This is a genomic window from Nocardia spongicola (assembly GCF_047200775.1).
Classification (GTDB): domain Bacteria; phylum Actinomycetota; class Actinomycetes; order Mycobacteriales; family Mycobacteriaceae; genus Nocardia.
The window spans coordinates 56370-247439 of record NZ_JBJZOO010000006.1 but is presented as its reverse complement, the minus strand read 5'-3'; the positions used below and the strand labels follow the sequence as shown (position 1 = coordinate 247439).

The window sequence follows — 191070 nt, the reverse complement described above, 5'->3', positions numbered from 1 at the left end:
AGGCCGACGCGGGCGAACTTCCGCTCACCCCGGACGCGGCCCGGATGCTGGTCGAAGGCACCGAGGTGCGGGCCATCGCCCTCGATATTCCCGAGACCTGCTCCACCGAGACAGTGCGCAGTGCGGTGGCCGCTGTGCTCGAACAACACTCGATGCTGTGGGTGCGGGTGGAATCCGATGACGACGGCGCGCCCATACTGCGTATTCCCGCTGCCCCGGAGCGGACCGGCGAAGCATTCCGCCGCTTGGATCCGCAGCACGGTGAGACCACGCTCCCGATCGATGACGTAGTGCGGGCGGCTGCGGCCGCGCTGGATCCGGAACAGGGGCGCAATATCCACTTCGTCCTCACCGGCGATCCGGATACTCGCTCGACGCTCATCATCGTGGCCAGCAGTCTGGTGGTCGACGACATCTCCTGGCGCGTCATTGTCGACCAGCTCACGGCACGCTGGAACCGTCCACGCCATGCCGCGCCCGCTGCCCCGGAATCCGGCCTCGGCGTGCTCATACGCGCCCTGTCCGCGAAGGCGCACGACCCAGCTACGGTCGCCGAAATGGCATGGTGGCGACAAACCCTGGAGGCCGGTGCATCCGGTTCAGGAGCCGAGGACCTGGATCTACGTGCCCGCAGCCGGGTTTCGCTCACGATTACGGCGGAAGGTACCGCGGCTGTCGCGGCGGCAGCAGAGGCCTACCACACCGGGGTGGACGATATCCTGCTCACCGCACTGGCATTGGCCCTGCAGACCGCCGCGGCGGCAACCGTGCCTCGGGCGATCGGTTCGGTGGTCCGGCTCGCTGCCGATGGTCGCGCGGCAACCCATGCCGATGCTGAGAGCGTGGTAGGCGGCTTCATCACGGAGTATCCGCTGCCTTTGCAGCTGAACGGGATCGATATCCAGGACGCGCTGCTCGGCGGTGCCGCGGCAGGTGCGGCGATCAAACAGATCAAGGAACTGCGCCGGACGGTGCCAGGGCAGGGAATCGGCTACGGTCTGCTGCGCTACCTCGACACCGAGACCGCTGCCGAACTGCGCGAGCTCGGATCCGGCCGGTTCGCGCTGCGCTACCGGGACCTGCGTCCGGCCCGGGTGCACACCGATCTTCCCGCCGAGGACCTGTTGCTCGTCCTGACCGTCGATGCCACCGATGACGGTTTGCTGGCCCGATTCGATTTCGCCACGGCAGCTTTCCACAGCGCGGATACGAAAACCTTCGCCGAGCATTGGATTCGCGCGCTCGGTGGACTCGCCGAACACGGCCTGCGACCGGAAGCGGGCGGATTCACGCCATCGGACTTCTCGCTGGTGCGGCTGAAGCAGCCCGATATCGACCGCTTCGCCCACACCTACCCGGGGTTCTCGGATGCCTGGCCGGTCACCCCCCTGCAGTCGGGCATGTTGTTCCACGCCCTCCTTGCCGAATCCTCGTTCGACGCCTACACCACTCAGTTCGTGCTCGAGCTCGGTGGCGTTGTGGACACGGACCGGATGCGCACCGCGGCGCAGGCGGTACTGGATCGGTACGACAATCTGCGGGTAGCCTTCGCCGCCGACAGCGAAGGTAACCCTGTCCAGATCGTGCTCGACGCGCTGGAGGTGCCTTGGCGGTTGATCGATCTGCGCGAGCTCGGACCGGATGCGATCGCCGAGCTGGAGCGGCTCGCGGCGGCCGATCTGGCCGAGAACTTCGATATGCGGACTGCTCCGCTGTTGCGGTTCGCGCTGATCCGCTCCGCCGCAACCAGATATCACCTTGTGGTGACCAGTCACCATATTCTGATCGATGGCTGGTCGATGCCGCTGTTGCTGAAGGATCTGCTGACGTTATACGTGCTCGGCGGTAACTCTCGCCGGCTGCCGAGGGTGCCGTCCTATCGCGACTACCTGACTTGGTTGGTGGCGCAGGACACGGATGCGGCGCGCACAGCGTGGCACACCGCACTGTCCGGTATCACCGAACCGACACCGATCGCGCCGGTCGACCCTGGCCGCGAGATCTCCATGGGTCTCGGCGAGGTCGGTTTCGAGCTGTCCCAGCAGGAAACCACGGCGTTGACCCGCTTCGCAGCGGAACTGGGTGTTACGGCGAATACCGTGGTTCAGGCTGCTTGGGGGCTGCTGATCGGCCGCAGTATCGACCGTGACGACGTGATCTTCGGCGCTACTGTGTCCGGGCGGCCACCGCATCTGGATGGTATCGAGGCGATGGTCGGGTTGTTCCTCAATACGATCCCGGTGCGGGTGCGGCTCGACGCGTACAGCACCCTCGGCGAATTGCTGCGGCGGTTGCAGGCGGAGCAGGCTGCTCTGTTGAACCATCATTACCTGGGACTGAGCGATATCCAGGATGCGGTCGGGGTGGAAGGGCTGTTCGACTCGCTCGTGGTGTTCGAATCGTTCCCGGTGGATCGCGCGGGCTTGGCGGAAGCAAGCGCCATCGATGGGATGGACATCATCGGCCTGGACGGCGTCAACGGCACCCACTATCCGCTTACCGTCATCGTGATGCTGGACAGCAACCTGCGCGTCTCGGTGAAGTACCTGCGCGATCTGTTCAGCGAATCGGAGGCGCAGGCGATCGCGCAGCGGCTCGCGCTGTTGATCGGTCGTTTCGTGACTACTCCGCAGGCCAGGGTCGGTGAGGTCGACGCGCTGCTGGACGACGAGCGCGCGGAACTGGCCGCGAGCAACGCTACGGACGCACCGGAATTGCTCGAGGACGCGACATTGTTATCGCTGTTCGACGCGCAGGTAGCCCGCACGCCGGAGGCGCAGGCCGTTCGCTTCGGCGATACTGTCCTCAGCTACGCCGAATTCGACTCCCGCGTAAGGTCTTTGGCTGTCGAGCTGATCCGCCGGGGTGTGGGTCCGGAGACGTTGGTCGCCGTGGCCATGCGGCGCGGCGTGGAGTTGGTAGTCGCGATCTACGCGGTGCTGCGTGCCGGTGGTGGTTATGTTCCCATCGATCCGGATCATCCGGCTGAACGCAGTGAGTACGTGCTGGACAGCGCCGCGCCCAGCTGTGTGTTGACCACCACTGCCGACGCGTTCGATACCGCGACCGGTGTTCCTGTGGTCACGGTCGACACCTTGCACCTTCCTTCGGATCAGGAGTCCCTGCCGCGGGATTACGTCCACCCGGATGCTGTCGCCTACGTCATCTATACCTCGGGCTCCACCGGACGACCGAAGGGCGTGCTGATCAGCCATCGGCAGATGATCAACCAGCTCCGTTGGGCGCAGTCGGTGTATCCGCACGACGGTGGTGATGTGGTGTTGCACAAGACGTCGATCACTTTCGATATCTCCGCTTGGGAACTTTTCTGGCCCTTGCACACCGGGGCCGCTATCGTGATCGCGGCGCCCGACGGTCATCGGGATCCGGCTTACCTGTCCCGAGTTATCAACGAAAACAGCGTCACCACAGTGCATTTCGTTCCTTCGATGCTGGAAGCCTTCCTGGATCCTGTGGTCAACCCGAACGCGGAATATCCATCGTTGCGGCGGGTGTTCGCCGCGGGCGAGGCGTTGTCCGGCGAGGTTGCCGCTGCTTTCGCCGCTGCCGTTCCTGACGCCACGCTGGCCAACTGGTACGGGCCCGCGGAAGCCACCGTGGTGACCGACTCGGTAGTGCGCGATACTGCCGCGGCGTCGATTCCGATCGGTGTGCCGGTGGCCAATACCGGTGTCCTTGTGCTCGATCGGCATCTGCGGCCGGTACCGCCGGGCGCGGCGGGTGAGCTGTACATCGCGGGCGTGCAGGTGGCAAGGGGCTATCTCGGCGCTGCGGCGCTCACCGCCGAGCGTTTCGTCGCTCACGCGGGTGGTACCAGGCTGTATCGCACCGGCGATATCGTGCGCTGGCGCGATGGAGTGCTGGATTATCTGGGCCGCAGTGATTTCCAGGTCAAGCTACGTGGTCAGCGCGTCGAGCTCGGTGAAATCGAGACGGTGCTCGGCGGGTATCACCAGGTGCGGCATGCCGCGGTAGCAGTGCACCGTGGCGCCGCGGGGGATCAGTTGATCGCCTATGTGGTCGCTGTACCGGATACCGATATCGACGAGTCCGACCTGCTCTCGCATGCGCGTAGCGCACTGCCGTCGTACATGGTGCCCTCGGCAGTGGTCGTGCTGGAGCAGCTGCCGTTGAATGCCAATGGCAAACTCGATCGCAAGGCGTTGCCCGCCCCGCTGCCAGCGGCACGCCCGTATCGCGCGCCGAGCACCTCGCTGGAACAGACCGTGCTCGACGTATTCGGGGAGGTGCTCGATCTCGGTGCCGAGTACCGGATCGGCATGGACGACGATTTCTTCGCACTGGGCGGTAACTCGCTGGTCGCGACGCGTGCGGTCAGCAGGTTGCGGGTGCTTACCGGCGCCGAAGTGCGGGTGCAATGGTTTTTCACCGATTCCACCCCCGCGGCGCTGGCGGGTCGGATTCTCGCGGTGCTGGCCGACGAGCACGACTACGACCTGGAGTCGAATGCCGCGCTTGGGGTGCTGCTGCCGATCCGGACACGGGTCCCGCATGATACGACCGCGGCAGAGCCGCTGTTCTGTCTGCACCCGATGTATGGATTGTCCTGGTGCTATGCGGGTCTGGCCCGGTACGCGCCCGCGAACACGCCGATCTTCGGTCTGCAGTCGCCCGCATTGTCCGAGGAGGATTACCTGCCGGTTTCGCTGGCCGAGATGGCGCATCGCTATGTGCGGGAGATCCGCGCGGTGCAGCCGCAGGGGCCCTACCGGTTGCTCGGATGGTCGCTCGGCGGCGTGCTCGCGCATGCGGTGGCGACCGAGCTGCAAGCCGACGGCGCGGAGATCGAGCTGCTGGCCATGCTGGACAGCCACCCGGACATCGATATCACGGACTTCCGCGCGGCGATCCGCGCGGCATTGGCCGAACTCGGTATCGGTGTGGACGCCCTATTGCCAAGCGATGGTGATATCCACGACCTGAGCCAGGAGGCGCTCGCCGCGCTGCACGCGACGATTCCACCGGATATGGCGGTACTTACTCCGGAGCGGGTGCGTCGTATCTACCGCAGTGCGGTGCGTTCCGCCGAGCTGATCGCTGAGCATCGTCCTGCGGTTTTCCATGGTCGGGTGGATTACTTCAGCGCATCCGGTCATGACACCGCGGCAGCCAACTGGCAACCGTATGTCACCGGCCGGGTCGACGACTATCCCATCGACGTTGTGCACGACCAGATGACCTCACCGGAAGCGCTGGCGAGTATCGGTCCACGGTTGTGTGAGCTGCTCGACTCATCCGGCAGACAGGCGACACCGGACCCGGGTCGGTCATGAGCGGGTCGAGTCTTTCAGGCATGATGGGCAACGGTGTGGTAACGGTATTCCTGCCGTCCCGGCACCGCAGGCCGTATGGTCAGGCGTGATGTCCAGCCTCCACCCCGGCGTATGGGGAGTACACAGCGATCTCTAGACGAAGCGAAGGTGCGAAATTGATACGTCGACAGGCCCGGCGCAGCAGTGTTCGTGCGGTTGCGGTGATCGCGGCAACCGCGGTGCTCGCGGGAATCACCGGATTCGGCGCGTCCACCGCGACCGCGGATCCGGTCATGGATTCCAGGACTCTGCTGGCCGATCCGACCGCCCCGGATGGTTCGCGTATCACCAAGGCCGAGTACCGGGACTCGCGCAACCTTCGCTTGTATGTGTACTCGGCGGCGATGGACGAGGATGTCATCATCGACGTCCAGCGCCCGGCCGACGCATCTGTCCCGCGTCCGACGCTGTACCTGCTCAACGGTGCCGGTGGCGGTGAGGACGAAGCCTCATGGCAGGCGCGGACCGATGTACTGGAATTCCTTTCGGACAAGAACGTCAATGTGATTCAGCCTATTGGTGGCAAATGGAGCTATTACACCGACTGGATCAAGGATGATCCGGTGCTCGGCCGCAACAAGTGGAAGACCTTCTTCACCGAAGAATTGCCCCCGTTGGTCGACGGCGCGCTCGGCACCGATGGGGCGAACGCCATCGCGGGCTTGTCTACTTCGGGCACTACGGTGCTCGCGCTGCCGATCGCCAAACCGGGTCTGTACCGGGCCGCCGCGGCTTACAGCGGTTGTGCGCAGACCAGTGATCCGGTCGGCGCCGAGTTCGTGAAGCTGACTGTGGAGACCTGGGGCGGTGGCGATACCGACAATATGTGGGGCCCGGAGGGCTCGCCGGAATGGATCGCCAATGATCCGTACGTGAACGCCGAGGGGCTGCGTGGTCTCGGACTCTATCTCTCCACCGGCAACGGGCTGCCCGGCCAGTACGACACGCTCAATGGTCCGTATACCCTCCCCGGTCCTTACGGGCTGGCCAATCAGATCGTCATCGGCGGTGTGATCGAGGCGGGCACCAACTACTGCACGCACAATATGCAGAGGAGGCTGAACGAGCTGGGTATCCCGGCGACCTTCAACTTCCGTGACTCGGGCACCCACTCGTGGGGCTACTGGCGTGACGAATTCGAGCAGTCATGGCCGGTGCTCGCGCAGGGGCTCGGTCTCTGAGTCGAATCCACCCCACCGTGGCCGGGCGCTAGCCGCCCGGCTCGGCAGCGGTAACGCAGCTAGAGATAAACTCAGACCCAGTTCTCGATCCAGTACTTCCAGATCAGTGGTGCGTAGGCTTCCAGCGGTGGCACCTTGATATCGGTGCCCGCGAGTGCCGCATCGGTATGGCGGCAGTCGAACCAGCAGCTGAATTCACTGTGTTCCAGAACATCCAGCGGGACGCCGACCCGGGTCAGCAGCCAATTCGCACCAGGGATACGCAGCATCATGTCGAGGGTGCGCTTGGGCATGATCTCGACCAGATGTGGTGCTCCGGCCTCGTCGGCGAACAGATTCAGTGCCTCGACCGCGCTCTGCCTGCGTGGGTCGGCCAGATGGTAAGTGGTTTTATCGGTACCGGGGCTATGCGCGATGTGGTCGAGAGCGCGAGCGACGAAATCGACCGGGACCATATTGGTCTCGCCGAGCTTGGGCACCAGTACCGGAAGTAGTCTCGGCAATTGCGCGCTCATCCGCAGCAGCCGGAAGAAGTGGTACGGACCATCGATTCGATCGATTTCGCCGGTCCCGGAATGGCCGATCACGATCGACGGGCGGTAGATACGCCAGCGCAGTGCGGAGTCCCTGACAATCCGCTCGGCTTCGAATTTGGCCCGCTGCATAGGTGTGGCCAGCGCTTGGCCGCGGTCGAACATATCCTCGGTGAAAAGGCCCGCGCTGGACCCGGCGATCGCCACGGTGGAGACGTGGTGCAGTAGATCGACGTTCAACTCCTGGGCGACCTCGACCAAGTACCTGGTCCCGCCGCCGCGTTCGAGCAGGTCGTAGTCGGCCGCCAGATGGAAGACGTGGTCGATGGTACCGCGGTGCTCGGCCAGCCAGGCCGGGTCGATGCCGAGCCAGGGGGAGCCGAGCTCCCCGCGAACTGGACGGACGCGGTCGCCGCCCGCCCATTCCTGCGCACAGCAGGCGAACCGGTCGGCCGAGATATGACCCGGCCGTACCAGTACATGGATGTCACCCTCGCGTTTCAGTAGCTCGGGGATGAGGAACCGACCGATGAACCCAGTTGCCCCGGTAACCAGGTAAGTCATAGCAGATCAACATAGTCGCCTGCTGGTCGGTCCTTGGCGGCGGGCTGATCAGTCGGTGAAGACGGGCTTGCGTTTGGTCAGCATCGCGGTGGCTCCCTCGGCGAAATCCGCTGAGTGCAGCAACTCGATCTGTCCCGCTCGTTCGGCGTCGAGTGCTGTATCGAGCGCGGACAGGGTGGCCTGATTCAACGCCTTCTTGGTGAGCTCGAGTGCTCGGCGCGGACCTGTGGCGATTTTCGCGACCGCGGTCTGCACCACGGCATCGAGTTCGTCGTCGGGCACGACCGCGGTGAACAAGCCTGCGGCCGCGGCGGCCGGGGCGGGTAGCCGCTCTCCCAGTAGTGCCATCCGTGCGGCCAGCGGGCGGCCTGCGGCCGCGGCGACCAGTGCTGCCGCACCGCCATCTGGCATCAAGCCGATATTGATGAAGGCCAGCAGCAGATAGGAGTCCTCGCTCGCGTAGACCAGATCGGCGGCCAATGCGAGACCGACACCGATGCCTGCGGCGGCGCCGGTGATGCGCGCGATCACCGGGACCTGCGCGTCGACAATGGCGCGAACCAGCCGATTCGCCGCGTCCATCGTCATATCCGGGGTGATGCCGCGCTGCGCCTCGGCCACACTAGTCGACAGATCGGCGCCGGTGCAGAAATCGTCGCCCGCGCCGGTCAGGACGATCGCGCGTATCTCGCGCTGCTCGGCTGCCGTGTGGAAGGTATCCCCGAGTGCGACCATAGTGTCGTAGTCGATGGCGTTCTTGCGCTTCGGTTTGGTGATCGTGATCCGGAGTACTGTGCCGTCTTGGACGGTGGTAAACCCAGTGGTTGCTCCTGTCGCAGTGGCAGGGACTGTGGAATCGGTATCGCTCATGCTCGCCCCTACGCTGGGATGCAGTGGATGAAGGAGTGTGAATAGTCGTTAACTTTGCGAATTGTGGTTAACTTAAGTTCATTGTCTGGCACTGTCAACTGGTGTTGTAGGAGAACGGAGAGGCGCATGGCCGCGGATCGCAGCGAGGTCGACCTCGCTACCACGCGGCCCGGCCAGGGGAGCGAGGCGAGTGTGGCCGGGGTGCCGTCGGTGCGCCGCCGTCCGAAGGACCGTAAAGCCCAGATCATGCGGGCGGCCGCACGCGCGTTCAGCGAACGCGGGTACTACCCGGTCGGTGTGGATGAGATCGCCGCGGAGGTCGGGATCTCCGGTCCCGCGCTGTATCGGCATTTCACCAATAAGTACGCGCTCTTGGTCGCGGTGGCCGAGGAAGGTGCGCGGCATCTGCGTACGGTGACCGAGAACGCCGATGATCCCAGGCTTGCTCCCACGCAGCGCTTGGACATGATGCTCCGCGCGGTCGGTGAGCACACCATCGAGATCCGCAGGGAGGCCGGGCTCTATCGCTGGGAGCGGCGTTATCTCGAACGTGCCGACCGGACCAGGATCAAGAAGGTCTACGACGACATCAACAACGCTATCGCCGTGCCCATCGCGCTGCTGCGGCCCGATGCGCCACCGGCGGATGTGGCGATGCTGGCCACGGGGGTACTCAGCGCGATCGCCAGCATCGCGGCGCATCGCACTGCGCTGTCGAGCACCAGATTGCTTCCGCTGCTGCACGAGATGGCCTGGGCCATCGTGCGCACCGAGTTGCCCGCCGCGCCTGCCGAACCGGTCGACGGCCCGTCCGGACGCGGCATCCCGGTGACCTCGAAGCGGGAACAGTTGCTCACCGAAGCGATCCGGATCTTCGGCAGGCAGGGCTACCACGAGGCGAGTATCGAGGAGATCGGCGCCGCCGTCGGCATCAACGCTTCCAGCGTGTACCGGTACTTCTCCAGCAAGGCCGATCTGCTCGCCGCGGCCTTCTATCGCACAAGTGACCGCCTGGCCATCGCGATCACCGAGGCATTGACCGAGGCCAGTAGCAGGGAAGACGCGGCCAAGCGCTTGTCGAGTCGCTATACCAAGCTGAGTTTCGCCATGCCGGAGATCATGCCTGTCTACTACGCGGAGTTCAGCAACTTGCCGCAAGCCGAGCAGTACAAGTTACGTGCCCTGCAGCGGCAGAACGTGCTGGAGTGGGCCAACCTGCTCGACGGGGACCCGGCGGAGGCGCGCTTCCGGGTACACGCCGCCATCAGTCAGGTGATCGACGTGGGCAGGCTGATCCGGTTCGATTCCAGGCCTGCGCAGCAGGATCGGGTCGCCGCGCTGATGAACGCGGTGCTGCTCGGCTGAGTCCGCCGCTTCAGAGACGCAGCCGGTGCCGGATCCGGAAGATCCGACCGGCCGCGCGCAGGTGTCGCTGGCGGCGATCGAAGGTGGACAGATTCACCGGTGTCCGATAGCGCTTGCGTGTGATGGCCAGGGTTCTGCTGAATTCGCGCAGCCCTTGCTCACCGTTGCGATGACCATGCCCGTACTCGCCGACCCCACCGAACGGCAGGGCGGGGGTGCCCACATAAGCAGTGGAGGAGTTGATGGTCACCACTCCGACCCGCAGGAGTTCGGCGAACGCCTCGATTTCCCGGATATCCCGGGTGAACACCGCTACCGCGGTATCGGTGCCGATCGCATTGATCCGGTCGGCGGCCTCATCCATACTCGCCACTTTGTTCACCACGAGTACCGGACCGATGCCTTCACCGGTGATCGCGATGCTCTCCTCCGGCACTTCGGTCAGGATGATCGGCTCGATGTAGGGATCACGAATCGAGTCCAGCCCGCCGAGCGCCACGCGACCGCCGCGGGCCACCGCGTCCCGTACCTGTTTTCGCACCACATCGACCTGCGATGCCCTGATCATGGGCCCGTAGGAGGCCTTACGGTCCGCACCTGGACGTAGCGTGCTGGCATGGTCCACCACCAATTCCAGAAAGCGCTCGTAGACCGACTGGGCGACATAGGCGCGCTGAATCCCGGTGGGGATCTGCCCGGCATCGGCCATCGCCCCGAACACCGCGGCCTCGGCGGCATCCGTCAGCTTCGCGTCCACGTGCACAACCATGCTGCCCTTGCCGCCGGGCTCGACGATGATCGGCGTCATGGTCTGTACACATGCTGTCGTCGCCGCGCGGGCATCCGCGTCCGAGCCTGCGCAGGCGATCTTGTCGACCTGCATCTGGCACAGCGCGGTGGCAGTCTCGGCGCCGCCGGTGACCGTTCGCAGCACCGGTTGGCTCGGCGCGAGCCGTGACCAACTGTCGGCCAGCCATACCCCGACCCCGGTGGTCAGCTCATGCGGTTTGAACACCACCGCGTTGCCTGCTGCCATCGCGTAGGCGATCGAGCCCATCGGCGTCGACACCGGATTGTGCCACGGACCGAGAACCCCGACCACGCCGAGCGGAAGGTAGCCGACCGTGGCGCGTTGATTACGGGTGAGCCAGGTGGCGCCGAGGCGCCGCCGGTCCAGCGCCCGCGCCGCGTTGCGTGCGGCCCAATCCAGGTTCTCCACCGCGAGCATCACTTCGATCATCGCGTCTGCCTGCGGTTTACCGGTTTCTTCGCACAGCAGGGCGACCAATTCGTCCGAGCGGCGGACGATATCGCGTTTCCAGTCGAGCAACCAACGTTTGCGGGTACCGAAACTCATGTGCGCCCACCATTTCCCGGCGGTGCGAGCAGTGCGAACGGCCTGTTTCAGATCGCTGGAGTTCAGCACAGGGTACTTGCCGACAACCTCGCCGGTGCGTGGGTCGTAGGACGTCAGCACATCGGTCCGGCTCGTTCCTCCCCGATGCGTTATCAACGGTGGCTGCGTGGGTTCGGCCATGATCACCTCTCGCAGTGTCGGCACCGGCATGCGAACCGTCTGACGGTACGCGTGCACGGACGAGTGAACATGTTCCCCGCATAGCAGGCTATGGTCTGGTGCAGCGGGCAGACAAGGCTCGACCGGAGCGAGCCGGTCCGGCTCGGACCTCCCAACCAGCGCCGACCCCGCATGTGCCGGGCGGAGAGCAATATATGTGAGTAAAGACACAGCCGTTGTGTAGGGGGTCCGTTTCTCGGTGGGACCGAGCCCGATCGGTCGAGCCGGTAACATCACGCCGAATGCGACGGATCAACCCTCCGAGTGCGAACACGCGCTCGGGCGAGATCCTCGCCGCACCGGCCGATAGTGGAGAGTTGATGCCGATTTCCGATCAAGCAGATTCGCCTGCGGGTGAGCCGGCGGTCCGAGTAACGGATGTCCGCAAATCGTTCGGCGAGGTGCATGCGCTGCAGGGCGTCAGCTTCGTCGCCGAACGTGCCCGTGTCCTCGGTATCCTCGGCCCCAATGGCGCGGGCAAGACGACCACGGTGAAAATCCTCTCCACATTGTTGCGCCCTGACTCGGGTACCGCGGTCGTCGCCGGGCACGACGTGCGCAAGGACCCGGCGGGCGTACGTCGATCGATCATGATGACCGGGCAGTACGCGGCACTGGACGAGAACCTCTCCGGCCGGGAGAACCTGGAGTTGTTCGGCAGGCTGATGGGCTTGGGCAAAGCCGCGGCCCGTAAGCGAGCCGATACGTTGCTGGAGGAATTCGATCTGGCGAGCGCGGGTCGTCGTTCGGTGCGCCACTACTCGGGTGGGATGCGCCGTCGCGTCGATATCGCCTGCGGTCTGGTGGTGCGACCGGAGGTGGTGTTCCTGGACGAGCCGACCACCGGCCTCGACCCACGCAGCCGTCAGGGGGTGTGGGACCTGGTCGGCGCGCTGCAGGACCAGGGCATCACGGTACTGCTGACCACCCAGTACCTCGAGGAAGCCGATGTGCTCAGCGACAACATCATCGTGATCGATAAGGGCACGGTGATCGCGGAGGGCACGGCCGACGAACTCAAGGAGAAGACCGGCGGCAGCTACTGCGAAGTGGTCCCGCTGGATCCCACCAGACTGCGCGCCGCCGCGTCCGCGCTCGGCGATCTGGTGCCGCCCGCTGTGCTGGCCGAGCTCAACGGCGGCGACCGGCTGTCCATCCCAGCGCCGGAAGGCGCGGCGACGCTGACCGAAGCGTTGCGCAGACTGGACAGCGCGGGCGTCGACTTGGCCGATATCGCACTGCGCCGGCCGTCGCTCGACGACGTGTTCATGTCGCTCACCGGTCACTCGGGCGGCCACGCGTGACCGCTACGACTGCCTCGGAGCGCGTATCGGCAGGTCCGGCGACGTTGTTCGATGAACTGCCGACGGCGCGGCTGTCGTCGTTCGCGCAGTGGCGCGCGCTGACCGGCCGGATCGTGCACACCATGGCGACCAAGGGCGAGCTGATCGTCGCGATGGTCACCCCATTGGTGTTCACCCTCGGCTTCTATCTGCCGCTGCGCTACGTGATGAACTTCCAGGGCGTCGACTATGCCCAGTACGTCATGCCGATCATCGTGCTGCAGACCATGGCCTTCACGATGATGTCGAACGCGCAGCTGGCGGCGTTCGAGGCGCTGACCGGGTTGAGTACTCGGCTGCAGACCATGCCGATCGGCCCGCTTGTGCCCTTCGGCGCGCGCATCTGTGCCGGTCTGGTGCGGTCGGTCACCTCGCTCACCGCGGCCGTGCTCTTCGGGCACCTCATCGGATTCCGGTTCGAGGCAGGCCTCGGCCAAGCCGTGCTGTTCTGCGGCTTTTCCCTTGCCGTCGGCACATTGCTCGCGATCGGCGCCGATGCGCTCGGCAATCTGACCAAGAGCCCGGAATCGCTGAGTCAGGCACTGACCCTGCCGACGTTGATCTTCGGCATGCTCTCCTGCGGATTCGTGCCGGAGCGCAGTTTTCCGGAGTGGATTCGGCCGTTCGTACGTAATCAGCCGATTTCCCAGTTTTCCTTCGCCCTGCGCGATATGGCGGCCGACGGGGTGACCTGGCAGGTGCTGTGGGTACCTCTGGTGTGGTTGATCGGGCTGGCCGCGGCATTCATTCCGTTGGCGATCTGGGCGAGCGTGAGGCGGTCATGAGTTCTGTGCAAGCGACCACGGCGCCCGCGGTAGACGCGGCGGAGCGGATCGGTCCCTCGGCGCTGCCCGAAGTGGTGATGCGCCGGGAGGCGACCCTCCGCAACTGGGCGGTACACAGTCTGCTCCAATGCAAACGGCTGCTGCTGGTGTGGGCGCGGGATCCGGCGACAACCATCCAGACGTTGGTGTATCCGGCGCTCACCCTGCTGATGTTCCGCATCGTGCTCGGGGATTCGATTACGGCTTTCACCGGGCAGCCGAGCATCTACGGGCAGGTAGCGTTGCTGACCCTGGTGGCGGCGATGTCCGGTGCCGTGGTGAGCGCGCTCGGGTTCAAGGTCGAGAAGGCGGCCGGTCTGCTCGGCCGATTCTGGACCATGCCCATCCACCGGGCGGCGGGACTCACCGGACGCCTGCTGGCCGAAGGGGTGCGGGTGCTGATCACGACCCTGTGCGTGATCGGTGTCGGGATGCTTCTCGGTTTCCGATTCCAGCAGGGACCGGTCGCCGCCATCGCGCTGATCGGTATCCCGGTGCTGTTCGGGCTCGCTTTCGCCATCCTCGTCACGGCGCTGGCCACTATCACCGAGGGCGTTATGCTCGTGAACGTCATCGGTGTGATCAATACCTTGCTCATGTTCTTCAACACCGGTTTCGTTCCCGCGTTCGCCTATCCGTCGTGGCTGCGGGCAACAATCGAAAACCAGCCGATGAGCTGCGCCATCGATGCCATACGCGGGTTGTCCTACGGTGGCCCTGTCGCTGAGCCGATGTTGAAAACTCTGGTGTGGAGCCTGGGGATCGTGGCCGTCTGCGCTTACCCGGCGATCCGCGGCTATCGCCGGGCCGCGGAAACTGGTGCGTGACGGACTCCCGGGTAGCTACGGGCGTGCCGCCGCGATCGGCGCCTTGTCGAAGTCGTAGTCCAGCCAGCGGTTGCGATTGGTCCAGCCGACCAGGTCGTAGCGCCAGCGAAACGGCCAGGTATGGGCGACAGTATCGACAAGAACGGCGCCGAGAGCGGTGTAATCGTCGTGCGCGGACAGTAATGCGCGCTGACCGCGTGGGGTGGCGCTGAAGAAGGCGTCGAACATGGCGATGGATTGCTCGGTCGTGAGCCTGCCGAGACCGTAGAGCCCGCGCATCCGCATCCAGTACACCAGTCGCGCGCGTAACGGCCACAGTTCGGCCACCGGGTCGCGGCCTTGCCGCAGCGCGGTGACCGCGGTATCGGCCAGCGTCAGTGCGTCGGCGACACTGTAGCCGGTGCACGGGTGCATCATCCCGCCGCGCGCGCCGAACGGAATCGCCCGCGCTCGGCCTTTCCGTGGTGGCGGCTGGTCGAGTGGATAGTGCGCGGCCTCGCTCGGTTCGGTCCCGGTGAGCCGGATGCCGTGCGCGGCGAGCCGGTTGAGTGTGCGCTTACGCAGTTCGTGCTGCGGCATACCGCCGCGCAGTCCGAGGCTGGTCTCTTCGAAGATCACGGTGCCATCGCCGATCGGCACCGCGTAGAGGAATGACGGTGGCTCATCAGGGCCTGCGCCGTTCTCCGGACGCCAATCCAGCAATAGGCCTTCACCCTCGGCGACCATCGGAGCGGCTTTCTCCGCCTCGACGAAGATGCCGTGCGCACTCGCCGCCCTGCGGCGTCCGAGGGACGGCAGGCCGCGCGTATCGAACACCGTTGCCGCGGTGTGCACCGCACCGCCTGCGAGTTCCACCTCATGGGCGCCGACCCTGGTGGCTCGGCTCGCCACCACGGTGGCGTTGTCGAGTGGGAGCGCCGCGCGTAGCCCCGGTTTGGACAGCACGCAGTAGGGCCGGTCGATGCGGCGTTCGGTCGTCGTCCACACCGTTGGCTTCGGGATCGTGGTCGCGATGGCGCCCGCGGGCAGCCAATCCGGCAACTCGTCCACCCAGCAGGAGAAGGTGGGCGGCCACAGCCGGTTGGGCCTGGGATCGATCGCGGTCACCGACAGTCCCGCCGCTAGCGCGCGGTGGGCGAGTGCCCGTCCGGCGGGACCGAGCCCGACCACGCATACATCGACTTCTCGGACCGTGCCGACACTCATGAGGGCATTCAATCCGTTTCGCGGATGCGAGCGCAACCATCCCGATCCCGCGCGTCGGCAGAAATTCCGCCCTTGTCGGCCTGGACGGCTGCCACAGTTATCGAGGAGTCACCCACGTGGTGATATCGGCATGCACGACCTCGGTACCGTGCTTGTCGTAGACCGCTACCGGCACCACCATGTCGCGACCTTCGGTAATGGTTGTGAAATCGGGTATCTCGGGCAGTTTCGCGATGGCGTGTAGCCCGGTCTCGGCTTTGGCCAAGTACTGAACGGCCATCCCTTTCGGAATCCAGCGATGCGTCGTCGGCACGGTCGCCTCGCTCAACATGCCCATGGCGACCTCGGCCAGGTTACATGCCGCGATGGCGTGGAAAGTGCCCAGATGATTGTGCACGCCGAGCCATTTCGGCGAGGTCACCTCGCATAGGCCCGGCTCCAGCCTGGTCACGGTCGGCAGCACGGTGGCCGCGTAGGGCAGCCGAGCGACCATCGCGAGGGAGAACAGGGTATTGCCCAGCCGGTTGTCCGGCAGCTTCTGCCAACTGCGATAGGTCACGGTTTCGTTCGTCATGCTCACACCTTACTCGGGAGTAAGGTGTGGTTGGTTCATTCGTCGCGCACTATGCTCCGGTCGTGGTGATCGGCGGGTTCGCAGTGAAGCGGGCCTGTGCGTAGCCTGTTCGCGGCGGCTATCTGTTCGAGATCGGGGCGCGTTTCGCGGGAGCGGGAACATGTTGTACCGCGTATGCGCAGCCGATTTGAAGTGTCGAGAGGTGTCGGGCATACTGTTCGGGTTGCCTTGAACCGGGCCGTGCCTATTTCTATGGGAAGTAGCTGGTCGGGCGAGGCGGGCAGTACCCCTATCGTGTACCTCGCCGGGTTTCTGGCGTGGGTACGTCCGGGACGATGTTCCCGGCCCGAGGCGCTGTAGCGGTCCGGGGCCGAGGAATGAGCGGTTGTGCGACACGCCCGACCGCGTGTGCCGGAGAACCATGACAGATGAACAGCGGCGAGGATCGGGCATGCCCGGTCGTGGTCTCGACTGTGTCGGATCCAGGCCGAGCGAGGGCCCTGCGTGTTTACGCAGACCGCCTCCTCTGGGCTTGACCCGCTCGGGCTGGGGCGTCTTCGTGTGTTCGGGCTGTGCAAATGAGGGTGGTCCAGCGGGTCGGCTAGCCGATCCGGCGGACCACGAAGGAAAGCGGAGAAAAGGACACTTAGCGTGGCGGGACAAAAGATCCGCATCAGGCTCAAGGCCTATGACCACGAGGCGATCGACGCATCGGCGCGCAAGATCGTGGAGACGGTGACCCGCACCGGGGCACGCGTCGTCGGCCCGGTGCCGTTGCCGACCGAGAAGAACGTGTACTGCGTCATCCGTTCGCCGCACAAGTACAAGGACTCGCGCGAACACTTCGAGATGCGCACGCACAAGCGCCTTATCGACATCCTCGACCCGACGCCGAAGACGGTGGATGCGCTCATGCGCATCGACCTGCCGGCCAGCGTCGACGTCAACATTCAGTGACGGGGACTCGAGAAATGACTGACAACAAGAACAGGCCTGCCGCAGGCATCCTGGGCACCAAGCTCGGCATGACCCAGGTCTTCGACGACAACAACCGCGTCGTTCCCGTGACCGTCATCAAGGCCGGGCCGAACGTCGTTACCCAGATCCGCACCGCGGAGCGCGACGGCTACAGCGCTGTCCAGCTCGCCTTCGGCGCCATCGACCCGCGCAAGGTGAACAAGCCGGTCTCCGGTCAGTTCGCCAAGGCCGGTGTCACCCCGCGTCGGCATATCGTGGAGATCCGGGTCGCGGACGCGTCCACCTTCGAGATCGGCCAGGAGCTCAACGCCGACGTGTTCGAAGAGGGCAGCTACGTCGACGTCACCGGCACCAGCAAGGGCAAGGGCTTCGCGGGCACCATGAAGCGCCATGGCTTCCGTGGTCAGGGTGCCTCGCACGGTACGCAGGCGGTGCACCGCCGCCCTGGTTCGATCGGTGGCTGCGCCACTCCCGGCCGGGTATTCAAGGGCATGCGCATGTCGGGCCGGATGGGTAACGACCGGGTCACCACGCAGAACCTTTCGGTGCACAAGGTGGATGCCGAGAACGGTCTGCTGCTGATCAAGGGAGCGATCCCGGGTCGCAAGGGTGGCGTCGTGATCGTCAAGAGCGCCGTGAAGGGTGGTGCGCACGCATGACCAGCGTCGCAGTGAAAAAGAAGTCGGACGCCGAGCAGACGTCCGCGAATCTCACGCTGCCGGTCAAGGAGATCGGTGGTAAGACCAACGGCACCGTCGATCTCCCCGCCGAGATCTTCGACGTGCCCGCCAATATCGCGCTGATGCACCAGGTTGTCGTGGCCCAGCAGGCCGCGGCCCGCCAGGGTACGCACTCGACCAAGACCCGTGGCCAGGTGGCGGGTGGCGGCAAGAAGCCGTACCGGCAGAAGGGCACCGGCCGGGCCCGTCAGGGTTCGACCCGCGCCCCGCAGTTCGCGGGTGGTGGCACCGTGCACGGCCCGCAGCCGCGCGATTACTCCCAGCGCCTGCCCAAGAAGATGAAGGTCGCCGCGCTGCGTGGCGCCCTGTCGGACCGGGCACGTAACGAGCGGATCCACGTGATCAGCGAACTGGTGGCCGGCCAGACTCCGTCCACCAAGACCGCCAAGAGCTTCCTGGCCGAGCTGTCGGACCGGAAGAAGTTCCTTGTCGTGGTCGGCCGTGCGGATATCGCCGCGTGGAAGAGCGTGGCGAACCTGCAGAACGTGCACCCGATCGCCCCGGACCAGCTCAACACCTACGACGTGCTCAACAGCGACGAAGTGGTGTTCAGCGTGGAGGCGCTCAACACGTTCGTGCACGGCCCAGCCGAGGCTGCACAGGAGGAGAGCAAGTGACCACCATCGCCGACCCGCGCGACATTCTGCTGGCGCCGGTCATCTCCGAGAAGTCCTACGGACTGATCGAGGAAGGTACCTACACCTTCCTGGTGCACCCGGACTCGAACAAGACGCAGATCAAGATCGCCGTGGAGAAGGTCTTCGGCGTGAAGGTGACCGGCGTCAACACCGCCAACCGTCAGGGCAAGCGCAAGCGGACCCGCTTCGGTTACGGCAAGCGCAAGAACACCAAGCGCGCGCTCGTGACCATCTCGGCCGACAGCAAGCCCATCGAGATCTTCGGAGGCCCGGTCGCGTAAGCGCCTGGGACTCCAGAAAGCAGAGAAGAACTCATGGCAATCCGTAAGTACAAGCCGACGACGCCGGGCCGGCGCGGCGCGAGCGTCTCGGACTTCGCCGAGATCACCCGGTCGACCCCGGAGAAGTCGCTGCTGCGCCCGCTGAGCAAGTCCGGCGGCCGCAACGCCCACGGCCGGATCACCACCCGCCATCGCGGTGGCGGCCATAAGCGTGCCTACCGGCTGATCGACTTCCGTCGTCTGGACAAGGACGGCATCCCGGCCAAGGTCGCGCATATCGAGTACGACCCGAACCGGACCGCGAATATCGCGCTGCTGCACTACGTGGACGGCGAGAAGCGCTACATCATCGCTCCCAAGGGCGTGGCGCAGGGCACCCGCATCGAGTCCGGCCCGACGGCCGATATCAAGCCGGGCAACAACCTGCCGCTGCGCAATATCCCGACCGGTACCACCATCCACGCGGTGGAGCTGCGTCCCGGCGGCGGCGCCAAGCTGGCCCGTTCCGCGGGGATGAGCATCCAGCTGCTCGGTAAGGAAGGCCCCTACGCCACGCTGCGTATGCCCTCCGGTGAGATCCGTCGCGTCGATGTGCGCTGCCGCGCCACCGTCGGCGAGGTCGGCAATGCCGAGCAGTCGAACATCAACTGGGGCAAGGCAGGCCGTATGCGCTGGAAGGGCCGCCGTCCCACGGTCCGTGGTGTCGTCATGAACCCGGTCGACCACCCGCATGGTGGTGGTGAGGGCAAGACCTCCGGTGGTCGCCACCCGGTCTCGCCGTGGGGGCAGCCGGAAGGCCGCACCCGCAAGCCCAACCGTCCGAGCGACAAGCTCATCGTCCGCCGTCGCAAGACCGGCAAGAAGCGCTGAAGGAGGAGGTAAGAAATGCCACGCAGCCTCAAGAAGGGCCCGTTCGTCGACGATCACCTCCTCAAGAAGGTGGACGCGCAGAACGAGAAGAACACCAAGCAGGTCATCAAGACCTGGTCGCGTCGTTCGACCATCATCCCCGATTTCATCGGCCACACGTTCGCGGTGCACGACGGCCGCAAGCATGTACCGGTGTTCGTCTCGGAGTCCATGGTCGGGCATAAGCTCGGCGAGTTCGCGCAGACCAGGACGTTCAAGAGCCACGTCAAGGAAGACCGGAAGAGCAAGCGGCGATGACGACGACTGAGACTCAGAACCCGACCGCGCGCGCGACCGCCAAGCACGTTCGCGTCACCCCGATGAAGGCACGCCGTGTCGTGGACATGGTCCGCGGCAAGCGGGTCGAGGATGCCCTGGCCCTGCTGAAGTTCGCGCCGCAGGCCGCGAGCGAGCCGGTGGCCAAGGTTGTCGCCAGTGCCGCGGCCAACGCCGAGAACAACCTCGGCCTCAACCCGGCCACGTTGGTCATCTCGACGGCCTACGTGGACGAGGGCGCGACCATGAAGCGGTTCCAGCCGCGCGCCCAAGGCCGGGCGTTCCGCATCCGCAAGCGCACCAGCCACATCACCATCGAGGTCGAGAGCATCCCCACCGCCGGTGGAGCGACTCGTAACCGCCGGAAGGGAGGGGCAAAGTAAATGGGACAGAAGATCAATCCCCACGGCTTCCGCCTCGGTATCACCACCGAATGGAAGTCGCGTTGGTACGCGGATAAGCAGTACGCGGACTACGTGAAGGAAGACGTCGCGATCCGCAAGCTGCTGGCTACCGGCATGGAGCGGGCGGGCATCTCCAAGGTGGAGATCGAGCGCACCCGCGACCGTGTGCGGGTGGACATCCACACCGCGCGTCCCGGCATCGTGATCGGCCGCCGCGGCGCCGAGGCCGATCGCATCCGCGCCGAGCTGGAGAAGCTCACCGGCAAGCAGGTGCAGCTGAACATCCTCGAGGTCAAGAACCCCGAGTCGGATGCGCAGCTCGTGGCCCAGGCCGTCGCGGAGCAGCTGTCCAACCGTGTGGCGTTCCGCCGCGCGATGCGTAAGGCCATTCAGTCGGCCATGCGCTCGCCGAACGTCAAGGGCATCCGGGTGCAGTGCTCGGGCCGCCTCGGTGGCGCCGAGATGTCGCGTTCGGAGTTCTACCGTGAGGGTCGGGTGCCGCTGCACACGCTGCGCGCCGATATCGACTACGGCCTCTACGAGGCCAAGACCACCTTCGGTCGCATCGGCGTGAAGGTCTGGATCTACAAGGGCGACATCGTCGGTGGTAAGCGTGAGCTGACCGCCGCTGCCGCCGCACCCGAGCGTCCGCGCCGGGAGCGGCCGAGCCGCCCGCGTCGTTCCGGTTCCACCGGCACCACGGCGACCAGCACCGAGGCCGGGCGTGCCGCGACTGCGGTGGCCGATGCTCCGGCAGAGAAACAGGAGGGCTGACGCATGCTGATGCCTCGTAAGGTGAAGCACCGCAAGCAGCATCACCCGAGCCGGTCCGGCATGTCCAAGGGCGGCACCTCGGTGGCGTTCGGTGAGTACGGCATCCAGGCACTGGAGCCGGCCTACGTCACCAACCGGCAGATCGAGTCGGCGCGTATCGCGATGACTCGCCATATCCGCCGTGGTGGCAAGATCTGGATCAACATCTACCCGGATCGCCCGTTGACCAAGAAGCCCGCCGAGACCCGCATGGGTTCGGGTAAGGGTTCGCCGGAGTGGTGGGTCGCGAACGTCAAGCCCGGCCGGGTGATGTTCGAGATGAGCTACCCGAATGAGGAGACCGCTCGTGAGGCCCTGCGCCGCGCGATGCACAAGCTCCCGATGAAGTGCAGGATCGTGACCAGGGAGGAGCAGTTCTGATGGCTACCGGAACACCGGCCGCAGAGCTCCGCGAGCTCACCGAAGAGGAGTTGGTGGCCAAGCTGCGCGACTCCAAGGAAGAGCTGTTCAACCTGCGCTTCCAGATGGCGACGGGGCAGCTGGACAACAACCGTCGTCTGCGCGTTGTCCGTCACGAGATCGCGCGTATCTACACGGTCATGCGTGAGCGTGAGCTCGGTCTGGCCACCGGACCCGCTGGCAAGGGAGATGCCGCATGAGCGACAAAGCAGAAGGGCAGCGCGGCAGCCGCAAGGTGCGTGTCGGTTACGTTGTCTCCGACAAGATGAACAAGACGATCGTCGTCGAGCTGGAAGACCGTAACCGGCATCCGCTCTACGGCAAGATCATTCGCACCACCTCCAAGGTGAAGGCGCACGACGAGAACGAGATCGCCGGTATCGGTGACCGCGTTCAGCTGATGGAAACCCGTCCGCTGTCGGCCACCAAGCGCTGGCGGTTGGTCGAGGTCCTGGAGAAGGCCAAGTAAGAGCCCTCTCAGCGGAAATCACAAGGCCCGCTTCCCGGTTGGGAAGCGGGCCTTCGTCGTGATCACCGCAGATCTTTTCAGGGATTCCGCCGCTCTGTACGCTGAATTGTCGAGTACGCAATGTTTTTCGGGTACAGCTCCAGAAAGAACGCGAGGCCAGGGGGTAAGTGGTCGGTGCTGGGATTGATAGTGTGCGCGGTGCTGGTTCTGCTCTGTGCAATCTTCCTGATCAGTCTCCTCGAGTGGGACGACGAACAGCCAGAGCGTCGTCGTGATTGGAGTGCGGGGGACAGCGGCAGTGATTCCACCGGTGGCTTCAGTGACGACAGCAGCGGGAGCAGTTGCGGTGGTGGCGGGGGCGGTGGTGGCGGTGACTGAAGCGCTGAGGTGCCGGTGAACTACTGGATCAACCGGTAATAGCGTAAGGGCGATGGACTTTGATCGCCGAGTCCACGACGCGGGTGACCGCGGCGCGGGGAATTCCGAGTTCATTGGCTATGGCCTGGGATGTGCGCCCTTGGTCGGCCAGGGTGAGAATCTCTCTGACCTCTACGATCGGCAGATTCGACAGGCGTCGATCGGTGATAGCCCTTGCGATCGCGGCGATTTCGTCGTCGACGGTATCGGCTTCGTCGGTGTCGTCGGCATCGCTGTCGTCGGTCTCGGCGCGTGATTCGGCGTTGTCGATCTTGGTGGGTGATTCGGTGGCGTCCGTATCGCGCAGCGGTGTCGGCTCGGCGCGTAGTTGTGGATGTGGTGGTTCGAGGGCTTCATCGAGGGCGAGTTGTGTGCTCTCGGTGTCGGTGGAGCGCTCCTTCCGCTCGGCAGGCCGGGCTTTTCCGAGTTTCGCCGAGCGCGGCGCACTAGCGTTCGGATCGGCCTGAGTATCGAGGTCGGCGGTTGCCGCGGCCGGTACGGGTGGCGGTTCGGCGTTTTCCGCGTAGCCGTTCCGGATGGTGCTGGATCCGTGCTGCGCGCGGTCGCGCGGAGGTCCGCTCGGTTCGGGGTCTTGGACCCGCTGTGCCGGGTGGGCAGGTACAGCACTGTTCATTGTGGCTGTGGTGGCCCCTTCGCCTGTCGCGGATTCGGCGTGCGGATCATGGGTCGGGCTCTGGCGCGGGGTGGGCGTGGACTCGTCCGGGGATCCGGTCGGTTCGCTCTTGGTATGGGGTGAGGAGTGTGGTGCTGGGGGGCGCTCGGGCGCCGGGATGGTTCGGCCTTCGGCAGAGGTATCGCGAATACGGTCAGGGGGCGGGGGTGTGCGCCGGCTGTCCGAGCCCGGGCTGGCAGCGGCATTTCCGTGCGGACTGGGCGACCAGGTGTGACCATCGGTCATCGGAGCAGCAGTGTGCTTGCCGTTGGGCAGGGTGAAGGTGTCGTCGAGGGCGGAAGTCGCCAGGCCAGGGTGGCCATCGGCAGAGAGCGGAACAGCGCCCACAGCGGCAGGAAGGTCGTGTGTGTGGCCATTGGCGCGGGTTTCGACGCCGCGACCGGTGCTGTGCGCCGGAGTATCAGCGTCTAGCTGGGGATCGTACCTGCTATCAGGCATTTTCGGGGTGGGTGTCGGCTCGATCGGACTGCTCCCCGAGCCGAGGTGAGTCATGGGGGCACTGTCGATCAACATCGCGTAGCGCGCGGAAACCCAGGCGTGCAACCAGATCACAACACCCACCATCACCGGAGCGATGGCGTACTCGGCGGCGCGGCCGAACTGGCCCGTAGCCAGATGCGGCCCGGTATTGAGCGCGACGGTCGTGCCGAGCAGCGCCACCTCGAAGAAGATCACCTTGCCGCGCGGCAACTCCCGACCCCAGCGCGCGGCGGTCGTCGCCACGATCATGATGGTGATGATCGGGATCGAGATCATCGCTTCGATGCCGTAGCTCAACCAGTACAGCGGGTCGGACATATCACCGCTGGGCACCAGATTACGCTGCACATTGACGCCGGCCCAGGCCATACCGAGCACGACGACGGCGATCAAGGCACGCGAGGACCATTCGGCCCGACGGTAGAGCTGCGCCAGGCGTGCGTCCGCACTGGAGACCCGTCGCCGCGCCGCCACCGCGCGGCGATGCCAGCGGGCATCGGCCTCGTCTCGCCGTCGCAGCGCTGCCGCCGACTTACGGTCCCGTTTCTCGGCAGCCAGTTCCGCTTCGATCTCCCGGCGACGTTGGGCGCGACGTTGTGCGCGAATCCATTCCGCGAGTTCGCGCTCCGCGGCGATTTCGCGTTCGGACAGGACTTCCAGCAGTGCCGGGTCGAGCTGCAAAGGCAGTTTGCCGCGTGCGGTCTCGACTTGCTGTGCCAGCGCCGCGATCTCGGTGTTCGCGGTCACCGCGTTGCTGTTCGACACATCGGGCATCGCGAGCCTTCCCAGGAGCAGGTGCCATGTCGGGTGGTGGAGACATGAATGCTCGAACGTATGTGTGATCGGTGTGAGACTAAACCGACCTCTGCCCGTGGTCAATACGGTCGGTGGTGACATGGTGGTGCGGCCGCTCGGGTCGCCAGGGATCTTCGCGATGTCGATAGGTAACGCCGAACTGCGCCGTGATCCCCGGAATGCTCAGCTCGGTTGTCGTCAGCTACCGGGTATCAGCGCGGTGAGATCGCTGTCGGCTACGGGCTGCGCGGCTCCCGACAGGGCGCCGCGTAGGGCGCCGATGAAGGCGTGCATGATCAGTTCGCGCAATTCGACGCGGGTGAGTTGCCGGTTGTCGAGCCAGTCCAGGCAGGTGGCGATGATGAAAGCGTTCCACCCCCGTATGGCTGTCTCCAGGGCCGGTTGGGCCGGTTGCCCTGGAGACAGGACCGAGGTGACGCGCTCGATCTGTCGGCGGTTGTTGCGTTGGATAGCGGCGGTGACCCTGGCATCGCCGCTGTCACGTCCGCGGTGCATCGCGCGGTAGGCGTGCTCATAGGCCAGCACATAGTCGATGTAGCCGTCGACGCCGGCGCGGCATCGGTCCAGTGGCGGCAAGTCGTCAGGCGGTTCGGTCATGCGGCCCAGCTCCTCGATCGCCCGGTCGACGACTGCGGCGAACAGTGCTCGCTTATTGGGGAAGTAGTGGTAGATCAGGCTGGTCGAGGCACAAGCACGTTCGGCGATCAACTCCATCTGCGCCTGTTCGTAAGGGTGGTGGGCGAAGATCTCGGTCGCGACCGAGAGCAGTTGGTCGTAGCGTTCGTCGACGACCATCCGGCGGCGCGGGCGTTGCGTGGTCACAGCGAATCATCTTACTGAAACTACTTGCAATAGTAATCGGGGGTAGCTAGAGTTCCGACTATTGAATTCGCTTATAACAAGATGGTCTGATGGCATCGCGATCTGTTCTGGTGATCGGCGCCGGTGAGGAGTGGGAATGAGCCGAATACTGTGTATGGTCCAGCAGGGCCAGACGGATCGATCGCGGTTCCGGGCGATCGAACACGCGCTGGTCGGGGCTTATCGGCACGCGCTCGATTCCGCCGACCGGCCACTGGTGGTGTGGATGGAAGTGCCCGCGGGGCAGGGATTCACCGAATCGCGGCCGTCGTCGATGTCGTGGCTGATGGCCGAGGTCGACGATGGGCTCGACGCCGCTCGGCGTGAGCGGGTCTTGCTCGCGATGAGCGAGGCGTGGTCCACGGCGACCGGGACACGTTCGGATCAGCTGATGCTCGCTGTGTGCGACAGTTCGAGCTTCGTCCGCTATCAACGCCTCAATGCGGCGCGTGTCCGTCCGATCGCGCGGCCGCTGTTCTTGGTGCGGACCGCCGCACGTCTTGCTTGGTCACGGGTTCGTCATGGCTATCTGTCCCTCCCCGTCAACTACCGAACGAGCTGATATGCCTCTCTACAACATCGCTACTCGCCGCGAGCTGTCACCCCGTCTGCGCACCGCGGTCGCCCAAGTCGTTCTCGACACCCATTGTGAAATCACCGAGGCGCCGCCGGCCTTCGTCAATGTGGTTTTTCCGCAGGGCTACCCGCTTCGCTCCGGAGTCGAACTGTCGATGATCGGCAGCGTGCGCGAAGGCGGCAACCGCGACGCCGCCTTGCTGGCGCGTCTCGAGCGCGAACTACGGACCCGGATCGCGCATGCGGCCGGTGTGCCACCGGCTGCCGTGGAAGTCACCCTCATGGGAGTCCCCGCCAGTTGGGTCATGGAAGGCGGTCGGATCATGCCGGAACCCGGCGAAGAACAAGACTGGCTCCAGCACTGAGCCGGCTCGCCCCCGCTGAGGCATGCTGTTGCGGCGTGTGCCTATCGACAGAAGCCGTGCCGCGGGGTCGTCGCCGTCGCCCGCTCTCGGGAACGCCCGTCAGGTCACGGTGGCATGCCAGACGAGCGCGGCTGCCAAGGCTCCTGCGCCGTTGACCGACCAGTGCAGGGCGATCGGAGCGAGCAGGCTGCCGGTGTGGTGGCGCAGCCAGGTGAATACCGCGCCCGCCGCGGCTGTCGCAGTGACGGCGAGCAGGATCCCGGCGATCTGCCCGGTGACGCCGCCGCCGAGGAATCCGGTCAGTCCGCGGTTGCCGGCAGTGAGGCCGAGCGAAGAGGCGATGTGCCAGAGTCCGAACAGCATCGAGCCCGCGGCGAAGACACCGCGTGCGCCGTATGCGCGGTGGAGCGTGCCGTGCAGCACGCCACGGAAAGCAAGTTCCTCGGGTATCGCGGTCTGCAGCGGGATGACGATCATCGAGGCGATCAATGCGCCGGAGATGGTGGCGTAGTGATCGGCCAGAAAGAAGGGGCGGGTGACGGGCAGTATCGCACTGATGGCGACGACTGTGAGGACCAGTGCCACCGCACCGAGCGCATAGCGCAAGCCGCGCCGCCAGTGCCGGGGCGCCAAGCCCAGTTCCGACCAACCGAGGCCCCGCCTGCGCATGAGGGTGAGAAGCACGCCTGCCGCGACCGGCACCGCCACAATGCTCGCCCAGGCCGTGGTGAAGTGCGCGATGAGATTCGTGCCTGCCAAGACAACGATCACCACGGCGACATCGATATAGGCGTGCACTCGATGACGTGGCTGGAGTGTTGCTGTTCGATCGTACTCGGGCATCTAGGCCAGTCTACGTATCGGGGTCGGGTCTGGCTATATACCTGATTCCGCTGGCTGGGCGGGTGCTGCGCTTTCGCGGTCGGCGAGTTCCGTGGGGCGTGCCGTCGAACCAGCGATCTTGTGGCTATCTCGGGCGTACGCTGGTGCTATTCGTGATCGTTACCGGCCACTGCGTGTAGATCGCTCCGCGCCCGTGCTGTGCGGGGTGGGGTGGTGCCGTGGATTCTGACCGGTGGCTTTGTTCGGTTCGTCATTCACTTGCCCAGCATGGCTGAGGCCGGATCGCGCGACTGTGCGTTGTGTGTTGTTCAGCCACCGCAGTGGCAGGCTCTCGGTTATCGGGTCGCGCCGCTCTCACTCGTTCGACATGTGCGCGGTTTCAGTTATATCGATGCATGATTATTACTAAGCATCATTATTGAGTATAACTATTAGATGGAGGAGAATCCGATGAGCGCGATTACCGACCGGAAGACCGTCCTGATCACAGGCACCTCGAGTGGTATCGGCCTGCACGCCGCGGTGCTCGCGGCCGAGTCGGGCTGGCAGGTCGTCGCCACGATGCGGCAGACCGCCCGCTCGACAGCGCTGGATGAACTCGCGAACCAAAACGGTGTAGCCGATCGCATTGATATCAGGCCATTGGATGTCACCGATCCGGCTTCGGTTCAAGCTTGTTTGTCCGGTGTGCTCGCCGACCATGGTCGTCTCGACGCCGTGATCAACAATGCGGGTGCCGGTCATCTCGGCACTCTGGAGATGGAGACTATCGCCGATATCCGCGCTGTCATGGAGGTGAATTTCTTCGGCGTACTCGAAGTAACCCGGGCTGCGTTACCGCATGTACGCGCCGCACGCGGCCGGGTGCTGACTGTCACCAGCGTCGGCGGTGTGGTCGGGCATCCCTACAACGAGGCCTACTGTGCCGCGAAGTTCGCCGTGGAGGGGTTCATGGAGTCGCTTGCTCCGGCGGTGAAGAGTCTCGGTGTCACGGTGAGCGTGCTCGAGCCGGCGGCTGTCACCAGCCAATTCGTCGACAATGTCGATTCCGAGAAGCTGACTGTGGACAGTGCCGGTCCTTATGCTCCGGGGCTGTCTGCGTATCTCGAGTACGCCAGGAATGCCTATGTCGATTCGGGTGCGCAGACCTCCGAGTCCGCCGCGCAGGCGGTCGTCGACGCGCTCGACGCTGTCGATCTCCCGTTCCGGGTGCAGACTTCCGATGCCGCCAGGAAGATGGTGGCGATCAAGCTGAGTGACCTCGATGGATCGAAGGTGCAGGGTCTGGCCGAAGCTTATCCGCGGTAATCCCTGTTCCGGCCGCTGCGTCGCGGCACTGGTCGGGCACAGGGTTCAACCGGGTAGATCTGTCCATTGCCGTCGGTGAGTCCGGTCGGTTCGCGCCGCCGATCCGCGATCTCGATGGCTATCGGCGGCCTGTTGCTTGAGTTGTTCGTTACCGGTGGTTTCAGGTGGATCGCTCTGCGTCCGCGACGTCCGGGACGGGGGTGGTTCCTGGGTATTTGCTCGTCTTGTCTGTCGTTCACTCCGCCAGCATGGCCGCGAGCAGATCGCGCAGCTGTGCGCGCTGGTTGTCGTCCAGTCGTCGCAGCGGTTGGCCTGCGAATGGCATGCGCGCGCGCAGATCCGCGCCGACGCGCTTGCCTTCCTCGGTTGCCGCGATCAGGCGAACCCGCCGGTCGTCGGGATCCAGGCGGCGTTCGACCAAACCGCGTTCCTGCAGTTTGTCGATGATCGCGGTGATATTCGACGGCTCGGCGTGCAATTGGTCGGCGATGCGCCGGGTCACGATCGGCTCTTGCGCTGCGAGCAGTGCCTTGGCCTGCATGAGCGTGAGCCCGTGTGCGCTCGCCGCGGCTTCCGCCTCCTGGGCGTAGCGGCGGTTGATCGCCGCGAACAGTCCGATGATCTCGGTTGCCTGATCGCGCCGCTCTCGCTCGTTCGACATGCGTTCCACTTTAGCTATGCCGACATATGATGATGTAACATCATCATTATCAATAATAATTATTTGAGAGGGAAGAATCGTATGAGCGCGGCTACCGACCGGAAAACCGTCCTGATTACAGGCACCTCGAGCGGTATGGGACTGCATACGGCGGTACTCGCGGCCGAGTCCGGCTGGCAGGTCGTTGCCACGATGCGGCAGACCGCCCGCTCGACGGTGCTTATCGAGCTCGCTGATAAGGCCGGTGTGGCCGATCGCATCGATATCCGCCCGCTTGACGTCACCGATCAGGCTGCCGTGCGGCAGTGTGTGTCCGGTGTGATCGCCGACTACGGCCGCCTCGATGCCGTGATCAACAATGCGGGCGCAGGTCATGTCGGCACTCTCGAACTGGAGGACATCGCCGATATCCGCGCCGTCATGGAGGTGAACTTCTTCGGAGTCATCGAGGTGACCAAGGCCGCGCTGCCGCATCTGCGCGCTACGAAGGGGCGGGTGCTGAGCGTCACCAGTGTGGGCGGTGTGGTCGCACAGCCATTCAACGAGGCCTATTGCGCAGCCAAGTTCGCTGTCGAGGGATTCATGGAGTCGCTGGCCCCGGTGGCGAAGGGGGCCGGGGTTACCGTGAGCGTGATCGAACCGGCTGCCGTTGCCAGCGAATTCATCAACAACGCAGGCGCCGAGGCCCTGGATGTGGACACGACAGGTATCTACGCCCCCGCGCTGACCGCCTACCTCGAGCGCGTAGACAATGTCTTCGCTGCCGCGCAGACCTCGGAATCCGCCGCCCGGGCCATCGTCGACGCACTCGATTCCGCGGATCTGCCGCTGCGGGTACAGACCTCCGATGCGGCCAGGACTGTTGTCGGGATCAAGCTCGCTGATGTGGACGGCTCGAAAGTGCAGGCTGTGACCGCCTCGTATCTGCCGTAGTCTCCGGCATCGCACGCTGATCCGGTATACCGGATCAGCGTGCCCACCCCTGTGGATCTGTCCACGCCTGCAGTGTGCGGGTGGTATCGAATCGGCGGGGCTCCCTGGTGACCGGGTCGGTGAACTCCAGCGAGGCGGCCAGTAGCTGTAGTGGTCTGCGGAAGTCGTCGACGGGTTTGTCGGTGAGTGTGGGATAGAAATCGTCACCGAGGATCGGGATGCCGAGGCTGTTCATATGCAGTCGTAGCTGATGGGTGCGGCCGGTATGTGGGTGTAGTCGATAGCGGCCGAGTCCGTCGCGGTGCTCGAGTAGTTCGATCCGGGTTTCCGCATTGGGTTCGCCCGGAACCTCCTGGGCGGCGAGCACATGCTTTTCCTTGATGATCCGGCTGCGCACGATGCGGGGCAGGGGAAGGTCGGGATCGAATCGGGCGATCGCTTCGTACTCTTTGCGCACGGTGCGCTTGTGGAACATGGTCTGATAGGCGCCTCGCCGGGCCGGATTGATCACGAACAGGACCAGGCCAGCTGTGCCGCGGTCCAGCCGGTGTGCCGGGATCAGGTCGGGCAGGTCGAGTTCCTGGCGCAGGCGCACCAGCGCGGTCTGCAGAATGTGTTTGCCGCGCGGGATGGTGGCCAGGAAGTGTGGTTTGTCCACGACCAGGAGATCGTCGTCGCGGTGCACGATGGGGATATCGAACGGCACCACTGTCTCTTCGGGTAGATCGCGATGGAACCAGACCGCGCCGCCGGGGACATAGGGTGCGTCGAGGCCGATCGGCCCGTGTAGATCGACGATGCCGCCCGTGCGCAGTAGTTCGTCGATGCGTGCGCTCGGTACCCGGGGTAGCCGCTCTATCAGGTGGTCACGGATGGTCGCCCAATCGCCCTGCTCCGGTAGCCGCAGCCGGGCCGGGTCCAAGCCGTGCCGTTTCGGCAACGGCGGTTGTTGCCGTCTTCTCATCGCGGTCGACTGTAGTCGGCAGTGGAGTTGCCGTTATCGCCGGTCAGAAACCGCGCAGCCGATCCGGGATGGTGAGCGACCGACACCGCGCGACCACCGCGCGGTGTCGGTCGAACCGTGTGGCGATCGTAGCGCTGTCGCTGTGGTCGTCGACTGATCGCAGGTTCGCTATTTCCAGTAAGCCTGTGACTTGATGGCGGTCTTCGGCAGGTTGTGGGTGTGCTTGAGTGTCTTGACGATCGAGCGGGTGGTGTGGCCGTCGCAGGCCACCCAGGCGTAGGCATCGGCGGGGCAGTCGATGTTCTGAGACTGTTCGCGTAAGAGGTGTCCGTCGTCGATGCGCTGCAGCCAGGTGATCTGGTGGTGTGGTTTATTGCGGACCGGCAGGGTCTGATCGGATTCGTACTGCCATTCCAGCCAGACTCGGGCCGGGGTGTCGCCGATGGCCTCCAGTAGTGAGTTGATCGCCGGGAGTGAGGCGGTGTCGCCGAAGATCAGGTATTCGCTCGGTGCGGTTTCCGGTAGTGCGAAATTGGATCCGAGGACTGATGCCTCCAGCACATCCCCGATTCGCGCGCTCTGCGCCCAGCGGCTCGCAGGCCCCTCGTGCAGGGCGAATTCGATCGAGAATGTGTCGCCGGTCGGGTCGGGATCGACCAGTGTGTAGCCGCGGTGGTGCAGCTTGTCGGTCGCGGCATCCGGAATCCACAGGCGGATCCATTGGGTGGGGTGCACCGGATGGTCCGCGAGTAATCCGTTCGCGTCGAAGCCGATCCGGATGTAGTTGTCGGTGATGTGTTCGGTCGACCGGACGGTGAGGCGGTAGTCCTGGCCGCCCCACACTTTCACGATGACCCCGTCGAATCCTCTTCCCATAGGAGTGAGGTTAGCCTAAGTAAAGTTGAATGTCTCGTGTGGTGCGGTGAATGTCTTCGGCCGACTTCGGCCTCGCGGTGGTGGAGGCCGAAGTCGGCGCGGTGGAACGGGTCAGCAGCCCTGGCCGACGAAGTTGCCGATGGTGCAGACGGATTCGCGGCTCAGCTTCCAGGTGCCGTCGATCTGCTTCCAGGTCAGCGGGAAGGTCCACGGGTCGTAGCCGTCGGTGGCGGTGACCAGGGTGGCCGAGGCGGTATTGCCGCTCACGGTTACCGGGCCGCTGACGTACCAGCGCCAGCTCGCGGGCGCGAGAGAGATCAGGGTGGCGGCGGTATCGAATACCGGCAGGCCTGCCGCGCCGGTTTCCAGTTCGGCGGCGCGCGCGGCGCGCGATGCGCCGGTATTGAAGAGGATGCCCATCTTGGTGTTCAGTTCGCCCACGCTCGGGGCCTCGGCGCGCACCTGGGTGATGAGCGGAGTCGCTCCGGCGAGCGTGGTGGTGGTCACGCTACCGAAGGTGCCGACAAGGGCGGCCGCGGCAAAGGCCAGGGCACCCAGTTTCTTTCGCGTGCTGATCATCAGTTCTTCCCATCGTTCGCGTTCCGATGTGTCTCTCGATTGCGGAGAGTGACACGATCGTTCACTGTAAGGTAAGCCTATGCAAACATAAAGTCTGCTCGGTGACTATGTGCCGAGCTGCGAGAGATGTGGGCGTAGGCACAGCCGCGCACGCGGGAGAAGTGGGAGAGCCAGTGGAAACACTTGTGGTGATCGGCGCGGGCCCGAAGGCGATAGCCGTCGCGGCGAAGGCACACGTACTGCGCGAACTGGGGTTACCGGCGCCACGGGTCGTCGTGGTGGAAGAGCAGGCGGTCGGCGCCAATTGGTTGCCGAGTGGTGGCTGGACCGATGGCAGGCATCGGCTCGGCACCGGCCCGGAGAAGGATATCGGCTTCCCATACCACTCCACCTGGGCCCGTGGGCACAATCGGGCGATCAACGAGGCCATGATCGCCTACAGCTGGACATCGTTCCTGGTCGATCAGGGCACCTATGCCGAGTGGGTCGATCGCGGTCGCCCGAGTCCGCAGCATCATGTGTGGGCGAAATATCTGCAGTGGGTAGCGGCGCGTATCGACCTCGAACTCGTCATCGGGACAGTGCGATCGGTTGCCGCGGCTGCCGACGGCTGGCTGGTAACGGCGGTGGACGCCGATGGCATCCCGACCGAGATCGATGCCGACGCGCTGATGATCACCGGTCCTGGCCGCAGCGGGAAGGCGCTGGCGAAGCATCCGAAAGTACTGAGTGTCTCGGAGTTCTGGGATCTGGCAGGCAAGCGCAAACTGCCGGTCTCCTCCAGGGTGGCCGTTATCGGCGGCGGTGAGACCGCGGGATCGGCATTGGACGAACTGGTGCGCCACGGCATGTTGTCCATCTCGGTGATCTCGCCGATGGCGACGATCTTCACCCGTGGGGAAAGCTATTTCGAGAATTCGCTGTTCAGTGATCCGATCAAATGGGGCTCGCTGAGCATCGAGGAGCGCAGAGAGGTTATCCGCCGCACCGACCGTGGTGTGTTCTCGGTGCGGGTGCAGGAGAGCCTGATCGAGGACAATCGGGTGCATCATCTGCAGGGCCGGGTGGTCCGGGTCGCCGATCAGAGCGATGGTGTGGCACTGACATTGCGCAATGAGCTGCGGCCGGATCAGGTGCATATCGTCGATCTGGTGATCGACGCGACCGGCGGGCAGCCGCTGTGGTTTCTCGACCTGTTCGACGCGAACGCCGCCGACCTACTGGAACTCGCGGTCGGTGGCCAGCTGACCCAGAGCAGTATCGAATCGGCCATCGGCTACGACCTGGCCGTATCGGGTTTGGACGCGAAGCTGTATCTGCCGAATCTCGCCGCGCTCGCGCAGGGGCCGGGTTTCCCGAACCTCAGCTGCCTTGGCGAACTCTCGGATCGTGTGTTGCGTAGCGAGCCGGTGAAGACCCGCCCCGGCGTGTTGCGGGATGGCGAAGAGGCTGTCCGCTGAAGGCTCGGCGCCGGGCCGTTGGTCAGCGGCTCGGCGCCGGGGGTGTACCGAAGGTGCGGTACCGGCTCGTTTCCGAAGGGATGCCCCAGAGGGGCTCAGCGCCGGAGTGTGGGCAGGTCCGACTGTGTACGCGGCAGGACGTGCAGCGCGATCCGGCGATCCGGCCGTACATCGACCTCGCCCAGATCGATCCAGCCGTTCTTACGCAGGGCTTTGCGCATCGGAGTATTGCGGTGATCGGGATCGCAGATGAGCCGCTTGCAGCCGGGATCGGCGGTGAACAGCGCGGCGGCCAGCTCGCGCATCCATGCCGACATGATGCCGTGGCCGATCAGGTTCAGGTCTGCTGTCGCGATATGGAAGCCGAGGTCCAGCGGATCGGCCTCGTAGAGCTTGCCGCATTCGTCTTTGGCCGCGCGGTACAGCTCGACGTAGGCCACTTCGCGGCGGCCGAGATCCGCCCGGTCGATCGCGGTGAAGTCGTAGCTGAGCAGGTATGGCCGCGAATATGTTCCGGCCAGTTGCGCGGCCAGGTGGCGTCGCCTGCGTTCGGCGGGCCATGGCTGTTCCCATGTCTCGACGAGGTGCGGTAATGCCATCCAGGTGGCGAGGGTTTCCGGGTCGGTGCCGTCCGGATCGGCGAGCCGCATCCGGAACGGCTCGCCGATCTCGGGTACGACCGGTGCCGGTGCGCTGCGGACGTCCTCGGGGATATCGGTCAGTTCGCGTTCGAGGATGTGCGGCGTCCCGGTGTGATTCATCGTGCTGCGGCTCCGTTCCTTCGGCCATTGACCCCAGGGTTATTAAGGCTACCCTAGGCTTAGGTTGGTAAGGCTATGCTAACGTCGCTACATGGCATGGCCCGGGTCGTCGCGAATGGTGGCGCCGAGCGGCCATCGCAAGCGATACCGTGACGCAGGAGCCTTGATGCCGAAAAACCTTGGGTGGATTCGTCAATTCCACCAGCCGACCTCGGACTCGAGTCCACTATTGCTGATATTCCCGCATGCGGGTAGTGGCGCTTCCGCATATCGGAATTTCTCCAAGGCCCTCAGCGCGAACTTCGATGTCGCCGTCATTCAATACCCCGGGCGTCAGGACCGGGCAATGGAACCGGCGGCGACCACGATTCCGGAGCTGGCCGCGGGCGCACTCGACGCTTTCCTGGAATCGGGGCGCCACCGCGGCACTCCCATCACCGTTTTCGGGCACAGCATGGGCGCGATGACCGCGTTCGAGTTCGTCCGCCAAGCCGAAGCCGTCGGCATCGAGGTGGGTCTGCTCGGTGTCTCCGGCGCGGTCGCGCCCTGTCATGTCGTGGATATGCCGCGGCATCCCACCGAGGACGAGGAACTGCTCGACCACCTCGCCGCGCTCAACGGGACCGGCGCTGATGTACTGGCCAACCGGGAGATCATGCGGATGACCCTGCCCGCGCTCAAGGCCGATTACGCGGCGTTCGACCGTTATGTCTGCGCACCGGAGGTGCGGGTGCGGGCCAGGATGCACGTGCTCGGCGGCTCCGACGATGAACATGTCACGGCCAGGCACTTGCAGGACTGGGCGCAACACAGCGAACAGGGCAGCACCGTCACGCTTTTCGACGGCGGGCATTTCTATCTGAACAACCAGGTGGACGGGATTACCGAATTGCTGGTGTCCGAGGTTTTCTCCGCGAGATAGTTCGCGATTCGCAGGTGAGGTAGGGCATGGCACGAACAAGGTCGGGGGACGGGGACGGTACGGATTACACGGACCACATTGTCATCGCAGGTATGGCGGTCGAAGCGCCGGGTGGCGTCGACAATCTGGATGATTTCTGGTCGGCTCTGGCCGAATCCAGGGAATTGATCGGACCTTTCCCGCGCGATCGCGAATGGCCATTGCGGGAGTTGTTCGCGCTCGAACGCACCGAAGGCTGGGGACCGGTCCCGGATTCGGGTGGATTCCTTTCCGGAGCAACAGAATTCGATCCCCAATTCTTCGGCATCACGCCACGCGAGGCGATCGCGATGGACCCGCAACAGCGGGTCGCGATGCGAGTGGCCTGGCGGGCACTGGAACACGCCGGGATGAATCCGGGTGCGCTGGACGGCGCCGAGGCGGGCTGTTTCATGGGTGTGTCGTTCAGCGAATACGGGCCGCGCGCGGGTGCGGTCACCGAGCACAGTGGCTATCGCGCGGTCGGCACCGCGCTCGGCGCGGTCGCCGGACGGATCTCGCACGGTCTCGGTCTGGTGGGGCCATCGGTCGCGGTGGACACGGCCTGTGCGTCGTCGCTGACCGCCCTCCATCAGGCCGCGGCCGCGATCCGTTCCGGTGAATGTGACTGGGCGCTGGCAGGCGGGGTGTGCGTTATGGGCTCGCCCGCCGCGTTCTACGAGTTCGCCAAGAATCACGCACTGGCCGCCGACGGTCATTTGCGTGCCTATTCGGCGCGCACCACCGGCACGCTATGGGGTGAGGGCGCGGGGGTGGTGGTCCTGGAACGCGAATCGCGCGCCAGGGCGCACGGTCACCGGATCTATGCTCGCCTGCTCGCCTCCAGGATCAACCACAACGGCAAGGGCGCGCCCATCGCGGTGCCCGATGCGTGGGCACAGGAAACGCTGGTGCGCAAGACGATCGATGCCGCGGAGCTCGATCCCGCACTGGTCGGGCTGATCGAGGGACACGGCACCGGCACCCCGGTGGGTGATCCGCTGGAACTGAACGCACTGTGCGCTACCTACGGTCCCGACCTCGAGCACCGGCCGCGGCTGGGTTCGGTGAAGACCAATGTGGGGCACGCGCAGGCGGCCGCAGGCATGCTCGGCCTGATCAAGGTGCTGCTGTGCGGTGCCAATGGGCAGATCGCGCCGAGCCTGCACGCGGATGATCCTTCCCCCGCGGTGGATTGGGAGTCGACCGGCTTGCGGTTGGCCACCGAACTGGAGCCGTGGGAGCCATACGACGGTATCCGCTACGCCGCCGTCTCCTCGTTCGGCGTCGCGGGTACCAACGCACACGCCATCCTGGCTATGCCGGTTCTGGAGGATGAGAACACCGATGCCTGATTACCGTCTACCGGACGGCACCGTGCCGGTGCTGCTGTCCTCCGAGACCACCAACGGGGTGCGCGCCGAAGCCGCCGCCGTCCTCGCCTATCTACAGCGCCATCAACGAGTGTTGCCGGACGCGGTGGCCGATATGCTCTTTCGCACCAGGGTCGCGCGCAGACACCGGGCCTTGGTGATGGCCGAGGGGCGTACCGAACTGCTCGACGCGTTACAGGCGATTGTCGCGGGCACAGCGCATCCCGCGGTGGTCGGTACGGCCGATGCCGCCACACCGAGGCGTGCCGGATTCGTCTTTCCCGGCCAGGGCAGCCAACGTCCAGGTATGGGCGCGCTGTACTACGCGGCGTCCCCGGCATATCGCGCCGAGGTCGACGCCTGCGTCGAGATCCACCAGCAGCGCTACGGGCACCGCGCGCCGCTGCATTATCTGCTCGGTACCGAGGGCGAGTACGAGGACCGGGTCTGGGAGATCCAGCCCGCGTTGATGTTCCATATGGTCGGCTTGGCCGCCATGTGGCAGGACTACGGCGTCGATCCGGTCGTGACCGTCGGGCACAGCCAAGGCGAATTGGCGGCGTGCGCGGTATCAGGGGTGATGCCCCGGCGCGATGCCGTGCTCGCGGTGACCCACCGGTCCCGGATAGTCGACGATGTGGTGCCTCGGGGCGAGTACGCGATGGCCGTGCTCGGTATGGATCGTGAGGAATGCGAAGAGTTACTGGCCCGGCATTCCGGCTGGGCCGAGCTCTCGGTGGTGAACGCCCCGCATATCCTGGCCATCTCCGGAGAGCGGGAGACGGTCGCCGATATGGTGGCTACCGCTACCGGACGCGGCGTATTCGCCAAGGAGATCAAGGTCGCCTATCCGGCGCACACGTCCTATCTGATCGGTATCCGCGAGGAAATGGAATCGGTGCTCGGCGACGAGATGAGCTCTCCGACCTTCGCCCCCACCGAGATCACGTGCTACGGCGGCACACTCGGCGGGCCGATCACTCCCGATATCACCCACCGGCATTACTGGTATTGGAATCTGCGTAACCGGGTTCGCTTCGATCGAGCCGTTCGCGCTGCCGCAGCGCAGGTCGACACCTTCATCGAGATCGCGGAGCATCCCACCCTGCAGCTCGCATTACAGGAGAATCTGGCCTCGGTACCGGAGCGCACGGGTGCTGCGCGCGATTTCCAGGTGCTGGGTACCTCGCGGCGTACCGCGGTGGGGCTGGAAGACTTCACCAGGAATCTGGCCACTGTCGCGGTACGTGACCTGAACTACTCCTGGGACAGTCTGCGCGTCCCGGATTCGCCGACGCGCTTGCCACTGCGGAACTTCCCGCACACCCAGATGAACCCCACCCGGCTGTGGGCTGCCTACCGGTCCGCCGAGGACCTGGCCGAACCGGCCGAGGCGGCGCCTGCCCGCCTGGTGGAGACCTGGGCCAGGCTGTCCCGGCGCACGCTGGTGCCGCCGCGCACCGTCTCACTCGTCGATCGTGACGACCGGTGCGCCGAGCTGACCGCGGCGTTGCGGGAGCGTGCCGGGCGACATGGCGCGACGGTGTCGATGTTCGATGGTTCACCCGACGCACAGGCCGATACGGTGGTGGTGTTGCTGCCACCGAGCGACGCCGAGGACGAAGCCGCCGCGGTCGCCGAGTTCACCGATTTCGTCACCGCCGCGGACTGGTTGCCCGCGCTCGGCCCTCGGGTCACCGAATGCTGGTTGGTCACCGTCGGCGCGGAGACCGTGCTGGACAGCGACGTTCCCGCGCTCGCGGGAGCAGCGGCAGGCGCGGCTTTCCGCTGTATCGCCCTCGAACACATCGGAGTGACCTTCCGGCGGATGGATCTGCCCGCGGACTATCGGGAACTGGAGCCGAAGCTGCCCGCCGACCGGATCCTGGAGGCGCTGCATCTGGCAGGCGAACCGGAACTCGCGTTGCGTGCGGGTACCTTGCACGCCAAGCGGTTGGCCGTGGCCGAGCCAGCGGCAACGGCCGCGCCGCCGGATCTGAGCGAGGTCCTGATTCTCGGCGGCACCGGGCATGTCGGTCTGGAATTCTGCGCCGAGGTCGTCCGGGCAGGCGCGGCGCGCGTCACCCTGGTGAATCGCAGTGGCGAGAGCGCGGCGCTCACCGAGCGGTTGCGCGGTATCCGCGCGCTCGGCGATACCGAGATCACCGTGCTGGCCTGCGATATCAGTGATCCCGCCGCCATCGAGGGCCTAGCAGCCCGCTATGCGGACCGTCCGGTCGGCCTGCTGGTGCACGCCGCGGTCGAGTATGTGTATTCGACCGCGGAGCAGGCCGATACCACGGCCGCCGCACAGGCCGCGGCGGCCAAAGTGCTCGGGTTCGGCGCGGTATCGCGCGCACTGTCGATGACTCCCACGGCCACCGTAGTGCTGTGCTCCTCCTTCGCCGCTACTCTCGGCGGCTGGGGGCAGGCCCTGTACGCGGGCACCAATCGGATGCTGGATGCCATGGCCTGGCAGTTGCGTGCCGATGGGCACGGCTGCACCTCGGTGCAATGGGGGCTGTGGGCACTACCGGAGGCTGCGGATGCCGCTGTCGAGGCCAGGATCTCCGGCGCCGGGTTGTTGCCGATGGACGCTGCCGCCGCGGTGGCAGCAGGCCTGGCCGATACCACCGGCAACAGCATCGTGCTTTCCGCTGAGTGGTCGCGGCTGCGCGCTATCACCGAAACTATCGGGCTGGCACCTGTTTTCGCGCCCGCGCTGGACACGTTGCGCGAACCGGAGCCTGCTGAGACAGCGGCACCAGCGGTCGCACCGCCCACAGCGCCCGCGACGACCAGCACCGAGCCGGGTACGGCAGTCACCACCGCCGCTGCCCCGCCTGTCACTTCGGCCACTCCGCCCGATTCGGCTGCGGGCTTCGCCGAAAGCGTCCGCCGGGAATTGCGCCGCGTCATGCTCGTCGACAGCACCGCGGCCATCGACGGCTCCGTTCCGCTGATCTCCCTTGGGATGGATTCGTTGCAGGCGCTGGATCTGCGCACGCGGCTCAAGGCCGAACTGAATCGCGACCTTCCGGTCGCCGCCATTCTCGGCGGCGCCTCACTGGACGAGGTCGTATCGCTGATGTCCGAGACCACACGCTGAGGAGCCGCGCTATGCCGGAGACCACGCACGCGCCCGAGCGTAAGACGGCGCCCCCGCAGATCGAGGACGTGCTCGCGCTGAGCCCGTTACAGGAGGGGCTGTTCTCGCTCGCCACGCTGGCCGGAGACGACGATCTCTACACCATGCAGTTCGTGGTCGAGGTCAACGGTCCGGTCGACACCGCCCTGCTGCGCCGCAGTATCGAGGCCATTCTGCAGCGGCACGCCAACCTGCGGGCCGCGTTCTGGGATCGCGATGTACCCAAGCCCGTGCAGATCGTGCCGAGCTCTGTCGAGCTGCCCTGGTTCGAAAGAAACGCCGACGAGCGGGAATTCGAGGCCATTGTGGCCGAGCAGGCGCGGCGCGGATTCGATCTGGCGCGTGGCCCCGCACTGCGCGTCGCACTGATCACTCTGCCGGACAACTCACGCCGGATGATCGTGACCGCCCACCACATCCTGATGGACGGCTGGTCGCTCGGTGTGTTCTTCCGTGAGCTTTTCGCGGTGTACGAGGCGGGCGGTTCGGCCGCCGCGCTGCCCGCACCAAGGCCCTACCGCGATTACATCGGCTGGCTGGCCGCGCGCGATACCGACGCGACCTTGCGCACCTGGACCGATTATCTCGCCGATGTCGACCCGCTGCTGCTGGCAGACCGCGCCGACGCCGCGGTGAACACAGTGGTACCGACCATCCGCAAAGGGATGCTCGATGCCACCGACACCGCGCGGCTACAGCGCTGGGCCCGTGCGCACGGGCTGACCATGAACACGGTGGTCCAGTTCGCCTGGGCACTCGTGCTCGGCCGCCTGACCGATCGTCGCGATATCGTCTTCGGCACCACCATCTCCGGCAGGCCCGATGAGCTGGCCGGGGTGGAGACCATGATCGGGCTGTTCATCAATACCATCCCGGTGCGGATCCGATTGGACGATCCGGCCGTCGCGGGCAGTGTGGCGAGTGCGTGCGCCCAGTTGCAGCGCACCTCGGCGGTGTTGCGCGATAACGGATATCTGAGCCTGTCGGCGATTCAGCGTGCCGCTGGGCGGGGCGCGCTGTTCGACACGTTGTTCGTCTACGAGAATGCCCCGGTCGCCGATGTGCTGCAGGCCATAACCACCGCCGACGGCACCACCTTCCGCCCGACCGCGTCGGAGAGCCTGACCCACTACCCGCTGGCCGTGGTGTCGTTCCTGCTCGACGGTGAGCTGGCCGTGGTGGTCGAAGCCGTCGACGCGGTACTCGGCGAGCTGTCGCCTGCCGATCTCGGTGACCGGCTGCTCGGTGTGCTGCGTCAGTTGCCGGATATCGGCGATGCGAACCAGGACGCCCTCGACGTGCTGCTGCCGGGAGAACGTCCGCAGCCGCCTGCCGCTCCCGCGGCGGATGTGCTCGGGGCGACGGTGCCGGAACTGTTCGCTCGCCAGGTGGCGGCTACGCCGGAGGCGCTCGCGCTGAGCACCGAGCACGAGCGCTACACCTATCGTGCGCTGTCGGATGCTGCGTTGCTGGTGGCAGGCGGCCTCGCCGCGCGCGGTATCGGACCGGAAGACGTTGTGGCCCTGGCCATGCCACGGTCCGCGCACTCGGTGGTTGCGATCCTCGGTGTGCTGGCCGCTGGCGCCGCCTATGTGCCGATCGACCTCACCCTGCCCGCCACGCGCATCGCATCCATCGTGCGCCAGGCGGATCCGCGTCTGATCGTGGCGGACGCCGCCGCGGCGCCGGTACTCGCCGAGCTCGGTGAGCTCGCCGCGCTGCCGCCGGTGGTGGATTTCGATACCGTCGCCACCGATTCCGCCGCGCCTCCCGCCGCGCGGGCCCGGCATCCGGAGCAGTGCGCATACCTGATCTTCACCTCCGGCTCGACCGGAGAACCCAAGGGTGTCATGGGTACTCATGCCGCGCTGGCCAGTTATTTCGCCGACCATCGTGACCGGGTGTACCGGCCTGCGGTGGCGCGGCTCGGCAGGCCGCTGCGGATCGCACATGCCTGGTCGCTGAGCTTCGACGCGTCCTGGCAGCCGATGGTGGGTCTGCTCGACGGCCAGGCGATCCACCTGTTCGACGTCGAGGAAATGCGCGACGCGCAGCGGCTGGTCGCGGGGATCGCCAGGCACGGTATCGACATGATCGACACCACACCCTCGATGTTCGCCCAGCTGGCTGCCGCCGGTCTGGTCGATGAGCACGGCACTGCGCTCACCGTGCTCGCGCTCGGTGGTGAGGCCATCGGAGTGCCGCTGTGGAAGCAGCTGTGCGCCTTACCGGATACCGCCGTGCACAACTGCTACGGGCCGACCGAAACCACTGTCGAGGCGGTGGTCGCGGCGGTGGCCGACCCAGAGGCCACGCCTGCTATCGGGACACCGACGACCGGGATGACCGGATATGTGCTCGATTCCCGGCTGCGGCCGGTGCCGAATGGGGTCATCGGCGAGCTGTACTTGGCGGGCACTCAGCTGGCAAGGGGCTATGTGGATAAGCCAGGTGGCACCGCGAGCCGCTTCGTCGCCGACCCGTTCCGCGCCGGGCTGCGGATGTACCGCACCGGAGACGTGGTGCGGCGCCTGTCGTCCGGTGCTCTGGCCTACTTGGGCCGTGCCGATGATCAGGTGAAGATTCGCGGCTACCGCATCGAGATCGGAGAGATCGAGACGGCACTGCACGCACTGCCAGGGGTGCGGGAGGCCGCGGTGATCGTGCTGCGCAGGCCCAGTGGCCCGGTGCTGGTCGGATTCGCGGTCGGCGCCCGGCTCGACCCGGTCCGGTTGCGCACGGCGCTGGCGGATCGGCTACCCGGGTATATGGTCCCGCATCGCCTCCTCGTGGTCGACGCACTGCCCGTTACCGGTAACGGCAAACTCGACACCAGGCAGCTCGACGTGCTGGCCACCGCGGTGCTGGACAGCACGGCACAGACCAGCGAACCGAGCACCGACACCGAACGCACGGTCTGCGCGACGATCGCCGAGCTCACCGGCGGCACCGCCCCCGGTATCGATGCCGAGCCGGTCGAGCTGGGCTTGGACAGCATCGTGGCTATTTCGCTGGTCAACGCATTGCGGCGGAAGGGGATCACGACCAACCCGCGGGCGGTGCTCGGCGCCGCCTCGGTCAGGGAGCTGGCCGAGATGATCGATGCGGGCACAGGTGCTGATCCAGCGGCCGCCGCGGCGGAGCCGGGTTCGGTCGGGCAGGTTCCGATCCTGTCCTGGATGCACGAGTACGGCGGCTATCGCAGGCTCGCGCTCACCACCCTGCTGGAACTGCCCGTGGATGTGGACCGCCCACACTTGGAAGCGGTGCTGCAGGCGCTGCTGGACGGCCACCCCATGCTGCGCGCCCGGTTCGTCGAGACCGCATCGGGATACGACGTCCGCACCAGTGCCCCTGGTGCAGTCCGTGCCGCGGATATCCTGACCCAGGTCGAGACCGGCACCGCGGACGGCGAATTCGCCACCGCACTCGGCACGCACGCCTTGGCGGTGGCCGAGGAGATCGATCCGCTCGCAGGCGATCTGGTGCGGGCGGTGTGGTTCGCTCGCTACGATGCCGCCGACCTGCTGCTACTGCATATCCACCATCTCGCGGTCGACCCGGTCTCCTGGCACATCATCTGCGCCGATCTCGCGGCGGCATGGGACCAGGTGCGGACCGGCACACCGGCCGCAGAACTCACGCCGCCGGTCGAATACACCACCTATCGCACCTGGGCCGACCGAACTCGTGCCCGTGCGCAAACGACGGACGTGACGGACCAACGTGACTATTGGCTGCGCCAGACCACCGGGCCGGACCCGGTACTGGCCGCGCGGCGGCCCGATCCGAGCACCGATACCTTGGCGTCCTATCGGGTGCACCCGATGCCGAGTACCCCAGAGGTCACCGCGACGATACTCGACAATCTCACCGGCGCGATCGGAGTACGGGAGTTCTTGCTCGCCGCGCTCACCATGACCCTGGCCACCTGGCGTGGCGAACGCGGACACGATGCGGGCGCGGGCGCGTATCTCGCCATGGAAGGTCACGGCAGAGAGGACGCGGCCCTCGGCGCCGATATCGACACCGCGCAGACCGTCGGCTGGTTCTCCTCGGTGTTTCCCCTCCGCTTCGGTGTCGGTCCAGCTGCTGTCGACCTCGCCGCGGCACAGCGGGATTCGACCGCGGCCATGGCCTTGCTGGCCTCGGTCGCCGAGACATTGGCCGCGGTGCCGAACAACGGCGCCGATTACGGTGCTCTGCGTTATCTCGCCGCGGACACGGAACTCGCCGCGGCACCCGAACCGCAGGTGCTGTTCGACTATCTCGGCCGCCTCGATCTGACCCATGCGCACCAGCCGTGGTCACCGGTCTCCGATATCGAGCTGTTCACGCAGCTGCCCACCGCACCGGAACCCGATTTCCCGCTCCGCTACGCCATGGACATCATCGCGGGGGTCCATGGCACCGCCGAAGGCCCGCAGCTGATCACCCTGCTGCGCTGGAGCGACACCCTTTTCACCGCCGCCGAGGTGGCGCGCCTGACCGAGATCTGGCATGCCGCTGTCGCGGCATTGGCCCGCGCGGTCGCTCCCCTCGCCGCCGTCGGCCCACCCGCGCAGGCCGTGTAGCCCGCACCCCCAGCCCGTCAGCAGATTCGAAGGACAGCCATGGCAGAGGACATTCTCCAGCGTAGAAAGCAATTGCTCCAGCAGCGGTTGCGGGCGAACGACGTGCAGGCGGCCCCGCCCCAGCCGGTGCGCACGCGGGTCAGCGGTGCGCCGAGCCCGCTGTCGGCGGCGCAGCGCCGGATGTGGTTCGTGCAGCGACTCGATCCGGCCGACACCACGCTGAATGTCTGTGTCGCCTACCGGCTGAGTGGTGCGCTGGACGCCGACCGGCTGCGTGCCGCGTTCGCGACCGTGGTCGCGCGGCACGAGATCCTGCGCACCACCTACCAAGTGGATGCCGATGGAGAGCCGTACCAGGTAGCCAGGGATGACGCCGAACCTGCCTGGCAACAGCACGATCTCACCGAGCTGCCGCAAGCGAGCGCGAATATCCGGGTGGAGGTGCTCGCCCGCCGCGAGTTCGCCCGCCCCTTCGATCTGACCACTGAGCTGCCACTGCGCGCGACACTGGTGCGCACCGGCGCGACCGAGCACGTCCTGATCCTGGTGGTGCACCACATCGGCTGGGACGACGATTCGTGGCCGGTGTTCTTCGCCGAACTGGACGCTGCCTACCGCGGTGCCGAACTGCCCGCGCTCGACGCGCAATACGTCGATCTGGAGGTCGGCGCCGATCACCAGGTCGATGCCGCCGACCTGGCCTATTGGCGTGAGGTCCTGACTCCGTTGCCGGAGCGGCTCGAACTGCCGAGCAAGCCCGCTGCGCACAACCGGTCGCAGCACGCGGACCGGTGTGCGCGGCCGCTGGCACCGGAGCTGATGACGCGGCTGACCGAGTTCGGCCGGGCGCATTCGGCCTCGCCGTTCATGGTGCTGCTCGCGGCCTTCGAGGCGTTGGTGCACCGCTACACCGCGGCGACGGATTTCCTGGTCTCGGTTCCCGTGGTCGATCGCCGGGGCGGTACCGAGCGGCTGATCGGCTATTTCGGCAATGCGGTACTGGTCCGCGCGGATTTGGACGGCGTGGGCGATTTCGCCGAGCTGCTCGACCGCACCCGCGATGTTTGCACCGGAGCGTTCGGTCACCAAGGTGTCGGGGTGGACCGGGTGGTGCGCGAGGTGAGCCCCCAACGGGTGGCGGGCCGGGACGCGCTGGCGCAGCTGGTGCAGCTCAGCTTCAGTGTGCGCGGCGATACCGCCGGATTCGCCCTCGACGGTGTCGAGGCCACCCAACTACCGCTCGGCAGCTCGGCAGCGGCCGAGGAGCTCGGTCTGATGGTGGTGCTCGACCGGGCAGGCGCCCGGGTCGAGGCGACGTATCTGGTTGATGCGCTGGATCGGCACTTGGTCGAGCAGTTCCTCGACCACTATCTGCAGTTGCTCGACAGTGCGTTGCGCGCTCCGCGGCTGCGTCTGCGCGAGATCGACATTCTCGGTGACACCGACCGGGCGCGGGTACTGGCCACCGCGCACGGCCCGTTGGTCGCTACCCCGGCGACCACTGTGGTCGCGCTGCTGCAGCAGCGGGTCGCGGCGGCACCGGGGCATATCGCGGTGGTCTCCGATGACCTGGAGCTGACCTTCGACCAGTTGAACCGGCGGGCGAACCGGCTGGCGCACTGGCTGATCGGTCGTGGCGCTGGTCCGGAGCGCATTGTCGCACTCCGGATGGCGACCTCCGTCGAGTTCATCATCGCCGCGGTGGCGGTGCTGAAGGCCGGCGCGGCGTACTTGCCGATCGACCCCGCGTACCCGGCCGATCGGATCGAGTACCTGCTGGCGGATGCCCGGCCTGAACTCGTCCTAGAGGCCACGGCTCTGGCCGCCGCCGAAGCCGAGGCCGCCACAGGGCCGGAGACCGATCCGGTCGATACCGACCGCATCGCACCACTGCGTCCGTCGAATACGGCCTACGTCATCTACACCTCGGGCTCTACCGGCAAGCCCAAGGGGGTCCCCGTCCCGCATGAGGCCATCGCCGAACATCTGACCAGTTTCACCGCGGAATGGGATCTCACCCCCGCCGACCGGGTACTGCAGTCCACCTCGGTGAGCTTCGACGCCTCGTTGATGGATATCTTCGTGACGTTGACGGCGGGTGCGCGGGTGGTGGTGCCGAAGCCGAACGCCTACCGGGACATTCCGTATGTCGCGGATCTGGTCACCCGCCACGGTATTTCGGTGCTGCATATGGTGCCGTCTATGCTGGCCACCTTCCTGGTGCTGCCCGAGGTCACCGAGTGGCGCACCCTGCGGCATGTCCCGGTCGGTGGTGAGGCGCTGCCCGGTGAGGTCGCCGACCGGTTCGGAACCCAGTTCGACGCCGAGCTGCGCAACCATTACGGGCCGACCGAAGCCGTGGTGTGTTCGACACATCAGCTGGTTGAGGGGCCGCAGGGGACCGGCATCGTGCCGATCGGCGTTCCGAACCAGAACGTATACCTCTATCTGCTGGACGAGGCATTGCAGCTGGTGCCGACCGGTGTGGTTGGGGAGATCTATCTCGGTGGCAGGCAGCTGGCCCGCGGCTACCTGAACCGTCCCGGGCTGACCGCCGAACGTTTCCTCGCCGACCCGTTCCTGCCCGGCGAGCGTCTCTACCGCACCGGCGATCTGGCGCGGCGCAATGCCGCGGGCGAGATCGAGTTCATCGGCAGGGCCGATGAACAGGTCAAGGTGCGCGGGCATCGGATCGAGCTCGGCGAGGTGGAGACCGCCCACACCGATCATCCCGCTATCGCCCACTGCGTGGTGATCGTGACCGAACACGAATCGCTCGGCCCGATCCTGGCCGCGTACGTGGTGCCGGAGCCGGGTGTCGAACTCGATCTCGACCAGGTGCGTGCGTTCGTCGGCGCGACCCTGCCCGAACATATGGTGCCCGCGGCCGTCACGGTGATCGATGCGGTGCCGCTGACCGCGCACGGCAAACTCGACAAACGTGCGCTGCCCGCGCCGGAACTCGCGGTGGCCCGTGAGTACCGCGCGCCACGGACCCCGACCGAGATCCGCGTCGCCGCCCTGTACGCGACCCTGTTCGCGCGTGAGCAGATCGGCGCCGACGACTCGTTCTTCGAGCTCGGTGGGCATTCCTTGCTCGCGGCCCGGCTGATCACCATGATTCGCGCCGAGTTCGGCGTCGAGCTGGATATGCGGGTGCCCTTCGACAAACCCACTGTGGCCGGGCTGGCCGCTCATCTGGTCTCGGCCTTCCTCGACGAGTTCGGTATCGACCTCGATGAGCTCGGCGAGGATGCCGCCGAGTCAGGTGCGATCGAGGATGCTCCTGAGTCGGACGGCGCCGAACCAGGTGTTGCCGAGGGGGCCGCGGGTCGTTCGGTTACCTCGAGCGCCGCACCGCGTGCCTCGACACGACCGGAGCTGGTGCGCCGGTCGCGGCCCGAGTACCTCCCGCTGTCCTATTCGCAGCGCGCTTACTGGTTGCAGCGACGGATGGAGGGCGCGATCGACGGGGAGAACGTCACCTACCCGATCCGATTCGACGGTCCGCTCGATCGAGCGGCCCTGTTCGCCGCGATCGATGACGTGGTGGCCCGGCATGAATCGCTGCGAACCACGTTCCCCGAACACGAGTCGACGCCATATCAGCTCATCCACCCCGCCGGGCACATCGAGGTTCCGGTGGTGGAGTTCGCCGAGGGTGAGGGCGAGGCCAGGCTCGAGGCGGAATTGGCGGCCGACGCGGCCTACGTATTCGATCTGCAGGCCGAGCCTTTGCTGCGGTTGCGCCTGTTGGTGCTCGATTCCCGGACACATGTGCTGTCGATTCTGCTGCATCACATCATCGCCGACCGCCGGTCCTGCCAGATCTTCGTCGACGATCTGACCACCGCCTACCGGGTCAGGCTGCGTGGCGCCGCACCGGACTGGCCGGAATTGGCCATCCAGTTCGCGGATTTCGCGATGTGGCAGCGTGAGATCTTCGATCGTGGCCCCGGCCGTGAGGTCAGTGCGTTCGGCCGGGCACAGCTGGACTATTGGCGTACGGCACTGGCCGGGCTGCCGGACGAGATCGCCGTCGGCCACGATCGTCCTCGCCCGCCGGTACTCGGTCGCGATGGTGTCAGCACCGCCAGGATCGTGCCCGCCGCCGTCTGGGAGAGTGCGCGTGCTCGCGCGGAAGCGGTCGGCGCCACCGAGTTCATGCTGTGCCAGGCGGTCAGTGCGGTGGTGCTGAGCGCGCTCGGCGCCGGTGACGATGTGGCGATCGGCGCGGCCGTAGCCAACCGCACCGAGCAGACGACCGATGAGCTGATCGGCCTGTTCGCCAATGTGGTGGTACTACGCAGTGACGTTTCGGGCGATCCGACGCCGCGCACTGTGCTCGACCGGGTGCGGGATTCGGCATTGGACGCGCTCAGCCACCAAGGCGTGCCGTTCGAGCGACTTGTCGAGACCATCAATCCGCCGCGCTCGCTATCGCGTAATCCGCTGTTCCAGGTGATGATGCATATGCGACACCGCGCGACGCCGGTCGCGTTCGATGCCGACGGCGCGACCATGATGCGGGGCATCGCCAAGTTCTACGACGTCTCGTTCATGGATTTCCACTTCGACTACACCGTGGACACCACAGGAGAGTTGATCGCGCGCATCGTGGTCAATCCCGATCTGTACGAGGCCGCGACCGGCGAAATCTTCGCCGATGTACTCGTCAGGGCTTTCGAGGCGTTCGCCGAACAGCCGGATACCGCGCTCGCGGAGCTGGATCTGCTTCCGGCTGAGTGGGATACGGCCAGGACGGTGGTGCACCAGGCCGGTGCGCCTGCTCAGGAGCATCGGCAGGCCGCGCCAGCCCGGGCCGAGGGCGGCGAGAGCGGAGCCCCGAGGACCGATACCGAGCGCACCCTGATCGCTCTGCTCGAGGAGCTGCTCGAGCTCACTGATGTCGGTCGTGAGGACGGCTTCTTCGGCCTCGGCGGTGACAGCGTCATCGCGATCCAGTGGGCGGCTCGTGCCGGCGAGGCGGGATTGCCGCTGACCCCGCAGCTGGTGTTCGAGCACTTCACCATCGCCGAACTCGCTACGGCGGTCGACGAACTCCGCGCGGGCTCATCGACCGGCGACGGGCAGGAGACCTCCGCCGCGGCGGACCAGCGCCATGCGCCCATGTCGGTCTCGGGCTTGGGTGAGGATGCGCTGGCCGCACTACAGAATTCCTGGGCGGCGCAGCACTAGCAGGGTCTCGGTAGTGGTTCGCCCGGCGCGCAGTGGGTATCTAGTAGGTTAGGCAAACCTAACTAGTTGCGCTAGGCTGCTGCCGAGTAATCGCGCCGGATGCGGCAACAGGCACAGAAGAGCCGACAGGCACAGATGAGCGAGGAGTGGCAGCGGAATGGAGTCGGCACCACAGCGGGACGGCACGGCGAGGATCGGCAAGGAGGAGATCAGGGCGGCGATAGCCGGACAGCTCGGTGTGGCCGAGGGCGATATCGCCGAACACGCCGATCTCATTCAGCTGGGGCTGGATTCGATCCGGACGATGAAGCTGGCCGGGCAATGGCGTAAGCGCGGTGCCGATATCAACTTCGCCCAGCTCGCGGCCACACCGACCCTGGCAGCCTGGCACAGCCTGCTCGGCAGGAACGCGGCGAGCGCAGGCGATGAGGCGAGCGCGGCGAGTGCCGATGTCGATCCGGTGGCAACCGCTGCGCTCGCCGATGCCGAGCAAGAACCCTTCCCGCTGGCCACCATGCAGCACGCCTACTGGATCGGCCGCTCGGACGAGCAGGAGCTCGGCGGTATCGCCGCTCATCTGTACGTCGAATTCGACGGTGGCCGTATCGATCCGGCGCGGTTGGAGCGGGCAGTGGCCGATCTGGTCGCGGCACATCCGATGCTGCGCACCAGGTTTCTGCCGGACGGAACCCAGCAGACCATGCCCGCACCGGGGCGACCGGTCTTCAGCGTGGTCGACCTGCGCGGACAGGCGCCGGAGGCGGTCGAGGCCGCCTTGGCCGAATTGCGGGAACACAAGACCCATCAGGTTCTGGCCATCGAAGACGGCCAGGTCATCGATATCACCCTGACCCTGCGTGATGAGAACAGCACCCGGCTGCACCTGGATGTGGACATGCTCGCTGGCGACGCCATGAGCTACCGAGTGCTGGTTTCCGAACTGGCCGAGCTGTACCACGGCGCGACCCTGCCCGCCCCCGGCTACAGCTACCGGCGCTACCGCACCGAACACCGAGCCGATAGCGCCGTCCGCGAGCGGGACCGGCAGTGGTGGCAACAGCGGCTGCCGGAATTGCCCGGCGCGCCGGAACTACCGACCATTCCGGTCGGGGAGCGCACCGGTGGGCAGCGCACCGTGCGCTACGACCACTGGCTGGAACCACAGGCCAAGCAACAGTTGCTCGCCGCGGCGCACGAGCGCGGTCTCACCCCGGCGATGGCACTGGCGGCGGTGTTCGCCGAGACCATCGGTGGCTGGTCGGCGCAGAGCCGGTTCCTGCTGAATGTGCCGCTGTTCCATCGGGAGCCGGTGCATCCCGATATCGATCGGGTGATCGGCGATTTCACTTCCTCGATCATGCTCGAGGTCGATGTCACCGAGAACATGTCGGTCGCCGACCGGGCCCGTGCGCTGCAGCGCAGTATGCACGACAGCGGTGCGCACAGCTCCTACGCCGGACTCGAGGTGCTGCGGGATCTCGGCAGATATCGCGGTGAGCCGATCTTGGCTCCTGTCGTCTACACCAGTGCGCTGAACCTCGGTGAACTGTTCGCCGATACAGTCACCGAGACCTTCGGCGAGCCGGTGTGGATCATCTCCCAGGGTCCGCAGGTCCTGCTGGACGCGCAGGTCACCGAGGTGCGCGGCGGCCTGCTGCTGAATTGGGACGTGCGCGAATCAGCATTCCCCGATGGCATGGTCGATGCCATGTTCGCCCAGTACACCGCGGCTATCGGGCGGCTGGCCGAGAGTGGGGCGGGTTGGCATGCCGAGGCCGCGGTCCGGCTGCCTTCCGCTCAGGCCGAGGTGCGGGCAGCGGTGAACGCCACCGACGGCCCGGTCAGCGGGCGCTGCCTGCATCAGGGTTTCTTCGAACACGCCGCGGCACATCCCGAAGCACCTGCGGTGCGCTGGGGGCTCGGCGATGAGCAGGGCGGATGGAGCTACGGGGAGCTGGCCGCTCTGGCCCTTGCGGTCGCGGGCGCATTGCACGCCGAAGGGGTGCGGACCGGCGACGCGGTCGCGGTCCAGCTGCCGAAGGGACCGGACCAGATCCTGGCAGTGCTCGGTGTGCTCGCGGCGGGGGCGACCTACGTGCCGATCGGATTCGATCAACCAGTCGGCCGCCGGGCCGAGATCCTGCGCACCGGTGGTATCGGTACGGCCCTGACCGTGGCAGGCGCGGACCTGGGCGCGGAAGTGACGTGCCTGTCCATCGATGCGGCCCGTACCTGTCCCAAGCCGCTGACGGCGCCGGTCCTTCCCGATACCGACGATATCGCCTACGTGATCTTCACGTCCGGTTCGACCGGTGTGCCCAAGGGGGTCGATGTTCCGCACCGCGCCGCGATGAACACCATCGACGCGGTGAACGAATGGTTCGCCGTCGGCGGCGCCGACCGGGTACTGGCCCTGTCGGCCCTGGAATTCGACGCCTCGGTCTACGACATCTTCGGCATGTTCTCGGTGGGTGGTTCACTGGTCGCGCTCGATCCACGGCAACGCGCCGAAGCCACCACCTGGGTGGAACTGCTGCGCACGCATCGGGTATCGATCCTCAACTGTGTGCCGAGCATGCTGGACATGATCCTGGAGATCGGCGGTGACCAGCTGGGCGATTCGCTGCGTGCGGTCACCCTCGGCGGCGACTGGGTCGGCGCCGACCTGGCCCGCAGGCTGGCCGCGCAGGTGCCGGGGTGCCGGTTCGCCGGACTCGGTGGCGCGACCGAGACGGCCATCCACAACACCATCTGCGAGGTGGTCGGCGAGCCACCCGCACACTGGGCGACGGTGCCGTTCGGCGTTCCACTGCGCAATGTCCGGTGCCGCGTGGTCAGTGCCGCGGGCCGGGACTGCCCGGACTGGGTGCCAGGCGAATTCTGGGTCGGCGGCGCGAATGTCGCCGAGGGCTACCGCAACGATCCGGAGCGGACCGCGCAGCGCTTCGTCGAACACGAGGGCATCCGCTGGTATAAGACCGGCGATATGGCCAGGTATTGGCCGGACGGCACTATCGAATTCCTCGGCCGCGCCGACCATCAGGTGCAGATTCGCGGCTACCGGGTTGAGCTCGGCGAGGTGGAGAGCGCGCTGCGCACAGTGGCCGGGGTCCGCCACGCCGTCGCCGCGGTCGTCGGCGCGGGCGCCCCGAAACTGGTCGCCGCCATCGCTGGCGCGGCGAACGAGATCGGCGATATCACCGCCGCGCTCTCGGATCTGCTGCCCAGCTATATGATTCCCACCCGCATCGAATTCCTCGACCAGATGCCGTTGACCGCCAACGGAAAATTGGACCGCCGCGCGGTGGTCGCGTTGCTCGAACCGCAGGCAGCCGAGGCCGAGGACGCCGCCCCTCGCGATGACGTGGAAGCCGCCCTGGCCGATATCGTCGCAGGCGTCCTCGGTATCGCCGAGATCGGCGTACACGACGACTTCTTCGGCCGTGGCGGCGATTCCGTGCTCGCCACCACCGTGATCGCCCGGGTGCGTGAGTGGCTGGAAGTCGACCACGCGCTGGTCGCGGACTTGTTCGCCACCCGAACCATAGCCGGCCTTGCCGAGCGCCTCCGGGATCGGGACGCGCAGCGCGCCGGGGCGGACCGGTTGCCCACGATCGCCCGGCTCTACCTCGAAGTGGCCGCGATGACCGATGCGGAGATCCTGGCCCAGACCTGACGCGAGACAGGCATCACGACAGACGCCGTTGCCCCTGCGCTGATCGATAGCGTGAAGGCAGGCTAACTATCGAAGCCCGAAAGGCTGCCACCCCACCCGGTGACAGCTTTTCGGAGCGTGATCCACTCAGTTCACGAGCCAGGTTCCGATCGGATCCCTACCGCCGACCTCACGGAGTAATACGAGCGCCTCGAATTGGGGCAGTACCGGTGATAGATCCTGAGTGCCGGATTTCTGGCGACTGCTCGGCCGACTCGGCGCAGTGTGGCAGTCTGTGGCTCCGTGGAGCCACCGTAGATGCGCATCCGGGATGAAGGCGAGAATTGGTTTCGGTCCGAACCCGGCGGACAACACCGTGATATGACGAAACCCCGGCGATGTGCCTGGCCAAGTGGCCGGTAGGGATCGTTCCGGGGCTTTCTGCCGATCAGAATAGCGTAGTCTGCTGTGACTGCATCCCAGGGGTGGGCCGCGGCCGATATGCGCGGATGCGTCACAGCCTCCAGCTCAGTGTGCGGCGGGGGAGCCGACGATAATGCTCCCTACACTGCATTCCTCCAGTTCGTCGACACCTGCCGCGGTGGCGAACGCCGCGGTGTCCCCGAAACCCTGCGCACACGCGCCGAGGCCCATAGCGGTTGCCGCCAGGTAGATGGTTTGGGTGAGGACGCCGACCTGTTTGAGGATGGCGGAGTACGCGATCTGCTCGTAGGTCCACATCATCCGGCCCGCGCGCGCCGAGATCACCAGCAGCACTTGCGGTTCGGCGCCGTCGGCGAGTGTGGCCGATGTCGGTTTCACCAGCCGGGTGACGGCCGGTGCGTCCGGCGCGGCGACGAACCGCAATACGTGGTCGAACGAGTCGTAGTGGTACATGCCGGGTGCCAGGCCCGCGACCGAACGCACCACCGGATAGAGCTCGAGTTCATACAGGCTGCCACCCGACGGATAGGGCCGGGAGGTCAGCTCTTCGCCCTCGCCGACCGGCCGGGTACCGCGGGTTCTTGCGGTGCGATACAGCAATTCGGCCAGCTGGTCGAGGGTGATGGGTGCGGTGTCGTCGAAGGCCCTCGTCGATACCCGGTCTTCCAGGACGGCCGTCAAGGTCGGGTCGCCGGTCCGCGTGGCCGCCAGATCCGGGACGGGCAGTGCGATCGCTTCGCCGGGGTAGTTCGGCTTGCGGGCGGGCGGCTGCGGGAATTGGCCCTTCGCCCATTTGGTCGGGCCGAAGTTTTCCCAGGTGATGGTGCGTTCTCCCAGTGTGCTGCGGCGGTGGAACCACAGATCGGGCGCGCTCCAGCTGCGTGTGGTGAATTCCCGGTCCTCGGCATCCGCGTCCGCGACCAGGAAGCCGCACCACTGCAGATCGTCGGCGAACTGGGATTTGACCGCGATCGGCAGGTTGGCATCCGCCGCGCCGACCCCGTCGAGCAGTGCGAGCAGCCTGGGGTCGTGGATGCGCAGATCGCACCAGGCCAGCGGGTGCTCGAGCACGAAGCCGTCCGAGTCGCGATGCAGCACCGCGAATTTCGACAAGGTGGCCGACCAGGGTAGCGGCGTGCTCGGGCGCGGTGCGGGTTGCCCGAACGGCCGGATGGTGTAGAGATCGCGCCCGCCGTCGCGGACGGTGACCGAAAGCCATCCGTCCTCGGCCAGCTGTTCGACCAGCTCACCGACCTCACGGCCGCCGGAAGGGCTCATCAACTGGTCGAGTGTGCACGGTCCCTGGTTCAGCGTCTTCAGCGCCTGCACCTGGGTGGTGCCGAGGCCGGTCAGTTTCTGGTTGTGTGGCGGATTGAGCAATACCGCGCCGGTCGGCACGGTTACGCAGGTGGCGCCGTCGCGCAGGGCGAAACGGGTCTGGTCGGGATAGGTGAGGGCGGACAACCGGAAAACTCCTCGTGCGGTGGTGCTACTTCGCGGCGTTGGCCAGCGCGGGCGAGATCTTGTCCAGCAGGTACGGGATCGAAAGCACCGTGGGCTGGTTGACGGCGGTGATCTCCTGGGTGGTCAGGAAGACGACCGCGTCCTTCTCGACCGCGGGCAGTTGTGCGTAGCCGGGCAGCTGCCGGTAGGACTCGTCCATATCCCCGGAGTAGCCTGCGAGCAGCACATCGGCGGTCAGCTCGTCGAGGCGCTCCGGGGAGAGCGCGGCGCGACCCTGGATAGCGGGCAGATCGAGCAGGTTCTGCGGGATGCCGAGGCCCAGTTGCGCGAACAGTTTGGCCGAGCCGTCGTTCGGGTCGGTCAGCACCATCAACTGGGTCATACTGGCCAGCCAGGTGCTGGCGAATGTTTTGCCCTGCAGCCCCGGATTCGCCGCGGCGATGCTCGCGATCTTATCGTTCACCTCGGCGGTAACCGCTTTTGCCTCATCCTGCTTGTGCAGGATCCGGCCCAAGGTGTCGACCAGGTCCTGCCACGGTGTGATGATCTCCTTGCTCAGCCCGGGCAGGGTAGGGGCGATCTTGGAGAAATCGTCGTAGTTCTTCTGGTCGGCGATGAAGGAATCGGCCAGGATCAGATCGGGTTCCAGTGCGGCGACCTGCTCGGTGAGATTGCCCGTGGTGCTGATCGGCGTGGCGGACGAGTCGATCGTGGGCTGCCAGGGCGGTGTGCCCTTGGATAGTACGGCGACATTGTCGACGTAGGCGGCAGGCATCACGCCGAGCGCGAGGCTGGTGTCGAGCCATTGATTGCCGAGGATGACGATCTTCTCCGGGATCCCGGTGATAGTCGTTTCGCCTCTGGCGTGGCTGATGGTGATCGACTCGCCACTGGATTCCTGCTCGTCGCTCGACGATCCGCAAGCGGCGACGCCGAACACCACGGCACCTGCGAGCAGGGCCACTGCGGCGCGCGTCCAGCCGCGGGCCATCCGGACAGACCTCATCGTTTTACTACTCCTTCGCGAGGAAACCCCTCGATCCAGCTGTTCCCAACCGCGTGCCGGGTTAGTCAGCCAAGGCTAACCTATCTACTTTGTCGTCAGGTAGTGGCCGCGCTGTCCGCGCGTTACCGATCTGCCTCCGTGACCGGAGTCGAATGGTGGCGCGCTCAGTCGGCTGAACCGCCTTTTCGCTACGCTCGCCGAGAAATTCACACCCGGCCGGATATCCACAGGGGGCGGGTGAGGGCGGCGGGGGGAGGGCTGGGACGAAGCAGGCTGGGTATATGCGACCCGGTTTGGTGCAGTTGCGGGATGAACAATTCGGCGTGTTCACCGCGCGACAGGCGTTGTGCGAGTACACCCGCGCCGAGCTGCGCGCTCGGATCGACCGCGGGCAGTGGGTGCGGGTATTTCACGGGGTATATCGCGAGGTGAGCACGCCGCCCGAGCCCGGGCTCCGAGTTGAGGCCGCACGGTTGTCCATAGGGGCGGCGTCCATGGCCGCCGCCTACAACACTGCCGCCGAGCTGCACGGATTCGCGGTCCTCGCGGATCAGCCGACCGATGTGCTCGGTATCCAGTCCGCACGCACCCACCGGCTTGTTGTGCACCGCGATCGAGTCGATCCGGCGGAGTTGGAGCTGGTTCGCGGGACCTCGGTCACGAATGCCGTCCGTACCGCCGCGGACCTCGCTCGCACGCTGCCCCGCATGGACGCGCTGGCCACCGTGGACGCCGCACTACGGAGCGGTGTCTCACGCACCGCCCTCGCCTGCGAAATCGACAAGCACACTCGCAGGCGAGGTCGGCGCCAAGCTGCCGAATTGATCGCGCTGGCCGATGACAGGGCGGAGTCGCCTATGGAGTCGCGCACCAGGCTGCGCTGTATCGACGCCGGCCTGCCGCCGCCAGAACCGCAACTAGAGGTGTGGACCAGAGACGGCCTGCGCCGTATCGATCTCGGATGGCGGCAGTGGCGGATCGGCCTGGAATACGACAGCGCCATATGGCACTCCGGGCACGATGCCGCGCTGCGGGACAATCCGCGCCACAACTGGTTGACCACCGAAGGCTGGACCATCTATTACGCCACCGCCGCCGATGTCTACCATCATCCGCACCATTTCACCGCGCCCATTCGGTACGCGATCGATCGAGCGCAGTGAAATGGTGGCGGCGGAACTCGGCCGAGCCGCCATTCCGCTGCGCTCGATCGATCAGAATGTGATGCGTTGTTCGGCAGGAAGGAAGAGGGCGTCGGCTTCCCGGACGCCGAAGGCCGTGTAGAACTCGTCCAGGTTGCGTACCACCTGGTTGCAGCGGAATTCTTCAGGGGAGTGCGTGTCGTTGGCGAGTAAGCGGATGGTGAGTTCCTCGGTCTGCTTCGAGCGCCAGCTACGCGCCCAGGACAGGAACAGGGTGCGGTAATCGGGGTTGTCGATACCGCGGCGTTTTTCGGCCGCGCGGAAGGCCGCGAGCGTGATCTGCAACCCACGCAGATCGGCGAGGTTCTCCCCGACGGTGAGTTCTCCGTCGACGTGCTGGTCCGGCTCCAGGCCTTCGGGAACCAGCACGTTGTACTGGGCCACCAGCTGCTCGGCCTTGGCCTCGAACGCGGCCCGGTCCTCCGGAGTCCACCAGTCACGGAGGTTGCCGTCGCCGTCGTATTTGGAGCCCTGGTCATCGAAACCGTGGCCGATCTCATGGCCTATGGTCGCCCCTACCGCACCGAAATTGACGGCTGCCAGTGCGTCCTTATCGAAGAACGGCGGTTGGAGGTAGGCGGCCGGGAAGACGATCTGATTGGTGGTCGGCGAATAGTAGGCATTCACCGTCTGCGGCGACATACCCCACTCGGACTTGTCCACCGGTGTGCCCAGCCGCGCGAAGGCGCGTTTGACCTCGAAATCATTGATGGAGAGCAGGGATTCGATCAGCTTGCCCCTGGTGACCCGCAGGGTGGAGTAATCGACCCACTTATCCGGGTAGCCGATCTTGGCGTCGATCTTTTCCAGTTTCGCGATAGACGCGGTGCGCGTCTGCGGCGACATCCAGGTCGAGTTGGTGAAGTTCTCCCGATAGGCCGCGACGACCTCGGTGAGTATCTCCTCGGCGCGTTCTTTGGCCTCTGGTGGAAAATGCTCGGCCACATACAGTTTTCCGAGTTGTTCGCCGAGACTCTCATTGACGATCCCTACCCCGTACTTCCACCGTTCCGGACGCTCGGTTTGTCCGTTGAGTACCCTGCCCTTGAAGTCGAGGTTCGCGTCGTTGATCGCCCGCGGTAAGAAGCGCGCGAACGCTTGCAACACAGACAATCTGAGATAGTCACGCCAGGTGTCTATGTCCACCTCGGCCCACAGCTCGCCTGCCGTGGGGAGGTAGGACGGCTGGTTGACCACCACTGTCTCGAACAGCGCGCGTGGCCGGTCGGTAATTCCGGAAAGCCACGGATCCCAGTCGAATTCCGGTGCCATCGCGGTCATCTCGGCCCAGCTGTGCCGGTTGTAGGTGGCGTCGGTATCGCGGTTGCGCACATTGTCCCAGTGCCCGGTCGCGATCCGGTTCTCCAGATCGAACACGCGCTGCGCCATCCCCGCCGGATCGGCGAACCCGGCTCCCGCTGCGATCCGTTCGAGGAAGATCCGATATTCCGCGAGCACCTCGGCGTGTTCCGGTTTCCGGTAGTACTGCTCACCGAGTCCGAGCCCGGACTGGCCGACCGAGGGAATGTAGGCATCGGAGTTCTTCCGATCGATGCTGACCCCGATCCCGATCAGGCCGCTGATCGGCAGCGCGCCCATCACCTCGGCCAGCTCGGGTTTGTTCGCGGCGGCGTCGATCTTGCCGAACAAGCCGGCCAGCGGCGTCATGCCAAGCCGTTCGATCTCGTCCCAGTCGACCCTGGCGTCGTACAGATCCCTGATCTGCTGTGCCTCCGAACCGGGCTCGGGATCACGAATCCCCTCGATGATCTCGCGCAACTGTTGTTGGGTGCGCTCGGCGGCCTCACTGGTCGAACCGAAGGCGACCTTGTCCGGCGGCAGCTGATACTCCCGCAGCCATTTTCCGTTGACGTGTCGGTACAGATCGTCCTGCGGCCGGATCGCCTCGTCCGCCCCACTCATATCGACGCCGGTGAACGTCCTGCTCACCGGCGTCGTATCGTCCGAACACGCGACCAGTGCCGCGGCGGCCGGGACCGTTCCCAGCGCGATCAGGAAGGCACGACGGCCCAGCTGGGCTGGGCGACCGGTTGATGTCACGCGAGAGTCCTCTCCCTGTCCCGGAGTCGCCGCACAAGTGCTGGAGGCGGCCTTATAGAGCATGAGGTTACCGGCGTAGCGCCGGTCTGGCCCGCAGTGTTCCCAGGTAACCACGCCTGCTTTCCGGTGACCCACCCGATTTGGGAACGACCTGCGGATTCCCCTACACTAGACCGGTTGCCTGCGGGAGCTCTGCCCGCGATCCGGCAGCGAACCCCCAGTGGTCGGTTCCGTATCAGGTACTCGAGGGTTACGTACTCGAACCGAGCAGAACGAACACTGGCAGGCGCGCGTCCGGACGGCAACCGACCATGCCCGTCGGGTCGGTAATCCGGCGTGCTAAACGTCCAGGTCAAGGAGGACGCTGAAGTGATTCAGCAGGAGTCGCGACTGCGCGTCGCCGACAACACGGGTGCGAAGGAGATTCTCTGCATCCGCGTTCTCGGCGGTTCGTCGCGTCGCTATGCCGGTATCGGCGACGTCATCGTCGCCACCGTGAAGGACGCCATCCCCGGCGGCAACGTCAAGCGGGGTGACGTGGTGAAGGCCGTCGTCGTGCGCACCTCCAAGGAGCGCCGTCGTCCGGATGGTTCCTACATCCGCTTCGACGAGAACGCGGCCGTGCTCATCAAGGCCGACAATGATCCGCGTGGCACCCGCATCTTCGGCCCGGTCGGCCGCGAGCTGCGCGACAAGCGGTTCATGAAGATCGTCTCGCTGGCCCCGGAGGTGCTCTGACATGAAGGTGCACAAGGGTGACACCGTGCTCGTCGTCTCGGGCAAGGACAAGGGCGCCAAGGGCAAGGTCATCCAGGCCTACCCGCAGGAGAACCGGGTCCTCGTCGAGGGCGTGAACCGGATCAAGAAGCACGTCGCGAACTCCGCCAACCAGCGCGGCGCCTCCTCGGGCGGCATCGTGACCCAGGAAGCCCCCATCCACGTCTCGAACGTGATGGTCGTCGACTCCGACGGCAAGCCGACCCGGATCGGCTACCGGACCGACGAGGAGAGCGGCAAGCGGGTCCGGATCTCCCGGAAAAACGGGAAGGACATCTGATTATGACCACGACTGAAAAGGTGCAGCCCCGGCTGAAGCAGCGCTACCGCGAGGAGATCAAGGACGCGCTGAACAAAGAATTCGACTACGCCAATGTGATGCAGATCCCCGGCGTGGTGAAGGTCGTCGTCAACATGGGTGTCGGCGACGCGGCCCGCGACGCCAAGCTGATCAACGGCGCGGTCGAGGACCTGGCCCTGATCACCGGCCAGAAGCCGCAGATCCGCAAGGCGACCAAGTCCATCGCGCAGTTCAAACTGCGTGAGGGCATGCCGATCGGCGCGAAGGTCACCCTGCGCGGTGACCGGATGTGGGAGTTCCTCGACCGGCTGGTCTCCATCGCCCTGCCGCGTATCCGCGACTTCCGTGGCCTGTCGCCGAAGCAGTTCGACGGCAACGGCAACTACACCTTCGGCCTGAGCGAGCAGTCGATGTTCCACGAGATCGATGTGGACAAGATCGACCGCCCGCGTGGTATGGATATCACCGTGGTAACCACCGCGACCAACAACGAAGAAGGCCGTGCCCTGCTCAAGCACCTCGGCTTCCCGTTCAAGGAGAACTGAGCACATGGCAAAGAAAGCACTGGTCAACAAGGCCAACGCCAAGCCGAAGTTCGCCGTGCGCGCCTACACCCGCTGCCAGCGGTGCGGCCGCCCGCACGCGGTGTACCGCAAGTTCGGCCTCTGCCGCGTCTGCCTGCGCGAGATGGCGCACCGGGGCGAGCTGCCCGGCGTGCACAAGAGCTCCTGGTGAGCCTCTTCCAGCACTGAGACGAGGGCACGGACTCACTCGAGTCCGTGCCCTCGTTCGTATGTGTGATCGGCGGTAGTCGATTGGTGGTTACCGGAGTCGCCTCGGCAACCATTTCACTACCGTCGTTTCCGGTTCTCGGTAGCGGAAGCCCAGGCACTGGACAGAGCCCCCGCCGGGATGAAGCGAGAGCGAAGCACAGTCCTCACGGTGCGGCACTCAATACCTGCGTCGCGGTAGCCTGCTCTGCAGTTCCGCGAAGGTGATCGCCATGCTCACCGGTTCGGTGAGGACCAGCGCATCGGTGTGGGTGTGCCGCGTAACATAGCGTCGGCCCGACCAGTCGAGCCTGCATTCCTCGATCTCGGTGACCCGCTGCCAATCTTTGCCGAAGTGCACGATCAGATAGACCGGAATGCCTTCCCTGGCGTACAGCTCGCGTTTGATGCCGATATCGGTGTCGACGGTGTCCTCCGATGTGACCTCGACTATCAGCAGAACCTGGCGGGCGACGTACTGGACGTCATACGGGCCATCCGTGCAGTCGCGCAGGATCAGATCCGGATACCTGACCCGCAGCCGCCGATGCGGGTCGGGAAGGTCGGCATCGGCCAGACGTATCGGGGTGTCGCTGTGCACTTCCCGACAGGGGCTTTGTGGATCGATCGCGTATTCGACCGCTGCGGCCAGTCTCCTGACTACGAGATCGTGTTCAGGAGACTGCGCCATCGCCGTGATCAGCGCACCGTCATGGATCTCACCAAAGGAACCGGGTGGTCCTGCGAGAAACTCCTCTACGGAGACGAGGTGCGGCGGCTCGTCCTGCGGCGTAGACATGGTTTCACCCTACCGATGACAGCCCGTTCCCGAGCGGTTCCGTCATGGGCTCGATGCGCGTGCCGTGGTGCAGGCTGATCGACATGATGTCGCGGGCGCAGATCGGACAATAGCTCGTGTCGTCGCGTCGGGTGGAATTCCTGTCGATCAATGTGCACGTCGACATCGGATTCGGTGTGCAAGACAGTGAGTTGCCAGGCTCCATCCCCAGCGATCATCGATGCCTACGCTGACTCGCCGGAAGCGGAGCAGATACCGGTCAGGCAGTCGCAAGCCGAATTAGCCAGTCTTGCAACGGAATCAGTCGCCTCGATCACACGCAGGACCACCGCTCCACTGCCGCCCCGGCTCGTGAGCTGTCATCGCACTGTCCCGGCACTGGATCGACTCTTCGAGCGCGATAATCGAACTCGGATAATGCCAGTGGAATACACCATCAGACAAACGAATTGGCTTCAGCTTCTCGAAATGTTTTCGTATCCGGCGCATCTAGTAGTGTGATGGCACATGGGCTCCGGTGTGGGGGGTGGACGCTTCGTTTCGTGGTGCGTTGCCCCGATAAAATTCGTCAAACTTCTGTACCGGTACGGTGTTTTGGCCCCACTCGGGAGGATCGTGGCTCTGATCGCCGCGCTCCTCGCGTTTTTCTGGGTGCTGGCCTGGGTCGGCAATCCGTACCTCGACAACACGAAATCCGCAGACGATGCACTGGTGCCGTGGACCGCGCCGACCCTGCCGAAGCCGAGCACCACGGTGGTGCTGCCACCGCCGGGCTTTCCGTCGATGGAGTTTCCGCCGCCGATGCCCGAGGTGCCCGAGGGGCAGCCGCAGCCGGTGCCTACCCGGTTCGGGCTCAGCTACAGCGTGCCGTCGGACAGTAGTTGGTATCCGAGCAACAGCACGGTCATGGGTTGGACAGACGACAGCGGAGACATCGCTACCTACGGTGCTGTAAGCAGTTACAAATACGGATACTGCCCTGATACCAGGGGGTCCACTCTGGCTGAGGTCGGCGTCACCGGGCGCAACGGAGTGGATATCGATACAGTGGCGCGCGAGGAAGTTGGCAAGGCGGAACGGATTTTCTCCGATGACGAGGCAGGCCGCAAGCCGAAGGTTGCGATCCAAGGCCCGTTCGTACTCGAAGTTTCCGGAAGGCCCGCAGTTCGCTATACAGCTGTTGTCACTGATATTCCGAAAAAAAATGGTTGCGATCCCAGTCGAGCTCATTTCGATATTGTCGCTACCCCTGCCTATGCTACCGCAGAAGTAATGATTCTCATGGTCGAACACCATGTGGGGCTTCCTATGGCGCTGTCGAGTGGTGATGTCGACACGATTATCAAGTCACTTCGCAAGACTGAGGAATAGTGTAGAGGTTCAGGCGTATGGTTGAAAAATTCAAAGCTAGTCCACACGAAATTGCAGGACTGGGAAATTTGGTGACCGAACTCGGTCACGACAGCATAAGTATCGCCAAGTTCATCGGCGATAATGGTTTTCCGCAGGGGGAATCTTTTACCGGCGAGATCATCAGTGATCTGATGGACCCTCTTCGTAGGGTTCATCATGTCATGTATGGCCATATGTATGAGATCGGTGCGCACAATATCACCACCGGTGCGGAGCTGAACAAAGCCGCCTGGATGTATCACGACCAAGACCAGAAGAATTACGCGGCACTCAACGCGCACACCCATGGCATACCGGGTGCGTATGGGCCGGATACGGAGCGGCGCGGACAGACCGAGGCATATGTCGATCCAGTCCCCTATCCCAAACCGGAGTCCTACAGCCTGAGCCCGCCGCAGGTCAACAGGGAGGACACCGCCGCGCTTCTGGCGGATGTCGCGTCATGGCTGGGTACAACGAACGAGTCCATCAAAAGTGTCACCCGGATGGCTGGTAAGGAGGTCGACCCGCTGGGGTTGGTGCTGCGGCCGATCGAGGGGAACTGGAACGAACTCAGACGGCTCGGCGAGGCTTACAAGGTCGCCGGAAACGCGATGGAAGCCACTGGAAAGAATTTGCAGTACGGCGTCGAACGCGTCGGCGTGCACTGGAACGGTGCCGCGGCTATCGCCTTCGAGGAGAATTGGGCGCGTCGCCAGATCGCGGCGATGAAGTGGGAGGGGCCCGTCGGCCGGGTTTTCGCCGACGTCTGCGGGCTCGTTGCCGACGAGATCCGGGCGGGCGTCCGATCGGCTCTCGTCAAGCTCAAAGATATGCTCGAGGACTACGTCGAGGTAAAAACTCTCAAGGGTATTTTCAAGAATGTGATCAAAAAGGTTCCCGGATTGGGGCTTGTCGTCGAAGCTATCGACCTCGGCCACAAGATCTACACGATCGTATCGACGGTCCGGGGCATAGTCGACAAGATCGAGGAACTGAAGAACAAACTGAAGGAATTCCTGTCGTTCATCACCGATCCATTGGGAAAAGTGCCGGACAAGCTGAAGGAGAAGCTGGAGCCGATCCTCAAAAGAAGTGCCGTGGGTAAGGATCTGACCGAAATCGTCCAGGTCAACCACACGCTGGAGCGGCCGAGGGAAAGTTACGACGTCGGCAAGGGTGGCCAACCCTGGGAGAACGGGTGAACCCGCACTGGAGCAGTATGCGGGAACCGGACCTGGATCCCGAGATCGAGGCGGCGGCCCGGCGAGTCATGGACGGTGTGGACGATCTGAGAACCGCCCGTCTTCGTGCCGAACGCATGGATGTCGCCGAAATCCTGCGGCAGCCGACACCGGTCACCGCCGAGCTGATGTCCGATCTGGCCGCCCTGCCACATGCTTCTCCCGAACTGCGGGCGTACGCCGAGCGTGTCCGCACCGGTGAATGCCGTTGGTCCGAGATCGAACTGTTCGCCCGTCCGCTACCACCGGAAGCGGTCGAGCTGAAGGCCTCACCGAATTTCCTCTGGGAGTGGCATTCACAACCGCCACCACCGCCCCCGTCACCACCTCCGGCACCGTCATCGCCTCGGACGAAAAGAGCTGACAATGTAGTGGGCCCGAGCGACTGGCCCGATGACTTCGACGAGTATCCAGGCCCGAAATCGTGGCTCGTCTGAAGACACTGCACACGTGTTCCGGACCGCCCGAATACCCCCTGGCGCCGTGTACTTCCCGGCGCCGGACGCTAGGTCGCGACCCGATCAGCCTGTGGTGCCACCGAACTTTCCGGAATCGCAGTCGTTCGAATGCTGTTCAGCACGGTGACCATACGATCGACTTGCTCATCGGAGAACAGCTGCTCCGGGCCCTCCGGGGCCAGCGACCGGAACGGTTGCTCATACAGTTCGCCCACATCGATGAGGCCGTTGCGGGCGACCGAGTCGGTCAGCATATCCAGGAAGTGCAGCTGAGTGGCTGTGAGGTTCTTCCCGATCAGGAACTCCGCGAACGCCGCCGAAACCGCCTCTGGGTTGAGCCCGGCCAGCGACCGCAGGAACAATCCCAGCCCGCCGTGCTGAGATTTGGCGTGCTCGATATCTTCCTCGGTGCCGAATCCGTTCTCCAGGAAGATCTGCTCGAGTTCTTCCAGATCGGTGGAGGTGATCTGCTTATTGCGCAGGATCTTCTGCACAGCCAGCTGATCTTCGTGGTTGCGCAGATAGGTGCGGACCTTGGACTCGAAGCGCGCCATCCCCATGCCGCTGCCGGCAAGCGCTTTGACCTCGGTGATCTTGATGTCGCCGAGCTCGTCCGCGAAATCGGTGTAGAGCGGAATCTGCTGGGTCCTCGGCGGAAGGTTCTTCACCAGGCCGCGCAATCGGCGCCGCAGAGTTTCCAGCATCGGCAGGGTCACGTCCTCCCACCATGCTTCGCCGGATACGTCTTCGATGAAGTCGTACTGCTGCCGGATCGCGGTGATGTTCTGCAAGGTCGGTGCGAGCAGGCCCGCCGCGATCTCTTGCACCTGTTCCCGCAATCTCGCGTACACCGGGTCGGCGGTGAGCACGGCCAGTTGCAGCCGCAGTATCAGATAGTCGAACCTTTTTGCCGCCGGGCTGTTCTCGCGATCCTGGTACTGGCTCGGCAGCGAGACCAGTTCGTCGACCCGGAGGCGGACATCAGGAGTGACGATATCCCAGCTCTCCGGCGCGCTGAACTCCTCGACGTAGCGCAGCTTGCGGCGCACCTCCACATTGCGGTGGTTCATATTCGCCACCTCCACCCGTAGCCGGTCGGCCAGCTGCCAGCGGAGGTCGACGACCGTTTTCGGTTCTTCTTCAGGAGTCCGGTCCGGTCGCAGACCCGGCTGTTCCAGCTCGTCGAGATCCCGGAGCAGATCGGCGCGGGCGCGGAACAGCCGCTCGCTCATGGACGGCTGCACGCGGCCCGCGGTGACCGGGAGGTCTTGATTGAAGTATTCGATGTTCCCGCAGAAGTCGAACACCAGAAACGTCTGCTTGTCCCGGTTCGGCCCCTTCAGGTCCGGGCACAGCCGGGTGCCGCGGCCCATCATCTGCCAGTACTTGGTCTTGGAACGAATCAGTTTCGCGAAGACCAGGTTCACCACAGCGGGCACGTCGAGGCCGGTGTCGAGCATGTCGACGGAGACGGCGATGCGCAGCCCGCTGGCGGGGTCTTCGAACTTGTCGATCAGGCTCTGCGCGTGGCTCACCTGGTGGGTGATCATCTGCGTGTGCTCGCCCCCGAGGTCGGGATACTGCGCACGGAAACGCTCTACGATCAGCTCGGCGTGCTTATTGTTGCGGGCGAAGATGATCGTCTTGCCGAGCCGTTCCGCGTCGTCGACCTTCTCGCCGAGGGTCATGAGGGCCTCGAGCATCTTGTCGATGGTGTCGGAATTGAACAGGAAGCGGTTGAGGCCCTCCGGGTCCACCTCATCGGGAACACCGGAATCGTCATCCCATTCCAGTTCGTCCCAGCGTTCCTTCTCTTCCTCGGACAGCTCGTCGTATTTGATGCCGCTGTGCAGGAATTTCAACGGCACTTCGACGGCGGTCGGCGGCACCAGCCAGTTGTCCTTGACGGCCTGGTCCAGATCGTAGGCATCGGTCGGGACGCCGTCTTCCAGGTTGAACAGCCGGTAGGTGTTGCGGTCGATCTCGTCCTTCGGTGTTGCGGTCAAACCGACCAGCAGCGAATCGAAGTGCTCGAAGATGGCCCGGTACTTCTGATACACCGAGCGGTGCGCCTCGTCGACCACGACCAGATCGAAGTAGCCGGGCCCGAACCGGCGCTCCTCGGTCTCGTCGATGTCGTTGATGAGATTCATCATCGTCGGATAGGTGGATACATAGACTCGTGCGCTGGTGTCCTTCTCGGTGAGCAGGTTCACCGTCGGCACATTGGGCAGATGCGCCTTGAACGCATTCACCGCCTGCGTTACCAGTACCTGCCGGTCGGCGAGGAACAGCACACGCTTCACCCAGCCCGCGCGGATCAGCAGATCCACCAGCGCGATCACGGTACGGGTCTTACCCGTGCCCGTCGCCATCACCAGCAGCGCCTGCCGCTGCTTGTCCCGCTCGAAATGCTCGGCGATGCGACGGATGGCACGGTGCTGATAGGGGCGATTGACGATCTCGTCATTGATCGTCTGCCCACCGAGGGCTTTGCGGCCTGCCCGGCGCTGGATCAGCGTGCGCAACTGGTCTTTGGTGTAGAAGCCCTGTACGGGACGCGGCGGGTAGAAAGGCGCGTCCCAGATCTGCGTCTCGTAGCCGTTGGTGCAGAAGATCACCGGCCGCTGCCCGTGCTCGCGTTCCAGCGCGTCGGCGTAGAGCGACGCCTGATGCAGGCCCGCATCGGGGCTCTTGGTGGTTGGCTTGGCTTCGACGAGGGCGAGCGGCTTGCCGTTGTCGTCCCACAGCACGTAATCGACGTACCCGTTCCCGCTCTTCGTCGGTATCCCGCTGACCGGGTATTCCCGGTCGTCCTTACCGCCCAGCCCCCAGCCCGCTTCTTTCAGCAGCAGATCGACCAGATTGGCGCGAGTCTCGGCCTCGGTGTAATCGTGCCGGTCCGGCACCGCCGCGTTCGCGGCCTTGGCGACCTTGACTTCTTCGCGCAGCCGTAGAACCTCTTCGTCCAGCTCCTTGTTCTTGCGCCGCTGCGCCGCCAGTTCTGCCTGCTGCGCGGCGAAATCCGCGGCCATCCGCTGGATCTCGGCCTGCTTCTTCCGCCGCACCTCGGCAGGAACTGGGCGCGGGATACCCGCCGTATCGAACGCCAGGCTGTCCGAGGGCCGGTGCTCCGGCTTCCGCGTGTAGTTCCGCGCGATCCAATACAGAACGTGGAAAAGCTCGCTCACCGCCTTGACGGCATCCTGCGCCGCCACCAGCGTCTGGCGGTGCACGGCGATATTGCCCTGCCGCCGAACCACATCCATCTTCCCGCAAAGCACCGGCCCGGCCTGCAATCGCATGGTCGGTTCGGAGATCCGCGCGTTCAAATCATCCCGATACGGCCGCCGCAACGAGTCATCCACCTCGTACAGCCACCCCACCGCCAACTCCAGCGTCCGGCGCGCATAGAAACACGACACCCGCGGATCGGCCATCGCCGCCCGCTCCGCCCGAACGGCCTCGTCGAACAACTCCGGCCATTCCGGTTGTAGGAACGCGAAGTTACTGCGGTTTGTCACGGAACCCCTTCCCCTGCTGGATCTTCCGCTTCATGCTGCCACAGTTCGCCACGGAAGGCGCGGGATTGCAGGGAGGCGAAGAGGGCGTTCAACCGGTCTAGTTGAGCCTCATGTGTCGCCTTGGTGGCGTTGAGAGCTGTCACGCGTTGCGCATACTCTCTTATGAGCTCGGCGGGGGGGTGTGGAACGGAAAGGTTGCGCAGGGTTTTAAGGTTGATGTTCTTCTGAGCTGACTCTGGGGCAAGTTTCTCTATAGACTCTTGGAGTAAGAGAATGATGCCGCGAACATACTCCGCAGTCGAATTTTCTGAGGTAAACCCAACAATGCTATCTGGGAAGCAGGCATCGAAGGTGAGTATGCCGGTCTTCGCGATATTCGCGGCGATTGTAATACATAGCGTTCCCTGTGGCCATAAGCGACTTTGGTGGAGTCCGATTTCTGAGTATGTTCCGCTTGCGGAAGTTATGTATCCACCGGAATTGGCAACATCGCCAGTTTGAACTAGTGGATACGGCCCGCCCAATAGTTTAGGGTCATTTCGCGGTCGATGCTTCGATACTCCACGATCGAGATTGCCCAGCGTCTCCAATAGGACAACAGGCCAATTCTTAGGGTTCTGCATCGGATCGCCGAACATATCGAGGAATATGGATTGGGTGAGTTCGTCGAGGAGGGTGACAGCCTTCCGGCGCTTTTCTCGCAGCGCGTCCACCTGATCTAGAACCTGTGCGATATTTCGTTGCTCATCCATCGGTGGTGCGACAAACTTTGCTGTTTTAAGAAACTTGAAGTGTCTGGAATATCCTGCATTCGGTATATTGAGATAGCGTAAGTGGTGGAATAAGTACTTGGGCTCGAAAATTGGAGTCGGATGAAGCAGTTTCACTCCATCTGCCCCTACGGTAAACGGAAAGTCGATGTATTTTACATGTCGGGTGTGATCGCCGAATGCGATGACAGGAAGCGGCCCGCTATAGGCGAGACTTCTGTCGTCTACATAACCAGCGATTAATTTAGCACCCTGATCCACTACCGGAAGGAGGCCGTTTTTCTGATAGTTGGATTGCAGTATTTTGTGATGCCCGGATGAGGAATCTGTGATTGCATCGCAAAATTCGACGGTACGCCACTCGGTCAAGCGATCATCCCTTTCAGCTCCGACATCCCCTGTTGGATTTCCGCTTCGATCCGTTCCAGTTCCTCGATGATCTCCAGCGGCGGCCGGTGCTCGACCTCTTCGTGGACGATCTCCTTGTACCGATTGAGCGAAAGGTCGTAGCCCTGAGCGGCGATATCCGCCTTGGGCACGCAGAAGCTCTGTTCGGTGCGGGCGCGGTCGCTTTCGGTGCCGTTGCGGCGGGACCAGCGGGCGAGCACATCGGGGAGGTTGTTCTTGACGTGCTCGTCGGCGGTGAGGGCGGTGCCGGGGGCCGCGCCGAGCTTGTCGCCGGGCAGCAGGGGAGTGCGTTTGTCGTCGAGGCTGAAGCCGTCGGCGGTGACCTCGTAGAACCAGACGTGGTCGGTCTCATCGCCTTTGGTGAAGAACAGGATCGCGGTGGACACTCCGGCATAGGGCTTGAACACCCCGCTCGGCAGTTTCACCACCGCGTCCAGCTTGTGCTCCTCGACGAGCTTCTTGCGCAGATCCTTGTGCGCTTTGGTTGAACCGAACAGCACGCCGTCGGGGACGATGACCGCCGCCTTGCCGCCGGGTTTGAGCAGGCGCAGGAACAGCGCGAGGAACAGCAGTTCGGTTTTCTTGGTCTTCACCACCTGCAGCAGGTCCTTGGCGGTGGTCTCGTAATCGAGGCTGCCCGCGAACGGCGGATTGGCGAGGATCATCGAGTATTTCTCGGCCTCGGTGGACACGCTCTGCGCGAGGGAATCGCGGTAGCGGATGTCCGGCTGCTCGACCTCGTGCATGAGCATGTTCATGCTGGCGATGCGCAGCATGGTGGAGTCGAAGTCGAAGCCGTGGAACATGCTGTTGTGGAAGTGCCGCTTCTGTTCGGTGTCGATCAGCACATCCGGATGGGTGCGCTGGAGGTATTCGGCGGCGCCGACCAGGAAGCCCGCGGTGCCGCAGGCGGGGTCGCAGATCTCGTCGTGCGGGCCGGGCGCCAGCATGGCGACCATCAGCCCGATGATATGGCGCGGGGTGCGGAACTGGCCGTTCTGACCCGCGGTGGCGATCTTGGCGAGCATGTACTCGTACAGATCGCCCTTGGTGTCGCCGCTGCCGAACTCCATATCGTCGAGCATGTCGACGGCCTTGATGAGCAGGCTCGCGGTGGGGATGGTGAAGCGGGCGTCCTTCATATGGTGGGAATAGGTGGACTCTTCCCCGCCCAGTTCGCGCAGCCAGGCGAACACCTCGTCGCGGACCATGGGCAGCATGGCGTCCGGATCCAGCTCTTTGAACACCGACCAGCGCAGATGGTTCTGCTCGGGGAGATAGACCGGGTCCTCGATCGGCAGGCCCGTGCGCGTGGCTTTGCGTTCCTTGCCGGTTTGTAGCTGTTCCAGGCGCCGCAGGAACATCAGGTAGGTGATCTGTTCGATCACCTCCAGCGGGTTCGAGATCCCACCCGACCAGAAGGCGTCCCACAATCGGTCTATCTTGCTCCGCAATTCCCCGGTGATCATGCCGCTGAGGCTATCGGACCTGTGTGACGACCCGAGGGGGTATCCGCTGGTCGTCGTCACATGGTGGTCGCGCATAGCCGGTCGCTGGGGGCGTCAGAAAGCCGTGGCTTCCGGTGCCGTCGCACCTGGGGTGCGTTGCCGTTCGCACTGTTCGTCGGTAGAGGGGGCTGAAGAGTTGGCGGGGGAAGCATCATCACTGTCGATCGCGACCGAAGACGTGGAAGCGTTGGGGTGGTTGGCATTCGATATCGCGAGCCAGTGCCGGGATGGTTACTCGGCGTTGGCGGTCGATGTGCGGGATGTGCTGGAGAGCTGGCCGACCAACTCGCGGCACTCGAGCGGAAAGCCGCGGACCTCGATGCCACATCGACCGGTGCGGTGCTGGCGGCCTACTGGGCAGCGCGTACCGAGTGGTCGGCGGGTGCCGCCGAGGTCGAAGAAGGACTCGCGGCATTCGCGGACGCGGTACGGCATGCCCATGAGAGCTACACCGGGGCGGTAGCCGAGGGTCTGCCCTTCCGTGGGATCGCCGGACGGCGCTGATGGCGGACCTCCCCGGGGGCATCTGAACATATGCGCTCCGGCAGCAGGCGGGGGCCGGTTGGGCGGCTACATCGATGTTCACGTAGGTCCTGACCATGTTCGTAACCGGGACATGTTCGCCGTCGCAGTGGCAAACGCACACGTACGACTGGGGTACCGGAGGATGCCCCGCGCGTGTGCAGCGCCGGACCAGGACACATGATCACTCCGCACCCGGGGGTGGCGCGATTGTCGAGTGAACGCCTTCATCTCGAACCGTGATGGGGCTCCAGCTGCCGATGTCTTGCTCAGCCGCACAGGTTATAGCTTGCCGGAATGGGGGAGCTGACCTTCAGTGGTGCAGCGCCACTGTGAATCATCGGGCCCATATGGTCGACCCCTATGAGGGTCTTTGCAGGTGTCGTCACACATGGTGATATCAGATAGAATTAATTGACATCATTGACTGTTGAAGTTCCAGATCGATATCAATGATGGCAGATGAGAGGAGATGATGTCGGATGAAGAACGTGACGATTCGAAATCTGAGCGATGAGGTACACCGCGCGATCCGCCAACGCGCAGCCGCGCACGAGCGCAGCGTCGAGGCCGAGATCCGCGCCATCCTCACCGACGCCGTGCAGCCCGCCGAGCGGATCAAGCTCGGCACCCGACTGGCCGAGATCTGGGCTCAGGACCCGTTGACCGAGGAGGAACACGCCTTGCTCGACAACCGTGACCGCACCCCGCACGAACCCATGGAGTTCCCCGAGTGATCATCCTGGATACCAACGTCATCAGCGAACCCATGGGTGGTGCCCCGAACCCGCGGGTGCTTGCCTGGTTCGACGCCCAGACCTTCGAAACCCTCTATCTGACTTCCGTCACCGTCGGCGAACTCCGGTTCGGCATCGCGACGATGCCCGCAGGCCGTCGCCGTGACTTGTTGACCGCGCGGATGGAGAAGGACACACTGCCGCTGTTCACCGGCCGCATTCTGCCCTACGGTCTGGACGCCACCGAGGAATACGCACGCCTGATGTCCACCGCTCGCGCCACCGGCTTGGCCATTGCCCCCCTCGACGGCATGATCGCTGCCACAGCGGCCGCCGCGGGTTTCGCTGTCGCCACCCGCGACACCTCGCCGTTCGAGGCCGCCGGAGTGCCCGTCATCGACCCGTGGCAATAAGTGCCACGGCTGCAACAGTTCTCGCCTAGATCCAGGTGATTCCGGCCGATTCTTCGGCGCAACGGTGGCCGAGCCGACGACATCGCGGTGATTCGCGGCAGTGCGGCCGGGTTGGTGCGATTGCCTTGTGAACACCGCTATTTCGAACCATTCGGAATCCTTCGGTAACCACTTGCCGGTCAGTTGTGCTGCCGCACCAGATCGGGATCAGGGCCGGCCCAGAGCGGATCGTCGGCGGCGAGGCGTAGGCGGGCGGTTTCCGAGTCTTCGGCAGCCATGGTGGCGAGCACTTCTCGGGCGAGGTGGATGTACCACTCGGCCACCTGGTGTGGATAGTCCGCGTAACTGCCGTTCTCTCGAATGACCGCCCCCTCGACGGTCGGAATATCGGTTCGGCCGTCGAACTCGACGGTGTACGGTCTGCCCAGTCGTGCCGCGGTCGGGGCATCGATGGTGGCGTCCAGCCGAAGCCAGCGACCGTTGTGGAAGGCCTCACCCAGTGAGTGCCAGGGGAGCGGTCTACCGTTGCGGCCACCCCACAGCCGGCGTACTTCGGGGGAGAGGAATTCCATCCGGGGTGCGTCGAGGGTCTGGAAGGCGACGCGTGCGGGGATACCGGTGGCCCGGCACAGGGCGACGAAGGTGCTCGCCTTGCCCATGCAGAAAGCCACGCCGTTGTCGATCACATCGCCTGCCGTGCTCTTACCCTCGGCCAGATATCGAAATGACGCGAGAACGTCGTAGGGGATGTCACGGACGTAGCGGTATATGTTGCCGAGGCGCTCTACGTTTTCCACGCATCCTGCGGTGAGATCTGCTGCCTTCGACGCGACGATCGGGTGGTCGGAGTTCATATAGGCTGTGGGGCGGAGGTATTCGTCACCGATTTCCACTGCTTTCGAATCATTCATGCGTGTCATCGAAGTGTTCTTTCACTGTTTCGCCGCCGATCCATCCGGGTCGTTCCGCTGCGGAGGATCGTCGAAGTGACGGAGGATTTCCTCACCCACTACCTGTAAATTATCCGTATCGGCGATATCGGGAACGGCGAAAAGGAAATCATGGATTCCTGCCTTCTGATATTCCCGAATACGTTCGGCGCATTCCTCCGGGGAACCGGCGATCAACCCTTCCGCTGGAATGGAGCGGAACCTGCTCTTGGTCCTTTCCCGTTGCGCGGGGTCGTCGGTGGGAGACAGGAGTGCGGTCACGGACAGGCGCAGCGTGGCGGGATCGCGGCCGGCCTTCTCGCATGCGCGGTCGAGAAAGGTTCGGCGGTCCGCGCATTGCTGGGGCGACCACCAGCGAACGTTGACGCCATCGGCGTAACGGGCGGCGATGCGATGGACTCGATCACCTTCGCCACCGACCCATAAGGGCGGATGCGGGCGCTGGACCGGCGGTGGATCGCAGCTGGCGCCGTCGATCGAGTAGAACTCACCGCGAAATGTCGGGTACTCATCGACCCAGATACGCTGGATGAGCTGGAGTGATTCGGCGAGTGCCGTGACCCGGTCACCGGCTGAGGGGAAAGGGATGCCGTAGGCTTCGAATTCTCGCTGAAACCATCCGGCCCCGAGTCCGATTTCTACCCGGCCTGCGGAGATGGTGTCGAGCGTCGCGGCCATCTTGGCCAGTACCGACGGATAGCGATAGGGATTGCACAGGACGTTCGTACCCAGTCGGATCTTCCTGGTGTCCCTGGATAGGGCGGACAGCGCGGTCCAGCACTCCAGTTGTGGCAGGGAGGGAACCTGCCCACGGCTCGCAGGCTCCTCGTCGGTTTTCTCGCCGGAAATTCCCACTTGCCGCACGTAGTCGTCGGTGTCGAGGGTAAGGAAATGGTCACACAGCCATAGCGACCGGAAGCCGAGCGCTTCGGCTTCCTGTGCGACTCGGGCCATATCCGGGTAGTTGTCGACGGCGAGGCCCCGGATTACGGCAGAGAGGATGATGCCTGAATTGGGGATCATGGAATTACTCGGTGATCAGCGGACGATGAACACTGGCGACGAAAGACCACGTGCGTTCGATTGTAGTCCTGCCGGGTACGGCGGAATTTCTCCGGTGAAGTGGTCCTTGGTGCGGCATCGAGTGCGCCCCGCGGCATAGGTTGTGCCGAGAGCCGGACTCAGAATTCGAGGTCCGACCAGGGGAGGTGGATCGGGAACGGGAAGTCGATGGCGACGGCGTCGAAATCCTTCGGTGACCATTCACCGACGAAGAGGTAGTCGGCCGGGTGTAGCGGGCGGAGGCGCCGGCTGTTTCCGCTGGTCATGAGCCGCGTGCCAAGGACTGCCCTGTGGACCCCGATTTTGTCCAGGCACCGGCGTTGCCTACACTAGACCGGTTGCCCGGGCATCTCCATGTCCGCATGCGTGCGCTCGGGTGATCGAACCTTCTCCGGTCGGCAACTGCCTGCCGGACCATCCGAATTGTCGTAGGCCCACGGTCGCGCATGCCGAGCATGTCGGCGCTGTATGGGAACCGCGGCGAGAAAGGTGTCCAGGTCGAACTATGACCATGACTGATCCGATCGCAGACTTCCTGACGCGTCTGCGCAACGCCAACTCGGCGTACCACGATCAGGTGAAGGCCCCGCACTCGAAGCTCAAGGCGAATATCGCCGAGATCCTCAAGCGCGAGGGTTACATCGCCGACTACCGGACCGAGGCCGCGGCTGTGGGGCAGACCCTCATCGTCGACCTCAAGTACGGCCCGAGCCGGGAACGCAGCCTCGCGGGCGTGCGCCGTGTCTCCAAGCCCGGTCTGCGTGTGTACGCGAAATCCACCAACTTGCCCAAGGTCCTGGGCGGCCTCGGCGTGGCAATCATCTCCACGTCTCAGGGTCTGCTCACCGACAGGCAGGCGGCCAAGCAGGGCGTGGGCGGCGAAGTCCTCGCTTACGTCTGGTAAGGGAGTCAGGACAATGTCGCGTATTGGTAAGAAGCCCATCGCCATTCCGGCCGGTGTCGATGTCGCCATCGACGGGCAGGATGTGTCGGTGAAGGGGCCCAAGGGCACCCTGTCGTTGACCGTTTCCGAGCCGATCACCATCGCCAAGGGCGAGGACGGCCAGCTCGAGGTCACCCGCCCTGACGATGAGCGCCGCAGCCGCTCGCTGCACGGCCTGACCCGTACCCTGGTGTCGAACATGATCGTCGGCGTGACCCAGGGTTACGAGAAGAAGATGGAAATCTTCGGTGTCGGCTACCGTGTCGCGCTGAAGGGCCAGAACCTCGAGTTCGCCCTCGGCTACAGCCACTCGGTCCCGATCGAGGCGCCGGAGGGCATCACGTTCGCGGTGGAATCGCCCACCAAGTTCTCCGTGTCCGGAATCGACAAGCAGAAGGTCGGCCAGATCTCGGCGGTCATCCACGGCCTGCGCAAGCCTGATCCGTACAAGGGCAAGGGCATCCGCTACGCAGGCGAGGTCGTTCGCCGCAAGGTCGGAAAGACGGGTAAGTGATCATGGCGCAAACCGAAAATCAGAAGGCCAAGCGCATTCCGCTCGGCAAGGACGCCTCGACCCAGCGCCGTCTGTCCAAGACGCGGCGGCACTTCCGCCTGCGCAAGAAGGTCGTCGGCACCTCGGAGCGGCCCCGCCTTGTGGTCAACCGCTCTTCGCGTCACCTGCACGCGCAGCTGGTGGACGATTCGGTCGGCAAGACCATCGCCGCCGCCTCCTCCGTCGAGGCCGATGTGCGCGCGCTGGAGGGCGATAAGTCGGCCAAGGGCAAGAAGGTCGGCCAGCTGCTGGCCGAACGGGCCAAGGCCGCCGGTATCGATGCCGTCGTATTCGACCGTGGTGGGCACGACTACCACGGCCGGATCGCCGCACTGGCCGATGCCGCTCGCGAAGGTGGGTTGAAATTCTGATGACTGTTGTGAACGAGAACGGAAGGAACGTCTGATGCCGGGACGTCAGCGGCGTGACGGCGGAAGCGGACCCGCCGGACAGAATGGCAATGCCCCCGAGGGCGGCCGTGGCGACCGTCGCGGTGGCGGCGATCGCCGTGGTGGCGCCGACCGTCGGGACAATGCCGCCGAGAAGAACCAGCTGGAGCGGGTTGTCGCGATCAACCGCGTCTCCAAGGTCGTGAAGGGTGGTCGTCGCTTCAGCTTCACCGCCCTTGTGATCGTCGGCGACGGCAACGGCCTGGTCGGTGTCGGCTACGGCAAGGCCAAGGAAGTTCCCGCGGCCATCCAGAAGGGTGTCGAGGAGGCTCGCAAGAACTTCTTCCGCGTCCCGATGATCGGCTCGACCATCACCCACCCGGTGCAGGGTGAGGCGGCCGCCGGCGTGGTCATGCTGCGTCCGGCCTCGCCGGGTACCGGTGTTATCGCCGGTGGCGCCGCGCGCGCCGTGCTGGAGTGCGCGGGCATCCACGACATTCTGGCCAAGTCGCTCGGTAGCGACAACGCGATCAACGTCGTGCACGCGACGGTGGCCGCGCTCAAGCAGCTGCAGCGTCCGGAAGAGGTGGCCGCGCGCCGCGGCCTGCCGCTGGAGGACGTGGCTCCGGCAGGCATGCTGCGTGCCCGTGCGGGACAGGGAGTCTGACAATGGCAGATCTCAAGGTGACCCAGATCAAGAGTTCGATCGGCGCCAAGCAGAATCAGCGGGACAGCCTCCGGACCCTCGGCTTGCGGGGTATCCGCAAGTCCGTGATCCGTGAGGACAACGCCCAGAACCGTGGGCTGATCAACGTCGTGCGCCACCTCGTGACCGTTGAGGAGGTCTGACATGACCATCAAGTTGCATCACCTGCGTCCGGCGCCGGGTTCCAAGACCGAGAAGACCCGCGTTGGTCGTGGTGAGGGCTCCAAGGGCAAGACCGCGGGTCGTGGTACCAAGGGCACCAAGGCGCGCAAGAACGTCCCTGCCGCATTCGAGGGTGGGCAGATGCCGATCCACATGCGGCTGCCCAAGCTGAAGGGCTTCACGAACCCGTTCCGCACGGAATACCAGGTCGTGAACGTCGGCGCCATCGCCAAGTTGTTCCCCGAGGGTGGCGAGATCGGTAAGGCCGAGCTCGTGGCCGCGGGTGCGGTTCGGAAGAACCAGCTGGTCAAGGTGCTCGGTGAGGGAGAAATCGGGGTCGCGGTCCAGGTGACTGTCGACAAGGTCTCCGGCTCCGCGAAGGAGAAGATCACCGCGGCCGGTGGCACCGTCACCGAGCTGGGCTGACGGTACTCTGCATAGGGTGGCACCGGATGAGTGAAGGCTCGTCCGGTGCCACTGTTAGAGTTCTATTGTTGTCTGCCAAGCCTCGTCATGGTTTTTCGGCGTCCCTCCTGTACCGAACAGGACTGGGCCGCGCTGAAGCATCCATGGCATGACCATGTCGTTCGCCAGGAGGATCAGTGCTTTCCGCCTTCGTATCGGCCTTCCGGACTCCGGACTTACGGCGGAAGATTCTCTTCACGCTGGGGTTGGTCGCGCTGTACCGTGCCGGTGCTTCGCTGCCGTCTCCCGGGGTGGACTACAAGGCGATCCAGGACTGTATCGAACAGGTCTCCGGCGGTGATTCCGCCGGCATCTACCAGCTGATCAACCTGTTCTCCGGTGGCGCGCTGCTATCGCTGTCGGTCTTCGCGATCGGCATCATGCCCTACATCACCGCGAGCATCATCATCCAGCTGCTCACTGTGGTCATCCCGCGGTTCGAGGAACTGCGCAAGGAAGGCCAAGCAGGCCAGACCAAGATGACGCAGTACACCCGCTATCTGTCGATCGCGCTGGCGGTTCTGCAGGCGACCGGTCTGGTCGCGTTGGCGGCTCGCGGTCAGTTGTTGCGCGGCTGCCAGGAGGACATCCTGGCCGATACCAGCATCTTCGGCATGATCATCATCGTCGTGGTGATGACGGCGGGCGCGGCTCTGGTGATGTGGTTCGGCGAGCAGATCACCGAACGCGGCGTCGGTAACGGTATGTCGCTGCTGATCTTCGCCGGTATCGCCGCCCGTATCCCGGCCGAGGGCAAGGGCATTCTGGACAGCCGCGGTGGGATGGTATTCGCTCTGGTCTGTGTCGCCGCGCTGGCGATCATCACCGCCGTGGTCTTCGTCGAGCAGGGCCAGCGCCGGATCCCGGTGCAGTACGCCAAGCGTGTGGTCGGCCGGAAGATGTACGGCGGCTCCTCGACTTATCTCCCGCTGAAGGTGAACCAGGCGGGTGTTATCCCGGTCATCTTCGCGTCGTCCCTGTTGTACCTGCCGAATCTGGTGGCGCAGCTGACCTCCTCCAGTGGCGGCGATCAGGGCTGGTGGCAGGAAGCCATCCAAAAATACTTGGTGAACCCGGGCAACCCGGTCTACATCGCGATCTACTTCGGTCTGATCGTCTTCTTCACCTACTTCTATGTCGCGATCACCTTCAACCCGGAGGAGCGCGCCGACGAGATGAAGAAGTTCGGCGGCTTCATTCCGGGCTATCGCCCCGGTAAGCCGACCGCCGACTATCTGAACTTCGTGCTGAGCCGGATCACCCTCCCCGGCTCCATCTACCTCGGTCTGGTTGCCGTCCTTCCCAATCTTTTCCTGGATATCGGCTCCTCGGGCGGTGCGCAGAACCTTCCGTTCGGCGGTACCGCGGTGCTGATCATGGTGAGCGTCGGCTTGGACACCGTGAAGCAGATCGAGAGCCAGCTGATGAATCGAAATTACGAAGGGTTCCTCAAGTGAGAGTTGTACTGCTCGGTCCGCCGGGCGCCGGCAAAGGCACGCAGGCAGTTCTGCTGTCGGAGAAGCTGGGCGTCCCGCACATCTCCACAGGGGACTTGTTCCGCGCGAATATCGACCAGCAGACCCCGCTGGGCCGCGAAGCGCAGGAGTACATGGCCAAGGGCAACCTGGTGCCGAGCGACGTGACCAATCGAATGGTCGAGGGACGGGTCAACGAGCCCGATGCCGTGAACGGGTTCGTACTCGACGGCTACCCGCGCACGGTGGACCAGGCCGATGCCTTGGAGAAGATCCTCAAGGACATGAGCACCACGCTGGACGCTGTGTTGTGCTTCGTCGTGCCGGAGGACGCGGTGGTCGATCGGATGCTCTCCCGTGGTCGCGCCGATGACAACGAGAGCGTGATCCGCAATCGGCTCCGGGTGTACCGCGAGGAGACCGAACCGCTGTTGCAGCACTATGACGGCTTGGTCATTTCGGTGGACGGTATCGGTGGCATCGAAGAGGTCAACGCCAGGGCGCTGCGGGCGCTGGGTCACTGATGTCGCTCATAAGGGAGCGCTGAGGCCGTGATGGGCTTCCACCGCAAGAAGAAGGTCGTGCCGTTCCGGACGGCAGGTGAACTGGATGCCATGGCAGCGGCAGGCGCGATCGTCGGCCGCGCTCTGGTGGCGGTGCGCGCCGCCGCCGAGCCAGGAGTGTCCACCCTGGAGCTGGACGAGGTCGCCGAGCAGGTGATCCGGGATGCGGGCGCGGTGCCCTCGTTCAAGGGCTATCACGGTTTCCCCGCCTCCATCTGCGCATCGGTGAACGACCGTGTGGTGCACGGGATTCCATCTGCCGAGGAGATCCTCGCCGAGGGTGACCTCGTTTCCATCGACTGTGGGGCGATTCTCGACGGTTGGCATGGTGATTCGGCCTGGACTTTCGGGGTCGGCACCACCATCGAGGCCGATCAGTTACTCAGCGCGGCCACCGAATTATCGATGGAAGCGGGGATCGCGGCGATGGTGCCGGGTAACCGGCTGACCGACGTCTCGCACGCTATCGAGTCGGGTACCCGTGCCGCCGAGCAGAAACACGGGCGCGCCTATGGCATCGTCGACGGCTACGGCGGGCACGCCATCGGCAGAGAGATGCACCTCGATCCATTCCTCGCCAATGAGGGCGCCCCTGGTAAGGGGCCGAGGCTCGTGGTGGGATCAGTGCTCGCGATCGAGCCCATGCTCACCCTCGGCACTACGCAGACCAAGGTGCTCGACGACGACTGGACCGTGGTCACCCTCGACGGCAGCCGTGCGGCGCATTGGGAGCACACCGTCGCTGTCACCGAGGACGGGCCCCGGATCCTGACGTTACGTCCGAATTAGGTAGCGCGCGGAGTCGAGCGCAGCGCTACCGTCACGATCGGCACATCGAAATCCCCTGTGGCGGTTTCCGGCTGCGCGCGCAGATAAGCAGTGATCCGGTCGAGTACCTCGGTGCGTTCTTCCGCGGAGATCACCATAGTGTGTGAGTGCGTACCGATGGTCGCGGTGAGCGATTCGGCAGTGCGCCGATGCTTATGGGGGAAGTTCGCACGTTCGAATTCGTGGAACAACGGGTGGGTGGGCAATCCGGCATCCAGCCACCGCAGCAGCGGCATCGACATCGTGGTTTCCGCGACTGCATGAAGGCCGGCGACCCAGCCAACCGACTGGTCGTCGATATTCCACAGGGCAGCGAACGTGCCGTCCCGGCGCAGCACTCTGGCGATCTCCGGAAAAGCACGCTGCTGATCGAACCAGTGGAATGCCTGCCCGGCCACGACCGCGTCCACCGAGTCGTTCCCGAGCGGGATCATCTCGGCGGTACCGGCATGGACGGTGACCCCAGGACATCTGTGCGCCAGTTCCGCGCGCATCTGCTCATCCGGTTCCACCGCGATAACGTGGGCACCGGCGGCGAGCAGACCGTGGGTCAATTTGCCGGTTCCGGCCCCGAGATCGAGTACGGTCGGCGGGTGCCGGTCGGCGACGGTTTCCACTACCCATCCGACGGCTTCGGCGGGGTAGTCGGGGCGATGTTCGGCATAGTCGGCGGCACGAGCTCCGAAGGAGTTCGCCCGTCTGGCGATCTGCTCGGATACGGGATCGCTCGGGTTCTCCATCTTTCCCAGCTTAGGGAGGTAGCGGGCGCGGTCTACCGCAGTATGTTCGTCCGCGGGGTGGATCTCAGGGTGTCGTGCGGAAGAACAGCACTCGATCGCCGTGCTCGGACAGTGGGGTGCCGATACTGATCTGGCGGAGCCCGCTGTCGGGCATATAGGTGAGGTTGGCGAACATCGTCGTATTACCGAACGCTGTCCGCAGCTTGGTTTCGGTCACTCCATCGGCGTTGTATTCGGCCAGCGTCTTGAAGTCCAGCGGTGCGAGTGGTTTGTCGAGCGGAGCCTGGCCTGCCGGACGGCCGAGTGCGGCGTATTGGGTGGCCGCACCGTGCTCGTACCAGCACAGCTCGTAGGCGATATGTTCGGTGACGGTAATGGCGGCCACCGGCCAATCCTGCGATAGACGCAGCGCCAGCGGATGTTTCGCCACCGGGGTGAGCTCCCAGTTCATACTCATGACCGTGACCCAGCCACCCATGGGCTGATCGATCAGCACGATATCGTCACCGAGGGTGGCCGAGGTATTCAGTGTGGGCTCACCGGCCGTCCACGGCGACGGTTGCTGACCCAGATAACTTTCCCGGTCGAGCGGATAGGCATCGTCGATGGCGTATGCCGCGATGATCGCGGCGCGCACCTGGGCGACAGCATCCCGATGAGGGCAGTACACGCTCAGCGCACCGAAGGTGGCGCCGATCCGCACCGGCATCGACGGCTGATCCGGCTGCGTACCCGGCGCGAGCGGTCGCAGGCCGACCAAGACCAACTTCCAGTTGATCTCTTCGACAGTGGACAGATCGCCGGAGGCGGTGAACATGATCTGCTGCTGGGTCAGCTGCCCGGCCTGCTCCAGGGTGCGGCAACCGAGCTCGGCGAGCGCACGGTGCGATTTAGGGGTGAGGTCCAGGTCCTGGATACCGCACGCGCGAAGCCGGAACGCCATGCTGTCCGAGGTCAGCGCGGCGTATCGGGTGCGATACATGGTGATCGCCTGTTTGCGGGAACGACCGATCATGAGGGTGCGCAGTAGCGTGCTCAGGCTGGCCAGGTATTTACCGGACAGCTCCGGGTTCGCCGCGGCCAGGGCGGCGCGGATATGGGCAGCCTCCTCGGTCGCCGCCACCGCGGCGTCCTGGTCCAGCCTGCCCAGCCACACGCCACACTTGGATAACCCGTCCGCGCACGGACCCGCGACCTCGGGATGGGTCCGTGCCACCTGGCGATAGACATCGCAGGCGTTGCGGATCATCGTGGTCGCGAGCTCCCGGCGGCCACTGTGCCGTGTTGCCTGTTCGAAGGTGCGCAGCGCATCGGTCAGTTCACCGGCGATCCGCGCGGTCAGTATCTGGCCTCGGGAAAGCAGCCGCAGGCGGATGGCCACCGCTTCTTCGGCAGGCGCTAGCGCCTCCTCGGACCGGTTCCGCGCCGGTCCACCGGACTTGGTGGCGAGCAGACCTTTGGCCAGTTCGCCGAGCGAGGTTGCGAGCCGCAGCTCGGATTCGACCGAACGGTCCCGCGTCGCGTACCGATCTGTCGCGATCTGACGCTCCAGCGCGTCCAGATCCATTGCACTCCTCATTTCCAGCGCAGTTCTCCACTACCGCGGCGTCCGCGCGGCGCTGCTTTCCGCGCACCGAGTTTGTCACGATTGCGGTCCGCACGCACCACCGGTCCACCGCAGGGTGGGTCGGAGTCACCCGTGTGGCTGTCTTGCCTTGGTGAGGGGGCATGATCGAGGGTTGTGCGAGTTCTTCTGCAGCGGGTGAGTTCGGCGCGAGTGACGGTTGCTGATCAGGTCGTCGGCCGGATCGATCCGGCGGCGCACGGTGTTGCGCACGGTCTGGTCGCCCTGGTCGGTGTGACCCACTCCGATACCGAGGCGGTCGCGACGGCATTGGCCGATAAGGTCTGGCGGCTGCGCATTCTGGACGGTGAACGATCGGCTGCCGATCTGCATGCCCCGATTCTGGTGGTCAGTCAGTTCACCCTGTACGCGGACACTGCCAAGGGCAGGCGCCCGTCCTGGGCGGCGGCCGCCCCGAGGCCCGTCGCCGAACCTCTGGTCGAGACCTTCACCGCGGCGCTACGTGAACTCGGCGCCATGGTCGCCACCGGGCGCTTCGGTGCGCATATGCACGTCGATTCGGTGAACGACGGACCGGTCACCGTACTGCTGGAAATGTGAGCCACACGGCTCGAAGCGAGTGACGGTGCGGTGGCACGACCGATCCACACGTAGTGCTCAGTGAATGACACCGAGTACGCCGGATGCGCTCAATCGTGCGGATTCCGCTCTTTTCCCGGCTCGCTTTCCGAGGATGCTCCCGGTGCCCCGGCATCGGCGATGGTATCCACGTCGGCGAGCCTGCTGGCGAAAGCGGCGCGTGCTGCCGTCACCAGGGACACGTCGATCTCCGGATACGCACTGGCGATGTCGACCAGGGCAGCGTCGGTTTCGATGTCCAGCCATGTCTCCGAATGCAGCCCACCACCGGTGGTGACCGATGCGAGCTCACGCTCGAAATTGCGGCGCAGTTCGTCTTTGGTCGGGTATGCCCTTTGTGTCATCAGCCCTCCTATACGGATAGGATTTCTGTGCTGTACCTCCAGTATTGCGCTGTTGTCGCGGACCTCGACCGGCAGGCGGCTCCTTCGGTGCTCGGATGGCGTGGCACAGCGTTATTCGCCGGTGAGCTTCGACGAGCGGGCTGTGCCAGTGCCTATCTACTGGTCACAGCCGCGGAGTATGCCATGTCGTGTGCCGGATACGCGGGCGGCGGATCGCACCGAGACCGCAGTGTGACAATTGCGTTCGGTCATGTGCAACTGAATCGCATTGCGGGCTGTGGCAATTGATGTGTACTCGTGATCTTCTACGGCTGGGTAGCGCTTGACAGGCTCCAGCACGGGTTTATCGTAATGGGCGTCCTGATCCGGTGTTGTGCGGCGATGACGGCGAGGCAACGTGGCAGGTTCGAATACAACAGTCGTAATGGCACCCCCCGGCACATCGAGGTGTGTCGATGCTTCGGTGCGTCCTTCTGTGCCGGGGCCGATTCCCACCTCCGACCTATTGGTCCGGGCATGTCGCGGTCACCGGGTGGTCGGTGGTCCACTGCTGTGGTTCTCCCATGATCTGGCTGTGCTGCATGAGCGGCGGTTGATCGGCCGGGGTGGCTCGGTGGATACCGCCGCGGCGACGGTTCGTGAAATCGAGCGGCGCAGAGCCGAATTGGTGATGGCGATCGACGATTGGGTGGCGCGCTATGTACCGCAGCACCGACTCGGCGCTACCCTGCACACCGAGACGGTGGGTGCGGTGATCGATCGCCTCGCGGAGTCGTCGGTGCGGGCGCATCACGCGTTGATGACGCTGAACGCGCACGACGAGCTGTTACACAACGCGTGGCACCATCTCGCCGAACTCGCTGATGCCTATGACGACTTGGTACGTGACGTCATGGCAGGCAGACGGCGCCTGCCAGAATGGTGAACGGGTATCCCTAGCTCGTGTCCATCGGCCAGCAGCCGATGGACACTATGAGCGGTAGTGGTGATGGTCGGTGGCGAAATCGTCCGCGATGGTCGCGGCCAGCTCCACGTAGGCCCGCTTGGTCTGTTTGTGCAGCCGGTGTAGATCGATCTCGGCTCCCTCGGAGATATGCGGGTCGAAAGGGATGATATGCACAGCACGGCAGCGGGATAGAAAATATTCCCGTAGTTGCTGGATACCGACATTCGGCGAGCCTGCTCGCGGCGAGTTGATCACCACAACCGCATTGCGTACCAAGTGGTCGTGACCGTGTAGCGACAACCAGTCCAAAGTCGCTGCGGCGCTGCGGGCCCCGTCGATCGCGGGGGACGAGATCAGCACCAGCGAGTGCGCCAGATCGAGCACGCCGGACATCGCCGAGTGCATCAGCCCGGTACCGCAGTCGGTGAGGATGATGTTGTAGAACCGCTGCAGGATCCGGGCGACCGCGCGGTACTCTTCTTCGTTGAAGGACTCCGAAGCCGCTGGATCACGTTCGCTGGCAAGCACTTCCAAGCGGCTGGTGGACTGCGAGGTGTGCCTGCGCACATCCGAGTAGCGCTGGACATTTGGGTCGAGCAGCAGATCGCGCACGGTCGATCTGGTCTGCAAAGGCACCCGTTGGGACAACGTTCCGAAGTCGGGGTTGGCGTCGACCGCGATCACCCGGTCACCCCGGATAGAGGCGAAAATGGAGCCGATACCCATTGTGGTGGTGGTCTTTCCGACGCCACCCTTCAATGAGAGCACTGCGATGCGGTAATCGCCGCGGACCGGTTGCCTGATCCGGGCGACCAGCTCCTGGAGTCTGAGCTCTTCGGCGGACATGCCGAGGTTGATGGCACCGCCGGACGCATGGTGTACCGCCTTGCGCCATCCGGTTCCCGGCGCCCGCTTGGCCCGTCGTAATGGCACCTGGTCCAGTGACGGTTGCTGGAACTGCGTGCCTGGTTGCGGTGCGGGCGGATACGGGTTGTCCCGATGCGGGGCATTCGCCTGCGCCGCGGGATACCCGTATTCCGGGGGGCCGGGATGTGGCTGCGCGGGTGGTGCGGGATGTGGCTGCGCGGGTGGCGAAGAATACGGCAGTGCCCTGCCGTATTCCTGGGCCGGATGCTGCCAGGCAGCAGCGTGCCATCGGCCTGCGGTCGGTTCGGTCGCAGGGCCCGATCCACCGCCGAACTGGGCTGGGCGGCCGGAGGATTCGGTCGGTTCTTGATTCGGGTGTGTAGCGCTGTCGTGAGCATTGCGCGCAGGGTCGTGCTGTTCGGCGGATGCCGGCCGCGTATTCGCGAACTGGGTTGTGTGCCCAGTGTGTTCGCGGGAAGGGATGCCTTGGGCGGGCTGCACGGGTCGTTCGGTGTTCTCCTCGAGTGGCCGATCATTTTCCGTTGGCAGCCGATGTCGTCCGCTGCCTGCCGGTTGTGCTGCCGCGGTGGCGCCGGCCATGCCTGTCGCGGTGCTCGTCTGGTTCGATATCGCGGCATCGGGAACCTGTTGTGTGCGCGTCGGTTTCGCTGATCCGGACGCACCGGCTCGCCCGGCTGTCTCGTCCGGGTGCGCGGTGTTTTCCGGTGTGGGCGCTTGGGTTCGGGTGGGTCCAGGTGTGGCGTGCCACGGTGGTAGGGCGCCGGAGCCCGCGAGGGCAGGGGCAGGGGGTTGCTGCGGCGGTCCGCTCCGTGCGGTGTCCTGCGGCGGCCCAGCGGGGGGCATGACGGATTGCTCGCCGGGTGGGCGGGGCGGTTCACCGCCGGTCGGCGGCTCGCTGGTCCGGTTATCAGGCTGCGGGAGGTGCGGGTTCGCACCGGTATCCGGCGCCCTCGTATCGTCCCTGTGCGTCGCGGGCGCGGCATGTTCCGGGGGAGTTCTCGGCGGCGTGGCGGGCTGCTGGTTCGGTCGTACCGAAGACAGCGCGGCATCGATCCGGGGGTTACCGGTGGACGGCCATTCGTCGATACGCGGTCCAGGTGCGGTATGGCCGGCGCTACTGCCTCGGTCCGCTGTGTCCGGACCGAGGGGTGGGCTAGGGCGCTCACCCCTCGGTACCGGTTCGCTCCGTGGCGTTGGGCCGGGGTGTCCGTCGTGTGGTTGCCACTGTGGATCGGGGCTGTGGTCGTGCCGAGGCGCTGCCCGGTAGTTCACTGCCCGCGTTTCGGTGGGTTCGTTACCCAGCGGGCGGAACTCCGGTGCGGGCTGCGCGGGAGCACGGGCGGGTAGGTCGTACCGGGGGATATCGCCAGTGCGCTGCGGGGGGTGCCGGGTACCGCCCTGATGCGGTGGCGCGTGCTCGGGTGCGGGTTGTTGCCGGTGGGGATAGGCGTCGGGTGCGGAAATGGCCGGGCCAAGTGGTGGGCCGGGTGCGGGCGGATTCTGCCGTGGTTGTTCCGAAAGGGGTTGTGCTTGTTCCGGAAGGGGTCGCGGTTGTTCCGAAAGGGGTTCGCCCCGCCCGCTTGCCGCGTAGCCGTCGGTTGTTTCTCCGCTGGTTTCTTGTCCGTCGGCTTTATCGCGGCGCCTGCCAATACGTCGCTTCGGCGCTCGCGTGGATTCCGGCTGTTCCGCTTCCGCTGCCCGGTTCCTGAAGAGTCCGCGTTTACGACTCGGTGTTTCTTCGATGAGTTCGTCGTGCGGGAGGTTCTGTACCGGCGTCTCGTAGCCGACCTGGGTGACTTCGCTTTCCGACAGCCACGGCGGCAACATGGGTAGGTCGTCGTTACCGCGGCTCACGGCTGCGCCTCGCCGACGGGTGGTCGCACCGCGATCAAGGGCACTGCGCCGGTGGCTCGCTCGCTGCGTGCGCTCACACGTCCCCCTCGATCTGATCGCCTCGGTATCCGGACAGCGGTCAGTTTACGCGACAACCATCGGAAGCCTTCGCGGTGCGGACGGGTCGCTGGACAGCGCAGGCCACGGGCGGAATGCCGCTGCGAAGCCGTGTCCGACGCGAGCGGGTGGGGGTATTTTTGCCTGATCCGGGACCGATCGGTAAGCTGGAGCGGCGGTGCATCCATGCGCCGCCTGTTTGTGTGCGAGTGGCCTGTTCCGGCGGCCGGTCCACACGAACGGAAACCAGGCAAACAAACCAGGTTGAGTGTAAACCGGGATCGCGGAGGACATGGCGAAGAAAGACGGGGCCATCGAGGTCGAGGGTCGAGTTGTCGAACCGCTGCCCAATGCGATGTTCCGGATCGAGCTCGAGAACGGGCACAAGGTTCTCGCGCACATCAGCGGGAAGATGCGGCAGCATTACATTCGCATCCTTCCCGAGGATCGGGTCGTCGTCGAGCTCTCGCCCTACGACCTGTCACGTGGCCGGATCGTATACCGCTACAAGTGACCGCAGGTGCGGTCGGGTCGGCGGGAGCCGGCCGTCCCGGCGTAGGCCGGGACCGAGTCGAAAGACTCACCACAAAGCTTCCCCAGTCGCCGACTGGGGAAAAACTGTGTTCACACCCGTGTGAACCACAACAGATTGGACGGACGTGAAGGTTCAGCCGAGCGTCAAGAAGATCTGCGAGAAGTGCAAGGTGATCCGCCGTAACGGCCGGGTCATGGTGATCTGCGACAACCTGCGCCACAAGCAGCGCCAGGGCTGAGCGGAAGCTGGTGAGGTCTGGCGACCTCGCACCACCCGCCCGAGGCGTGCCGACGGCGCCGCTCGACGCGACACCAGCCAAGCACCGGACCGCAGTTCGGATTGGCAGAGAAGAACTCCCAGCACCAGCCGCACGCTGCGGTTTCAGGGTTCGCCCTAAGCGTGTGTGCCTACCGCCGGTTCGGAGGCCGGTGCCCCCCGCACGAGGGGGGACGGACGGGGAGCAGACCTCCGCAACGATAAGGAAACTGCCAGATGGCACGTCTCATGGGCGTCGATCTCCCGCGTGAAAAGCGCATGGAGATCGCGCTGACCTACATTTTCGGCATTGGCCGTACCCGCTCCAAGGAGATCCTGGAGGCCACCGGCGTCAGCCCGGACCTGCGTTCGAAGGATCTCAGCGACGACGATCTCACGAGGCTGCGCGATTACATCGAGGCCTCCGAGTTCAAGGTCGAGGGTGACCTGCGCCGCGAAGTGCAGGCCGATATTCGCCGCAAGATCGAGATCGGCTGCTACCAGGGTCTGCGTCACCGCCGTGGCCTGCCCGTACGTGGCCAGCGCACCAAGACCAACGCGCGCACCCGCAAGGGTCCGAAGCGCACTGTCGCCGGTAAGAAGAAGTAGGGATACCGATGCCTCCGAAGAGCAGGGCCACGGGCCCGAAGAAGACCCAGAAGTCGCGTCGCAGGGACAAGAAGAACGTTCCGCACGGCAACGCGCATATCAAGAGCACGTTCAACAACACGATCGTGTCGATCACCGACCCGAACGGCAATGTCATCTCCTGGGCATCGTCGGGTCACGTCGGCTTCAAGGGTTCGCGTAAGTCGACCCCGTTCGCCGCGCAGCTCGCCGCCGAGAACGCCGCTCGTAAGGCACAGGAACACGGTGTCAAGAAGGTCGACGTGTTCGTGAAGGGCCCGGGTTCGGGCCGTGAGACCGCGATCCGCTCGCTGCAGGCCGCCGGCCTCGAAGTGGGCACGATCTCCGATGTCACCCCGCAGCCGCACAACGGCTGCCGTCCGCCCAAGCGGCGTCGCGTCTAGCGGGAAAGGATCAGCGAACAATGGCTCGTTACACAGGCCCCATCACCCGCAAGTCGCGTCGTCTGCGTGTCGACCTCGTCGGAGGCGACCAGGCGTTCGAGCGTCGCCCCTACCCGCCCGGCCAGCATGGCCGCGCGCGGATCAAGGAGAGCGAGTACCTGCTCCAGCTGCAGGAGAAGCAGAAGGCTCGCTTCTCCTACGGCGTTATGGAGAAGCAGTTCCGCCGGTACTACGAAGAGGCCAATCGTCTCAAGGGCAAGACAGGTGACAACCTGCTCCGGCTGCTGGAGACCCGCCTCGACAACGTCGTCTACCGCGCCGGTCTGGCCCGTACGCGCAGGCAGGCCCGCCAGCTGGTCAGCCACGGCCACTTCTTGGTGAACAACAAGAAGGTCGACGTTCCCAGCTTCCAGGTCACCCAGTACGACATCATCGATGTCAAGGAGAAGTCGCTGAGCACGCTGCCGTTCCAGGTGGCGCGGGAGACCCACGGTGACCGCCCGGTGCCGGGTTGGCTGCAGGTGCTCCCCGGCAGGCTGCGGATTCTGGTGCACCAGTTGCCCGAGCGCGCCCAGATCGATGTGCCACTGCAGGAACAGCTGATCGTCGAGTACTACTCGAAGTAAGCACTGCGCGAAGTGCGCGGCACTGCGCCGCTGGTGCGTGGTCGTCTATCGTCGGCGATTGCTTGTCGGTCGTCGGCGGCGGTACTGCCGGACGGCCACGCACAACCCCTGAGACGAGGCGTCAAATAGCGGGCGCCCAAGAGGAGGATGATCCTAATGCTGATTTCACAGCGTCCGACGCTGGCCGAAGAGGTCATCGCCGAGAACCGCTCGAAGTTCACCATCGAACCACTCGAGCCGGGCTTCGGCTACACCCTCGGCAATTCGCTGCGGCGTACCTTGCTGTCCTCGATTCCGGGGGCCGCGGTCACGAGCATCCGCATCGATGGCGTCCTGCACGAGTTCACCACCGTTCCCGGGGTGAAGGAGGATGTCACCGACATCATCCTGAACCTCAAGAGCCTGGTCGTGTCCTCCGAGGAGGACGAGCCGGTCACGATGTACGTGCGTAAGCAGGGTCCGGGCACGGTCACCGCGGGTGACATCGTCCCGCCGAGCGGGGTTGTGGTGCACAACCCGGACATGCACATCGCGACCCTGAACGACAAGGGCAAGCTGGAGATCGAGCTCGTCGTCGAGCGTGGTCGCGGCTATGTCCCTGCCGTGCAGAACAAGGCGTCCGGCGCCGAAATCGGCCGGATCCCGGTGGACTCGATCTACTCGCCGGTACTGAAGGTGACCTACAAGGTCGAGGCGACGCGTGTCGAGCAGCGCACCGACTTCGATCGGCTCATCCTGGACGTGGAGACCAAGAACTCCATCAGCGCGCGGGATGCGCTCGCTTCGGCGGGTAAGACCCTGGTCGAGCTCTTCGGCCTGGCCCGTGAGCTGAACGTCGAAGCCGAAGGTATCGAGATCGGCCCCTCGCCGGCGGAGGCGGACCATATCGCCTCGTTCGGTCTGCCGATCGAGGATCTGGACCTCACCGTCCGGTCCTACAACTGCCTCAAGCGCGAAGGGGTGCATACGGTCGGCGAGCTGGTCGCCCGCACCGAGTCGGACCTGCTGGACATTCGTAACTTCGGCCAGAAGTCCATCGACGAGGTCAAGGTCAAGCTGCATACGCTCGGCCTCTCGCTGAAGGACAGCCCGGCCTCGTTCGATCCGTCCACTGTGGTCGGCTATGACGCGAGCACCGGAACGTGGACCGACAGCGGCACGTTCAGTGACACCGATGGCGGCGAGCAGGACTACGCCGAGACCGAACAACTCTAGGCCGCCGGGGTAGGCGCCCCGGCAGGTCGAACCGCGGCGCGAGCGATACCGCCCGCGAGCGGTAGCGGAGCGTGACCACGCCAGGGCCCCGGGAGCGGCGCCCGAAAACAAGGAGAACCACAACAATGCCCAAGCCCAAGAAGGGTGCCCGCTTCGGCGGGTCGGCGTCGCACCAGAAGGCGATTTTCGCCAACCTGGCCACGGCGCTCTTCGAGCACGGCCGGATCACCACCACCGAGGCCAAAGCCAAGGCCGTGCGTCCCTACGCGGAGAAGCTGATCACCAAGGCGAAGGGCGGCACTCTGGCCGACCGTCGCGAGGTGCTGAAGGTGATCCGCAACAAAGACGTCGTGCACGATCTCTTCGCGGAGATCGGCCCGTCGTTCGAGGGGCGCGAGGGTGGCTACACCCGCATCATCAAGACGCTGCCCCGCAAGGGTGACAACGCGCCGATGGCGATCATCGAGCTGGTCCGGGAGAAGACCGTGACCAATGAGGCCGATCGCGCCCGTCGTGTTGCCGCGTCGAAGAAGGCCGAGGAAGCCCCGGTCACCGAGGTCGCCGAGGAGAAGGCCGCCGAGGAGACCGTTGAGGTCGAGGACAAGGCTGCCGAGGACAAGAAGGACGCCTGACGCTTCGCGTCGGAGTTCGCGCACGAGCCCGTCACCCGCACCTGGGTGGCGGGCTCGTGCGTTTCGACAGGAATCATGGTGATCGTGGAGAAAACGGTGACATCGATGTCGGAGCGGCCGCACCGGGACGCGGATCACGCATCAGGGACAGCTCAGGTCGACGCGCCACGGACGCGCGTTCGCCTGGATATCTCCTACGACGGCACCGACTTCATCGGCTGGGCACGTCAGCCGGGGCTGCGCACCGTGCAGGGCGTACTGGAGGATGCGCTGAGCAAGGTGTTCCGTGAGCCGATCCAGCTGACGGTCGCAGGCCGCACCGACTCTGGTGTGCATGCCGAGGGTCAGGTCGCGCATTTCGATACGGCCGCGGAGCTGGATTCCGGCAAGCTGATCCACCGGATGGCGCGCTTCCTGCCGAAGGATGTGCGGATCAAAGACGCGCGAGCAGCCCCGCCCGAATTCGATGCCAGGTTCTCCGCCATCCGCCGCCACTACGCGTATCGGTTGACCACCGCACCGTACGGTGCCGAACCGTTGCTGGCCCGCAGCGTGGTCGCCTGCCGAGCCGATGTCGACGTCGAGGCCATGCGCACGGCTTCCCGAATGCTGTTGGGACTGCATGATTTCGCCGCGTTCTGTCGGCGTAGGGAGGGGGCGACGACGGTCAGGCAGCTGCAGCGGTTCGATTGGGTGCGCGATGACGATCTGCTGATCGCCTATGTCAGCGCCGACGCGTTCTGCTGGTCGATGGTCCGCAGTCTGGTGGGCGCGGTGCTCGCGGTCGGGGAGGGTAGACGCACACCGGAATGGGTCGGTGGGCTGCTGCATGCGACGCAACGATCCAGCGCGGTCACTGTCGCGCCGGCCAACGGTTTGAGCCTGATCGGTGTCGACTACCCCGCCGATGCGGAACTCGCCGCCCGCAATGCGCAGACACGTGAGCTGCGCACCATCCCGGCCGTAGGCCGGAATTGCTGCGGCGGCTGAGACAGGGACGAGCTACCCGCACCCGAGGACGGGTGCGAGTAGCAGGAAGGTCACTTCGATGATTGTCCCGGTTTCATTCCGATCTTCTTCGGTTCCTGAGACGATCCGGTGATCTCGATGCGGCGTGGCTTGGCGCGCTCCTCGATCGGGATCGTCACCGAGAGCACGCCATTGTTGTAGGTCGCGCTGATCTTGTCGGCCTCGACGTTGTCACCGAGGGACAGCTGACGCATGAACGTGCCTGCGAAGCGCTCCGAAGCCAGCCATTGGACGCCTTCCTCGCTGGACACAGTGCGCTGTGCGCGGAGGGTGAGCGTGCCGTTGTCGACGCTGACGTCGATCGAACCTGGGTCGACACCGGGCAGGTCTGCGTTCAGGACGTAGTGATCTCCCGCTTTGAACAGATCCATCGGCATGAATCGTGGTGCGCGAGCGGTTCCAGTGGCTTCACCGAGTAGTTGGCGGGCGACAGTGTCGATGTCATGGAATGGATCGAATCTGAGCACAGCGATCACCTCCATCTCCTCAGCGATGACGTCCGCCACGGCGGCGGGCGCCGTTAGCTGTGCACTGGTCACGGTAGCTCGCTGCGGATAGGAGGGCTTAGACCTGCCGGGTCCAAGTCGCTGAGGTTTGCCGAATAGACATATATCGGAAATAGATACATAAGGGCTTGGGTTGGCACGAGCATGACATTCGACAGTCTCGGACGATTCGGTGTGTGGCGGGCGTACAACGGGTTCAGTCCGGAGGACGCACGAGAGTTGGAGGCGCTTGGATACCGAGCGCTGTGGTTGGGCGGTTCTCCGCCCGCTGAGCTGGGAATGGTCGAACCGCTACTGGCGGCAACCGAAACGATCACCGTAGCCACCAGCATCGTGAACATCTGGTCCGCGCGAGCGAAGGAGGTGGCCGACTCGTTCCATCGGATCGAAGCGCGCTTCCCCGGACGTTTCCTGCTCGGTATCGGTGCCGGGCATCCCGAACACACCGGCGAATACCGCAAGCCTTATGACGCCCTGGTCGAGTATCTCGACGAACTCGACGCCGCGGGGGTACCTGTCGAGCGGCGCGCGCTGGCTGCCCTCGGCCCGCGGGTGTTGCGGCTGGCCGCTGAACGGTCTGCGGGTGCGTTGCCGTATTTCGTGCCGTCGGCGCACACCGCGGAGGCACGTAAGATCATCGGCCCTGACGCGCTGCTGGCGACCGAGCACAAGGTGGTGCTGACCGACGATGCCGGGACGGCGCATACCATCGCCGACGGTACTGCCGCGTTCTATCTCGGTTTGACCAACTATGTGTCGAATCTGCGTCGAATCGGCTTCACCGATGCCGATTTCACCACCCCACCCAGTGACCGGCTGTTCGACGCGCTCATCGCCCACGGTACGCCGGAACAGAGTGTGGCCCGGCTGGTGGAGCATCTGGACGCGGGGGCAGACCATATCGCGGTGCAGGCGCTCGACGACAATTACCTCGCGGTATTGCGCATGCTCGCCCCGCTGCTCAGTGCGCGGTCCTGACCGTGATGATTAGATCCGGACCGCCGTAGTTTCCGAGGTTTCGCGAAATTCCGGTTACGGAGGGGCCCGTCCTGCGGCGGCACCGAGGGCACTGTCGGTAGCGGTACGGTGACCAGGGTTGTTCGTCCAGGGCGGTGCGTTCCATCTGAATCAGGAACGGACCAGGCGGGCGATGGCGTCGGTCGCTTCCTTGATCTTGGCCTCGGCTGCTGGGCCGCCCGTGACCGCCGCATCCACGACACAGTGACTGATGTGGTCCTCCAGTAGGCCCATCGCCACTGCTTGCAAGGCCTTGGTCATGGCGGAGACCTGGGTGAGGATATCGATGCAGTACTTTTCCTCTTCGACCATCCGTTGCAGGCCGCGTGCCTGTCCCTCGATACGGCGTAGCCGCTTGAGATAGTCGTCTTTGGCAGTGATGTACCCGTGTGTGGCATGCTCGGGTACCGCATGGTTATGAGGGATGGTTGTCACCAGCGTCTCCTCGCTGTCTGCCGATACACGGACGATAAATACCCCCCTAGGGTACACTTTCCGGCTCTGCTTGTCAGGCGAGGCGGCAGCGATGGATTCGCAGCGACGGCTGGTGCTCGAAGTGGCGTGGGAGGCGTTCGACGGCGCCGGCGTCATACACGATGATCGCCAGCAGGCTGGCGTATGCACTGAACCTGGTGGGGCCTGCGATCACGGTAGACATCGCGTGCTCGTCATCTTTGGTCACATTGCACCTGGCATGTCAGGGTATCGAGAACGGTGACTGTGGTATGGCTGGGGCGGGGTGACAGTGTTTTCGGGCAGAGGCGTTCGTGTCCATGGGTAAGGGGGTAGGGGACAATCGGGGTATGAGTGCGCATCCACGACCAGCGTTGGCAGTCATCGGCGGCACCGGGTTCTACGATTTTTTCGATGACGAGGTAACCACCATCGAGGTCGATACGCCTTATGGCACGCCGAGCGCCGCCATTACGGTCGGGGAGGTGGAAGGCAGAACGGTGGCTTTTCTGCCGAGGCACGGTAAGAACCACGAATTCGCACCGCATACTGCGCCGTATCAGGCCAACGTGTGGGCGCTGCGCGCACTTGGCGTGCGTCGGATCTTCGCGCCGTGCGCGGTCGGCAGTTTACGTGCGGACTGGGGGCCAGGGACGGTCGTGGTCCCGCATCAGCTGGTCGACCGGACCTCCGGTCGGACGCAGACCTATTTCGACGGCGGCGGTATCCATCTGTCCTTCGCCGACCCGTACTGCGGCGAGCTGCGCGCTGTCGCGGCCAAAGCCGAGTCCGACGCGTTGCGCGTAGTGCATGAGGCGACCATGGTAGTGATCCAGGGACCGCGCTTCTCCACTCGCGCTGAAAGCCAGTGGTATGCCGCGCAGGGCTGGGATCTGGTGAACATGACCGGCCATCCGGAGGCTGTGCTCGCCAAGGAACTCGAAATGTGCTATGCCGCTGTCGCTTTGGTCACCGATCTGGATGCGGGGCTGGCGGAAGGCGACGGGGTGCGCGCTGTCGACGTCTTCGCCGAGTTCAAGCGGAATCTGGTGCCGTTCAAAGAGCTCATCCGCCGGATGGTGGCCGCGGTGGACAGCACCGATACCTGTGCGGGGTGCCGCGTCCACGCGGGAGTGTCGCTGCCGATCGAACTGCCATGAGGAGCTGAACTCGGCGGGCGGATGCGGCGTACTCCCGGCCCGGGGCCGTTGCGGGCCGAGCGGGGATGACGGCTGCCGTGATTCCCTCGGCTCGGCGGTGGCTTATGCTCGCGCCGTGGACACCCCGTTGCGACTGGAAGTCATTGTGGCGAGTGTGCGTCCGGAGCGGTTCGCGCCGGTGGTCGCCGACTGGTTCCTGCGTGTTATGCGCAACTACCCCGAATTCGATACCGGCGTCATCGATCTCGCGCATACTCCGTTGCCTGTCGAACTCGTCGAGACCGAGCAGACCGCGGCCTACCGTGCTCGTCTGCGTGCCGCCGACGCTTTTGTCGTCATCACCTCCGAGTACAACCACGGCTATCCGGCATCGGTGAAGACCGCCTTCGACACCGCCAAACACGAATGGCGGGCCAAGCCGGTCGCTTTCGTCTCCTATGGCGGACTCTCCGGCGGTTTGCGCGCGGTGGAGCAGTTGCGTCAGGTCGTCGCCGAGGTCCATATGGTCTCCGTGCGGGAGACAGTCAGCTTCCACCAGGCCAAGAAGCGGTTCGACAAGGAGGGTGACACCAGCGACGGCGCCGCGATCGATGCCGCGCACCGGATGGTGCGTCAATTGGCCTGGTGGGCGCGGACCCTACGCACCGCGAGGGCAGCTGACCCGTATCCTGGCTAGCCCGTTATCGATGTGCCATGGCGTGGCGGCCGCGTGGCTGACCGATATAGGTGGCTTCCCGCGGGATGGACACCAGAGTCAGATTCACCTGCGCGGTGCCGGTGCGCAGTACAACGTGGTTGCCGACCGCGCCAGGCTGGTGGATGGCCAGATCAGGGCGGGCGGCGGGCAAGCTCCTCGGATCACCCGTCAGGTAGATGGTGGTGACACCAGCGTGCGGGGCGGGCGCGGGCACTCCATCGACCACCGCCGCGGTGAACTCCGCATCGGACTGATGGGTTTCGACCGCGATGGTCAGCCGTTCCGGATTGCCGATCGTGGTGACCAGATTCTCCCATGCGTGCGGCCGGTCGGTGCGGATCAGGATCCGTTCACCGACCGCGAGCGCGCGGAACACCAGTTGCTGTGCCAGATACAACTCGCCCGCGACATACACCGTCGAGATGCCCGCGCCGACGATACGGACCGCGACGCCATTGCCTTCGTCGTCCGAGCCGATCAGTTGACCGCAACCGGAGGAGGGCAGGTGTAGGTGGTCGATCACATCGATGGGGTACTCGAGCATCGGGGCCGTATCGTCCAGATCGGGTACGGCGATCGGCAGATGTGTGAGCAGGCCGTCGCGGTGGCGTCCGTTCATCGAGACCATGCCCCGCAGTGTGGATCGTTCCGGCAGTTCCCGCGCGGTCAGCCGCCATGCGGCACCGATGGTGACCGATTCGGCTGAATTGCCCGGCCGCAGCCGTACCGCCACGGTGGTACCGCGGGAAGGTGCTACCCACAGCTGGGCGAGTAACTCGGAGCTGAGCCGTTTGGGATCGATCGCGCTGCCGATGTTCACACTGTTGCCGATTTCGGCATAGCGCCAGCGCTGCCCGAGGGTGCGTGGATCGTAACCGCCGGTGATCTGCAGGACGGCCTTGCGGATCTCGGGCGCGGTCAGAACGCGGGCATTGCAGTCGGCGTCCTCCAGCGCGCGCATGATGCGCTGGGTGGCGATGGTGACCGCACGCGAGGCGCCTTCGGCTCCGCCACCGCGCCGGGCCGCGGCTTCCGGGCAGGCTACCGCGTCGAAGCTGATCGCAAGCCATACCGTGCGGTGTGCGGTGGCAGGCAGTGGACCGAGCAGCGATTCGTAGATCGGACCTGCCGGCGTACCGGAGCGGCTGCGGTGCCCGTGGCTGATGATGTCGATTCCGCTGAGCAGAATGTCATGTTGATTCAGGCATTTCGCCAGCTCCGGCAGTGGAAGCAGATGTGAGGCGTACACCGTCGTGCGGGCGATCCTGGTCAGGCCACCGGGCGGAGGCAGGACTTCGACCACCGTCACTACGCGGCTGCCATCCCGGTACAGACCGAGCGAGCGTCCGTCCACGCCGCGGAAATCGACGGTATCGCCGATCTCGTAGGTTCGCTGGGTGAGGTAGCGCCACCACGTGGTGATCCAGTCCAGCAGTGTGCGTTTGGCGATCGGGATGAGCGGGAGCGCGGCAGCCACCACCGCCACACCGAGCGCGGGCAGCCCCGCGAGACCGGTCAGCAATGCGATCATCCCGGCGATCAGCCCGATGAACTGGGCGATCAGCAAGTTCCGCATCGAGATACGACCGAATAACGGTTGTGTTCCCGCGCCGGCCGGTTGCGCCATCGTCGTCCCCCAAATACCCGGTGCCGGCCGGTTCGCAGTGGCCGAGCTGAACAACAGTCCTCGGGAACTGTACTGTGTTCGGCGAACGCGAGCACTGTTCGGGGGAGGAATAATGCCTTCAAAGCCCACCACGCGCTGGCAGGTGAGCGGCTACCGCTTTCTGGTCCGGCGGATGGAGCACGCACTGGTACGCCGAGATGTGCGTATGCTGCACGACCCCATGCGCTCTCAGTCTCGCGCGTACGCGGTCGGCCTGGTTCTTGCCTGTGTCGTATTGGCCGGTTGCGGTGTGCTCGCGTTGTTGAAGCCACAGGACAAGATCGGTAGCAACACGATCTTGATCGGCAAGGATTCCGGTGCGGTCTATGTGGTGCTCGGCAATGTGGTGCATCCGGCCCTCAACCTGGCCTCGGCCCGCCTCGCCGCTGGGCAGCCCGCCACGCCCGCGATCGTGAAGGAATCCGAGTTGAGCACGCGGGCGCGCGGCCCACTGATCGGCATTCCCGGCGCTCCGGGTTCCCTGCACTTCGGCAAGGAGGGCAAGGGACGTACCTGGACGGTGTGCGATTCGCTGAAAACCGATGGCAGCGACGACCGCAGCACCGCCGTGCTGATCGGCGACCTGGAACTCGGCGAAAAGGCTTCCGCGATGGGGAAGGACAAAGCGCTGCTGGTCGCCGGGAAGGACGCGACTTATCTGGTATGGAACAACACCCGCGCTCGTGTCGATATGAACGATCCCGCCGTCACCGTCCCGTTGCGGATCCGAGGGATGACCCCGCGGCCGATCAGTGAGGGGTTGCTGAACGCTATTCCTGAGGTGCACCGGATCGAGCCACCGAAGATCACCGATCCCGGTGGTACGCCCAGCGGCTATTCGATCAACGGACTGAAGAACGGCACAGTTGTCCAGGTCTCCGGCAAGGACGGGCAGAATCTCGTCATCCTGCACGATGGACTGCAACCCATCAGCCCATTCACCGCAGATGTCATCCGCAGCTCGCAGCGAAACCCGGATCATGGCACGGTGATCAGCGATGCCGACTATGCCCAGGTGCAGCCGTCGAGGGCGCTGAAGGTCGACACTTATCCGGAAACCGCGCCTGAGATCGTCCAATCCAAGGCCAGGCCGGTGAGTTGCCTTTCGTGGCAGCCGATCTCCGGTGCCGCGAACAACGCCGATGTCGCCGTGCGCGCCGAACTGTCGGTGATCGATGGCAGCGACCTGCCGATGGCCGACAGCGCCAGATTGGTTCCGCTGGCACAGGCGGACGGTAGAGGCGACAATGTCGACTCGGTGTACTTCCGGCCAGGCTCGGGCGCTTTCGTTCAGACCACAGGCATAGAACCGGATAGCAGGCGCAAGGACGGCATGTTCTATATCGCCGATACCGGCGTCCGCTTCGGCATCAAAAACGAAGAGGCCGCGAAAGCGCTCGGCATGCATCGGGAAGCGGATGTCACGCCGGAACCGGCACCGTGGCCGATCGTGGGCTTGCTCGCCAGTGGTCCCTCGCTCAGCCGTGAGGCCGCCATGGTCGCCCATGACGGTATCGCCCCTGACGACGCCCCCGCCGCGCAGCCGGTCGCGGCGAATTGACGCGATTCCGTCAACGGCATGCCATTCGGGTGATCGGAAACGTTGGGCATCTCCTCACGGTTTCGGGACGGGGCGTCCATCACCCTCGTACCGAAACATCGTCAACCGGGTACTCGACGGCACCGAATCAGTGCGAGGGCGCATCGTGAGGTTTGTCCGTCGAACAGAATCCGCGATGGGTTCGGGGAATACTCACTCGTCCTCGCGGACACCCAATCGTCGCCGGATCGGGAACGAGGCGAGATAGCCGAGGAGCAGCAGCGCGCCGATCGAGCCACTGCCGATCAGTGCGACATCCCTGGCGGTATTGTCCGGTGGTGGCGGTGGCAGGGGCACCGCGAGTTGCGTGTTCTTCGGCGCGCTCGGGCGTTTCGGCGGCAGTTCGTCGGGAACCTCGTTGGTCAGTGCGGCCACCGGGTCGACGGCGCCGTAGCCGAGGTAGGGATTCCATCCTTCGGCCGGTGCGTGCGCCGTGGCCTGGATACGCTTGATCACTTCCCGCGCGCTGAGCTCAGGGAATCGCGCACGCACCAGGGCGGCCACGCCGGAGACGTACGGTGCGGCGAAACTGGTGCCCTGCAAAGTATCCACTTTGCCCTGCCGCGGGTCGACGACTCCGTTGGAGGTACCCGAACCGTGTGCTTCCAGCGAGACGATGTTCTCCCCGGGCGCCGCGACGCCCAACCACGGGCCAGGCACGGTGAACTCCGACGGTTGGCCGTTCGCGTCGATCGATCCGACGCTGAGGACATAATCGTCGTAACGCGCGGGTGTGACGTTCGTGTGGAGGTTGTCCCAGAGATCGCGACCGGGTTTGGTCGGGTCGATATCGGGGTTGCCGTTCTGGCAATTGTCCTTCTTGTTCCCAGCCGCGGCCACGATGACCACATCACGTTCCAACGCGGCGTAACGCACCGCGGCGCCGAGCCTGCGATCGGCGGGATTATGAGAACCAGGGGTGCAGAGAACTATAGAAATGTTGATCACGGAGGCGCCGAGGTCGGCCGCGCGGCGCACCGCGGAAGCCAGCGCATCGATATTGCCGTAGCCGTCCGGCGGATCCTCCGGCCGCTTCTGCGCCTGTGCTCCTGCCCGCTGGTATCTGCCGCTGGTCTGCCGGATCGTCATGATTCGCGCTTCCGGCGCGACGCCGGAGAACCCTTGGTCGCTCACCGGTTTCGCGCCGATGATGCCTGCGACCACGGTGCCGTGCGCGTCGCAGTCCTCGGTGCCGTCCCCGCCGGCTGCCACATAATCGCCTGCGGGCTGCAGATCGGGCAGGCGAGGATGCGGGGAGACCCCGGTATCGATAACGGCGACGAGTTGTCCTTCACCCCGGGAGAATTCCCAGGCACGGGGCAAATTCAGGGACTGCTGCGCCGGCGGGACGGTCGGGCCGCCACCACCGGACTGGGCGCGCAGACACGGCGCGTTGCTCTGGTGTTCGGTAGGTTCCGGCGGTACCGCGGGGTCACCGGGCGGTAGCAGACCCGGATCGATCGGTGGTGGCCGATCGGCATAGGCGGCCCCCTGCCCCAGCGCGGCACTCATACCGAGCACCACAGCTGCCGCCGTGATCCGCATGCTCCGGTTCACAGTCCGCGTACCAGGGAGTAGAGCTCGGTGATCCAGAACACCAGGGGCAGTACGGCGGCGACGAACGCGTATTCGAGCAGTTCCACGCCACGCCGCATCGGTGGGGTGGCCGATTGGTTCGGGATGATGATGCCAAGGATCAACGCCGTGATCAGCGCGAGCATCGCCGCGCCGAAGACAAGCAGCGGCTGGTTCATCGCGAAACCGGCCCCGACCAACATGATCAGCATGATCGCCGAACCGCCCGCGATGAGCACCACGGCCTGTTCCGCACCCGCATAGGTGCGGCTGCGGAACATCAACACCACTGCGCAGACCAGTGCGAGCGCGATGCCCTGCCAGTACGGATCATCGGTGGTCGGGTCGGTGGCTGCCAGCGCGCCTACCGCGGTGACCAGCGTGGTCGCGGTAACCAAACCGGCGAGATACATCCGAGCGCGTTCGGCTTTCGCCCGCAACGCTTCCATGGTCGGCAGTGCGCGGTGGTCGTCGGGATCATCCTCGGTCGGGTCGATCGGGGTACCCGGCGAAGGAACCGGCGGCAGCGGCAGTTTCGCGAGCAGCATCGATATCCGTGGTGCCAAGGCGAGTCCGGCGAGCCCGAGTGCCGCGGCGCCCGCCCCGATCACGCGCCCCGGCCGCTCGGTGAGCAGACCGATCAGCGCCGCGGGCACCGCGTACATCGCGAGCGTGGCCGCGCCGATGAACAGCGCGAGCCCGACACCGGTGACCCGCCAGGCCAGGATCGCCGTCGCGCCCGCCATGGCCGAACCGAGCAGAAGATGCGCCCAGCCATAGTGTTCCGGTACGTAGAGCATGCCTGCGGTGAACGCGGCAGGCAGTGCGCAGCCGCCGAGTACCAGCGCGGTTCCGGTGTCGCCGTACATCCGGCTCAGCACCATCGCCGCGACGACGAGCAGGATCGTGACAGCCAGAGCGACCGACCCACCCACTCCGATGGGTAGCGCGCTCGGCGACAGCAGCAGGCCGAGGCAACCGACGAGCATGGTGACCGCGGCGAGTACCGAACCGGTGATCCGCGCCACGCGTGGCGTCCAGTTGCGATAGTGTTCGGCATCGGCGATCGCGACATTGTGCATGATGTCGTCGAACAGGGGCGTCGGTGCGGCGTTCGAGGCGCTTTCCAGCATCAGTAGTTCACCATCGCGCACACTGTGCTCGCCGAGGCTGAGCGAATTGGACAACGGCGGCTGGCCGATCCTGGCGAGCACCCATTCCGCGGGTTCGAAGCGTTCGCCTTCGTTGTCGAAATCGTTGGTACGGCTGTGCTGAGCAACCATATCGACAACGCTGGGAATCACCAGTGCTACCGGCACATCCACTGGTATGGCCATGTCGACCTGGGTGTGCTTGGCCAGGATCGTCACCCGGGCGAGATCTGGAGCGCGGACGATCCCGCGCGCGGATTCTGCGTCGATGTGGTCAAGTCGCGCGTGCGTCAAGCTTCCCCCAACTCGGTCTTCCAGCTCGTGATTCCGCGGCCCCGTCGGCCGGGGGGCGAGCTTGCGAACCCACGGTTCGGGCAGCAGAATGCTGGTCGAACTGTACGACATGTCGGCTGTGCCCTCTACACTGAGCCCGGATCACAGCTTGCCGAAGGGGGATTCTCGGTCGAATGAGCACCGTCCGCTTTCAGCGCCGTGCGCGCCGTGAGATGCCTCGTTCGCCCGGCGGCGAGGTCACCCTGCAGCCGCCGCCCGAAATCCCCCGGGTGACACCGGGAAATCTGCTGATGAAGCTGATGCCGGTCGTGATGGTTGTCGGTATGGTCGGCATGATGGCCTTGATGTTCACGCAAGGCGGTGGCATCGCGAAGAACCCGATGGCCATGATGTTCCCGCTGATGATGGTGTTCTCCATGGTCGGTATGTTCGCCGGTCAGGGCGGAGGCAAGGGGCAGAAGGCCGCGGAGGCCAACGAGGATCGCAAGGACTACCTGCGTTACCTCGACCAGGTCCGCAAGGACGTCGACGAGACCGCGAGCCAGCAGCGCTCATCCGTCGAGTGGAGTCATCCGGAACCGGGACTGGTCTGGATGCTCGCCGGGACCAGCCGCATGTGGGAACGTCGCGCGGGCGACAAGGACTTCTGCCACGCCCGTATCGGCGTCGGCGGTCAGCGGCTGGCCACCAGACTGGTCGCCCCGGAAACCGGCCCGGTCGAGGAGCTGGAGCCGATCGCCGCGGTCTCATTACGCCGTTTCGTACGCGCCCATTCGACCGTGCCCGATCTGCCGACCGCGATCGCGATCAAGGGTTTCGCCACGATCGCGCTGGACGGCGACCGTGGCGATGCGCGGGATATGACGCGCGCGATGCTGGTGCAGCTGTGCATGTTCCAGGCCCCGGACCAAGTGCTCGTCGCCGTGGTCTGCGGACCGGATACGGCAAGGGAGTGGGAGTGGACGAAGTGGCTGCCGCATACCCAGCATCCCGATGTGCAGGACGGCATTGGTACCCAGCGCATGTTCTACGGCTCGATCCGGGAAGCCATGGCCGGACTGCAGCCGCTGCTCGGCAACCGGGTCAGGTACTCACGTAACCAACCCGCCAACCCCAATATGGTGCATATCGTCATCGTGGTCGACGGCGGCCTGCTCGAGGCGGAGGACGACCAGTTGCGGGAATCCGGTTATGAGGGCGTCACCCTGCTCGACCTCTGTGGTTACGCGCCGCGCCTGGCTGGATCTCGTGGCATCAAGCTGATCGTGGAAGGCGGCGAATGCGTCGGCCGCGGCGCGACAGGCAATCAGGAGCGTTTCGCGCTGATCGACCGGATCAGCCCCCAACAGGCCCAGCAGGCGGCGCGCAGGCTCGCGCCCTACCGGGCCGCGACCCAGCGCAGCAGCGATGCGGATACCGCTGACTCCGAGGTGATCTCGACCTGGAGCCAGCTGATGAACCTCGGTGATATCGGCGCCTTCAATCCCGAACACGCCTGGCGGCCGCGATACGGCCGGGAGCGGCTGCGTGTTCCGTTCGGCGTCGGTGCCGACGGCCTGCCGGTGGAGCTGGATATCAAGGAGGCCGCCGAGAACGGTATGGGCCCCCACGGTCTCTGCATCGGCGCCACCGGTTCCGGTAAGTCGGAGTTTCTGCGCACTCTGGTGCTCAGCCTGCTCGCCACCCACTCGCCGGATCAGCTGAACCTGGTACTCGTCGACTTCAAGGGCGGCGCGACATTTCTCGGGCTGGACGGTGTGCCGCACGTCGCCGCCGTCATCACCAACCTGGAAGAAGAGGCCGACCTGGTCTCCCGTATGAGAGACGCTTTGGCAGGCGAGATGAACCGCCGCCAGGAAGTGCTGCGAGCGGCGGGTAATTTCGCCAATGTCTCCGATTATGAGAAGGCCAGAGCCTCTGGCGCCGATCTGGATCCGCTACCAGCCCTGTTCGTCGTGCTCGACGAGTTCTCCGAACTACTCACCCAGCATCCGGATTTCGCGGAACTATTCGTTATGATCGGCCGCCTCGGCCGCTCGCTGCACGTGCATCTCCTGCTCGCCTCGCAGCGCCTGGAGGAGGGCAAGCTCAAGGGTCTGGAGTCGCACCTGTCCTACCGGATCGGTCTGAAAACATTCTCCGCCAATGAGTCACGACAGGTGCTCGGCGTCCCGGATGCCTACAATCTGCCGAACGTTCCCGGCGGCGGTTATCTGAAGGCGGATTCCGGCGAGATCCAGCGCTTCCAGGCCTCCTACGTCTCCGGCCCATATGTCGGCGGTGGCTCACAGCGCGATGTCACCGTCGCCAGTCAGGCCGGCGAGATCGACGTCAAGGTGCGGCCGTTCACCGCCGCGCACGTCGACTTCCGGGAGGTGGACCGGGTGCCGCTGCCACCGGAGCCGAGCTCGGAGCCCGAGCAGCAGGACGAGGACGGCGAGCAGCTGTCCAATCTGAACATGCTGGTCTCCCGGATCCAGGGTCATGGCCGTCCGGCCCATGAGATCTGGTTGCCGCCGCTGGACGAGGCACCCACACTCGAACAGCTCATCCCGCGCTCCGTCCTCACCGGCGAGTACTCGGCGGTGGCGACATTGCGCGCCCCGATCGGCATCGTCGACCGCCCTTACGATCAGCGTCGCGACTCGATGATCATCGACTTGTCCGGTGCTCGCGGCAACGTCGCCATCGTCGGTGGCCCACAGTCCGGTAAATCGACCGCGTTGCGCACCCTGATCATGGCGATGTCCATGACCCACACCGCCGAACAAGTGCAGTTCTATTGCCTCGACTTCGGTGGCGGTACCTTGGCGAGCCTGCAGGGGTTGCCGCACGTCGGCTCGGTCGCTGGCCGGCTGGACGAGGACCAGGTCCGGCGCACCATCGCCGAGATGACCACGATCGTGCGCCACCGGGAGGCCCGCTTCCGCCAGCTCGGCATCGAATCGATGACCGAGTTCCGCAGGCTGCGCTCGATGGACCCGGCAAGCAGCCCGTCCGCCGCGGGCGCGCATGAGGATCCGTTCGGCGATGTGTTCCTGGTCATCGACGGCTTCGGCTCGATCCGCCAGGACTTCGAGATGCTCGAACAGACCATCATGAACCTCGCGGTGCAGGGCTTGTCCTATGGTGTGCACGTGGTCATCGCACTGGCCCGCTGGGCCGAGGCGCGGCCCGCGCTCAAGGACCAGATCGGCACCAGGATCGAACTGCGCCTCGGTGATCCGATGGACTCCGACCTCGGCCGCAAATTCGCCTCGCTGGTTCCGCAGGGCAGGCCCGGTCGCGGTATGACCCCGGAATGCCTGCATATGCTGACCGGCCTACCGCGTATCGATGGCAGCGCCGATCAGGACAACCTGGGTCAAGCGGTCGCCGACGCGGTCGCCACCATCGCCAGGATGACTCCGGGCCGCCCCGCGCCGCAGGTTCGTATGCTGCCCGATCAGCTTCCCCGCGAGCAGTTGCTGCACCTGGCGGGGGACTGGCCGTCGCGGCTCGACCCGAGCACCAAGTGCCTGCGTATCCCGTTCGCCATCAACGAGTCCGAGCTGGCACCGGTCTACATCGACTTCGCCGAGAGCCCGCACTTCCTCATCATCGGCGATACCGAATCGGGTAAGACGACCCTGCTGCGTTCTCTGATCGAGGGGATCGCCGCGTCCAATACCCCTGATCAGGCCCGTTTCATCCTCGGTGATTACCGCCGGACCATGCTCGGGCTGGTCCCCGAGGGGTACCTCGCCGGTTACGGCTCCACAGGGCCGCAGTTCACCCAGAACATGAACGATCTGGCCGGTTACGTCGCCAAGCGAACCCCTGGGCCGGATGTCACGCCTCAGCAGCTGCGCGAGCGCTCTTGGTGGAGTGGCCCGGAACTGTATGTGGTCATCGATGACTACGATTTGGTCGCCACCTCTTCGGGCAATCCGGTCCAGGCATTGCTGGAGCATCTGCCGCATGCCCGCGACCTCGGGTTCCACCTGATCATCGCCCGTCGCTCGGGTGGTGCCAGCCGCGCGATCTACGAGCCCGTCTTGGGCAAGATGAAGGACCTCAGCTCCGCAGGCTTGATCATGAGCTGCAGCCGTGACGAGGGGGTGCTGATGGGCACTACACGTCCGAGCCTCATGCCGCCGGGGCGTGGTACCTACGTAACCCGTAATACTGAAGGTTTGGTGCAGACGGCCTGGATGCCCTCACCTTGATGTCCGCCGTCGAGCTGGTTGTCACCGAGACGCGCCTCTGGGCACGCGGGGCAACCACGCATTGGGACATGCCGCCTTCTATCACTGTGGGCACCGAAGACTCCGGCTTCTTCATCGGGCAGTCGCTCATGCCGCCTGCCAAGGCGAGTTCGGTGGTTCAGTTCCTCGGCGCCGATGCGATCGCGCTGTCGCCGAGGGCTCCATCGGTAGTCGATGCGATGAGCGCTGTTTTCGCCGAAGTTCTGGAAAATCTCGGCACAGCCCTCCCGTGTGAGCGATTCGTTCTGATCTGTCCGACCGGGTGGGGTTCGTCGCGTCGTTCGGTACTGGAACAGGCGGCATACCGGGGAGCGGCCACCGTAGTCTTCGAAGACATCGCGGTCAGGTCTGTTGTGGCAGATGCGGGCACCAGCCACAGCCATCGAACCCTGGTGCTCGAGTTCGACGCGCTCAGCACTACGGTGTCGACGGTTATCCGCAGCCATCGCGGTGTGCACATCGAATCATGTGAACATGAACCGATTCTCGCGCTTACCGAGGCGGTACCGGGATCACCTGGTTTCGATGAATTGTGTGCACTGATCACTCGACTGCTGGGTGGACGGTCTATCGATCTCGTCCAGGTCGCCGGAGTCCCGGAGCCGGGAATGCTCGACTCCGTGGATGAGGCTGTACAGCAAGCCGTCGGGAAGACCGTGGAAATCCGCTCGATCGCAGGTTACGACCTGATTCGTGGTGGTGACCCGGTGCCGAATCAGCCGCGGGGTATCGCATCGAATCAACCGCAGATCGAATGGACGCAGTCATTGCGTGAACACGCGGCTGCTCAACAGCCGGGTCGTAGTGCGAGAAGCTATGCGGTGGCTATGATTGCAGCGATAACCGCTGTCGCCGTTATCGCTGTGACTGCTGTTCTGCTGAACCGTCCTGGTGATACCGCAGCTCCGGTGTCGGCGCCGATGGTCTCGGTGAAGTCCGAACCTACCGGGAACGCATCTCCACCGAACTCCAGTGTGCCGGTGACGCCAGAGGTGTTCGGTCGCATCATCTTCCAGGTTCCTGACAACTGGCGCATTGCCTCGGCTCTCCAGAATGGTAAGCCTCGGATCGATCTGGTTCCGGAAGGCGATCTCCGTCAACGCATCACTGTTATGCAGACCCCGCTTGCTGTGGGTTCCGGCTACGAACAGGTGGTCGCGAACCTCGAGACCCAGATGGCGCAACGAGCGGATGGGGTGCTGAGTGATTTGCGCCGGGACGTGGACTTCGGTGGCAGGCCGGGCTTGGCCTACCTGGAACGCCCCGGCGACGGATCAACTGTCCGCTGGCACGTCGTGGTAGAGAACGATATGCAGGTCAGTATCGGTTGCCAGTATCTCGGCGACGGTTGGCAGGACTTGTCGAGTACGTGTGAGGTGTTCGCACGTTCGGTGCGCGTGATTCCGTAATGCGTAGCGGTGCACGCGATCGTATGCATTTCATGACCATGTCATGAAATGATTCGGGCCCCGGTAGCTTGTGCTACCGGGGCCCGAATTCGGCCATGCTCAGAACAGGTTCGCGAGAGCGGTATCGGTGCTCTGCAGCTCCGAGTTGCCGCTGCTGACCAGCATCGCGGCACCATCGAGTGTGGTGTTCAGCTGCGCCGCGTGCTGATTCCAGGTGGCCTGAAGCTGCTGGAATGCCTCGGAAGCCGCGCCTTCCTCCCAGTTGTCGCGGACGAAGTTCGCCACTTCGTTCTTGAAGTCTTCCAGCATGCTCATGACCTCTTGGGCCTTGTTCTTGATGTCCATCGCGGTGCCTTCGACAGCACCGAAGTTGGCGGAAATCTTTGTGGGATCAGCCATTTTCAGCTCCTAAAGTTTTGATCGGAATGGGAATTACAGCGCAGGCAGATCGAGGCTGGAGGCTTGCGACTGCACGTTCTGCATGAACACCTGGTCCTGTTCGGAGAACTTGCCGCTGGTCTTGACCAGGTTATCCACTGTCTGCAGCAGCTTGTCGTTCAGCTTGTCCGCCTGGAAGTAGTAACGCTCCATGAATGAATCGAAGGCGCGCTTGGCGTCACCGGACCAGTTCGCGGTGAGGCTGTCCTCGTATGCCTTCAGATTCCTGATCGCCGTAATCAAGGTCTGATGCTTACCTTCGCACTGCTGCGCGAAAGCCTTGACTGCTTCGGCGTTTACCGATGCCTTGACTGCCATTGTGGCTCCTCTTCACATTGTTCAGATCGGGCCGCGTCGGCGGCATTCGACCCCTACATCTGATTGGACGCAAGCACGAGTGATTCGGTTCCCTGTAATTCTCGGAACCCGTTATTGTTCGGGTGATCCATTCGTGCGAGCGGGATGGTTGGCCGCGAACGATGCGGTGACGGAACTGACGTGTCCGATTGCCGGCCCAGGTTGCCGGTATTGATGACGGACCGCCCTGTCCGGCCAACCTGCGGTTGCAGCACTCTCCCCTCCTTCCCCCGGGCTCGCCGCCATCTCGACAGCGCGATAGTGACTGCGGGTGTACCCTACCTGAATTCGGTAGCGACTGGCTACCTGTGTTGCTGATGTCCTGAGGTGACTGCGCCGGGCGCAGAGAGGGTTTCGATCCTCGAAGGAGCATGCCACGAGCGCAATGTCGGCCCTGGACGGTTACTGCACGATCTTCGCGATAGTCGGCACCATTTCGTTGATGAGCAGTTCCTGGGATTGTTCGCTCCAGATCTGAAATGCCTGAACAGTCGACAGCTCGTCCACCACGACCACTGCGGTCGAGCTGTTCAGTAGCAAGCTCGGGATCCCGCGTAGGCCACCGTTTCCCGCCTCGCTGTCGGTGCGCAGAATGATGACGACATCGGAGTCGGCATTGGCCGAGTAGCCATTGGCGGACAGCGGTCGGGGGGACTCCTCGTCACCGATAGCTTTGTACTTCGTGCTGTATCGGAAACCGATACCTTGTAAGAACTCCGACTGGTCACTCGGGTGCAACACAGCCGATAGCGTCGCGTCGCCGAGATGGAACGCCGTGACAGTCTTACCCTCGAACTGCGGATAGGTGCTGCGCACCTGGGCCAGTTGATCCCCATTCACAGTGGAACCCGATTGCCGATCGACGAAGACGAGAGTGCCGACGGCGACCGCGATACCTACGAACAGCGCGGCGAGAGCGGGGACAAGAATTCGACGCGCTCGTGATGGCCGTGTACTGCTGCTGCGCGCAGTCGCAAGCGAGTGCTGATCGGTTTCGTGCGGTGGGGTGTGCACCGGGAACTGAGCAGCGGAACCGGGGAAAGGAGCGGTAATCGCGTGTCTCGGGTCGGTATACGCTGTCCGCTGGGTTGGTGCGTCGGCAGAAGGATCTGGTCCAGGGGCCCTGACCTGCGATATGCCATAGAGCGCTGCTGCTGCCGCCTTGGTGAACTCTCGGCAGGTGCTGTAGCGATCGGCCGGATCTTTGGCCATGGCTTTCGCGAGCACGTCGTCGAGCGCGGCGGGCAGGTCGGATCGCACCGCGCTGGGTTTCGGTGGTGGCTCATGGAGATGGCCCATCATGACCACGGCAGGCTTTGGCGACGGATATGGATTTTGTCCCGTCAACAACTTGTAGAACGAGCATCCGAGACTGTAGATATCGGCGCGGTTATCGATGCTGCCGCCAACCAGCTGCTCCGGTGGCGCATAGGCGACGGTGGCCACGAAATTTCCGGTTGCCGTCAGATCTTGGTTGTCTTCGGACGATTTAGCGACACCGAAGTCGGTGAGCAGCACGCGTTCGTCATCGTCATCGCCGTCATCGGCCGCGGACAACAGGAAGTTGGCCGGTTTCACATCACGGTGGAGCAGACCACGGCGGTGCGCGTAATCGAGGCCTTTCCCGACTTCCGAGACGATGCGCAACGCCCGTCGCGGCGTCATACGGTCGGCGTCCCGCTTGGTTTCCGCCGCGGCATCGGTGCCATCGATGTATTGCATCGCGATCCACAGCCGACCCGCCTCCTCGCCTCGGTTGTACACCGCGACGATATTCGGATGGTCGAGCCCGGCGGCGAGATTGGCCTCCCGCTCGAATCGGGCGCGGAACTCGGCATCGGCGGAGAGGTCGGCGCTGAGCACCTTCAGCGCATCGCGCCGCGGCAGAATCGGGTTCTGCGCCAGGTAGACGGTGCCCATACCGCCGCTGCCGAGCGTACGGAGCACGCGATAGCCGCCCACGATCGTGCCGGGCCGCAAGGCCATTCGGTTCTCCTCACTGGTCGAATAATCGCGGGTCAACGCCCGCTCATCAGCAGCTTGTACTGTGCGGCGGCCCGCTGCCGCGCATCTTGGACATTGCCGCCTTCGACGTGAATCACATAGCGATCGGCCGGAATCAAGCAAATCGGAGGATGGTCCGACTGGTACGGGGTATTCGGCTTGGCCGCGAAGCATTCCGCCGATGGCAACCCTGCTGGGCCGTCGATCTTGTCGTAGCTGTCCGTATCGATGAATTGAGCTTGCAGAGCGGCGATCAACCGGAACGGGCTGGAATCGTCGCGGGTGCGATAGATGAACGCCCCCGCTATCGTGACATAGTCCACGCCCGCGTCGTCATATGCGGCCTTGGCCAGATCCGGACGATTCGCGATATGCAGCGCCGCGTATTTCGGGTAGACCCCGGAAGGGTCTGCGCCCTGGACCGGCAGGTTCTCTTTGGCGGTCGGTAGTGTTCGGCTGAGCAGACCGTCGACATCCAGCGGCTGTGCGTCGAGTTCCGCGACGGGGGTGGGCAGGTAGTTCTTCAGCATCTCGATCTGCTTGCCGAAGGTCCGTCCGGCCAAGTCGGCGAGCGGGTCCGGATCGAAGGGCAGGCTGATCGGATCCTCGATGAACACGTACAGCAGCATGTCGTCGTGCACCAGCCAGGAGTTCAGCCAGGGGAACAGCCAGTGGGAACCGACCGGGACCTCGGAAAGATATCTGGTGTGCGCGTTCGGATAGCCGTCGATGGAGTGACTCTCTCCCGGTGTCCGGTCGGACAGTAACTGCGCTGCCGCCTCGGCGTGCTGCACGTCCGAGAACCGAATCGTCTGGATCCTCATCTCGCGCCCGGTCCATGCCTCGGCTCGACGTTGACCATGGGTATGCCATCCGGCGACCAGGCCGGGAAAGATCGATCCGATTTCGTCATCTGTGATCGCGGCCGCGTCGAGATACGGGGGTGTCGCAGGCGTGATCACCCGGGTGACGAACTTGTATCTTTGGAAGATGAACCGGTTGTCCACATCCATAACGAGCGGAGTGGCGTTGCCGATCCGGATAGCTTCCCGGACGGCGCTCGTTTCCGCTATCCGGGACTGCTCCGGATCGACCGGTATGGTCGGGTAGTTGCCCGCATCCAACTCAGCGATATCGACGCTGATATCGCTCGGCGCATCGGTATCCGTGCCACACGCACTTGCCGCCAGCAGGAACGCGAGCACGAGGGCAAACATACGGTGACGTGATGGTCGCATGATCTGGTCACTCACTTTTCGCCAGAATCGAATATTGGGCGGCGGCTCGTTCATACAGAGCACGATCCACTCGGGCCGCCGTGGGGAACACAGAAACGACCACTGCGACATAGTGTCCGAAGACGACCGCGCAGAACGCGGTGTAATTCCGATTGGGATCTATCGCATCGAGGCGCAGGCACCGTGCGTCGGAGAGTCCGGGCGGGGGATCGAGCACCGAATCGCTCTTCCCCGGCTCGGTCAGTGCGGTTTGCAGTCGGAATGCGGCCGCGAGGTCGCTGGTTCGATAGACGGTGCCTGCGCGTCGTCCCACAAGATCGACGCCACTGTCCTCGAAGGCTTTCCGCATACGCACCGGATTCCGCTCGAAGTGCAGTATCCCTGAGGGCTGGTAGGCGCCGAAATCCTCTTCGTATACGGTGAAGAAAGGGTCACTGTGATCCTTTGCCTTCGGTGCCGCCCTGCGCATGATGCCGTCCGGGTCGATGGGGAGGTCGAGCAGATCGTTGAGTGGTATCGGCTGTTGCTTATCGAGCTGAGCGATCTGCAGATCGGTCGTCTTCTTGATGGTGCTTGCCAGTGCGTCGCGGTCAGGTGTGGGCACTCCCGCGTTGATCACGATGACGTAGGGGCCATGGGACTGGAAGGCGGTCGCGGTGATGTCGTCCGCGGACGTCGCTCGCGCATCAGGGTGGTCTGCGATCGGGATCGGATGGCGTTCGCCCTGTTCTCCGGTGATGCGGTCGAAATCAGCCGCGGCGTTCGCGCTGTCGTTATCTGTCGCGAAGCGCAGAATGGAGATGATCAGCTTCTTCCTGCTGCGAAGGTTTCCGTTTATGCGAACGATATACGCACCGGCCACGAGGCTGTTCTTTTCAGCGACCGGTTTATAGATCGGTGGCAACGGGCCCTCGGCAGACATCGAGTCCGCGGAGACGATCAGCCTGACGGATCCGGAGTCGGTCAGATCGCTGTCCACATCGAAGGGGTGGACCAGGTAGTTCAGCATGCGGCGCGCCTCGATGAACCGTACGCTGCGTGCTTTGTCGGGTCCGAATTTAAGGTTGAAGGGCGTCGGCTCTGTTTCCATCGCACCGGTCTGGAGCGCGGACAGATCGACCGGAGCCATACCCGGTTGCGGGTTACCATCGAGGGAGTCCGCGCAGCTGGTGGTGCAGACCAGTGCTGTGGCGATTGCGATAACCGCCCGGAATCGCTTTTTCACTCGGCTTTCCCTATTCACTTGTCAGCAAGGCATACTGCGCCGAAGCCCTCTGGTGCAGATCCCGCAGGTTCTTGCCGGAGACCTGCACAAAGTATCGATCGACTCGATAGCCGCAGTTATAGCCGACGACCTGATCTGAGTCCGGCGATCGGGTGGCCTGCGCATAGCATTCGATATTCGAGTCCAGACCGGTAGGCGTATCGACCAGTTCTTGATTCGCACTCGAATTCATGGATGCTTGCCATCCCTGCCATAGTCGTTGCGCCCCCTCGCCGGATTTGTTGCGGAAGACCACGGCGTCGCCGAAGGAAGCCAGGTCCATCTCGCTTTCCTGCCAGTCGAGAAGGATGTCCGGTCCGGGATCCGCCATCAGCGTCAGTGCGCCGCGACCGGTGTAGAACCCGTCGGGTTCGATCCGGAACGGTTTCTCCGGATCGCTCGGTAGCGTGCGCCCCACTATGCCCTCTGGGTCGAGCGGTATGTGTGCGAGGCTGTCGACCGGAGTCGGCTCGAATTTGTCGAGCAGTGGGAGCTGTACTTCCAGCATTCGTTCGACCTGTGCGGTCAACGCGGGGAGGTCGGGTGCGGAGGTGTTGTCATCGACTTTGATGAAGACGACATATCGGTCGTGGACAGTCCAGGAACCGATCGAGGAGAAATCAGGACGCCAATGCGCGAAGGTATTCGGGTACCCGGTGATCTGGACCGGCTGGTTTTCTCGGTTGTAGGTGAAGTCGTCCCGCTCCAGGGCCGGTCCGACACGTAACGCGGTTTCCGGATCGGGGAACATCAGTACGGCGATGTTCAGCGTGCGCCGCAAGGCTTCCGGTGGGCCGCCGGTGGACCAGGCATTGACCCAGCCGCCGACCAGATCCTCGGCGACATCGTCAAAAGTGTCGTTGATGACAAGATGGGCCAGTGCTTTGCGGTTCAGCACGATATGCGAGCGAAGTCGCCAGACGTCCTCGATGTACGCGGGATCGGCTTCAAAGGGCAATGCCACGAAATCGGCCAGTCGCTGGGACTCCCTAGCACGAGCCTGCTTGTCGCTCTTGGCATTTCCCACTTGCCGCGGCTCGGTCTGATAGTTGCCTACCTCCAGCGCCGAGATATCGGGCCCGGTTCGTTCGGCTCGACCCTGTACATCCGTGCCGCAGGCGGAGGCGCCGAGCGCGATAAGTGTCGCCATAATGAGGATGCCCCGGGGGCGTGTACGCCTCGGTCGTAGGCTGGCTGACATTGTCCCTCCCGTACTGCTGTCCCGGCGGAAGCCTACTGTATGGCACGGTTCGGTCGCTTGCTCGGTGCTTCGGTCTCAACCGGGCTATGCATATCGTTCCTCCGGTTTCCTGCACTGAAGTTATCCGGATGTCGGGGAGTGAGGTCGATGGTGCTCGTTGTGCCATACCCTCATCGGTATGGCGACGACCCGGCACTCGACCCTCGGTGGAGGCCGGTACCGTTGATGGATCGGCAGGTCGAGGTGGTCGTCGGTAATCATTTGGTGGCCAGGGTCGCGGGTGCGGTCATCGTTGTCGCGCATCGCGAGCCGGGTAAGCCGACTCATGGTGCGCCCGCCGTTGGGCACACTCGTCTTGGATGACGGCACACCCCATCTGTTGGCCGCCGATGTGGTGATCGGCCGCGACCCGGAGCATTCCGATGCTGCCGAACGCGGCTTGGTCGCGTTGCGCATCGATGACACCTCTGGCGGTATGTCCAGGGCGCATGCCGAGATCCGCCTGGTGGGCTGGGATGTGACTGTGGCCGACCGCGGATCGACCAATGGCACCTGCGCCCGCCCGCCCGGTTATCGCGATTGGATCCGACTGGTGCCGAACCAGCCGATGTTGTTGGTTTCCGGTACCGAGGTGCTGATCGGGAATCGGGTGCTGCGTTTCGAGTCCGCCGCGGTGCCCCCGTTCGGGGGATAGTGCGTTGCCTGCTTACGAATATCGTGATGTACAGGCTTTTTCGCCGTGCATGACGCCCGCGCGAAACGCATCGACGCGGGAGAAACCACTGCGCACCGTTTGACCCTGCACATCACTGGCCGCAAGACCATCGGTGAGCAGACCAGAGACCGCCTCGTCGAGATCGCCCGCGGACAGCCGGATATCGCCCTGATCGGCCGACCGCCCTGGTTCGGCGAGTTTGCCGGTGACAACTCCGGAGAGGCAGGCCGCGCGCAGACCGGTTTTGGCGCCGACCAGGCTCTGGCCGCGGCTGTGCTGGACAGCCAGGGTGTATCGAGAGATGAACACGATGTAGCCGTTGTAGTCGCCGGTCACATTGATCGGTAGCGGATCGTCGTCATCGGTGGAACTGCCTCGTTCGGCGAGGCCGGGTACGTCCGTGGCGATCGTGTTCTCGGCTGGGCAGTACGAGACCGGTTCGGTCACAGCGCCATCGCTGCATTCGATGGTTGCCTTGGAGTAGTCGTAGGTCGGCTTATCGGCGATGGGCAGTATCGCCCCGAGTGCCTTGGTGAGCTCGACCAGGGATTCCTTCGTTATGGGAAACTCGCCGCGCCCTTCGTCGTTACGGAAACTCTGTGGCAGACCGTCGCGGCGCTGTTCGATCTCCTCCGCATCGATTCGCTTGCATCCTTTGGGGCCGTCGGTGAAGCCGATCTGCACCGCGGTAACACGCTCGAAGGCGGAGCCGTGCACGCTTTCCGGGTCGTCGGGATCGGCGTCGCGGATGGCGACGGTGGCGGCGAGTACCGAACTGAGGCCATCGGAGGTGTTGATCGTGAAGTGCCCGGCCTTGCCTTCGGCGACATGGCGGATGAACGCTCCCGCGAAGCAATCGGCCTGTTGCTCTTTGACGATCACCGGATCTTTCGATTCGACGATCTCGGCCATGCTCTGTATCGCGTGGCCGTATTCGTGCGCGAGCACCATCACCACGGCCATCTTCCCGAAGGTCCGCTCCACGGCGGGAAGCAGCAGTGAACGATCCCACCCGATGGAATTGTCCAGCCGGCAGTAGGCGGCGTTCACCAGGTGATAGGTGCTCTCCTCGCAGAATTGGACCGCATCGCCGCGGGAGGCTTTCGCATTCCAGGAGATCAGCTTCTCGACCGGTTCGAACTCGTCCTGGAATTCCTTGCCGAACTCGCCCTGCCAGTATGTCTGGATATCGTCGATGGCGTTGAGCGCCAGTGTGTCGATCGCGCCGTTATCGCTGTTGGCCGCGGTGAGCGTGCTGTCAGGGACGCCGTCGCGTGGTCCGTTCGGTCCGCTCGTGGTCGGCAGGCCCGCGACCTTGAACGGATCGTCGTAGATGGAGACCGCCCTGCCGTCGACGAGTGTGGTGCACCCTCCGACCAGCACCAGTGCTCCCGCCAGAACCGCCACCAGTGCCGTAGCGAGTGCGTTCGTTTCGCCTCTCGGCATGGCTCCCCCTCATCAGCCGGTCTTGCAGGAACATCGGTTGCCGGACCGGAGTAGTACGGTGCGCCGGGCGTACCGCCTGTGTCCGGATGATGGAATAGTATCCGCTGCATGTCTTCACCGGGGGCGCAGACCATCATCGTGCGTCATGATGGGAAAGAACGAGTATTCGATCCGGGCCAGTCGGTCACCATGGGGCGCGCGCCGGAGGTGACGGTATTCGTCGACAGCCCGCTTGTCTCACGAGTACACGCGACGCTCGCCTGGCGAGGCAGTACCTGGGTGTTGACCGATAACGGAAGCACCAACGGCGTTTTCGTAGACGCACGCAGAATCGCCCAGCCGGTATCGATCGATCGGCCCGTCCAGGTGCGGCTCGGTGACGCGATCGGTGGTCCGTTACTGCATGTGCTGCCTACTGACCCGCAAGGGCAGGCGGGGCAGGCATCGAGCTCGGCGCAGCAGCCACGGCTGGACAGGTGGCAGGCACTCCAGGAGCGGCACCCGCGGTCCGCGCCGCCGCGCAGTGAGCCGATCGTGAACGTCGACCTGACGACCAGAGCGGATACCTCCAGCGTGCCACCGGTCCGGGCCAGAGCGGCTGCGACCCCGATCACCCGCGGCGACCGTATTCCCCCTACCGGTCTGGATATCGGCCGTACCTCGGACAATCAGATCGTCGTCAACGATCCGCTGGTTTCTCGCAAGCACGCCCGTCTCGTCGCGACGGGCGAGGGACTGACCATCGAAGATCTGGGTTCGGCGAACGGTACCTTCGTCAACGGACACCGGCAGCGGCGAGCAGTGCTGCGCGAGCAGGACATCATCACCATCGGCAATGTGGATTTCGTTGTCCAGCAGGGCACGCTGGCGCACCGGAAGAGACCGATCGCCGAGCAGGGACTGGCAGTGCGTGGCGTCGGCTTCAGTGTCGAGGGCAACAAACAGCTGCTGCTCGACGTGCATATGACCGCGGGCCGGGGGACGTTGACCGCGCTGATCGGCCCTTCCGGCGCGGGGAAGTCGACATTGTCGCGCCTGATCGCGGGCAGCGCCAGGCCGTCGAACGGTGTGGTCACTTTCGAAGGTCGTGACCTGCACGCCGAGTACGAAGCGCTGCGCTCTCGTATCGGCATGGTGCCACAGGATGATGTACTGCACCGGCAGCTCACCGTGCGGCAAGCCCTCGGCTATGCGGCCGAGCTGCGGCTGCCCCGTGACAGCAGCAGGGCGGATCGACAGCAGGTGATCGATGGTGTGCTGCGCGAACTCTCGCTCACCGAACACGCCGACACCAGAGTCGACCGGCTTTCCGGCGGTCAGCGTAAGCGTGCCTCGGTGGCGTTGGAGCTGCTGACCGGCCCGTCGCTGCTCATCCTGGATGAACCCACCTCGGGGCTGGATCCGGCGCTGGACCGGCAGGTCATGGTGATGTTGCGCCAGCTGGCCGATGCCGGGCGCGTGGTGATCGTGGTAACGCATTCGGTCGCGCACCTGGACATGTGTGATCAGGTGCTGCTGCTCGCGCCCGGTGGAAAGACCGCTTACTGCGGCAACCCGGCCGGTGTCGGCGCGGCGCTCGGCACCGGCGACTGGGCGGAGATCTTCGCCGATGTCGCGGCCGACCCGGATCGGGCATTCGCGGCCTACCGCTCCCGGCGAGCGTCCATGCCCCCACCAGCGCCTCCGCCACGGCAGTACGGGGCTGTGGGCAGTCCGCCGCAGTCCAGCGCGGGTAAACAGTTCTTCACCGTGATGCGCAGGCAGTTCCGCCTGATCCTGGCCGACCGCGGTTATCTGGCATTCCTGGTTGTCCTGCCGTTCATTCTGGGTGGTCTGGCGCTGATGGTGCCGGGGGACAACGGTTTCCAGCGCGGTGAGTTGATCGCACTGCCCGACGGCGGATTTGTGCCAACCGGCGGTAGCGAGACCCAGCAGCTGCTGGTGTTGCTGATTCTCGGCGCCTGCTTCATGGGTTCCACGCTCACGGTGCGCGATCTGGTCGGGGAACGGACGATTTTTCATCGGGAACGTGCGGTCGGGTTGCTGCCTTCGGCGTATCTGCTGGCGAAGATCGCCGTATTCAGCTCTGCCGCGCTGCTGCAGTCGGCGGTGCTGATCGGCATCGTGCTTGCGGGTAAGAAACGACCGATCGACGGTGCGATGCTGGGCGCGGGCAGCGTAGAGCTCTATCTCGATATCGCGCTGACCGCGGTCTCCTGTGTGGTGTTCGGCTTGTTGCTCTCCTCATTGGCGAAGTCGAACGAACAGGTGATGCCGCTGCTGGTGGTGGCAGTCATGTGCCAGCTGGTGATGGCGGGCGGGTTGATCCCGGTCACCGGGCGGGCGGCGCTGGAGCAGTTGTCCTGGTTGTTCCCGACTCGCTGGGGTTATGCCGCCGCCTCGGCGACAGTGGACATCCGGGAATTGTTCGGCAGTGCGCAGCCCGACACACTCTGGCAGCACACGCCGGGGATCTGGTTGCTCGATATCGTCGTGCTGCTGGTGATCACCGTGGTGCTCGCTGTCCTCACCTGGCGCCGGTTGCGACTGAAGAAGCCGGCATCGTGATGTATCCGGCAGGGTTGACAGCTGTCCCGGTGCGCGAAAAGGGCGACGACCGGGGCCGGACCGCGAGGGTGGGCATCTCGGCCGAGGAGCGGGCACACTAATGCCTGTGACGGTGCGAGTAGGGGCAGTGCATCTCGGCTGGGATGTGATGTCTGTGGCCGCGGGCGGCGGAGGTATTCCCGTCCGTCCGGTACAGGTGGAAGGTATGTGGACGCCGCCGGCGTATCTGCTTGCCGATTCGTCGGGCAGGCTGCATACAGCCGGAGTGGAACGCAACAGACCCGATTTGGGGATGGCGATCGCCGATGTGCGTGACATCCTCGGGCATCCGCAGATCATGGTCGCGGGCGCGACCTGGCCTGCCGAGCTCGTATTCCGCGCGCGGATGTACAACCCGCTCGCGGAGATCGGCAAGCATGTGCGCGGTAAACCGGATCTGGTGGCGCTGCCCTTCCCGGACGGCTGGCCGGACGAGAAGGTGGATATCTACGCCGCCATGGTGGAACAGCTCGGCGTTATCGTCGAGCCGCTACCGGAGAGCGTCGCGCTATCGGGTTATGTTCGTGCGCTCGGGCTGGTGCGCCCACCTGATCAGGACCGGCCGCAGGGGATCGGCGCGACCGGGGTGTATTCCGATGGCCGCAGCATGCTGGTGGTCGCGGTGCACGGCGATGACGATCAGCCCACCGAGTCGATGGATGTCCGGGTCGATGCGGAGGCTATGCGTGATGCCCGATCCGCGGATGATGTGGTGATCGAGGTGATGGCGGCGGCCCGCTCGATCGGCGCGGACACCTCGACAGTCCTGCTGTCGGGGAACGTGCGCTTCAACGACGCGCTGCGGTTGGCCTTCCAGAACCATCTCGGGAACCGGTTGCGGGTGGCCGACCATCCGATGCACGCGCTCGTGCTCGGTGCCGTATACCTGCTGGTGAGCGATATCGAGCTGAATGAGCAGGAGCCTGCGGGCGGCCTCCCCGGCGCCGTGCCTGCCCCGCGACATCCGGTGGATACCCGGCAGCAGGAGCATCCACCGCGACAGGACCTCTATCGGCAGGTAGCGGCGGCGGGGCAACAACCGGACACCGGGCAGCGTCACCCGGAGCAGTCGTGGCCCCGTCCCGCGTCCGGTGGTCAGTACGGCCCCGGCCAGGCCACCCCGAGGGACGAGCAGACAGCGGGGAGCGGGCAGGCCGAGGTTCCGCGCGGGCTTCCGCCGAACCTCGCCGATGTGGGCGCGCGCTTTACCCGGCCACCCGGTGCCACGGACGGTCGAGGCACCGGTGTGCCCGGGCATCCGCAGGGCGATTTGGCCGGGCCGTGGACGTCTCAGGGGGAATCCATACCGCCGGATAGCGCGCGCTCCCCCTACCAGGGAATATCCGAACAGCGCAGGCCACACCATGGCGAGCGGGCGCATCAACGCCATGGCGAGGGGTGGGAGCCAGGTGCGGAAGCAGGAGACACCGAAGGTTCGCCACGTAAAGGCAAGCTATGGAACAAGATGAAGGGCAATCTGTTCGGAGTCACCACCCTGGCCGGTACGGTGGCGCTGACCGTTGCCGCGTTCGGATCCGGTGCCGACCGGGTCGAGCAGACCGCGCGAGCAGCCGATCCTGATCCTGGCGTTGGCACGATAGAGCCGATCATATGTCCGCTCACCCCATACGCCATCGACCGACTCGAGCCGGGAATCACCACTGCGAGGCGGGGCGATCAGGACGGGCGGGGCGATCAGGACGGTAGTGAGCGGGCGGACTGCGGGCGGAAGGGGATGGGCACATTGCACTACCTGGTCCCTGGTCCACCCGGCACCATCGACCTTGGGCCACCGATCGCGATCTGATGTGATTTCTGCTGGTGGCATCGCACTGGTATCGTTGACCGCTGGTGTGTGGAACGACTGATCGATTCCTGATCGGTCGTCCGCCGAGTCCCGGGTCTCCACCGGCCGCCGGGAACGCCTCGACCACACGCTCGGCTGGCAACACCGACGACAGACAGGGAAGCACTGTGCCTACGTACAGCCCCAAGGCGGGTGACGTGACCCGGCAGTGGTACGTCATCGACGCCACTGACGTAGTGCTCGGCCGTCTCGCCGTCCAGGCAGCGAATCTGCTGCGTGGCAAGACGAAGCCGACCTACGCTCCGAACGTCGATGGTGGCGATTTCGTCATCATCATCAATGCCGACAAGGTTGCCATCAGTGGCAACAAGCAGCGGGACAAGCTGATCCATCACCACTCCGGGCATCCGGGCGGCCTCAAGTCGCGGACCGTCGGTGAAGTGCTGGCGACCCGTCCCGATCGGCTCGTGGAGAAGGCCGTCAAGGGCATGATCCCGAAGAACAAGCTCGGCAACGCGATCGCGGGCAAGCTGAAGGTCTACGCGGGCCCGACGCATCCGCACGCCGCTCAGCAGCCCATTCCGTTCGAGATCAAGCAGGTGGCCCAGTGACCGCTCCTGAGGAATTCAACGAGGACTACGTCGAGGAATTCGACACTGCTGAGGTCGTCGAGGACGGTGCGGGCTACGAGGAGGTCGAGGTCTCGGCGTCCTACGACCCGGTCGTGATCGATCGTCCGGTGCAGACTGTCGGTCGTCGTAAGGAAGCGGTCGTTCGCGTCCGCCTGCTGCCAGGCACCGGCAATTTCGTGCTCAACGGCCGCACCATCGAGGACTACTTCCCGAACAAGGTGCATCAGCAGCTGGTCAAGTCGCCGCTGGTGACCGTCGAGCGCACCGAGTCCTTCGACGTGCACGCCCGTCTGGTCGGTGGCGGTCCGTCGGGGCAGGCAGGCGCCCTGCGGCTGGCCATCGCCCGCGCGCTGATCGAAGTCACTCCGGAGGATCGTCCCGCGCTGAAGCGGGCGGGCTTCCTGACCCGTGACCCGCGTGCCACCGAGCGCAAGAAGTACGGTTTGAAGAAGGCCCGCAAGGCGCCGCAGTACTCGAAGCGCTGATTTCGGCATCGAGCACCATCTGTATCCGGCGTTATGGCGCCGGGTACAGATGGTCGGGTCCGGGGGCGGTCGCCCTCGGCACGGTACGGCCGACGCAGCGCCTGCACGAGAGCAGGCTTCCAGCCGATGGTTGGTCGCCTGCTCTCGTGCTGTATGCGCGTACGACGTTCGCCGGGCCCTCCATCGCTATGCAGGCCGCTGCCTCCTGGCCTGCCGCGCACACTGCAGATCCATTAATGAGGGGCTAGGTATGGGACGGTTGTTCGGCACCGACGGAGTTCGTGGGATCGCCAATGAATCGTTGAGTCCGGAGCTCGCACTGCGTATTTCGGGTGCGGCCGCACAGATCCTGAGTCGTGGTAAGGACCGGGCGCTCGCCGTGGTCGGCCGCGATCCGCGGGCCAGTGGCGAGATGCTGGAGGCGGCCGTCACCGCTGGACTGACCGCCGCTGGTGTGGATGTGCTCTCGGTCGGTGTGTTGCCTACGCCTGCTGTGGCCTATCTCACCAGCTTGTACGACGCGTGTCTCGGCGTGATGATCTCCGCCTCGCACAACCCCATGCCGGACAATGGGATCAAGATCTTCGCCGCGGGCGGGCACAAACTCGACGATACGGTCGAAGACCGGATAGAGGAGCTCATCGCCGCGGATACCCCGCTGCGCCCGACCGGCGCGGGCATCGGCCGAGTACGCAGTGCCGCCGGCGCCCGTGATTACGGGCTTGTCCTTCCGGACCAGTACAGCCTCACCGGCACCCATGAGCGTTATGTGGAGCATCTGGTCGAGGCGACCGGGCAGGATCTGTCCGAGCTGACCGTGGTGGTCGATTGTGCGCACGGCGCCGCCGCCGAGGTGGGGCCCTCGGCGTATCGGGAAGCCGGGGCGCGGGTGATCGCTATCAACGCCGAGCCCGACGGGCTGAATATCAACGACGGTTGTGGCTCGACTCATATGGAGCAAGTTCGTACCGCGGTGCTGGAGCACGGTGCGGATCTTGGTCTCGCGCACGATGGTGACGCCGACCGCTGTCTGGCTGTCACCGCCGATGGCACTCTCGTCGACGGCGACGCGATTATGGCGATCCTGGCTCTCGATATGTACGAGGCTGGTGAGCTGGCCGATAACACCCTGGTAGCCACGGTGATGAGCAACCTGGGCTTGCACATAGCCATGCGCGCGGCCGGAATCACTGTTCGCACGACTGCCGTCGGTGACCGCTACGTGCTGGAGGAGTTGCGGCGCGGTGGCTTCACCCTGGGTGGCGAGCAGTCGGGACACGTGGTGTTCCCGCGCTACGGCACCACCGGCGACGGCATCCTGACCGGACTGCGTCTGATGGCCAGGATGGTGCGGACCGGGCGCACGCTGGCCGATCTGGCCGGTGTGCTGCAGACCGTGCCACAGGTCCTGGTGAACGTACCGGTCACCGATAAGTCGCTGGTGGCGGGCGCACCCGAGGTGCGGGAAGCGGTGCTGGAGGCGGAGCGGATCCTCGGGGACTGTGGACGAGTTCTGTTGCGGCCGAGTGGTACCGAGCAGCTGGTTCGGGTGATGGTTGAGGCCACCGATCCGGCACAGGCGCAGCAACTGGCGGATGATCTGGCCAAGCGGGTCGCCTCGTTCTGAGGCGGTTCGCGGTGCGTACTCCCGGTTCAGAACTGGGCGTGCAGAAAGCCGGTGAACAGCACGAGAAAGCCGCCGATCTCACCTCCGATGAGCGCGACCATCGTCAGCCCGGTGAATCGATCGATATCGCCGGCGAGCTGATTGGTGGTATCGCGGCGCAGCCCGTGCCAGATGTAGGAGGTGATGGCGACGATGAAGAACGTCAGGACAACCAGATCCGCGCCGAGATTCACCGCGGTGGGCCAGCCGCTGAGTTCGGTGAACACCGCGAGCAGCACACCGGCGAACGCGTAGAGCAGTGCCGCGCGGTGGGCGATATCCACGTAGACATGCGCGGCTGCTTTCGGTGAAGTCCGGATGCCGTGGTATTTCCAGACGCCGAGCACCAGTCCGGCCAGGAAGATCAGCCCGGTGATCAGTAGTGTCAGCCGGGTGTCCACACCGAGCTCGAATGCGATCGATGTGCTGGTCTCGGTGCCCATGTTCACTCCTGTTCAAAACGCTGTTCTCGCACTATAGGCAGCCGTGTCCGGATTGTCCGGTGAAGGAGTGAGGAGTTCAGTGTGCTTCGGTGAGCATGCCCTCGGCCATATGCCAGCGACGAGTCAGACGGACAGTATCGAGCATGCGCCGATCGTGAGTAACGAGCAGGAGCGTGCCGGTGAAGGATTCGACGGCCTGTTCCAGTTGTTCGATGGCAGGTAGGTCCAAGTGGTTGGTCGGTTCGTCCAGTACGAGCAGATTGACCCCGGTGGCTTGCAGCAATGCCAGGGCGGCGCGGGTACGTTCCCCGGGGGACAGGGTGTCGCATGGGCGCAGCACATGCGGCCCGCGTAGCCCGAACTTGGCCAGGAGCGTGCGCACATCGGCTTCCGGCCAGTCCGGTAACGCGGCACCGAACGTTTCGGCCAACATCGCGGTTCCACGAAACAGTCCACGCGCTTGGTCGACCTCGCCGATCGCGACACCGGAGCCGAGGTACGCGCTGCCGTGGTCCGGCGGGATCTTGCCGAGCAGCATGGCCAGCAGAGTCGATTTTCCGGAGCCGTTCGCCCCGGTGAGCACAATGCGGTCGGCCCAGTCGATCTGCGTGCTGATCGGTCCGAGGGTGAAATCACCACGGGTGACAGTCGCTTCGGACAGCGTGGCGACCACGGAACCGCTGCGCGTGGCGGTGGCGATGCTCATGCGCAACTCCCACTCCTTGCGGGGTTCGGCCACCACTTCTAGCCGCTCGATGCGGCGTTGGGTCTGTCTGGCCTTGGCGGCTTGTTTCTCGGTGGCTTCGGCACGCATCTTGCGGCCGGCCTTATCGGAGTCGAGCTTCCTTGGGTCACGCGCTGTGCGTCGTGCGGTGCGCACGCCGTGTTCCAGCCAGTTGCGCTGTTTCTGCGCACGGGCTTCCAGGTTTGCCTTGGTATCGGCATATTCCTCGTAGGCATCGCGCGCATGTTGCCGAGCGATCTCTCGTTCGGCCAGATACGACTCGTAGCCGCCGTCGTACAGGCCGACCCGCTGTTGCGTGAAGTCGAGTTCGATAACGCGATTCACGGTGCGGGCAAGGAACTCCCGATCGTGGCTGATCACTATCAGCGGGACCCGGATACCGGCGACGAACTGCTCCAAACGGGCCAGGCCGTCCAGATCCAGGTCGTTGGTCGGTTCGTCCAATAACAGAATGTCGAAGCGGGACAACAGGACCGAGGCCAATCCGGCGCGGGCGGCCTGACCGCCGGATAAGCCGGTCATGGGGGTGTCGAGACCGTGAGGCAGGTTATCGGTGAGGCCGAGATCATCGGCCGTCTCGTGCGCGCGCTGGTCCAGGTCGGCGCCGCCGAGGGCGAGCCAGCGCTCCAGTGCGGGAGAGTATTCGTCGGGTCCACCCTCGGCGAGACGTTCGGCCGCGGCATCCATGACCTGTTGCGCCGCGGTGACTCCCGTGCGGCGGCCGAGGAATTCGAGGATGGTCTCACCGGGTATTCGTTGCGTCTCCTGGGCCACATAACCGACCGTCGCGTCCGGTGGGCTGAGCGTGATACTGCCGGTCGGCGTGCGTCGGTCGGCGAGCATACGTAGCAGTGTCGACTTGCCTGCGCCGTTCACGCCGACCAGACCGATCACATCACCAGGAGCGAGGGTCAGATCGAGGTCGGCGAACAATGTGCGTTCGCCGTGACCGGCCGAGAGGCCGCGGGCATGCAGAGTGGTACTCACCAGCACGAGTCTGCCGTGTTCAGGGTTACGCCCTGAGGTCGGCCTCGGCGAAATCAGGGGCGATATCGGTCGTCGGACCGATGGCAGGGTGCGCGGTGGCGGTCACAGTGGATGGTGTCGCGAGCACCGCAGGAGAGGGAAGAGCACATGACCGTCCCCAATCGCCGTTTCACCCGTTCCACTCAGGACACCTGGATAGCGGGCGTCTGCGGTGGTATTGCCGAGTATTTCGGCTGGAATGCCACTGTCGTTCGGCTGCTGTTCGTGGTTTCGTGTCTGCTTCCGGGGCCGCAGTTCGTCATCTACCTGGTGTTGTGGTTGTTGATGCCGAAGAAATGAGCCGGGGCTGCATTCGGCCACATCGGATGACACGATGGTGCGGTGCACGTTTGTGTGGCGCCGCACCACCGCACGAGTCTCGTTGAGGAGGAGTCATGATCAGCTCGGGCGAACTCTCAGGTCTTGGCATGCCGGATATCGATGCGTCCTCGCCGCTCGGTGGGCTGGGGGAGGTCGAATTACAGCACCCGACTCAGGACATCGACGGTGACGGCATCCTCGATACCGACACCACCACCAGCGGCGACGGGTCGGTGCAGGTGTGGACCGACTACGATGACGACGGTTCGGCCGATCATGTCACCGTCGTAGAAGAAGACGGTGACTACGCCGCATGGGAATTCCACCGTTATCCCGATGGCACCTCGGAATGGGTCCGTACCGATCAGGGCAGGATCGGCAACTGATCGAACAGCGGCCGATCGATCTCGGCGGTCGCTGCCTCGGAGCGCTGTGCTTGTTGTGGCCGGTTGTGGCCGCCGAGTTCGGGCAGTAAATTTCTTCGGGTATCGAATTGGGTTCGGGGGAATCGAGTGTCGGTGTGTCGTGTCGAAGGGGGAATAGGGCGGCCTTCGGCGCGAAGGGAACTCGGCACCTGACGAGCCGACAGTACGAGGACGGAGGGGAATCCGTGGGCGGATCGGAGATGGTCGGGGTCAGGACGGGGGAGCTCGGCGCATTGAGCAGTGATTACCGCATATCCGCGGAAGTCCTTTGCGGCCAGGCTGAACGGCTTGCCGAGCAGACATTCGGCGACGGTGGTACGGCGGGGCGGAACTACGCGCGGCAGGGTATCGCCGTGCATCAGGGGTTGGCGCGGATCAGTACCTGGCTGCGGGATTGGAGCGACGCCACCGCCGCGACCGCGGATGCGCTCGGTGCCGCGGTCGTGGTCTACGCGGAGACCGATCGGCAGCGCGCCACGCAGACAGACGCGATGTGACCGCGCCGGATATTCGAGGAGTCGGGACCATGACCGTTTCCTGGCAGGGTAAGGCGATCGACGCCATCCTGGACGAAGGCAGCTACGGACTGCAGTACTGGATAGCATTCATGCCGCTGTACGAGGCGGCGTTCGGCGGTAACGGCGGTCGGGGGGATCTCGGCATGCTGCTTGCGAGATACGACCAGCAGCGTGGCCTGCTTGTGGAACAGCTGGAGCAGGTGGGCGAGGTGCTGAAAACCGCACTGACCGCGGTGGACAGCGAATGGGATGCGCAACGGAACTACACTGGTCGATTGCCTGCCTTGTGGCAGGGGCCGGCGGCAGGCACCGCACTCGAGATGCTCACCGAGCAGTCCCTCTCGGCGGACGAGGATCGGCAGCACGTGCAGGAGGTATCGCGAACGATCGACCCGATGGTGAACTCGTTGCGCCGATCGGTAGCGGCGAAAGCCGATGCCGTCCTCGGGCTACTGGAGGATGCCGGTAACGGCAGTCGGGTCGTGAAGATCGACGGCAAAACGCCGGAGGATGTGCGGGTCATCGTCGAGGTACACAACGCACGCGAGTGGATCAGCGGGGAGCAAGTGCGTGATCTCGACCGGATCTTCCCTGAGCTCGGGGTACCCCCGTATCGGACCAAGGGAAACCAAGACCTGACCGACACATATGGCGGAAAGATCCGCGATACCGTCCGGGATTGGTTGGGCCTCTTCAAACGGGACTTCGATGCCAAACTGACGCGCTACGTCGATATCTGCGAACACACCGATAAGCACATCGCGCTGCAGTATCAGAACCTTGTCGGTGCGCTGGCGGCGATACCCGAGCGTTCGTATCCGCGCCCGGAGGGGCTGACGACATCGCACTATGGTGAGCGGAAGCGGCCCGCTCCTTATGTCTCGTTCGGCTCTCCCGATACGCCACCGCCCGCCACTGCCTCGGCGGGAACCACATCGGGCATAGTGTCGCCGAGCGTGGCCCCGGGTTCGATGGGTACTGCGCCGATACCGGGGAGTGTGGCGCCGATTCCAGGAAGTATGGCACCGGGGTCGATGAGTGCCGTGCCGATGATGCCGAACCCGCAGACTGCTCCGGTACCAGCCGACCCGGCTGCACAGCCGCAGGCGGGCTTGTCCGTACTCGGTGAGGTGGCAAAAGAATTATCTCCGCTGGCAACGGGTCTGGCTCGATCGGTCGAACACGGTATCACCGCGTTGAGCGAAACGATCAAGAGTGGAGTCGATGAGGCGATCGAAAAATTCACGACAGGAAGTGAACCGGAGAACACCCGTACTGTTGGTACCCCCGCGGAGCAGGACGAGGCCGGTACACCGGAGGAAGAGTCCGACACACCGCCACCTGATACACCGTCACCCGGCACAACACTGCCCGGCGCAGTGGAATTCGATATAGCTGGAAAACACCTGAAATTCGAGATGGAGCCGGAGGGTCGGTTGAAACTCCTGCTCTCGGATTCGATGGGCGAACAACAGGAGTTTCATCTCGGATTGGACGAGCACGGAATGCCGTTCATCTCGCGGAAGGAACCCGAAGAGCCCGCACCCCCCACCGACCCCGCTGTTTTCGGGGTGCCTGGTGGGGGTGAGTCGGTGGGTAGCGGGTCTGTTTCCGGGGTGCCTGGTGGGGATGAGTCGGTGGGTAGCGGGTCTGTTTCCGGGGTGCCTGGTGGGGATGAGTCGGTGGGTAGCGGGTCTGTTCCCGAGGCACCGGATAAGGGCACGCCTGCCGACCAGTGTCCGGTCCCTGATCCGGGCACCGTCGGGCCGGGCAAGTCGGGCACGCCGACCGGGCCGACGCCGACCACGCGAAGCGCGGATGACGACGAGCATCGTCCGGAACCGGTACCCGATCCGAATGCCGAGGACCCCGAGACCCCCTTCGATACCGGTGCGGAATTGGCCGAGGCCGGACCGCTATGAGCCGGGATACCGCCGGTGCCGCGGTGACAGGTGAGCAAGGAGCCGGTGCGCAGTGAATTACGCCGAGGAGGCTAGGCGACTCGCCGAGGAAAACCATCGCCGGATGGCGATCTTGCTCGCGGAGATCGAAGAGATCAACGAGCGGACCACCGCGGCGGGTCGAGAATTCGCCGAGAACCTGGCAGCCGAGATGAATCGGTTCCGGATGGCGCAGGCCGCCGAGTCGGCGCAGGACCGTACCGAGGAAGCCGGAGCAGCGAGAGCCGAGGAAGCGGCGGAGCGATCGCCTGCGGCCGAGACCCGAGAGCATCGCGAGGCCATCGCTCGGTCGATGGCCGTTCGGAAGGCGGGCCGGACGGTCACGCCGATCGATGAGGAGGATGAGGAGGCGAAGTTCTACCAGCGGGAGAGCTGGCTGATCTGAGCGTCCCGCAGGCGACCGAGGGCCTGCTATCGGCGTAGGAGCGTGACCAGTTGGCCGAGTTTCGGCTGCTGCGGTTCCTCCTCGGGGGGTGCCGCGGGGTCGATGACCGTAGTGTGTGGAATGACCGTTTCTGGATCGGTGAAAGGGCGATAGGTTTTGTCGTCGGTCATGGTGGCGAGCAGGTAGCCGGTGAGCAGCGCGTAGGTGAGGCGGGCGGACTTGGCTTCGTGCTTGCCCATCCCCATCGCGGTGAGAACGCGGCGACCTTCGATGATGCCATTGCGTGAGGCGCGGTCGAGTGCGCGCAAGAGTGCGGGACCGCCCCATGCGGTGGCCAGCGGGATGGCGTTGGACCCGATCGAGGTCATATCGGTCGCTCCGGCCAGGATCAATGCCGGAGTATCGAGCCCGGACGCGATCTGTTCGGCAGCGGGCGCCGTCGGTGCCGGGAACAGTGCCGCGACGGCGGCGACTTCGCGCTGACCGGCGGCGATCACCGCGGCGCCCGCGCCCATACCGTGCCCGGCCAAGGCGAGGCGGTCGGGGTGCACGCTGATCTCACCGTCTCCCAGCCGTACACCGGTGCAGATATCGAGCGTGGTGAGCAAATCGGCAGCCAGCCCGAGATGTGACGGGATCGGTCCGCGCTCGGTGTCAGGGGCGGCGGCCACAATGCCCCACGAAGCGAGGTGCTCCAGTAGGCGACGGTAGCGTTCTGCGCTGGTCAGCCACCCGTGGCCGAATACGACGGCGGGTAGATTCCGGCCCGACTCAGGTGTGAACACCACCCCCGGCTGGCCGGCGATGCCCAGATTACCGCGCAACACGCGGTGCGGACCCCGGCTGGTCAGGGTGCTCAGTAGCGATTTCACAGACGCCGACACGACGTGAACGTTATCCGATAAGTAGGGTGGGGAGCCATGTGCGGAATCGTGGGGTACGTCGGGTACCGAGACGCGCTCGGCGTTGTCGTTGACGCATTGCGCCGCATGGAATATCGAGGTTACGATTCCGCGGGCGTCGCGATCCTGGATGGCGCAGGCGGTCTTGCGGTGGAACGCAAGGCAGGTCGCCTGGCCAATCTGGAGTCCGAACTCTCCGAGGCCGCGATGTTGTCCGGGGCCGGGATCGACCGGTTCGCGGGCACCACAGGTATGGGGCACACCCGCTGGGCCACCCACGGTGCGCCGACCGACCGCAACGCGCACCCGCATTGCGACCACAGCGGCAAAGTGGCGGTGGTGCACAACGGCATCATCGAGAACTTCGCCCCGCTGCGTCGTGAACTGGAGACCGCTGGGGTCGAGTTACGTAGTGACACCGATACCGAGGTCGCCGTGCATCTGGTGGCCCGTGCTTATGCCGATGGCCCGACCGCGGGTGATTTCGCGGCGAGCGCGCTGGCCGTACTTCGCCGTTTGGAGGGTGCGTTCACCCTGGTCTTCACGCATGCCGACCACCCGGACATGATCGTGGCCGCGCGTCGCTCCACACCGCTGGTTGTCGGTGTCGGCAAAGGGGAGATGTTCATCGCCTCGGATGTCACGGCGTTCATCGAGCACACCCGCGAGGCGGTCGAGCTCGGCCAGGATCAAGCTGTCGTCATCACGGTGGACAGCTACCGAGTCACCGACTTCGCCGGGACGGATGTCGGTTCGCTCACCCGCCCGTTCACTATCGACTGGGATTTGGCCGCGGCCGAAAAGGGTGGCCACGACTACTTCATGCTCAAGGAGATCGAGGAGCAGCCCGCCGCGGTCGCGGATACGCTGATCGGGCATTTCGGTACCGACCGGGACGGCGCGGGCCGGATCGTATTGGACGAACAGCGTCTCGCCGATCAAGAGCTGCGCGATGTGGACAAGGTGTTCGTCGTCGCATGCGGCAGTGCCTACCATTCCGGTTTGCTGGCTAAATACGCTATCGAGCACTGGACCAGACTGCCGGTCGAGGTCGAGCTGGCCAGCGAATTCCGCTACCGCGACCCCGTGCTCGACCGCTCTACCCTGGTTGTGGCGATCTCCCAGTCCGGCGAGACCGCCGACACCCTGGAGGCGGTACGCCATGCCAAGGAACAGAAGGCGCGCGTGCTCGCCGTCTGTAATACCAATGGGGCGCAGATTCCCCGCGAATCCGATGCGGTGCTCTACACCAGGGCCGGGCCGGAGATCGGTGTTGCCTCGACCAAGGCGTTCCTGGCCCAGGTGACCGCGAATTATCTGGTCGGGCTCGCTTTGGCGCAGGCGCGCGGAACCAAGTATCCGGATGAGGTCGCGCGCGAGTTCGCCGAGCTGGAGGCCATGCCGCAGCTGGTGGCGCGGGTGCTGGAGACGGCGCCACAGATGCGTGCCATCGCGCGTGAACTCGCGCATGTGTCGACCGTGCTGTTCCTCGGGCGGCATGTCGGATACCCGGTGGCGCTGGAAGGTGCGCTCAAGCTCAAGGAACTGGCCTATATGCATGCCGAGGGTTTCGCGGCAGGCGAGCTCAAGCACGGCCCGATCGCGTTGATCGAGGACGGGCTTCCGGTGATTGTGGTGATGCCTTCCCCGAAGGGACGCGCGGTGCTGCATTCGAAGCTGTTGAGCAATATCCGGGAGATCCAGGCCAGGGGTGCGCGCACCATCGTGATCGCGGAGGAAGGCGACGATACGGTCCGGCCCTTCGCTGATGATCTCATCGAGATCCCCAGTGCGCCGACGCTGTTGCAGCCGCTGCTTTCGACCGTTCCGTTGCAGATCTTCGCCGCGGAGGTAGCTCAGGTCCGCGGCTACGATGTCGACAAGCCGCGGAATCTGGCGAAATCGGTCACGGTCGAGTAGCACGGCGGCCGCTGCTCCCTATGGGAGTGGCTGCCACCTGTCTGCTCGCCGAGGACATGGCAGGGGCGGGGCCGGCCTTACTCGACGGTGACCGCCCCGCGCATCTGTGGGTGCAGGGAACAGAGATAGCGGTAGGTACCCGGTGCGGTGAAGGTGTAGCTCCACTCACCCTTGTCGATGATGGGGCTGTTGATGCCCATGGCCTTATCGCCGATTCCCTGGACGGTATGCGGGACGTTGTCGTCGAATTTCCAGGTGACCGTGTCGCCGGCCTGGATGGTCATCTCGGCCGGAGCGAATGTCATATTGTCGACCAGGACAGTAACCGTGGCGGGTTCGCGCTCGCCGGTCGGCTGGGCGAGGGCGGTCGTCGAGGGGGGTGATGATGTCGTGGTGGTGTCCACCGAGCCGGTTTCGTCACTGCCACATCCGGACAGCAGTGCACCGGTCATGGTGATTCCCGTAACAATCCGGATGGTTCTCGTGCGGCGGCGGACGCTTGGCATGATGACCAAGCGTAGTAGACCACATCCGCAGTACACCGCACCGGCAGAGGAGTGTCGATGTCAACGCAGCAGGGCTATTTCACCGTCGAAGAGGTTCGCGCGGCGGAGGCCGAGCTGTTCACCCGGGTTCCCGAAGGGGTACCCATGCGGCGCGCGGCGTACGGTTTGGCGACTGTGGTAGCCGGTGAGCTCGCGGAGCGCACCGGGGGTATCGCGGGGCGCGCGGTGACCTTGCTGGTCGGATCGGGTGACAATGGGGGCGACGTGCTCTGGGCCGGTGCGCAGTTGCGCCGCCGTGGTGTCGCGGTGACCGCGGTACTGCTGTATCCGGAGCGCGCGCATGTGAAAGGTCTTGCCGCACTGCGTAAGGCCGGAGGCCGGGTCAGCGATCAGGTCGGTCGTCCTGATCTGGTGATCGATGGCATCGTCGGTTTGTCCGGCCGTGGTCCGCTGCGTCCCGGCGCGGCGGAACTCGTCGCGACACTGGATGCTCCGATCGTCGCGGCCGACCTGCCCAGCGGTGTCGACCCGGACACCGGTGCGATCGACGGACCCGCTGTCCGCGCGGATGTCACGGTTACCTTCGGTGCCCGCAAACCGGTGCACGCTCTCGCCGCTGCCCAGTGCGGCCGAATCGAGCTGGTCCCCATCGGTTTACGCCTTCCGGAACCCGGCCTTGTCGCGGTGGAGCCTGCTGCCATCGGCGCAGGCTGGCCGATTCAGGGGGCGGCCGACGATAAATACACCGGGGGTGTCACCGGCGTATGCGCGGGCAGCGCGAGGTATCCGGGCGCCGCGGTGTTGTGCGTTGGCGCCGCCGTTGCCGCGACCTCGGGCATGGTGCGCTATGCCGGAACCGCGGCGGGAGAGGTGTTACATCACTTCCCGGAAGTGATCGCCACCCAGCGGCTCGCCGATGCGGGGCGAGTCCAGTCCTGGGTTTTCGGCCCCGGTGCAGGCACCGACGCCGATGCGAGGCAGCGTCTTGCCGACATCTTGGCGACGGATCTCCCTGTTGTCGTCGATGCCGACGGCCTCACCATGCTCGCCGCCGCGCCCGAGTTGGTGCGTGCGCGCCGCGCCCCGACCGTCTTGACACCGCATGCCGGTGAGTTCACTCGCCTCACCGGACGCGCGGTCGGTGCGGATCGGGTGGCCGCCGTCCGTGATCTCGCCGACTCCTGGCAGGTGACCGTGCTGTTGAAGGGGCGCGCGACACTGGTGGCCGCACCGGGCCATCCCGTTGTGGTCAATGAGGCAGGCGGCTCCTGGGCCGCTACTGCCGGTGCGGGTGATGTGCTCTCCGGCATCATCGGAGCGCTGCTCGCCGCGGGGAATGATCCCGTATGGGCCGCGGCCGCGGCCGCCCGCGTACACGCGCTGGCCGCCGATCTCGCCGCCCATCACGACGCACCGGCGGGAGCACCTATCTCGGCGGGGCGGCTGGCAGCGCGGATATCTTCGGCGATCGGGGTGCTCCGGTACCGGGCGCGCTCATGCTGACCGGACCGGGGCGTACCGCCTTGGCAGTCCGCGGCTCGGACGCGATACCGGGTACCTCGGTGACCGGGCTGTCCAGTCGGATAGTCGTGCGGACAGGAGATGCCGTTGCGCTGCTGAGGTCCGGTTCCGCGCCGGGCATCCGGGTGACGCGCTCGCGGTATCGCCGATCCGAATGGCAGGATCGGTAACCGTGAACGCGCAAGTGGAAACGGTCATCGATCTGGATGCCATCGCCCACAACGTGCGGATCCTGCGGAAATACGCGGGGGATGCCGGGGTGATGGTGGTGGTGAAGGGCGATGGCTACAACCACGGCGCGGTGGAAGTGAGCCGGGCGGCGCTGGCTGCGGGGGCGGCCGAGCTGGGTGTCACGACCGTGGCCGAGGCGTTGCGATTGCGTGCGGCTGGCATCACCGCACCCATCCTGTGCTGGCTCAACAACGCCGAAACGGACTTCGCGGCCGCGGTAGCCGCGGATATCGAGATCGGGGTCTCCTCACCGGCCCAATTGCGCGCAGTGGCGGCGGCCGCGCGGCAGACCGGCCGCACCGCCACAGTCGCGGTGAAAGTGGATACCGGCTTGAATCGTAACGGCGTATCCCAGGCAGAATACGCACAGTTACTGACGATATTGCGGGCACTGGTCGACGAACAGGTGGTATACCTGCGCGCGATCTTCTCCCATCTCGCGCATGCCGATGAACCGGAACACCCCAACAACACTGTGCAACGCACCCGGTTCTTGGACGCGATCGCCCTGGCCAAGGAGTACGGTTTGGCGCCGGATCTGGTGCACCTGGCCAATTCGGCTGCCACTCTGACCCGTCCCGATATGGCTTTCGACCTGGTGCGGCCAGGTATCGCCGTGTACGGCCTGTCCCCGATACCGGACAACGACTTCGGCCTGCGTCCGGCAATGACCTTCCAGGCTCAGGTAGCGCTGGTCAAACAGGTGTCCGCGGGGGAAGGGGTCTCCTACGGGCACCAATGGATCGCACCGCACGACACCACCGTCGCGCTGATCCCCGCCGGCTATGCCGACGGTGTGCTCCGTGGTCTGAGCGGACGATTCGATGTCTGGCTCGGCGGCGCCAGACGCAGGAACATCGGCCGGGTGTGTATGGACCAGTTCGTTGTCGATCTCGGGGACAACGCGACGGGTGTTCGGGAAGGGGATATCGCTGTCCTTTTCGGTGTCCGGCCGAGTGCTCAGGAGTGGGCGGATCTGCTCGACACCATCCACTACGAAGTGGTGTGCGCGCCACGTGGTCGGGCTGTTCGGCGTTATATCGGCGGTGCCGAATGATCGGTCCACAGCTGGCGACCGGTATACAACGTCAGGACATCGTCGCTGTCGTATCCCATCGATTGTCGGCTGCGGCGGGCACGGTCGCATCGGTGCTGCGGAGAGCTTCGGAGGTGGCCGGTGACTGAACGGTGGCAACGGATTCTGCCCACGGTCGCCGATACCGAGGCACTCGGCCGTGAACTGGCCACCGATCTGCGCGCAGGAGACCTGGTGGTGCTCGACGGTCCGCTCGGCGCGGGTAAGACCGCGCTCACCCGTGGCATCGCCGAGGGGCTCGGCGTGCAGGGCCGGGTCAGCTCACCGACCTTCATCATCGCCCGTCAGCATCGTGCCGGGCACCGTGCGGGTGCGCCCCCGGTGCCGATGGTGCATGTGGACGCCTATCGTCTCGGTGGCGATCTGGATGAGCTGGACGCGTTGGACCTGGACACCGACCTGCAGCAGGCGGTGGTCGTGGTGGAGTGGGGCCGCGGGGTGGTGGAACACCTCACCGAGCGGCATCTGCGGGTGCTGCTGTCTCGTGAGCCGGATTCGGATGTGCGCACCGCGATCTGGGAATGGGTGGATTAGCCATCAGGTAGCTCTGCGTCGGTGACCGCTACCACCCGGTATCGTTAGGCCAATCATGCTTGTATTAGCCGTCGACACCGCGACACCCGCCGTGACAGCGGGACTGGTGGATCTGGAGCAGGGCACCGATCTGGCTGATCCGGTCCGGACGCATACCGTCGCCTCCCGGGTACGGGTCGATCCCCGTGCGCACGCCGAGGTGCTCACCCCGCAGATTCTCGAATGCCTCGCCGAGTCAGGCCGTTCCAGGACCGATATCGCCGCGATCGTGGTCGGTGCCGGTCCGGGTCCGTTCACCGGCTTGCGCGTCGGTATGGCGACCGCATCCGCATTCGGTGACGCGCTCAGCATCCCGGTGTACGGGGTATGCAGTCTCGACGCGATCGCTGTGGACGCGGCGCTGGACCCTGCCGTGCTTCCCTCGGTCGAGCGGCCGCCGGCCGCCGAGTTGCTCGTGGTAACCGATGCGCGCAGGCGCGAGGTGTACTGGGCGCGGTATCGCGCGGGTACGCGGGTGGCCGGACCCGAGGTGTGTAAACCCACCGACCTCTATGCCGGGCAGGCCACGGCGATCGCCGGATCCGCTTCACACGTCGATTTCTTCGATCTTCCCGTGCTCCCGGTCGAAACACCCTCACCCGCCGGATTGGTACGGGTGGCCGCGGCCGAGCTACTCGCTCGCGCAGTGCCCGCCCAGCTGGTTCCGATGTATCTGCGCAGACCGGACGCGGTGGAGAACGCTTATCGCAGGCTCGACCGGACGGGAGCGTGACACCGGTGGCTTTCCGAATCGAGCCCATGACCCCTGCCGATATCGTGCGCTGCGTCGAACTGGAACAGATGTTGTTCCCCGAGGACAACCCCTGGGTCGCGGTGGCATTCCAGTCGGAACTGAGCTGGGCGTACAACCGCTACATCATCGCGCGCGACGCCGACGGCTCCGTGGTCGGTTACGCGGGTATCGCCCTGTTGGGTGATGCCGCGCACCCCGAGGCCGAGGTACGCAATATCGGCGTCGACCCGGACTGTCATCGTGCGGGCATCGGGACCCTGCTCCTCGAAGCGTTGCTCGTGGAGGCGGACCGGCGCGGTGGCCCGGTATTCCTCGAGGTGCGCACCGATAATGCGCCCGCGATCGCGCTATACGATAAGCACGGCTTCCACATCATCGGAGTGCGCAAGGACTATTACCATCCCAGTGGCGCCGACGCATACACGATGCGCCGCCCCGCATTGTCCAGCGTGGACCGTAAGTGGTGTGCCGGTAAATCGGACGAGGTGTTGTCGTGATCGTCATGGGTATCGAAAGTTCCTGCGACGAAACCGGTGTCGGCATCGTTCGCGCACATCCCGACGGCACGTGTGAATTGCTTGCCGATGAGGTCGCCTCTAGTGTCGACCAGCATGCGCGCTTCGGGGGTGTGGTCCCCGAAATCGCTTCGCGCGCACATCTGGAGGCGATCGTGCCCGCGATGCGCCGCGCGTTGTCCGCGGCGGGCATCGTCAAACCGGATGCGCTGGCGGTGACCATCGGACCCGGCTTGGCCGGTGCCCTGCTGGTCGGCGTCGCGGCGGCGAAAGCGTATGCGGCGGCCTGGGATATACCTTTCTACGCGCTCAATCATCTCGGCGGACATGTCGCGGTGGACACCCTCGAACATGGTCCGATGCCGCCGTGCGTGGCGCTGCTGGTCTCCGGCGGGCACACTCATCTGTTACATGTCACGAATCTGGCCGATCCGATCGTCGAACTCGGTAGCACTGTCGATGACGCGGCTGGTGAGGCATTCGACAAGGTAGCGCGCCTGCTCGGGCTGGGTTTTCCTGGTGGCCCTGCGCTGGATGCCGCCGCTACGACGGGTGATCCACGCGCTATCGCATTTCCAAGAGGTATGACCGGTCCGCGTGATCCACGCTACGACTTCTCCTTCTCGGGGCTCAAAACCGCGGTGGCCCGCTATGTGGAGGCGGCGCAGCGCCGGGGCAGCACTGCGGCGGACCTGCCCATTCCTGATATCGCGGCGTCGTTCCAGGAATCGGTTGCCGATGTGCTCACTATGAAAGCGGTCAGGGCGGCCAGGGATACCGGTGTCGACACCTTGGTGCTCGGTGGCGGCGCGACGGCCAATTCGCGGATCCGATCGATGGCCGAGGAGCGTTGCGCTGCGGCCGGTTTGACCTTACGCGTGCCCAAGCCTCGGTTGTGCACGGATAACGGCGTGATGATCGCTGCGCTGGGTGCGCATGTGATCGCGGGCGGCGCGGCGCCGTCACCGTTGACGGTTGCCACCGATCCGGGTCTTTCGGTGGCGGTCAGTCTGGTCCACTGACGTGGGCCTCACCGGCTACCTGTGATCGGATCAGCTCGGTGTGGTGAGCATTCCCCTGGATGCGGATCCGGAGTTCGCTCGCGGCGGCAGGGGCGGAGGCGGTGGTGTGGGTGCCGAACGGGTAACGGACGTCTCTGGGCTCGGCGCGGGGTCGGCGTTCTTGTCTTCTGGAGCCGGGTCCGCGCTCTGGCCCTCTGGTGCCGGATCGGCCGGACTGCTCTGCGGGATAGTCGGATCACTGAGCATCGGGACGAGCAATTCGGGGAATGGGATCGGTGGGATATCCGGATCAGGGCGCAGCGTGATCCGGGTCGGGGTGATCGCCGGTGTGTTCGACGGAATACTGGTCCCGCGCTGTGGCTCGCGGGTGCCGGTGGCCTGCGTGCCGCCGGTACCGGTGGGTCGGATGACGCTCTTCGGGGTATCGGCGGTGGTGGTGATCACAGGAGCTGATGGCAGGACCGGCAAGGGAGACGGGAAAGTGCTGCTCGTGGTCCCGACAGGGGATACTTCGTTGTTCGAGCTAGGTGTGAAGGTCTTCACGCCGTAACCGACGATCAGACCGACGACCACAATCGCACCGGCCACTGTGCCGAATACTTTGGCGAATGTCTCGGTGGGGGTGTCATCGCCGCTCGTGCCTACGGGGAGCGCTGTGGGCTGCATCGAATCAGCTACCAGCGCGGCGCCTTTGGCGGTCACGGCTTCCGGATCGGGCACGGTGAGTACCGGTATGTCCAGCGCGGTGGTGAGCGCATCGATCACCGAGGGAATGTTCGCGCCGCCGCCGATCACCGCGACCGCCTGGGGTGGCTGTGGCGCCTTGGCGAACGCGGTCGTGACGAACACCACCATGGTGCGCAGCAGATCGGCGATCAGTTTCTCGAAGTCGTTTCTGGTCAGCTTCAGTGGCCGTCCGGCGATATGGTCGATCGTGACCGCGGGTGCGATGGACAGGTGTTCCTTGGCCGCCCGGCCCCGATTGGTCAGCGTGGTGCGGTTCGGGCGGGTGCCACGCCGGTTGAAGTGCAGGTTCACCAAATGCTGATAGATCAGGTCGTCGATTGCCCTACCGCTGACAGACGCGGTGCGATCGGAACGGAGCAGGGAGCCGTCGGTCTGGTCGGCGACGGTGACAGTGAGCCCGGTCGCGCCGAGATCGACGATGGCGATCGTGTTGTAGCGAGCGAACAGACCGGTATGCCGCAGATAGGTCAGCGCGGCGGTACCTTCGGGGACCAGGCGCGGTTCATGGTGCTTGCCGGTGGCCGAGCGGATGATCACGGCCTGCTCTTTGCTGCGGTAGGCGACCGCGACGCTGGTGAGTGGGCGATCGGCCACGGCCTCGGCATTGTGCTGCGTGCCCGCGAAACGCCTGCCGACCGGGGGAATGATCTCACGTGGTGTCGGGGTCGATAGCCGAGTGGTCATCAGCTCTATCGAGGACATCACCAGATCGCCGAGATCGGAGTTGGCCGCATCGGCGGAGACGATGCGGTAGTCGAAACTCTGGGCACCGTTGGAGGCGGTGGTGACCAGCGCCGAACACACGACCTCGGCCCCGGCGGAGATGCCGAGGGATGTTCGCATGTTCACCTCCCTCCGAGCGGATGGTCATGGGGTTGCCCGCCATACCCGATGGAGGGTGCGGCCACTCCATGGATGACATACGACCCAGACCGGGAATCGAGCCGGCTCCTCGTCCGGGTGGGTCGCGAGGACCGGTCATGGATCACGTGGATTCGCTCTCTGGTGAGGCTGGTTTCTGGTAAACGATGGTGGGGGTGCGGTACTGCGTGCTTCGGCTGTATGGCTTCGGCCTTGTCTGCCGACGACAACTTTGCCGACCGACGACGAGCGAGGGAACCGGACGGCGGCAGTCGGACAGTCGTCAATAGTGTCACAATCCGTTATCCGAACGTTACTGTTTTTCGAACTGATCGCCAAGCCGGGCGTGTCGTGGGCGCGCCGCGCGAAGATTGGCACCGCCCAACCTTGAGCGCTGGCACTCTCATGTATAGAGTGCTAGTCGGCACTGTGTGTAGTGCTTGTGCCAGCAGATCGACCACTGGGCAGCGGTCCCGGCACCCGCGACGACGGGGCTATGCGCAGGGTCGGCATCGTGACCGAACCGACGAGTCCGGGACAACAGTTCCGGACGACCGAATCCCCTGAAAGTGGAGGGCTCAACGTGGCGAGCGTGAACATCAAGCCGCTCGAGGACAAGATCCTCGTCCAGGCCAATGAGGCCGAGACGACGACGGCCTCCGGCCTGGTCATCCCCGACACGGCGAAGGAAAAGCCGCAAGAGGGCACCGTTGTCGCCGTCGGTCCCGGCCGGTGGGACGACGAGGGCGAGAAGCGCATCCCGCTGGATGTCCAGAAGGGTGACACCGTCATCTACAGCAAGTACGGCGGCACCGAGATCAAGTACCAGGGCGAGGAGTACCTCATCCTGTCGGCGCGCGACGTGCTGGCCGTCGTCACCAAGTAGCCGAACAGGCACTCATGCGTTCCGCCCCGGTGTCTTCTGTGACCCGGGGCGGAGTGCGTTCCGCACTGACACCCGGCACAGAGACCTGGCCGGCGTGACCTACGGGCCTTGCGGCGGTGTTTTGCCCGACCATGAAGGGCCCAGCCGCAAAGGACCCGGGGGGCGCCGTAATTCCATACCGGCGTGACCGACGGCCCTGCCGCGGCAGCTTGCCCGACCACAAAGGGCCACGGGAGCGCCGTAATCCAGTACAGGAGCGAAACCCCATGGCAAAGCAGATCGAGTTCGACGAAAAAGCTCGTCGGGCTCTGGAACGCGGTGTCGACAAGCTCGCCGACGCCGTGAAGGTCACCCTCGGTCCCCGTGGTCGGCACGTTGTGCTCGCGAAGGCTTTCGGTGGTCCGACCGTGACCAACGACGGCGTCACCATCGCGCGCGATATCGAACTGGAAGATCCGTTCGAGAACCTCGGTGCGCAGCTGGTCAAGAGTGTCGCCACCAAGACCAACGATGTCGCGGGTGATGGTACGACCACCGCGACAGTGCTGGCCCAGGCGCTGGTGCGCGCGGGACTGAAGAATGTTGCGGCGGGTGCGAATCCGATCGCCATCGGCTCCGGCATCGCCAAAGCCGCCGATGCGGTATCCGAAGCGCTGCTCGCGCTGGCGACTCCGGTCTCGGGGGAGAAGGCCATCGCGCAGGTCGCGACGGTGTCCTCACGGGACGAGGAGATCGGCGAGATGGTCGGTAAAGCGCTGACCACCGTCGGTAAGGACGGCGTCGTCACCGTGGAGGAGTCCTCGACGCTGCACACCGACCTCGTCGTCACCGAAGGCGTGCAGTTCGACAAGGGCTACCTCTCGCCCTATTTCATCACCGACCCCGACCGCCAGCAGGCCGTCCTCGAGGACGTATTCGTCCTGCTGCACCGCGATAAGATCAGCTCGCTGCCGGACTTCCTGCCGCTGCTGGAGAAGATCGCCGAGAGCGGTAAGCCAGTGCTGATCATCGCCGAGGATATCGAGGGCGAGGCGCTGTCGACTCTGGTGGTCAACGCGATCCGTAAGACGATCAAGGCCGTTGCGGTGAAGGCGCCGTTCTTCGGTGATCGCCGCAAGGCGTTCCTCGACGATCTCGCTGTAGTGACCGGTGGCACCGTTATCAATCCCGACCTGGGTATTTCCTTGCGTGATGCGGGTCTCGACCTGCTCGGCAAGGCGCGTCGCGTTGTCGTCAGCAAGGACGACACCACCATTGTGGAGGGCGCGGGCTCCGAGGCGGATACCGAGGCCCGCGTCGCGCAGTTGCGTCGCGAGATCGAGACCACCGATTCCGACTGGGATCGCGAGAAGCTGGAAGAGCGGCTCGCCAAGCTGGCAGGCGGCGTCGCGGTGATCAAGGTCGGCGCGGCCACCGAGACCGCGCTCAAGGAGCGCAAGTACCGGGTCGACGACGCGGTGAGCGCGGCCAAGGCCGCTGTCGAAGAAGGCATCGTGCCCGGTGGCGGTACGGCCTTGGTGCAGGCGAGCGGCAAGCTGGTCGCGCTGCGCGATTCGTTGTCCGGTGACGAGGCCATCGGCGTCGAGGTCATGCGCACCGCATTGCGGGCGCCGCTGTACTGGATCGCCACCAACGCGGGCCTGGACGGCGCCGTAGTGGTCAGCAAGGTGACCGAGGGTGCGGAAGGCTTCAACGCCGCCACGCTCAGCTACAGCGATCTGCTCGCCGACGGTGTCGTCGACCCGGTGAAGGTGACTCGTTCGGCCGTCGTGAACGCGGCCTCGGTCGCGCGCATGGTGCTCACCACCGAGAGCGCTGTTGTCGAGAGTGTAAGCCAGGACGAGGACTCCCAGGCTCACGGCCACCAGCACTGACATAGCGCACAGTGAGAAGCCCTCTGGTCTGATGACCAGAGGGCTTCTGCTTTCTCGGCTGAAATCTCCAAACACATAGCCAGGGAGCCGCATAACGGGCCACAGCGGCCCGTGTCCACCCCGGACTGCACCCCCTGATGACTCAGTCCGCGCAGTGCGAAACATCTTCTTTGGCGATCAGGCGATTTGCTACCGTCACACAGCCGACCGAGCACTCCACCAAGGGGGAAACCAACCCGTGCAACCGCTAAGCCCCGAATACCGCCAACACATACTGAACACCGCTATAAGCGCCGAGATCGCACAAGGCGGTCAAGTCCTCGAGATGGGCGAAGCATCCGCTGTAGTCCTCCGCAGAGGCCACACCAACCACATCCTGCACTTGCTCCTTACCCTCGTTACATGCGGGTTTTGGGCGATAGTCTGGCTCTTCGTGGGACTAGCCAGTCAAGTGGACTCGGGCCGCTTCCGGCTCACGGTGGACGAGTACGGGCGCGTAAACGCTCGCCAGCTGCTCGGAGTGCCAGGCACACTCTGACAGCTGATCGCACCCGAGAAGCCCAGGCCACGGCCTGGGTTTTTCTATACCTCCACCAGGTCCGCGGCCGACATCCCGCGAGCCCCGAAACCCCCGATAAGCAGGGGGTATACACACAGCAATAGGGGGTATCTTTCCCTGGAACCCGGCAACAACCATCACTGCTACACAAAACCCCAGCTCAGCGGCCTGAAAACCCGTACAGGGCCTCGATACCGCATAACGCCCCGATTCAAGGGGGTGCGGGGGAGGGGATACCCCCTGGGGTTCTGGATGCTGATCTCGACTTGTCGATGCGCCGAGCCTTGCCTGTCACAGATATGCCCAGCCAACTCGGTGCTCTCGCATGTCACAACTCATAGATCCGGTGAGGCCTTATCGCCAGCCGAAGGCGCTTCCAGGTCGACAGTCGCCTGAACTTCTGAGCGGTTGTCGTATCCGACCTTGGCTGCGGAGCGGTGTACCTCACGAACAACGGTGATGCAACGACCAACCGCAACTCACGTTCCGGCGCATGCTCCGGGTCGTGATACGGAAGATCAAGGACTCGGGCGAGTCCAGTCATCATGCCGCAACCAGATTCACCGCCCATCATCAGCAAGTCGTATGCAGCTTCATAAACCGGATGAAAACCACCGTAGTCCTGCCGAAAGGTCAGGGGATTGACCTCTCCGTTGCCAGCGCTGTGTTCCTCCCACCAACGCCAGATCTTGTCAGTGCCCGATCCTGTCCGGTTGCCATTCTCAACTGGCACTGAGGAGATCCGGTGATGGAGCGAGCCGAACATCAACAGTCTGCACTGAGGAGGTTCATCGGGCATATCCACGAAGTACAGCGCCTCAGGCTCTCGGTCCGGCAGCCCAGCGTCCCTGAACGCCTCACCGAATGCCATAGGTCGAGAGAACCTGAACCATGCACCCCGTTGCAGGCCATCCGCCATGTCGCCGTCCATATCGAACACATCACCGTTGCGGAAAAGTTCGAGCTCAAGGCGTTTCACAACGGACGCATTAACCTGCAGAGCGTACTCCCTGGACTGGATGCTTGCGGACGCCTTTACCACTCCTAGGCTGCCTTCCAATGTGCCCTTATCAAACTTCAAGCCCCGAGTGAGGTGTCCGTTCGAGGCAAGTAACCCCTGAGCCTTGGTCTGAGAGAAGTAGATCAACTCGTCTTCCATTGCACCCCTCCCTAATTGGTTGATATATACGCTAGCCTCGTCGGTACCCAGCGTCTCAAAAACGATCGGTTGTTGCGACTGAGACCGCCCTCGGTCGGACTCTCGTTGTCCTCGAGGAACTTCCGAAACAACTGTCTTGAAAACCCGTCTCATAACCTATAGTCTCAAAATCGCTAGATCGACGTGATTATGAGACAGGAACGAATCAGTGGCAGTCATCGGATACGCACGAGTCAGCACTACCGACCAAGACCCACAGCTTCAGCTAGACGCACTCGAATCGGCTGGTGCCGAACGTATCTTCGCCGACCACGGCGTATCCGGTACCAAGACCGAACGACCGGAACTGGATCGGTGCCTGGACCACCTTCGCGAGGGTGATGTACTCACGGTATGGAAGCTGGACCGGCTGGGCCGCAACACTGTTCATGTGCTCCAGCTGATCGAGCAACTGACAGAGCGCGGTATCGGCTTCCGCAGCGTCACCGAAGGTCTGCACACCGATGGACCGATGGGCAAGGCGATGCTGACGATCATGGCCGCATTCGCCCAGCTCGAGCGAGACACGATGATCGAACGGACTCGGGCCGGACTGGCGGCCGCAGCGGCTAACGGCCGCAAGGGCGGACGGCCTCGCAAGGTCAACGATGGCGACGCCGCTAAGGCTCGAGAGCTGAGAGCTAAGGGGATCAGCGCACCGGATATCGCGAAGATGCTCGGATGCTCCCGAGCGACTATTTATCGGTATCTGTCGGAGAACTGACTACGGATACGACATAGGCCCCGGCCAAACCGGGGCCTATTTTCGTTTCTAAGCCACGAAATCAACCCAACCCATGCTCGGATATGGGTACGCAAGTCCAATCGCTTAGAGACGGGCGATCTTCGCGGTTAGGTCCGAGCGTTTATCGCCTTCTGTATCAGTATCCGTGCTGCATCACCTGTGACAGATTGACTCGACAGGATATCGAAGGCGCGACCATAGAGCGCTATCTCCCGAGGCTGGGTAATAGTAATCTCTGCGGTATGTCCTTCGACTTTTACCATACGGTTGTCGAACATCACGAAATTCTCAATAGCAGTCTTAGCCTCCGCCATCGCGGGCACAATTCCCAACGCTACTCGTGGCATTCCGATGATTGAGTGAAGCCGATCGAGCTGTCCTCGCATGACAGCATCGCTACCTACGGTCGTATATAGGGCTTGTTCCGCTATAAGGAAATGGAAACTGTGGCTTCGCTGATAGAGAACCCGTTGCCGCTCCATCCGCTTGGAGACACCCCCATTGATATCATCAGGTATCTGATAGAAATCGATTCCACAGCGGAGGATGGACTCAGCGTAATCCGCCGTCTGGAGTAATCCAGGGATAATCTGAGGCTGCCAGTTCCGTATCTGCTTCGCCTCTGCTTCCAGCTTGATTGATTGCTGCTGTCGTCGTTTCGTTCCGGAAGCGAGAACACGCCTCCAGTCCATATAAGCAGAGTCGACGTTGTGCAGACTGGCTAGAAGGTCCTCTACCTGGTCTTCTGCACCTGCGTGAGTGCAGTACGCTCGGATATCGGCATCGGATGGCCGAAGAATGCCGTATTCTATTTTCGATACTCTGGATTCGTGCCACCCTTCGCGCCGGGCAAGCTCTCGGCCGGTGATACCGGCGCGTCGCCGGATTTCCCGTAGACGTTTACCGAGAGCTTCCCGAGCCTCTTGTGCCGAACTAGTCACGGCTGAAATTCAGAAAATGGTGTAGCCAGCGACCAGAGCTGTTCTTTCACTCGCTGACAGTGAGAAACGATTCCCGGATCGGTGGTTACTGACGCTCCGGCTGGTTTACCATCTGCGTCGATTAGGTTGAAGCCTACTACTTCGTCATCGAACAACCAGAAATCATCCTGTGGCACATCTCCGGCGAGATGACGGGGCAGGTATCGGATGTCCTCTCCTGCCTCGATATTATCGCCGGTCTCGGTCAGTAGCCACCTCTGGTAATCGCTGAGCGGAACAGTGACTACACGGATTCTGCCGACCACAACACCACGGTCTTTCGTTTCCTTCACCAGAGAACCCCATGAATTCCAGAATTCTTCTGAATTATTCAATGATGGCTCACCGGCTAGGAATCGCCGTAACGGCTCCGATTCGCTCGGTACGGCGTATGTATCCCTGACTTCGATATGGAAAGCTGACTGCTTGACTTCCCGGAAGAGATCAGGCCAAGGGTTATTCTGCCGTAATTCCACCGTAGAAATTCCTCCGGACCATTGGTACTTCGATCACTGTTTCATCGTCGGCAAGGTTGAGCTGTTCTAGCATCTCAGGTTCGGCAACGGGCCGACCCCTCAGCCTGAACGTCCCCCGACCGGTATCCGTCATAGTGGCTCCGATGAACGTATCTGGGCCGGAGAAGCCGAGTAGCAGGTGTGGCAGCTCCACCGTTTCCGGTGTCGGGGTCTTCCACGCTTGCACTAGATAGGTATCCCGGTCCGTGGCGTAGAGGGTGGGGCAGTCTCCAGTCTTCGAGCCAGCCTTGCCGAGGAAACGTAACTGCATGATCAACCATCCTGTCCAGCAGTGTGCAAAGACTTCCTACTAGCCCCATTATGCGCTGATGCGACCCAAATCCGGCAAGTTTTTGCATACTCATGGACCGACCCAGACGCCTGTTCGTACCTTCAAGTTCAGGCGCTCGGGGCCGGTGCCCTCACCCCGACCCCGAGTTGCCAAACCACCCATGAACAGCTCGAGGGGGTCGTTGTGCCACTCACCCAGACCGAAGCGAAAGCGCTTGCCGCGCTATCGAAATCAGTACTCACAAAGCCGCTGACCATGGCGCGGCTATGCAGCATCACCGATCAGGGCCACGCGATAGCCGACCGTCCGGCGTATCAGGACCTCGGATGAGGTCAAGACCGACAGCGCTCGGCTACTTACGCCGAGATGTATCCGGCATCTCCCAGACCTGGCACGAAACCCAGATACGGAGCCTGGCGAAACGGCTGGGATACGACCTGGCGAAAACCGTGGTTTTCGGCCCATGGACCGATAACCCGGTCGTGCAGCTGATGAACCAGGTATGGGACGCCGACGCCAAGGCCGTGTTGGTGCCCGGTGTCGAGCACTTCGGCACGGAAGTGCCTGCCGAGCTGGTGAAGCTCGCCGACGTGATCACCGTGACTCCTGAAGTCACCTACGCACGGAGCATCCTCCCGCCGATCAAAGGACATTCGTCATGCGTATAGCCTGGAAGATCTTCGCGGTCAGCATCATCGGCATCGCGGCCGTGATGCTTCCTACCGCCCCCGCGTCCGCCGCTGACGGCGGCTGTGTCGGCTCTTGGCACCCTCCCCGTGAGGTCAACGGGGTGCTGGAGTGGGGTGTCACTAGTATCTGTGGCGGAACCGGCTGGACACCGCACAGGGTCGAGGTGAGCCTGCAACGGGGGCACCACTGGATCATGTTCACTACGGTCGACACGGCGAAATCGCAAGGGTATGAGCAGGGTAGTCCTAATATCTCGGTGCATGAAACCACATCGTGCGACAGCGATGCAGAGACCACGTATCGGCTGGTTGCGACGATCCGGGCCGGATCGACTGAGGGCTCCATCATCAGTGAGGATGAGTACACGGTCTCCTGTTACATCGAGTGATTGATCCACACTTAACCTCCCCTCCCGTCCGCGCGGGAGGGGAGACTGGTATCCACACCACTTCCCGGAAGGACACCACGCTTATGTCAGACACCATCAACAACCATGCATGGGGTAGCCCCACCACCATCGGGAGACACACAGATCCCACGTTCGTCAGCAACGGTGAGGGCGGAGTCCGGTCCTGGCTGACACCGATATTGTCAACACAGCTGGGGCTCCAATTCTCGTATGCCGCCGTATCTATTGACCCTTCGGTGTCAATGCTCAACCATCCGGTGGAGTTGACCGTCACCGTGGACGGTAACCGGGTCGCCGCGCCGTACAGCTCCCACTCAAGCAACAAGTCCTCCGAACACCACTACACGATCCCGAATCCGTACCCGGAGCCGATCGCCGAATACGCGCATGTGGTGATCTACGTAGCCGATATCCTCGCTGGCGTCTCACGCAAGATCATCCTTGACTACGGGTTAGCTTTCTACATCCAGACGGCGTAACGGCTGGTTTACCGACCCCCCAGTGCCTAGCTGTGCTTGTTCATCGCGGATAAGACTGGGGAAGTCACATGCAGCAGCACGAGCAGATACGGGGAGTGCATCGGCAGGCATGATTCATCCGCGCTGCCGGTGATCATGGCCGGGGTGTTCCTGGTACTCGGTATCGGCATCTTCTTCGTAGTGCGACTGGTCCGCAAGACACTGACCTCATAAAGGCACGAAAAAGCCCCCAGCTGGTACGCCACGCTGACCGATTGACATCCGGGTCCACCGGAAGACGAGCACCCCCGCTCCCCCCGGGGGTGCACACGCGTGGCCCCTGTATGCCAGAGAACAGGCCAACAACCCGAGGGAGGGTTGTACCCCCAGGGGGTTATCCCAACTCGTTAGGTAGCCCTAGCTGACTGAGCAATGCTTGCTCCTCCTCCCAGCGTCGGCGCTTCTCCTCTTCCCACTGTTCCTGAAGCTCTGCTATCTCCTCGTCAGTGAGCGGAATGAACTCCACGGCCGGAGCTTCCTCGGCTCCGGCTTGGCGAGCATCCTTCAACCGGAGAGCAGTCTGGAAACCTTCGCGGTTCCGCTCATGCCGTTCCAGCTGACGTTTGGAACGTTCCACAGCACCAAGCTCTATCGCTAGTTCATCCAGCCTCCGAGCATCACCGGAGGCTGTCCACTTGGTACCTGACTTCACGGCTAAGCCGTGCTTCTCCAACATCTTCAGATGACGATCAACGGTTCGCCGCTTCCCGGCTCCCGCTTCTTCAAGCTCCTTGGCCGTAGCCGAACGGCGAAGACCAGTAAGGATCAACCATGTCTGTCCTGTGCCTTTACCCAGGGCAGACCCATTCCTGAACAACGGGTGTAGCAGCACCCGTTCACCATCAATCTGGTCAGAACTACCGCACTTATCCTTTTTAACTATATGGGGGGACGGTATAAGTGCGGTCATCTTGTCCACCTGAGGGCCGAACCGGTAGGTATCGGCATCCCCCTCCTTGGATGCCTTCACCCGTACCAGCCAACCAGCCGACACTAAACGACCCAATGCTTTGCGGACCGTCTTGTCCTCGATCTGCGCCACCTCAGCGATACGGCGAGACCCGAACGTCGGAGCCGTAGTGCCTGAAGTCGTGCCTAACAGGCACAGCGCGAACATGACTGCCTGATCGGTCTTCCCGGTCCTGCCCGGCCACGGGGCAGACTCGACTACCGCCCGGACAGTCGCAATCTCGGCAATGATCTCCTCCGGGCTCAGCTGATCGGCTGCCTTCTCCCACGTCCGGACCAAGAAGTCATCCGGATTCTCGTTGCCCTCGCCGTCCTCGAGGGCGTGGTACTTCGCCCCTCCCGCGTTCCTTCGGTCGGACATCAACCCTTGGAAATCGGAGAAGTTCCACCCGGCCCGGCGAAGCCCGGAGGCAATCGCCAGCGCCATCGGAGAACGGCCGCTGTAGCAGCCCTGTGTATCGCCGTTCTTGATCAACGACCACAGCGACGCCGACAGTTCCCGCTGCTTCGAGCCGTCACGCTCGGAAGGTCCAAGTACCTCCAGCGCTTCCTGGACCGTCTCCGGGGCAATCAGAGCCCCTTTCAAACCCTTCCGATGCGGAGCCAACGGAGGACGAATCCCCTTGTTGTGCCTATGAGCATCCTTCGGGATACCGAGCAGGCTCGCCTGGTCAAGAACCCGGTCCCGATACTCGGACCGGATGTAAAGGTGCTGGTGATCTTCCCTACCGGAAGCCACGAGTAACCACGGAAGCCCCTCGGCTTCGGCCCACTCCCGAAGTCGCTCGCCGCGTTTCACCAACTCAGCGGTGTCCAGGTCGAACACTGCCAAGGAGGACTTCACGTTCACCATGAACGCACGGCCCGACTCCACAGCGGACTCAACCGAAACCCACTCACCCCCGGAATTGTTCTCGTTCAACAGCATGGCGTTACCGCCCGGCTTCACTACTGCCAGCGCAAACGCCAACACATCATCAGTACTGCTCACAGTGACTAACCCTCAGTCCTCATCCCAGTCGGCAGGTCCATCGAGGAAATCTGCCGCAATCTTTTCGCGGCGCAACTCCCGCCGCTCAGCGGCGTCGGCAAGCAGAGCCTCCGATGTGAACACCCACACGCCGTCTACTGGCTGAATCCACGTATAGCCCTCGACCGGAGTCGGCATCTCATCAGAGTCCGGGAACATGATGCCCTGGATACCTTCCCGCTGCATGGTCGCGAAGGTCGCCGCTGTCTTCTGCGCTGCCGGACCGGGCTTCAGCCCTGCCGTTAGGTCGTTCAGGTTCCCCAGGTCGATGTACAGGGTCTCGTCGTCGCGCTTGAAACGTGCACGCACACCCATGGATCTGAGCCAGATGTTCCGGCCCGTGAGATCCTGTCGGCCCCACCAGTCGCCGAACAGTTCCCCGGTGGGAAGCCACTTCCAGCCAGCGGGTATCACTGCCTCAGAGGATAACTGTGCCTGCCTCTCGGCTAAGCCTGCGATCCTGGCGTCGAGCTTGGCGCGCTGTGGTGTGCCTGCGCGGAATGCGCTCACGCCGAGTTGATCGGTCAGGTCCACTAGCTCGTCGTTGATGTCGGCGAGTTCGGCGGAATGGTCCTCGCCTGCATCCCAGATGCGTTCCAGCCGTTCGGATGATCCGAGCAGAGTGAGGATGGTCCGCTCAACCAGTGCATCGGCTTGATCGGCCCGAATCGTGCGGTTGCCGCACTTGTATGCTCGGGTCATCGTGCGGCACCGGTACCGGGGGAACTGGCTGTGGCTGCCACCGTTGAACTTGTACACGGGTTCGTCGCAAGTGCCCGTGCAACCCTCGGGGCACTCGTCGCCTTGTCGCTTATGCAGGCATGGGTTTCCGCAGTAGATGACTCCCAGTAGCAGTGAACTGGTGCGCTTGTTCGGCTCACCTCGTTGTGCCCTGCTGGACAGCTCTACCGCTACGCGGTCGTATATCTCTCGGGACAAGATCGGTTCGGACCGGACGATAGGGGAGCCGTCGTCGTTTCGGACAGCGGTCCCGCCGGACACCGCGTGCCCGAGCATGGTCTCACTGAGCAGTGACCGTTTCAGCTGGGTCACGCTCCACTCACGGCCTTTGATCTCGCGTCCACGCTGCTTGGCGAAGTTGTCTTTGGGCGTCGGGATGCCGCGTCGAGTCAGATCATGGGCGATCCGCTGTAGCGGTTCACCCTCGATCACACGGCGTGCAACCTCGTTGATGATGTCGGCTTGGCCCTTGTCCTTTACCAGCCGCCACTCTCCGGTGCCGTCACTCGGGACGTATCCCCATGGTGGTGTCGATCCCCGATAGCGGCCCGCCTGGATGTTGTGGCGGGCTGCGGACGCGTTACGTTCGGAGATTCCCGCCAGTTCCATCTCGGCAACGGTGCCGATAAGCGCGATCAAGACAGCGGAGAACGGCAGCGACGTGTCAAAGTGCGGTTCGGTGGCGGACACCACGAGTTTCTCGTGGTCCTCGGCCCATGCCATCAGTTTCTGAAGGTGACGAACTGATCTGGTCAACCGGTCTACTCGGTACACGACGATGACCTCGAACGGCACCGGGTTGCCGTTGTCGTCCAGGTGCTCGCCATGGAGCCAGCGCGCCAGGCGTGGGCGCTTCTTCCGGTCGAACGGGTCCACAGCACCGGATACGTCCAGGTCTTCGGCGATGCCGACGACTTCGTAACCGCGCTTTTCGCAGATCGTGTGACACTCCGCAAGTTGGCGCTCTGGTGACGTGGTGGTATCTGTGACCTTGCTCAATCTGATTACCACCAGTGCCCTCGGAGGCGTTGCCGACATGGCTTATATCCAACACCACCGAGAGCGCTGTGGTCGACAAGCCCGCCGAAGAGCAGGACGAGCACAACCACCACGGCCACGCGCACTGAGCACGGCGCTGTTCGCGCCCTGCGCGCTCTAGGCCCCCGAACGCCATGTGGTTCGGGGGCCTTCGTGGTTCAGGGGCCTTATCGTTGCCCGCGCGTGGCCCGCTGTTCTCGGCTCTGGTCGAGAGCAGCGGGAAAGGCGGCTTTCAGCTGGCCACTGGCGGTTGTTCGGCAGCGATGGCTGCGAGCAGGCGAGCCCGCAGTGCCTGAGGTGGAGTGGTCGCACTCGCGGTGGCGAGAATGGAAAGAGCTTCTCGGGTATTCCCGACTTCCTCGGTGAACTCCGTGCGTAGTGCGGGGTCCTCATTGTCGAGCAGCTCTTGTACTTCATGGCGGTCTCCGTCGTCGATCGATCCGAGCGCGACGGTGTGCGCGAGATCCATCTGGCGGCTGTTCATCTCACGTCACCCCCAAACTTTTCTTCAGTCGTGTCAATCCGTCCCGTATCCGGGATTTCACAGTAGGCAACCCTACATCGAGGTAGGCCGCTACTTCGGCATAAGTTCGCCCTCCGTAGTAAGCCAGCGAGATCGCTTCCCGTTGTGTCTGTGTCAGGGTAGCCAGACTCGCCAGGACGGCCTGTTGTTCGAGCCTGCGCTCGACCTCTTCGGTGACCTCATCGAACTCGTTTCCGAGAACCCTTATGCCATAGGTGACTTCACGCTGGGTGTGTGCCTGCTCGGTGCGGACGCGGTCGACGGCGCGGCGGTGCGCCAGGGTCATCAACCAGGTCACCGCTGAGCCCTTCGCCGGATCGAAACTCGCTGCCGTCCGCCAGATCTGCAGGTAGACCTCCTGTGTGGTCTCTTCCGCGTATCCAGGATCGTGCAGGATACGCAGCACCAGACCGAAGACGCGCGCGGACGTCCGGTCGTACAGTTCGGCGAATGCTTCCTGGTCGGCTCGGCCACATCGATGCAAAAGTTCAGCGAGCTCGATGCTTTCGGCTGCGCGTGCCGTCACCGCGGAATCCACTCTGGGTGGGAAGGCTTCTCTGCGGAACGAGTCGCCCTCTGCGGCTGGCGGCCGCGCTGTCACAACGCTCCATTCTGTGTCATCAGTCACCACCGTAGCGGGTTGCTATGACCTCCTTTCGGCGGGGTACCGCGAACTGGCCGCGGCCCCGTCTTCGTGGAAAGCACGGAGAGTGCCTAAAGCGTGGGAGGCGCGAAAAGTGCCGACGGTCCGGAGGTCTGGCGAGCGAGCCTGCCGAGACTGCCCTAAGGCAGCGGACCGGCAGCCGCACGACCTCATCCTTCGCGTCACCGGCAGCCGGTCGATCGAGGCTGATCGATCGACCCGCTGCTGACCTCGGTGTTGAGCCGATTACCGTGTTGTGTGATCGGCTCGCCCGGAGCTTGTCGCGGTGCCCTTTTGTCTGTTAGGCATTCGATGCCCGGTGACGAGCGGATGGGGTGGATTCGTTCAGACGGCCATGCGGCGGCGATTACGCCGAGCGTGCATCTCGCGTTCGGTCTCCGACATGCCACCCCAGATGCCATAAGGTTCGCTGACTTTGAGTGCGTGCGCACGGCATTGCAGGAGCACGGGGCAGGTGCGGCAGATCTCCTTGGCGCGCATTTCACGCGCGGTGCGGGCCCGGCCACGTTCGCCATCGGGGTGGAAGAACACCGCGGAATCCTGCCCGCGGCAGGATCCTCTCATCTGCCAATCCCAGACATCGGCATTGGGGCCAGGTAGGTGGGTCGGCATGGGCATGGTGAACTCCTCGTGGTGCGAGCTCGTCAGCGTTGTCGAGCAGTTGTTCTGCAACAGTTTTGGGCCCTGATGTCGCGCCGGCTGGAGACATCCGGAGGCCCCCGTGGGTCTCCGGGGGTGGGGCCTCCGTGGTCGCTGCGATTTCGCGCGGCGCCGTTCGCGGCGATGAGTTACGTTATGTCCAGTCGCGAAATTACGTCAATAGTTCGATGCGGCAGTTCCTGGAATCTCGTGCCGCCAAATTTAACCTCTGCACTATTTACTTTTCGTATCGTTTTCGGTGATACTAGTTGGTTGACCGGCATCTCGATGTTGGTCCTGCGTCGGAAATTCTGTCGTTTGCGCAGGTAGAAGCGATTTTCTCGATGGAGTCCCGGTATGACACTCCCGGTGTGGGAGTGTGTGGGCGGTCACGGTGCCGCTTACTGTGTTCGGGGGTATGGATCCCAGATGGCTGAAACGGGACGAGCAGGTTAATTACACGAAACGCCTATGAATTCCTGGCATCGGCGCTCGGCAGTTGCCGGAGCTATATTTACCTGATGGAAACACGGACCCAGCGGCGAAAACCGAGAGATTGCCGGTCCGTGGTGCACTGCCTTCCACTCACCCGGTCCGTGTCCGGCGAAGGATAGAGTGCGCCCGTGTCCGCACCAGCTCCGCTCGAAGATCCGCATATCCAGGTTCTCGCCGAAGCCGCCTTCGGCGCCCATCCTGGCCATTCGCTCGCCGAATTGCCACCGGCCTCGGACGCGCTCGGTCGGTGGTACCGCGCGGTGGTCCTCGGCGGCCAGGGGCGCTACGCCGCGGCACGAGTCGAACTGCGAAAGATACGTAACCACAGTACCGATCCCGTACTCCTCTCACTGGCGGGAAGTGTGGAGGGGTCCTTACTGCGTCAGCTCGGCAGTCATGAGCGCGCCGCTGCTTCGGACGGCCGTGCCGCCGCGCTGATCCTTACGGCCGATGCCGTGGATACGGCTGCCGGTGCTGAACAAGTCCACGATGTGCCCACCGATTGCCTTCCCGGCCGTGCCGATGCTGTCTGCGACGCGTTCACCGGGCTGGCCGCCGATGCGCTCGGCACCGGCAGGCTCGCACTGGCCGATCGGCTACTCCGGCGTAGCTCAGCAGTAGCCGAGCAATACCCCGCATGCTGGCGCCGCACGGTCCGCTGGCATTGGGTATCCGCGGAAACCGCCTTGGCGGCCAGTGATTTCGAGGTGGCGAGTAAACATGCGGCGGCCGCGCTGGAGCAGGCCGAGAATGCGCCATCGGTGCGGCATCGGATCAAGTCCCGTTTATTGGTCGCCGCGGCCGCGGCAGGCCGCGGCGACCGGGAGCGATCTCGTGTGTTGGCCGATGAGGTCGCCGAGCAGTGCCGGGAGCAGGGCCTGCTTCCGCTGCAGTGGGCCTGTGCCATGTTGCGGACGGGACTCGGTGCTGAACAGGCGCGGGCGGAGGCGGCCGAGTGCGCCGAACTCATCGCAGGCTTCGGTGGGGTGTTGCGCCCACTGAGCGGGAGGTAGGTCATACCGAGACCACCGCGTTGTCAGGTTCTCGGCAGTGGGTCGCTATTGTTGGATCCGTTCCGCCCCTTCGGTGGAAGCATTGGTCGCTACTGGACCGTGCCACTATGTAACGCCAGGAATGTCTCTGCCGATGACGCACACGGGCGAAGAGCTGGACCTCGCCGTCGCTGCCGCTACGCAGGGTGACAGATCCGCTCTAGCTCAGGTACTGGAGATGATCCGTCCGCTGGTGGTGCGCTATTGCCGCGCGCGGATCGGAGCCGCGGAGCGTGGGCAGCTCTCCGCGGATGATGTTGCGCAGGAGGTTTGCCTGGCTGTGATGACCGCCTTGCCCAGGTATCAAGACCAGGGCAGGCCTTTCATGGCCTTTGTCTACGGGATCGCTTCGCATAAGGTCGCCGACGCTCACCGGAATGCCGCCCGTAACAAGGCTGAGGCGATGGCCGAAGTACCAGATGTCATATCCACCGACCAGGGTCCGGAACAACGAGCTCTCGAATCGGAGACGAGCAGGCAGATGAATCGTCTGCTCGCAACGCTTCCAGCGAAGCATCGGGAGATCTTGATCCTGCGCTTGGTCATGGGTTTGTCAGCGGAAGAAACCGCAGCCGCCGTGGGCAGCACGGCGGGTGCGATACGGGTGGCCCAGCACAGGGCACTCGCGAAACTCAAGTCACAAGTGGCGAGGGCAGGTGAAATGTATGGCTAGGGATGGCGAGCGCGGTCGGGGCGACTGGAAGGCGCGGCTCGGCGCGCGAAGCAGCGGTCCCTACGCCGCCGAGTCTTTCGGGGACCTCGGTCCGGTCGATATCGCCGCAGTACGCCGCGACGATGCGTTGATCGACGCCATCGCGGGCGATGGCCAAGTGCATACCGACAGTGCCGAGGAATACCGGCTCGCGACACTGCTCGCGGATTGGCGGGCGGAGCTGGTCAGCGCTCCGATGCCCGCCGATCCGGACTTGGATGCGATCGTGGCGGCGGTCAACCAGGAAATCGGTGCGCGTCGGGTCAGGACCGGGACACGCAGTGGTGCGCAGCTGCGGTTACTTCGACCGATCGCGGCGACCGCGGCCGCGCTGGCTCTGGTTGTCGGCAGTATGACAGCGTTCTCCTACGGTGCTGAGCCGGGCGATCCGCTGTGGCCGGTCAAGGAGGTCGTGTTCAGTGAGCAGGCCCAGACGACCGTTGTGCAGCGAGCGGACAACGCCCTGAACGAGGCGTCGGCTCTGGTCGAGCAGAACCCGATGCAGGCCAAGTCACGTCTGGAGCGAGCCAAGGAGAACACCGCGCAGGTCAGTGACTCGCAGAAGCGCGGCGAGCTGACGGCCGAGTGGCAGCGTGTGCTCGAAGAGCTGCGCAAGGTATCGCCGGAGCTGGCAGGCCAGCTGGAGCCGACAACATCGGAGGCCACTGATCCGCGCCCGACCCCGGACCGCAGCGTGACGACAACGTCGACTCCGACGACGGACGAGACCGGGCCGACCATACTGCAGCAGCCGGTCGAGGGGTCCGGCACTCCATCACAATCGACGGATACGACCGCGCCGAACAGCGGCACACCGACCACGTCCCCTGCGCCGACCACCGCGCCTACGACCACACAGACACCCGCGAGCACGCAATCGCCGGTGAGCACAGTTCCACCCACGAGCGCCGAGCCGCCGACGAACACGCCTCCGCCAGGGAATCCGACGACACAACCGCCGAGGCCTTCCACCGCCGAACCTTCGATGGATGCCGAGCTTTCCACAGTGCCGCCACGGGGTGGCAGTCAGCCGTAGCTTCCGGCATACCCGATCGTCGGGATGGCGCTCATCCGGTTATCGACCGGAAGACCGGATACCGCGTGCATCCATTGCTGCCCCCGGTTCGCCGTTGCCTGCTTGCTGCTGACCTGTAGATCCCCGACGCGCACAAATCACCCGCCGCAGTGATCATGTGCGTCGAAGATCACAGCGGCGAATCTCGACGGAGAGGGACGGACAGCCGTCTCGGGGTTGAGCGGTCTCAGCCGTCGAATCCATCGCCTTGGAATGCCTCGTTCATCGAGGCATCCGCGTATCCCCGGCAATAGTCCCAGGTGACATATGCCTCCGGGGTGGGGTCGTAGGCAGGCTCATGCGGGCGGACAGTTCCGTCGACCAGTAACTGGAGCAGGTTGGCACGCAACATGTCCCAGTCATGGTAGTGGTCCTGCCTGCAATCTTCGCAGCTGACCACGAGCCCGCGGATACCGCGATGGGCCAGCAACGCCTCGTATACCGCGAGGTCGGCGAGATCCTCCTCGACCGCGAGGCGCTCATGGGGATCCAGCGGTTCACCGGGCTCGATAGCATCGAGCGCGGCGGACGGGTCGGAGGGATCTCCGGCGAACGGATCCGGCGGCAAGCCAGGTGGTAGATGGTCACGCACATCCCCACGGTACGCAGAACAGGGCCATCTGCGCCAGCGCTGCGCCCTGCCAGTTTTGGTGGTGGGCTCACTTCGTCGGCGAGTTAACCGTACAGATACCATTGAGCGAAGCTCCGGCGGACCGACAGCACCATCGCCGAGCGCCGCCATCCATTCCATCAGCCGTCACGGAGCCGGGTTCCTCCGGTCCCGGTCGCTATCGACGTTCAGGAGGGGTCGATCCGAATGAGTAATCCCGTATCGGGCGAACGAATTGCAGTCCGCCCTCCTACGGGCGGCGACGATCCGAACAAGATAGCCATGCTCGGCCTCACCTTCGACGATGTGCTGTTGTTGCCGGCCGCTTCGGATCTGATCCCCAGCTCTGTGGCGACTACCAGCCATCTGACCAGGGAGATCCGCTTGCGTACCCCGTTGGTCAGCTCGGCGATGGACACCGTGACCGAGGCGCGGATGGCTATCGCCATGGCCCGTGCTGGCGGTATGGGTGTGTTGCACCGCAACCTCTCGGCAGCTGATCAAGCTTCCCAAGTGGAGACGGTCAAGCGGTCCGAGGCCGGGATGGTCACCGACCCGGTGACCTGCCGTCCGACCGATACCCTCGCCGAAGTCGACGCGATGTGCGCCCGCTTCCGGATCTCCGGGCTCCCCGTGGTGGATGAGACCGGCGCTCTTGTGGGCATCATCACCAATCGCGATATGCGTTTCGAGGTGGATCAGAATCGGCGCGTCGCCGATGTGATGACCAAGGCTCCGCTGATCACCGCGCAGGAAGGCGTGACCGCCGAAGCCGCGCTCGGTCTGTTGCGTAGACACAAGGTGGAGAAGCTCCCGATCGTGGACGGCAACGGGCGGTTGCGTGGCCTCATCACCGTCAAAGACTTCGTCAAGACCGATCAGTACCCGAACGCTACCAAGGACCGCGACGGTCGGCTGCTGGTCGGCGCCGCGGTCGGAGTCGGCGAGGACGCGTGGTCACGGGCCATGACGCTGGCCGACGCCGGTGTCGACGTCCTCGTGGTGGATACCGCGCATGGTCACCAGGTACAGGTGCTGGAGATGGTGGCCAAGGTCAAGTCCGAGGTCGGTGACCGGATCCAGGTGGTCGGTGGCAATGTGGCGACTCGGGCGGGCGCGGCGGCTCTTGTCGAAGCGGGTGCGGACGCCGTCAAGGTCGGCGTCGGTCCCGGCTCCATCTGCACCACCAGGGTTGTCGCCGGTGTCGGCGCCCCGCAGATCACCGCGATCCTGGAGGCGGTCGCTGTGTGTAAGCCCGCGGGTGTCCCGGTGATAGCCGACGGCGGCATCCAGTTCTCCGGCGATATCGCCAAGGCCATCGCCGCGGGTGCGTCCACCGTGATGCTCGGTTCGGTGCTCGCGGGCACCGCAGAGTCGCCGGGCGAGCTGATCCTGGTCGGCGGTAAGCAGTTCAAGAGCTACCGCGGTATGGGCTCGCTCGGCGCCATGCAGGGGCGCGGTCAGGCCAAATCCTTCTCCAAGGACCGCTATTTCCAGGACGACGTGCTGGCCGAGGACAAGTTGGTGCCAGAGGGCATCGAAGGCCGGGTACCTTTCCGCGGGCCGGTCAACCAGGTCATCCATCAAATGGTCGGCGGGCTGCGTGCCGCCATGGGCTACACCGGTTCGCAGTCGATCGCCGATCTGCAGGAGGCTCAGTTCGTGCAGATCACCGCGGCGGGCCTGAAGGAGAGTCACCCGCACGACATCACCATGACCGTCGAGGCCCCTAACTACACCGGTCGCAGCTAGTCCGGCTACGTTGCAGGCACGGGACGCGAGCCCAGCAGGGGCCGCGAACCCGCAGCGCCTCGGGCGCTGCGAAAACCCTAAGGAGAATTCGCGTGCGCGATATGGTGGAGATCGGCATGGGCCGGACCGCCCGGCGTACCTACGAGCTGGATGATGTCGATATCGTCCCCTCACGCCGGACCCGATCGTCGAAGCAGGTCTCGCTGGCTTGGCAACTGGACGCCTACCGTTTCGAGATCCCGCTCCTCGCGCATCCGACCGATGCGCTGGTATCGCCGGAGTTCGCCATCGAGCTGGGTCGCCTCGGCGGGCTCGGCGTGATCAATGGTGAAGGTCTGTGGGCGCGGCACGCGGATGTCGCCGCGAAGATCGACCAGTTGGCCGAGCTCGCCGACAAGGGCGGCTACGAGCGCGCCATAGCACTGCTGCAGGAATTGCACGCCGCACCCATGCAGCCGGATCTGCTCGCCGCCGCGGTCGCGCAGGTGCGCGCCGCCGGGGTCACGGTGGCGGTGCGGGTCAGCCCGCAGAACGCGCGCGCCCTCACCCCGGCGCTTGTGCAGACGGGTATCGACCTGCTGGTGGTGCACGGCACGATCATCTCCGCCGAGCACGTCAGCGACGGTGAGCCGTTGAACCTCAAAACGTTCATCGCCGAGCTGGATGTGCCCGTGGTCGCGGGCGGGGTGAGCGATCACCGCACCGCGCTGCACCTGATGCGCACCGGAGCGGCCGGCGTGATCGTCGGGTACGGCTCCTATCCCGGTGCGACCACCACCGGCGAAGTGCTCGGTATCGGTGTGCCCATGGCCACCGCGATCGCCGACGCCGCCGCCGCCCGCCGTGACTATCTGGATGAGACCGGTGGCCGCTACGTGCACGTTATCGCGGACGGTGATATCGCCACCTCCGGGCAGCTGGCCAAGGCGATCGCCTGCGGTGCGGATGCCGCCATGCTCGGGGTACCGCTCGCTGTCGCCGCGGATGCGCCGGGGCACGGTTGGTACTGGCCCTCGGCGGCGGCACATCCTTCGGTGCCGCGTGGTTCGCTGTTGCGCGCGGACGATCCGTGGGACCTCAGTGGCGAACCGGATGACGGTGTCGCCGCCCGCCCGAGCCTGGAACGGGTGCTCTACGGTCCGTCCGACGATCCGTTCGGGTCATTGAATCTCGTCGGGGGTCTGCGCCGCTCGATGGCCAAGGCCGGTTACTCGGATTTGAAGGAATTCCAGAAAGTCGGCCTGAGCGTTCGCGCTTGAGCTGTGTCTGATTTGCAGCGCCTGCGGCGCTGCGTGTTCGCGGCCCTTCGGGGCTCACGTCCCAGCAGACGAGACTCGCGCCTACGGCGCCTGCGCTTCGTCCGCTGGGACGCGAGCCGGGCCGCGAACGGCGCTCGTAAGACTCGCGCTGTTGTGGCTGGGGGAGATCGGCGGGCCGGCGCTGCCGGTGTCCTCGTCATGGAATATCGGCATCGATCGCGTGGGCGAAAGGCACGAGCGGAATGACAGCTCGCGTGCCGGGTGGTGTGGGGTGTTTCGGATTGTTGCCAGGCCGGTGGGTGCTCGTTGTGCCGCTGATTCGCTGGTTTCTCTCGCTCACTAAGCTGAGCGGGTGGCACAAACCCAGAGACCTGTCCTCGTCGTCGATTTCGGAGCACAATACGCCCAGCTGATCGCACGGCGGGTCCGTGAGGCGAGTGTGTTCTCCGAGGTGATTCCGCATACCACGACGGTTGAGGAGATCGCAGAGAGAAAGCCGCTCGCGGTGATTCTTTCCGGTGGTCCGGCGAGTGTGTACACCGAGGGCGCGCCGCAGCTGGACCCGCGGTTGTTCGAGCTGGATCTGCCGGTTTTCGGTATCTGCTACGGCTTCCAGGCGATGGCGCGGGCGCTGGGTGGCACAGTCGCGCATACCGGTACCAGGGAGTACGGCCGGACCGAGCTCAATATCGACGGCGGGGTACTGCACGGTGGCCTGCCGACCATTCAGCCGGTGTGGATGAGCCATGGTGACGCGGTCACCGACGCGCCTGCCGGCTTCGAGGTCACCGGAACCACCGCGGGGGCCCCGGTGGCCGCGTTCGAGAACCGTGCCCGCAGGCTGGCCGGTGTGCAATACCATCCCGAGGTGCTGCATTCGCCGCACGGACAGCAGGTGCTGAGTAGATTCCTGCATGAGATCGCTGGTATTCCCCCTACCTGGACCCCGGCCAGTATCGCTGATTCGCTGATCGCCTCGGTGCGGGAGCAGGTCGGTACCGGGCACGCCATCTGTGGTTTGTCCGGTGGGGTGGACAGCGCGGTCGCCGCGGCGTTGCTGCAGCGCGCCATCGGCGACCGGTTGACTTGTGTATTCGTCGATCACGGTTTGTTGCGTGCGGGGGAGCGCGAGCAGGTGCAGCAGGATTTCGTCGCCGCGACCGGCGCCAGACTGGTGACCGTGGACGCGGTGGACAAGTTTCTCGGTGAGCTGAAGGGGGTCACCGATCCCGAGGACAAGCGCAAGATCATCGGGCGGGAGTTCATCCGCGCTTTCGAAGACGCGGTGGGCGAGGCGGTACTGGAGCACCGCGAGGCCGACGGTGTTATGCCGAAGGTCGAGTTCCTGGTGCAGGGCACGCTGTATCCCGATGTCGTCGAGTCCGGCGGCGGTAGCGGCACCGCGAATATCAAGAGCCATCACAATGTCGGCGGTTTGCCGGACGATCTGGAGTTCGAGCTGGTCGAGCCATTGCGGTTGCTGTTCAAAGACGAGGTCCGTGCGGTGGGGCGCGAACTGGGCCTGCCAGAGGAAATCGTTGGACGGCAACCGTTTCCCGGTCCCGGCCTCGCTATCCGGATTGTCGGTGCGGTCACCGCGGACCGGCTGGAAACATTGCGCCGAGCCGATGCCATCGCTCGTGAAGAGCTGACCGCGGCCGGTCTCGATCAGCAGATCTGGCAGTGCCCCGTGGTACTGCTCGCGGACGTCCGCAGCGTCGGTGTGCAGGGTGACGGCCGTACCTACGGGCACCCCATCGTGCTGCGCCCGGTCTCCAGCGAGGACGCGATGACCGCAGACTGGACCCGATTGCCCTATGCGGTGCTCGAGCGCATCTCCACCCGGATCACCAATGAAGTCGCGGAAGTCAATCGCGTAGTCCTCGATGTGACGAGCAAGCCGCCGGGCACTATCGAGTGGGAGTAGGCCCCGATCTCTCGCGGACTGTCGACCGATCAGATGTACGCATAGGCCCGCCCGGCGCCATCCGGCGCCGGGCGGGTTGTTCGTTCGGCATCCAGCCGATGATCACGATCGTTTACGCGGTGAGATCACCAGAGCGATGCCGATGACGATCGCACCGAGCACTATGATCCAGCCGATCGGGAGCATGGTGGCTACCGGCCATGACGCGGGACCGGCGAAGGCCCACACGCTCACCGCGAGGGCCAGTACACCCGCGATGAGCAGCGAACCGGAGAGGCCACGCTTGGTGTTCGGCACCTTGTTGTTGTTCTCAGCCACGCTGCACCTCCGCGCTTCCGACTCGGACATCGACGTTCAGCTCCAGCACCGGAGCACCAGGAGTTCTCGGTCCGGTGAGGCCGTTCTCGCAGAGGGCCTCACCGATATACGCGGTGCACTGCGTCCTGACGGTCAGCTCAGGGGGCAGGAGCACTCTGGCTTCACCCACCCGCACGGTGAGCTCGACGGAGCGGTTCTCGGTGAGTTCGAGGGAACGTAGATCCAGCGTGCCGGAGCCGAGGGTCACCGTGTAGTCCGATGCCAGATCGGTACCGGAAACCGGCACCCAGGTGTGCTCGCCCATCGCGCCACGGTTGAACTCGATCGGGCCGACAGCAGAGGCGAGGAGCACGAATCCGGCGAGCGGGGCGGTGATCACCAGCAGGCCGTAGCCGCGGCGCAGGAAGGCGCCGACTATCAGTCCGAGACCGATCACCGCCAAGGCCGCCGCACCTATCCTGGCAGGTGTCATCCATTCCACACCCGCGATTGCCGCCGCGCCTGCGCCCGCCGCGGCGAGGATGGCCATACCGAGCACTACCGGTGTCAGTCGTGATCGAGGACGTTGTGGTGGTGCGGTGTCGGTATGGACGGGGGTGGGTTCCGGGAGGTCCCAGGCGAGCGGAGCCACACCGAGCGGATCCCAGGACGGTGGGGTCGGGCCGCCGATGATCGCGGTGTGCTCCGCCGAGGGGGGATTCGGTGGCGGAGCGGGTCGGCTGTCAGGGGTCGAGGTATCGGTATCGTCTTTACCGAGCGAGACGGGGCTGCCGGTCGGTGGTGCGTCGATCTGCTCGGTTTCCCGCTGGGTGTTCGCCGCCGCTGTGGTGGCCGCTGTGGGCTGCCCGGTCCCGGGTTCCGCGGGAGCGGTGTTCCCGGTGGTCTGGCTCGCGGCAGGCTTGTTCATCGTCACCTGTTCTGGATCGCCCGGCGTCGCCGCTGCCGGTGGGGCGGGCGTATAGGTATCCGGTAGTCGGGTGTAGGGGCTGTAGCGGGCAGCCGGTGGCATCGGCATACCGCCCGCGGTGCGGGGCGCGCCGGGCGGGAAGGCAGTGCCGGGGTATCCGGTAGTGGTGCTTCCGTTGTCCGGGAGGAACTCACCGACCGCTTCACCTGTGCCTGCCGGTGGCACCGGCGTGCGTAGGTGCAGCATCCACCAGCCCGCCAGCATCAGCGCGAAGCTGATCAGGCCGGATCCGCCGAGCCCGACACCGACCGGACCCATCGTGCTGACCGAGATGGCCAGTGCCACGATCAACACGATGGTCTTGGTCTGCGACTGCGTACTGTGGCCTTTGCCGAGCATGGACTCGGCTGCCGAGACCTGGTCGCCCGCCGCGGTCAGCAGGAGCCAGGCCAGCAGGTAGAGCACGAGGCCCGCGCCGCCGAAGATCGTCGAGACCACGAACGCGACGCGGACGAGCACCGGATCGACCTGGTAGCGCCGTGCGAATCCCGCGGCGACGCCTGCGACCGGAGCCTGCTGAGGCAACCGCACCGGCCGGGTCTGCCAGATCTGCTGGAGCTGATCGCCGAAGCTGGTTCTCGTCATGGTTCCTATGGTGGTCCCGATCCGGGGACGGGCACATCGGGGGGAACCCTGAAAATATCCTGAATGCTTTGTGGACCGATCTGTTGTTCCGGCGAGCATTCGGGGGCCTACCGCACCCCGTGTTCTGCGTGGCCGGCTCAGGGTGATTCCCGATGGCCGGTGGTCTGTCACCCATGCCAATATCGAAGATATGTACCCGTCTGTCCCCGCGTTCGATACCAGAGGGTTCGAAGCTGCTCGCGGATTCGGTTCCGTGCCGGTCACCGAACCGCAGGCGCGGATGGTACGTCGATCGGGTGGCCGGATCATCGGCGGTGTCGCGGGTGGTCTCGCCGATCATCTCGGTGTCGATGTGTTCCAGGTACGGATCGCGTTTGTGCTGTTGTCCGCGTTGGCCGGGGCCGGAACGGTCGCCTACGGGCTGCTGTGGATCTTCATGCCGGGTGGCTCGGACCAGGTGAAGCCTTCCAGGGCGGAGCGGCGGCAGGCGATCGGGCTCGCCATGCTCGGGATCGGACTCTCGGTCGGCGTGTCCCGGGCGTTCAGTGGTACGGCGGCGACGGTGATCGCGCCGGTGATCGTGGTCGCGGTCGGTGCGGCGCTGGTGTGGCGGGAGTACGACGTCGAGGGACCGCGCTCGTTGCTAGGACTGCCCGCACACCCTTCTGTGGCGACCTGGTCGCGTATAGTCGCCGGGGCGACGCTGATCGTGGTCGGTCTCGGTGTGGTGGTATTGGCCAGGATCGATCTGAGTTCGCTCGGGTCCGCGCTGATCGCGGTGGCGGTCACGCTGGTCGGCGCGGGATTGCTGACCGTTCCGCTGTGGCTGCGGATGATGCGAGCGTTGAACGCCGAGCGCGCCGCCCGTATCCGTAATGAGGAACGCGAGGAGATCGCCTCCCATCTGCATGATTCCGTGCTGCAGACACTCGCTCTCATCCAACGCCAAGCCTGCGATTCGCAGGAGGTGGTGCGGCTGGCGCGCAGTCAGGAGCGGGAATTGCGCAAGTGGCTGTTCGAGGATTCCGGTCCGGTTCAGTCCAGTCTGGTCGCGGCGTTGCGCACTATCGCGGGTGAGGTGGAGGATCAGCACGGCGTCAAGGTCGCGCCGGTCACGGTGGGGGATGTGTCGATGGACGCGGCGGGTTCCGGCGCGGGCCTGCCTAGGGAACACTTCACCGCACTACTCGGTGCCAGCAGAGAAGCACTGGTCAATGCCGCGAAGCACGCGGGTGTCCCTGAGATCGATCTGTTCGCCGAGACCGAGGCGCATCAGGTGAGTATTTTCGTCCGGGACCGCGGTACCGGCTTCGATATCGCGTCCGTGCCAGAGGACCGTAGGGGCGTGGCCAAGTCCATCCGCGGTCGCATCGAGCGCCGGGGCGGTCAGGTGGATATCTTGTCGACGCCCGGCCGTGGTACCGAGGTTCGGATCATCATGCCGCGCAGGGACTCCGCTGGTCCAGCGGAGGATGACGTACCAGCCGAGGCCGCTGGTGCGCACCAGTAGCTGCCGACTTTCTTCTCCAGGGCCACCAGCGGAAGGACGAACATCTTATCGGGCAAACGATTCCGCTGCTGCTCGCGGTGGAACGGATGTGCGGTGTGGTACCGATGGAATGTCAGGGTGGCCGGTCCACCGTCGGATGAGGAGAAGTAGGTGACCGTGCGGGTCTTTCTCGTCGATGATCACGCCGTTTTCCGGTCGGGAGTACGTGCGGAATTGCACAGGGCGGGAGATATGGAGGTGGTCGGCGAGGCAGGCGGAGTAGCCGAGGCGGTCGCCGGGATCAACGCAGTACGTCCTGATGTCGTTCTGCTCGATGTGCATATGCCCGACGGTGGCGGGGTCGCGGTGCTTTCCGGTATCGAGTCGGGGCCGGTGTGCTTGGCGCTGAGCGTGTCCGATGCCGCAGAGGATGTGATCGCGGTGATCAGGGCCGGGGCCAGGGGTTATGTGACCAAGACGATTTCGGGAGCCGAACTGGCCGAAGGCATCCGCAGAGTGGCGGGTGGCGACGCGGTGTTCAGTCCGAGACTGGCCGGTTTCGTGCTGGACTCGTTCACCGGGAAGTCACCCGTACCCGAACCGCCCTTGGATCCGGAACTGGACTCGCTGACACCACGGGAACTGGAGGTGCTGCGCCTGCTCGCGCGTGGCTACACCTATCGGGAGATCGCCGAATCCCTTTTCATCTCCGTCAAAACCGTGGAAACCCACGCCTCCAACGTGCTTCGCAAAACCCAGCAGTCCAATCGCAATGCGCTGACCCGCTGGGCCCACCGCCGCCGGATCGATTGATCCGGCCCGCGCGTACCGGGGTAATCCTGCTGTTCGGGCAGCAGTAGTGCGCGGGGCAGCGGAGATCACAAGACAGCGGCGATGATCACGACGATGATGAGCAGGCCGATGAGTAGGCCGATGCCGATGGCGATGGGGGCATTGCCCGGTTGGGTGGTTCTGCCGCGTTTGGTCGTGGTGGCGGTAGCGGCTCCGGAGAAGGTGCGGTGCGGGCGTGGCAGCGGTGCGGAATGGGGGCTGCGCAGGCCCGAGGCCGAATTGCGTGCCGCCCAGGCCGGGATCGTTCCGTCCTCGGTGCGTACGGGCGTGCCGAGGATATACGGACCGGTACCGGGACCGAAAGCGGCCGTGAGGATCTCGTCCCGCGCTTCGGCCATGGTCGGGCGGCGCTGTGGTGCGGGCTCCAGCATGTGCAGCAGCGCCTGAGTGAGTACCCCGCTGCGGCTCGGCGGGATGATCTGTGCCATGGCAGCACGCTGCACGATGACATCGCTGTCGTCGTGGAAACCGAACGGTGGTTGCCCCTCGATCGCGGTGTAGAGGGTGGCGCCGAGCGAGAACACATCGCTGGCCTTGGTCGGTTGCGCGCCGCGCGCCACCTCGGGAGGAAGGTAGGAGGGGGTGCCGGTGATCATCCCGTCCGGCTCCTCGGACACCTCGCCCACACTGCGGGAGATGCCGAAGTCGCTGAGTTTGGCCATGCCGACACCGGGGCCACGGTCGGCGACCAGAATATTGCCCGGTTTGATATCGCGGTGCACGATTCCGGCGGCGTGCGCGGCGGCCAGCGCATCGGCGACCTGTGCTCCGATCTGCGCGACCTCGAGCGGCGGTAGCGTGCCGACCAGCGCGAGTGCCTTCGCGACGCTGCGCGACGGTAGGTGCTCCATCACCAGCCACGGCTCACCGGCCTCCAGTACCACGTCGTACACGGCGATCGCGTGATCGTGCGAGAGTTTCGCGGCGATCCGGCCTTCGTGCATGATCTGGTTACGCACCGCATCGGCTTCTTCCGCGTTGAGGCCTGCTGTGGTGAGGACCTGTTTGATCGCGACGTCCCGGTCGAGCAAGCGGTCGTGTGCCAGCCAGACCGCACCCATGCCACCCCCACCCACCTTCGACTGCAGCCGGTAACGGCCTGCGACGAGGTACTGGGGGCCGACAGTGGGACGAGCGCGTTCGGTCACGGTGCGAGGGTAGCGGAAAATAGGTCTAGCTGGCCTGATTCGTCCCGTGTGCGGCGGGTGGGCTAGGCAGGGAGACTGGTGGATTCCGGCGGTCGAGCGGGCGGTCCGCGCTGCTGTCAGTGGGAGTGATCCGCACTACAGCACGATGGGGGCGACTATAGTGCCGCTACCCTGGGTGGTCGTGGATTTGATGGTGAACCAGGTGGCATTCCCGGATGTGCGGATCGCTTACCGGGATTCCGGAGTGGGCGCGGTCAGCGACGTCCCCGTATTGCTGGTGCACGGTATGGGTGGTGATGGGCATACGTGGAACCGGTTCGCGCGGGTCCTGGTGCGCTCCGGTCGCCGAGTGATCATCCCCGATCTGCGTGGTCACGGTCGTAGCTCGCACACCGATTCTTATCTCTTCGACGATTTCGGCGCCGATCTGTTGCGGCTTTGCGACCGGCTGGAGTTGCCCACGGTCGATCTGGTCGGGCATTCGCTCGGCGGCTATGCGGTGTCGTGCGTCGCGCAGGAGCGTCCTGAGCTGGTGCGCAGGCTGGTCATCGAGGAATGTCCGCTTCCGCTGCGGTCCGGTGCCGAAGAGCTGCGCTTGACGCGCCAATTCCCCACAGTGCCCGAACTCTGGCACGCTACGACCAGTCTGATCCGGCACCCACGCGCGGTACTCGCCTTCGATCGCACCATGACCAAGACCGCGCTGGAGCAGTTCCGCAAACCGAATCCGGAGTGGTGGGATCGGCTCTCCGGTATCACAGCGCCGACCTTGGTGCTGCGCGGCAGTCCCGGTGGCATGGTCGATCCGGAGAAGCTGGCTGTGCTGCAAGCAAGTGTCCGAGACTGCGAGGTGGCGACATTCACGTGTGGCCACAGCATCCATCGCGATCGTTACTGGGAGTTCGCCGCGACTGTTCGGCCGTTCCTGGCCGGCTGAGCGGGGATCGGCAGTATCCGGATCTTAGAGTGAAGACATGTTCGCGCACGACCGTACGGTTCCTTTTCCCGTCGCACACTCCTGCCTGGCCCGGCTGTGGCGTGAGTGCGTGATCACCATGGGGGAGACCCGCCCGGTGCCCGGTGGCCGCGGCGGATGCCGATGAGTGGATTCGAGGGGATGCTGTGCTCGGCCGCCGCCGCGGTCGATGTCCCGTTGCCTGGTACGGCCACCCAGGTGACCGGATGGCTGTGTGTGGAGCATCCGGGAGCATGGGGGCGGGATGTGCTCGGCGACGAAGTGCTCGGACCGGAGATCACCGCGGAGCTGGCGGCCAGGACCGCGGCGGCGCAGGTGCGACCGACCTTGATCCGCCGCCCGGGCCGGGGCGAATTCACCGGCTCTCGTACCGTCCTATTGGCAAGCTCCGCGCACTCCGGTGCCTGGTGTGAACGTATCGAGATCACCGATCTGGCTCAGTTGCTCGAGCTCGATTTGCGGCTGCTCAACGGTCCGCCACCGGGAATAGGTGTACCCGTGCGTGATCCGACCGTCCTGGTGTGCGCGCACGGTAAGCGCGACCGGTGTTGCGCACTGCTCGGTCGCCCGATCGCCGCGGAACTCGCTGAGAAGTACCCGGGGCAAGTCTGGGAATGTTCGCATACCGGCGGCCACCGGTTCGCGCCCGCGTTGGTGCTCTTGCCCAGCGGGCTGACCTATGGTCGCCTCGATGCGGAAGGAGCTGTCGAGGTGGTCGAGGCGGCTCGACGTGGCGTGGTGGCGACGACCGGCCTCCGTGGGCGCAGCTGCTATCCCCCTATTCAGCAGATCGCCGAAATAGCTGTGCGTGAAACAGTTCTCGCGCAGACAGACGATCTCACCGTGGCGCAGGAGCAGGTCGGCGCCGAAGCGGGTGTCGCGGGTGTCGCGATCGTCACCCATCGCGACGGCCGTCGCTGGCGGGTCACCGCTCGCGCTCAGGATCTCGCGCCACGACAGGCCAGTTGTGCCGCCGCGGCCAAGGCGGTGACAGCCCTGCTCGTGGACGACATCCAACTGCTCACGGGCCGATAGTCGCGGGCTTCGCCGCGCGTGCGCGGGCCGGATTCACCAGTGTGTGCCGGGCACCCACCGAGCGGCTCGGCGTAAAGCGGTGCCGGTCATGCGGCGTGCGGCCGACCTGACCCGGGGTTGTCGGTGCGGGATGGTCGGTTCGACCGGCTGATCGGCGGATATGCCCTGTTCCCCTTTTGCGGCGGGGGAATCGGGCATGGAGCGGTAGTAGCGGTGCAGGATCTGGTCGCGAATCTTCGGGGTGAACAGGGCGCCGTATTCGGCGATGGTGCCGAGTGGCACATCGATGCGTTTGGGGCGTTCGGTCAGTGCGCGCACAATGGTCGCGGCCGCCCATTCGGGAGATGCGGCGCGGCCTTGGTTTCCGCTGGGTGTGATCATCGGTGTGCGGACAAGCGGCATGTGGATGGTGGTGAATGTGACACCGTCGGCCATCGTCTCGATCGCGGCCACCTCGGTGAATTTGTCCAGTGCCGCTTTGCTGGCCAGATACGCCGCGTAACGGGGTGTGGCCACCTGCACGCCCGCACTGCTGATGTTGACGATATGCCCGGATCCGCGCTCTCGCATCTGCGGCAGCAGAGCCAGCGTCAATCGCACCGCACCGAAGTAGTTGACCGCCATGGTGCGTTCGAAATCGTGTAATCGGTCGGTGGACCGGTGGATGGCGCGACGGATCGAGCGGCCCGCGTTGTTCACCAGCATGTCGACGTGGCCGTGTTCGTTCAGTACGGTCTCGACCACCTGATCCACTGAAGCGGAATCGGTGATGTCACAGGAATATCCGTAAGCGGAGCCACCCGCGGCGCTGATCTCGTCCACCACGGCGGCGAGTTCGTCGCCGCGGCGCGCGAGCAGGAGCACGGTGGCGCCTTTGTTCGCGACGGCCACGGCCGCCGCTCGTCCGATTCCGGAAGAGGCTCCGGTGATGAGGACATGCTGTGCCGTGAGGTCGTGGGTGTAGCGGCGCCGCCCGGCCTGTTCGTGTGGGCCGGTGGGTGCAGCGGATGTATCGGTCATCGCTGCCCTCCTTTGCAGGTCTGAGTGACATCAACCTACTTCTAGGTAAGTTACCTGCCAAGTGGTCCCGGTGGCACCGGCATCGGTCGCTCGCACCATCGCGGCGCGCCGTGCTGATTCCGCGTGTCGTGGTCGGAAACCGCCACGCGCGCCGAATTTTCGGGTGCGGGAAACGTTCGAACAACGCTCGAAACGTTCGAACATATGTGCGATAATCGGCGCATGTCGGACGATCGGATGGCGGAGGTATTCACCGCGGTTGGGCTCGGTGGTGTCGACCCGGCGGCAGGGCGGCAGGCGCTGGAAAAGCTCTGGAACGAACTAGGCGAACGCGCGGAGGTGTTGCACCGCTGCGTGATCGCGCATCATCTCGCAGGCCTCCAAGAGGAGGCCGCTGCCGCGTTGTGCTGGGATCAGCGCGCGCTGGCCGCGGTGTTCGGGCCTGGCGTGCCGCTCGACGAAGGTCTGCGCGGATTCCTCCCGTCGCTATATCTCAACCTGGCCGACAGTCATCGCCGACTCGGCGAGTTCGATATGGCCAGAATGCAGCTGGCCATCGCCAGGGGGCATCTGACGGTTCTCGCCGCGGACGCCTACGGTGCGCTGATCCGGACGCGCCTGCATGGAATCGAGGCCGCGCTGGCCGCCGGTTCCACCGAGTGTTTGGTGTTTTCCTGATCCAGGCGCCCTGATCGGGGCGGACGGCACCTGCAGCAGCCCTCCTGGGAAAAACGGCCGCCGTGTACGCGCGGCGAAAGCTACGGTGCATGGCATGAGGAAGCTTGCTGTGCTCTGCGTCGGTGTGCTTGGGCTGATCATGCTCACCGGCTGCGGCAGCGACAATACGCGGTCTATGCCGGACCGCTCGCCGGGGATAGCCACCGAGTCCGCTCCTGGGCCACCCGGACTGCGGGAACAAGATCTGCCGATGCGGGAGAACAACCCCAGCGGCAGTACGGCGGCCGAGCGCAAGGAAGTCGTCACCGGAAGCGTCGAGATCACCGCCGACGCACCGATCACGGCGGCAGGCGTGGTCATCGACCGGGTACGTGAGGTGGACGGCCGGATCGACAGCCGCACCGAGCAGCCAGGCACCGGCGACAGTGCACCGAGCGCCACGCTCGTGATCCGGCTGCCCGCGGATAAGACCGAGGCGTTCATCGCGGGGCTCGGCGGGGTCGGTCGGGTCACCCGGATCAGTACGCACCGTGACGACGTCACCATGCAATGGGAGGACCTCGATGCCAGGATCACGGCGCTGCAAGCCTCGGTGGACCGGTTGCGCGCGCTCATGGCCGGTGCCACCACGACCTCCGATCTGATCGATGCAGAGGAGGCACTGTCCGCCCGCCAGGGCAAGCTGGACAGCCTCACCGCACAACGACGGCATCTCGACGATCAGATCGCCTTATCCACGCTGACCATCGACATCACCGCCAGCGACACGAATCCCGGCGATCCCGACAACTTCTGGGACGGCATCGTCTCCGGCTGGAATTCACTGGTGGATTGGTTGCAGGACGCGGTTGTCTTCAGCGGCAAGGCGATTCCATGGCTCGGCTTCCTCGCGGCATCGGCGGCTGTGCTGTGGGGCATCGTGCGGTGGGTACCGCGGTGGAGGAAACCCGCGCCGGGTGCGGGAGAATCGGTTGCGGCCACCGAAAAGCCCTCGGCAGGCACCGGACCGGGTGCAGTGGGCGCGGGCGGCACGGAAGGCGTGAAGACCAGCACAGGAGACAAAGGTGCCGAGGGTAGTGCGAGCGAGGATCACACCGAACAGCCGTAAGGGGCCGTTGGTGGAGATCCTCGACGACGGCAGCCTGCAACTGTATGTGCGGGCTGCCGCCGTCGAAGGCAAAGCCAACAAGGCGGCCCTCCTGCTGCTCGCCGAGCACTACGCCGTGCCCAAATCCGCGGTCCGCCTGTCGGCTGGCGCGACATCACGGTTCAAACGATTCGAGATCGACGACTGAGTAGCGGCACCGAACATTCTTGCCGGACAACACCATTCGATCGGGAGCTAGACACCGCCGGGGAACCCGAGCTGGCGCCACGCCTCGTAGACAGCCACCGCCGCCGTATTCGAGAGATTCATCGAACGGCGGCCGGGCACCATCGGGATACGGAGCCGCTCGGTGATATGCGGGTCCTCGAGCACCTGCGCGGGTAGCCCGGTGGGCTCGGTCCCGAACAGCAACACATCGTTCTCGCGGTATGTCACATCGGTGAACCGGGTGGTGGCCTGCGTGGTGAATGCGTAAACCCGTTCCGGACTCAGTGCCGCCCATGCCGCCGCCAGATCCGCGTGCACCGTCACCGCGGCCAGATCGTGGTAATCCAGTCCCGCCCTGCGTAGTTTCGGCTCGGACAGATCGAACCCGAGGGGCTCGATCAGATGCAGATGGCATCCGGTTCCCGCGACCAACCGGATCGCGTTGCCGGTATTCGGCGGAATGCACGGCTCGTGGAACATCAGATTCAGCACAACGGTGTAGCACCTTTCATTCATGTCCGGACCTGGGAAAACCTTACGTGTCCATGGCAGAGTTCGTCTGTCCAGGGCTACGGAGGAGTCGACTTCCATCGGACGTCAGAAAGAGATCATTCAGCAGTGGGCCGGTGCCAACGGCCACACGATCACCAGCAGCGAGAATTGTTGTGGCAGTAGCCCCATGATTGTCCTTTGCGCCGAAGAGAGCCGGAGCGCGCGACCGGACCGCTGCAATATGCGCCACAGTATCCCATTTGTGTATCTATGGGACATAAGTGGTGTTGTGGCATGATCGGCTCATGGCTGCCAACACCGATTTATGGGCCAAGCTCCCCGATGCGATCAGCGAGGTCAGGGCCTCGCAGCAGAAGGTCGATGACATCGTAGCGGCCCTGCTGGACCGTCGGCGTAGAGGCGATATCGATCGCCTAGCTGAGATGCTGGATGTCGACCGCAAAACGATCTACCGCTGGGCGCGAGATCTCGATGAGGGAATCTGGCCCCCGCGCAGACGACTGTCCTAGTTGTGCTACTGACGATGGCCGTTGACAGTGTGGGCCTGGGTCTTCTGTAGCAGCCTCTCATAGGGCGTCTGCCCTGCGAGGCCCCCGTGGGGGCGGTGGAAGTTGTGGTAGTCCTCCCATTCCTTGAGTTTGTCGTTGAACAACCCGGTGTCGTCGATGACGACACCGTCGAGGAGGCGGTAGAACTCTTCGGCGTCGATGCGGTGCGAGCGCTCCACCTTGCCGTTGAGGCGCGGGGTTGCTGGTTTGATGTAGGTGTGGCCGATACCCTGGTCGATCACGTGCCAGTGGAAGACCGACTGGAACTCCGCACCATTGTCGGTCTGGATCTTCTCGACCTGGAACGGCAGCCGGGAGAGGACGTAGTCCAGGAACTGGATCGCGGTCTTCTGGTCCGAGCGGGGATAGACGCGCAGCACCCGCAGCCGGGTGCAGTCGTCGATGGCGGTGTACTGGTAGAAGCGCTTGCGTCGCCCGGCCGCGGTGGTGATCGGTTCGATGAACTTCACATCGATCTGCACATGGTGGCCGGGGCGCTGCTTCTCGTAGCGCTTCCAGCGCTGCTTGTGGCGTTTGTAGCGTTGCGAGGCCGGCAGCCGGTTCATGTTCAGTCGCTTCAGGATTCTCCATACCGTGGACTGGCTGATCGACACATCGTGGTAGCGCTGCAGATACATCGTGATCTTCATCGGACCGAAGTGGTAGTGCTGGCGCAAGTGGATGATCTTGGTGACCACCTCGGGTTCTGTGACGGTCGGGCAGTGCAGCGGAGCGCTGGAGCGATCCTTGAGCCCGTCGAGCCCTTCGTCCTCGTAGCGGTGAACCCACCCGGTGAGTCCGGAGACTTACTGATGTGACAACTCGACCGTCTGCTGGGCCAGGTGTTGAGAGTAGTAGGCGGCCTCTATCTCCACCGGGGGCACGTCGCCGCAGTACTGGTAGAGGCGGCGATGATTGAACCAATCGACCCATTCCGCGGTGGCGAACTCGACGTGGTCGACGCTGCGCCACGGGCCGCGGGGCTTGATCAACTCCGTCTTGTAGAGGCCGTTGACCGTCTCGGCGAGGGCGTTATCGTAGCTAGATCCCACTGCGCCTACGCTGGGTTGGATCCCGGCCTCGGCGAGCCGCTCGGTGAAGGCGATCGAGGTGTATTGACTGCCCCTATCAGTATGGTGCACAACATCTTTCACATCCCATCCTGCTCTTTCCCGGGTCCAGATGGCGTGCTCGATCGCATCGAGCACCAGCGCGGTCGTCATCGTGGTGCCGGTACGCCAGCCGATGATCCTGCGTGCGTAAGCATCGATCACGAACGCTGCGTAGACCCAGCCGGACCAGGTCGACACATAGGTCATGTCGGCCACCCACAGCTGGTTCGGCACCGTCGACGCGAACCTGCGCTGCACCAGATCCTCCGGCCGCGCGGCGGCCGGATCGGTGATCGTGGTGCGTTCGACCCGACCACGGACCGCGCCCCGCAACCCGAGCTGCCGCATCAGTCGCTCCACGGTGCAGCGGGCCACCTCGATGCCCTCGCGATTGAGTTGCAACCATACTTTCCGGACACCGTAGACGCCGTAGTTCTCGCGGTGGACCCGCGCGATATCCACCTTCAGTTCCTCGTCGCGGCGGTCCCGATTGCTTGAAACCCGCTGGCGGTGTTCGTAATACGTTGATGGGGCGATCGTGACGCCGAGCTCGGTGAGCGCGGCGCAGATCGACTCGACACCCCATCGCAGGCCACCACCGACGCGGTGGCCCTGGTGGTCGCTGATGTATCTGACGATCAGCGCTGGAGCCGGTCCAGTTCGGCCGCGAAGAAAACCGACGCAGATTTCAGAATTGCGTTGGTGAGCTCGAGTTCCGCGTTCTCCGACGCAACCGTTTCAGCTCCGCGGACTCCTCAGTGGTGACCCCGGCCCGCGCACCGATATCGACCTGACCTTGGCGCACCCACTTGCGAACCGTCTCAGCGGTCCCGACACCCAGCAACTCGGCGACCGCCCCGATGGCCGCCCATTCCGACTCGTGCTGGTCGCGGACCTCCGCAACCATCCGCACCGCCCGCTCACGCAACTCCTGCGGGTACTTCCTCGAACTCACAGACTTCATCCTTCCTCAAGAGATGAAGTCTCCGGACATGCCGGGCGGATTCAGGTGACGAACCGCGGGGTCCGAGCGCTTTTGGTCCCGTCGATGACATCGCGGGCGCGGGCTTCTTGTGCGTTGAGAGTGCGGTTGTCGCGGACGTAGCGTTTGGTCGAGTAGGCCCAGACCGCCCGCCACGACCCGGGATGGGTGTCGGGGTCCCAGACAGGTTCGGCCCGGACCGCGGTGTCATTGTCGAGGTTGGTGCCGCGTTTCGGGGTCACGGTATCGATGACCTGAACATCGGTGAATACCTCTGCGTGCCAACGGAAATGGGATTCCAGATCGATCGGGGCCTTCGTCACCCGCGAGCCCACGATGAACCGCATATCCGCTGCGTCGAGCGCGGCCAGGTTCTCCGCCGACAACATGCCCGCGTCGGCGACCACGACGATACTCTCGATCTGGTGCCGGGCCTGGAACTGCTCGATGATCGGCACGATCGTGTGTTTCTCGGCCTTGTCGCCCTCCCAGCAACCGATCTCCAAAGGAAACCCGTGCCGGTCGACCAGCAGACCCACCACGACCTGCGGATCGACGCGGCGTTCCTTGGAGTAGCCCACTTTCCGCAGGCCGTCTTCTTTCTCCGCCTCGAAATACAGGGTGGTCACGTCATACAAACACAGTGACACATCACCGCTGGTCAACACGTTACGGAAACACAGATCGGCGATCCGGTCGCGGTAGCGGCCACCAGCGCAGCGGGCCAGAGTGCGTTTCATCGTCGCGTAGGAGGCCGGTCGCTGCCCGAGGTCTTCCAGGACACGGCCGGTGTCGAGAAGACTGACAGGTTCCACGATCCGGGCGATCACCAAGTCCCGGAACACCGTATCGGCCACCGTGTCGAACCCCAGCGAGTCATACACCCCGGCCAGCGCCTCGAACAGCAACCGTGAACTCGTCTCGGTCACCCGGCCCGCCGCCACCATCTCGACGGGCTCGTCGCCAGTACCGGTGGTGAACAGCGTACCGCCCTCACACCGACCCACCAGCCCCGCGGCCCGCGCCACGGGTTCCACCCCCAGCTCCAGTACCTCCTGCGCAGTATCTTCGAGCAGGTCACGGGCTCGTTCCAGCAGGATCCCGAGCTCGGCCTCGGTATGCGCCGACCCCACATGAGCCACGATCCGCCGCCGGCCTGCGCAGTACTCCGCGATCTGGACTGCCGTCGCACCCGACGCCGTCCGCACCCGCCGAATCCATGCCACCACCCGACACCAGACGACCCCGTTAGTGCCTGAAACAGGCACCAACCACCAACATCACCCCAGGTCAACGAACTTCGAACCCGCCACCGGAGACAACGTGAGCCAACTCAGGTTCGCCCCGGCCGGTCCGGTGACGGCGACGCGGTCGCGGATCAGGGTGTTCAGGTCGATTCGGTCGGTCAGCCGGGCAAGGACGACCAGTCCGGCACACGACACGAGGTTCGGGTCGTCGAACTCGCCGATGTACGGGCAAGGGCATGACGCAATTGCATCTGCGAAGTGCCCTTCTGTTCAGAGGATTCTTGTCTCAGCAACTCGAATCTTCCCTGATAGGAGGGCACTTCCTTCATTTCAACACGGACAGCAGGCCATGTTCACCGGTGGATCCAGGCTCAGCTACGCCGAGCGCGCGACCGGCAGCTCCACCTCATCGACATAGCTCAGACGATACCGGCCGAGACCTCTAGCCCGGCCGACGAACTGGCGAGAGCCGCCGCCACGGTCACGCGAAGCTGCGGCGATGACACCGGACCACCTCAGTGAAACAGGAAGGAAACGGCTCACTCTTCCTCTTCCGCCGCACGCCGCAGACTCTCCAAACGTTTCTCTTCCATCCGCTGACGAAACCACGGTGGCATGTTCTCCTCCGAACGCGGAAACCGTTTGAGCTCGCTGAGATAACTCTTATAGGCAGGACCCCTGTGCCAGGCAGGCTCGGTATCGTAATCGAACTTCGCGGTAGCCCGATGATCCGGCGTCACCGTCAACGACATCGAAAACCACGCACCACCCTCAGGAGTCGCGGTAACTTTTCTGAGCTCCTTTTGCTGACGCCCCATCATGGTCTGCGGGAGAACCCGAACCGTATCCAACGATCTACGCTTGATGAACGCCTCCTCCTCCCACTTCGGCCCCAGGGTGCGGACATCCAGCCGCAACTCGAGCCAGTCGTCACCGAACTCGTCGACAAGTAGACCACCGATCTCTGCGATCAACTCACCTTGCCGTACCATCGGCGGAATACCGTAATCGTCATTACTCTTCATTTTCAATCCTGTCCCTCACTTTCGGACCATCACCTATCTGATATTCGATGCGGAACGTATCGGGCTGCGGCGCTCCTCCGGAATAATCCATTTTGATATTCCATTGGATCCGTGTATTAGGATCGGCTTTCAGGGCGTCTCTGAATTCTTCTTCGAGTTCCCCCCACTCACCCGAGGTCATATTCACACTCTTATGCATTGGAACCATATTGACTCCGTCGCCAGGTCCACCAAGGGTGTCGGCGAACAGGTGTCCCCCGTGATAGTTCTCGGGGTTCGGATACGGCAGGTTACCGATATCTCGCTGGGTGCCCTTATTGCGGTAGGGTGACTTCTTTGTGGTTTTCGGACGGTACTCGAGATCATCCGCATGCGCCTCGATCACGCGGCCTATCTCATCGGTTTTGTAGGTGAACCGGTCATCGATCCGGTAGGTGGTGTTGGGGACCAGGTGTCGCAGTTCCGGTGTGAAACCGTCGATCCGGTTGCCAGCCAGTGCCTCCACGTAGTGCGGCTTACCGTCGGCATCGGTGAAGATCCGCATTCCATTCGGCAGATTGTAGACGGTATCGGCCTCCAGTTCTTGATCGGTGAACGGATTCTGTCTCCGCGGGTTCAGTCCCGTGACATTGATCGACTTCGCCGGGGTGGGGCGTTGCGGGGGTACCCATGCCCCTGGTGCCTCTAGTATGGGTTCGCTGGACCTGGGTTCCGTTCGCGTGGGTGTGGGGCTGGTTGTGGTGGGTCCGTCGGTGGCTGTGCTGTTGGGTGTGTGGGTTCTGGATGTTGTGTGCGGGGCCGACAGCGCGGCGCTTGGTGTATCCGGGTGACGGCCGGGCTGGGGTGGTAGTTGCGGTTCGGTATCGGTCCCTTGGTGGGGTATGCGGCGTTGCGAGAACTGTTCGGCGTCGTCGAGGAGTTGTTGTTCTCGCAGCTGTCTTCCTATGCGGGCGGCGTCGGCAGCGCTGTCGGCGTTTGCGATGAGGGTCCGCGCTCTGGCAGCTAACTCCGCACCGCGCAGTCCACGCAGACCCCAGGCACCTGCCGCGGCGATCGCGGTGTCAGGGCCGGGGATCGTGGTGATGATGTTGAAGCCGAGTTCGCCTGCTGCTTTGGTGGCGTCAACCCAACTGTGGTCACCTATGCCGCGTGAGTACTCCCACACCACGACTGAGGGGTCGACGAACGCTCCCTGAACGGAGTTGAACGCTCCCTGAACGGAGTTGTAGATCCAGTTGTTGGCATCGGCCTGCCATTGATTGATGTTGAATGGTTTGCGCGGTGCCTGGGTTTCGGTTGGTACGGGGCGTGGTGGACGTGTGTTTTTGGGGACGGGATCGTAGACGCTGCTTATTTTTGGAATGTCGTCCCATGCATCCATGTACAGGCGGATCGCGGGGTCCAACCACGGGATTCCCGCTTGTCGGAGGCGTTGCATCGCTTCTCGCTGCCGCAGCACTTCGGCGTCGGTGCGGGTGCCTCTGGTTGCCCACAACAGGTCGTATTCTTGCTCTTTCGGCGTGTAACGAGCCAACTCCAGTCGTGCTTGGGCCTTTTCGTAGGGGCTGAGCCCACCGACCCAGGCGACGGGTCCGTTGCGGAGTGTTTCGATGTCGGCTGCTAGTTGTTGCTCGGTGTAGGCGGTGCCGGTGATGAAGATCGTCTGCGGTTTGAGGATCGACTCGGGCACGCCGGTGACCGGGAGGCCCCTGGAATCGCGGGAGGTGGCAGCCTGTGGTTGAGACGGTGGCTCGGCTGGGGGTGTGGCGGGGTGTGGTTTCTTGGTTTCCGCCAGAATCCCGAGGGGAGAGCGAGGGTCGGGTGGGGTTAGTTCATTGACGGGTTGGCCGTTTTCGTAGGTCCCCAGGATTATGGCGCGCAGTGTCGGGTCGATGTTTCCCGGTTCAGGGGTGTCGGTGGGTTGGGAGGTTGCCGGGGCGGATTGGTTCGGTGTATGCGTGGGGGACTGCGATGATGGCGTTGAAGGCACCGGTGGTGTCGGATCGGTGTCTCTGCTGGGAGTGCCACCACCATATGATGTTCCGAATCTGTCACCTTCAACCTCTGGCGTTCCCTCCCATGGACGGTTGGGTACCGGCCCATCTGGCTCACCTAAACCAATGGGGTTGCTCGGCAAACCGATCGGGGTCAGGGCCGGGTTCGGGTGTTGTGCGCGTTGTTGTTCGACACTGGGGTTGGGGATGGTGTCCGGGTTCGGTATCCGCCTGCCGTTGTCATCCAGGTCGGTGAATGCCTGCGGATCGGTGATCGGCATCGCCCGGTTGACCGGGGTGACCTTCGGTAGCCGCCACCCCTGCGGGGTCATGATCGGTAGTGGTTGCTGCCCCGGCGCGGTCGGTGGCTGTGCCGTGTCGGGTGCGGGGCCTGGGGTTGCTGGTGGCTGCGTGGGTGTGTCGAGGTCGAAGGAGTCTGTGACGGTGACGGTTTCACGGGCATTGGTCACCAGGTCCCGTTGGCGGAACACTCGATCGACCATGCTCGCAGCCGATTCGGGGGTCATGTTGTGGAAGGTGTAAACCTTCCCGCCTCGATCATCGGCGGATCCGGCATCGGGGTCGTCCTCGCGGGCGGGAGTCATCGAGTCGAGCCAGGCGATTCGCCGGGTGACCCACGAGTAGTCCTCGGGCTCGGGACCGCCTAGGCCAGGGATTGTCATCGGATTACACCTCGAAGAGATCGGTATGCGGTTACGACGAAAGGAGTTGGTGCCTGCACTGGGGCAGGCGGATACGACACGCGGCCCGCACCAGAGGTGGTGCGGGCCGCGTGTGGTGATCGGGGTATGCGGTTATCTGTCGATGCCGGTCCGGGTCACGGCGTAGTGCCCGGTGGGGTGGTTGTATTCGGGCTGATCGGCGAAGGCGCAGAACAATCCGCTGCCCCGGATAGCAGTGGTGGTGTCACCGGGTGTGCAGAGTCTTGTCAGCGGTACAGGCGACCGGCCCGCTGCTATCGGACAGGCAGAGCAGCTGCCGATCCTTGTAGCCAGCGACGCGTACGGACACAACAGCGATGTGCCGAGTCCCGCAACGGGTAGGAAAGATCCAGGTGGTCGGAGTCGGACAGAACAGACGCTGTGCTATCGCGGTTACCCGGTGTGGTGGTAGCGCCGTGACCGCCTGCCGTGGCAGCGGCACGCTGGAGAGGGTGTCATTGCCCGGCTGTGCACACAGCAGCCGTGAATGCGGGAAGCCCCGATCCGCGAGGGTGGATCAGGGCTTGGATCGACTGGGATACCGGAAGTTTCGGAGAAGAGAAGATTCCGGCGAGAAGGGTGTAAGACACAGTTGTGCTACTGCGAATATCGTGGCTTAAGGGTGCCGCTCTTGTCAACCGGTCTTTCATGTATCGCGTAAAACTGCTGGTAGATAGGCTGATCGAACCTCATAGGGGGCGAAACCCTCAGCCGTACCGGACCGATACCGGCGATCCCTGTATGTGAGCGGCGAACTCGACCGCGATAGCAACACTTGCGAGCGGGATGGGTCGTTAACCAGTCCGGCCCGAGCCCGTTCGATCATGGTGTCTAGCTCGAGTTGGGCAAGGCTATGACCGTCAGCATGACCTTGCCTATCGGCCCATCGGTATGCAGACCTTCGATGACGCTACGGAAGCCGATACCGCGCTCCGCGAGTTGCTTGATGAGCTGGAGTGCATGAACAGTGTTGCGGCCCGGCCGGTCCAGCTTTCACACCGTGAGTACATCACCCTCGCGAAGGTGGTCCAAGCATCGATCCAGTTCCGGTCGTTCGGTCCTGGTCCCGGATATGCCGTCGTGTTCTTCGCGGAACAACTCCTCCGACCTCGCCGCCAGATCTGGCTCGGCATGCATCATGCCTGCGAATGAGAGGCGGCGACGTCGCGGGCCGGGATGCTCGGTGGCAGGACCTCGCTCAACGGTACCGGTGACGACCAACTGCAATGCGACAGCCCGCAACGCATGCGCCTGATCCGGCGTGAGGCGATCGACCAGACGGTGTAGATCTTCATAGTCGTACGCTGCTGTCATGAGCTTTATTGTAGTGAGGACTGCCCCTCATAGCGTTGGCTTCGAGCCGTGATGATTACCGAGAGGTTCCGATAGTTCAGCCTCGGCAGCGGGTTCGCCCCGCGTGTCCGGGGAATGCCAGACTTCTGCGAGAATCGCAGGCGTGACCGATGTCGACACCCCTGCCGCACGTCATCGGGCCGAGCGCAGCGGTCCTGGGGCGGAATTCCTGCGTCACCATCTGCCGATGGCGATTGTGGTACTGGTCATCGTGGTGGCGGCGGTGTTCGTCGTGGCCGAGCGGTGGCGGCGGGGGGCACTGTTCTTCGGCGGTGCGACGTTGCTGGCCGCGGCGTTCCGGTTATGCCTGCCGACCGCGCGGGTCGGGCTGCTCGCGGTGCGCAGCAAGCCCTTCGATGTCGGCGCGCTGACGCTGCTCGGCTCCAGCATCATATTTCTGGCGGCCACGATCGATACTCTCGGCACCGGCTAGTGCCCCAGCGGTGGATCGTGATCCGGCTGGGTCTGGTGTCGGTCGGCCGTGCTGGGTGAGCTGCGTTCCCCGAAGAGATTCGGCGCCGCTCAGCGTCCGGGCCGCACGCCCGCCCTGGCCAGCCGCATGGTCTCGGTCAGAAGTTTCGATACCGCCGCGGTCTCGGTGAGGAATCCGTCGTGCCCATAGCGTGAATTCAGCACCTCCAGCCCGTCGCAGCCGGGTAGCAGATCAGCCAGTTCCTGCTGGGTGCGCAGGGGATACAGCCGGTCGGAGTCCACGCCGCCGACTACGCACGGTACCGTGGTCGCCGCGAGCGCGGTTTCGATGCCGCCACGGCCACGGCCGATATCGTGCCGGTTCATCGCCTCGGTCAGCAGGACATAGGTGGCAGGATCGAAGCGTTTGCAGAGCTTATCGGCCTGGTGGTCGAGGTAGCTCTGTATCGCGTAGCGGCCGCCTGCCCGTGGGTCCTCGTCGCCCTGGGGCTTGTTCTCGAAGCGGTGATCGAGTTCGAATTCGGTGCGGTAGGTCAGGTGCGCGATGCGCCGGGCGATACCCATCCCGGTGATCGGGGTGCGGCCGGTGCCGTGATAGTTGCCGCCTTGCCAGTCCGGATCGGCCTTGATCGCCGCGATCTGCGTGGTCTGGGTGCCGATCTGGTCGGCGGTGGCGCGGGCGCCGACCGCGAGTACCAATGCGGCGGCTACCCGGTCCGGCGCGCCGACCATCCACTCCAGCACCCGCATCCCGCCCATCGATCCACCGACCACAGCGGCGAGCCGGTCGATGCCGAGCAGGTCCATCAGTATCATCTCCGCGGTCACCTGATCGCGGATGGAGATCTCCGGAAACCTTGCCCCCCAGGGCTTTCCATCCGGGGCCTGGGAGGAGGGGCCGGTGCTGCCCTTGCAGCCGCCGAGCACGTTCGTCGCGATCACGCACCATTCGTCGGTATCCAATGGTGCGCCCGGTCCGACCATGCCGTCCCACCAGCCGGGCAGCTGATGGATGTGATCGGGCCGACCGACGACATGTGAGTCGCCGGTCAGCGCGTGTTCGACGAGTACGACATTGTCCAGTTCCGGGGAGAGTTCCCCCCAGCGCTGCACCCCGAGACGCACATCGGCGATGACCTCGCCACTCTCCAGCAGTACGTCCCCGATCGCGATGCTGCCGAGCTGCCCGTCCGGAGGTGGCAGGACCGTGCTGGAGGTCAGAGCGCTCGCTTCGCTACACACGGTCACGTCGCCGCCGCGAAACCGATGCGTAGATCGGCCAGGATGTCCTCGATGCCTTCGATACCCACCGCGAGGCGGACGAGGCCGGGAGTGACACCGGAGGCCAGCTGCGCTTCCGGGGTGAGCTGGGAATGTGTTGTCGACGCTGGATGGATCACGAGGGAGCGCACATCCCCGATATTGGCCACGTGGCTGTGCAGGGCCAGGCTATCGACGAACTTCTTGCCCGCGTCCACCCCGCCACGCAGCTCGAACGCGACGATGGCGCCGGTGCCCTTCGGGGCCAGCCGCAGTCCGCGCTCATACCACGGTGAGGAGGGCAGGCCCGCGTAGTGCACCGCCTCGACCGCGGGGTGAGTGCTCAGGAACTTCGCGACCTTCTTGGCATTGGCGACGTGCCGCTCCATCCGCAGGCTCAGTGTTTCGATGCCCTGGCTGATCAAGAACGCGTTGAACGGTGAGATCGCCGAGCCGAGGTCGCGCAGCAGTTGCACCCGAGCCTTGAGTGCGAAGGCTGGCGCGCCGAGATCGGCGTACACGACGCCGTGATAGCTCGGATCGGGGGTGGTGAAGTCGGTGAACCGGGATTGCCCCTGCTCATCGGTGACCGTCCAGTCGAAGGTGCCGCCGTCGATGATCACGCCGGCAACGGCCGCGCCGTGCCCGCCGAGATATTTCGTGGCCGAGTGCACGACGATATCGGCGCCGTGTGCCAGCGGCTGGATCAGGTACGGGGTGGCGACGGTGTTGTCAACGATCAACGGGATGCCCGCGGCATGGGCGACGGCGGAGACCCCGGGGATATCGAATACGGCGCTGCTGGGGTTGGCGATGGTTTCGCCGTAGCAGGCTTTGGTGTTCGGGCGGATCGCGGCTCGCCACTGCTCCAGGTCGTCGGGATCTTCGACGAAGGACACCTCGATGCCGAGCTTGGCCAGCGAGTAGCGGAAGAGGTTGTAGGTGCCGCCGTAGAGGTGCGGGCTGGACACGATATGGTCGCCCGCGCCTGCGAGGTTGAGGATCGCGAAGGTCTCCGCGGCTTGCCCTGAGGCGAGCAGCAGCGCGGCCACCCCGCCCTCCAGGGCGGCGATGCGCTGTTCCACCACGTCCTGGGTGGGATTCATGATCCGGGTGTAGATATTGCCCGGCTCGGTCAGGCCGAACAGTGCCGCCGCGTGCTCGGTGTCGCGGAAGGCGTAGGAGGTGGTCTGGTAGATCGGCAGGGCACGGGCTCCGGTGGTGCTGTCGGGAGCCTGGCCCGCGTGGACCTGCTTGGTCTCGAAGGACCACTGCGTCGGGTCGTGTTCGGCCGCAGGCGCGGTGGATTCGCTCATTCTCGCTCCAAAATGATGGTCGACGCTGCAGCAGAGGTTAACGGAGTGGCAGGTGGCAACACATATCGACTACCTATACCTCCTGATGCGCGCTTGCTCCCGGCCCTCGGGAGCCAGGTCATCACCCGGAGCACCCCACCGCTGCTGGAGGGTTGCCGACCAGCGAGCCGGGGCTTGATGCTGGTACTCATGACCTGCCCGGCATCATAACCGGCCGGTGGCCGGTGACCGAAATCTGTCGCAGAACTCACTGGCAGGCGCTCGTTCGTGCGCTACAGCAGGCACGCACGAAAGCATCGAAGGTCTCGGTGAACGCGGTGTACTCCGCCTCGGCCGCGGTCGCGATGTCCTCGTGGAGGAACTGCGCACCGGAGTACTCCACACTGACATGGCCGATCAATTGCCAGGTCCGGAGGATGAGCTGTACCTCGCGCGCGTTCGGTTCGACGCCGAGCCGCTCGGCGAGTACGACCGCGATCACGCCGTGTTTGCCCTCGGTGTATTCGAGGCTGCGCGCGTTGACCGAAGGACTGCTGCGCACGATCCGTTGCATCTGTTGGAGGCGGCGGAACGAGAGGGGGTCCGTGCCGCTCACCTCGCCTGCCTGATCGATGACGCGCAGGAAAGCGTCGCGCAGGGCTTCCAGTTCGTTACCGGTGTGGGGGAGTTCGCGCAGGGCGGTGGCCACGGCGAGGTCGAAGTCCTCGGTTGGACCGAGGACGATGTCCTCTTTGCTGTCGAAATAGCGGTTGACGGTACGCGGTGAGATGTCCGCGACATGGGCGATCTGCTCGACGGTGGTCGCATCGAAGCCCTGCTTATCGCATAGATCGAGGGCGGCGGAGATGATGCGCGACCTGGTCTGTTGTTTCTTGCGTTCACGCAGCCCTTTGGCCGATGGGGCATTCGGAGTGCCAGTGGCCGCAGCGTCCGCACCCATCGGAGTCGAGGTCTCGAGCATGCGCCCATGCTATCGCAAACTGTCCACCTTGTGTCCTTGATAGACAAATGTCGTACTGCGACACTTTTCTCTTGACGACAAAAGTCGCACTCTGTCATTATTTCTCCGATACATCGAAGGACTAGGAGATGGCAGTGGCTCGAGTGGCGACAGCGGCGGACGTATCGCGGAAGTGGGAAGGGTCGACACGCTGGCTCGCCTTGGTTGTGCTCGCGTCGGCGCAGCTCATGGTGGTGTTGGACGGCACAATCGTGACGATCTCGCTGCCGTTCGCGCAGCGGGATCTAGACATCAGCGATGGCGACCGGCAATGGATGATCACCGCCTACACGCTGATCTTCGGTGGCCTGCTGCTACTGGGTGGCCGGTTGGCGGATTACCTGGGGCGCCGCCGGATCTTCATCATCGGCCTGATCGGCTTCGCGGCCTCTTCGGCCCTGGCCGGTCTCGCGCAGACCAGTGCGGAGATGTTCGCCGGTCGCGCCATGCAGGGCGCGTTCGCCGCGCTACTGGCGCCTGCCGCGCTCTCGCTGGTCTCGGTGACTTTCACCGAAGCGGGTGATCGGGCCACCGCCTTCGGGGTGTTCGCGGCGGTTTCCGCGGGCGGCACCGCGGTGGGGCTGATTGCGGGTGGCTTGCTCACCGAATACGCGTCGTGGCGCTGGAGTCTGCTGGTCAATACGCCGATCGCGCTGCTCGCGTTGCTCGGCACGCTGGCTTGGGTGCGCAAAGATGTGCCCGCGCCGCATACGGGTGGCTATGACGTGCCCGGCGCTGCCACGGTGACCCTCGGGCTGGTCGCCATCGTGTATGGATTCAGCCGGGCCGAGGACGACGGCTGGTCGGGCGGCGGCACCCTCGCGTTGTTGATCGCGGGGGTGATCTTGCTCGGCGTCTTCGTCGCGATCGAACGGCGTTCGTCGAATCCATTACTGCCGCTGCATATTCCGGGCGATATCAACAGGGGCGGCGCATTCCTGGTCGCATTGCTCGTCCCGATCGCCATGTTCGCGATGTTTCTGTTCCTCAGCTACTACTTCCAGATCACGCTCGGTTACTCCGCGCTGAAAGCGGGTTTGGTATTCCTGCCCTTCCCGATGGGTATCGCGGTGTCGGCGGCTGTTACCAGCGGGCTGTTACCGAAGCTCGGCCCGCGTTCGCTGATGCTGGCAGGTGCCGGGCTCGGCGCCATCGGACTGGTGTGGCTGGCTCAGCTGAGCTACGGCGACAGTTATCTCTCCGGCGTGCTGCCTCCGCTGGTGATCATCGCGTTCGGTATAGGTCCGGTGTTCATCAGCATCCAGTCCGTCGCATTGCATCGGGTGGAGGAAGGGGACTCGGGCGTCGCCTCCGCGCTGCTGAACGCGGCCCAGCAGGTGGGTGGTGCGGTAGGCACAGCGTTGTTGACCACCATCTCCGTGCAGGTCGCCGAGACCTTCACGAGGAACAACCCGACGATCGACCATATGGTCGCCCGTGCCGCGATCCACAGCTATGACGTGGCCTTCTATGCCGGTGCCTTGTTCTTCGTCATATCCATCCTGATCATCGTGCTGATGATTCGAGTCCGGCCGGAGGACCTGGCCGGAGGCGCTGAGGAGGGCTCTCCGCTTGCGCGTGCCAAGGGCTGATCGGTGTTGCGGGTTGCCGCGGGTAAGGGTGAGGTGGATCATTGCGACGACGGCGGTACTGTGACTGTTCGCCGCGACCAGGGGACGAATCGCCTGCCGATCTCCGGTCAGGGTGGTCCGTCTCATGTAGGGGGCTGCTCGTGTGATGGGAACGTCAGCAGCAGTACGCTTGTCTTGTTTGCACCACAAGTCTCGTGGACAGCGCGGGACATATACGTTGTCTGTTGGAACAGCTGGGGTCCGCTCACAAGCGTGTTCACCTGGCCGTGCAATGAGGGCACCATCCTAGGAGGACACGAAGATCCATGTCCAAGATCAAGGTTGAAGGCACTGTCGTAGAACTCGACGGTGACGAGATGACTCGGATCATCTGGCAGTTCATCAAGGACAAGT

176 protein-coding genes, 4 pseudogenes and 1 riboswitch (1 of these 181 cut by a window edge) are annotated in these 191070 nt (G+C 64.5%); of the genes and pseudogenes, 110 read left to right on the top strand and 70 right to left on the bottom strand.

Annotated elements, in window-relative coordinates:
• On the top strand, nucleotides 1-5315 hold a 5315-nt coding region (locus ACL02S_RS15000; protein WP_412803018.1), incomplete at its 5' end, for a non-ribosomal peptide synthetase.
• Between the two features lie 230 nt (nucleotides 5316-5545).
• A complete protein-coding gene (locus ACL02S_RS14995) occupies nucleotides 5546-6535 on the top strand; it encodes an alpha/beta hydrolase (protein WP_412803031.1) in 990 nt (329 codons plus the stop codon).
• A 71-nt stretch (nucleotides 6536-6606) separates the two neighbouring features.
• Here the strand turns inward: ACL02S_RS14995 and ACL02S_RS14990 are convergent, their stop codons facing one another.
• Both ACL02S_RS14990 and ACL02S_RS14985 read right to left on the bottom strand, forming a co-directional pair.
• A complete protein-coding gene (locus ACL02S_RS14990; RefSeq protein ID WP_412803017.1) occupies nucleotides 6607-7632 on the bottom strand; it encodes an SDR family oxidoreductase in 1026 nt (341 codons plus the stop codon).
• Nucleotides 7633-7680: 48 nt separating this feature from the next.
• Nucleotides 7681-8502 carry an enoyl-CoA hydratase gene (locus tag ACL02S_RS14985; protein ID WP_412803016.1) on the bottom strand — a complete coding sequence of 274 codons (822 nt, stop codon included), beginning with the start codon at nucleotides 8500-8502 and terminating at the stop codon, nucleotides 7681-7683.
• Between the two features lie 126 nt (nucleotides 8503-8628).
• On the opposite strand from ACL02S_RS14985, the gene ACL02S_RS14980 reads away from it, so the two are divergent.
• The gene (locus ACL02S_RS14980) at nucleotides 8629-9867 is read left to right on the top strand and encodes a TetR/AcrR family transcriptional regulator (protein ID WP_412803015.1); all 1239 of its coding nucleotides are present in this window, start codon (nucleotides 8629-8631) and stop codon (nucleotides 9865-9867) included.
• A 10-nt stretch (nucleotides 9868-9877) separates the two neighbouring features.
• Here ACL02S_RS14980 and ACL02S_RS14975 read toward each other — a convergent pair whose 3' ends face one another.
• Nucleotides 9878-11404 (bottom strand): aldehyde dehydrogenase family protein, encoded by a 1527-nt coding sequence (locus ACL02S_RS14975; RefSeq protein ID WP_412803014.1) that lies wholly within the window; start codon nucleotides 11402-11404, stop codon nucleotides 9878-9880.
• Nucleotides 11405-11763: 359 nt separating this feature from the next.
• Here ACL02S_RS14975 and ACL02S_RS14970 point away from each other — a divergent pair, with 359 nt between their 5' ends.
• The 3 genes from ACL02S_RS14970 to ACL02S_RS14960 are packed head-to-tail and all read left to right on the top strand — an operon-like array spanning nucleotide 11764 to nucleotide 14437.
• On the top strand, nucleotides 11764-12747 hold the full coding sequence (locus tag ACL02S_RS14970; RefSeq protein ID WP_412803013.1) for an ATP-binding cassette domain-containing protein: 984 nt from the start codon (nucleotides 11764-11766) through the stop codon (nucleotides 12745-12747).
• 44 nt (nucleotides 12748-12791) lie between these two features.
• Nucleotides 12792-13571: an ABC transporter permease gene (locus ACL02S_RS14965; protein ID WP_412803030.1), complete on the top strand. Its 780-nt coding sequence runs from the start codon at nucleotides 12792-12794 to the stop codon at nucleotides 13569-13571.
• A complete protein-coding gene (locus tag ACL02S_RS14960) occupies nucleotides 13568-14437 on the top strand; it encodes an ABC transporter permease (RefSeq protein WP_412803012.1) in 870 nt (289 codons plus the stop codon). The genes ACL02S_RS14965 and ACL02S_RS14960 overlap by 4 nt, the downstream gene beginning before the upstream one ends.
• Nucleotides 14438-14452: 15 nt before the next feature.
• On the opposite strand, the gene ACL02S_RS14955 is transcribed toward ACL02S_RS14960, so the two are convergent.
• Both ACL02S_RS14955 and ACL02S_RS14950 read right to left on the bottom strand, forming a co-directional pair.
• Nucleotides 14453-15643, bottom strand: a complete 1191-nt coding sequence (locus tag ACL02S_RS14955) for a lycopene cyclase family protein (protein WP_412803011.1) — start codon at nucleotides 15641-15643, stop codon at nucleotides 14453-14455.
• Between the two features lie 97 nt (nucleotides 15644-15740).
• A complete protein-coding gene (locus ACL02S_RS14950) occupies nucleotides 15741-16217 on the bottom strand; it encodes a hotdog fold domain-containing protein (protein WP_412803010.1) in 477 nt (158 codons plus the stop codon).
• Nucleotides 16218-16868: 651 nt separating this feature from the next.
• On the opposite strand from ACL02S_RS14950, the gene rpsJ reads away from it, so the two are divergent.
• The 11 genes from rpsJ to rpsQ are packed head-to-tail and all read left to right on the top strand — an operon-like array spanning nucleotide 16869 to nucleotide 22145.
• Entirely contained in the window at nucleotides 16869-17174 is a 306-nt protein-coding gene (rpsJ, locus tag ACL02S_RS14945; RefSeq protein ID WP_003938093.1) for a 30S ribosomal protein S10, read from the top strand.
• A 14-nt stretch (nucleotides 17175-17188) separates the two neighbouring features.
• Nucleotides 17189-17854: a 50S ribosomal protein L3 gene (gene rplC, locus ACL02S_RS14940; RefSeq protein WP_412803009.1), complete on the top strand. Its 666-nt coding sequence runs from the start codon at nucleotides 17189-17191 to the stop codon at nucleotides 17852-17854.
• On the top strand, nucleotides 17851-18552 hold the full coding sequence (gene rplD / locus ACL02S_RS14935) for a 50S ribosomal protein L4 (protein ID WP_412803008.1): 702 nt from the start codon (nucleotides 17851-17853) through the stop codon (nucleotides 18550-18552). The genes rplC and rplD overlap by 4 nt, the downstream gene beginning before the upstream one ends.
• Complete coding sequence (gene rplW / locus ACL02S_RS14930) at nucleotides 18549-18854, top strand: 50S ribosomal protein L23 (RefSeq protein WP_412803007.1); 306 nt, start codon at nucleotides 18549-18551, stop codon at nucleotides 18852-18854. Before rplD ends, rplW begins: the two co-directional genes overlap by 4 nt.
• A 33-nt stretch (nucleotides 18855-18887) precedes the next feature.
• Nucleotides 18888-19724 (top strand): 50S ribosomal protein L2, encoded by an 837-nt coding sequence (gene rplB / locus ACL02S_RS14925; protein ID WP_412803006.1) that lies wholly within the window; start codon nucleotides 18888-18890, stop codon nucleotides 19722-19724.
• A gap of 15 nt (nucleotides 19725-19739) precedes the next feature.
• Nucleotides 19740-20021, top strand: coding sequence for a 30S ribosomal protein S19 (gene rpsS, locus ACL02S_RS14920; protein ID WP_412803005.1), 282 nt, complete (start codon nucleotides 19740-19742; stop codon nucleotides 20019-20021).
• Nucleotides 20018-20422, top strand: coding sequence for a 50S ribosomal protein L22 (rplV, locus tag ACL02S_RS14915; protein ID WP_412803004.1), 405 nt, complete (start codon nucleotides 20018-20020; stop codon nucleotides 20420-20422). The genes rpsS and rplV overlap by 4 nt, the downstream gene beginning before the upstream one ends.
• Complete coding sequence (rpsC, locus tag ACL02S_RS14910; protein WP_412803003.1) at nucleotides 20423-21217, top strand: 30S ribosomal protein S3; 795 nt, start codon at nucleotides 20423-20425, stop codon at nucleotides 21215-21217.
• A gap of 3 nt (nucleotides 21218-21220) precedes the next feature.
• Nucleotides 21221-21637 carry a 50S ribosomal protein L16 gene (rplP, locus tag ACL02S_RS14905; protein WP_412803002.1) on the top strand — a complete coding sequence of 139 codons (417 nt, stop codon included), beginning with the start codon at nucleotides 21221-21223 and terminating at the stop codon, nucleotides 21635-21637.
• Nucleotides 21637-21876: a 50S ribosomal protein L29 gene (gene rpmC / locus ACL02S_RS14900; RefSeq protein WP_040864843.1), complete on the top strand. Its 240-nt coding sequence runs from the start codon at nucleotides 21637-21639 to the stop codon at nucleotides 21874-21876. The genes rplP and rpmC overlap by 1 nt, the downstream gene beginning before the upstream one ends.
• Nucleotides 21873-22145 (top strand): 30S ribosomal protein S17, encoded by a 273-nt coding sequence (gene rpsQ, locus ACL02S_RS14895; protein ID WP_412803001.1) that lies wholly within the window; start codon nucleotides 21873-21875, stop codon nucleotides 22143-22145. The genes rpmC and rpsQ overlap by 4 nt, the downstream gene beginning before the upstream one ends.
• A 406-nt stretch (nucleotides 22146-22551) precedes the next feature.
• Here the strand turns inward: rpsQ and ACL02S_RS14890 are convergent, their stop codons facing one another.
• Both ACL02S_RS14890 and ACL02S_RS14885 read right to left on the bottom strand, forming a co-directional pair.
• The gene (locus ACL02S_RS14890) at nucleotides 22552-24510 is read right to left on the bottom strand and encodes a hypothetical protein (RefSeq protein WP_412803000.1); all 1959 of its coding nucleotides are present in this window, start codon (nucleotides 24508-24510) and stop codon (nucleotides 22552-22554) included.
• A 219-nt stretch (nucleotides 24511-24729) separates the two neighbouring features.
• The gene (locus ACL02S_RS14885) at nucleotides 24730-25374 is read right to left on the bottom strand and encodes a TetR/AcrR family transcriptional regulator (protein ID WP_412802999.1); all 645 of its coding nucleotides are present in this window, start codon (nucleotides 25372-25374) and stop codon (nucleotides 24730-24732) included.
• Between the two features lie 136 nt (nucleotides 25375-25510).
• On the opposite strand from ACL02S_RS14885, the gene ACL02S_RS14880 reads away from it, so the two are divergent.
• Both ACL02S_RS14880 and ACL02S_RS14875 read left to right on the top strand, forming a co-directional pair.
• Nucleotides 25511-25975 carry a hypothetical protein gene (locus ACL02S_RS14880; protein WP_412802998.1) on the top strand — a complete coding sequence of 155 codons (465 nt, stop codon included), beginning with the start codon at nucleotides 25511-25513 and terminating at the stop codon, nucleotides 25973-25975.
• Nucleotide 25976: 1 nt separating this feature from the next.
• A complete protein-coding gene (locus ACL02S_RS14875; RefSeq protein WP_412802997.1) occupies nucleotides 25977-26354 on the top strand; it encodes a 4-oxalocrotonate tautomerase in 378 nt (125 codons plus the stop codon).
• 99 nt (nucleotides 26355-26453) lie between these two features.
• On the opposite strand, the gene ACL02S_RS14870 is transcribed toward ACL02S_RS14875, so the two are convergent.
• On the bottom strand, nucleotides 26454-27197 hold the full coding sequence (locus ACL02S_RS14870; RefSeq protein WP_412802996.1) for a CPBP family intramembrane glutamic endopeptidase: 744 nt from the start codon (nucleotides 27195-27197) through the stop codon (nucleotides 26454-26456).
• 450 nt (nucleotides 27198-27647) lie between these two features.
• Here ACL02S_RS14870 and ACL02S_RS14865 point away from each other — a divergent pair, with 450 nt between their 5' ends.
• Nucleotides 27648-28505, top strand: coding sequence for an SDR family oxidoreductase (locus tag ACL02S_RS14865; RefSeq protein ID WP_412802995.1), 858 nt, complete (start codon nucleotides 27648-27650; stop codon nucleotides 28503-28505).
• Nucleotides 28506-28740: 235 nt separating this feature from the next.
• Here the strand turns inward: ACL02S_RS14865 and ACL02S_RS14860 are convergent, their stop codons facing one another.
• Nucleotides 28741-29166, bottom strand: coding sequence for a MarR family winged helix-turn-helix transcriptional regulator (locus tag ACL02S_RS14860; RefSeq protein ID WP_412802994.1), 426 nt, complete (start codon nucleotides 29164-29166; stop codon nucleotides 28741-28743).
• Nucleotides 29167-29247: 81 nt separating this feature from the next.
• Here ACL02S_RS14860 and ACL02S_RS14855 point away from each other — a divergent pair, with 81 nt between their 5' ends.
• Complete coding sequence (locus tag ACL02S_RS14855; protein ID WP_412802993.1) at nucleotides 29248-30099, top strand: SDR family oxidoreductase; 852 nt, start codon at nucleotides 29248-29250, stop codon at nucleotides 30097-30099.
• 34 nt (nucleotides 30100-30133) lie between these two features.
• On the opposite strand, the gene ACL02S_RS14850 is transcribed toward ACL02S_RS14855, so the two are convergent.
• The 3 genes from ACL02S_RS14850 to ACL02S_RS14840 form a co-directional block, all read right to left on the bottom strand.
• On the bottom strand, nucleotides 30134-31063 hold the full coding sequence (locus ACL02S_RS14850; protein ID WP_412802992.1) for an RluA family pseudouridine synthase: 930 nt from the start codon (nucleotides 31061-31063) through the stop codon (nucleotides 30134-30136).
• Nucleotides 31064-31231: 168 nt separating this feature from the next.
• Nucleotides 31232-31939, bottom strand: coding sequence for a siderophore-interacting protein (locus ACL02S_RS14845; RefSeq protein ID WP_412802991.1), 708 nt, complete (start codon nucleotides 31937-31939; stop codon nucleotides 31232-31234).
• Nucleotides 31940-32050: 111 nt separating this feature from the next.
• Nucleotides 32051-32518 (bottom strand): MTB12 C-terminal domain-containing protein, encoded by a 468-nt coding sequence (locus tag ACL02S_RS14840; protein WP_412802990.1) that lies wholly within the window; start codon nucleotides 32516-32518, stop codon nucleotides 32051-32053.
• Between the two features lie 173 nt (nucleotides 32519-32691).
• On the opposite strand from ACL02S_RS14840, the gene ACL02S_RS14835 reads away from it, so the two are divergent.
• A complete protein-coding gene (locus tag ACL02S_RS14835) occupies nucleotides 32692-33978 on the top strand; it encodes a SidA/IucD/PvdA family monooxygenase (protein WP_412802989.1) in 1287 nt (428 codons plus the stop codon).
• A gap of 95 nt (nucleotides 33979-34073) precedes the next feature.
• Here ACL02S_RS14835 and ACL02S_RS14830 read toward each other — a convergent pair whose 3' ends face one another.
• Nucleotides 34074-34739: a GNAT family N-acetyltransferase gene (locus tag ACL02S_RS14830; protein WP_412802988.1), complete on the bottom strand. Its 666-nt coding sequence runs from the start codon at nucleotides 34737-34739 to the stop codon at nucleotides 34074-34076.
• A gap of 166 nt (nucleotides 34740-34905) precedes the next feature.
• Between ACL02S_RS14830 and ACL02S_RS14825 the strand changes: the two genes are divergently transcribed.
• The 6 genes from ACL02S_RS14825 (at nucleotide 34906) to ACL02S_RS14800 (ending at nucleotide 53649) form a co-directional block, all read left to right on the top strand.
• Entirely contained in the window at nucleotides 34906-35661 is a 756-nt protein-coding gene (locus ACL02S_RS14825) for a thioesterase II family protein (protein WP_412802987.1), read from the top strand.
• A 26-nt stretch (nucleotides 35662-35687) separates the two neighbouring features.
• The gene (locus ACL02S_RS14820; RefSeq protein WP_412802986.1) at nucleotides 35688-37034 is read left to right on the top strand and encodes a beta-ketoacyl [acyl carrier protein] synthase domain-containing protein; all 1347 of its coding nucleotides are present in this window, start codon (nucleotides 35688-35690) and stop codon (nucleotides 37032-37034) included.
• Entirely contained in the window at nucleotides 37027-40161 is a 3135-nt protein-coding gene (nbtC, locus tag ACL02S_RS14815) for a nocobactin polyketide synthase NbtC (RefSeq protein WP_412802985.1), read from the top strand. Before ACL02S_RS14820 ends, nbtC begins: the two co-directional genes overlap by 8 nt.
• An 11-nt stretch (nucleotides 40162-40172) precedes the next feature.
• Nucleotides 40173-44774, top strand: coding sequence for a non-ribosomal peptide synthetase (locus ACL02S_RS14810; protein WP_412802984.1), 4602 nt, complete (start codon nucleotides 40173-40175; stop codon nucleotides 44772-44774).
• A 39-nt stretch (nucleotides 44775-44813) separates the two neighbouring features.
• Nucleotides 44814-49973: a non-ribosomal peptide synthetase gene (locus ACL02S_RS14805; protein ID WP_412802983.1), complete on the top strand. Its 5160-nt coding sequence runs from the start codon at nucleotides 44814-44816 to the stop codon at nucleotides 49971-49973.
• A gap of 157 nt (nucleotides 49974-50130) precedes the next feature.
• A complete protein-coding gene (locus ACL02S_RS14800; protein ID WP_412802982.1) occupies nucleotides 50131-53649 on the top strand; it encodes a non-ribosomal peptide synthetase in 3519 nt (1172 codons plus the stop codon).
• 507 nt (nucleotides 53650-54156) lie between these two features.
• Here ACL02S_RS14800 and ACL02S_RS14795 read toward each other — a convergent pair.
• Together ACL02S_RS14795 and ACL02S_RS14790 are read right to left on the bottom strand one after the other, a co-directional pair.
• Nucleotides 54157-55536, bottom strand: a complete 1380-nt coding sequence (locus tag ACL02S_RS14795) for a SagB family peptide dehydrogenase (protein ID WP_412802981.1) — start codon at nucleotides 55534-55536, stop codon at nucleotides 54157-54159.
• 25 nt (nucleotides 55537-55561) lie between these two features.
• Complete coding sequence (locus tag ACL02S_RS14790) at nucleotides 55562-56542, bottom strand: ABC transporter substrate-binding protein (protein WP_412802980.1); 981 nt, start codon at nucleotides 56540-56542, stop codon at nucleotides 55562-55564.
• 281 nt (nucleotides 56543-56823) lie between these two features.
• On the opposite strand from ACL02S_RS14790, the gene ACL02S_RS14785 reads away from it, so the two are divergent.
• A complete protein-coding gene (locus ACL02S_RS14785) occupies nucleotides 56824-57705 on the top strand; it encodes a type IV toxin-antitoxin system AbiEi family antitoxin domain-containing protein (protein WP_412802979.1) in 882 nt (293 codons plus the stop codon).
• A 51-nt stretch (nucleotides 57706-57756) separates the two neighbouring features.
• Here the strand turns inward: ACL02S_RS14785 and ACL02S_RS14780 are convergent, their stop codons facing one another.
• The gene (locus tag ACL02S_RS14780) at nucleotides 57757-59805 is read right to left on the bottom strand and encodes a M13 family metallopeptidase (protein ID WP_412802978.1); all 2049 of its coding nucleotides are present in this window, start codon (nucleotides 59803-59805) and stop codon (nucleotides 57757-57759) included.
• A 369-nt stretch (nucleotides 59806-60174) separates the two neighbouring features.
• On the opposite strand from ACL02S_RS14780, the gene rplN reads away from it, so the two are divergent.
• From rplN to ACL02S_RS14760, 4 genes are read left to right on the top strand one after another with little or no spacing between them, the layout of a single operon-like run.
• Nucleotides 60175-60543: a 50S ribosomal protein L14 gene (gene rplN / locus ACL02S_RS14775; RefSeq protein WP_412802977.1), complete on the top strand. Its 369-nt coding sequence runs from the start codon at nucleotides 60175-60177 to the stop codon at nucleotides 60541-60543.
• Nucleotide 60544: 1 nt separating this feature from the next.
• The gene (rplX, locus tag ACL02S_RS14770) at nucleotides 60545-60862 is read left to right on the top strand and encodes a 50S ribosomal protein L24 (protein WP_412802976.1); all 318 of its coding nucleotides are present in this window, start codon (nucleotides 60545-60547) and stop codon (nucleotides 60860-60862) included.
• Nucleotides 60863-60864: 2 nt separating this feature from the next.
• Nucleotides 60865-61428 (top strand): 50S ribosomal protein L5, encoded by a 564-nt coding sequence (gene rplE / locus ACL02S_RS14765; RefSeq protein ID WP_280479617.1) that lies wholly within the window; start codon nucleotides 60865-60867, stop codon nucleotides 61426-61428.
• A gap of 4 nt (nucleotides 61429-61432) precedes the next feature.
• The gene (locus tag ACL02S_RS14760) at nucleotides 61433-61618 is read left to right on the top strand and encodes a type Z 30S ribosomal protein S14 (protein WP_014981705.1); all 186 of its coding nucleotides are present in this window, start codon (nucleotides 61433-61435) and stop codon (nucleotides 61616-61618) included.
• Nucleotides 61619-61834: 216 nt separating this feature from the next.
• On the opposite strand, the gene ACL02S_RS14755 is transcribed toward ACL02S_RS14760, so the two are convergent.
• Nucleotides 61835-62452, bottom strand: a complete 618-nt coding sequence (locus ACL02S_RS14755; RefSeq protein WP_412802975.1) for a Uma2 family endonuclease — start codon at nucleotides 62450-62452, stop codon at nucleotides 61835-61837.
• A gap of 615 nt (nucleotides 62453-63067) precedes the next feature.
• Between ACL02S_RS14755 and ACL02S_RS14750 the strand changes: the two genes are divergently transcribed.
• From ACL02S_RS14750 to ACL02S_RS14740, 3 genes are read left to right on the top strand one after another with little or no spacing between them, the layout of a single operon-like run.
• On the top strand, nucleotides 63068-63823 hold the full coding sequence (locus ACL02S_RS14750; protein ID WP_412802974.1) for a DUF8017 domain-containing protein: 756 nt from the start codon (nucleotides 63068-63070) through the stop codon (nucleotides 63821-63823).
• Between the two features lie 17 nt (nucleotides 63824-63840).
• Nucleotides 63841-65049, top strand: a complete 1209-nt coding sequence (locus ACL02S_RS14745; RefSeq protein ID WP_412802973.1) for a hypothetical protein — start codon at nucleotides 63841-63843, stop codon at nucleotides 65047-65049.
• A complete protein-coding gene (locus ACL02S_RS14740; protein ID WP_412802972.1) occupies nucleotides 65046-65525 on the top strand; it encodes a hypothetical protein in 480 nt (159 codons plus the stop codon). Before ACL02S_RS14745 ends, ACL02S_RS14740 begins: the two co-directional genes overlap by 4 nt.
• A gap of 68 nt (nucleotides 65526-65593) precedes the next feature.
• Here the strand turns inward: ACL02S_RS14740 and ACL02S_RS14735 are convergent, their stop codons facing one another.
• From ACL02S_RS14735 to ACL02S_RS14725, 3 genes are read right to left on the bottom strand one after another with little or no spacing between them, the layout of a single operon-like run.
• On the bottom strand, nucleotides 65594-69070 hold the full coding sequence (locus ACL02S_RS14735; protein WP_412802971.1) for a DEAD/DEAH box helicase family protein: 3477 nt from the start codon (nucleotides 69068-69070) through the stop codon (nucleotides 65594-65596).
• The gene (locus ACL02S_RS14730) at nucleotides 69067-70209 is read right to left on the bottom strand and encodes a restriction endonuclease subunit S (protein WP_412802970.1); all 1143 of its coding nucleotides are present in this window, start codon (nucleotides 70207-70209) and stop codon (nucleotides 69067-69069) included. The genes ACL02S_RS14735 and ACL02S_RS14730 overlap by 4 nt, the downstream gene beginning before the upstream one ends.
• Complete coding sequence (locus ACL02S_RS14725; RefSeq protein WP_412802969.1) at nucleotides 70206-71717, bottom strand: type I restriction-modification system subunit M; 1512 nt, start codon at nucleotides 71715-71717, stop codon at nucleotides 70206-70208. The genes ACL02S_RS14730 and ACL02S_RS14725 overlap by 4 nt, the downstream gene beginning before the upstream one ends.
• A 231-nt stretch (nucleotides 71718-71948) precedes the next feature.
• Between ACL02S_RS14725 and ACL02S_RS14720 the strand changes: the two genes are divergently transcribed.
• The 3 genes from ACL02S_RS14720 to ACL02S_RS14710 all read left to right on the top strand — a co-directional run bounded on the left by ACL02S_RS14720 (nucleotide 71949) and on the right by ACL02S_RS14710 (nucleotide 73428).
• Nucleotides 71949-72260 (top strand): WXG100 family type VII secretion target, encoded by a 312-nt coding sequence (locus ACL02S_RS14720; protein WP_412802968.1) that lies wholly within the window; start codon nucleotides 71949-71951, stop codon nucleotides 72258-72260.
• Between the two features lie 500 nt (nucleotides 72261-72760).
• Entirely contained in the window at nucleotides 72761-73015 is a 255-nt protein-coding gene (locus ACL02S_RS14715) for a FitA-like ribbon-helix-helix domain-containing protein (protein ID WP_412802967.1), read from the top strand.
• Nucleotides 73012-73428, top strand: a complete 417-nt coding sequence (locus ACL02S_RS14710) for a type II toxin-antitoxin system VapC family toxin (RefSeq protein WP_412802966.1) — start codon at nucleotides 73012-73014, stop codon at nucleotides 73426-73428. The genes ACL02S_RS14715 and ACL02S_RS14710 overlap by 4 nt, the downstream gene beginning before the upstream one ends.
• A 179-nt stretch (nucleotides 73429-73607) precedes the next feature.
• Here ACL02S_RS14710 and ACL02S_RS14705 read toward each other — a convergent pair whose 3' ends face one another.
• From ACL02S_RS14705 to ACL02S_RS14695, 3 genes are all read right to left on the bottom strand, one after another.
• Nucleotides 73608-74348 (bottom strand): transglutaminase-like domain-containing protein, encoded by a 741-nt coding sequence (locus tag ACL02S_RS14705; protein ID WP_412802965.1) that lies wholly within the window; start codon nucleotides 74346-74348, stop codon nucleotides 73608-73610.
• Between the two features lie 12 nt (nucleotides 74349-74360).
• Complete coding sequence (locus ACL02S_RS14700; protein WP_412802964.1) at nucleotides 74361-75401, bottom strand: LLM class flavin-dependent oxidoreductase; 1041 nt, start codon at nucleotides 75399-75401, stop codon at nucleotides 74361-74363.
• A gap of 158 nt (nucleotides 75402-75559) precedes the next feature.
• Nucleotides 75560-75706, bottom strand: a complete 147-nt coding sequence (locus ACL02S_RS14695) for a hypothetical protein (protein ID WP_412802963.1) — start codon at nucleotides 75704-75706, stop codon at nucleotides 75560-75562.
• A 239-nt stretch (nucleotides 75707-75945) separates the two neighbouring features.
• Here ACL02S_RS14695 and rpsH point away from each other — a divergent pair, with 239 nt between their 5' ends.
• The 9 genes from rpsH (at nucleotide 75946) to map (ending at nucleotide 81485) form a co-directional block, all read left to right on the top strand.
• Entirely contained in the window at nucleotides 75946-76344 is a 399-nt protein-coding gene (gene rpsH, locus ACL02S_RS14690; protein WP_412802962.1) for a 30S ribosomal protein S8, read from the top strand.
• Nucleotides 76345-76357: 13 nt separating this feature from the next.
• Nucleotides 76358-76897, top strand: coding sequence for a 50S ribosomal protein L6 (rplF, locus tag ACL02S_RS14685; protein WP_412802961.1), 540 nt, complete (start codon nucleotides 76358-76360; stop codon nucleotides 76895-76897).
• Nucleotides 76898-76899: 2 nt separating this feature from the next.
• Nucleotides 76900-77307 carry a 50S ribosomal protein L18 gene (rplR, locus tag ACL02S_RS14680; protein ID WP_412802960.1) on the top strand — a complete coding sequence of 136 codons (408 nt, stop codon included), beginning with the start codon at nucleotides 76900-76902 and terminating at the stop codon, nucleotides 77305-77307.
• Nucleotides 77308-77341: 34 nt separating this feature from the next.
• Nucleotides 77342-77992 carry a 30S ribosomal protein S5 gene (gene rpsE / locus ACL02S_RS14675; protein ID WP_412802959.1) on the top strand — a complete coding sequence of 217 codons (651 nt, stop codon included), beginning with the start codon at nucleotides 77342-77344 and terminating at the stop codon, nucleotides 77990-77992.
• Nucleotides 77993-77994: 2 nt separating this feature from the next.
• Complete coding sequence (gene rpmD / locus ACL02S_RS14670) at nucleotides 77995-78174, top strand: 50S ribosomal protein L30 (RefSeq protein WP_067507522.1); 180 nt, start codon at nucleotides 77995-77997, stop codon at nucleotides 78172-78174.
• Nucleotide 78175: 1 nt separating this feature from the next.
• Complete coding sequence (gene rplO, locus ACL02S_RS14665; RefSeq protein ID WP_412802958.1) at nucleotides 78176-78619, top strand: 50S ribosomal protein L15; 444 nt, start codon at nucleotides 78176-78178, stop codon at nucleotides 78617-78619.
• Between the two features lie 176 nt (nucleotides 78620-78795).
• Nucleotides 78796-80115, top strand: a complete 1320-nt coding sequence (secY, locus tag ACL02S_RS14660) for a preprotein translocase subunit SecY (protein ID WP_412802957.1) — start codon at nucleotides 78796-78798, stop codon at nucleotides 80113-80115.
• Nucleotides 80112-80657, top strand: a complete 546-nt coding sequence (locus tag ACL02S_RS14655) for an adenylate kinase (RefSeq protein ID WP_412802956.1) — start codon at nucleotides 80112-80114, stop codon at nucleotides 80655-80657. The genes secY and ACL02S_RS14655 overlap by 4 nt, the downstream gene beginning before the upstream one ends.
• 30 nt (nucleotides 80658-80687) lie before the next feature.
• Nucleotides 80688-81485, top strand: coding sequence for a type I methionyl aminopeptidase (gene map, locus ACL02S_RS14650; RefSeq protein WP_412803029.1), 798 nt, complete (start codon nucleotides 80688-80690; stop codon nucleotides 81483-81485).
• Here the strand turns inward: map and ACL02S_RS14645 are convergent.
• Complete coding sequence (locus tag ACL02S_RS14645; protein WP_412802955.1) at nucleotides 81482-82264, bottom strand: class I SAM-dependent methyltransferase; 783 nt, start codon at nucleotides 82262-82264, stop codon at nucleotides 81482-81484. The genes map and ACL02S_RS14645 overlap by 4 nt on opposite strands.
• A 64-nt stretch (nucleotides 82265-82328) precedes the next feature.
• Nucleotides 82329-83831 (bottom strand): hypothetical protein, encoded by a 1503-nt coding sequence (locus ACL02S_RS14640; RefSeq protein WP_412802954.1) that lies wholly within the window; start codon nucleotides 83829-83831, stop codon nucleotides 82329-82331.
• Nucleotides 83832-84005: 174 nt separating this feature from the next.
• On the opposite strand from ACL02S_RS14640, the gene dtd reads away from it, so the two are divergent.
• Entirely contained in the window at nucleotides 84006-84449 is a 444-nt protein-coding gene (dtd, locus tag ACL02S_RS14635) for a D-aminoacyl-tRNA deacylase (RefSeq protein ID WP_412802953.1), read from the top strand.
• A gap of 89 nt (nucleotides 84450-84538) precedes the next feature.
• Here the strand turns inward: dtd and ACL02S_RS14630 are convergent, their stop codons facing one another.
• Entirely contained in the window at nucleotides 84539-84832 is a 294-nt protein-coding gene (locus ACL02S_RS14630; protein WP_412802952.1) for a hypothetical protein, read from the bottom strand.
• Nucleotides 84833-85295: 463 nt separating this feature from the next.
• On the opposite strand from ACL02S_RS14630, the gene ACL02S_RS14625 reads away from it, so the two are divergent.
• Nucleotides 85296-85757, top strand: coding sequence for a DUF4254 domain-containing protein (locus tag ACL02S_RS14625; RefSeq protein ID WP_412802951.1), 462 nt, complete (start codon nucleotides 85296-85298; stop codon nucleotides 85755-85757).
• A gap of 45 nt (nucleotides 85758-85802) precedes the next feature.
• On the opposite strand, the gene ACL02S_RS14620 is transcribed toward ACL02S_RS14625, so the two are convergent.
• Nucleotides 85803-88520 (bottom strand): nucleotide-binding protein, encoded by a 2718-nt coding sequence (locus tag ACL02S_RS14620; RefSeq protein WP_412802950.1) that lies wholly within the window; start codon nucleotides 88518-88520, stop codon nucleotides 85803-85805.
• A gap of 388 nt (nucleotides 88521-88908) precedes the next feature.
• Between ACL02S_RS14620 and infA the strand changes: the two genes are divergently transcribed.
• From infA to truA, 8 genes are all read left to right on the top strand, one after another.
• Nucleotides 88909-89130 carry a translation initiation factor IF-1 gene (gene infA / locus ACL02S_RS14615; protein ID WP_003418601.1) on the top strand — a complete coding sequence of 74 codons (222 nt, stop codon included), beginning with the start codon at nucleotides 88909-88911 and terminating at the stop codon, nucleotides 89128-89130.
• A gap of 145 nt (nucleotides 89131-89275) precedes the next feature.
• Nucleotides 89276-89389: a 50S ribosomal protein L36 gene (rpmJ, locus tag ACL02S_RS14610; RefSeq protein ID WP_025347279.1), complete on the top strand. Its 114-nt coding sequence runs from the start codon at nucleotides 89276-89278 to the stop codon at nucleotides 89387-89389.
• A 254-nt stretch (nucleotides 89390-89643) separates the two neighbouring features.
• Nucleotides 89644-90015 carry a 30S ribosomal protein S13 gene (gene rpsM / locus ACL02S_RS14605; RefSeq protein WP_412802949.1) on the top strand — a complete coding sequence of 124 codons (372 nt, stop codon included), beginning with the start codon at nucleotides 89644-89646 and terminating at the stop codon, nucleotides 90013-90015.
• Nucleotides 90016-90023: 8 nt separating this feature from the next.
• Nucleotides 90024-90437 (top strand): 30S ribosomal protein S11, encoded by a 414-nt coding sequence (gene rpsK / locus ACL02S_RS14600; protein ID WP_412802948.1) that lies wholly within the window; start codon nucleotides 90024-90026, stop codon nucleotides 90435-90437.
• Nucleotides 90438-90457: 20 nt separating this feature from the next.
• Nucleotides 90458-91063, top strand: coding sequence for a 30S ribosomal protein S4 (gene rpsD / locus ACL02S_RS14595; protein WP_412802947.1), 606 nt, complete (start codon nucleotides 90458-90460; stop codon nucleotides 91061-91063).
• A gap of 156 nt (nucleotides 91064-91219) precedes the next feature.
• Nucleotides 91220-92278 carry a DNA-directed RNA polymerase subunit alpha gene (locus ACL02S_RS14590; protein ID WP_412802946.1) on the top strand — a complete coding sequence of 353 codons (1059 nt, stop codon included), beginning with the start codon at nucleotides 91220-91222 and terminating at the stop codon, nucleotides 92276-92278.
• Between the two features lie 125 nt (nucleotides 92279-92403).
• Nucleotides 92404-92910 carry a 50S ribosomal protein L17 gene (gene rplQ, locus ACL02S_RS14585; protein ID WP_412802945.1) on the top strand — a complete coding sequence of 169 codons (507 nt, stop codon included), beginning with the start codon at nucleotides 92404-92406 and terminating at the stop codon, nucleotides 92908-92910.
• A gap of 105 nt (nucleotides 92911-93015) precedes the next feature.
• Entirely contained in the window at nucleotides 93016-93900 is an 885-nt protein-coding gene (gene truA, locus ACL02S_RS14580; RefSeq protein ID WP_412803028.1) for a tRNA pseudouridine(38-40) synthase TruA, read from the top strand.
• A 50-nt stretch (nucleotides 93901-93950) separates the two neighbouring features.
• Here the strand turns inward: truA and ACL02S_RS14575 are convergent, their stop codons facing one another.
• Entirely contained in the window at nucleotides 93951-94406 is a 456-nt protein-coding gene (locus ACL02S_RS14575; protein ID WP_412803027.1) for an Hsp20/alpha crystallin family protein, read from the bottom strand.
• Between the two features lie 183 nt (nucleotides 94407-94589).
• On the opposite strand from ACL02S_RS14575, the gene ACL02S_RS14570 reads away from it, so the two are divergent.
• Nucleotides 94590-95423 (top strand): LLM class F420-dependent oxidoreductase, encoded by an 834-nt coding sequence (locus tag ACL02S_RS14570; protein ID WP_412802944.1) that lies wholly within the window; start codon nucleotides 94590-94592, stop codon nucleotides 95421-95423.
• A gap of 150 nt (nucleotides 95424-95573) precedes the next feature.
• Here the strand turns inward: ACL02S_RS14570 and ACL02S_RS14565 are convergent, their stop codons facing one another.
• A complete protein-coding gene (locus ACL02S_RS14565) occupies nucleotides 95574-95897 on the bottom strand; it encodes a metal-sensitive transcriptional regulator (protein WP_412802943.1) in 324 nt (107 codons plus the stop codon).
• On the opposite strand from ACL02S_RS14565, the pseudogene ACL02S_RS14560 reads away from it, so the two are divergent.
• The 3 genes and pseudogenes from ACL02S_RS14560 to ACL02S_RS14550 all read left to right on the top strand — a co-directional run bounded on the left by ACL02S_RS14560 (nucleotide 95887) and on the right by ACL02S_RS14550 (nucleotide 97751).
• Nucleotides 95887-96205 (top strand): annotated as a pseudogene (locus tag ACL02S_RS14560) (beta-ketoacyl synthase N-terminal-like domain-containing protein). The gene ACL02S_RS14565 and the pseudogene ACL02S_RS14560 sit on opposite strands and share 11 nt — an antisense overlap.
• 60 nt (nucleotides 96206-96265) lie before the next feature.
• On the top strand, nucleotides 96266-97075 hold the full coding sequence (locus ACL02S_RS14555) for an S-methyl-5'-thioadenosine phosphorylase (protein ID WP_412802942.1): 810 nt from the start codon (nucleotides 96266-96268) through the stop codon (nucleotides 97073-97075).
• 115 nt (nucleotides 97076-97190) lie between these two features.
• Nucleotides 97191-97751: an NADPH-dependent FMN reductase gene (locus ACL02S_RS14550; protein WP_412802941.1), complete on the top strand. Its 561-nt coding sequence runs from the start codon at nucleotides 97191-97193 to the stop codon at nucleotides 97749-97751.
• Between the two features lie 4 nt (nucleotides 97752-97755).
• Here the strand turns inward: ACL02S_RS14550 and eccE are convergent, their stop codons facing one another.
• Entirely contained in the window at nucleotides 97756-99399 is a 1644-nt protein-coding gene (gene eccE / locus ACL02S_RS14545; RefSeq protein WP_412802940.1) for a type VII secretion protein EccE, read from the bottom strand.
• A gap of 112 nt (nucleotides 99400-99511) precedes the next feature.
• Between eccE and eccB the strand changes: the two genes are divergently transcribed.
• Complete coding sequence (gene eccB / locus ACL02S_RS14540) at nucleotides 99512-100999, top strand: type VII secretion protein EccB (RefSeq protein ID WP_412802939.1); 1488 nt, start codon at nucleotides 99512-99514, stop codon at nucleotides 100997-100999.
• Between the two features lie 192 nt (nucleotides 101000-101191).
• Here the strand turns inward: eccB and mycP are convergent, their stop codons facing one another.
• Together mycP and eccD are read right to left on the bottom strand one after the other, a co-directional pair.
• Nucleotides 101192-102583 carry a type VII secretion-associated serine protease mycosin gene (mycP, locus tag ACL02S_RS14535; protein WP_412802938.1) on the bottom strand — a complete coding sequence of 464 codons (1392 nt, stop codon included), beginning with the start codon at nucleotides 102581-102583 and terminating at the stop codon, nucleotides 101192-101194.
• Nucleotides 102584-102591: 8 nt separating this feature from the next.
• On the bottom strand, nucleotides 102592-104058 hold the full coding sequence (gene eccD, locus ACL02S_RS14530) for a type VII secretion integral membrane protein EccD (RefSeq protein WP_412802937.1): 1467 nt from the start codon (nucleotides 104056-104058) through the stop codon (nucleotides 102592-102594).
• 173 nt (nucleotides 104059-104231) lie between these two features.
• Between eccD and eccCa the strand changes: the two genes are divergently transcribed.
• Both eccCa and ACL02S_RS14520 read left to right on the top strand, forming a co-directional pair.
• Nucleotides 104232-108266, top strand: a complete 4035-nt coding sequence (eccCa, locus tag ACL02S_RS14525; protein WP_412802936.1) for a type VII secretion protein EccCa — start codon at nucleotides 104232-104234, stop codon at nucleotides 108264-108266.
• The gene (locus ACL02S_RS14520; protein ID WP_412802935.1) at nucleotides 108266-109714 is read left to right on the top strand and encodes a type VII secretion-associated protein; all 1449 of its coding nucleotides are present in this window, start codon (nucleotides 108266-108268) and stop codon (nucleotides 109712-109714) included. Before eccCa ends, ACL02S_RS14520 begins: the two co-directional genes overlap by 1 nt.
• A gap of 99 nt (nucleotides 109715-109813) precedes the next feature.
• Here the strand turns inward: ACL02S_RS14520 and ACL02S_RS14515 are convergent, their stop codons facing one another.
• From ACL02S_RS14515 to ACL02S_RS14490, 6 genes are all read right to left on the bottom strand, one after another.
• Complete coding sequence (locus ACL02S_RS14515; RefSeq protein ID WP_412802934.1) at nucleotides 109814-110113, bottom strand: WXG100 family type VII secretion target; 300 nt, start codon at nucleotides 110111-110113, stop codon at nucleotides 109814-109816.
• 33 nt (nucleotides 110114-110146) lie between these two features.
• Nucleotides 110147-110470 carry a WXG100 family type VII secretion target gene (locus ACL02S_RS14510; RefSeq protein ID WP_412802933.1) on the bottom strand — a complete coding sequence of 108 codons (324 nt, stop codon included), beginning with the start codon at nucleotides 110468-110470 and terminating at the stop codon, nucleotides 110147-110149.
• A 441-nt stretch (nucleotides 110471-110911) separates the two neighbouring features.
• Complete coding sequence (locus ACL02S_RS14505) at nucleotides 110912-112495, bottom strand: serine/threonine-protein kinase (RefSeq protein ID WP_412802932.1); 1584 nt, start codon at nucleotides 112493-112495, stop codon at nucleotides 110912-110914.
• Between the two features lie 32 nt (nucleotides 112496-112527).
• Nucleotides 112528-113718: a DUF7373 family lipoprotein gene (locus ACL02S_RS14500; protein WP_412802931.1), complete on the bottom strand. Its 1191-nt coding sequence runs from the start codon at nucleotides 113716-113718 to the stop codon at nucleotides 112528-112530.
• Nucleotides 113719-113758: 40 nt separating this feature from the next.
• Nucleotides 113759-114976, bottom strand: coding sequence for a DUF7373 family lipoprotein (locus ACL02S_RS14495; RefSeq protein WP_412802930.1), 1218 nt, complete (start codon nucleotides 114974-114976; stop codon nucleotides 113759-113761).
• A 10-nt stretch (nucleotides 114977-114986) separates the two neighbouring features.
• Complete coding sequence (locus ACL02S_RS14490) at nucleotides 114987-116165, bottom strand: DUF7373 family lipoprotein (RefSeq protein ID WP_412802929.1); 1179 nt, start codon at nucleotides 116163-116165, stop codon at nucleotides 114987-114989.
• Nucleotides 116166-116441: 276 nt separating this feature from the next.
• On the opposite strand from ACL02S_RS14490, the gene ACL02S_RS14485 reads away from it, so the two are divergent.
• The gene (locus ACL02S_RS14485; RefSeq protein WP_412802928.1) at nucleotides 116442-116579 is read left to right on the top strand and encodes a hypothetical protein; all 138 of its coding nucleotides are present in this window, start codon (nucleotides 116442-116444) and stop codon (nucleotides 116577-116579) included.
• Nucleotides 116557-116910 (top strand): FHA domain-containing protein, encoded by a 354-nt coding sequence (locus ACL02S_RS14480; protein WP_412802927.1) that lies wholly within the window; start codon nucleotides 116557-116559, stop codon nucleotides 116908-116910. The genes ACL02S_RS14485 and ACL02S_RS14480 overlap by 23 nt, the downstream gene beginning before the upstream one ends.
• Before the next feature lie 12 nt (nucleotides 116911-116922).
• Here the strand turns inward: ACL02S_RS14480 and ACL02S_RS14475 are convergent, their stop codons facing one another.
• A complete protein-coding gene (locus tag ACL02S_RS14475; protein ID WP_412802926.1) occupies nucleotides 116923-118377 on the bottom strand; it encodes a neutral zinc metallopeptidase in 1455 nt (484 codons plus the stop codon).
• A gap of 108 nt (nucleotides 118378-118485) precedes the next feature.
• On the opposite strand from ACL02S_RS14475, the gene ACL02S_RS14470 reads away from it, so the two are divergent.
• The 5 genes from ACL02S_RS14470 (at nucleotide 118486) to glmM (ending at nucleotide 125535) form a co-directional block, all read left to right on the top strand.
• Nucleotides 118486-120945, top strand: a complete 2460-nt coding sequence (locus ACL02S_RS14470) for an FHA domain-containing protein (RefSeq protein ID WP_412802925.1) — start codon at nucleotides 118486-118488, stop codon at nucleotides 120943-120945.
• 100 nt (nucleotides 120946-121045) lie between these two features.
• Nucleotides 121046-122791 carry a hypothetical protein gene (locus ACL02S_RS14465; RefSeq protein WP_412802924.1) on the top strand — a complete coding sequence of 582 codons (1746 nt, stop codon included), beginning with the start codon at nucleotides 121046-121048 and terminating at the stop codon, nucleotides 122789-122791.
• Nucleotides 122792-122958: 167 nt separating this feature from the next.
• Complete coding sequence (gene rplM / locus ACL02S_RS14460) at nucleotides 122959-123402, top strand: 50S ribosomal protein L13 (protein WP_412802923.1); 444 nt, start codon at nucleotides 122959-122961, stop codon at nucleotides 123400-123402.
• Nucleotides 123399-123908 carry a 30S ribosomal protein S9 gene (rpsI, locus tag ACL02S_RS14455; RefSeq protein ID WP_412802922.1) on the top strand — a complete coding sequence of 170 codons (510 nt, stop codon included), beginning with the start codon at nucleotides 123399-123401 and terminating at the stop codon, nucleotides 123906-123908. Before rplM ends, rpsI begins: the two co-directional genes overlap by 4 nt.
• Nucleotides 123909-124158: 250 nt before the next feature.
• A complete protein-coding gene (glmM, locus tag ACL02S_RS14450) occupies nucleotides 124159-125535 on the top strand; it encodes a phosphoglucosamine mutase (RefSeq protein ID WP_412802921.1) in 1377 nt (458 codons plus the stop codon).
• Nucleotides 125536-125561: 26 nt separating this feature from the next.
• On the opposite strand, the gene ACL02S_RS14445 is transcribed toward glmM, so the two are convergent.
• Together ACL02S_RS14445 and ACL02S_RS14440 are read right to left on the bottom strand one after the other, a co-directional pair.
• Complete coding sequence (locus ACL02S_RS14445) at nucleotides 125562-126017, bottom strand: hypothetical protein (RefSeq protein ID WP_412802920.1); 456 nt, start codon at nucleotides 126015-126017, stop codon at nucleotides 125562-125564.
• 76 nt (nucleotides 126018-126093) lie between these two features.
• Nucleotides 126094-127749, bottom strand: a complete 1656-nt coding sequence (locus ACL02S_RS14440; RefSeq protein WP_412802919.1) for an ABC-F family ATP-binding cassette domain-containing protein — start codon at nucleotides 127747-127749, stop codon at nucleotides 126094-126096.
• Nucleotides 127750-127896: 147 nt separating this feature from the next.
• On the opposite strand from ACL02S_RS14440, the gene ACL02S_RS14435 reads away from it, so the two are divergent.
• The 5 genes from ACL02S_RS14435 to ACL02S_RS14415 all read left to right on the top strand — a co-directional run bounded on the left by ACL02S_RS14435 (nucleotide 127897) and on the right by ACL02S_RS14415 (nucleotide 131398).
• Entirely contained in the window at nucleotides 127897-128088 is a 192-nt protein-coding gene (locus ACL02S_RS14435; protein ID WP_412802918.1) for a PspC domain-containing protein, read from the top strand.
• A gap of 95 nt (nucleotides 128089-128183) precedes the next feature.
• Entirely contained in the window at nucleotides 128184-128495 is a 312-nt protein-coding gene (locus ACL02S_RS14430) for a DUF6802 family protein (protein WP_412802917.1), read from the top strand.
• A gap of 224 nt (nucleotides 128496-128719) precedes the next feature.
• A complete protein-coding gene (locus ACL02S_RS14425) occupies nucleotides 128720-129031 on the top strand; it encodes a hypothetical protein (protein ID WP_412802916.1) in 312 nt (103 codons plus the stop codon).
• Between the two features lie 29 nt (nucleotides 129032-129060).
• Nucleotides 129061-130974 (top strand): hypothetical protein, encoded by a 1914-nt coding sequence (locus tag ACL02S_RS14420; RefSeq protein ID WP_412802915.1) that lies wholly within the window; start codon nucleotides 129061-129063, stop codon nucleotides 130972-130974.
• A gap of 52 nt (nucleotides 130975-131026) precedes the next feature.
• Nucleotides 131027-131398, top strand: coding sequence for a hypothetical protein (locus ACL02S_RS14415; RefSeq protein ID WP_412802914.1), 372 nt, complete (start codon nucleotides 131027-131029; stop codon nucleotides 131396-131398).
• Nucleotides 131399-131424: 26 nt separating this feature from the next.
• Here ACL02S_RS14415 and ACL02S_RS14410 read toward each other — a convergent pair whose 3' ends face one another.
• Nucleotides 131425-132282: a poly(ethylene terephthalate) hydrolase family protein gene (locus tag ACL02S_RS14410; RefSeq protein ID WP_412802913.1), complete on the bottom strand. Its 858-nt coding sequence runs from the start codon at nucleotides 132280-132282 to the stop codon at nucleotides 131425-131427.
• Nucleotides 132283-132318: 36 nt separating this feature from the next.
• Between ACL02S_RS14410 and glmS the strand changes: the two genes are divergently transcribed.
• A complete protein-coding gene (gene glmS / locus ACL02S_RS14405; RefSeq protein WP_412802912.1) occupies nucleotides 132319-134220 on the top strand; it encodes a glutamine--fructose-6-phosphate transaminase (isomerizing) in 1902 nt (633 codons plus the stop codon).
• A 77-nt stretch (nucleotides 134221-134297) separates the two neighbouring features.
• Here the strand turns inward: glmS and ACL02S_RS14400 are convergent, their stop codons facing one another.
• A complete protein-coding gene (locus ACL02S_RS14400; protein ID WP_412802911.1) occupies nucleotides 134298-134672 on the bottom strand; it encodes a cupredoxin domain-containing protein in 375 nt (124 codons plus the stop codon).
• 111 nt (nucleotides 134673-134783) lie between these two features.
• On the opposite strand from ACL02S_RS14400, the gene ACL02S_RS14395 reads away from it, so the two are divergent.
• The 6 genes from ACL02S_RS14395 (at nucleotide 134784) to tsaD (ending at nucleotide 140438) form a co-directional block, all read left to right on the top strand.
• Entirely contained in the window at nucleotides 134784-136229 is a 1446-nt protein-coding gene (locus ACL02S_RS14395) for an NAD(P)H-hydrate dehydratase (protein ID WP_412802910.1), read from the top strand.
• Between the two features lie 172 nt (nucleotides 136230-136401).
• The gene (gene alr / locus ACL02S_RS14390; protein ID WP_412802909.1) at nucleotides 136402-137535 is read left to right on the top strand and encodes an alanine racemase; all 1134 of its coding nucleotides are present in this window, start codon (nucleotides 136402-136404) and stop codon (nucleotides 137533-137535) included.
• Between the two features lie 120 nt (nucleotides 137536-137655).
• Nucleotides 137656-138108 carry a tRNA (adenosine(37)-N6)-threonylcarbamoyltransferase complex ATPase subunit type 1 TsaE gene (gene tsaE / locus ACL02S_RS14385; protein ID WP_412802908.1) on the top strand — a complete coding sequence of 151 codons (453 nt, stop codon included), beginning with the start codon at nucleotides 137656-137658 and terminating at the stop codon, nucleotides 138106-138108.
• A gap of 55 nt (nucleotides 138109-138163) precedes the next feature.
• Nucleotides 138164-138880: a tRNA (adenosine(37)-N6)-threonylcarbamoyltransferase complex dimerization subunit type 1 TsaB gene (tsaB, locus tag ACL02S_RS14380; RefSeq protein WP_412802907.1), complete on the top strand. Its 717-nt coding sequence runs from the start codon at nucleotides 138164-138166 to the stop codon at nucleotides 138878-138880.
• Nucleotides 138881-138885: 5 nt separating this feature from the next.
• Nucleotides 138886-139398, top strand: coding sequence for a ribosomal protein S18-alanine N-acetyltransferase (gene rimI / locus ACL02S_RS14375; RefSeq protein WP_412802906.1), 513 nt, complete (start codon nucleotides 138886-138888; stop codon nucleotides 139396-139398).
• On the top strand, nucleotides 139395-140438 hold the full coding sequence (gene tsaD / locus ACL02S_RS14370) for a tRNA (adenosine(37)-N6)-threonylcarbamoyltransferase complex transferase subunit TsaD (RefSeq protein WP_412802905.1): 1044 nt from the start codon (nucleotides 139395-139397) through the stop codon (nucleotides 140436-140438). The genes rimI and tsaD overlap by 4 nt, the downstream gene beginning before the upstream one ends.
• Before the next feature lie 30 nt (nucleotides 140439-140468).
• Here the strand turns inward: tsaD and ACL02S_RS14365 are convergent, their stop codons facing one another.
• Complete coding sequence (locus ACL02S_RS14365; protein WP_412802904.1) at nucleotides 140469-142028, bottom strand: DUF7159 family protein; 1560 nt, start codon at nucleotides 142026-142028, stop codon at nucleotides 140469-140471.
• Nucleotides 142029-142629: 601 nt separating this feature from the next.
• Here ACL02S_RS14365 and groES point away from each other — a divergent pair.
• The 3 genes from groES to ACL02S_RS24390 all read left to right on the top strand — a co-directional run bounded on the left by groES (nucleotide 142630) and on the right by ACL02S_RS24390 (nucleotide 145344).
• Entirely contained in the window at nucleotides 142630-142932 is a 303-nt protein-coding gene (gene groES, locus ACL02S_RS14360; RefSeq protein WP_412803026.1) for a co-chaperone GroES, read from the top strand.
• A gap of 266 nt (nucleotides 142933-143198) precedes the next feature.
• Nucleotides 143199-144806 (top strand): chaperonin GroEL, encoded by a 1608-nt coding sequence (gene groL / locus ACL02S_RS14355; RefSeq protein ID WP_412802903.1) that lies wholly within the window; start codon nucleotides 143199-143201, stop codon nucleotides 144804-144806.
• A gap of 154 nt (nucleotides 144807-144960) precedes the next feature.
• On the top strand, nucleotides 144961-145344 hold the full coding sequence (locus ACL02S_RS24390) for a DUF8108 domain-containing protein (RefSeq protein WP_503129057.1): 384 nt from the start codon (nucleotides 144961-144963) through the stop codon (nucleotides 145342-145344).
• 349 nt (nucleotides 145345-145693) lie between these two features.
• Here the strand turns inward: ACL02S_RS24390 and ACL02S_RS14350 are convergent, their stop codons facing one another.
• Nucleotides 145694-146524 (bottom strand): SAVMC3_10250 family protein, encoded by an 831-nt coding sequence (locus ACL02S_RS14350; protein WP_412802902.1) that lies wholly within the window; start codon nucleotides 146522-146524, stop codon nucleotides 145694-145696.
• A 208-nt stretch (nucleotides 146525-146732) separates the two neighbouring features.
• Here ACL02S_RS14350 and ACL02S_RS14345 point away from each other — a divergent pair, with 208 nt between their 5' ends.
• Nucleotides 146733-147287: a recombinase family protein gene (locus ACL02S_RS14345; RefSeq protein WP_412802901.1), complete on the top strand. Its 555-nt coding sequence runs from the start codon at nucleotides 146733-146735 to the stop codon at nucleotides 147285-147287.
• A 128-nt stretch (nucleotides 147288-147415) separates the two neighbouring features.
• Here ACL02S_RS14345 and ACL02S_RS14340 read toward each other — a convergent pair whose 3' ends face one another.
• Together ACL02S_RS14340 and ACL02S_RS14335 are read right to left on the bottom strand one after the other, a co-directional pair.
• The gene (locus ACL02S_RS14340) at nucleotides 147416-148249 is read right to left on the bottom strand and encodes a helix-turn-helix domain-containing protein (RefSeq protein ID WP_412802900.1); all 834 of its coding nucleotides are present in this window, start codon (nucleotides 148247-148249) and stop codon (nucleotides 147416-147418) included.
• Nucleotides 148246-148764 (bottom strand): DUF6879 family protein, encoded by a 519-nt coding sequence (locus ACL02S_RS14335; RefSeq protein ID WP_412802899.1) that lies wholly within the window; start codon nucleotides 148762-148764, stop codon nucleotides 148246-148248. Before ACL02S_RS14335 ends, ACL02S_RS14340 begins: the two co-directional genes overlap by 4 nt.
• A gap of 514 nt (nucleotides 148765-149278) precedes the next feature.
• Here ACL02S_RS14335 and ACL02S_RS14330 point away from each other — a divergent pair.
• From ACL02S_RS14330 to ACL02S_RS14315, 4 genes are all read left to right on the top strand, one after another.
• On the top strand, nucleotides 149279-149425 hold the full coding sequence (locus tag ACL02S_RS14330) for a hypothetical protein (RefSeq protein ID WP_412802898.1): 147 nt from the start codon (nucleotides 149279-149281) through the stop codon (nucleotides 149423-149425).
• A complete protein-coding gene (locus ACL02S_RS14325) occupies nucleotides 149422-149763 on the top strand; it encodes a hypothetical protein (RefSeq protein WP_412802897.1) in 342 nt (113 codons plus the stop codon). The genes ACL02S_RS14330 and ACL02S_RS14325 overlap by 4 nt, the downstream gene beginning before the upstream one ends.
• Nucleotides 149754-150173 carry a hypothetical protein gene (locus ACL02S_RS14320; protein WP_412802896.1) on the top strand — a complete coding sequence of 140 codons (420 nt, stop codon included), beginning with the start codon at nucleotides 149754-149756 and terminating at the stop codon, nucleotides 150171-150173. The genes ACL02S_RS14325 and ACL02S_RS14320 overlap by 10 nt, the downstream gene beginning before the upstream one ends.
• Nucleotides 150174-150430: 257 nt before the next feature.
• Nucleotides 150431-150673: a hypothetical protein gene (locus ACL02S_RS14315; protein WP_412802895.1), complete on the top strand. Its 243-nt coding sequence runs from the start codon at nucleotides 150431-150433 to the stop codon at nucleotides 150671-150673.
• A gap of 26 nt (nucleotides 150674-150699) precedes the next feature.
• On the opposite strand, the gene ACL02S_RS14310 is transcribed toward ACL02S_RS14315, so the two are convergent.
• The 6 genes from ACL02S_RS14310 to ACL02S_RS14285 all read right to left on the bottom strand — a co-directional run bounded on the left by ACL02S_RS14310 (nucleotide 150700) and on the right by ACL02S_RS14285 (nucleotide 156295).
• A complete protein-coding gene (locus tag ACL02S_RS14310) occupies nucleotides 150700-150843 on the bottom strand; it encodes a hypothetical protein (protein ID WP_412802894.1) in 144 nt (47 codons plus the stop codon).
• Between the two features lie 203 nt (nucleotides 150844-151046).
• The gene (locus tag ACL02S_RS14305) at nucleotides 151047-152672 is read right to left on the bottom strand and encodes a hypothetical protein (RefSeq protein WP_412802893.1); all 1626 of its coding nucleotides are present in this window, start codon (nucleotides 152670-152672) and stop codon (nucleotides 151047-151049) included.
• Nucleotides 152673-152684: 12 nt separating this feature from the next.
• Complete coding sequence (locus ACL02S_RS14300) at nucleotides 152685-154451, bottom strand: recombinase family protein (protein ID WP_412802892.1); 1767 nt, start codon at nucleotides 154449-154451, stop codon at nucleotides 152685-152687.
• A gap of 271 nt (nucleotides 154452-154722) precedes the next feature.
• On the bottom strand, nucleotides 154723-154974 hold the full coding sequence (locus tag ACL02S_RS14295; protein ID WP_412802891.1) for an RskA family anti-sigma factor: 252 nt from the start codon (nucleotides 154972-154974) through the stop codon (nucleotides 154723-154725).
• A gap of 1 nt (nucleotide 154975) precedes the next feature.
• Nucleotides 154976-155551 carry a sigma-70 family RNA polymerase sigma factor gene (locus ACL02S_RS14290; protein ID WP_412803025.1) on the bottom strand — a complete coding sequence of 192 codons (576 nt, stop codon included), beginning with the start codon at nucleotides 155549-155551 and terminating at the stop codon, nucleotides 154976-154978.
• Between the two features lie 450 nt (nucleotides 155552-156001).
• On the bottom strand, nucleotides 156002-156295 hold the full coding sequence (locus tag ACL02S_RS14285; protein WP_412802890.1) for a WhiB family transcriptional regulator: 294 nt from the start codon (nucleotides 156293-156295) through the stop codon (nucleotides 156002-156004).
• Between the two features lie 644 nt (nucleotides 156296-156939).
• Here ACL02S_RS14285 and ACL02S_RS14280 point away from each other — a divergent pair.
• The 3 genes from ACL02S_RS14280 to ACL02S_RS14270 all read left to right on the top strand — a co-directional run bounded on the left by ACL02S_RS14280 (nucleotide 156940) and on the right by ACL02S_RS14270 (nucleotide 159611).
• Nucleotides 156940-157824, top strand: a complete 885-nt coding sequence (locus tag ACL02S_RS14280) for a hypothetical protein (protein ID WP_412802889.1) — start codon at nucleotides 156940-156942, stop codon at nucleotides 157822-157824.
• Nucleotides 157825-157957: 133 nt separating this feature from the next.
• Nucleotides 157958-158536: a sigma-70 family RNA polymerase sigma factor gene (locus ACL02S_RS14275; RefSeq protein WP_412802888.1), complete on the top strand. Its 579-nt coding sequence runs from the start codon at nucleotides 157958-157960 to the stop codon at nucleotides 158534-158536.
• Nucleotides 158529-159611, top strand: a complete 1083-nt coding sequence (locus ACL02S_RS14270) for an anti-sigma-D factor RsdA (protein WP_412802887.1) — start codon at nucleotides 158529-158531, stop codon at nucleotides 159609-159611. The genes ACL02S_RS14275 and ACL02S_RS14270 overlap by 8 nt, the downstream gene beginning before the upstream one ends.
• Here ACL02S_RS14270 and ACL02S_RS14265 read toward each other — a convergent pair.
• Both ACL02S_RS14265 and ACL02S_RS14260 read right to left on the bottom strand, forming a co-directional pair.
• Nucleotides 159602-159745: a hypothetical protein gene (locus ACL02S_RS14265; RefSeq protein WP_412802886.1), complete on the bottom strand. Its 144-nt coding sequence runs from the start codon at nucleotides 159743-159745 to the stop codon at nucleotides 159602-159604. The genes ACL02S_RS14270 and ACL02S_RS14265 overlap by 10 nt on opposite strands.
• 92 nt (nucleotides 159746-159837) lie before the next feature.
• On the bottom strand, nucleotides 159838-160242 hold the full coding sequence (locus tag ACL02S_RS14260) for a DUF5319 domain-containing protein (RefSeq protein ID WP_412802885.1): 405 nt from the start codon (nucleotides 160240-160242) through the stop codon (nucleotides 159838-159840).
• A 225-nt stretch (nucleotides 160243-160467) separates the two neighbouring features.
• Between ACL02S_RS14260 and guaB the strand changes: the two genes are divergently transcribed.
• From guaB to guaA, 3 genes are all read left to right on the top strand, one after another.
• Nucleotides 160468-162012: an IMP dehydrogenase gene (gene guaB, locus ACL02S_RS14255; RefSeq protein WP_412802884.1), complete on the top strand. Its 1545-nt coding sequence runs from the start codon at nucleotides 160468-160470 to the stop codon at nucleotides 162010-162012.
• Between the two features lie 92 nt (nucleotides 162013-162104).
• Nucleotides 162105-163271, top strand: a complete 1167-nt coding sequence (locus ACL02S_RS14250) for a GuaB3 family IMP dehydrogenase-related protein (protein ID WP_412802883.1) — start codon at nucleotides 162105-162107, stop codon at nucleotides 163269-163271.
• A 352-nt stretch (nucleotides 163272-163623) separates the two neighbouring features.
• Nucleotides 163624-165198, top strand: coding sequence for a glutamine-hydrolyzing GMP synthase (gene guaA / locus ACL02S_RS14245; RefSeq protein ID WP_412802882.1), 1575 nt, complete (start codon nucleotides 163624-163626; stop codon nucleotides 165196-165198).
• Nucleotides 165199-165300: 102 nt separating this feature from the next.
• Here the strand turns inward: guaA and ACL02S_RS14240 are convergent, their stop codons facing one another.
• Together ACL02S_RS14240 and ACL02S_RS14235 are read right to left on the bottom strand one after the other, a co-directional pair.
• On the bottom strand, nucleotides 165301-165516 hold the full coding sequence (locus ACL02S_RS14240) for a hypothetical protein (protein WP_412802881.1): 216 nt from the start codon (nucleotides 165514-165516) through the stop codon (nucleotides 165301-165303).
• Nucleotides 165509-167068 carry a PspC domain-containing protein gene (locus tag ACL02S_RS14235; RefSeq protein ID WP_412802880.1) on the bottom strand — a complete coding sequence of 520 codons (1560 nt, stop codon included), beginning with the start codon at nucleotides 167066-167068 and terminating at the stop codon, nucleotides 165509-165511. The genes ACL02S_RS14240 and ACL02S_RS14235 overlap by 8 nt, the downstream gene beginning before the upstream one ends.
• A 190-nt stretch (nucleotides 167069-167258) precedes the next feature.
• Between ACL02S_RS14235 and ACL02S_RS14230 the strand changes: the two genes are divergently transcribed.
• Entirely contained in the window at nucleotides 167259-168578 is a 1320-nt protein-coding gene (locus tag ACL02S_RS14230; protein ID WP_412802879.1) for an ATP-binding protein, read from the top strand.
• Nucleotides 168579-168734: 156 nt separating this feature from the next.
• A complete protein-coding gene (locus ACL02S_RS14225) occupies nucleotides 168735-169370 on the top strand; it encodes a response regulator (RefSeq protein WP_412803024.1) in 636 nt (211 codons plus the stop codon).
• A 65-nt stretch (nucleotides 169371-169435) separates the two neighbouring features.
• On the opposite strand, the gene ACL02S_RS14220 is transcribed toward ACL02S_RS14225, so the two are convergent.
• The gene (locus tag ACL02S_RS14220) at nucleotides 169436-170557 is read right to left on the bottom strand and encodes a serine/threonine-protein kinase (RefSeq protein WP_412802878.1); all 1122 of its coding nucleotides are present in this window, start codon (nucleotides 170555-170557) and stop codon (nucleotides 169436-169438) included.
• A 190-nt stretch (nucleotides 170558-170747) separates the two neighbouring features.
• Between ACL02S_RS14220 and ACL02S_RS14215 the strand changes: the two genes are divergently transcribed.
• The 3 genes from ACL02S_RS14215 to ACL02S_RS14205 are packed head-to-tail and all read left to right on the top strand — an operon-like array spanning nucleotide 170748 to nucleotide 172568.
• Complete coding sequence (locus ACL02S_RS14215; protein ID WP_412803023.1) at nucleotides 170748-171494, top strand: alpha/beta fold hydrolase; 747 nt, start codon at nucleotides 170748-170750, stop codon at nucleotides 171492-171494.
• 37 nt (nucleotides 171495-171531) lie between these two features.
• Nucleotides 171532-171660 carry a hypothetical protein gene (locus tag ACL02S_RS14210; RefSeq protein ID WP_412802877.1) on the top strand — a complete coding sequence of 43 codons (129 nt, stop codon included), beginning with the start codon at nucleotides 171532-171534 and terminating at the stop codon, nucleotides 171658-171660.
• On the top strand, nucleotides 171657-172568 hold the full coding sequence (locus ACL02S_RS14205) for a ferredoxin family protein (protein ID WP_412802876.1): 912 nt from the start codon (nucleotides 171657-171659) through the stop codon (nucleotides 172566-172568). The genes ACL02S_RS14210 and ACL02S_RS14205 overlap by 4 nt, the downstream gene beginning before the upstream one ends.
• 33 nt (nucleotides 172569-172601) lie before the next feature.
• Here the strand turns inward: ACL02S_RS14205 and ACL02S_RS14200 are convergent, their stop codons facing one another.
• Entirely contained in the window at nucleotides 172602-173588 is a 987-nt protein-coding gene (locus ACL02S_RS14200) for an SDR family NAD(P)-dependent oxidoreductase (protein ID WP_412802875.1), read from the bottom strand.
• A 222-nt stretch (nucleotides 173589-173810) separates the two neighbouring features.
• Here ACL02S_RS14200 and ACL02S_RS14195 point away from each other — a divergent pair, with 222 nt between their 5' ends.
• From ACL02S_RS14195 to ACL02S_RS14185, 3 genes are all read left to right on the top strand, one after another.
• Entirely contained in the window at nucleotides 173811-174266 is a 456-nt protein-coding gene (locus tag ACL02S_RS14195; RefSeq protein ID WP_412802874.1) for a hypothetical protein, read from the top strand.
• Nucleotides 174267-174360: 94 nt separating this feature from the next.
• Nucleotides 174361-175374, top strand: coding sequence for a DUF4349 domain-containing protein (locus ACL02S_RS14190; protein WP_412802873.1), 1014 nt, complete (start codon nucleotides 174361-174363; stop codon nucleotides 175372-175374).
• Nucleotides 175331-175561, top strand: a complete 231-nt coding sequence (locus tag ACL02S_RS14185) for a DUF167 domain-containing protein (RefSeq protein WP_412802872.1) — start codon at nucleotides 175331-175333, stop codon at nucleotides 175559-175561. The genes ACL02S_RS14190 and ACL02S_RS14185 overlap by 44 nt, the downstream gene beginning before the upstream one ends.
• A 47-nt stretch (nucleotides 175562-175608) precedes the next feature.
• Here ACL02S_RS14185 and ACL02S_RS14180 read toward each other — a convergent pair whose 3' ends face one another.
• The gene (locus ACL02S_RS14180; protein ID WP_412802871.1) at nucleotides 175609-176073 is read right to left on the bottom strand and encodes a tRNA (cytidine(34)-2'-O)-methyltransferase; all 465 of its coding nucleotides are present in this window, start codon (nucleotides 176071-176073) and stop codon (nucleotides 175609-175611) included.
• Nucleotides 176074-176378: 305 nt separating this feature from the next.
• Between ACL02S_RS14180 and ACL02S_RS14175 the strand changes: the two genes are divergently transcribed.
• Complete coding sequence (locus ACL02S_RS14175) at nucleotides 176379-176603, top strand: hypothetical protein (protein ID WP_412802870.1); 225 nt, start codon at nucleotides 176379-176381, stop codon at nucleotides 176601-176603.
• 5 nt (nucleotides 176604-176608) lie between these two features.
• Here the strand turns inward: ACL02S_RS14175 and ACL02S_RS14170 are convergent.
• From ACL02S_RS14170 to ACL02S_RS14140, 7 genes and pseudogenes are all read right to left on the bottom strand, one after another.
• Nucleotides 176609-177421: pseudogene (locus ACL02S_RS14170) on the bottom strand (IS481 family transposase); the annotation flags it as partial.
• Nucleotides 177422-177448: 27 nt separating this feature from the next.
• A pseudogene (locus tag ACL02S_RS14165) lies at nucleotides 177449-178718 on the bottom strand (IS3 family transposase).
• 47 nt (nucleotides 178719-178765) lie between these two features.
• Nucleotides 178766-179962: pseudogene (locus tag ACL02S_RS14160) on the bottom strand (IS1634 family transposase); the annotation flags it as partial.
• 560 nt (nucleotides 179963-180522) lie between these two features.
• Nucleotides 180523-181008 (bottom strand): hypothetical protein, encoded by a 486-nt coding sequence (locus ACL02S_RS14155; protein ID WP_412802868.1) that lies wholly within the window; start codon nucleotides 181006-181008, stop codon nucleotides 180523-180525.
• The gene (locus ACL02S_RS14150) at nucleotides 180998-182698 is read right to left on the bottom strand and encodes a DNA/RNA non-specific endonuclease (protein ID WP_412802867.1); all 1701 of its coding nucleotides are present in this window, start codon (nucleotides 182696-182698) and stop codon (nucleotides 180998-181000) included. The genes ACL02S_RS14155 and ACL02S_RS14150 overlap by 11 nt, the downstream gene beginning before the upstream one ends.
• Nucleotides 182699-184555: 1857 nt before the next feature.
• Nucleotides 184556-184672, bottom strand: a complete 117-nt coding sequence (locus ACL02S_RS14145; RefSeq protein ID WP_412803022.1) for a hypothetical protein — start codon at nucleotides 184670-184672, stop codon at nucleotides 184556-184558.
• 45 nt (nucleotides 184673-184717) lie between these two features.
• A complete protein-coding gene (locus ACL02S_RS14140) occupies nucleotides 184718-185038 on the bottom strand; it encodes a recombinase family protein (RefSeq protein WP_412802866.1) in 321 nt (106 codons plus the stop codon).
• Nucleotides 185039-185264: 226 nt separating this feature from the next.
• On the opposite strand from ACL02S_RS14140, the gene ACL02S_RS14135 reads away from it, so the two are divergent.
• Nucleotides 185265-185510: a DUF3017 domain-containing protein gene (locus ACL02S_RS14135; protein WP_412803021.1), complete on the top strand. Its 246-nt coding sequence runs from the start codon at nucleotides 185265-185267 to the stop codon at nucleotides 185508-185510.
• An 89-nt stretch (nucleotides 185511-185599) separates the two neighbouring features.
• Here the strand turns inward: ACL02S_RS14135 and metX are convergent, their stop codons facing one another.
• From metX to ACL02S_RS14120, 3 genes are all read right to left on the bottom strand, one after another.
• Nucleotides 185600-186751, bottom strand: a complete 1152-nt coding sequence (gene metX / locus ACL02S_RS14130) for a homoserine O-acetyltransferase MetX (protein WP_412803020.1) — start codon at nucleotides 186749-186751, stop codon at nucleotides 185600-185602.
• Nucleotides 186752-186753: 2 nt separating this feature from the next.
• Entirely contained in the window at nucleotides 186754-188085 is a 1332-nt protein-coding gene (locus ACL02S_RS14125) for a bifunctional o-acetylhomoserine/o-acetylserine sulfhydrylase (RefSeq protein WP_412802865.1), read from the bottom strand.
• 84 nt (nucleotides 188086-188169) lie between these two features.
• Nucleotides 188170-188280: riboswitch (SAM riboswitch) on the bottom strand.
• A gap of 52 nt (nucleotides 188281-188332) precedes the next feature.
• Nucleotides 188333-189046 carry a TetR family transcriptional regulator gene (locus tag ACL02S_RS14120; protein ID WP_412802864.1) on the bottom strand — a complete coding sequence of 238 codons (714 nt, stop codon included), beginning with the start codon at nucleotides 189044-189046 and terminating at the stop codon, nucleotides 188333-188335.
• A 128-nt stretch (nucleotides 189047-189174) separates the two neighbouring features.
• On the opposite strand from ACL02S_RS14120, the gene ACL02S_RS14115 reads away from it, so the two are divergent.
• A complete protein-coding gene (locus ACL02S_RS14115) occupies nucleotides 189175-190677 on the top strand; it encodes an MFS transporter (RefSeq protein ID WP_412802863.1) in 1503 nt (500 codons plus the stop codon).
• A gap of 305 nt (nucleotides 190678-190982) precedes the next feature.
• On the top strand, nucleotides 190983-191070 hold the 5' portion of the coding sequence (locus tag ACL02S_RS14110; RefSeq protein WP_412802862.1) for an NADP-dependent isocitrate dehydrogenase. It continues 1130 nt past the right edge of the window; the window shows 88 of its 1218 coding nt (coding positions 1-88); it begins with the start codon at nucleotides 190983-190985; its stop codon lies off the right edge, out of view.

Coding starts and splice junctions, on each gene's coding strand:
- ACL02S_RS14210 (WP_412802877.1), top strand. CDS start 171,532: ATGTTCGCGCACGACCGTACGGTTCCTTTTCCCGTCGCACACTCCTGC.
- rpsS (WP_412803005.1), top strand. CDS start 19,740: ATGCCACGCAGCCTCAAGAAGGGCCCGTTCGTCGACGATCACCTCCTC.
- ACL02S_RS14135 (WP_412803021.1), top strand. CDS start 185,265: ATGGCGATTGTGGTACTGGTCATCGTGGTGGCGGCGGTGTTCGTCGTG.
- ACL02S_RS14700 (WP_412802964.1), bottom strand. CDS start 75,401: ATGATCCCCAATTCAGGCATCATCCTCTCTGCCGTAATCCGGGGCCTC.
- rpmC (WP_040864843.1), top strand. CDS start 21,637: ATGGCTACCGGAACACCGGCCGCAGAGCTCCGCGAGCTCACCGAAGAG.
- ACL02S_RS14140 (WP_412802866.1), bottom strand. CDS start 185,038: ATGACAGCAGCGTACGACTATGAAGATCTACACCGTCTGGTCGATCGC.
- ACL02S_RS14230 (WP_412802879.1), top strand. CDS start 167,259: ATGTACCCGTCTGTCCCCGCGTTCGATACCAGAGGGTTCGAAGCTGCT.
- ACL02S_RS14850 (WP_412802992.1), bottom strand. CDS start 31,063: ATGAGAAGACGGCAACAACCGCCGTTGCCGAAACGGCACGGCTTGGAC.
- ACL02S_RS14980 (WP_412803015.1), top strand. CDS start 8,629: ATGGCCGCGGATCGCAGCGAGGTCGACCTCGCTACCACGCGGCCCGGC.
- rplX (WP_412802976.1), top strand. CDS start 60,545: ATGAAGGTGCACAAGGGTGACACCGTGCTCGTCGTCTCGGGCAAGGAC.
- ACL02S_RS14865 (WP_412802995.1), top strand. CDS start 27,648: ATGAGCGCGATTACCGACCGGAAGACCGTCCTGATCACAGGCACCTCG.
- ACL02S_RS14950 (WP_412803010.1), bottom strand. CDS start 16,217: ATGACGAACGAAACCGTGACCTATCGCAGTTGGCAGAAGCTGCCGGAC.
- ACL02S_RS14875 (WP_412802997.1), top strand. CDS start 25,977: ATGCCTCTCTACAACATCGCTACTCGCCGCGAGCTGTCACCCCGTCTG.
- ACL02S_RS14490 (WP_412802929.1), bottom strand. CDS start 116,165: ATGGCGACACTTATCGCGCTCGGCGCCTCCGCCTGCGGCACGGATGTA.
- ACL02S_RS14310 (WP_412802894.1), bottom strand. CDS start 150,843: ATGCCGATACCGAGTACCAGGAACACCCCGGCCATGATCACCGGCAGC.
- rplB (WP_412803006.1), top strand. CDS start 18,888: ATGGCAATCCGTAAGTACAAGCCGACGACGCCGGGCCGGCGCGGCGCG.
- ACL02S_RS14695 (WP_412802963.1), bottom strand. CDS start 75,706: ATGACCAGCGGAAACAGCCGGCGCCTCCGCCCGCTACACCCGGCCGAC.
- rpsC (WP_412803003.1), top strand. CDS start 20,423: ATGGGACAGAAGATCAATCCCCACGGCTTCCGCCTCGGTATCACCACC.
- rplR (WP_412802960.1), top strand. CDS start 76,900: ATGGCGCAAACCGAAAATCAGAAGGCCAAGCGCATTCCGCTCGGCAAG.
- mycP (WP_412802938.1), bottom strand. CDS start 102,583: ATGCGGATCACGGCGGCAGCTGTGGTGCTCGGTATGAGTGCCGCGCTG.
- ACL02S_RS14365 (WP_412802904.1), bottom strand. CDS start 142,028: ATGCGAACATCCCTCGGCATCTCCGCCGGGGCCGAGGTCGTGTGTTCG.
- ACL02S_RS14190 (WP_412802873.1), top strand. CDS start 174,361: ATGAGGAAGCTTGCTGTGCTCTGCGTCGGTGTGCTTGGGCTGATCATG.
- rplE (WP_280479617.1), top strand. CDS start 60,865: ATGACCACGACTGAAAAGGTGCAGCCCCGGCTGAAGCAGCGCTACCGC.
- map (WP_412803029.1), top strand. CDS start 80,688: ATGGGCTTCCACCGCAAGAAGAAGGTCGTGCCGTTCCGGACGGCAGGT.
- rplV (WP_412803004.1), top strand. CDS start 20,018: ATGACGACGACTGAGACTCAGAACCCGACCGCGCGCGCGACCGCCAAG.
- ACL02S_RS14990 (WP_412803017.1), bottom strand. CDS start 7,632: ATGACTTACCTGGTTACCGGGGCAACTGGGTTCATCGGTCGGTTCCTC.
- alr (WP_412802909.1), top strand. CDS start 136,402: ATGGCAGGATCGGTAACCGTGAACGCGCAAGTGGAAACGGTCATCGAT.
- ACL02S_RS14510 (WP_412802933.1), bottom strand. CDS start 110,470: ATGGCAGTCAAGGCATCGGTAAACGCCGAAGCAGTCAAGGCTTTCGCG.
- eccB (WP_412802939.1), top strand. CDS start 99,512: ATGCCTTCAAAGCCCACCACGCGCTGGCAGGTGAGCGGCTACCGCTTT.
- ACL02S_RS14505 (WP_412802932.1), bottom strand. CDS start 112,495: ATGGCCTTGCGGCCCGGCACGATCGTGGGCGGCTATCGCGTGCTCCGT.
- infA (WP_003418601.1), top strand. CDS start 88,909: ATGGCGAAGAAAGACGGGGCCATCGAGGTCGAGGGTCGAGTTGTCGAA.
- ACL02S_RS14215 (WP_412803023.1), top strand. CDS start 170,748: ATGGTGAACCAGGTGGCATTCCCGGATGTGCGGATCGCTTACCGGGAT.
- ACL02S_RS14725 (WP_412802969.1), bottom strand. CDS start 71,717: ATGATCACCGGGGAATTGCGGAGCAAGATAGACCGATTGTGGGACGCC.
- ACL02S_RS14200 (WP_412802875.1), bottom strand. CDS start 173,588: ATGACCGATACATCCGCTGCACCCACCGGCCCACACGAACAGGCCGGG.
- ACL02S_RS14470 (WP_412802925.1), top strand. CDS start 118,486: ATGTCTTCACCGGGGGCGCAGACCATCATCGTGCGTCATGATGGGAAA.
- ACL02S_RS14975 (WP_412803014.1), bottom strand. CDS start 11,404: ATGGCCGAACCCACGCAGCCACCGTTGATAACGCATCGGGGAGGAACG.
- ACL02S_RS14870 (WP_412802996.1), bottom strand. CDS start 27,197: ATGCCCGAGTACGATCGAACAGCAACACTCCAGCCACGTCATCGAGTG.
- ACL02S_RS14235 (WP_412802880.1), bottom strand. CDS start 167,068: ATGACGAGAACCAGCTTCGGCGATCAGCTCCAGCAGATCTGGCAGACC.
- ACL02S_RS14420 (WP_412802915.1), top strand. CDS start 129,061: ATGACCGTTTCCTGGCAGGGTAAGGCGATCGACGCCATCCTGGACGAA.
- ACL02S_RS14790 (WP_412802980.1), bottom strand. CDS start 56,542: ATGAGGTCTGTCCGGATGGCCCGCGGCTGGACGCGCGCCGCAGTGGCC.
- ACL02S_RS14570 (WP_412802944.1), top strand. CDS start 94,590: ATGACATTCGACAGTCTCGGACGATTCGGTGTGTGGCGGGCGTACAAC.
- ACL02S_RS14855 (WP_412802993.1), top strand. CDS start 29,248: ATGAGCGCGGCTACCGACCGGAAAACCGTCCTGATTACAGGCACCTCG.
- ACL02S_RS14120 (WP_412802864.1), bottom strand. CDS start 189,046: ATGCTCGAGACCTCGACTCCGATGGGTGCGGACGCTGCGGCCACTGGC.
- rpsE (WP_412802959.1), top strand. CDS start 77,342: ATGCCGGGACGTCAGCGGCGTGACGGCGGAAGCGGACCCGCCGGACAG.
- ACL02S_RS14155 (WP_412802868.1), bottom strand. CDS start 181,008: ATGAAGAGTAATGACGATTACGGTATTCCGCCGATGGTACGGCAAGGT.
- ACL02S_RS14805 (WP_412802983.1), top strand. CDS start 44,814: ATGGCAGAGGACATTCTCCAGCGTAGAAAGCAATTGCTCCAGCAGCGG.
- ACL02S_RS14175 (WP_412802870.1), top strand. CDS start 176,379: ATGGCTGCCAACACCGATTTATGGGCCAAGCTCCCCGATGCGATCAGC.
- rpsQ (WP_412803001.1), top strand. CDS start 21,873: ATGAGCGACAAAGCAGAAGGGCAGCGCGGCAGCCGCAAGGTGCGTGTC.
- ACL02S_RS14395 (WP_412802910.1), top strand. CDS start 134,784: ATGTCAACGCAGCAGGGCTATTTCACCGTCGAAGAGGTTCGCGCGGCG.
- ACL02S_RS14435 (WP_412802918.1), top strand. CDS start 127,897: ATGACCGTCCCCAATCGCCGTTTCACCCGTTCCACTCAGGACACCTGG.
- ACL02S_RS14465 (WP_412802924.1), top strand. CDS start 121,046: ATGCCTGTGACGGTGCGAGTAGGGGCAGTGCATCTCGGCTGGGATGTG.
- ACL02S_RS14760 (WP_014981705.1), top strand. CDS start 61,433: ATGGCAAAGAAAGCACTGGTCAACAAGGCCAACGCCAAGCCGAAGTTC.
- ACL02S_RS14320 (WP_412802896.1), top strand. CDS start 149,754: ATGCGTATAGCCTGGAAGATCTTCGCGGTCAGCATCATCGGCATCGCG.
- ACL02S_RS14285 (WP_412802890.1), bottom strand. CDS start 156,295: ATGCCCATGCCGACCCACCTACCTGGCCCCAATGCCGATGTCTGGGAT.
- ACL02S_RS14755 (WP_412802975.1), bottom strand. CDS start 62,452: ATGTCTACGCCGCAGGACGAGCCGCCGCACCTCGTCTCCGTAGAGGAG.
- ACL02S_RS14400 (WP_412802911.1), bottom strand. CDS start 134,672: ATGACCGGTGCACTGCTGTCCGGATGTGGCAGTGACGAAACCGGCTCG.
- ACL02S_RS14960 (WP_412803012.1), top strand. CDS start 13,568: ATGAGTTCTGTGCAAGCGACCACGGCGCCCGCGGTAGACGCGGCGGAG.
- ACL02S_RS14640 (WP_412802954.1), bottom strand. CDS start 83,831: ATGGATCTGGACGCGCTGGAGCGTCAGATCGCGACAGATCGGTACGCG.
- ACL02S_RS14590 (WP_412802946.1), top strand. CDS start 91,220: ATGCTGATTTCACAGCGTCCGACGCTGGCCGAAGAGGTCATCGCCGAG.
- ACL02S_RS14705 (WP_412802965.1), bottom strand. CDS start 74,348: ATGACACGCATGAATGATTCGAAAGCAGTGGAAATCGGTGACGAATAC.
- ACL02S_RS14955 (WP_412803011.1), bottom strand. CDS start 15,643: ATGAGTGTCGGCACGGTCCGAGAAGTCGATGTATGCGTGGTCGGGCTC.
- ACL02S_RS14195 (WP_412802874.1), top strand. CDS start 173,811: ATGTCGGACGATCGGATGGCGGAGGTATTCACCGCGGTTGGGCTCGGT.
- ACL02S_RS14825 (WP_412802987.1), top strand. CDS start 34,906: ATGCCGAAAAACCTTGGGTGGATTCGTCAATTCCACCAGCCGACCTCG.
- ACL02S_RS14520 (WP_412802935.1), top strand. CDS start 108,266: ATGTCCGCCGTCGAGCTGGTTGTCACCGAGACGCGCCTCTGGGCACGC.
- ACL02S_RS14205 (WP_412802876.1), top strand. CDS start 171,657: ATGAGTGGATTCGAGGGGATGCTGTGCTCGGCCGCCGCCGCGGTCGAT.
- eccE (WP_412802940.1), bottom strand. CDS start 99,399: ATGGCGCAACCGGCCGGCGCGGGAACACAACCGTTATTCGGTCGTATC.
- rplQ (WP_412802945.1), top strand. CDS start 92,404: ATGCCCAAGCCCAAGAAGGGTGCCCGCTTCGGCGGGTCGGCGTCGCAC.
- ACL02S_RS14785 (WP_412802979.1), top strand. CDS start 56,824: ATGCGACCCGGTTTGGTGCAGTTGCGGGATGAACAATTCGGCGTGTTC.
- ACL02S_RS14645 (WP_412802955.1), bottom strand. CDS start 82,264: ATGGAGAACCCGAGCGATCCCGTATCCGAGCAGATCGCCAGACGGGCG.
- ACL02S_RS14115 (WP_412802863.1), top strand. CDS start 189,175: ATGGCAGTGGCTCGAGTGGCGACAGCGGCGGACGTATCGCGGAAGTGG.
- ACL02S_RS14715 (WP_412802967.1), top strand. CDS start 72,761: ATGAAGAACGTGACGATTCGAAATCTGAGCGATGAGGTACACCGCGCG.
- ACL02S_RS14555 (WP_412802942.1), top strand. CDS start 96,266: ATGAGTGCGCATCCACGACCAGCGTTGGCAGTCATCGGCGGCACCGGG.
- ACL02S_RS14350 (WP_412802902.1), bottom strand. CDS start 146,524: ATGGAAGACGAGTTGATCTACTTCTCTCAGACCAAGGCTCAGGGGTTA.
- glmS (WP_412802912.1), top strand. CDS start 132,319: ATGTGCGGAATCGTGGGGTACGTCGGGTACCGAGACGCGCTCGGCGTT.
- rpmD (WP_067507522.1), top strand. CDS start 77,995: ATGGCAGATCTCAAGGTGACCCAGATCAAGAGTTCGATCGGCGCCAAG.
- ACL02S_RS14270 (WP_412802887.1), top strand. CDS start 158,529: ATGGCTAGGGATGGCGAGCGCGGTCGGGGCGACTGGAAGGCGCGGCTC.
- eccCa (WP_412802936.1), top strand. CDS start 104,232: ATGAGCACCGTCCGCTTTCAGCGCCGTGCGCGCCGTGAGATGCCTCGT.
- rpsH (WP_412802962.1), top strand. CDS start 75,946: ATGACCATGACTGATCCGATCGCAGACTTCCTGACGCGTCTGCGCAAC.
- ACL02S_RS14845 (WP_412802991.1), bottom strand. CDS start 31,939: ATGGGAAGAGGATTCGACGGGGTCATCGTGAAAGTGTGGGGCGGCCAG.
- rpsD (WP_412802947.1), top strand. CDS start 90,458: ATGGCTCGTTACACAGGCCCCATCACCCGCAAGTCGCGTCGTCTGCGT.
- rplP (WP_412803002.1), top strand. CDS start 21,221: ATGCTGATGCCTCGTAAGGTGAAGCACCGCAAGCAGCATCACCCGAGC.
- truA (WP_412803028.1), top strand. CDS start 93,016: ATGTCGGAGCGGCCGCACCGGGACGCGGATCACGCATCAGGGACAGCT.
- ACL02S_RS14275 (WP_412802888.1), top strand. CDS start 157,958: ATGACGCACACGGGCGAAGAGCTGGACCTCGCCGTCGCTGCCGCTACG.
- ACL02S_RS14445 (WP_412802920.1), bottom strand. CDS start 126,017: ATGGGCACCGAGACCAGCACATCGATCGCATTCGAGCTCGGTGTGGAC.
- ACL02S_RS14890 (WP_412803000.1), bottom strand. CDS start 24,510: ATGCCCGATGTGTCGAACAGCAACGCGGTGACCGCGAACACCGAGATC.
- rplO (WP_412802958.1), top strand. CDS start 78,176: ATGACCATCAAGTTGCATCACCTGCGTCCGGCGCCGGGTTCCAAGACC.
- rplC (WP_412803009.1), top strand. CDS start 17,189: ATGACTGACAACAAGAACAGGCCTGCCGCAGGCATCCTGGGCACCAAG.
- ACL02S_RS14630 (WP_412802952.1), bottom strand. CDS start 84,832: ATGACACAAAGGGCATACCCGACCAAAGACGAACTGCGCCGCAATTTC.
- ACL02S_RS14830 (WP_412802988.1), bottom strand. CDS start 34,739: ATGAATCACACCGGGACGCCGCACATCCTCGAACGCGAACTGACCGAT.
- ACL02S_RS14295 (WP_412802891.1), bottom strand. CDS start 154,974: ATGAACAGCCGCCAGATGGATCTCGCGCACACCGTCGCGCTCGGATCG.
- ACL02S_RS14820 (WP_412802986.1), top strand. CDS start 35,688: ATGGCACGAACAAGGTCGGGGGACGGGGACGGTACGGATTACACGGAC.
- ACL02S_RS14810 (WP_412802984.1), top strand. CDS start 40,173: ATGCCGGAGACCACGCACGCGCCCGAGCGTAAGACGGCGCCCCCGCAG.
- rpsM (WP_412802949.1), top strand. CDS start 89,644: ATGGCACGTCTCATGGGCGTCGATCTCCCGCGTGAAAAGCGCATGGAG.
- rplF (WP_412802961.1), top strand. CDS start 76,358: ATGTCGCGTATTGGTAAGAAGCCCATCGCCATTCCGGCCGGTGTCGAT.
- ACL02S_RS14745 (WP_412802973.1), top strand. CDS start 63,841: ATGGTTGAAAAATTCAAAGCTAGTCCACACGAAATTGCAGGACTGGGA.
- glmM (WP_412802921.1), top strand. CDS start 124,159: ATGGGACGGTTGTTCGGCACCGACGGAGTTCGTGGGATCGCCAATGAA.
- ACL02S_RS14880 (WP_412802998.1), top strand. CDS start 25,511: ATGAGCCGAATACTGTGTATGGTCCAGCAGGGCCAGACGGATCGATCG.
- ACL02S_RS14485 (WP_412802928.1), top strand. CDS start 116,442: ATGGATCGGCAGGTCGAGGTGGTCGTCGGTAATCATTTGGTGGCCAGG.
- ACL02S_RS14840 (WP_412802990.1), bottom strand. CDS start 32,518: ATGATCAGCACGCGAAAGAAACTGGGTGCCCTGGCCTTTGCCGCGGCC.
- ACL02S_RS14985 (WP_412803016.1), bottom strand. CDS start 8,502: ATGAGCGATACCGATTCCACAGTCCCTGCCACTGCGACAGGAGCAACC.
- nbtC (WP_412802985.1), top strand. CDS start 37,027: ATGCCTGATTACCGTCTACCGGACGGCACCGTGCCGGTGCTGCTGTCC.
- groL (WP_412802903.1), top strand. CDS start 143,199: ATGGCAAAGCAGATCGAGTTCGACGAAAAAGCTCGTCGGGCTCTGGAA.
- ACL02S_RS14515 (WP_412802934.1), bottom strand. CDS start 110,113: ATGGCTGATCCCACAAAGATTTCCGCCAACTTCGGTGCTGTCGAAGGC.
- ACL02S_RS14325 (WP_412802897.1), top strand. CDS start 149,422: ATGAGGTCAAGACCGACAGCGCTCGGCTACTTACGCCGAGATGTATCC.
- ACL02S_RS14800 (WP_412802982.1), top strand. CDS start 50,131: ATGGAGTCGGCACCACAGCGGGACGGCACGGCGAGGATCGGCAAGGAG.
- ACL02S_RS14970 (WP_412803013.1), top strand. CDS start 11,764: ATGCCGATTTCCGATCAAGCAGATTCGCCTGCGGGTGAGCCGGCGGTC.
- tsaB (WP_412802907.1), top strand. CDS start 138,164: ATGCTTGTATTAGCCGTCGACACCGCGACACCCGCCGTGACAGCGGGA.
- ACL02S_RS14125 (WP_412802865.1), bottom strand. CDS start 188,085: ATGAGCGAATCCACCGCGCCTGCGGCCGAACACGACCCGACGCAGTGG.
- rplD (WP_412803008.1), top strand. CDS start 17,851: ATGACCAGCGTCGCAGTGAAAAAGAAGTCGGACGCCGAGCAGACGTCC.
- ACL02S_RS14475 (WP_412802926.1), bottom strand. CDS start 118,377: ATGCCGAGAGGCGAAACGAACGCACTCGCTACGGCACTGGTGGCGGTT.
- guaB (WP_412802884.1), top strand. CDS start 160,468: ATGAGTAATCCCGTATCGGGCGAACGAATTGCAGTCCGCCCTCCTACG.
- ACL02S_RS14430 (WP_412802917.1), top strand. CDS start 128,184: ATGATCAGCTCGGGCGAACTCTCAGGTCTTGGCATGCCGGATATCGAT.
- ACL02S_RS14860 (WP_412802994.1), bottom strand. CDS start 29,166: ATGTCGAACGAGCGAGAGCGGCGCGATCAGGCAACCGAGATCATCGGA.
- rpsK (WP_412802948.1), top strand. CDS start 90,024: ATGCCTCCGAAGAGCAGGGCCACGGGCCCGAAGAAGACCCAGAAGTCG.